This window comes from Curtobacterium sp. Arg-1 (assembly GCF_025643395.1).
Taxonomy (GTDB): domain Bacteria; phylum Actinomycetota; class Actinomycetes; order Actinomycetales; family Microbacteriaceae; genus Curtobacterium; species Curtobacterium poinsettiae.
On the sequence record NZ_CP095731.1, the window covers coordinates 910,043 to 1,140,043 of the forward strand.

A 230,001-nucleotide genomic window follows, 5' to 3' on the forward strand; every position below is an offset into this window, starting at 1 on the left:
CGATCCGGGCCTCCTGGCCGGTCACCGGTGTGCGCGGCGAGACGCGCCGTCGGGCGGGTCGCGATCCAGACGCGGCGAACGCCCTCGCTGGTGACCACCTCGATGCCGTACTTCGTGCGCACCTCGCTGACGCGCGACCAGGTGTAGGTGCTGGTGCGCCGGACGTCGACGATGCGCAGGTGCTCGGGCGTCAGCTCGAACCGCGGCCGCCACAGCACCGCCCACGCGACGAAGGCGACGGCGATGCTCGGGATCGGCACGAGCCACGGGGTTCCGCCGCCGATCAGGGCCAGCGGGACGAGCACGACGGCCACGACCCAGAGGACGAGGGCGAGGGCGCGCAGGCCTGGGGCGACGATGGTGGTGTGCACCGGACGAGGGTACGAGATGCCTCCCCGGAGACGCCCGGGGAGCGGGTGTGACACACCGGCGCGTATCTCCGGACGACCCGATTCCCCGGGGAGGCAGATCCTTGACGGACCCTCGTGCCGTCCATGGTCGTCGCCCCCGGTTGGGGTGTCAACACCCCGTTTCGACGAGTTCAGCGGACTCCCACGCCGGGGCTACGAAACGAGCAGTTCGATCTGTTCGCGGATCGTCTCGGCCTTCGGGAACCGCAGGCCGACCAGGCCGATGTGGCGCCATCGGAGCACGCCGTCGGGGCCGATCACGAACACGGATCGTCGCAGGCCGATCCCCGGTGCCTGGACGCCGTAGGCGCGGATGACCGAGCCCGCGGTGTCGCTGAGCAGGGGGAACGCGAGCGAGGAGCCGCGGGCGAACTCCTCGTGCGAGTCGAGTGCCTGCGGGCTGATGCCCCACACCGTGGCACCGAGGTCGGTGAACTCGTCGAGTTCGGCCTGGTAGCTGCAGAGCTGGGCCGTGCAGACCGCCGTCGCGTCGCCCGGGTAGAAGGCCAGCACGACCGTGCGGCCGATCTCGGCGGACAGGTCGTACTCGTCGTCGGAGCGGACGCCACGGCGCACGACCATCCCCGGCAGGGTGAACGACGGTGCGGACTCGCCGATCGCGGGGATGCTCATGCGCTCACCGTAGGGCTGCGGTTCGGCCCTCGGACCTCGGCGCGCTGTGCTGGGGTTGTGGATGCGCCCGGTGGCGCGCTGAACGGCCGACGGGACAGCGAGCCGGCGGCCCCGCGACGCGGCGTTCCGCCAGCGGCCCCGCGGCCTACGCGAACAACTGCGGGAACGCGTGCGCCACCCAGGGGTACCCGACGAAGACCACCGCGTCGAGCAGGGCGTGCGTGATCACGAGCGGCAGCAGCCGACCCCACTTCGTGTAGATCCAGCCGAACACGACGCCCATCACCGCGTTGCCGATGAACGCCCCGAAGCCCTGGTACAGGTGGTAGCTGCCACGCAGCAGTGCGGTCGACAGGATCATCTGCCAGCGGCCCCACCCGAGGTCCCCGAGCCGGGCGTAGAGGTACCCGATAACGATCACCTCCTCCTGCAGCCCCGAGCGGATCGCGGACAGCAGCAGGACCGGGATCGTCCACCAGTACGAGTTCAGTGCGGCGGGGTCGACGGCGACCGTGATGCCGAGCGCACGTCCGGCGAAGTACAGCGCGAGCCCCGGGATCCCGATGCAGAGCGCGATCAGGGCCGGGCCGCCCAGGTCCGGCTTCGCCCGGAACCGGTCGATGCCGAGCCGGCCGAGGTGCGGTCGCGAGGTGCTCCACAGCAGGTAGCAGACGAGTGCCACGGGGGCCAGGTCCACCGCGATGCCCAGGAGCTGCCGGGCGAGGTCGACGTACTGCACCGTCGTCGACGAGGTGTTCAGGGCCGTCGACTGCTCGCCGAGCGGCGTCGTCTGCGACAGGTCGTCGATGATCTGCAGGATCGAGTACAGGGCGCTGGCGCCGAGCGAGAGCAGCAGGACGATGGTGATCTCGACCCACGTTCGCCGACGGCTCATCGTCAGTACTCCTGTCTGTTGCGAACTACCGGTAGACTGGCGTGTCGGGCGTTCTGCCCGCGGGTGCGGTGCTGTGAAGACACTGGCCCGACACTCTCCCAGAAATTGAAGGATGTCCTGTATGGCGCTCGCCACTCGGTCCGACCTGCGCAACGTCGCCATCGTGGCACACGTCGACCACGGCAAGACCACCCTCGTCGACGCGATGCTCACGCAGACCAACTCGTTCGACGCCCACTTCGAGGGCGAAGACCGCATGATGGACTCGAACGACCTCGAGCGCGAGAAGGGCATCACGATCCTCGCGAAGAACACGTCGGTGCTCTACAACGGCAAGCACGCGACCGAGTTCGGCTCGGACGGCCCCATCACCATCAACGTGATCGACACCCCGGGTCACGCCGACTTCGGCGGCGAGGTCGAGCGCGGTCTGTCCATGGTCGACGGTGTCGTCCTGCTGGTCGACGCGTCCGAGGGCCCGCTGCCCCAGACCCGCTTCGTGCTCCGCAAGGCGCTCGCCGCGAAGCTCCCGGTGATCCTGCTCGTCAACAAGACGGACCGCCCCGACTCCCGCATCGACGAGGTCGTCTCCGAGTCGCAGGACCTGCTGCTCGGCCTGGCCTCCGACCTGTCGGACGAGGTCGACGACCTCGACCTCGACGCGATCCTCGACGTCCCGGTGGTCTACGCCTCGGGCCGCAACGGTGCCGCGTCGCGCAACAAGCCGAACGACGGCGAGCTGCCCGACAACGACGACCTCGAGCCCCTGTTCGAGGCCATCCTGCAGCACGTCCCGGCGCCGAAGTACGACGACCAGCACCCGCTGCAGGCCCACGTCACCAACCTCGACGCGTCGCCGTTCCTCGGTCGTCTCGCGCTGCTGCGCATCTTCCACGGCACGATGAAGAAGGGCCAGACGGTCGCGTGGGTCAAGCACGACGGCACCGTCGTCAACGCCCGCATCACCGAGCTCCTCATCACCAAGGCGCTCGAGCGCTACCCGGCCGAGTCGGCCGGCCCCGGTGACATCGTCGCCGTCGCCGGGTTCGACACGATCACCATCGGTGAGACCCTGTCCGACCCCGAGGACGTCCGCCCGCTGCCGACCATCACGGTCGACGACCCGGCGATCTCGATGACGATCGGCACGAACACCAGCCCGCTCGTCGGCAAGGTCAAGGGCCACAAGCTGACCGCCCGCATGGTCAAGGAGCGCCTCGACCGCGAGCTCATCGGCAACGTCTCGCTCAAGGTCCTCGACATCGGTCGTCCGGACGCGTGGGAGGTCCAGGGTCGCGGCGAGCTCGCACTGGCCATCCTCGTCGAGCAGATGCGTCGTGAGGGCTTCGAGCTCACCGTCGGCAAGCCGCAGGTCGTCACCAAGCGTGACGAGAACGGCAAGCTGCAGGAGCCGTACGAGCACATGACGATCGACACGCCGGAGGAGTACCTCGGCGCGATCACGCAGCTCATGGCCGCTCGCAAGGGCCGCATGGAGAACATGACGAACCACGGCACCGGCTGGGTGCGCATGGAGTTCATCGTCCCGTCGCGTGGTCTGATCGGCTTCCGCACGTCGTTCCTGACCGAGACCCGCGGCACCGGCATCGCCAACGCGATCTCGCACGGCTACGACGAGTGGGCCGGCCCGATCCAGACCCGCATCAACGGCTCGATCGTCTCCGACCGCTCGGGTGTCGTCACGCCGTTCGCCATCACGAACCTCCAGGAGCGGATGACGTTCTTCGTCAACCCGACCGAAGAGGTCTACGAGGGCATGGTCATCGGCGAGAACTCGCGCGCCGACGACATGGACGTCAACATCACGAAGGAGAAGAAGCTCACGAACATGCGTTCGGCGAACGCCGACTCCTTCGAGTCGATGACGCCGTCGCGCCAGCTCTCGCTCGAGGAGTGCCTGGAGTTCGCGCGCGAGGACGAGTGCGTCGAGGTCACCCCGGCCGTCGTCCGCATCCGCAAGGTGGAGCTCGACGCGCAGGCCCGCCAGCGCTCGTACGCCCGCCTGAAGCGCCAGGACGCGTAAGCACCAGCACGAGCAACACCCCCGGAGGCCCGTCCTCCGTCCGACGGCCCGGTCACCTGCAACAGGTGGTCGGGCCGTTCGCGGTTGTACCGTGGTCAGCGTGACTCTCGACCTGCTCTCGATCTACCAGGACCTGCACGCCCACCCGGAGCTCGGCTTCCAGGAGCACCGCACCGCCGGTGTCATCGCCGCGAAGCTCGCCGAGATCGGGGGGATCGACGTGACGACGGGCGTCGGCGGCACCGGCGTCGTCGGTGTCGTCGCGAACGGCGAGGGCCCCGTGGTGTGGCTCCGCGCCGACATGGACGGCCTGCCGGTGCAGGAGCGCACCGGCCTGTCGTACGCCAGCGAGCACGTCGGCACCGACGACGAGGGCCGGGACGTCCCGACCATGCACGCCTGCGGCCACGACATCCACGTCACGTGGCTGCTCGGCACCCTCGAGCGCCTCGTCGCGACCACGGGGGACTGGCGCGGCACGGTCGTCGCCGTCTTCCAGCCTGCTGAAGAGGTCATCTCCGGCGCACGCGCGATGGTCGAGGACGGCCTGGTCGAGCGGTTCCCGAAGCCGGACGTCGTGCTCGGGCAGCACTCCGCGCCCGCACCGGTCGGCATCGTCGCCGTCGGCACCGGCCCGGTGATGGCGTCGAGCGACCGGCTGACGGTGACGTTCAACGGCCGCGGGGCGCACGGCTCGGCGCCGCAGGCCTCGCTCGACCCGGTCGTCACCGCGGCGTCGGCCGTCGTGCGGCTGCAGACCGTCGTCGCGCGCGAGGTCTCGCCGAGCGACGCGGGTGTCGTCACCGTCGGCAGCTTCCACGCCGGCACACGGGCGAACATCATCCCCGACGAGGCCGTGATCGAGATCTCGACCCGTGCCCGCAACGAGGAGACCCGCCAGCGCATCATCGCCTCGATCGAACGCATCGTCCGTGCCGAGAGCGCGGCCGGTGGGCTGTCCGAGCCGACGATCGTCCGTGCTCCGGGCGCCGAGGTCACCGTGAACGACGCCGAGGCCGCCGCCACCGTGCTCGACGCCATCCGTGCCGAGGTGCCGGGTGCTCGCGACCTGGAGATCGGGCTCGCCATGGCGTCGGAGGACGTCGGACAGCTGGCCACCGCCGCCGGCGCGCCGCTCGTGTACTGGTTCACGGGCATCACCGACCCGGAGCGCTTCCGCCGTGGCGAGGAGATCCCGAGCAACCACTCGCCGTTCTACGCGCCGCAGGCCGAGACGGCGATCCCGGTGGGCGTCGACGCCCTGGTGGCTGCGACGCGCGCCTACGTCGCCTGAACCGTCCGTCGGCACGGAGGCCCGGGGCGGCCCCGCCGCGCAGGTGACCGCCCCGGGGACGGCACGTTCACAGCCAACTCGCGCCGCGCCTCCCGGCTCGTCCGTTACGGTCACGCCATGCGTTCCCTCCGTACCCCGCTGATCGCCGCCGTCGCTGCCGGCATCGCCCTGGCCGGACTCACCGGCTGCTCGACCGAGGCCGTGCAGCAGGCCACCGACCTCGGCTCCTCCGTCGCGTCGAACGTGGCCGACGGGGTCGCCGGCATCGACGGCAAGGCGATCCAGGACGGCATGTCCTCGGTCGCCGGTGGCATCGACGGCGCGCTCGACACGGCGCTCAAGGGCGCCGACGTGACCTCCGACGGCAAGGTGCCGGACGGGTTCCCGTCGGCAGAAGTCCCGCTCGTCGACGGCACGGTGCTGGGCGGGGGAGCCGGACCGAACGGCTCCGGGTGGGTCGCCCAGGTCCGGGCGGCCTCCGTCGACGACTTCCGGACGGCCGCGCAGCAGCTCACGGATGCCGGGTACACCGAGTCGGCGAAGCGCGCGGACTCGTCCAGCGCGTTCGGCATGTTCCGGAGCGACGGCTACCGCGTCGTGCTGACGTTCTCGGACAGCAAGGACAGCGGTGGCGTCACGGCGACCTACATCGTCACGCCCCGCTAGTCCCGTACCCTTGGGGACGATGTCCAAGGCCCCCACCACGCGCCCGGAGCGCGTCCTGATCGTGCACGCCCACCCCGACGACGAGACGCTCTCGTCGGGTGGGACCATCGCCACCCTGCTCGAGCGCGGTGCCGAGGTGACCGTGCTCACCGCGACCCGGGGCGAGCGCGGCGAGATGCTCACGGAGCAGCTGGCTCCGCTCGCGGGCGACCCCGCGCGGGTGGCACGGCACCGGGAGACCGAGATCGCCGCGGCCCTCGCCGCCCTCGGCGGGCCGCAGCACCTGTGGCTCGGTGGGCGCGGCGCGCGGCCGACCGACCTGCCCGAGCGTCGGTACGTCGACTCCGGCATGCAGTGGGGCCCGGACGGCCGGGCCACCGCTGCGGCCGACGCCCCGGCCGACTCGCTGACCGCGGCCGACCTGGGCGAGGTGGTCGACGACGTGCGCGCCGCCATCCGTTCCACCGGAGCCGACGCGGTGATCAGCTACGCCGACGACGGCGGCTACGGACACCCCGACCACGTGCGGATGCACCACGCGGCGCAGTACGCGGCCCGTGCCGAAGAGGTCCCGTTCTCGATGATCGTCGACCCCGACAGCGGGCAGGCCGACGTCACCGTCGACGTCCTGCCGGTCCGGGCCAAGGTGCGGGCGGCCGTCGAGCAGTACCGCTCCCAGGTCGCCGTCGACCCCGTCGATCCCGCCGACCCGGCCGCGCTGTCGTGGGTGATGCCGCACGGCGTCCGACAGCACGCCCCTGCGGTGGAGGCGTTCCGGCACGACGCGGCCCCGCAGCCGGCGGCGCCGCAGACCTACGGCGAGATGTCCGGTCAGGGCAAGGCCGCGGCGGTCGTGGTGTCGCTGCTGCTCGGGCTGCTCGCCGGCGGCCTCGGCACGGTGACGCACCAGCAGACGCTCGGCGCGTTCCCGGTCGGACTCGTCGTCACCACCCTCATCGTGCTCGGCCTGACCGTGGGCGTGCGGCTCGTCTACCGCTCGCGGACGATGGTCGCCGCGATCGGCATCGGCATCCTCGTCGCGACGCAGGTGCTCGTGTCGGTCGGTGGCGAGAGCTCGCCGCTCGTCCTCGCCAACGCGGCCGGGTACGTGTGGACCTTCGCCCCCGCGGCCATCACCGCCCTCGTCCTCGCGTGGCCGGACCTGTCGGGGCTGCGGTCCCGGACGGCCCCGGGCCACGAGTAGACTCGAACCCGCTCGTCGAAGGGAGCACCCGAACCGTGACCTACGTGATCGCCCAGCCGTGTGTCGACGTCAAGGACCGCGCCTGCATCGACGAATGCCCGGTCGACTGCATCTACGAGGGTGACCGCTCGCTGTACATCCACCCCGACGAGTGCGTCGACTGCGGTGCGTGTGAGCCGGTCTGCCCCGTCGAGGCCATCTACTACGAGGACGACCTGCCCGACCAGTGGGCCGACTACTACAAGGCCAACGTCGAGTTCTTCGACGAGGTCGGGTCGCCCGGTGGCGCCGCGAAGGTCGGCGTGATCCACAAGGACCACCCCGTCGTCGCTGCCGAGCCCGTCCGCGGCTGACCGGACCCCTCGTGGCGCTCGACCTCCCCGACTTCCCCTGGGACCAGCTCGTCCCGTTCAAGCAGCGCGCCGCGGCGTACGAGGGCGGGATCGTCGACCTCAGCGTCGGCTCGCCCGTCGACCCCACGCCCGAGGTCGTCCGCACCGCCCTGGCCACTGCAACCGACGCGCACGCCTACCCGCAGGTCGCCGGCACCCCGGCGCTCCGGCAGGCCATCGCCGACTGGTACGGCCGCCGGCACGGTGTCGCCCTGACCGAGGCAAACGCGCTGCCGACGATCGGCTCCAAGGAGTTCATCGCGGGCCTGGCGCTCTGGCTCGGCATCGGCCCCGGCGACACCGTGGTGTTCCCGGCAGCGGCGTACCCGACGTACGAGCTCGGTGCCGCGCTGGTCCGGGCCGACGCCCTCGCCTCGGACGACCCGGCCGAGTGGCCGTCCACCACGAAGCTCGTCTGGCTGAACTCCCCGGGCAACCCGGACGGCCGCGTGCTCACCATCGGCGAGCTCCGTGCCGCCGTGGTGCGCGCCCGCGAGCTCGGGGCCGTCATCGTCGGCGACGAGTGCTACGCCGAGCTCGGCTGGGACCCGGAGTACGCCACCACCCCGACCCCCACGATCCTCGACCCCCGGGTCGTCGGCGACTCGCTCGACGGCGTGCTCAGCGTGTACTCGCTGTCGAAGCAGTCGAACCTCGCCGGCTACCGTGCGGCCTTCGTCGCCGGTGACGCCGCGGTCTTGGCCGACGTGCTGGCCGTCCGCAAGCACGCCGGGCTGATGCCACCGCTGCCCGTGCAGCAGGCGATGGTCGTCGCGCTGCAGGACGAGACCCACGTGCAGCAGCAGAAGGCCCGCTACCGTGCCCGTCGGAACATGCTCCGGCAGGCACTCGAGGGCGCGGGCTTCCGCATCGACCACAGCGAAGCCGGGCTCTACCTCTGGGCGACCCGCGGCGAGCCGGCGCTCGACACCGTCGCCTGGCTCGCCGACCGCGGGATCCTCGTCGCACCGGGCACGTTCTACGGTGCAGCCGGGGGCGAACACGTCCGCGTGGCCCTGACGTCGACCGACGAACGGATCGCCGCAGCCTCCCAGCGACTGGCGAGCAGCCGGCGCCTCGGCACCGCGTAGCACGGACACGAGCACTCCCGCCGGCGCCCGCAATCCCTGGGAACCACCAAATCGTCACCTGGGATGTGTGCACGACCGACAGGTGCCGCGATTAGGCTGTCCTCGTGACTGACACTGCCAATGACGCTCAGAAGACGGCCACACCGCCCACCACGCCCGTCCCCGTGAGTCCCGCCGCCGAACAGCAGGGCGCGACCGCGACGCTGACGTTCCCGGGTGGCACGGCGGAGTTCCCGATCCTGCAGAGCGTCGACGGCGCGTCCGCGATCGACATCTCGACCTTCAAGAAGCAGACCGGGATGAACACGCTCGACTACGGGTTCGTGAACACCGGTGCGACGAAGAGCGCGATCACCTACATCGACGGCGACCAGGGGATCCTGCGCTACCGCGGGTACCCGATCGACCAGATCGCCGCGAACTGCACCTTCCTCGAGGTCGCGTGGCTCCTGATCTACGGCGAGCTGCCGACCCCCACCGAGCTCGAGCAGTTCGACGCCCGCATCCGTCGGCACACCCTGCTGCACGAGGACCTCCGTCGCCTGTTCGACGCCCTGCCGCACTCGGCGCACCCGATGTCGGTGCTGTCGAGCGCCGTGAGCGCCCTGTCCACGTACTACGAGGACGACATGGACGTCGACGACCCCGAGAAGGTCGAGCTGCAGACCGTCCGGCTCCTCGCCAAGCTCCCGGTCATCGCGGCCTACGCCCACAAGAAGGCCATCGGGCAGGCGTTCCTGTACCCGGACAACTCGCTGTCGTTCGTCGACAACTTCCTGCGGCTGAACTTCGGCACCATGGCCGAGACCTACAAGCCGAACCCGGTGCTCTCCAAGGCGCTCGAGCGGCTCCTCATCCTGCACGAGGACCACGAGCAGAACGCCTCGACCTCGACGGTGCGCATGGTCGGCTCGACGAAGGCGAACATGTTCGCCTCGATCTCGGCCGGCATCAACGCCCTGTACGGCCCGCTGCACGGCGGCGCGAACGAAGCCGTGCTCGAGATGCTCCAGCAGATCAAGGACTCGGGCGAGCCCGTCACGCGGTTCGTCGAGCGGGTGAAGAACAAGGAGCAGGGTGTCAAGCTCATGGGCTTCGGGCACCGCGTCTACAAGAACTACGACCCGCGCGCCAAGCTCGTCAAGGAGTCCGCGCACGAGGTCCTCGAGTCCCTCGGCGTGCAGGACGACCTGCTCGACATCGCGATGGAGCTCGAGCAGATCGCACTCGAGGACGAGTACTTCGTCAGCCGCAAGCTCTACCCGAACGTCGACTTCTACACCGGCATCATCTACAAGGCGATGGGCTTCCCACCGCGGATGTTCACCGTCCTGTTCGCGATCGGTCGTCTGCCGGGCTGGATCGCCCAGTGGCGCGAGCTGAACAACGACCCGCTCAACAAGATCGGTCGCCCGCAGCAGCTCTACGTGGGTGCGCCCGAGCGCGACGTCCCCGAGCGCTGACCGACTCCGAACGCCCCGCCCCACGGTTCCGTGGCGCGGGGCGTTCGTGTGTCTGCGCCCGCCGTCACATCGAGCGGGCGGAACACCCGGGTCGCGCGGCGGGCGCACGCCGGCATTCCGCCCGCTCGTCGCGTCGCGTCGTGTCGTGTCGAGCCGGGGGAGGGGCCGGAGGGTCGGCGGGGTGCGCTGCTGCTGATCGAACGGGCGGAATGCCACGGTGGGGCCGACCGCGCACCGCGGCATTTCGCCCGCTCGCGGGGCGGGGCGGGGGAGCGCTGGACGGGAGGGCATGGAGGCCCGGTGCCGGTCTCGTGGACCGGCTCCGGGCCTCCTGTGCGTGCGTCGGTGGGTGGGCGACCGTGGGACGCGCCGCTCACCTGCGCCGGGTGGTCGCGAACGGTCGTCCGGCGGGCGTCGAAACGACGGTTCGTGCGCCCTCGGCGCACGCGGACGGCGTGTCGTGACCACTCGCGGGGCACTGGAGGCGACGACCTGGAGGCCCGGTGCCGGTCTCGTGGGCCGGCTCCGGGCCTCCTGTGCGTGCGTCGGTGGGTGCGCGATCGTGGGACGCGCCGCTCACGTTCGCCGGGTGGTCGCGAACGGTCGTCCGGCGGGTGCCGGAGCGACGGTTCGTGCGCCCTCGGCACCCGCCGGCGACGTGTCGTGACCGCTCGCCGGGCGGAGCGCTACGCGTGCAGCGCGGTGTTCAGCTGGATGCCCTCGCCCTTGCGCTGCAGGGCTTCGACGGCGCCGCTGACGCTGTTGCGGCGGAACAGGATGTTCGGGGTGCCGGAGAGCTCGGCGGCCTTGACGGTCTTCGGGGTGCCGTCGGGGTTCGGGGCCGCACCGACGAGGACCACCTTCGTGCCGGCCGTCACGTAGAGGCCGGCCTCGACGACGGAGTCGTCACCGAGCGAGATGCCGAGGCCCGCGTTCGCGCCGAGGAGCGCACGTTCGCCGAGGGAGACACGGTGCGTGCCGCCGCCGGACAGGGTGCCCATGATCGAGGAGCCACCGCCGACGTCGGTGCCGTGCCCGACGACGACGCCCTGCGAGACGCGGCCCTCGATCATGGCGTCACCGAGGGTGCCGGCGTTGAAGTTGACGAAACCCTCGTGCATGACCGTCGTACCTGGTGCCAGGTGTGCGCCGAGGCGGACGCGGCTCGCGTCGGCGATCCGGACGCGGTCCGGCACGACGTAGTCGAGCAGGCGCGGGAACTTGTCGATGCCGTGCACGGCGATGCCGGCGCGCTGCAGCGCGGGGCGCAGGCGCGTCAGCGACTCGGGGTGCACGGGGCCGGCGTTCGTCCACGCGACGATCGGCAGGTGGCCGAAGACGCCGTCCAGGGAGACCTCGTTCGGGCGGACGTGCAGGTGGCTCAGCAGGTGCAGGCGGAGGTACGCGTCCGGGGTGCTCGTCGGGCTCGCGTCGATCGTGATCTCGGTGGTGACGGCCTCGATCCGGACCTCGCGGCGGGGGTCGTCCCCGACGTGCGCCTGCAGCTCGGCGGGGAACACGGCGTCGGCGGGCAGGGCGCCGAGGTGGGTCTCCGGGTACCAGGTGTCGAGCGTCGTGCCGTCGGCGGCGATCGTCGCGAGGCCGTGGCCCCAGGCGTGGGTCGGGCGGTCGGAGGCAGTCGTGTCGGTCACGGCTCCAGGGTACCGAGCGGCCGTCGGAGGGCACCGTCCGGCCGGACTGCCGGGGCGGCGGGGATCCCGTCCGGCCGGACGGCCGGGGCGGTGCGAGGGTCGGCCGGTAGGCTGCCCGCATGCCGGAGCACCTCGACCTCACCGCCTCGTCCATCGACATCACCCGTGCCATCTGCGACATCGAGTCGGTGTCCGGCAACGAGCAGGCCCTCGCCGACGCGATCGAGGCCGTGCTCGCCCCGCTGCCGCACCTCGAGGTCATCCGCGACGGCGACGCGATCGTCGCGCGGACGAACCTGGGCCGCGACCGCCGGGTGGTCATCGCGGGGCACATCGACACCGTCCCGCTCAACGACAACCTGCCGACCGAGTTCCGCACCACCGAGGACGGCACCGAGATCCTCTGGGGCCGCGGCACCGTCGACATGAAGGCCGGCTGCGCGGTGCAGCTCAAGCTCGCGTACGACCTGGCCGACCCCTCGGTCGACGTCACGTGGGTCTGGTACGACCACGAGGAGGTCAGCGACGCCCTGAACGGCCTCGGTCGTCTGGCCCGCACGCGGCCCGAGCTGCTCGCCGCCGACTTCGCGATCCTCGGTGAGCCGTCCGGGGCGCAGATCGAGGGTGGCTGCAACGGCAACCTCCGCGCCGAGATCCGCACGTTCGGCAAGCGCTCGCACAGCGCCCGGAGCTGGATCGGCGACAACGCGATCCACAAGACCGCCCCGATCCTGGCCACCCTGGCCGCGTACGAGCCCCGCACCGTCACGGTCGACGGGCTCGAGTACCGCGAGGGTCTGAACGCCGTCGGCATCAGCGGCGGCATCGCGGGCAACATCATCCCGGACGAGGCGATGGTGCACGTGAACTACCGGTTCGCCCCGTCCCGTTCGGCCGACGAGGCCGTCGCCCACATCCGCGAGCTGTTCGACGGCTACGAGGTCACGATCGTGGACCTCGCTGCCGGTGCCCGCCCCGGGCTCGACGCTCCGCTCGCGCAGGACTTCGTGGCTGCCGTCGGTGGACCGGCACCCCGCCCGAAGTACGGTTGGACCGACGTCGCACGGTTCTCGGGCCTCGGCGTCCCCGCGGTCAACTACGGCCCCGGCGAACCGGTCTTCGCCCACCACGACGACGAGCAGGTCCCGGTCGCGCAGATCACCGCGGTCGAGGCCGGGCTGCGTCGGTGGCTGACGGCCTGACGACGGCGGGGGCCACCCGGAGGACCCCTGCTCGGAACCGCTGGCGGGCCCGGTACCGGGTCGTGCCCTGGTGGGTGCGCATCACGGTCGTCTACGTGCTGGCGCGGCTCGTCACCGGCGCGATGATGCTCGTCTTCGCCGGCGTGCAGGCGGCGAACTCGTTCACCGTCCAGAGCCCCGGCTACCTGTCGTTCGCGTCCATCTGGGACGGCGCCTGGTACCGCGTGATCGCCACGGGTGGGTACCCGTCGACGCTGCCGGTCGACGCCGCGGGACACGTGACCGAGAACGCGTGGGCGTTCATGCCCGCGTACCCGTTCCTGGTGCGCGGGTTCATGCTGCTCACCGGAGCGCCGTTCGAGTTCGTCGCGGTCTCGGTGTCGTTGCTCGCCGGCCTCGGCGCCGCGCTGGTGTTCCGCCGGCTGATGGGCCGGTTCCTCGACCCCGCGCGGGCGACGTTCGCCACGGTGCTGTTCTGCGTCGCACCGGTGTCGGCGGTGTTCCAGGTGGCCTACGCGGAGTCGATGGGCCTGTTCCTGCTGCTCGTCGCGCTGCTGCTCATGGTGGACCGACGCTGGTGGGCGATGCTCCCCGTCGTGCTGCTGCTCGGCATGACCCGGCCGACCGGGCTCGCCTTCGCGTTCCTCGTCGTGCTCTTCGTGGTCGCGTGGGCGATCCGCCCCGCCTGGGTGCGGTCGTCGGAGCCGCTGACCGTCCGCCGCCTCGTGCCGCCCGCGGTCGTCGCCACGGTGTCCGGCCTGGTCGGTCTGGCGTGGCCGGCGATCGCGTGGGCCGTCACCGGGGTGCCGAAGGCGTACACGGACACCGAGCTCGCCTGGCGCTCGTCGTACATCGGGTGGAAGGAGCTCGTGCCCTTCGCGCCGTGGGTGCAGGGGTTCGGGTGGTGGTTCGGGCAGCCGGCCGGGGCGCTGTTGCTCGTCGTCGTGCTCGTCGGCTTCGCCGCGTTCGTGTGCATGCCCGCCGCGCGCCGGATCGGGATCGAGCTGCGACTGTGGGGTGTGGCGTACCTGGTGTACTTGCTCGCGGTGTTCTTCCCGCAGTCGAGCACCTGGCGGATCCTCGTGCCCATCGCGCCGCTGCTCGGCATCGTCGCGCTGCCGCGGTCGCGGGTGTACCGCGTGGCCGTCGTCGTCGCGTTCGTCGGGCTGCAGTGGGTCTGGCTGTACTACACGTGGTGGATCGACGGCTACGACTGGACCCCGCCGTGATCGACACGGAGCACCGGAAGGCCCGTGGATCCGCGTTCTACGGAGCACCGGAACGCCACATCCGACACCCCCAACCTGGGCGGTTTCGCAGTTGCCCCCTCCATACGGGATAATGGGACAGCATTTACTGCACGAAAGGGGACATCTGATGGCAGCCATGAAGCCGAGGACCGGTGACGGGCCGATGGAGGCTGTTAAGGAGGGTCGACTCATCATCGTGCGGGTTCCGCTCGAAGGTGGAGGCCGCCTGGTCGTCTCGGTCAACGATGCCGAGGCCAAGGAACTCCACGACGCACTCGCCGAGGTCGTCTCGGCCTAGTACGTCGAAGCACCAGAACGGGAAGCCCGGAGCGTGTACGCTCCGGGCTTCCCGTCTGTCTGCCGGCAGCGGGCAGCCCCCGTGGTGTCGGTCGGCTCCGGCAGGATGAGGACGTGCCGAGGACCCACCTGCCCATCCGCCGCGTCGACGAGTACCGCGACCCGGACCCGATGCCGCGCGACGCCTGGCCGGCCACGCTCCCGCCGATCCGGCAGCTGCTCGACGAAGGGCTCGACCTGGACCCGGTGACGGTGTTCGTCGGGGACAACGGTGTCGGCAAGTCGACCCTGATCGAGGCGATCGCGCTCGCGTTCGGCATGTCCCCGGAGGGCGGCTCGACCGGGGCGCACCACTCGACCCGGCCGTCCGAGTCGGACCTGTGGCAGCACATCGTCCTGCGACGGGACTTCGGTGCGCCCCGTGGCGGCTTCTTCCTGCGTGCTGAGACCATGCACGGCTTCTTCACCTACCTCGAGGAGCACCCGAACCGCAGTCGCCCCGAACCGGTCTTCCACGAGCGCAGCCACGGTGAGGCGTTCCTGGACTTCGTCATCGACCGGGCGCGCTGGCCCGGGCTCTGGATCCTCGACGAGCCGGAGTCAGCCCTGTCGTTCTCGGGCTGCCTCACCCTGATCGCCCTGCTGCGGTCGATCGTCGAGAGCGGTGTCGGACAGGTCGTGCTCTCGACGCACTCACCCGTGCTGGCCGCGTTCCCGGGCGCGACGATCCACGAGGTCGGCGAATGGGGCCTGCGGCGCGCCGAGTGGAGTGAGCTCGACCTGGTGCGGAACCAGCGGGCGTTCCTCGAGTCCCCGGAGCGGTACCTGCGGCACCTCGACTGACCCGCGCGAGCGCCGGCGGGCCGAGGACTAGTTGGTGACCTTCGTCAGCTGCAGCAGCCCGTCACCGGCCGGCGACAGCGCGCTGCGCACCGCACCCGACGTCGACACCTCGGTCAGCAGCAGCCGGAAGTCCGTGGTGGCACGGTCGCGCTTGACCGGGTCGGCCACGCGTCCGCGCCACAGGGCGTGCGGTACCAGGACGGTGCCGCCCAGGCGTGCGAGGCGCAGCCCGTGCTCGACGTACTCGATGACGTGCTCCGGGTCGGCGTCGACGAGGACGACGTCGTACGAGGCCTCGTTCATGCGGGGGAGCACCTGGTTGGCCCGACCGGGGATGAGCCGGATCCGTGCGGGGGCGGTGCCGGCGCTGATGTAGGCGTCACGGGCGAACTGCTGGTGGTCGACCTCGACGTCGATCGTGGTCAGGGTCGCGTTCGGGGCACCGGCGAGCAGGTACAGGCCGGAGACGCCGAGACCGGTGCCGATCTCGATGATGCTCGTGGCTCGCGAGGCTGCGGCGATGACCCCGATCTGTGCACCGATCGCGGGCGAGATCGCTTCGACCCCGAGTTCCAGGGAGTGCTCACGAGCACGGGCGATCGCCTCGGTCTCCGAGACGATGTCCTCGGCGAACTTCCAGTTCGACTCTTTCTCTGACACGCACACTCCGTTCGGGAGACAACTCTAGAGGTGCAACGCAGCAGCACGCGTTAGGCTCGCTCGCGTGGACATCCCGCTCGACAAGATCCTGATCATCGGGGTCATCGGCGTCCTCTTGCTCGGGCCGCAGCGCCTGCCGATGTACGCCCAGAAGCTGGCCGAGTTCGTCAAGGCCGTCCGCCGGTTCGCCGACACCGCCAAGGAGCGGATGCGCGACGAGATGGGCCCCGAGTTCGACGACATCGAGTGGCAGAAGCTCGACCCGCGCCAGTACGACCCGCGACGCATCATCCGTGACGCCCTGCTCGACTCCGGTTCCAGTGCCGCAGCCGTGCAGACCGCACAGGTCTCCGCGTCCAAGGTGCGTGCGACGGCTCCCGTCGTGCCCCTGGCCGCCGGTGAAGCCGCGCCCTTCGACGCCGAGGCGACCTGACGCTCGTCACAGCACCACCTGACGCTCGTCACAGCACCACCTGACGCTCATCGCGTCACCACCTGACGGACTGGAGGTCCGTGGCGGATCCGCCACGGGCCTCCGGTCCGCCATGGGGTCGCGTCGTCAGTCGCGGGTGGCGACGATCGTGTAGGTCGTGGGGATGCGGTCGCGGTCGTGCTCCGGCCAGGCCCACGAACCGGTGCCGGTCTCGACCATGCGCGTGCTGAAGCGCCACGGCAGCGTGCGGCCCTCGTCGAGCCGGCGGAGCCGCAGCCCGGCGCCGAGCAGGGCGTTCACGATCTCGGACAGCGGGTGCGGCCACTCGAAGGTGCGGGTGTTCGCCACCGTGCCGTCGCCGGCGTAGGTGCCCGCGTCGTCCCACTGCTGGGCCGTGCCGTCGGGGAAGTACCGGTACCGGGTGACGAGTTCGTCCGCGTCCTCGTCGAGGGCGTACAGGGCCGGGTGGCCGTCGCGGATGAAGAACACCCCGCCGGGGCGCAGCAGGCCGGCGACCTGGGCGGCCCAGCGGTCGAGGTCGGGGAGCCAGCAGATCGTGCCGATGCTCGTGTACACGACGTCGAAGTCCCCGGAGACGGCGGCCCGGGCGTCGAGGACGTCGGACTCGACCCAGGTGACGTCGATGCCGAGTCGCGATGCGAGCCCACTGGCCGAGGTGAGTGCTGCGGGCGAGAAGTCGACGCCGGTCAGCCGGGCACCCTCGCGGGCGAGCGACACCGTGTCGGTGCCGATGTGGCACTGCAGGTGGCAGACGTCGAGGCCGTCGAGCGAGCCGTTCGGCAGCCAGAGCGTCAGCGCCGGCAGGTCCTCGCGCACGACGTCCGAGCGGTGGTCGGGGTCGACGAGGGCGTCGATCTCGTAGGCACCCTCGTGGATCGGCACCCGGTCGTCCCAGTTCGCCTGGTTCGTGGCGCGTGCGTGCTTCCAGTCGACGTCGACGTGATCCGTGCTCATGCCCCCGAGCCTAGGACAGCGAGAGCCCGAGCTTCCGGCCGGCGAGCCCGCGTCCCATCGTGGTGATCCGGTCGGCGATCGCGGTCAGGGCCACCGCGGCCGGGTCCTCCGGGCTGCCGAGCACCACCGGTACCCCTGTGTCGCCGCCCTCGCGCAGCGGCACCGACAGCGGCACGCTGCCGAGCACCGGGACGGGGGCGTCCTGCCCGCGGGAGAGCCGCGATGCGGTCTCCGCACCACCGCCCTCGCCGAACAGGTGCAGGACCGACCCGTCCGGCTGCACGAGCCCGGACATGTTCTCGACCACGCCGATGACCCGCTGCCCGGTCTGCCGGGCGACGATCCCGCTGCGCTCGGCGACGTCGGCGGCGGCGGCCTGCGGGGTCGTGACGACCAGCACCTCGGCGTGCGGCAGGAGCTGCCCCACCGAGATCGCGACGTCGCCGGTCCCTGGGGGCAGGTCGAGCAGCAGGACGTCGAGGTCGCCGAAGAACACGTCGGTCAGGAACTGGTTCACGGTGCGGTGCAGCATCGGTCCGCGCCACGACACCGCGGTCGAGACGTCGTCGACGAACATGCCGATCGACACGACCTTCACGTCGTGGGCCACCGGCGGCAGGATCATGCTGTCCACACGCGTCGGACGCGGCGCGACCCCGTGCTCGTCGGTCAGGCCCATCAGCCCGGGCACGCTGAAGCCGTGCACGTCGACGTCGACGACCCCGACCCGCAGGCCCCGGCGGGCGAGCGCGACGGCGAGGTTCACGGTGACGGTGGACTTGCCGACGCCGCCCTTGCCACTCGTGACGGCGATGACGCGGGTGAGGGAGTCCGCCGTGAACTGCACGCCCTTCGGCCGGCCGGCGCGGAGCCGCTCGGTCAGCGCGGCGCGTGTCGCCGGGTCCATCACGGACACGTCGACGTCGACGGCGGCGACCCCCGGGACGGACGCGGCGGCGACGCGGACGTCGCGCTCGATGGTGTCGGCGGCGGGGCACCCCACGATCGTGAGCTGCAGGTCGACGCGCACCGAGCCTCCAGGCTGCACGTCGACACCACGGATCATGCCGAGCTCCGTGACGGGGCGACGGATCTCGGGGTCGATGACGCGGCCGAGCGCAGCGAGGACCGCCGTGCCGAGCTGATCGCCGGTGGGGACGGGTTCAGCCACGGGTGGAGCTGTCGTGTTCGTCCGCGTAGCCGGCCTCGTCGGCGTCGCGGCGGTCGAGTTCCTCGAGCAGGGAGCGGAGCTCGGCACGGATGAAGTCCTTGGACGCCATGTCCCGCATCGCCAGGCGCAGGGCCACGACCTCGCGGGCCAGGTACTCCGTGTCGGCCAGGTTGCGCTCGGCACGCTGGCGGTCCTGTTCGAACTGCACGCGGTCGCGGTCGTCCTGCCGGTTCTGCGCGAGCAGGATCAGCGGGGCCGCGTACGAGGCCTGCAGCGAGAGCACGAGGGTCAGCGCCGTGAAGCCGATCGCGGCCGAGTCGAACTGCCACGGCTTCGGCGCCAGGGTGTTGTAGCCCATCCAGACCACGCAGAACAGCGTGAGGCCGATGAGGAACCACGGCGTACCCATGCCCCGGGCGATGCCCTCGGTCGCGCGACCGAAGGTGTCCCCGCGACCACGGCGACGGCTGGGGAGCACGCGCGTACGCATGCCCTTGGGGGAGTCGAGCCGGACCTCTTGGCGGTCACGGTCGCGACGGGTGTCATCCGTTCGGGCCACGGGTGGTCCTCCTTCCCGTCGTCACGGGTGTCCTGCGCGGGCGTTGGCGTGGAAGCGGTGAGGGTTCCCCCTCGCCCTGACTTCGCCAGTCGTCCGGCAGGACGTGGTCGAGGACATCGTCGATCGTCACCACCCCGACGAGACGGTGGGCGTCGTCGACCACGGGGACGGAGAGCAGGTTGTAGGTCGCCATGATGCGGGTGACCTCGGCGGCGCTCGCGTCGACCCGGACCGGTTCGGTCTGCTGGTCGATGAGCGTGCCGAGCCGCTCGTTCGGCGGGTAGCGGAGCATCCGCTGGAAGTGCACGAGCCCGAGGAACCGACCGGTCGGCGGCTCGTACGGCGGCAGGGTGACGCACACGGCGGCGCCGAGCACCGGCGCGAGCTCGTGGCGGCGGACCAGGGCCAGGCCCTCGGCCACGGTGGCGTCGGCCGAGACGATCACCGGTTCGGTGGTCATGAGACCACCGGCGGTGTCCGGCTCGTACTCCAGGAGCATGCGGACGTCCTGCGCCTCTTCCGGCTCCATGAGCTGCAGGAGGGCCTCGCTCCGCTCATCGGAGAACTGGGCCAGGACATCGGCCGCGTCGTCGGGCTGCATCTGGTCGAGGACGTCGGCGGCACGGGCGTCCGTCAGCCGGGTGAGGATCTCGATGCGTTCCTGGTCCGGCATCTCCTCGAGCACGTCGGCGAGGCGGTCGTCCGGCAGTTCCTCGGAGACCTCGAACCGACGCTCGGCGGGCAGGTCGAGGAGCGTCGACGCCAGGTCGGCGGGCAGCAGGTCGGAGTACGCGGCGATGACGTGCTCGGCGGACTGGGCCTCGCCGGGGAGCTCGTCCTCGGTGACCTCGTTCCACGTCGCGAAGGTCGTCGGGCCCTTGCCGAACGGCGACGGCGTGGTCTTCGGCTTGCGGAGGAAGAGCTGCGCGACCTCCCAGTCGCCCTGCCCGCGGTCCTCGATCGCGACGTCCTCGATGGTGGCGCGGATGCGCTGGTTCTTGATGAGCACCTTGCGGCCGAGCATCTCGGCGATGACGCGGACCTCGCCGCCGCGCTGCTCGAAGCGGCGCATGTTCACCAGGCCGGTCGTGATGACCTGCCCGGCACCGATCGAGGTGATGCGGCCGATGCTCACGAAGATGCGGCGTTTGCCGGGCACCTCGACGATGAGCCCGACGACGTGCGGGGGATCGGCCCGGCGGTAGACGACCAGGACGTCCCGGACCCGTCCGACGCGGTCGCCCGCGGGGTCGAAGACGGAGCACCCGGCGAGGCGGGCGACGAAGACCTTCGTGGCGCTCACCCGACCCAGCGTAGTCGCTCGGGTGTGCGCGTTCGCCCGCGCCGGTCGGCGGCTTCCCTGAGAGTGCACGTGCGATTGCAAGGTGTGCGGTGAATGATGGCTGGGTGAGCAATCAGAGCCCCTTCGCCGGCAGGACCGCCCAGGCGTTCCCGACGCTGCCCAAGGGCGACGTCCTGGGAACGTACGACAGCTACCCCGACGCGCAGCGTGTGGTGGCGAAGCTGGCCGAGGCCGACTTCCCCGTCAACCAGCTCTCCATCGTCGGCAACGACCTGAAGACGGTCGAACGGGTCACCGGCAAGATGACCTACGGCCGCGCCGCCATCGCCGGTGCGCTGTCCGGTCTGTGGCTCGGCATCTTCTTCGGCATCGTGCTCACGCTCTTCTCGCCGAGCGCCGGCGGCCTGATCCTCGCCGCGGCGATCATCGGTGCCGCGTTCGGCATGCTCTACGGCATCGCCTCGTTCGCCATCACCAAGCGGCAGCGTGACTTCACCAGCGTCCACCAGGTGCTCGCCACGAACTACCAGATCGTCGTCAACCCGCAGCTGACCGGGCAGGCGCAGCGGATCCTCGGCGAGCACGGGGCGACCCCGTCCACGCACTGGAACGACGCTCCCCAGCAGCAGCAGCAGCAGCAGCAGCAGCAGCAGCAGCAGCAGTGGCGCCCGGGTCCCGGCGGGGTCCCGCCGCAGCAGCAGTCGCCGTACGGCGGGCACGCCACCCCGCACCAGCAGCCAGGAGGCCCGCAGCACCCCGGCACGTCGGCCCCCGGCGCGCAGACGGCCGCGCCCTCGGGCCCGCCGCGCTACGGCACGAACGACGGGCCCCGGTACGGGGAGACCCCGGAGACCGCTGCCGCCCCCGCGGCCCCGCCGGTGCCGGAGCGTCGGCCCGAGGAGCCGCCGCGCTACGGCGAGCGGGTGGCCGGTGCGACGCCGCCGGAGCCCTCGTCCTCGCCGGACGCCCAGCGTGACGGCGATGGCGACGGGAACAGCGACCGCCGCTAGCCGGGCTCCGGCTGGCGCGACCGGCGTCGTCCTCGGGTCGCGCGAGGTCGGGTCGTGCGAGATCGCTCGACACGCCGTTCACGTCCGCCGAGGTCGCACGAACTGTCGCCGCCGAGCTGCACGGGCGGCACTTCGTGCGACCTCGCTGCCTGAGTCCGGACGGTCGGGCGGTCCGGGCGGTCGCAACACCCCGCACGCGAGGCCTCGAGCGGTCGGAGATCGTCGTTCGGCGCCGGCCCAGACGACGGTTCGTGACCGCTCGGCCTCGGGCCGACGGCACGTCGTGACCGAGAGCCGAGCGGGCTCGGGCGCGCGCGAGCCGGGCTTTCGCGCGGCACGGTGCGGCTCCGCACGGACCTGGTCGGCGTCTCCGCGCTAGAAGACCTTCGAATAGCAGACCGACAGGGGCGCACCGACGTAGGGCCCGAAGTTCGCGATCCGCCGGAACCCCTCGCGCTGGTAGAACCCGACGGCGCGCTGCTGCTCCGTGCCCGTCTCGAGGACGAGCGCCGGGGACCCGAGGTCGAGCGCGGCTTCTTCCAGCCGACGCAGCAACGCAGCCGCGGCGCCGGACCCGCGGGATTCCGGCCGGACGTACATCCGCTTGATCTCGGCGATGCCGTCGTCGACGACGCGCAGGCCCCCACACGCCAGGGGCGTGCCGGACTCGTCCCGCGCGACGAAGAACACAGAGATCGAGTCGGCGGTCGGCTTCTCGCCCGGTTCGGTGTCGCCGCCGTGCGCCCGGTCGATCTCCAGTCGCTGTGCGGCGCGGAGCCGTTGGGCGTCAGGTGAGTCGAAGTGCTCGACCTCGATCGAGAAGGTGGTCGGGGAGACCTCGGGCGTCGTCACCCGCTCACGCTAGCGGCCGGAACGGGCGATCCACCCCTCCACTTCCGAGGGGGTCCGGGGGATGCCGACGGACAGGTTCTCGGCGCCGTCCTCGGTGACCAGGATGTCGTCCTCGATGCGGACGCCGATGCCGCGGAACTCCTCGGGCACGGTCAGGTCGTCCTGCTGGAAGTACAGCCCGGGCTCGATCGTGAAGACCATGCCGGCCTGCACGGTGCCGTCGAGGTACATCTCGCGGCGGGCCTTCGCGCAGTCGTGCACGTCGAGGCCGAGGTGGTGGCTCGTGCCGTGCACCATGTAGCGGCGGTGGAACTGGTTGTCCGGCTCGAGCGACTCGGCGGCAGAGACCGGCAGGAAGCCCCACTCGGCGGTCTTCCGCGCGATGACCTGCATCGCGGTGGCGTGCACCTGGCGGAACGTGATGCCCGGCTTGACGATCGCGAAGGCGGCGTCGGCTGCTTCGAGCACGGCTTCGTAGACCATGCGCTGCACGGGCGAGAACGTGCCGCTCACCGGAAGCGTGCGGGTGATGTCGGCGGTGTAGAACGAGTCGACCTCGACCCCCGCGTCGATGAGGATGAGGTCGCCGGGCTGCACGGCGCCGTCGTTGCGGGTCCAGTGCAGGATGCAGGCGTGGTGGCCCGAAGCGGCGATGGTGTCGTAGCCCACGGTGTTGCCGTCGGCGCGGGCCCGCCGGTTGAACGTCCCCTCGACGATGCGCTCCCCGCGCGGATGGGCGAGCACGGCGTCGAAGTCGGCGATGACGTCGTCGAACCCGTGCTTCGTGGCGTCGACGGCCTTGCGGAGCTCACGGACTTCGTACGCGTCCTTGACCAGTCGGAGCTCGGACAGGTCGCGGGCGAGCAGGTCGTCGGTCGCCGGGGAGTCGTCGGTCTCGTCGACGCCACCGATCGCCGCACCGATGCGGGTGTCGAGCGACCGGGTCAGGTCGTCGTCTGCTTCGCGCACCAGCAGCGCCGAGGCGTCGAGCGCGTCGGCGACGGCGGTGAACGCACCGAGGTCGGCCGTGGCCAGCCCCAGGTCGGCGGCGACGGCGTCGAGCGAGGGGCGTGGCCCGACCCAGAACTCGCCGATCTCGGGATTGGCGTAGAACTCTTCCGAGTCGCGGCCCGCGGTGGCGCGGAAGTACAGCGTGGCGTCGTGCCCGGAGCCGTTCGGCGTCATCACGAGCACGGAGCCGACGACGGTGTCGGTGCCCCAGCCGGTCAGGTGCGCGAAGGTGGAGTGCGGGCGGAACGGGTAGTCGCAGTCGTTCGAGCGGACCTTGGCCTGCCCGGCGGGCACCACGATCGTGCGGCCCGGGTGCAGCTCGGAGATGCGGGCGCGACGTTCGGCGGCGAACGCGGCCTGCTCGCGGGGTTCGGGCTGCGCTTCGTCGCGCTCGGCCCACTGCGACCCGATGAAGTCCTTGAAGGTCGAGGACCCGGGGGTCGTGGATCGGTTGCTCGTCGCGCGGGGAGTCGTGTCGGCCATGCGTCCATCATCGCACCGCCGGACGACACCCGGCCTGTGCGGCCGCTCACCTGTGGATAGCATTGGCCACGTGCCAGACCCGTTCATCGACCTGCACGCGCACTCCAGTGTCTCCGACGGCACCGAGCGTCCCGCGGAGCTCGTGCGAGCAGCCGCGGCCGCCGGACTCGACGCCGTCGCGCTGACCGACCACGACACGACGGCCGGGTGGGTGGACGCCACGACCGCGGCACTCGAGCTGCCCCTGACCCTGCTGCCGGGGCTCGAGCTGAGCACGCGGATCGGGTACCGGAGCGTGCACGTGCTCGGCTACCTGGTCGACCCCGAGCACCCCGGTCTGGTCGAGGAGACGACCCGCATCCGCGACGGTCGGCTCTCGCGCGCGCACCGCATGGTCGACCGCATCGCCGAGGACCACCCGATCACCTGGGCCGACGTCCTGGCCCAGTCCAGCCCCGGCGCCACGATCGGCCGCCCGCACATCGCGGACGCCCTGGTCGCCCGTGGGCTCGAGTCCGACCGGTCGGCGGCGTTCCGCGGCATCCTGCACCCGGCGTCCGGCTACTACGAACCCCACGAGGCACCGTCGCCCCTGCGGGGCGTCGAGCTCATCCGGCAGGCAGGCGGCGTGCCCGTCATCGCGCACCCGGCGGCGTCGTCGCGCGGGATCGTCATCGACGAACCGATGCTCCGCTCCCTGGTCGACGCCGGGCTCGGCGGTCTCGAGGTCGACCACCGCGAGAACCTGGCGCACGGCAAGCGCACCCTGCTCGACTGGGCGACCCGCTACGACCTGTTCGTCACCGGTTCGAGCGACTACCACGGCACCGGCAAGCCGAACCGGCTGGGGGAACACCGGACCGCGCGCGTGTCCTTCGACGCCATCGTCGCCCAGGCCACGGGCAGCGCCCCCGTGGTCGGCTCCGGCTCGCGCCTGTCCTGACCCGAGGCTCGTCTCACCGAAGCGACACACCTCGCTCGGGGGGGGGGGGCAGGTGGGGACGACGAAGGGCCCGTCGCGTCAGCGACGGGCCCTTCGGTCTGGAGGCGCTACTCGCCGTCCGACGTGCCCTGCGGTGCCGAGGCGGTCGCCGAGGCATCGCCGGTGCCGGCGCCGCGACGGCGGCGACGGCGGCGACGCTTCGCGGCGCCGTCGGTGGAACCACCCTCGGCGGCGGAGCCGTCCTCGGTGCCAGCCACGGCCGTGGGGGCGACCGACTCGGTTGCCGGAGCCTGCGGGGCGGACTGCTCCGAGCCTCCTGACCGGGTGCGGCTGCGCGACCGCGAACGCGACGCGTCACGTGAACCCGTCGCCGGGCGGTCGCTGCTGCGCTTCTCGGCGGGGGCACCGGCAGAAGCCGCGTGCGACGACGAGCCGGGCAGACGGCCCTTGGTGCCCTTGGGGATGTCGAGTTCCTCGAACAGGTGGGGCGACGACGAGTAGGTCTCGACGGGCTCGGGGATACCGAACTCGAGGGCCTTGTCGATCAGCGTCCACTTGTGCAGGTCGTCCCAGTCGACGAACGTGACCGCGATGCCGGTCTTGCCGGCGCGGCCGGTGCGGCCAGCGCGGTGCAGGTACGTGTCCGGGTCGTCCGGGATCGTGTGGTTGATCACGTGCGTGACGTCGTCGACGTCGATGCCGCGGGCGGCGACGTCGGTGGCGATGAGCACGTCGCGCTTGCCGGCCTTGAACGCCGCCATGGCGCGCTCGCGCTGCTCCTGGTTGAGGTCACCGTGCACCGCTGCCGCGTTGAACCCGCGGTCCTTGAGTTCCTCGACCAGCTTCGCCGCGGCACGCTTCGTGCGCGTGAAGATCACGGTCTTGCCGCGACCCTCGGCCTGCAGGATGCGGGCGATGACCTCGTCCTTGTCCAGCGAGTGCGCGCGGTAGATGAGGTGCTTGATGTTGGCCTGCATGAGGCCCTCGTCCGGGTCGGTCGCCCGGATGTGCACCGGACGGCTCATGAACCGTCGTGCGAGCGCGACGATCGGCGCGGGCATCGTCGCCGAGAACAGCATCGTGTGCCGCACCTCGGGGACCGCCTGGAAGATCCGCTCGATGTCCGACAGGAACCCGAGGTCGAGCATGCGGTCGGCCTCGTCGAGCACGACCTCTTGCACGTGGGAGAGGTCGAGCAGACGCTGCCGCTGCAGGTCGATGAGTCGCCCGGGCGTGCCGACGACGATCTGGGCGCCGGCCTTGAGCTGTTCGACCTGGCCTTCGTAGGCCTTGCCGCCGTAGATCGAGACGACCGTGGTCGGGCGGTTGGACGCCGCGAGCTCGAGGTCCTCGGTGACCTGGACCGCGAGTTCACGGGTCGGGACGACGACGAGCGCCTTCACACCGTGGGCCGGGTCGGCACCGAGTCGCTGGATCAGCGGCAGGCCGAACCCGAGGGTCTTGCCGGTACCCGTCTTGGCCTGGCCGATGATGTCCTGGCCGGTCAGGCCGAGCGGGATGGTCTGTTCCTGGATCGGGAAGGGCTCGATGATGCCCTTGCCGGCCAGTGCATCGACGATGTCCTGGTCGATGTTGAGGTCTGAGAAAGTCAAAGAATCACCTTAGTTCTGGTGGAAGTCCGGGCCAGTCTACCGACGGGCGCGTGGTCCGGGGCACTCCGGGGTGCCGCTGGGCGTCGGGCCGGGCGCCCGGCGGGTGCCGCTGGACGTCGGGGCGGGCGCCCTCCGGGCGCCGCTGGGCGTCGGGCGGGTGACCGGCGGGTGCCCTCTATGCTGGTCGGGTGGTGTCGTGGTGGAACCGGAAGCGCGCGGCGCAGCTCGCTGCCGCATGGCTCGCGTCGCGGAACCCGCGCGGAGCAGCACAGGTCAAGCGGCTCGCGCTCGACGACGTCACCCCGGAGCTCGATGTCTACCTGGGGCAGGCCGCCTACCTGCAGCTCTCCGTCTACGAGACGATGGGACGAGCCGGTGCTTCGGCACCGACGCTCTCCGGCCGTCTGGTCACCGGGGTGCTCGCGACCACGGCGCTCGAGCGGCACCGCACGATCGTGGCCGAGATCGAGCGCACCGGCGGGGACCCGGCGGCGCTGATGGCACCGCACCGCGAGGCGATCGACCTGTTCCTCGAACGGACGAGCGGTGCCGACTGGTACGAGTCGATGCTCACCGGCTACGTGACGGCAGGCATCCTGAACGACCTGTTCGGCAACCTGCTCCGCTCGCTGCCGATCGACGTGCGGCAGCGGCTGCGTTCGGTGTTCGACGCGCGCGAGGAAGCGGCGGTCGTCGAGGAGCTCACTGCCCACATCGAGGACGACCCGCAGATCGGATCGCGCCTGGCGATGTGGGGACGGCGTCTGGTGGGCGACACCCTGCTCGTCGCCCGGTCCGCCCTGGCGTCGCACGCCCGTGAGGACCAGGAGCGACTGGAGCCGGTCTGGACCGAGCTCATCGCCGCGCACACCCGACGGATGGACGCGCTCGGCCTGACGGCTTGAGCGGCAGGCCCGCTCGAGCTTCACGCTTGATCGAGCGTCACGCTTGCTCGATCGTTGGCTTGCTCGGGTGTCGGGCTTGCTCGGGTGTCAGGCGCCGCGCGTCTTGAGCTGCTCGTAGTACGCGGCGTCGCCCTTGTCGCGCCGGGTTCCGAGGAGCCACTCGACCACGACTGCGACCACGCCGGCCCCCACGAGGGCCACGACCCAGATCCAGGTGCCGTCGTACCGCCACCCGGCCCAGGTCAGCGCTTCCCACAGGACGGCTGCGGCGATGCCGCCGGCAGCAGGGCCGACGAGCACGCCGCGGTTCGACCGCCACGGCAGGATCACGTGCGCGACCGCGCCGATGATGATGCCGCCGAGGACGGCGAAGAGCAGTTCCACGTCGTCAGGCGACGAAGCCGATGCGCCGTGCCTCTTCCGCGCCGACCTCGACGTACGCCAGGGCCGAGACGGGGACGATGAAGCGACGGCCCTTGTCGTCCTGCAGCGACAGGTGCGTCGACTTCGCGGTGAGCGCCTCGGACACGGCCTTCTCGACCTCGTCCGCGGTCTGGGCGGTCTCGAACGCGATCTCGCGCGGGCTGTTGATGATGCCGATCTTGATGTCCACGAGCACAGCGTATCCGAGCGGTCCCGTGCGGCATCGGCCGTTCGCCGCGGGCGCACTCGGGCGGTCGGACGACCGGTGCCCCGCGCGTCCGGGGCGGTGCTGTCGGCGGTCCTCGGTACCGTACGAGCGTGCCGCAGACCACGCTGATGCCCGCTCCCGAAGACACCGGGTTCGCGCGCGCACTGGTCGACGACCCCTCGCAGGCTGCGGTGCTCGCCTTGCCGGACGGCCGCCACGGTGCGGTGATCGGCGCCCCGGGCAGCGGCAAGACGACCTCGCTCGCTCGCCTGGTCGCCGACCGCCTGCACCGCCCCGATGCGATCACCCCGGACGGGCACGCGACGGTCCTGGCCCTGACCTCGGCACGCACAGCGGCGACGGCGCTGCGCGACCGACTGGCGCGGACGGTCGACCGGGTCGTTCCCGGGGCCCTCGCACGCACCGTGAACTCCCTGGCGTTCCAGATCGTCACGCACGCGGCGGCGGTGCAGGGGCAGGAACCCCCGACGCTGCTGACCGGTGGCGAGCAGGACCGGATCATCGCCGACCTGCTCGCCGGGCACGAACTCGACGCAGCCGGTCCGGCCTGGCCCGACCCGATCACCGCGGTCGTCCGTGAACGCGCCGGGTTCCGCACCGCACTCCGCGACGTGATGATGCGCGCGGTCGCCGCTGGTGTCGAGCCCGACGACATGCGCGAACTCGGCGACGAGCTCGGTCGACCCGAGTGGCACGCCGTGGGTGACTTCGTCGACGACTACCGCGCCTCGGTCACCGCGTTCCGGCCGACCGGACTCGACTCCGGCGAGCTCGTGGCGTACGCCACCGCCGCGGTGCTGCGGCACGAGCTCCCCGCGAGCATCGCCGCCCTGCGGCTGGTCGTCGTCGACGACACGCAAGAACTGGTGGAGGGCGAGATCGCCCTGCTCGGAGCCCTCGCGCGTTCCGGGGTGCAGATCGTCGCGTTCGGCGATCCGGACATCGCTGCCTCGGCGTTCCGCGGCGCCGAACCGGACGTGCTCGGACGGCTCGCCGTACGACTCGGGGTGGACCGCGTCGACGAGCTGTTCCTCGGCGCCGTGCACCGGCACCCCGCGCCGATCCGCGCCCTGGTCTCCGGCATCACGGGCCGCATCGGCACCGCGGCGGCCGGACGACAGAGAAGCGCCGCGGCGAGCCACCAGGACGCGCGGTCCGACGCCGTCGTCCACCTCGAGGCTGCCAGCCGGTCCGCCCTCGTGGTCGCGATCGCTCGTCGACTCCGCGAACACCGCCTGCTGGACGGCGTGCCGTGGCACCGGATGGCCGTGGTCACCCGGAGCGGCGCTGCCATCCCGGAACTCGTGCGGGCGCTCTCCGTGGCCGAGGTCCCTGCGACCGCCGGCGCGGCGCCCGTCCGTCCGCGCGACGACTCCGCGGCGCGGGCGCTGCTCGACGCGGCTGCGGTGGCGCTCGACGTCCTGCCGCTCGACGCCGCCCTGGCCACCGCGTTCGCCACGGGGCCCCTCGGCGGCCTCGACACCCTGGCGATGCGCAGACTCCGGCTCGCACTGCGGCGCGAGGAGCTCGCGGGCGACGGCAGCCGCACCGCCGACGAACTGCTGGTCGAGGCGCTGGGCGCACCGGAGCGACTGGCGACGGTCGACGCCGGGTTCGCGCGGCGTGCGACCCGACTTGCCCGGAGCCTGGTACAGGCGCGTGCCGACGCCGATGCGGGGTCGAGCATCGAGGAGATCCTCTGGGGGCTCTGGGAACGCAGTGGCCTCGCGAAGTCGTGGGGTGCCCAGTCCGCCGCCGGTGGTGTGGGTGCGGGGGAGGCCGACCGCCACCTGGACGCCGTCGTCGGCCTGTTCACCGCCGCCAAGCGCTTCGTCGAGCGCACGCCGGACGCCCCCGCGCGGGTCTTCGTCGACGACCTGCTCGGTGCCGACCTGCCCGAGGACTCGATCGGCCCCGACCGGACCGCCGGCCGTGTGCGGGTGCTGACCCCCTCGGCGACGATCGGACTCGAGTGCGACGTGGTCGTGGTGCTCGGCCTGCAGGACGGTGTCTGGCCGAACACCCGGGTGCGCGGCAGCCTGCTCGACCCGGACGGCCTGGTGCGCGCGGCCGCCGGTGTCGAGCGTTCGCCCATCGACGACCGCGCCGCCGTCGTCGCCGACGAACTCCGACTCTTCGCCCGGGCGGTGTCCCGCGCGACCACGCAGGTCGTCATCGGCACCGTCGCGAACGACGACGAGTCACCGTCGCCCTTCGTCCGTCTCGTCCCGGTCCCGCCGGACCGCCAGCCGACCGTTCATCCACTGTCGCTGCGCGGGCTCGCCGGGTCGCTGCGCCGACGGGTGGTGGGCTCCGGCGACCACGAAGCCGCGTCCGCGTTGGCCCGCCTGGCCGAGGCAGAGGTACCCGGGGCGGCTCCGGACGAGTGGTACGGACTCGCCGAGCCGACCACCGACGAACCCCTGGTCGACCTCGACGCCGAGCCCGTGCCCGAGGTCGAGGGCGGGGAGCCCGTCGCGCCGGCCGTGTCGGTGTCGCCGTCACGGATCGGCACCTTCGAGGAGTGCCCGGTGCACTGGTTCGCGCAGACCTTCGGTGGCGGTGCCCCGAGCCCGGCGATGGGCATCGGCACCATCGTGCACGAAGCGATGGAGCACGCCACCGAGATCGACGTCGAGTCGCTGTGGGAGCGGGTCGAGTCACGGTGGGACGAGCTCACGTTCGAGTCGCCCTGGGTCGCCGACCGCGAGCGCGCGCGGACGCGGCGGATGATCGAGGGACTGAGCGACTACCTCCGCACCTTCGCCAGCGCCGGGCGCCAGTTGCTCGGCGCCGAGACCTCGTTCGCGCTCGTGACCGGTCCAGCACGCATCCGGGGGAGCATCGACCGCATCGAGGTCGACCCCGACGGCCGTGTCAGCGTCGTCGACCTGAAGACCGGCCGCTCGATGCCCAGCGAGAAGAACGACATGCCGGAACACCCGCAGCTCGGTGCCTACCAACTCGCGGTCGAGGACGGCGCGGTCGACGGTGTACCCGCCGGCTCCCCGATGACCGATGCACGGCTGGTCTTCGTCCAGAACCCCCGCGGTGGCCACGCCTTCTCGGAGCGGACGCAGCACGCGTTCGACGCCGAGGCGCGTGAGGCGTACCGCGAGCGCCTGCACGGTGTGGCGCGGGGCATGGCCGGCCGGAAGTTCGTGGCGAACGTGGACGACCACTGCGAGAAGGCCCGGACCGGGGTCGAGTGCCGGATCCACGTGGTGGCGGAGGTGACCTGGTGAGCGACCCGACCGAGACGACCGACACGGCTGCTGCTGCTGCGCCGCCCGTCATCCGGCACGGTGCCGACGCCATCGCCGACGCGCTGGGCCGCCCCCGTCCCACCGCCCAGCAGCGCGCCGTCATCGAGTCGCCGCTCGTGCCTGCGCTGGTCGTCGCCGGAGCGGGCAGCGGGAAGACCGAGACGATGGCCTCGCGCGTGGTCTGGCTGCTGGCCAACGGGTTCGTCCGCCCCGACGAGGTCCTCGGCCTGACCTTCACCCGCAAGGCCGCCGGCGAACTGTCGGTCCGCATCAACGACCGCATCCGCGCGCTCGAGGACGTCGGGCTGATCACCCCGGGGGACGCCTTCGAAGCGCCCACCGTCTCGACGTACAACGCCTTCGCGAACGCGGTCTTCCGCGAGAACGCCCTGCTCGTCGGCCGCGACGGCGAGTCCCAGGTGCTGACCGAACCCTCGGCCTGGCAGCTCGCCCGTCGGGTCGTGGTGGCCGCCCGCGACGACCGGCTCGCCGGACTCGACCGCGACGTCGACACCCTGACCGCCGCCGTGGTCGCGCTCGCCGGCGCCACCTCCGAACACCTCGTCGAACCAGAAGACCTGCGCCGGTTCGCCATCGAGTTCTCCGAGCTGCTCGAACTCCCCGGCAACCGGGGCAAGCCGTACAAGGCGATCACCGACGCGGTCGCCGCCATCGGCGCCCTCGAACCCCTGGCCGACCTGGTCGCCGAGTTCCGTCGACAGAAGGTCGACCGCGGGTTCGTGGAGTTCTCCGACCAGATCGCCCTGGCGCTCGCCGCGGCCGAGTCGGCACCGCGCGTCGTCGACGACCTGCGGAGTCGGTACGGCGTGGTGCTCCTCGACGAGTACCAGGACACCTCGGTGGTGCAGACCCGGTTCCTCGCCCGGCTGTTCCGCGGGCACTCGGTGATGGCGGTCGGCGACCCACACCAGTCGATCTACGGGTTCCGTGGGGCGAGTGCGGCGAACCTCGCCCGGTTCCCGCACGACTTCGGGGGCGACGAACCCGGCGTGGCCGAGCCGGTGACCTTCGCGCTGTCGACGAGCTGGCGGAACCCGGTCGACGTGCTCGCGGGGGCGAACGCGATCGTGGCGCCGCTGTCCGAGGCGTCCGAGGTCGACGTCGAACGGCTCTCGCCACGACCGGGCGCCGACGCCGGCACGGTGCGTTTGGTGTTCCCCGAGACCCTGCCGGAAGAGGCCGACGAGGTCGCGGCGTGGTTCCAGGACCACCGTCGGCGGGCCCCGGCGGGCTCGATGGCGCTGCTGCTGCGGGCCCGGAAGGACCTCGCGGCGTTCACAGCGGCGCTCGGAGCACGTGGGGTGCCCTACCACGTGCTCGGGACCGGAGGGCTGCTCCAGCGCCCGGAGATCGTCGACCTGGTGGCATGCCTGCGCGTGCTGCACGACCCGGCGGCCGGCAACGACCTGATCCGGCTGCTCGCGGGCTCGCGGTGGCGGGTCGGCGCGGCGGACATCGTCGCCCTGCACCAGCTCGCCCGGTGGCTGTTCCAGCGCGACCACACCCAGCAGCGTCTCGACGACGACCTGACCGCGGCGTTCCGGGCCTCGGTCGCCGCAGGGGAGCACGGGTCGATCGTCGACGCGCTCGACTTCGTCGCGACCGCGCCCGACGAGCACGGTGCGCTCGAGGGCATCACCGCCGCCGGTCGCAGCCGGATGCGCGCGCTCGGCGGGCAGCTCGCGATGCTCCGCTCACGCGCGGGGAGTGACCTGGTCGACTTCGTGACGCTCGTCGTGCAGGAGATGCGACTCGACATCGAGGTCGCCGCGCACGAACAGGGCAGCGGCGCGTACCTCGACGCCTTCATCGACGAGCTCGCCGGCTTCGTGTCGACCGACGACCGCGCCGACCTCGGCTCGTTCCTCGGCTGGATCGACGCCGCAGCCCGGCGTGACGACATGGGCCCGCGTTCCGAGGAGCCCGAGGCCGGCACCGTGCAGATCCTGACGATCCACGGGTCCAAGGGGCTCGAGTGGGACGCCGTCGCGGTGCCCCGGATGGTGGAGGGCGGTCTGCCCGCGCGTCCGCAGGAGGGCTCGTCCGGCTGGCTCGGGTTCGGCCGTTTGCCGTACGAGTTCCGCGGGGACGCCGCGGAGCTGCCCCGGCTCGCCTGGCGCGGACAGGAGACCCAGAAGGACGTCACCACGGCGATCGACGCCTTCAAGGAACAGGTGAAGGCCCGCAACGAGGACGAGGAACGCCGGCTCACCTACGTCGCCCTGACCCGCGCCAAGCACGACCTGCTGGTGTCCGGCTCGTTCTGGGCCGGCGGGGTCCGACCCACCGAACCGAGCCGCTACCTGCGCGACCTGGTGGACGCCGACGTCATCGACGGCGCGGCGATCCCGGAGACGACGGTGCACGACGAGAACCCGATGGGGGAGAGCGGCGCGACCCAGACCTGGCCGCACGTGCCGTTCGGGCAGCGGGCGCCGCGGGTCCTGGCCGCGGCCGAGCGGGTGCGGAACGCGAACCCCGGAGCCGCCGGGCGCTTCGCCGCCGACATCGACCTGCTGCTCGCCGAGCGGCACGCCACCCGGAACGCGAAGCACGCGGTCGCCGTCCCGCACCGCGTCCCGGCGTCGGGCTTCAAGGACTACCTGACCGAACCCGACTCCGTGGCCGAGCGGCTCCGCCGGCCGATGCCCGAGCGACCGTACCGTGCCACCCGTCTCGGCACGCTCTTCCACCAGTGGGTGGAGCAGCGGGCGCGGAGCGGTGGCGGGCTCGAGACCCTCGACGTCTGGGACGGCGAGCTCGACCTCGACGCCGACGACCTCGTCGACGCATCGCCGGACGCCGTGGTCACCGACGACGACGCCCGCCGACTCGCGGACTTCCAGGCGACGTTCGCCCGCTCACGGTGGGCCGGGCTGACACCGATCGAGGTCGAACGCGAGATCCACATCCCGTTCCTCGGGCACAGCGTCGTGTGCAAGCTCGACGCCGTCTACGAGATCGACGGGCGTGCCGAGGTCGTCGACTGGAAGACGGGCAAGGCTCCCTCGGGGGCAGACGACCTGGCTCGTCGCACCCTGCAGCTCGCGTTGTACCGCGTCGCGTACGCCGAGTTCACCGGACGGCCACTCGACCAGGTCGACGCGGTGTTCTACTTCGTCGCCGACGACCTCGAGGTCCGTCCGTCCGAGCTGCTGGACCGCGCCGGCCTGGAGCGCGCGTGGTCGGAGGCCATCGGCAGCTGACGTCCCGCGGCAGGCGGAAGGCGCGCGCGACCGCCCGCGGTGCGTCCGGCGCGGGCCGCGCCGGACCTGCCGCGCCTGCCGTGTCGCGCGCGGCGCCCGCCGCTGGACGCGCCTGACGGGACGTGCCGGAAGAACCGCACCTGCCGTGTCGCCGCCCTGCGCCTGCAGCGCGCTGTGCCGGTCGTGCTCCGCCCGGTTGTGCTCCGCCCGGTCGTGCTCCGCCGGTCGTGCTCCGCCCTGGAGGCCCGGTGCCGGTCCGCCGGACCGGCACCGGGCCTCCAGACGGTCGCGTCCCGGACGCGAGCCGACGACCGGAACCGGTCACGACACCCCGCCTTCGGCGCAGCGAGCGGTCACAGACCGTCGGATGGACGCGACGCAGCCGACGATCTGTGACCGCCCGGCGGAACCGAGCGGGGAGTCGTGACCGACGTGCGGCGGCGCGATCCGGGGTCAGCCGTGGCGACGCTCGGTGGAGGACAACAGCTGCTCCACCTCGCCGATCTCCATCGTCTCCGGCGACACGGACTGCAGCGGCTCCGCACTCGGGGCGTGCACAGCGTCGACCAGGCGGTGCATCATCGCGACGGCGTCGTCGACGACCTCGGTGCTCTTCGCCTGGACGCCGTGCAGCAGCCAGTGCGCTGTCTCGAGCTCGTGGTGCACACGTGCACGCTGTGCGAGCTGGCGGTCGCGACCGCCGCCGTTCGCTTCGTAGGCACTGAGGACGGTGTCGAACGCGTCGCGACGGCCGGCGAGCACCCAGGCGAGGTCCTTGGCCGGGTCGCCGAGCCGCAGCTCGCCCCAGTCGAGGATCCCCGTGACCGCGTCACCGTCGACGAGCAGGGCGCCGGTGCCGAGCGAGCCGTGCACGACGGTCGGCGTGAACTGCCAGAGCTGTTGGTCGCGTGCGGCGCCCTCCCAACGCTCGACGAGCGCGGCGGGGACGAGCTTGGTCGCGACGGCACGGTCCATCACCGAGACGGCGGACCGGAGCACCTCGAACGGCGTGAGCGAGGGCAGGCCCGCGTCGGAGACGAAGCTCGTCGGCAGCTGGTGGATCGCGGCGACGGCACGGCCGACGCTGGTGGCGAGGTCGGGGTGCTCGACGAGTGACGCGAGCGTCGGGTGGGTCCCGGTCAACCGTGTCGTGACGATGGCGCGCGTCGATCCGATCGGTGCCTGGCCGCGGTACTCGACGACCCCGAACGGCAGGCGGGTGCGGATCCCGGCGCTCAGCGCCCGGATTGCGACGAGGTCGGCCGACTGGCGGGCCTCGGCGCGCTGGTTCCGGGGGCGGCGGATGACGATCTCGGTGCCGTCGGCGTCGCGGAGGAGCGCCGACTCGTAGTCGCCGGCCGCGGCCGAGCCGAGCGTGCGCGTGCCCGTGACGAGGAGACCTGGAACGGCCGTCGTCGCCAACGCGGCTAGAGTGAACTGGGATCCCGCCATGCCCCTCAGGGTAGGCGCGTGACGCGTGCACGGCTGCACGCCACGCTGTTCGGCGGCCCGCACGCCCACCGCACGTCTCCTGCACGTCCGCACCCGATCCGAGGAGCTCTCCCGCCGTGACCGTCGAGTTCGCCGCCCGGCTCCCGCTCTCCCGCAACGAACTCGACCGCGACGCCGAGTTCCGCACGACCGACGACATCGAGCGCGTCCTGCGCCAGGACGAGCGCACCCGGTACCTGCCGGTCCGCGGCGCCGAGATGCTCCGGAACGCCGACGGGACCCTGCGCTTCGTGACCGCGGCCCAGATCCCGGTCGAGACCGTCACCCTGTACCTCGGCCGAGCTGTCTCGGACGCCCCGGACGCCGCGGCGGGGACCCGTTTCGTCGCTGCGCTGATCGACAGCGCGACGGCAACCGCCATCGAACCCGACGACGACGCCTGGCAGAGCCTCCGGATGTTCGGCACCGAGCTCTCGCCGCGCGACCAGGGACTGGCGGTCGAAGCCGTCGCGATGGCCAACTGGCACGCAGTGCACGGCTTCTCCCCGCGCACCGGATCGCCCACCGCCGTCGTGAGCGGTGGATGGGTCCGTCGCGACCCGGAGGGGCACGACCTGTTCCCCCGGACCGACGCGGCGATCATCGTCGGGGTGGTCGACGCCGACGACCGGATCCTGCTCGGTTCGAACGCCGCGTGGGACGCCGACCGGTACTCGCTCCTCGCCGGGTTCGTCGAGCCGGGGGAGTCGCTCGAGGACGCCGTCCGCCGCGAGGTCTGGGAGGAATCCGGCGTCCGCGTCGAGGAGCCCGAGTACCTCGGCTCGCAGCCGTGGCCGTTCCCCGCGTCGCTGATGGTGGGCTTCCGTGCGCGTGCAGCAGGCGGTGACCCGACGACCGCCCGCCCCGACGGTGTGGAGATCCTGGACGTGCGGTGGTTCTCGCGCGACGAGATCCGCGAGCGTGCCGGGGACACCCTGCTGCTGCCCGGACGCACCTCGATCGCCCGCGCCATCATCGAGGAGTGGTACGGCGGGCCGCTGGACCTGCCGTGAGCGTCGCCGGTCCGCGCGGCACAGCCGGCGCAGGGGCTGTCGAACCCCGTCCGCCGTCGCCCGACGAACTGCTCGCCGCGCTCGACACCGAGCAGCGGACGGTCGCCCGGACACTGCTCGGACCGGTCGCGGTGCTGGCCGGTGCCGGGACGGGCAAGACGCGTGCGATCACGCACCGCATCGCCTACGGGGTCGCCACGGGGACCTACGCCCCGAACCACGTCCTCGCGCTGACGTTCACGAGCCGTGCCGCTGGTGAGCTGCGGTCGCGACTGCGCGCGCTCGGTGCCGGGACGGTGCAGGCACGCACCTTCCACGCCGCAGCGATGGCGCAGCTCAGCTACTTCTGGCCGGACACCGTCGGCGGGCACGCCCCCAAGATCGTCGAGTCCAAGGGGCGGATGATCGCGCACGCCGCCGACACGGTCGGCATGCACGTCGACACCCCGGTGCTCCGCGACCTGGCCGCCGAGGTCGAGTGGCGCAAGGTGCAGATGCTCTCGCTCGACGAGTACGAGGCCGCCGCCGCTGACCGGGTGATGCCGCGCGACACCACGCCGCGCCGGGTCATCGACCTGATGAAGGCGTACGAGCGGCTGAAGGACGACCGGCGGCAGCTCGACTTCGAGGACGTCCTGCTGGCGACCCTCGGCATGGTCGAGTCCGAGCCCCGTGTGGCGTCGTACGTGCGGCAGCAGTACCGGTTCTTCGTCGTCGACGAGTACCAGGACGTCTCGCCGGTGCAGCACGACCTGCTGCGCGCCTGGCTCGGCGGGCGCGACGACCTGTGCGTCGTCGGCGACGCCAGTCAGACCATCTACTCGTTCGCCGGGGCGTCGAGCGACTACCTGCTCGGGTTCGGGTCGGAGTTCCCGCGCGGATCGGTCCTGCGCCTCGAACGCAACTACCGCTCCACGCGCGAGGTGGTGTCCGCTGCGAACACGCTGATGCGCGGTCAGCCCGGGGCACTCGACCTGGTGGCCCAGAGCCAGGAACCGGGCCCGGACCCGGTCGTGCTGGCCTGCGTCCACGACGGTGACGAGGCGCAGACCATCGCCCGCCGGATCGCGGAGCTCGTCGGGGCCGGCGCGTCCTTCGGGGACTGCGCCGTGCTCTTCCGCGTCGGGGCGCAGTCGGCCGCGCTCGAGTCCGCCCTCGGCCGGAACGGGATCCCGTACCGGGTGCAGGGCGGCACGCGGTTCTTCAACCGCCCGGAGGTCAAGCTCGCCGTCCACCACATGCGCGGCGAGGCGATCCGGCAGACCGACGACGAGCTGACCCGACGGGTCCGGCTCGTGCTGCAGGTCAGCGGCTGGACGGAGACGCCGCCCGAGGGCACGGGCGCAGTGCGCGAGCAGTGGGAGGCGCTGCAGGCCATCATGGGCCTGGCCGAGGACGCCCCCGCGGGGACGACGATGCAGCAGTTCACCCAGGACCTGGTCGATCGCGCGGCGACGCACCACGAACCCGAGGTCGACGCCGTCACGCTCGCGACGCTGCACTCGTCGAAGGGTCTGGAGTGGCCGCACGTGGTCATCGCCGGCGCCGCCGAGGGGCTGCTGCCCATCTCGCACGCGTCGACCGACACCGAGGTGGACGAGGAACGACGGCTGTTCTACGTCGGGCTGACCCGCGCCCGCCGATCCGTCACGATCACGTGGTCGCAACAGGGGTCCACGCGTGGGGGAGCCCGGGCTCCGAGTCGGTTCCTGGCAGCGCTCGGCACGCACATCGCGGATGGGGCCGGACCGGGGAACGGCTGACGGACAGGTCGTCCCGCTCGAAGACGACCTGGTCGGGCTCGGCACGTTGCGTCCGGAGCGGGAGCCGTTCCAGCAGCATCCGTGCCGTGGCTGCGGCCACTGCCGCCGACCGCCACGGAGACAGCGGCGCCGGGTGCCGACCCCAGACCTGGGCCGCGATGGCCGGCCAGGCCGGGTCGTCGTCGACGCGTGCGTACTCCGCGCACTGCAGGCAGGGTCCGGCTCCCGGCACGACGAACGGCCCGAGGCGGACCCGGCCGTCCCCCACCACGACCGCCAGGTGCGGCACGCCACGACGGGTCCACGCGGCACGGAGCGCCGGGTCGACCACGTGGTCGGCCACCACCACCGCGAGCCGGGGTTCCGGGTCGGGCAGTGTGATGGGACCCCCTGCCGGGGCGGTGGTTCGGCTGACAGTCACGCCCTCGCCGGTGAGGAACGTCGCCACGGTGTCGGCGAGCGTGCCGGGGCCGTGCACCTCGATGCGTTCGAGCGGCTCGGGCAGGACCTCGACCACAGCGGGCGACGCTGCGCCGAGCACCCCGGCCGCACGTTCCGGGGAGCAGCCCGACGCCACCGCGAGGCCGGACAGCACGTCGTGCCCGGTCTCGCGCCGGAGGCCGTTGAGGAACCGCTCTTCCCCGGTGGTGGGCACGGCGACGACGGCACGCGGGGGATCGACCCCGAGCTGGACCGTGGCGGGGTCACGCCAGACGAACTCGAGTGTCGGATCGATGCGGATGCCCATGACCCCACGGTGCCGGAGTGGGCGGCACGCGTGGGGTCACGGAGCGGATCTGTGGAGAACTCAGCGGGGCGGGTCGCCCGTGTGGTCCCCTGGACCGTCGCCCGATCCGCCCTCGGGGTCGTCGGCCACGTGGCCGGATTCGTCCTCGTGCGGGCGTGCCCCGGTCGAGTCGTTCAGCAGGTCTTCGAGTGCCTTGTCGAACGCGTCGTCCTCGTCGGTCTGCGACGGGTTCCGCAGCCGTGCGACGAGGGCGTCGGGCGCGTCGACGTCGTCCGAGGTCGGCACGAGGTCGAAGTGTGCCCACAGGGCATCGCGCTGTTCGGCACCGAGCTCGTCGGTCACCCGCTGCCACATCGCCGCGGCCTCGCGCAGACGGCGCGGACGCAGCTCCAGGCCGACCAGCGTGGCGAACGCCGACTCGGCGGGGCCACCGGCGGCCCGACGACGCCGCACCATCTCCGCGATCGCTCCGGCCTTGGGGAGACGGACGGTCGCCGCGGCGGTCACCGTGTCCACCCAGCCCTCGACCAGCGCGAGCATCGTCTCGAGCCGCGCGAGTGCGGCGTCCTGCTCGGCAGTGCGCGGCGGGATGAGGGCACCCGAGGCGAGTGCGTCGCGCAGCTGCTCCTGGTTGGTCGGGTCGATGTCGGCCGCGAGCTCCTCGACGCGGTCGAACGGGATGTGGATGCCCCGCGCGTAGTCCGTGATCGACGAGATGATGTGCAGCCGGAGCCACCGTGCCGACCGGAAGAGCCGGGCATGCGCGAGTTCGCGGACGGCCAGGTAGATGCGGACTTCGTCCTCGGAGACGTCGAGGCCCTCGGCGAACTCGGCGACGTTCTGCGGCAGGAGCGCGGCGACCTGCTCGTCGAGGAGCGGCACGCCGACGTCGCCGCCGGACACGACCTCCTTCGAGAGCTGCCCGACGACCTGGCCGAGCTGGATCGCGAAGAGTGCTCCGCCGATGCCGCGCATCGCCTTCGAGACGTCCCCGAGCATCGCCTTGAGCTGCTCGGGCGCACGCTGGTCGATCGCCTCGGTCAGGGCGTCGGCGATGCTGAAGGCGACGGGCTCGGCGATCTGCGTCCACACCGGGGTGGTGGCCTTCGCCCACTGCTCACGCGTGTAGAGGCTCGGGGCTGCGGTCAGTTCGGCGACCGTCGTCACCTCGTCGAGCCACAGTGCAGCGACCTGGAACGCCTGGTCGGCCGCCTGCGAGGTGGCCGGGTCGACTGCGTGACCGCCGTCGCGGGCGATGGCGGTTGCACGTTCGGCGGTGGCCGAGAAGTCGATGCCGTCGCCGCCGGACTGCGCGGCGCGCTGGAGCTGGCTCATCAGGTTCGCCACGGAGGCCGGGTCGTTCGGCAGACCGGCGGCACCGGCGAGCTGCGACGGGTCGATCTGCCCCTCGCCCGAGAGCAGCTTGCGCAGCATCTCCTGGAAGTCGTCGTCCGGCCCCGGCTGTGGTTCATCAGGCATGCCGACTACGCTAATCGCTGCTCACGGGGCCGCACCTGGGATGCCCCCGTGGGAACGCCCGAAGTGCTGCGCCCAGGGCGAACAGCCCCGCTGCCAGGCGTGGGCGACCACCCTGCCGCCAGGCGCGGGTGCCCATCTGGAAGGACCCCGCGTGACCCTCTTCGCCCCCGCGCCCCGTCGTCGCTCGCGTGCCCGGAGGGTCGGGTGGGCGTTCCTGATCGGCGCCGTCGTGCTGGGCCTGCTGGCGAGCCTGCTGCCCAGTCCGTACCTCATCGAGGTGCCCGGACCGGTCTACAACACCATCGGCACGCAGCAGCAGGGCACCGGCAAGGACGCGAAGGACGTCAAGCTCATCCAGGTCTCCGGGCACGAGACGTACCCGACGGCGGGTGCCCTCGACATGCTCACCGTCGGCATCCAGGGCGACGCGACGAACCGCCCGTCGTGGACCAGCGTCATCCGCGCGATCTTCACCCGATCGCAGGCGGTGATCCCGGTCGAGGCGATCTACCCGAGCGGCACCACCACCGAGCAGGTCAACGAGCGTGACTCCGCGGACATGCAGGCGTCGCAGCAGTCGGCCGTCGCAGCCGCGCTCATCCAGCAGGGGAACGACCTGCCGACCGAGCTCGAGGTCAGCGCCGTGCAGGAGGGCTCGGCAGCGGACGGCGCGATCGAGAAGGGTGACGTGATCACGGCCTTCGACGGCAAGTCGCTCACGACCAACGCCGACGCCACGAGCCTGCGCGAAGCCGTCGCGCAGCACGGCACCTCGCGACCCGCGACCGTCACCGTCGAGCGGGGCGGCGCGACGAAGGAGCTCCGGGTCACGCCCCGCAGCGAGCAGGGCACGGCGTTGCTCGGCGTCGGCGTCACCGAGCGCTACGACTTCCCGTTCAAGGTGTCTATCCGGCTGCAGGACGTGGGCGGGCCGTCCGCCGGCATGATGTTCGCGCTCGGGATCATCGACGAGATCACGCCGGGCAAGCTCAACGGCGGCAAGCACGTCGCGGGTACCGGAACGATCACCGCCGACGGCGAGGTCGGTCCCATCGGCGGCATCCGCCAGAAGCTCTACGGGGCGGCCGACGCGGGTGCGACGGTCTTCCTGGCCCCCGCGGACAACTGCGACGAGGTCGTCGGGCACGTGCCGGACGGGCTCGACGTCTACAGCGTCGCAACCCTCGACCAGGCGGTCACCGACCTGCAGACGATCGCCGACGGCAAGAGCACCGCCAAGCTCGCCCGCTGCGGTTCCTGACCCGTCCCTGAGCCCCCGTACAGCTTCACGCCCGGTCCGGTCCCATAGGATCAGTGTCACTGACGGCCCGCCGCGAGCCGGGCCCGCCGGTCCGACACGTCTGGAGCACATCAAGTGACGACAACCTCGTCCACCTCGGGGCGGCGCTCGCCGCGGGTCCCGATCGTGGTCACGATCATCGTGCTGGCCGCACTGGTGATCGCCTTCTTCATCTTCGCCAGCCTGTACACCGACTACGCGTGGTTCGCGCAGCTCGGATTCCAGCAGGTCCTCACGACCCGGTGGATCGCCGGCACGCTGATGTTCGTGGCCGGCTTCCTCGGCATGGCGGTCCCGGTCTTCGTGAGCATCGCGCTCGCGTTCCGGTTCCGTCCGGTCTACGCGAAGCTCAACTCGCAGCTCGACCGCTACCAGCAGGTCATCGAGCCGCTGCGACGCGCCGTCATGATCGGCATCCCCGTGGTGCTCGGCGTCTTCGCCGGGCTCTCGACGGCCGGCCGCTGGAGCATGGTCCTCGAGTACTTCAACCGGACGCCGTTCGGCAAGACCGATCCGCAGTTCGGCCTGGACATCGGGTTCTACGTGTTCGAGCTGCCCTTCTGGCGCTCGATCGTGGCCTACTCGTCGGCCGTCGTCCTGATCGCCGGACTCGCCGCGCTCGCCGCGAGCTACCTCTACGGCGCACTCCGCTTCGGTGGTCGTGAGGTCCGGATCTCCCGCGCTGCGCGCATCCAGCTCGCGGTCACTGCGGCGCTCTACATCGCGCTGCAGGCGGTCAGCCTCTGGCTCGACCAGTACGCGGCGCTGACGAAGTCGAACTCGCTCATCACCGGTGCCCAGTACACCGATGTCAACGCGGTGATCCCGGGTCGCGAGATCATGGCGGGCATCGCAGCGATCGTCGCGCTGCTCTTCATCCTGACGGCGGTCATCGGCCGCTGGCGCATCTCGATCGTCGGCACCGGCCTGCTGCTCGTCGCCGCGATCGTGATCGGCGGCATCTACCCGTGGGTCGTCCAGCGGCTGCAGGTGAAGCCCTCGGAGCGGACCTTCGAGTCCGCCTACATCGAGCGGAACATCAAGGCCACCCGTGACGCGTACGGGGTCGCCGGTGTCGAGGAGCAGAACTACGACGCCACGACCGAGGCGAGCTCGGGCGCACTGGCGCAGGACGCCCAGACGACGGCCAACATCCGCCTGATCGACCCGAAGATCGTCTCCGACACGTTCAGCCAGCTGCAGCAGTACCGGCAGTACTACCAGTTCCCGAAGGAGCTCGACGTCGACCGCTACGACGTCAAGGGCGAGACCGAGGACACCGTGATCGCGGTCCGCGACATCGACCTCGACGGCCTCAGCTCGGCCGCGAACACCCAGTACAACCGGGCGTTCGTCTACACCCACGGGTACGGCGTCACCGCGGCCTACGGCAACCAGCGCGCGAGTGACGGCAAGCCGGTGTTCCTCGAGTCCGGCATCCCGTCGAACGGTGCGCTGGGCGACTTCCAGCAGCGCGTGTACTTCGGTGAGACCTCGCCGCCGTACTCGATCGTCGGTGCGCCGAAGGGCACGAAGAACGTCGAGCTCGACTACCCGTCCGGCTCCGACGACGACAACGGCGGCAACGCCACCACCACGTACGCCGGGAACGGCGGGCCGAGCCTCGGCAACTTCTTCAACCGGCTCGTCTACGCCGCGAAGTTCCAGTCGGAGCAGATCCTGCTCTCGAACGCGGTGAACAAGGACTCGCAGATCCTCTACGACCGCGACCCGATCACCCGTGTGCAGAAGGCGGCGCCGTACCTGACCGTCGACAGCGACGCCTACCCGGCGATCGTCGACCACCGCATCCAGTGGGTCGTGGACGGCTACACCACGAGCGACGCCTACCCGTACTCGCAGAGCCAGAGCCTGTCGGACAGCATCGCGGGTGCCGAGTCCTCGACGTACCGCACCGACCAGGTGAACTACATCCGGAACTCGGTGAAGGCCACGGTCGATGCCTACACGGGCAAGGTGACCCTGTACACGTGGGACACGAAGGACCCGGTCCTGAAGACGTGGCAGAAGATCTTCCCGACGTCGATGAAGCCGGTGTCGAGCATGAGCGCCGAACTCCTCGACCACGTGCGGTACCCGACCGACCTGTTCAAGGTGCAGCGCTCGATCCTCGGCACGTACCACGTGACCAACGCCAACTCGTTCTACTCGGGTGACGACGCGTGGAACACCCCGCAGGAACCGACGAGCACGGCGACGTCCGACAGCGACGCCGACACCGCGGCGACGTCGACGAACGCGCTCGGGGCGCAGACCACGACGACGGCCAACCGCGCGAACCTGCAGGACCCGTACTACCTGACCATGAAGGTGCCGGGGCAGGGGACCGCCTACTCGCTGTACACGACGTACATCCCACAGCAGACCGCGGGCGCGAACAACCGCAACGTGTTGACCGGCTACCTGGCGGTGAACTCCGATGCAGGTGGTGCCGGCAAGGGCGAGAAGGGGTCGGGCTACGGCAAGCTCACGCTGTTGACGATGCCGAAGACCGACAACATCCCAGGGCCCGGACAGGTGCAGAGCCTGTTCAACGGTGACTCGAACGTGTCGCAGGAGCTGAACATCCTGAAGCGCGGCAACTCGACCGTGAAGCAGGGCAACCTGCTCACGCTCCCGGTCGGCGGTGGGTTCCTCTACGTCCAGCCCGTCTACGTCCAGTCGACGTCGAGTGGTTCCTATCCGCTGTTGCAGAAGGTCCTGGTGGCCTTCGGCGACAAGATCGCGTTCGAGGACACCCTCGACGAGGCCCTGAACTCGCTGTTCGGTGGTGACTCGGGCGCCGCAGCCGGTGACTCCGGTGCGAGCGGCAGCGGCAGCGGGTCCGGTTCTGGTTCCGGTTCCGGCAGCGGATCCGGCTCGGACGCGGGCTCCGGCTCGGGTTCGTCCGGGTCGGGCGAGGGCTCGGGCGAGGGTTCGACCGGTGGATCGACGGGCTCCGGCTCGACCGACAACGACGCGCTGCAGAAGGCACTGTCCGAGGCCAAGGCGGCCCTGCAGGACCGCCAGGAGGCCTACGCCGACAACGACCTGGTCGCTGCGGCGGAAGCCGACCAGCGCCTCCAGGACGCGATCGAGGCAGCGACAGCAGCCGAGAACGACAACTGACACACCGTGGCGGGGCACTCGATTTGTGTCCCGCCACGGCCCCGTGTAGGCTTCTAAACGTGCCGCGGGGTGGAGCAGTTCGGTAGCTCGCTGGGCTCATAACCCAGAGGTCGTAGGTTCAAATCCTGCCCCCGCAACCAAGCGTCACATGAAGGCCCCGGTCCAACAGGACCGGGGCCTTCTTCGTGTGCCGGCCCCCGGGTACGCTCGCCGCATGGCCACCCTCACGATCGCGGCGGCGCAGTTCGCCCCCGTGGACGATCCCGTCGCCAACCTCGCCACCGTGCGCACCGCCGCCGTCGACGCGGCAGCCCGGGGCGCGGACCTCCTCGTCACCCCGGAGTACACCTCGTACTTCTCCGCAGACATCGACGATCGGTTCGTGGCCGCCGCGCAGCCGTTGGACGGCCCGTTCGTCACGGGCCTCCGCGACATCGCCCGGGCGACGGGCATCGCCCTGGTCGTCGGGGTCGCCGAGTCGGCGGACACGCCACAGCGTTTCCGGAACACCCTGGTCGCGGTGCTCCCCTCGGGGGACCTGGCGGCGACGTACCGGAAGGTCCACCTCTACGACGCGTTCGGGTCGCGGGAGTCCGACCGCATCGAGTCCGGCGACCCGGAGCAGCTCCCGGTCTTCACACTCGGCGGGCTCCGCATCGGTCTCGAGACCTGCTACGACCTGCGGTTCCCGGAGGTCACCCGTCGACTCGCCGCCCCGGAGACCGGTGCGGCCGACGTCGTCGTGCTCCCTGCCGAGTGGGTGCGTGGCCCTGGCAAGGAACACCACTGGCGAACGCTCCTCACCGCACGTGCGATCGAGAACACCGTCTGGGTTGTCGGGGTCGGCCAGACGCCGCCGATCGGGATCGGCGGTTCGGTCGTCCTCGACCCGTCGGGCGTCGCGGTCGCCTCGGCCGGCGCCGCGCCGGGCCTGCTCACCGCCACGATCGACACCACCGTCACGGACACCGTCCGTCGGGTGAACCCGTCGCTGTCGCTGCGGCGCTACGACGTGTCCGTGCGCACCCCGCCTGGAGGCCCGGGGCAGCGCTGACACGTCCGTCGCGTCCCGACGCGGTCGCGTCCCGACGCGGTCGCGTCTCAGGCGCGTGGGCGCGATCCGAGGGTCGCCAGACGTGCGGCGGCGTCCTCGAGCACGCTCCGACGCTTGCAGAACGCGAAGCGCACCAGGGACCGGTACCCGGCGACGTGGTCCAGGCGGACGAACGCCGAGACCGGCACCCCGGCGACCCCGGCCAGGGCGGGCAGCTCGAGGCAGAACGCGCGGGCGTCGTCGTACCCGAGGGGGGCGGCGTCGGCGAGGACGAAGTACCCGCCGTCCGGTCGCATCACGTCGAAGCCCGCTGCCGTCAGCCCGTCGGCGAGCAGTTCGTGCTTCGCGCGCAGGTCGGCGGCGATGCCGGTGAACACGGTGTCGGGCAGACGGAGGCCCACGGCGACGGCCGGCTGGAAGGGTGCGCCGTTCACGAACGTCAGGTACTGCTTGACCGTCGTGATCGCGTCGACGAGTGCCGGGGGAGCGGTGAGCCAGCCGATCTTCCAGCCGGTCGTGTTGAAGGTCTTGCCAGCGCTCGACACCGAGACGGTCCGCTCGGCGGCGCCCGGCAGGGTGGCGATGGGCGTGTGCGGGACGTCGAACGTCAGGTGCTCGTAGACCTCGTCGGTGATGATCACGGCGTCGCGCTCGGTGGCCAGGTCGACGATCGTCTGCAGGACCTCGGTGGGCAGGACCCGTCCGGTCGGGTTGTGCGGGGTGTTCACGAGCACGGCGCGGGTGCGGTCGGTGAAGGCCGCCCGGAGCGTCCGCTCGTCGGGCAGGAAGTCGGGTGCGGTGAGGGGGACCGTGACGTGCACGCCGCCGGCGAGCCGGACGAGTGCCCCGTAGGCGTCGTAGAACGGCTCGAAGGTGATCACCTCGTCGCCGGGCTCGACCAGGGCGAGGAGCGTCGCGGCCAGCGCCTCGGTCGCGCCGGCGGTGACCAGGACCTCGCGGTCGGGGTCGACCTGGAGGCCGTACCACCGCTGCTGGTGCTCGGCGATCGCCGCTCGCAGGTCGGGGGTACCGCGGCCCGGCGGGTACTGGTTCGCGCCGTCGCGGATCGCCTGCACCGCGGCCTCGAGCACCGCGGCCGGACCGTCCTCGTCCGGGAAGCCCTGCCCCAGGTTGACCGCGCCGGTGGTGGCGGCGAGGGCGCTCATCTCGGCGAACACCGTCGGTGCGGGGACCCCGTCGGGGCCCAGCAGCATCGCTCCGTCGGCGGCTCGCAGCCACGGTCCTGCCTGGCGCATGTGGTTCCCTCCGGTGCGGGCGACGACGTGTCGCGCTGAACGGTCCCCAACCTAGCTGTCCGTCCCGCGGTGGACTGGGTCCCGCCGTTCAGCGCACGCATAAGATCGCCAGGGGTGGCTCGCAGCCTCGACAGAAGGACCGCTCAGGTGCTTGCGACAGACTGCACGAGCTTGAAAGGAGCACGTCCAGCATGACCGACACCACGCCCAACGGGCAGGGCGACGACCGCCGTCCGGACGATGCGGCTCCGCCTGCCGCCAGTGAGGACGCCGCAGCAGCGGCCACGAGAGGGAACACGTCGATGCCGAACGACTCCGACCAGCCGGACGAGACCCCTCGCCCGAACCAGGACGAGAACCACAACCAGAACCAGAACCAGAACCGGAGCGACGAGACGTCCCCGGACAACACGGACGTGATCCCGTCGTCGACGGAGCACCCGACCGACCGCTACACCGCGCCGTACCCAGCCGTCTCCGGTGACTCCTCGGGTGCGCAGCAGGGCGGCTACGGGCAGCAGACGTCGCCGTACGGCCAGTCGCAGTCGCAGCCGAGCCAGAACCCGTCCGGTCAGCAGGCTCCGCAGAGCCAGAACCCCTCCGCTCAGCAGTCGCAGTACGGCCAGCAGCCGCAGCAGAGCCAGAACCCGTCCGGACAGCAGTCGCAGTACGGCCAGCAGGCCCAGCAGAGCCAGAACCCGTACGGCCAGCAGAGCCAGTACGGCCAGCCGTCGCAGTACGGCCAGCCGTCGCAGTACGGCCAGCAGAGCCAGTACGGCCAGCAGCCCCAGAACCCCGCCGGCCAGCAGTCGCCGTACGGCCAGCAGTCGCCGTACGGCCAGCAGTCGCCGTACGGCCAGCCGGTCGGCGACCGTCCCCGCTACGGCGAGTACGCCCAGCCGACGTCCTCGGCCGCGCCGAGCTCGTCCTCCGAGTACGCGACCGCGTCCGCACCGGCCCCGCAGTCGGCCACGAGCGGCTTCGGTGACGTCGACGGTTCGAACCAGCGCAACGGCCACTACTTCAGCGACGACGCCTCCGGCGCAGCCGCGACCACGACGACGAAGGACCGCTCGGGCCGCAACAAGCTGCTCCTGCCGGTCATCGCCGGTGTCGTCGTTGCCGGGCTCGTGGGTGGCGGCGCCGGGTGGCTCGCCTCGTCCGCGACCAACGACGGGGGCAGCGTGGTGTCCTCCGGCTCGTCGCAGGGCGGCAACCTGACCGTCAACGACTACGACTCCGCCACCGTGGTCACCGCCGTCGCGGCACAGGCCACCCCATCGGTCGTCACCATCAACGTGTCCGCGAGCAACGAGGCCGGCACCGGTTCCGGTGTGGTGATGAGCAAGGACGGCTACATCGTCACCAACACCCACGTGGTCACCCTCGACGGCGACAGCTCGAACGGCCGTATCACCGTGACGACCTCGAACGGCAAGATCTACGCGGGCAAGCTCATCGGCACCGACCCGACGGTCGACCTCGCGGTCATCAAGATCGACGCGACCGACCTCAAGCCGATGGAGTTCGCGGACTCGTCCAAGCTCAACGTCGGCGACACTGCCGTGGCGATCGGCGCTCCGCTCGGTCTGTCGAACACCGTCACCGACGGCATCGTCTCGACGCTGAACCGCAGCATCCAGGTCACCTCGAGCGCTCCCAGCGAGGGCGGCGACTCGAACGAGGGCGGCAACGGCGGCTCGGGTCCCTTCGACTTCTGGGGCAACGGGGACAACGGCAGCAGCTCGTCGGCGAACACCACGGTCTCGCTCCCGGTCATCCAGACCGACGCGTCGATCAACCCGGGCAACTCCGGCGGCGCACTGCTCGACTCGAAGGGCCGCCTGATCGGCATCAACGTGGCCATCGCCTCGGCCGGCAGCTCGTCGTCGTCGGAGTCGGCCGCCGGCAGCATCGGCGTCGGCTTCTCGATCCCGGCGAACCTGGTCAAGCGGGTCGCGAACGAGATCAAGGACAACGGTTCGGCGACCCACGGTCTCCTCGGCGCAACCGTCGGCGACGCCACCGACGAGGCCAGCGCCACGCAGGTGGGCGCTCTCATCAAGTCGGTCTCCAACGGCGGTGCCGCGGCGAAGGCCGGTCTGCAGAAGGGCGACGTCGTCACCAAGATCGGCTCGGCGTCCGTCTCGAACGCCACCGACCTGACCGCGCAGGTGCGCTTCTTCGCGGGTGGCGCCTCGACGACGATCAGCTTCATCCGCGACGGCCAGACCCGCCAGGCCGACGTGAAGCTGGGGACGTTCGACAGCAAGGGCTGACGCCACCACACGGCGGACAGGAGGCCCGGGGCACGTCGTGCGCCGGGCCTCCTGTCCGTCACGGGGTGCGTCCCGCGCCGACGCAGGTGAGCGGTTCGGCCTCTTGATAGGCTCATGGTCGCTCTGCGGGGCGGCACCGCTCCGGTGCGTCCCGTGCCGCCAGCCAGCACCCCGAGGTACGCATGCAGTCAGACGGACAGCCCCTGCCGGGCGTCTCGTACGTGATGCCCGTGCTCAACGAGGTCACCGAGGTCCGGTCCGCCGTGGGCAGTCTGCTCGACCAGGACTACACGGGCCCGTTCGAGGTCATCCTCGCGCTCGGACCGTCGATCGACGGCACGAACGAGCTCGTCGCCGAGATGAGCGCAGCCGACCCGCGGATCCGCGCGATCGACAACCCGATCGGCTCGACGCCCGCCGGGCTGAACGTCGCGATCCGGGCGTCCGTGCACCCCGTCGTCATCCGTGTCGACGCGCACTCGGTCCTGCCCACCGACTACACGCGCATCGCGGTGCGCACGCTCCTGGACTCCGGTGCGGACAACGTCGGCGGGATCATGCGCGCCGAGGGCCGGACCCCCTTCGAACGGGCCGTCGCGCTGGCCTACGGCAGTCGCGTCGGCTTGGGTGGCACGCCGCACCACGTCGGCGGCACCGCCGGCCCGGCCGAGACCGCCTACCTCGGGGTGTTCCGACGGGAGCGGCTGTTCGACGTCGGACTCTTCGACGAGGGCATCAAGCGCGGACAGGACTGGGAGCTCAACCGGCGGCTGCGGCAGACCGGCGGGACCGTCTGGTTCACGCCGGAGCTCGTCGTCACGTACCGCCCGCGGCCGAGCCTGAAGCGCCTGGTGCGGCAGTTCGTCGCCACCGGTCTCTGGCGCGGCGAGCTCGCCCGTCGGTTCCCGGCGAACAACGGGCTGCGGTACTTCGTGCCGCCGGCCATGGTCGCGGCGATGGCCCTGGGCATCGTCGCCGGGCTCGTCGGCATCGTCGGCGCCGCGCTGGCCACCCCGCTCGCCTGGGCGCTGCTCGGGTTCGTGGTGCCCGTCGTCTACCTGCTCTTCGTCGTGCTCGGGTCGGTCGCGGTGGCGCGCCGTTCCGGGTTGCCGACGCTCCTCTGGCTGCTCGTCGTGCTGCCCTGCATCCACGTGGGATGGGGGCTCGGGTTCATCATCGGGTTCCTGACCCGCACGTCCGAGCTGACCACCCACACGGGACGGTGACCGAATGACCGACCAGCCCACGACCGGCCGCGGATCCGCACGGCCGACCTCGATCGCCGAACTCCGCGCCGTCGCCCAGCCGGACGAGGTCCGTGCGCGCGCCAACGCCGAGCACTGGACCGCATCGCTGTACCTGCGCGACGTCTCGCCGTACCTGACCTGGGTGCTCCTGAAGACCCGTGTCAGTGCGAACCAGGTCACCGGCCTGATGATCCTGGTCGGGTGGAGCGTCGCTGCCGCCCTGCTGATCCCGGGCATCTGGGGCGCGGCACTGGCGCTGGTGCTCGGCCAGCTGCAGATGCTCGTCGACTGCTCCGACGGTGAGGTCGCGCGGTGGCGTGGCACCAAGTCGCCCGCCGGTGTGTTCCTGGACAAGGTCGGGCACTACACGACCGAGGGGTTGATCCCGGTCGCGCTCGGCATCCGGGCCGCCACGTGGCCGATCCACGACGCGGACTGGATGTGGACCACGATCGGCTGCGCACTCGGCCTGGTCATCGTGCTGAACAAGGCCCTCAACGACATGGTGCACGTGGCCCGCGCGAACGCCGGGCTCGACAAGCTGGCCGACCGGCGGGACGCCTCCACCGCGCCGTCCGGCCGCAAGCTCGCCTCGCTCCGCCGACTGGCGAAGTTCCTGCCGTTCCACCGTCTGTACCACTCGGTCGAGCTGAGCATGCTCGCCTTCGTCTTCGCCCTGGTCGCCCTGGTGATCGGCGACCCGCTGGCCAGCCGGATCCTGGTCGGTGCACTGCTGCCGCTGGCCGTGCTCGCGACGGCCGGGCACTTCCTGGCGATCATCGCGTCGAAGCGGGTCAAGGCGTGACCGAGGGCACGACCGTCCCCGGCACCGGCCGTCGCCACGCGGTGGTGCACCGCGAACGACCGCGCGTCGCCGTCGTGAGCCTGTCGCAGGGCACCCGGCCGGACGACCTGCGCCGCGGTCTGGACAGTGTGCTCGCGCAGCAGGGTGTCGAGCTCGACGTCGTCTGCGTCGGCAACGGCTGGGCGCCGACCGGGCTGCCGGACGGCGTGCGCGCGCTGGCCCTGCCCGAGAACGTCGGGATCCCGGCGGGGCGGAACGCCGGGGCCGAGGCGGTCGACGGCGACTACGTGTTCTTCCTCGACGACGACGCATCCGTGCCGTCGCCGACGTTCCTGCGTGACGCGATCGCGCTGTTCGAGCACGACCCGTCGCTGGGCCTCGTGCAACCACGGGTCGTCGACCCCACGGGCGCCGCGAACCCGCGCCGGTGGGTGCCGCGCATCCGCAAGGGCGAACCGGACCACTCGTCGCCGGTCTTCTCGGTCTGGGAAGGCGCCGTCGTGCTGCCGATGGACGTGTACCGGGTCGTCGGTGGCTGGGGCGCCGAGTAGCTTCTACGCCCACGAGGGCATCGAGCTCGCCTGGCGCGTCTGGGACGCCGGGCGACGGACCTGGTACGCCGGGGACCTCGTCGCGCACCACCCCGCTATCAACCCGGCACGGCACGCCGAGTACTACCGGTTGAACGCCCGCAACCGGGTGTGGCTCGCTCGCCGGAACCTGCCGGCGGTGCTGCGGCCGCTGTACGTGGGGTCGTGGGCCGTGATCCAGGTCGCGCGTTGGTGGCGTCATCCCCGCCGGCTGGCCACCTGGTTCGGAGCGATCCGTGAAGGCTGGACGACCGACTGCGGACCGGCCCGCCCGATGGGCTGGCTCACAGTCGCACGGATGACCATCGCAGGGCGGCCACCGGTCGTCTGACCCGTCAGCCCCGTCCCGCCAGAGCAGACCCGGAAGAAGCACCATGTCGATCATCAGCGACCTACGGACCGCACTGCGGCTCGCCGAGCGACTCCTGACGTCACGCCGGAGCCGTCGTCAGCTCGCACAGCGACTGCCGTCCGCGCGGCAGCCGAAGCCCGGTTCGATCGAGATCGCCGTGTACTTCGCCGACGGCCCGGTCAACATGTACCAGGTGCGTCAGTGGTACGCACCGCTGGCCGAGCTCGCGAAGACGCACCCGGTGGCGATCATCTCGCGGAGCCCGGGGACCATGCTGACGCTGCTCGACGAGTCGCCCGTGCCCGCGGTCTACGCCCGGCAGGTGGTCGACCTCGAGCACTTCGTCGACACCCAGGCGCCGAAGGTGGTGCTGTACGTCAACCAGAACGCCCGCAACTTCCAGATGATGCGGTACGGGCGGATGTGGCACGTCTTCGTCAACCACGGCGAGAGCGACAAGATGTACATGACCACGAACCAGTTCAAGGCGTACGACTACGCCCTGGTCGCGGGCGATGCCGCGCGTGACCGACTGGCCGAGGCGCTGTGGGACTACGACCTGGACGCCCGGACGATCGCGATCGGACGCCCACAGGCCGACCACTTCGCCGGAGCGGCTCCGTACCCGGACGACGACCGGACCGTCGTGCTCTACGCCCCGACGTGGGAGGGCGACCGCGGCGCCGCGGCGTACGGGTCGATCGCGTCGCACGGCACGGTCATCGCGGACCAGGTGCTCGCGTCGCCCCGACACCGTCTGGTGTACCGCCCGCACCCGCGCAGCGGCGTGCTCGACCCGGCGTACCGCGCGGCGCACGAACGGATCGTCGCGGCGATCAGCGCCGCGAACACCGCCGACCCTGCGGCGCACCACCTGTACGACGACGGTGGTGACCTGGGCTGGCAGCTGGCGGACGCCGACGTGGCGATCACCGACATCAGCGCGATGATCTACGACCGGCTCGCGGTGGGCAAGCCGCTCATCGTCACGCGTCCGGTCTCGCCCGAGGCCGACGTCGACGAGCGTGGGTACCTGAGCGACGCGAACTGGTTGACCGCGGCCGACGCCACATCGGTGATCGCCCGCGTCGACGCCGCTGCGAGCGACGCCGAGGAGCTCGCACGTCTGCAGCACTGGGTCGCCCGGTACTTCGGCGACACGACGCCGGGCGCCGCCACGGAGCGGTTCCACGCCGCCGTGGAGTGGCTGCTGGAACGGTGGCGGACCGTCGCCGCCGAACGCGACGGGCGCTGACGCTCCGTCGTCACCCCGGATCTCCGGTGCCGGGTGCTCGGGCCGCGTCACGGCTGGAGGCCCGGCCCGACGAGCGACATCCGCCAGAGGTACTCGGAGCGGTCGGGTCGGCGCCACCGCACGATGACGACCCCGGTGTCCTCGGGGTCGGCACCGAAGACCGCCAGGGACAGCGAACGGCCCGGGTCGAGACGACGCACCGCGAGCGGTGGGCAGTAGCCGTTGCCCAGATGGGTGAGGGAGAGCCCGTCGACCGGCTCGGAGCCGGTGTTGACGAGGTCGTACCGGCGCGGTGCGTGCGATCGGTCGACGGCGAACGGGACGGCGTACGCGGTTGGTGGGTGGTGCATGGGGGGAACGCTAGGGGGAGGGTCCGACGGCGGGACCCCGGTTGCGGCCACGAGGACCGGGGGCTGTGGAGGGGGCCACCGGTGCGCGCGTTCGTGCGGGGGAGTACCCCGGCCGGTCAGGAGCCGTAGTCCGCCGCGTACCGGGCGAGCGCGGCCTCGATGGTGCCGTCGAGCTGCAGACGACCCTTGTCGAGGTAGAGCCCGCGATCGCAGAAACGACGGAGGTCCTTGTCGCTGTGGGAGACGAAGAACAGCGTCCGACCGCCGGCCAGGAGCTCCTCGATGCGCTTGTAGCACTTCTCGCGGAAGGCCTTGTCGCCCACGGCCAGGACCTCGTCGACCAGGATGACCGGTTCGTCGAGCCGGGAGATCACGGCGAACGCGATGCGGACCTTCATGCCGCTCGACAGGTGCTTGTACGGGGTGTCGACGAAGTCCGCGATCTCGGCGAACTCGATGATCTCGTCGAAGGCATCGCGGATCTCGGCCCGTGACATGCCGTGCAGACCGGCCGTCAGGTACACGTTGTCCCGGACCGTGAGGTCGCCGACGAACCCACCGGTGATCTCGATGAGCGGCGCGACGCCGGCGCCCACGTCGACGCGGCCCTCGTCGGGCAACATGACCTGGGCCACCAGCTTCAGCAGGGTCGACTTGCCCTGGCCGTTCCGTCCCACGACCCCGATCGCCTCGCCCGGGCGGACGTCGAACGACACGTTGCGCAGGGCCCAGAACTCGTCGGCGCGCTTGCGGCGTCCACGCCCGGCGAACAGGTCCTTGAAGTTCCGGCTCGCCCGACGGTTGCGTTTGAAGCAGATGCCGGCGCCGCGGACGGAGATGACCGGTGCGACGGTCTCGGTGCGCCGGGTCTGGTCGGTCGCGGTCATCACAGCTCCTTCAGCACGCGGTGCTCGCTGCGGCGGAACACCGCGAACCCGATCACGAGCACGATGCCGGTCACGACCACCGACGCGCAGACCTCGAGCCAGTCGAGCTGGCCCGGGAAGAACGCCGCACGGTACATGCCGAAGATGCCGGTGAGCGGGTTGACCGCGGCGATGTCGCGCAGTGCAGAGGGCAGCGCGTGGGTGCCGTAGATGATCGGGGACGCGTAGAACAGGAACCGCAGGACGAGCTTGGTGGCCCGCTCGAGGTCGCGGAAGAAGACCACGAGCGGCGCGACGATGAGCCCCAGGCCGTAGACCAGCGCGCACTGCAGCACGATCGCCAACGGGAAGAACACGACCTGCCAGTGCAGGTGCGCACCCGTCGCGATCGCGAAGGCCGCCAGGACCGGCAGGCTCAGCAGGAACTCGATGCCCTTCGACGCGTCGATCCGTGCCACCCAGATCGTGCGGGGGATGGTGGTGGAGCGGATGAGCTTCGATTCCTTGATGAACGCCCGGGTGGAGTCCGAGACCCCGCCGGTGAACCACATCCACGGCAGCAGCGCGGACAGCAGGAACACGATGTACGGATCTTCACCGACGGAACCGCGGTGGAAGACCTGCGTGAAGACGAACCAGTAGATCCCCGACATCACGAGCGGGTCGAGGATCGACCACACGTAGCCGAGCGCTGACGTCGAGTAGCGGACGCGGAGGTCGCGGACGGTCAGCAGCCAGAGGGCCTGACGATAGCGCCGACCGGCGCTCCGGGCGCTCGCAGGTGCGGCAGCCGCGGGCGCGGTCGGCGCACTCGCTGTGGTCACGGTTTCCCTTCGGGCGGAACCGCCGAGGGGTCCTGACGGGTGGTTCAGGCGAACAGGTTGTTCGCGCGCTCGAGGTCCTCGGCGAAGTCGATCTCGACCGCGTACAGGTCGGAGATGTCGATCGGCGTCCAGCGTAGCCCGTCCTCGGCGATGGCAGCTTCGATGCCGCCCTCGAAGCTACTCCTGGTCGTCGACGCGACCGAGCTGACGGATGAGGGCCTGCTTGTCGGCCGCGGAGACGTAGTTGATCCCGACGGCTTCGCCGAGACCCCCGACGACCTGCTTGGACAGCTTGTGGATGAAGCCCTCGGCGTCGACCGTGTACTTGACCTCTTCGTCGGAGACCTTGTCGGTGTTGACGCTGACGAAGGAACGGCCTTCGTCGATCATGTCGGCCGCGCGGACGAGCGCCATCGGGTCGAAGACCACGTCGCCGTTCATCCAGAGGACACCGCTCTTGCCGGTGGCCTTGAGCGCGCGCAGCAGGCTCTTCGAGGTGTTCGTGGAGTCGTACGACTCGTTGTAGACGAAGTTCGCTTCGGGGAAGGCCTCGACGATGTGCTCCGACTTGTAGCCGACGACGATCGTCACGCGGGCGCTCGAACCGAACGCGGCGCGGATGTTGTCGAACTGCTGCTGCATGATGGTGCGGCCGTCACTGAGCTCCGTGAGCGGCTTCGGCAGGCTGCGGCCGAGCCGGCTGCCCATCCCCGCTGCGAGGATCACGATCTGCGTGGTCATGCTGGTCCCTTCTGGTGTCCGCCCGCGCACCCTGGGGTACGGGCGGGCCTCGTCGAGTCTGCGCTTCCAACGTCCGAGTTGCCCGAGAACCGGTCGCGTCGACGTGGAAGTCGCTGCGAGGAGGCCGCCGGGATCGCCTGCTGGAGCAGGTTTCCAAGTGGTGAACACTCCTTCGTGCCCTGGTGAATGATACGGAAACACCCCCTCGCTGGGTACGGGTCGGCGCGCTTCGTACTCAATTCGTGACCCTGGCCGACTCGGTCCCCGCCGGTCGGAGAGCGTTGGTACGGTGGGTCGATGCCAGCGCGAGCAGAGAACGAGGACGTGTACGCCACGGCCGACGCTGCCTGGATGACCGAGGCGGGGGACGCCGACGACGCGGACACCGCCGCGGCTGCGGAGGACGCAGCAGACGACGACACGGGGGACACGGATGCGGACGACACCGCCACTGATGACGCGATGACCGGCGAGACGACGGTCACCCGCACCGGGGAGACGACGGGCGCCAGCACCGTCGAGACGACGGGCACCCGCGCCGACGGCGTGACGGACGCCCGCTCCGACGAGGCTCCGGGCCCGGCAGACGCCCCGACCCCGGCAGCCGCGCCGCGCCCCGCGAAGGCGCGCGGCGGCAAGGGACGCACCAAGCGCCCGACGAAGGCCGCCCCGCGGACCGAGGCCGAGCCTCCCGCGCCGACGGCCGCCGACGACGCGACGGGCGACGCCGACCAGGCGACCACCGCCGCTTCGCCCGCGGTGAAGAAGCGTGCACCCCGCGCCGCCGCGCCGAAGCAACCCCAGACGCTCCAGCCCGTGGTGCTCGCGGCGAGCGGCCTGGTGAAGCGGTACGGACAGACCCTGGCCGTCGACGAGGTGGACCTCGAGATCCGGCAGGGCTCGATCTTCGGCGTGGTCGGCCCGAACGGCGCCGGCAAGACGACGACCCTCTCGATGATCACCGGACTGCTGCGCCCCGACGCCGGCTCGGTGACCGTGCTCGACCACGACGTGTGGGCCGACCCCACGGCCGCGAAGCGGAGCCTCGGGGTCCTGCCGGACCGGCTCCGCCTGTTCGACCGGCTGACCGGTGCGCAGCTGCTGTACTACTCGGCCACGCTCCGCGGGCTCGATGGCACCACCGCCCGGAAGCGCAGCGCCGACCTCGCCGAGGCCTTCGGGCTGGGCGAGGCGCTCGGACGCCAGGTCGCCGACTACTCCGTCGGCATGGCGAAGAAGATCGCCCTGGCCGCGACCCTCATCCACTCACCGCGGGTGCTCGTGCTCGACGAGCCGTTCGAGTCGGTCGACCCGGTGAGCGCCGCGACGATCACGGACATCCTGCGCCGCTACACCCGGGGCGGCGGCACCGTGGTGCTGTCGAGCCACTCGATGGAGCTCGTGCAGCGCACCTGCGACTCGGTCGCCATCATCGTCGGCGGCAAGGTCCTGGCGTCCGGCACCATGGCCCAGGTCCGCGGCCGCAAGAGCCTCGAGGACAAGTTCGTCGAACTCGCCGGCGGTCGTGTCGTCGCAGAGAGCATGGAATGGTTGCACAGCTTCTCCGGCTGAGGGCGGACCTGCTCGCGGGCGAGGTCCGCGGCACCGCCCGCCGTTCCGTCGCCGTCGTGCTCGCCAGCCTCGTCGGTCTCCTCGCCGCCGTGTTCGTCGCGTCGCGGACGATCGCGCTCGGCGATGCCGACCCGGACGTCGCACGCGCCGTGGTCGTGCCCGTCGGCACCCTGATCGCCTTCGGGTTCACGGTCGTGCCACTCGTCGTCGGGCGGAGCGACCAGCTCGACCCGCGGCGCTTCGCCGTGTTCGGGATCGAGCGACGTCGCCTGGCGATCGGGCTCGTGGTCGCCGGACTCGTCGGCATCCCCGTCATCGGTGTGCTCGTCGTCGCGGCCGGTCAGGTCGTCGCCTGGGCCCGTGACCCCGGGCTCGGACTGCTCGCGGTCGTCGGTGGTCTGCTCGGCGTCGCGACCTGCGCGTTGCTGATCCGGGTGTGCTGCACCGTCGGTTCGCGGCTGATCGGCCCGGACCGCTCCCGGGACGCCGGGTGGCTGGTGGCCCTCGTCATCGTCGTCCTCTCGATCCCGACGGTGGCGCTGTTGCTGCGCGTCGAGTGGCTCGACCCGCAGGGCGCCGAGATGCAGCGCGTCGCGGACGTCGCCGGGTGGACCCCCTGGGGCGCCGCCTGGGCCGTGCCGGCCGAGGTCGCGAGCGGCCACGTCGGTGCCGGCCTCCTGAAGCTCCTGATCGCGGTCGTCGTCGTCGCACTCCTCGCGTGGGCGTGGTGGTCGCTCGTCGGCCGTGCCCTCGAGACCGTCGACGACCGACCCCGCACTCGCCGGTACCAGGGCCTCGGCTGGTTCGACCGCTTCGGGTCGGCCCCGGTGTCCGCCGTCGCCGCCCGGGCGCTCACCTACTGGGTGCGCGACCCGCGGTACCGCACGTCGTACCTGATCATCCTGCTCGTGCCGATCGTCGTGATCCCGCTCGGTGTCGCCGGGGTGCCGTGGCAGTGGACCGCGCTCGTGCCGCTGCCGCTGATGGCCCTCATCGCCGGGTTCCTGCCGCACAACGACGTCTCCTACGACAACACGGCCGTGTGGCTGCACGTCGCCTCCGGTGCGCCCGGGTGGAGCGATCGGCTCGGTCGCGTCGTGCCCGTGCTGGTCGTGGGAGCGCCCGCGATCGTCGCCGGCGCCGCGCTCTCCGCACGGCTGTTCGGCGACTGGGCGGCGTTCCCGCTGCTCATCGGTGTGAGTGCGAGTGCACTGCTGTCCGGCCTCGGGCTGTCGAGCGTCCTGTCGGTGCTGATGCCGTACCCGACGGTGCGCCCGGGCGATCACCCGTTCCAGCAGCCGCAGGCCGCCGGCGTCACGGCGACGGTGGCGCAGGCCTCCATGGTGATCGGCATCGTGCTCTGCACGGTCCCCGCCGCCTGTCTCGCGGTGCTCGCCGTCGTGCAGGGTCCGGAGCCGTGGTCGGTGCTGACGCTCCTGGTGGGCATCGGGGTCGGTGCCGTCGTGCTCGTCATCGGTGTCTCCGTCGGCGGACGCCTGTTCGACCGACGCGGCCCCGACCTGCTCGCCGCGGCACAGCGCAACTAGCGGCACGACGCAACCAGTGGCACAGCGCGACTAACGGCCCAGCGGCACAGCGCGACGAGCGGGACGGGCGGCGCGCCCGAGGGCGGACCGTCGTACCCTGGAGCCATGAGCATGACGGAACCAGGCGGCGGCCTCGACGTGATGGACCGGGAGCTCGAGAAGCTCCTCGAAGAAGAAGCGATCGAACCCGGTGACCACGAGCGGTTCTCGCACTACGTCAAGAAGGACAAGATCCTGCAGTCGGCCCTGTCCGGCAAGCCGGTCAAGGCCCTGTGCGGCAAGAAGTGGATCCCGGGCCGCGACCCGGAGAAGTTCCCGGTCTGCCCGGACTGCAAGGCGATCTACGAGAAGATGAAGTCCGAGTAGACGCGACCGACAGGCGGACAGGAGGCCCGTGGCGACGCCGCCACGGGCCTCCTGTCCGTCTGCCGCGTCCGCCGGCTGCGCATCGTGAGCAGAAGCGGTCGGGTCGCCGTCGGGCAGGCGACCATTCCTGCTCACCAAGCGGGGGACGCGACGCGACGCGACACGATGTGCGCGGCGCGCGCCGCGACGTCAGATCACGAGGGTCGGGATGGCGGGGTCGCCACGTCCGATGCGCGACGCGTCGGCGGGCAGTTCCGCCTTCGCGCGCTTGTGGTGCGCGCGTGCGGCCTCGACGCCCTGCGTGCCGAGGAACGCCGGGTCGACCTCGCCGCCGGTGACGACGGGGACGAGGAGCGGTCGCTCATCCGGACCGACCTGCGCTCCGGTGAGCACGACCTCGGCGGTGGCGACGCCGTTGCGGAGGCGTCGCCCCGCCTCCTTCCGGCCGCCGATCGACGCCTTGTCGGCCGACTTCTTGGCGACGGGGACCCAGTCACCGCCGTCGGCGTCCCGGTGTGCGACGAGCTTGAACACCATGCCGGCGGCGGGGTGCCCCGAGCCGGAGACCACCGAGGTCCCGACGCCGTACGAGTCCACCGGGGCGGCTCGGAGTGCGGCGATCGTGTACTCGTCGAGGTCGTTCGTCACCGTGATCTTCGTGCTCGTCGCGCCGAGCCGGTCGAGCTGTGCGCGCACCGCGGCGACGACCGACGGCAGGTCACCGCTGTCGATCCGGACGCCGCCGAGCTTGCCGTCGGTGAGCCGGACGGCGGTCTCCACGGCTGCCTCGATGTCGTAGGTGTCGACGAGCAGGGTCGTGGCGTTGCCGAGCGCGTCGAGCTGCGAGCGGAAGGCCTGCTCCTCGGAGTCGTGCAGCAGCGTGAAGGCGTGCGCGGCGGTGCCCATCGTCGGGATGCCCCAGGTGCGCCCGGCCTCGAGGTTGCTCGTCGCGCCGAACCCGGCGATGTACGCGGCACGGGCGGCGGCGACGGCGTTCCACTCGCCAGTGCGGCGGGAACCCATCTCGGCGAGCGGGCGGCCGTCTGCGGCGGAGACCATGCGGGCGGCGGCCGAGGCGATCGCGGAGTCCGCGTTGTAGATGCTCAGCGCGAGGGTCTCGAGCACGACTGCCTCGGCGAAGGTGCCCTCGATCTGCAGGATGGGGGAGTTCGGGAAGTACACCTCGCCCTCGCGGTACGCCCGGACGTCGCCGGTGAACCGGTAGTCGGCGAGCCACGCCGCGGTACCGGCGTCGATGACGCCGCGGTCGCGCAGGAACCCGATCTCCTCGTCGCCGAAGCGGAAGTCGCCGAGGGCGGTGAGGAAGCGTCCGAGGCCGGCCGCGACACCGTAGCGGCGGCCGTCCGGCAGCCGCCGGGCGAACACCTCGAAGACGCATCGCCGGTCGGCGGTCCCGTCCTTCAGGGCCGCGTCGACCATGGTGAGTTCGTACTGGTCCGTCAGGAGCGCGCTGGTCACGTCTCCGACACTAGTGACGTGCCGGTGGGGAGGCCCGGATCACCCCGTGCGCCCGGCCAGCGTGGCGCGCGTGGTCGCGTCGGTGGTCGTCGGCGGGCGTCGGTACGCTGGTGCCGTGACGGATGCACCGATCGGAGTCTTCGACAGCGGGGTCGGTGGGCTCACGGTGGCCCGCGCCATCATCGACCAGCTCCCGCGCGAGAGCATCCGGTACGTCGGGGACACCGTGCACTCGCCCTACGGTCCGAAGCCCATCGCGGACGTCCGCCGCTACGCGCTCGAGGTCATGGACGACCTGGTCGAGCAGGGTGTCAAGGCGCTGGTGATCGCGTGCAACACCGCCTCGTCCGCCGTGCTCCGGGACGCCCGCGAACGCTACGAGCAGGCGTACGGCATCCCGGTGGTCGAGGTCATCCAGCCGGCTGCCCGCGCCGCCGTCAAGCAGACCCGGACGGGCCGCATCGGGGTCATCGGCACCGTCGGCACCATCGCGTCGCGCGCCTACGAGGACGCCTTCGCGGTCGCCGCCGACGTCAGGCTGACCACGGCCGCGTGCCCGCGGTTCGTCGAGTTCGTCGAGGCGGGTGACACCTCGTCGCCGTCGCTCCGTGCGGTCGCGGCCGGGTACCTCGACCCGATCCGCGCCGCCGACGTCGACACCCTGGTGCTCGGCTGCACCCACTACCCGCTGATGTCCGCCGCGATCCAGTTCGTCATGGGTCCGGAGGTCACGCTCGTCTCCAGCGCCGAGGAGACCGCGAACGACGTCTACCGCCGACTCGTGGAGCACGGGCTCGAGCGCACCGCGACCACCGCCCCGACCTACTCGTTCGAGGCGACGGGCGACGACAAGAACGGCTTCATCCGGCTCGCCCGGCGCTTCCTCGGACCCGAGGTCTCGAGCGTCGGCCACCTCCAGACGGGGGCCATCACGCTGCCCCGCACCGAAAGGACCCCATGACCGACACACTCCGCGTCGACGGCCGCACCGCCAACGACCACCGTCCCGTCACGATCGAGCGGGGGTGGAGCTCGCAGGCCGAGGGCAGCGCGCTCATCTCGTTCGGTGACACCAGGGTGCTCTGCACCGCGTCGTTCACCAACGGCGTGCCCCGCTGGCTCGCCGGCAAGGGCACCGGCTGGGTCACCGCCGAGTACTCGATGCTGCCGCGGTCGACGAACGAGCGCATGCAGCGCGAGTCCATCAAGGGCAAGGTCGGCGGCCGCACGCACGAGATCTCCCGCCTGATCGGCCGGTCGCTCCGGGCCGTCGTCGACACGAAGGCCCTGGGCGAGAACACCCTGGTCATCGACTGCGACGTGCTGCAGGCCGACGGCGGCACCCGCACGGCGTCGATCACGGGCGCGTACGTCGCGATGGTCGACGCGATCGAGTGGGGCCGCGCCAAGGGCTTCATCGCGAAGAAGGCCACGCCGCTCACCGACAGCGTGCAGGCGATCTCGGTCGGGATCGTCAAGGGCGAGCCGATGCTCGACCTGGCCTACACCGAGGACTCCGCCGCCGACACCGACATGAACATCGTCACGACGGGGTCGGGCAAGTTCATCGAGGTGCAGGGCACCGCCGAGCACGCGCCGTTCGACCGCGACGAGCTGAACGTCCTGCTCGACCTGGGCCTGGCCGGCAACCAGTCGCTCGCGGCGATCCAGCGTTCGGTCCTGGGCCTGGCGTGACGTCCCGCGAGGTGGTGCTGGCCACCCACAACCAGGGCAAGGTCGTCGAACTGCGCGAGATCCTCGGGTCGGCGTTGGGCGAGGGCGTCGAACTCGTCGGGTACGACGGTCCGGAGCCGGTCGAGGACGGCGACAGCTACGCGGCGAACGCCCTGATCAAGGCCCGTGCCGCGGTCGCCCACACGGGGCTGCCGGCGCTCGCCGACGACTCCGGCATCGCCGTCGACGCACTCGACGGCGCACCGGGCATCCACTCGGCTCGGTACGCCGGCACCCGGTCGGACGCCGACAACATCGCGCTGCTGCTGCAGAACCTGGACGGCGTCGTCGAGCGCACCGCTGCCTTCGTGTGCGCGGCCGCGTTCGTGACGCCCGACGGTCAGGAGCACGTGGTCGAGGCCGTCTGGAACGGCGAGGTCCTGACCGAACCCGTCGGCGACGGCGGCCACGGCTACGACCCGGTGTTCCGGCCGGACGACGCGGATCGTTCGTCGGCGGAGCTCACCCGCGACGAGAAGAACGCGCTGTCGCACCGCAGCAAGGCGTTCCGCGGGATCGCGCCGGTCGTCCGGGAGCACTTCGGCGTCTGAGCGCCGGCGCCCGTTCCGATCCGAACGACCGAAGTCGCCCCGGACCACGTGATCACGTGGTCCGGGGCGACTTCGTTGTCCGTCGACGCGCGGACGCGCCGGACAGTCGGTGCTGCGACTAGAGCGTCGGGTCGACCGTCGGGGTCGCGGCGGCCTCGGCCTCGTTCGCGTGCTTCGCCTTGCGGGCGTTGCGCAGGTACGTCAGCGCCATCGGCACGACGGTCACGACGACGGCGGCCAGCAGGATGATGTCGATGTACTCGCGGACGATGTGCGCCACGAAGGGGATGTGCCCGATGAAGTACCCGAGGAACGTCACCCCCACGCCCCAGACCACGGCGCCGATGGCGTTGTAGAGCGAGTACTTCTTGTAGTCCATCCGGCCGACGCCCGCGGCGATCGGCGCGAAGGTGCGGACGACCGGCACGAAGCGCGCCAGGATCACGGCCAGGGGGCCGAAGCGGTGGAAGAACGCGTTGGTGCGCTCGACGTTCGCCTTCGAGAAGAGCCCGCTGTCCTTGCGTTCGAAGATCGGTGGCCCGGCCTTCTTGCCGATGTAGTACCCGAGCTCGCCGCCGAGGAACGCGGCAGCGCCGATCATCAGCGCTGCGACCCAGATCGGGATGCCGCCGATCTCGCCGCCGCGGTCGAAGGCGAACAGACCGGTGATGACCAGCAGGCTGTCGCCCGGGAAGATGAAGCCGATGAGCAGACCGGTCTCGGCGAACACGATCGCGCAGACCACGAGCACGGCGATGGCCCCGAAGTGGTCGAGGATGTACTGCGGATCGAGCCACGGGATCAGGGCGAGTGCGACGGAGTGCATGGTTCTTCCGGTCGTGGAGGCGGGGGTCACGGGGAGGACACCCGCGGGACGAGGGTACCGCCCGGGAGTGGCCGGGCCATCCCTCGCAGGAATGACCTGCTCGAGGCGTGCGGATGACCGCAACCGTGTGGCAGGAGGGACTCGGTGCGGAAGGAGGGACTCGAACCCTCACGCCTGGGGCACAGGAACCTAAATCCTGCGTGTCTACCGATTCCACCACTCCCGCGAGCAGCGGCAGTCTACCGACCGCGGGGTGCGCGGCGGACGTGCACCGGGCCTCCAGGCCGTGGGACGCACTGTGCGCGATCCGCCACCCGGTGCGACCTTGGCGGCTGGGTGCGGCGCTGTGGATGCGCACGGTGCGGTCAACGGCGCACGGAGCGGAGGAGCACGCACGGTGCGCCACGAAGCGACAGCGCGCACGGTGCGCGCCGTGCGTCAGCGCAACGGGCGCGGCAGGTACCGGGGCACGTAGCGGAGCAGGATGCCCGCGCCGACCAGGCCGAGCACGCCCATGACACCGCTCGCGACCGCGATGGAGGCGACGGCGGTCACGCCGGAGATGAGGAGCGGTGCCGCCGCCGACCCGAAGTCGCCGGTGAACCGCCACGCCCCCAGGAACGGTGCCGGGGCGTCGCGCGGGGCGAGGTCCGCGCCGAGCGTCATGAGGATGCCGGAACCGACGCCGTTCGCCAGCGACATGCCCATCGCGATCGCGACGAACCAGCCGACCCGGGCGTCCAGGTGGCCACTCCAGGCGAGCAGGAAGTAGCTGATGCTCAGGCCGAGCATGCAGGGCAGGGCGCTCGCGAGCCGCCCCCAGCGGTCCATGATCTGCCCGCTCGTGTAGAACAGCGCGAAGTCGACCGCTCCGGCGATGCCGATCACCAGCGCCGCGGTCGAGTCGTCGAGGCCGACGCTCACCGCCCACAGCGGCAGGATCACCTGCCGCCCGGCGCGCATCGCGCCGATCAGGCCGGCGCCGCTGCCGAGCCGCAGCAGGACCGCCCCGTTCGCGCGGATGGTGCGGAAGAGCCCCTGCGCCTCCTGCTGGACGAACTGCGCGCCCGTGTCGGCGGGCGGTTCGGTCGCGTGGCCGCTCGCGTCCGCCCCGTGGCCGGTCGACCGCCTGGAGGCCCGTGGCGGCAACCGCAGACCGCGTGTGCCCGTCGCCGGGTCGCGCAGCACCAGGAGCACGACCGCTGCCGCCAGGCAGCAGACGACGTGGATCCAGAAGGCGCTGCTGGTGGTGCCGGTCAGGTGGATGACACCGGCGGCGATGAACGGCCCGACGAAGTAGCCGAAGCGGAAGACGCCGCCGAGGCTCGACAACGCCCGGGCGCGGATCCGCAGCGGGATCGCGGTGGTCATGTAGGCGTGCCGAGCGAGGGCGAAGACCGCGGTGGAGACACCGACCAGGAACACCCCGAGTGCCAGGACCCAGGCGTTCGTGGCCGTCGTGGCGACCACGAGCCCGACCACCGAGACGAGTGCGGCGCCGATCATCGCGTTCCGCTCACCGATGCGGGCGACGACGATACCGGACGGCACGTCGCCGATGAGCTCGCCGACCAGGATGAGCGAGGCGACGAAGCCCGCGAACGCCAGGCTGGCACCGAGCGAGTCGGCGGCGATCGGGATGATCGGGATGATCGCGCCCTCGCCGATCGCGAAGAGCGCTGCGGGCAGGAACCCGGACAGCAGGACGGACCGGAAGTCGAATGAGTCGTTCCCCGTCGTGGCCATCGCTCGACCAACCGTACGCCAGCGGTACCGCTTCGTCGGCGGGTTACCCTGGGGGCATGCGTGTTCTTGCGGCGATGAGCGGTGGTGTCGACTCGGCGGTGGCCGCAGCCCGGGCGGTCGACGCCGGCCACGACGTGGTGGGCGTGCACCTGGCCCTGAGCCGGATGCCCGGCACCCTGCGCACCGGCAGCCGCGGGTGCTGCACCATCGAGGACTCGATGGACGCCCAGCGCGCCGCGTCGGCCCTCGGGATCCCGTACTACGTGTGGGACTTCTCGGCCCGGTTCAAGGAAGACGTCGTCGACGACTTCGTGGCCGAGTACCAGGCCGGCCGCACCCCGAACCCCTGCATGCGCTGCAACGAGCGGATCAAGTTCGCGGCGCTGCTCGAGAAGGCCCTGGCCCTGGGCTTCGACGCCGTCGCGACCGGGCACTACGCCTCGATCGTCACCGGCCCGGACGGCTCCCGCGAGCTGCACCGGTCGGCCGCCTGGGCGAAGGACCAGTCGTACGTGCTCGGGGTCCTGACCGCCGAGCAGCTGCAGCACGCCATGTTCCCGCTCGGCGCGACCCCGTCGAAGGACGAGGTCCGGGCCGAGGCCGCCGAGCGCGGGCTGACGGTCGCCCAGAAGCCGGACTCGTACGACATCTGCTTCATCCCGGACGGCGACACCCGCGGCTGGCTGGCGGACCGCGTCGGCACGGCTCCCGGCGAGGTCGTCGAGCGGGACGGCACGGTCGTCGGCTCGCACGAGGGCGCGACCGGCTACACCGTCGGACAGCGTCGCGGCCTGGCCCTCGGTCGTCCGGCGCCGGACGGCAAGCCGCGGTTCGTGCTCGAGATCCGCCCGAAGGACAACACCGTCGTCGTCGGCCCGAAGGAAGCCCTCGCCGTCACCTCGATGTCGGGCTCGCGCTTCACCTGGGCGGGCACGGCGCCGGCTGACCCGGCCACGCCGTTCGCCTGCGACGTGCAGATCCGCGCGCACGCCGACCCGGTGCCGGCGACCGCCCGGGTGCAGGACGACGTGCTCGTGATCGACGTCGACGAGCCGCTGCACGGGGTCGCTCCCGGACAGACGGCCGTGGTCTACGTCGGCACGCGGGTGCTCGGCCAGTGCACGATCGACACCACGGTCAGCGCCGTCCCCGTCGACGCCTGACCCCGCCGCTCCCGGGGCACACGCCCGCTGCACGCCGCGTCGGTGGTGCACGGTAGAACTGATGCCATGAGCGAGACCGACGCGACGTTCGAGACCATCGACCCCGACGGGCTCGACGCCGCCCAGGCCGCGCGAGAAGTCGACCGGTTGCGCGCCCGCGTCAACGAGCTGCGGCACGACTACTACGAGGGCAACGCCTCGCCCCTGTCCGACGCCGACTACGACGCGCTGGTGCACCGCCTCGACGCGATCGAGCGGCGGTTCCCGGAACTCGTGACGCCCGACAGCCCGACGCAGACCGTGGGCGGGCAGGCACAGACGACGCAGTTCGCCCCCGTCGAGCACGCCGAACGCATGCTCTCGCTCGACAACGTGTTCAGCCCCGACGAACTGACCGAGTGGGGCGTCAAGGTGCAGCGGGACGCCGGCGCCGAGCGGGTGCGGTTCCTGACCGAGCTGAAGATCGACGGTCTGGCGATCAACCTGCGGTACGAGCACGGTCGGCTCGTCTCGGCGGCCACCCGCGGCGACGGCGTGGTCGGCGAGGACGTCACCGGCAACGTCCGCACGATGGGCACGATCCCGGACCGCCTGTCCGGCACCGGTCACCCGCCCCTGGTCGAGGTCCGGGGCGAGATCTTCTTCCCGGTCGCCGAGTTCGACGAGCTGAACGCCAACCAGCGCGAAGCGGGGAGCGGGTGTTCGCCAACCCGCGCAACGCCGCCGCCGGGTCGCTCCGCCAGAAGGAAGAAGGCAAGTCCGAGGCGAAGCGGGCACTGATGGTCGACCGGTTGCGGCGTCTGCGGATGCTCGTGCACGGCATCGGCGCGTGGCCCGTCCGTGAACTCGAGCAGGGCACCGACGTCCGCAGCCAGTCCGAGGTGTACGAGCTCCTGCAGACCTGGGGACTGCCGACGAGCAGCCACTACCGGGTGTTCGACACCATCGACGAGGTCAACGGCTTCGTCCGCACCACGGGGGAACGCCGATCGTCGGTCGAGCACCAGATCGACGGCGTCGTCGTCAAGGTCGACGACCTCGCCCTGCACGAAGAACTCGGGTCGACCTCGCGTGCGCCGCGGTGGGCGATCGCGTACAAGTACCCGCCGGAAGAAGTCCACACGACGCTCACCGACATCGTGGTCAGCGTCGGTCGGACCGGCCGTGCCACCCCGTTCGCCGTGATGGCCCCGGCCGAGGTCGCGGGGTCCGTCGTCCGCCAGGCCACACTGCACAACCAGCAGGTCGTCAAGGCGAAGGGCGTGCTGATCGGGGACACCGTCGTGCTGCGGAAGGCCGGCGACGTCATCCCTGAGGTCCTGGGCCCGGTGGTCGAGCTCCGCGACGGCTCCGAGCGCGAGTTCGTGATGCCGACCCACTGCCCCGAGTGCGGCACGGAGCTCGCCCCGGCGAAGGAAGGCGACATCGACCTGCGCTGCCCGAACGCGAAGAGCTGCCCGGCGCAGGTGCGCGGCCGGGTCGAGCACATCGCCTCGCGCGGGTCGCTCGACATCGAGGGGCTCGGCGAGGTCGCGGCCGCGGCTCTGACGCAGCCGCTCCGCCCGGAGACCCCGCCGCTCGTGACCGAGGCCGGACTGTTCGACCTGACGATGCAGGACATCGTCCCGATCGAGGTCATCGTCCGCGACGCCGAGACCGGCATGGAGAAGGTCGACGACGACGGCACACCCAAGCGCGTCACGCCGTTCAGCCGGGCGCGCAAGAAGACCGACCCGCCGTTCGACCCCGGAGCACGCGGTGCCGACTACACCGGTGAGCCGAGCCGCTACCCGTCGAAGAACGCGTTCGAGATGCTCGCGAACATCGACGCCGCGAAGACGAAGCCGCTGTGGCGGATCCTGGTCGGCCTGAGCATCCGCCACGTCGGACCCGTCGCCGCCCGTGCCCTGGCGAACCACTTCGGCTCCCTCGACGCCATCCGGTCGGCCTCGCGCGAGGACCTCGCCGCCGTCGACGGGGTGGGCGGCATCATCGCCGACGCCCTGCTCGCCTGGTTCGAGGTCGACTGGCACCGCGAGATCATCGACCGGTGGACCGCGGCCGGCGTGCAGTTCGCCACGCCGGGCCACCCCGGCCCCGGCAGCGCCGAGGTCGAGGGCGGCGTGCTGAGCGGCGTCACCGTCGTCGCGACCGGTTCACTCGAGGGCTACACGCGCGAAGGTGCGCTCGAGGCCATCATGACCGCCGGCGGCAAGGCGGCCTCGAGCGTGAGCAAGAAGACCGACTTCGTGGCCGCCGGACCGGGAGCCGGTTCGAAGCTCACGAAGGCCGAACAGCTCGGGGTCCGGATCATCGACGCCGAGCAGTTCCACCTGCTCGTCACCGAAGGGCCTGCGGCGCTCGCCGAGCCGGAGGCGCCCGCGACCGAGGACTGAGCGGGGCGCGAGCACACGGGATCCGATCCGCTGCGCGCGGCGCGGAGCCGACGGCGCCCAGTCCGGGGGACAAGTTGCATCACGCATGGATGATCCGCGGACATCTCCGTAGACTCGGCGGAGCATCACCCGTCGTCTGCAGGGGGACGTCGGGACGGCCTTCCCGGGGGAGATCCGATTGTTGCTCATCGCCGCGGCTCTGCTCACCGCCTCGATGCACTCGCTCGGAGTGATCGAGGCCCCGGGCGTGCCCCCGGTCCCGGTCGCCAGGGCCACCGCCGTCGCAACGGCCCCGACACGCATCGTGCCGCTCGACGACCTCACCGTCGTCGCCACGTCGGCGTCGCTGCGACGGGTCGGGGTCGACGACCTCGCCGTCGCCCACGGGCGGGCGTTCGTCGAGGACCTCGCTGCACTCGGGCCCGCAGCCCTGCGCCGTGCGGCCACTGACCGCCGCGTCGTGGCAGCCGTGCAGGACGACCCCCCGCCCGCCCAGACCGTCGCGCAGTGGTGGTCGCACCTGCCCGCCGACGAGCAGGACCGCCTCCTCGTGCACGCACCTGCTCTGGTCGGCAACCTCGAGGGCGTGCCCTACGTCGTCCGCGACCAGGCGAACCGCGCGACGCTGCACTCCGGTCTCGCCGACGCCGACGCCCACGTCGGTGCCGCCCGGGCCGCGATGCTCGGGCAGGTGCGGGACTCGCTGGTGCACGAACCGGGTGACCCGCGGCGCTTCCTCGTGACGCTGGACACCCGGGGCTCCGGGCGTGCGGCGATCAGCATCGGTGACCTCGACACGGCGGCCGACGTCACCGTCGTGGTGCCGGGCATGTTCTTCACGGTCACCGGACAGATGACCGACTTCACGAACACGGCGAACGACCTGTCCAGCGAGCAGGCCACCCTCGCCCCGCTCGCCGCGACCGGCAACGGGTCGGGTGTCGCCGTGGTCGCCTGGATGGGGTACCGCACGCCGGACCTGTCCAACATCATGTCGCTCGAACTCGCGCGGACCGGGGCCCAGCGGCTCGAACGGACCGTCGCCGGACTGCGTGCGCTCCGCGCGGACGACCGACCGCGGGTCAACATCGTCGCGCACTCGTACGGGTCGACGGCGGCGATGATGGCCCTGGCGTCGGGCCGGATGACCGCGGACACCCTGACGGTCCTCGGGTCACCGGGCAGCGACGTCCGCTCCGCGTCCGACCTCGCCGTCGCCACCGGGCAGGTCTTCGTCGGCGGCGCGCACAGCGACCCCATCGCGGGCTCCGGGTACTTCGGCACCGACCCCGGCGGAGCCTCGTTCGGGTCCACCGTGCTCGACCTGGCCGGCGGCGCCGACGCTCTGTCCGCCGGGGACGTGTTCCGCCGACCGGTCGGGCACAACGACTACCTGAAGCCCGGAACGGCGTCGCTGCACGACGTCGCCCTGATCGGGATCGGGCGCGGGGACCTGGTGCGCGAGCAGATCCGGCGCGGCAGGTCGGGTGGTGACGGCATCGTCGGTGCCTCGCCGGACATGTACCTCGTGCGCCCGCAGGACCTGCAGCCCCGTGACTGACGGACCGTGTCCGACGGGCGGTGCCCTGCGGATCCTGACGACGCGGTGAGCGTGACCCGATCGTGACCGCCGGCCGACGTGCCGGGGCCGCCGCGGGCCTCCCGGCCGGATCGGTGCGCACGTGCGGATCGCGACGCCGCCTCGAAGGCCGCCTGGGTGGCAACCTGAACGCGACCGCAGCCTGCACTCGTTCCAGGGCAGAACCAGTACAGCCCTGCTGCCTACGGTTCCGTCATGCGTGTGGTGCGATGGCCTGGTGCTCTCCTGATGTTCGTGGTGATGTCCGTGCTCGCCGGCATGCTCGTCGCCGTCGCGGTGACCCCGGCGGTCGCCGTCGCGGGAGAGGGGACGTCGGGGGCGGTGTCGTTCTTCGAGGACCTGCCGACCTACCTCGACGTGCAGACCCCGCAGCAGGTGTCGTCCGTGTACGCGGAGCAGGGCGGGAAACAGGTCAAGATCGCCTCGTTCTACGCCGAGAACCGCACGAACGTGACGGCCGACCAGATGGCGGACACGCTCAAGGAAGCCGCGATCGACACCGAGGACCCGCGCTACTACGACGAGGGCGGCATCGACGTGCTCGGCACCCTGCGCGGTGTCGCCGCGACCGTCGTCGGCGGGGACGTGCAGGGCGGCTCGAGCATCACGCAGCAGTACGTCAAGAACGTCCTGGTGCAGCAGTGCGAACAGCTCACCGGCAAGGACCAGGCCGCGACCAAGAAGAAGATCGACGCGTGCTACCTGGACGTCGCCGGTGTCACCCCGCAGCGCAAGCTGCAGGAGATGCGGTACGCCATCGCCGTCAACAAGAAGTACTCGAAGGACGAGATCCTGACCGGGTACCTGAACCTCGTCGGGCTCGGCGGCCGGGTCTACGGTGCCGAGGCGGGGGCCGAGTACTACTTCGGCGTGCACGCCAAGGACCTGTCGCTCGTGCAGTCCGCCACGCTCGTCGCGATCCTGAACAACCCGTCGAACCTGCGCATCGACGTACCGGGCGACAAGGAGAACGGCAAGGCGAACGGGTACGCGCTGACGAAGGAGCGCCGCGACTACGTGCTCCGCCGGATGCAGGTGCACGGCTCCATCACGAAGGCCGAGATGACGAAGGCGATCGCGACGCCCGTGACGCCCAAGATCACCGAGACCGCCAACGGGTGCTCGGCGGCCGCGACGAGCTACGACGCCGGGTACTTCTGCGACTACGTCCGCGATCAGGTGCTGCAGGACCCGGCGTTCGGCAAGACCGCCGCGGCACGCATCGCCACGCTCGACACCAAGGGCCTGCAGATCCACACCTCGCTCGACCTCGACCTGCAGGGCCAGGCGCAGAACGCCCTGTCGACCTACGTGCCGGCGACCATGGCCGGCGTCGACGTCGGTGGCTCGAACGTCACCGTCGAGCCGGGGACCGGGCGGATCATGTCGATGGTGCAGAACACCACGTACACGCAGGGCGACAACGCCGGCGCCGGTGCCACCGCGGTCAACTACAGCGCCGACTCCGGGTACGGCAACTCCGGCGGGTTCCAGACCGGCTCGACCTACAAGGTGTTCACCCTGGCCGAGTGGCTCGCCAGCGGCCACACCCTGTCCGAATCCGTCTCCACGACCGAGCACACGTTCCAGAACTCCGAGTTCACGAACTCGTGCCAGAACGTCAGCGGCGGGGTCTGGCCCGTCGCGAACGCCGAGACGGTGCCGGCGTCGATGACCGTGCAGGCCGCGACCGTCGAGTCGATCAACACGGCCTTCGGCGCGATGGGCAAGCAGCTCGACCTGTGCAAGATCGCCCAGCTCGCGCAGGCGATGGGGATCCACCGGGCCGACGGGGCCGCCCTCGGCCAGACGCCATCCTCGATCCTCGGCGTGAACGAGCTGTCGCCGATCGACCTGGCCGAGGCCTACGCGGGCTTCGCCAACGGCGGCGTCGTCTGCACGCCCACAGCGATCGACTCGGTCACCGAGGCCGACGGCACGAAGATCACCCCGACGCCGTCGTCCTGCACGCAGGGCGTCTCCGCCGACGTCGCGGGCACCGTCGACTACGCGCTGCAGGGTGTGCTGTCCGGATCGGGGACCGCCGCGACCGCGAACCCCGGGGACAGCGTGCCGAAGTTCGCGAAGACCGGCACCACCGACGGTGACGTGCAGAACTGGCTGGTGGCGTCGTCGACGAAGTACACGAACGCCACCTGGATCGGCAACGTCCAGGGCGGCGTGAGCCTGGCGCACTGGCCGTTCCTGCAGGGCACGACCGGGTACAGCGCGAAGTTCGGGGTCGGGAAGTCGATGATGGCGTACCTGGACCAGACCGTCGGCGGGGGAGCGCTGCCGGCACCGAGCCAGGCGATGATCGGGCAGGCGAGCAAGTCGTCCTCGTCGTCGTCTTCCTCGTCGTCGGGCTCCTCGTCCGGGCAGGGGAACGCGCAGGACGACCAGGCGACACCGGCGCCGACGTCCGCGCCCGACGGGGGTGCTGCCGCGTCTCCCGCTCCGGCTGCTCCCGCTGCACCGGCGGCTCCGGCGGCTCCGGCGGCTCCGGCCGCGCCGGCTGGCGGCGGCAAGGACGGGAAGTGACCGCTCGGGTCCACGCCGCCGGTTCCTGAACGACGCGCCAGCGTCGGGAAGGCCGTGCCCGTGGGGCGCGGCCCGCTGCCGGTCCGGACGCCCGGCACCGGGCCGGGCGTGCGTTGTCCACAGCCGCGCCTGCGCGCTCGACGCAGCCAATAGACTGTTGGGCATTCCACGAACCGATCGACGGAGCACCATGCCTGACATCACGAGCGAGCAGGTCGCGCACCTGGCGAACCTCGCACGTATCGCACTCACGCCCGACGAGATCGAGAAGCTGACCGGGGAGCTGTCGCACATCGTCGAGAGCGTCGCCAAGGTCGCCGAGGTCGCGACCGACGACGTCCCGGCGACGAGCCACCCCGTGCCGCTCGGCAACGTCACCCGACCCGACGTGGTCGGCACGACGCTGACGCAGGAGCAGGCGCTCTCCGGGGCGCCCGACTCCGACGGCGAACGGTTCCGCGTGACCGCCATCCTCGGCGAAGAACAGTAGGGCGAAGAACAGTGACCGACGACATCACCAAGCTGAGCGCCGCGGCGCTCGCCGACGCCCTGGTGGCCCGCGACGTCTCGAGCGTCGAGGCCACCCAGGCCCACCTCGACCGGATCGCCGCCGTCGACGGCGACGTGCACGCGTTCCTGCACGTCAACCAGAACGCCCTGGCAGCCGCGAAGTCGATCGACTCGCGCCGTGCCGCCGGCGACGACCTCGGGCCGCTCGCGGGTGTGCCGATCGCCGTCAAGGACGTCCTGTGCACGCAGGACATGCCGACGACATCGGGGTCCAAGATCCTCGAAGGCTGGGTGCCGCCGTACGACGCGACCCCCGTCGCGAAGCTCCGCGCCGCCGGCCTCGTGCCGCTCGGCAAGACCAACATGGACGAGTTCGCGATGGGCTCGACCACCGAGTTCTCGGCCTACGGGCCCACCCGCAACCCGTGGGACCTCGACCGGATCCCCGGCGGATCCGGTGGTGGCTCGGCCGCTGCGGTCGCGGCGCACGAGGCACCGCTGGCCCTCGGGTCCGACACGGGTGGCTCCATCCGCCAGCCGGGTGCGGTGACGGGCACGGTCGGTGTGAAGCCGACCTACGGCGGGGTGAGCCGCTACGGCGCCATCGCCCTGGCGTCCAGCCTCGATCAGATCGGTCCGGTGTCCCGCACGGTCCTCGACGCCGCGCTCCTGCACGACGTCATCGGCGGGCACGACCCGAAGGACTCCACGTCCATCCCGGACGCCTGGCCCTCGATGGCCGCCGCCGCACGCGAAGGGCTGCAGGCGGACACGCTCCGCGGCCTGCGGGTCGGCGTGGTCAAGGAACTCGCCGGTGGTGACGGCTTCCAGGCCGGTGTCACGCAGCGTTTCCAGGAGACCGTCGCGCTGCTCGAGTCGGCCGGCGCGGTCGTCGTCGAGATCGATGCGCCGTCGTTCGCGTACGCCATCAGCGCGTACTACCTGATCCTCCCGGCCGAGGCGTCGTCGAACCTCGCCAAGTTCGACTCGGTGCGCTTCGGCCTCCGCGTCACGCCCGAGAACGGTGCCACCGTCGAGGACGTCATGGCCGCCACGCGTGAAGCCGGCTTCGGGCCCGAGGTCAAGCGGCGCATCATCCTCGGCACCTACGCCCTGAGCGCCGGGTACTACGACGCCTACTACGGCTCGGCGCAGAAGGTCCGCACGCTCGTGCAGCGCGACTTCCAGGCCGCGTTCGAGCAGGTCGACCTGCTCGTCAGCCCGTCCGCGCCGACGACCGCGTTCCCGATCGGTGAGCGCATCGACGACCCGCTGGCGATGTACCTCAACGACCTCACGACGATCCCGGCGAACCTGGCCGGCGTGCCCGGCATGAGCATCCCGAACGGCCTCGCGCCCGAGGACGGCCTGCCCGTCGGCGTGCAGCTCATGGCGCCCCAGCGCGAGGACGCCCGGCTGTACCGCTACGGTGCCGCGCTCGAGCGTCTGCTCGAACAGCAGTGGGGCGCACCGCTCATCGCGTCCGTCCCGGACCTCGACCAGAGTCAGCAGTCCGCTGCGCAGGAAGGTGTGATCTGATGGCGCAGAAGGACGCGCTGATGGACTTCGACGAGGCGCTCGAGCGCTACGAGCCGGTGCTCGGCTTCGAGGTCCACGTCGAACTCGCGACGAAGACCAAGATGTTCTCGGACGCCCCGAACTTCTTCGGCGGCGAACCCAACACGAACGTCACCCCGGTCGACCTGGGGCTGCCCGGGTCGCTGCCGGTCGTGAACGCGCAGGCCGTTCGGTACTCGATCCAGCTCGGGCTCGCGCTCGGCTGCTCGATCGCCGAGTCCTCGCGGTTCGCCCGGAAGAACTACTTCTACCCGGACAACCCGAAGAACTACCAGGTCTCGCAGTACGACGAGCCCATCGCCTACGAGGGCGAGGTCGAGGTCGAGCTCGCCGACGGCACGATCTACAACATCCCGATCGAGCGCGCCCACATGGAAGAGGACGCCGGCAAGCTGACCCACGTCGGTGGTGCCACCGGCCGCATCCAGGGTGCCGAGTACTCGCTCGTCGACTACAACCGTGCCGGTGTGCCGCTGGTCGAGATCGTCACGAAGCCGATCTTCGGTGCCGAGCACCGCGCCCCCGAGCTCGGTGCGGCGTACGTGCAGGTCATCCGCGACCTCGTCCGGGCGCTCGGTGTCTCCGAGGCGCGCATGGAGCGCGGCAACCTGCGGTGCGACGCGAACATCTCGCTGCGTCCCCGCGGGCAGGAGAAGCTCGGCACCCGCACCGAGACGAAGAACGTCAACTCGTTCCGTGCCGTCGAACGTGCGATCCGCTACGAGATCCAGCGTCAGGCCGCGATCCTCGCCGCCGGTGGCTCGATCACGCAGGAGACCCGCCACTGGCACGAGGACACCGGTCGCACCTCGGCCGGTCGCCCGAAGTCGGACGCCGACGACTACCGGTACTTCCCGGAGCCCGACCTGCTGCCCGTCGTGCCCGACCCGGCCGTCGTGGCAGAGCTCCGGGCCTCGCTGCCCGAGGCCCCGGTCGCACGTCGCCGTCGTCTGAAGGCGGACTGGGGCTTCGCCGACCTGGAGTTCCAGGACGTCGTCAACGGCGGGCTGCTCGACGAGGTCGAGGGCACCGTCGCCGCCGGCGCCGCACCGCAGGCCGCCCGCAAGTGGTGGACCGGTGAGATCAGCCGCGTCGCCAACGCGCAGGACGCCGCCCCCGGTGACCTGGTGTCGCCGAAGCACGTCGCCGAGGTCATCGCGCTCGTCGAGTCCGGTGACCTGACCGACCGCCTGGCGCGCCAGGTGCTCGAGGGCGTCATCGCGGGCGAGGGTTCGCCGGCCCAGGTCGTCGAGGCCCGGGGGCTCAAGGTCGTCTCGGACGACTCCGCCCTGACCGCCGCGGTCGACGAAGCGCTCGCGGCGCAGCCCGACGTGCTGGCCAAGATCCAGGACGGCAAGGTCCAGGCGGCCGGAGCCATCATCGGTGCCGTCATGAAGGCCATGAAGGGCCAGGCCGACGCCGCACGCGTGCGTGAACTCGTGCTCGAGCGCGCGCAGCAGTCGTAGGCGGTCCCACCTCGCAAGGGCACGGTACCGGTCGGTGCCGTGCCCTCCGTGCGTCCCGGTTGCCGTGTGCATCCTGGGGACACGTCAGCGATCGGGTGACAGGATGAACCGTGTCCGCAACGATCCGCGCCATCGGAACCGCCGTCCCCGAGACGACCCTCGACCAGCCCCGGGTGCGTGACCTCTTCTCTGCCCAACCCGACCTCGGGCGGCTCGGCCAGCGCCTGGTCCCCGCCGCGTTCGACGGGTCGGCGGTCGACCAGCGGCACACCGTCCTCGAGGAACTCGACTCCGCACGTGCCGGTGGTGCCTTCCGTGACGACGACGGCACCCTTCGCTCGCCGTCCACCGGTTCACGCAACGACCGGTACCGCGAACTCGCCCCGCCGTTGTTCGTCGGCGCCGCCCGTGACGCCGTCGAACGTGCCGGCATCGCGCCCGAGTCCGTCACGCACCTGGTGACCGTGTCCTGCACCGGGTTCACGCAGCCCGGGCCCGACATCGACGTCGTCGAGCAGCTCGGACTCCCCGCCGGGGTCTTCCGGCACCACATCGGCTTCATGGGATGCTGCGCCGCGTTCCCCGCGCTCCGGATCGCCGCCGCGTTCGTCGACCAGGACCCGGACGCCGTCGTGCTCGTGGTGTGCGGTGAACTCTGCACCCTGCACGTCCGCGCCTCGAACGACCCCGACCAGATCGTCGCGAACAGCGTCTTCGGCGATGGTGCGGCAGCCGCGGTCGTCGCCCGGGACGGAGCCGGTCTGCGACTCGACGACTTCACGACGGCCGTGGTGCCCGAAGGGGCGTCCGAGATGGCGTGGAACATCGGGGACGAGGGGTTCGAGATGGTCCTGTCCACCGCCGTGCCGAAGCTCGTCGGCCTGCACGTCCCGAGCGCCGTGCAACCGCTGCTCGACGGCGGGCCGGCGTCGGACGTGCCGGTGTGGGCGGTGCACCCGGGCGGCCGCGCCATCCTCGACCGCACCCAGGAGTCCCTCGGCCTGCCCGACAGCGCGATGGAGTCGAGCCGGCGGGTGCTGCGGGAACACGGCAACATGTCGAGCGCCACCGTGCTCTTCGTGCTCCGTGACGCCGTCGACGCCGGCATGGCTGACGGCAGCGCGGTCGTCGCGCTGGCCTTCGGTCCCGGCCTGACGGTGGAGAGCGCCCGGCTCACCGCGGTGCGGACCGAGGCGTCGCTCGCCGGAGAGCCGCTGCGCGTGCCCGTCGCGACCACGGGCGCGGCGTGAGCCGTCCGGACGGCGGCACCACGGGCCTCCCGGCCGTCGACCTGCGCACCCGCGCGCTCGACCTGACCGAGCTGATGGACGACCCGGACTGCGATCCGCGCGCGCTCGCCCGCACCTTCCGGCGCTTCGCCGTCGTGAACGCGCTCGTCAGCGGCTGGCGCGCGGCCTGGCGCTCGCACGTCGTGCCCGCGCTGCCCGCACAGGGGCGTGGCCGCGTGCTCGACCTGGGGTGCGGCGGCGGCGACCTGGCCCGGTCGCTGGTGCGGTGGGCGGCGAGTGACGGCTTCGACCTCGAGGTCGTCGGTGTCGACCCCGACGAACGCGCCATCGCCGCCGCACGGCGGTCCTCACCGGCCGGCGTCACGTTCCGGCAGCAGTCGAGCGGCGACCTGGTCGCGGCGGGCGAGCGGTTCGACGTCGTCGTCTCGAACCACGTGCTGCACCACCTGGGCGACGAGGAACGGCGGGGGTTCCTGGCCGATTCCGAGCTGCTCGCGAGCGGACGCAGCCTGCACTCCGACATCCGACGGTCGTCGGCCGCCTACCGCGCGTACGCGCTGGCGTCACCGCTCGTCGCGGCGGGGACCTTCGTCCGGGTCGACGGCCTGCGGTCCATCCGACGGAGCTTCACGGTGCCCGAACTCCGCGATGTGCTCCCCGGTGGGTGGCGGGCCGAGGCGGCTGCGCCGCACCGGGTGCTGGCGATCCGCGACGCGTGACCGGGCGGCGTCCGGTGGTCGGGACGCGACCATACGGCGGACGGGAGGCCCGTGGCGACGCCGCCACGGGCCTCCCGTCCGTCCGCCGGTGCGTCCACGACGCACGCCGCTACGGGCGCAGCAGCACCTTGATGGCCCGGCGCTCGTCCATCGCGCGGTAGGCCTCGGCGGCCTCGTCGAGCGGCAGCTCCAGGTCGAAGACGCGACCGGGGTCGATCGCGCCGGAGAGCACGTCCGGCAGCAGCTCCGGGATGTACTTCCGGGCCGGGGCCATGCCGCCCGCGATCGCGATGTTCGTGTCGAAGAGGTAGCGCGTGCCGATCGTCGGCACCCCGTGCGGGACCCCGACGAAGCCGACGTTGCCGCCGGGCCTGACCGAGTGCAGCGCCTGGTCCATGCTCTCCTCGGTGCCGACGGCCTCGACCCCGCAGTCCGCCAGGTCGCCGCCGAGCAGCGCGCGGACCGCCGCGACGCCCTCGTCGCCGCGCTCCGCCACGATGTCGGTGGCACCGAACTCGCGGGCGAGCGCCTGACGGTCGGCGTGCCGGCTCATCGCGATGATGCGCTCCGCACCGAGCCGCTTCGACGCGAGGACGGCGGACAGGCCGACCGCGCCGTCGCCGACCACGACGACGGTCTTGCCGGGGCCGACCGCTGCCGACACGGCGGCGTGGTGGCCGGTCGAGAAGACGTCGGACAGGGTGAGCAGCGACGGCACCAGCGCCGGGTCGACCGGGCCGGGCACCACGACGAGCGTGGCGTCGGCGTCCGGGATCCGCACGTACTCGGCCTGCGCGCCGCCGACCGGGTCGCCGTGGGCGTCCGTGCTGCCGAACCCGGACAGGTGGTCGCAGCCGGTGGTCATGCCGTTGCGGCAGGCCTGGCACGTGCCGTCGTTCATGGTGAAGGGGGAGATGACGAAGTCGCCCTCGTGCAGGCCCGTGACGTCGTCACCGACGGCGACGACCTCGCCGACGAGCTCGTGCCCGATCGGCCGGGGCTGCTTCGTCTCGGTGACGCCGCGGTAGGGCCAGAGGTCCGACCCGCAGACACAGGCCGCGAGGACCTTGACGACGACGTCCTTGCCGGACAGGAGTCCGGGACGGTCGCGCTCCTCGACGCGGATGTCGTTCGGGGCGTGGATGATCGCTGCGCGCACGGGCGGGCCTTCCGTCGAGATGATGGGGAACCGGCGCGGTCGACGTCGTCCGGGCCGTCGTCGACAGTACCCTCGTGCGGGTGGACGACGACCGGTACGGCGGCGATGTGCTCTCGGGGGACTGGCGCTCGCGCGGGGTGAAGAAGGTGCGGCAGGTGCCGCTCGAACGGGACATGGTGCTCGAGGACCCGGACTCCGGGTGGGCCGGTGCCGTGGTGGGGCTCGAGGCGGGCAACATCGCGCTCGAGGACTGGAAGGGCCGCACGCGCTCCTTCCCCTTCACCGGGCAGTTCCTGCTCGAGGGTGAGTTGGTGACGCTGGGGCGGCCGTCGGCGCCGGTCGGTCGTTCTGCCGGGGGTGCCGCTGGCCGGGCTGGTGCTGCTGGTTCCGTCGGTGCCGTGCACGCGGACTGGAGGCCCGGGGCCGCGCCCGCCGTGCGGCAGGCGTCCGACGGTGGTCGCCTCCGCACCGCGTCCGGATCGTTCGCCGTGGAGTCGCAGCGTGCTCGGGTGGCGCTCCCCAGCCGCATCATGGTCGAGGGCAAGCACGACGCCGAACTCGTCGAGAAGGTCTGGGGCGCCGACCTGCGCGTCGAGGGCGTCGTGGTCGAGGAACTCTCCGGCGTCGACAACCTGGCCGCGGTGCTCGACGAGTTCCAGCCGACGCGGGAGCGGCGGGTCGGGGTGCTCGTCGACCACCTGGTGCCCGGGTCGAAGGAGTCCCGCTTCGCCGACGCCGTGATGCGCGGCAAGTGGGGCGCGCACGTGCTCGTCGTCGGGCACCCGTTCGTCGACGTCTGGCAGTCGGTCAAGCCGGCGCGGGTCGGGCTGCGGGCGTGGCCGACGATCCCGCGCTCGATCGAGTGGAAGGCGGGCATCTGCCAGGCGCTCGGGTGGCCGCACGCCGAGCAGGCCGACATCGCTCGGGCATGGCAGCGGATCCTCGGGCAGGTGCGTACCTTCGCCGACCTCGAGCCGGAGCTCCTCGGCCGTGTCGAGGAGCTGATCGACTTCGTGACGGAACCACAGGCCTGAGGACCGGCGGATTGCCCGACCGGCGCGGTGCGCCGGGGGTGATCCGCGCCTCCAGGCCTACTGTTGGGGGATGGACGGCATCGACGGGCGCGTGCGGGGCGCGGTCGACCTGTGGCTGCGCTGGCTGCCGCGCTGGCAGATCGGGACCGCCCGCCCGCGCACGCGCATCTGCCGGAAGTGCACCGGATCCCCGATCGCCGCGGCCGCGGGGTTCGGACCCGACGTGCCGCACGCCGTCCAGCACGCGCTGATCGGGCGGATCTCGACCATCGTCGAGGACGCCGTCGACGACTACACGGCGAAGAACCTGCCGTTGCTGCAGCGTGAGCTCGAGCGCGCGGCGGCCCGGAAGCGGCACGCGGGGTACCAGCCGGCCGAGGGGTTGTCGCCGGAGTTCCAGGGCCTCGACGTGGACCCCGAGCCGTCGCCGGGGTCGCCGTTCCTGTTCACGCTCGGCGAGCTGGCCGGCACCGGCGCGGGGGCGCAGACGCCGCGCGAGCCGTTGTCCGACGAGGCGAAGGCTGCGCTCCGGCACGAGATCGCGCTGTCCGACGAGTGCGCTCGGTCGACCGGTACCGCGGTGTGCCTGGCGCTCATCGACCACCGCCCGCGGATCGCCGAGGCCGTCGAACGCCTGGTCGAGCCGCAGATCGAGGCGCTGGTGTCCGACATGTTCCGCGGGTTCGACGGTCCGGAGGACGGGCCGCGCTCGGGCTTGTTCTAGGCGGGGGCGGGCGGGGCGGGGGCGGGCGTGGCCGTGGGCGGAAGCCGCACGGTGCTGTCTGTGTCGGCCCGTGCGAGGTTGACCGCTCGGTGCGCGCTTGTAGCGCCGCACCGAGCCACCACGGTGGCACCGCTTGACGAACCTCGCACCGTGCGTGCTGCTCGAACCTCGCACCGCATCACGAATCGTGCGCGGTTTGCGCGACCTCGCACCGTGCGCGGTGCCCGGAGCCTGCACGGGGTGAGTCGACGCGCACCGTGCGAGGTCAGCGGGGCGGCGTCAGCGGGGGAGCAGGGTGCGGCCGGGGATCACGGTGCCGCGCAGTGACCGGTGCTCGACCGGGCGCGTGGGGTCGTCGATGCGGCCGATGACCAGGTCGATGGCCTCGCGGCCGATGCGCTCGATCGGTTGCTCGAGTGTCGTGAAGCCGATCCAGTCGCTCGCCAGCGGGTAGACGCCGTCGAACCCGGTGACGGAGAGGTCGCGCGGGACCTCGACACCGCGGCGGGCGAGCGCCTCGCACACGTCGAGCACGAGCCGGTCGGTCGGACACATCACCGCGGTCACGCCAGATTCCTGCACGGCGTCCACCAGGTCGGCGGCGAGGTCGTCGGGTGGCCGCACGAAGCTCGCGTCGATGTCGAGCACCCGGACGCCACGTGCTCGGAGCCGCTCGACCATCGCCGATGATCGCGCGTGCTGCGTGATGGCGTCGTCGAGCGGGACCGTGAACACCACGGCCGTGGTGTGGCCGGCATCGGCGACGGCGTCCGCGATGGAAGCCCCACCGTCGACCTCGTCGCAGTAGACGCTCGAGAGCGCCGGGTGCAGCTCGGGCCGACCGGCGACGACGGTGGCGATGCGGGGTGCGAACTCGGCGATGTCGGCGGACGGCATCAGGCCGCTGCACACGACCAGGCCGTCGACGCGCATCGACACGAGGGCGGCGAGGGCGGACTTCTCGTCCTCGACCCGGCCGACGCCCGTCGTGGTGACGACGCGGTAGCCGAGCTCCGATGCGCGGCGCTCCATCACGGCGTGCAGTGCCGTGTAGACCATCGACGAGGCATCACGGACGAGCATCCCGATCGTGTTCGTGCGCCCGCTGACCAGCCCGCGGGCCATCGCGTTCGCGACGTACCCGAGCTCGGTCGCGGCGCGCTCGACTCGCTCACGCGTCTCGTCGGAGAACCGACCTGTTCCGGAGAGGACCCGGCTCACCGCCGACTTCGAGACACCCGCACGTGCGGCGACGTCGAGGATGGTCGGCTGGGAACCGCGGCTGCCGTTCACGCGTCGGTCGCTGCAGCATCCTGCCGCGACCGCGACGCGGCGAACCGGAGCACACCGCGGACGATCGCCCGCCAACCGAGCAGGAACATCCCGAGCACGATCGTGGCGACGATGACGAACGAGATCGGCAGCGGGTTGCCGTCGACGTCGCCCTGGCCGGTGACGACACGGATCGCCAGACCGACGAAGACCGTCAGCACCCAGACCAGGACGCCGGTCGGCCACAAACGCAGTGGTCGTGCCCAGGCTCCGCTCGCCACGTACCCGATCGCCCAACCGGCCAGGAACGGGTAGGCGGTCGTCCACAGCGCCAGCGCCGTGTTCGCCTCACCGTGGGACGAGCGCCCGATGAGCGCGAAGACAACGATGAGGACGACGTCGATGACGGCTGCGAGCCAACCCCAGATGCGTGCGTTCACCCGCTCATTCTCGCAGGCCTCGGGCTGCTCGCTCATTCCTCCACAAGGTGCTCGGCGCGGCTGCTCCTCCACAGCACGCCCACGCGGTGCCGCTCCGAAGGCGGAGGATCCGGAGCATCACGAGTATGTCGATGAACCTCAAGCTCGCACCGGTCCCCGAAGTCCTCACGTACCGAACCTCAGCCCAGCGCCCCGATGAGTCCGATGTCATCAGGCGTCGGGCCGCTGCGGGGGAGCTCACACGGGTAGCACGCGGACTCTACGCGGAGTCTGCGGGATGGGCCGCACTCCGCCCCACTGAACAGCACCACCTCCGGCTGCGCTCGTTCGCCGACCGGATCCGGCCAGGAGACCTGATCTCACACGTCTCCGCCGCCGTCGTGTTCGGTGTGCCCCTGCTCACCCCGCCACCGACCCGGATCCACGTGACCTCACGCGGTGCCGACCGGCGCACCACGAACGCGACCTTCGTGGTGCACGCCGACCTCGACGCCGAACGGAACGAGCGTCCGGTCGCCACGCCCGACGGGCTGCTGTTGTGCGGACTCGATCGGCTGGCGACCGACCTCGCACTCACACTGCCGTTCACCGACGCAGTCGTGTCCCTCGATGCGCTCCTGCGTCGCGAGGTCGAACGCGAGGACGTCCTATCGGCGATCGAGCGGCGCGGGCAGAAGGGACGACGTCGGGCACTCCGGGCGATCGGGTTCGCCGATGCCGCATCGGACTCACCGGGGGAGTCGTACGCACGAGCGCGGTTCGACCAGTTCGGGACACCACCGCCGGTCCTCCAGCACCGCTTCCGGGCACTCGGCGAGTCGGACATCGTGGTGGACTTCTGGTTCCCGGATGCCGGGGTCGTGGTCGAGTTCGACGGAGCCGTGAAGTACCGGAGCAGTGCGTACCTGCGGGGACGGACACCGGAGGAAGCGCTGTTCGACGAGAAGATCCGGGAAGACCGGCTCCGCGCGTTCCCCGAGGTGCGAACCGTGGTGCGGCTCACCTGGTCGGACCTGCGCAACGAGTGGGTCCTCCGCGCGAAGCTCCGCAAGGCCGGAGTCCGCATGTCGCGCTGAGGGCTATCAGTCACGCACCGTGCGAGATTGTTCGGCATCTTGCCGGTGCGCACGGTGCGCGGTTCGTCGCCCACCGCGGACCTGGCCGCTCGGTGCGGGGTCGTCGGCAGCGAACGGGGCCGCGCACCGTGCATCGTTCGCCGGTCGGGGGCGAGCAGCCCGCTCCGTGACGGGTTGTAGCCGGGCACGGAGCCGTCAACCCCGCACGGGGCGTCGGAACTCGTACCGTGCGCCCTCACCCCGCCCACCGCCCACGCCCGCCGCCCGCCCGCCGCCCGCGCCCCGCACCCGGAGTTCACCCGGCGGCGACGCCGGAGGCACCCGGAGTTCACCCGGCAGCGCCACACTCGACCCCGGCGCGGGAACGTTCCCACACGGCCCGCCCGACCAGCACCCCGCACCACCGCACGCACCCCCGCACCACCCCCACCCCGCACGACCCCCACCGCATCACCCACGGAACAGGGAGTACCCACGTGAAGACCCGAGCCCTCGCCGGCCTCGCCATCGCGGCAGCCGCGACCGTCGCACTCTCCGGCTGCGTCCAGAGCGCCAACGCCTCGAACGCTGCCGACGGCAACGGCACCACCAGCCTCACCGTGTTCATCAGCGGCGACACCAACGTCCAGGACCTCTGGGACAAGTCGCTCATCCCCGCCTTCGAGAAGGCGAACCCGAAGATCAAGGTCAGCACGAGCATCGACCTGCACGGCGAGCACGACGCCCAGACGCAGGCGAACCTCGCGACCGCGGTCAAGGCCGGCAAGTCCGTCGCGTACGACCTCGTCGACGCCGGCTTCGTCACCACCGCCGGCAAGGCCGGGCTGCTCAGCACGGTCAGCGACAGCACCATCCCGAACCTCAAGGACGTCCCCGACGCCACGAAGCAGCAGGGCGGCGACAGCGCCATCCCGTACCGCGCCTCGAGCGTGCTGCTGGCGTACGACGCGAAGAAGGTCACGGACCCGCCGAAGACCCTCGACGACCTGCTCGCCTGGATCAAGGCGAACCCGGGCGAGTTCGCCTACAACTCCCCGTCGTCCGGCGGTTCGGGCGGCTCGTTCGTGGCCACGGTGCTCGCGAAGTACCTGACGCCCGCCGAGCAGGAGACGATGCAGACGAAGTACGACAAGTCGCTCGAGTCGAAGTGGGACAAGGGCTTCGCGGCCCTGAAGGACCTCGGCCCGTCGACGTACCAGAAGGGCGTCTACCCGAACGGCAACGACCAGGTCGTGCAGCTGCTCGGCAGCGGTCAGATCGCGATGGCCCCGGTCTGGAGCGACCAGTTCATCACCTCGCAGAAGACCGGCATCATCCCGAAGACCACCAAGGCCGTGCAGATCGACGACCCGTCGTTCACCGGCAGCGCGAGCTTCCTCGGCATCCCGAAGACCGAGCCCAAGGCGAAGAAGGCGGCAGCCGAGAAGCTCGCCGACTTCGTGCTCAGCGCGAAGGGGCAGCAGCTCGTCGCGAGCGCCGTCTCCGGCTACCCGGTGATCCCGCTCGACAGCCTGCCGAAGTCGGTCGCCGAGCAGTTCACCGACGCGAACCCCTCGCAGCTCCGCCTCGGGTTCCAGAGCGACTTCGCCGCCGACATGAACGCGGCGTGGGACGCGAAGGTCCCGCAGTGACCCAGACCGTCCAGGACGGCCCAGCAACCGGCCGGGAGGCCCGTGGCGACTCCGCCACTGGCCTCCCGCCCGTCCCGCCCCACGCCCAGGGCCCGGCGCACCCCGCTGGCGGGCGCACGACGCAGGAACGGCTGGCCCGCCGCCGGCGGTGGCAGGGCCTCGCCCTCGTCGCCGCCCCGGTGCTCGTCGTCATCCTGTTCGTCGGCGTCCCGGTGGTGAACGCCGCCCTGTTCAGCCTCGGGTTCACCGGCGGCCTGAACCAGGCGCTCGCCGACATCGGCGGCGACACCGTGCGCGGCTTCTCGTTCGCGGTCTACACCACCCTGCTCGGCAACCCCACGTTCCTGCGTGACCTGGTCGCGACGCTCGGGGTCACGGCGCTGTCGACCGGCCTGACCGTGGGGCTGGCGGTCGTCGTCGCGGTGATCCTGCGGCTCCGCGGAGGCTTCCTCGGCAAGACCCTCAGCGTCCTGGCCGTGGTGCCGATCTTCGTGCCGGTGGTCATCGCGAGCTGGTCGATCCTGACCTTCACCGACGCGCAGGGCTTCCTCCGCAGCCTCGGGGCGCAGTTCGGCCTCGACGTCCCGGTGTGGGGCTACACCCTCGTCGCCGTGGTGTTCGGCAGCGTCTGGACCAGCCTGCCGTTCGCGGTGCTGATGATCGCCGGGGCGCTCCAGGGCACCCCGGATGCCCTGGTCGAGGCCGCGAAGGACGCCGGGGCGAGCACCTGGCGCGTCGTCTGGCAGGTGCTCCTGCCGATGGCCGCGACCCCGCTCGTCATCGCGACGACGTTCACCGTCATCGGCGTCCTCGGGTCGTTCACCGTGCCGTACTTCACCGGCCCGAACGCCCCGACGATGCTCGGCGTCGACATCTCGAAGCTACTTCCAGGCCTACAACCGTCCGCAGCAGTCGACGGCGATGGCGTTCATCGTGTTCGCGTTCGCCGCGGCTGCGAGCGTCTTCTACCTCCGCTCGACGGTCCGCTCGAACGCGGGCGAGCTCGACAAGAAGCGTCAGGAGCAGCAGTGATCAAGCGTCTGACCGGCAACGCCCTCGTCTGGGCGACCGCGATCGTGCTGGCGGTGTTCATCCTCGGTCCGCTCGTCTGGCTGGCCGCCCGTGCCTTCGCCACGACGTGGACCTACCCGAACCTGCTGCCCGACGGCTGGACCCTGCAGTGGTGGGGCACCGTGTTCGAGGACCGCAGCCTGGCCGTCGCGGTGCAGAACTCGCTCGTCCTCGCGCCGCTCACGGTCCTCATCGCCGCGGTCGTGTGTCTGCCCGCTGCCTGGGCGATCAGCCGCATCGAGTTCCCCGGGCGGCGGCTCGTGCTCGTCGGACTGTTCGCCACGAACGCGTTCCCGAAGATGGGCCTCTTCGTCACGATGTCGGCGATGTTCACCGCGCTGAACCTCATGAACACGGTGACCGGGATCCTGATCGTGCACGTCCTGGGCTGCGTCGTCTTCATGACGTGGCTGCCCGCCGCGGCGTTCTCGGCCGTGCCACGGTCCCTCGAGGAAGCCGCCCGCGACGCCGGGGCCAGCCGCTGGCGCACCTTCTGGAAGGTGACGTTCCCGATCGCCTGGCCGGGGATCCTCGTCGCGATGGTGATGTCGTTCCTGGCGTCCTTCGACGAGGCACAGGGCACGTACCTGGTCGGCGCCCCGACGTACATGACGATGCCGACGGCGATGTACTCGCTCGTCCTCAACTCCCCGCGTCAGGTCTCGGCGGTGTTCGCGATCGCGCTGAGCATCCCGTCCGTGGTCCTGCTGCTGCTCGCCCGGAAGCACATCATGGGCGGCCGTCTGGCGGACGGCTTCCAGATCCGATGACCACCACCAGCACGAAAGGCGACCAGATGACGGACAAGGCGCTCGTCGCGGAACGCACACCGGGCCTCCAGGCCGACGGCAGCACGACGGACCGGACCGGCGGACTCACCATCCGCGGACTGCGCAAGACGCTCGGCGGACGCGACGTCGTCGCGGGCATCGACCTCGACGTCGCGAAGGGCGAGCTCGTCTCGCTCCTCGGGCCGTCGGGCTGCGGCAAGACCACGACGCTCCGCATGGTGGCGGGGTTCCTGCCCGCCGACGGCGGCGTCGTGACGATGGGGGACCGCGACGTCACGTCGCTCGGTCCGGAGCGCCGACCGAGCGCGATGGTGTTCCAGAACTACGCGCTGTGGCCGCACATGACGGTGACGCAGAACGTCGCGTTCCCGCTGCGGACCCGACGGGTGCCGAAGCAGCGGGTTGCCGAGCGGGTGCGCGACGCGCTCGAACTCGTCGGGCTGAGCCACCACGCCGGCTCGAAGCCGACCGCGATCTCTGGCGGTGAGCAGCAGCGCGTGGCCCTGGCCCGCGCGATCGTGCAGGAGCCGGACGTGCTGCTCCTCGACGAGCCGCTGTCGAACCTCGACGCGAAGCTCCGCGTGAGTGTCCGCGACGAGATCCGGCGCATCCAGCAGCGCCTCGGCATCACGACCGTGATCGTGACGCACGACCAGGACGAAGCGCTCAGCATCTCCGACCGGATCGCCGTCATGCACGACGGCCGGATCGAGCAGATCGCCACACCGACCGAGCTCTACGCCCGCCCCGCCACCGGGTTCGTCGCGTCGTTCATCGGCTCGACGAGCGTCGTCACCGGCCGGTTCCTCGCCGGCACGTCCGTCGGCCCGACCGCGGCCGACACGGTGCTGGTCCGCCCGGAGCAGGTCGTGCTCACGGACGACTCGCCGATCCGTGCGACCGTCGCACGGGTGCTCATGCGCGGCCACTTCGCCGAGGTCGTGCTCAGCACCGACGGCGCGGAGCTCCGCGCCTACGTCACCGGGCCACCGCCGGCGGTCGGCACCGAGACCGGGGTGCGCCTGGGCGAAGTGCTCGTGCACCGCGACGGCGTGCTGCTCGAGGTCGCACGATGAGCGCGGGGGTCCCGACGCCGGTTGCGGCCGTGTCGTCTGCGTCGGCTGTGTCAGCCTCGGTTGCGTCTGCGTCTGCGTCTGTCGCTGCGGTCGACCGTGTGGTCTCGACCAGCCTGGACGCCAGGCCCGGCGTGCGTCCGCCACGCCTCGTCGCTCACCGTGGTGCGCCGCGCGTCCGGCGCGAGAACACGCTGCCCGCCCTCGCGGTCGCCGAGGCGCTCGGCGCCGAGGTGATCGAGGTCGACGTCCGTCGCACCGCCGACGGCGTCGCCGTCCTGCTGCACGACGAGACCCTCGGCCGGATGTGGGGCGACGCCCGCCGCGTGGCCGACGTCGACTGGTGCGACGTCGCGCGGCTCGGCAACGGCCTCGACCGGATCCCGCGGCTCGACGGTGCGCTCGAACGCCTCGACGGCTGCCGGTCGACCCTGCTCGTCGACCTGACCGACGCCGAGGACGCCCTGGTCGCCGCCCGCACCGTCGCGGGCTTCACCGGTTCCACCGCGGTGGCCTGGTGCGGGGCGCCCGCGGCGATGGCAGCCGTCCGCTCGGTGCTGCCCGACGCCGACGTCTGGCTGGCGTGGGAGTCGCTCGACCCGCCCGTCCCCACGGACCTCGACGCGCTCCACCCGTCGACGCTCAACCTCGACGTCGCCTTCCTCACCCCGCACACCGTCGAGGTCGCGCACGCCCTGGGCCTGCGCGTCGCGGTCTGGACCATCGACGACGTCGAACCCGCGATCTGGGCGGCCCGGCTCGGCGTCGACTCGATCACCACGAACGACGTCGGGGCCATCGGCGCCGCGTTGTCGGCGGCGGAACGCGACGGCTGGCCCGAGCGTGACCGCGAGGCCACCGAGACCGAGGTCGCCTCGCGCGCCCAGGCCCTGGCCCACCGCATCGCCCACGAGGTCATCGCCTACACGCGGGAACACCCCGTCAGCGAGGTCCACACGAAGGCCAACCCCGCCGACCTGGTCACCGACGTCGACCGCCTGGTGGAGCAGCACGTCCGCTCCCGCGTGCGGATGGTGTTCCCGACGCACGGGTTCACCGGCGAGGAGTACGGCGAGGCCCCCGGCGACCGGCACCGCTGGTTCCTCGACCCCGTCGACGGCACCACGAACCTGGCGAACGGTGTGCCCTGGACCTCGATGTCACTCTGCCTGACCCGTGGCGGACGCCCACTCGTCGGCGTCGTCGCGGACCCCTGGCGCGGTGAGGTGCTCGAGGCGCGACGCGGGCGCGGTGCCACCCTGCGCGACCGGCAGCTCCGGCTCGACGACGCACCCCGGCCGCTCGCCGGCGCCGTCGTCGGCACCGAGCTCGACGGGCACCGACCGTGGGCGGGTTTCGGAGCGTTCCTCGACGCGCTGGCCGACCGGTCGTGCACGCTCCGGGTGCAGGGATCGGGGACGCTGACCATCGCGCAGGTCGCGGCCGGGCGGGGGATCGGCGGCTGCGTGTCGGCGTTCAACCCCATCGACCACGGCGCCGCGGTACTGCTCGTGCACGAGGCCGGGGGCGTCGTGCTGACGCGATCCGGTCCCGTCGAGGGCTTCCCGCCCGTGGGGGAGCCCTTCCTGGTGGCGCACCCCGGGGCCGCGGACGAACTGCACGCGGTGTGGACGGCGGCGCTCGCCGCGGGGTGAGCCGCGCGGCGCACGGTGCGGGGTCTGCGATCCGGTGCGGGGTTGGCTGCCGGGTGCGGTGTTGCAACCGCGCACGGGGCTGGGAAGCGCGCACGGGGTGCGCAGGTGCGCACGGTGCGGGGTCTGCGATCTGGTGCGGGGTTGGCTGCCGGGTGCGGTGCTGCATCCGCGCACGGGGCGGTGAACCGCGCACGGGGTGCGCAGGTGCGCACGGTGCGGACTGGAGGCGCGGTGCCAGCCCGGTACGCGCCTCCCGGCCGGTGGGTGGTGCGCACGGTGCGGGGTCTGCGCTCCGGTGCGGGGTTGGCTGCCGGGTGCGGTGCTGCAAGCGCGCACGGGGCGGTGAACCGCGCACGGGGTGCGCTGGTGCGCACGGTGCGGGCTGGAGGCACGGTGCCAGCCTGGCACGCGCCTCCCGGCCGGTGGGTGGTGCACGGTGCGGGGTCTGCGATGCGGTGCGGGGTTGGCTGCCGGGTGCGGTGCTGCATCCGCGCACGGGGCGGTGAACCGCGCACGGGGTGCGCTGGTGCGCACGGTGCGGGCTGGAGGCGCGGTGCCGGCCCGGCACGCGCCTCCCGGCCGACTCTGAGCGGGCGCTCAGTCATCGGACGCCGCGGGTTCGTAGGGTTGCAGTCCACGACCGGTCCGTCCGGACCGACCGTGCACCCGAAGGAGCATCGACCATGGGATTCCTCGACCGCCTGCTCGGACGTCCGGAGCGAGACCGATCCGCCGACGCACAGCAGAACCAGTGGGGGCAGCCGCCGCAGCAGCAGGGCTACCGGTACGGCCAGCAGTCGTACCAGCAGCCCGCACCGTCCCCGCCGCAGGGCGGCGGCGACCAGTACGGCGTCCCGCAGTGGGGTGGCGCACCGACGCAGCAGCAGGGTGCGACGACCGACGACGAGCGTGCGGTCGAGCGCTACCGCTACCTGCTCCGCACCGCGCCGCCGGAGCGCATCGAAGAGGTCCACGCCGAGGCCTTCGCCAAGCTGACCGACGAGCAGCGCCGGATGGTCTACGACGAGTTCACCCGCACGGCCCCTCCTGGTGAGGCGCCCCGTGGGGACGACCCACGCTCGCTGGCCCAGTCGGCGACCCGGTCCGAGATCCGCCAGCCGGGCTTCATGGAGCGCTCGCTCGGCGGTGTCGGCGGGGGCGGAGGCCGCTTCGGCGGGCAGCGCGGTGGACCCTCGTTCGGCAGCATGATCGGTGCCTCGATCCTCGGGACGGTGGCCGGCTACGTCATCGGTTCCGCGATCATGAGCGCCTTCCTGCCCGACCCCGGTTCGTTCGATGGCGGTACCGACGCTGCGGGTGACGGCGGTTCGGAGGACACTGGTTCTGAATCCGGTGATGCCGGGGCGTCCGACGGTGGCGCATCCGACGGCGGCGGCTTCGACAATGCGGGCTGGGGCGACAGCGGATCCGACTTCGGCGGTGGCTTCAGCGACTTCGGTGGTGGCGACTTCGACGTCTGAGTGACGTCCGTCGCTCCACCGGACCCCGGGTACCCACCGTGTCCGACGAAGGAGCGACATGGCCATCATCGAAGCCTCCGGGCTGACCAAGACGTACAAGTCGAAGTCCGGGCCGGTGCACGCACTGGCCGGACTCGACCTGTCGGTGCCGCAAGGCACCGTGAAGGCACTGCTCGGGCCGAACGGTGCGGGCAAGACGACCACCGTGAAGGTGCTGACCACCCTCATCACGCCCGACTCCGGCACCGCGACGATCGACGGCATCGACGTGATCGCCGATCCGCAGGCCACCCGGCGCTCGATCGGGGTGTCCGGGCAGTACGCGGCGGTCGACGAGAACCTGACCGGGTTCGAGAACCTCGAGATGATCGGGCGGCTGTACCACCTGGGTCGTCGGACCTCGCGCGACCGTGCTCGTGAGCTCATCGACGTCTTCGACCTGTCCGAGGCGGGGGACCGCCCGGTCAAGGGCTTCTCGGGCGGCATGCGACGACGGATCGACCTGGCCGGGGCCCTCGTGATGAACCCGCGGGTGCTGTTCCTCGACGAGCCGACGACGGGCCTCGACCCCCGCAGTCGGCTGGCGCTCTGGGGCGTCATCGAGGACCTCGTGGCCGAGGGCGCGACGGTGCTCCTCACCACCCAGTACCTGGAAGAGGCCGACCGGCTCGCCGACGACATCGCGGTCATCGACGACGGCACGGTCATCGCCGAGGGGACCTCCGACCACCTGAAGGCGCAGGTCGGTGGGCACCGGGTCGTCGTGACCCTGGTGGACGAGGCCGACGGCGACGCGGCGACCACCGTCCTCCGCCGCTACGGGGTCGGCGAGGTCGAGACCTCGGGCGACGGCCGCACCCGTGCCATCGCGGTCGAGGCCGGACCGGCCGCCCTGCAGCGCGTGCTCGCCGACCTCGGTGCGGCCGGCATCGACCTGCACGACGCCGGCATGCGGCGCCCGACCCTCGACGACGTCTTCCTCCGCCTGACCGGCCACGCCGCGACGGACGACGACGCCGATGACCCCGCGGCGACCACGCAGAAGACCAAGCAGAAGACCAAGCAGAAGGAGGCGGCACGATGACCGCCACCTCCCTGGCTCCGGGCCGTCAGCTGCCCGTCGTCGTCACCTCGCCGCTCGCCGTCTGGGTCGAGGACGGCTGGACCGTCACCAAGCGCAACCTCATCAAGCTCAAGCGGTCGCCGGACATGCTCGTCTTCGCCGTGCTGCAGCCCATCATGTTCGTCCTGCTGTTCAGCCAGGTCTACGGCGGCGCCATCCAGGTGCAGGGCACCGACTACACGCAGTTCCTGATGGCGGGGATCTTCGCGCAGACCGTGGTGTTCGGCGCGACGTTCTCCGGCTCGGCGATGGCGCAGGACCTGAAGGAAGGACTGATCGACCGGTTCCGCACGCTGCCGATGTCGGCGTCCGCCGTGCTCGTCGGACGGACCAACTCCGACCTCGTGCTCAACTCGATCTCGATGGCGATCATGATGCTCACCGGCCTGGCGGTCGGGTGGCGCGTCAACTCGTCCCCGCTCGAGTTCCTGGCCGGCATCGCCCTGCTGCTGCTCTTCAGCTACGCGTTCAGCTGGGTGATGGCGTTGCTCGGCATGAGCGTCAAGACACCCGAGGTCATCAACAACGCGTCGTTCATGATCCTGTTCCCGCTGACGTTCATCTCGAACGCGTTCGTGCCGAGCGACACCCTGCCGCTGGTGCTGCGCGTGTTCGCGGAGTGGAACCCGGTGTCGTCGCTCGTGCAGGCCGCGCGCGAACTGTTCGGCAACGTCGGGTCCGCGCCGGTGCCGGACATCTGGACGATGCAGCACCCCGTGCTGACCGTCCTGATCGGGATCGCCGTGATGCTCGTGGTGTTCGTGCCGTGGTCGGTGAACAAGTACACCAGGATCAGCGCGAAGTGACGCCGTGGGCGGTCAACAAGGCTGTGCCATTCACCCCCAGGATCAGCGCGAAGTGACGCCATGGGCGGTCAACAAGGCTGTGCCATTCACCCTCAGGATCAGCGCGAAGTGACGCCGGTGTGGGCGCTCAGAGCAGCTTGCGCTGCAGCGCCCACGCGGTCAGTTCGTGCCGGTTCGACAGCTGCAGCTTCCGCAGGACCTTCGACACGTGGGTCTCGACGGTCTTCACCGAGATGAACAGCTCCGTCGCGACCTCCTTGTAGGCGTACCCGCGGGCGATGAGCCGCATGACCTCCTGCTCGCGGGCGGACAGGCGGTCCAGCTCGGTGTCGTGCTGCGCCGTCTCGCCGCTGACCGCCCCGAACGCGTCGAGCACGAAGCCGGCCAGGCGCGGCGAGAACACCGCGTCGCCGTCCGCCACACGGGTCACGGCCTCGGCGACCTCAGCACTCGACGAGCTCTTCGTGATGTACCCGCGGGCACCGGCGCGGATGACCCGGACGACGTCGTCGGCGGCGTCCGACACGCTCAGCGCGAGGAACCGGGTGTCCGGGTTCCCCGGTGCGGACCGCGTGATCACCTCGGCACCACCACCCCCGCCGCCACCCGGCAGGTGCACGTCGAGCAGGACGACGCGCGGGCGCGTGGCCGCGACGAGTGTCACGGCCTCGTCGACGGTCGCCGCCTCGCCCACGACCTGGAGGCCCGGTGGCAGCCCGGCGCGCACGCCGGCTCGGAAGATGGAGTGGTCGTCGACGATCGCGACCGTCAACGGGGCGGGTTCGGTCATGCGTGCTCCTCGTCGTGGCTCGCGGGTGCGAGCGGCAGGGTCAGTCGGACCTCGGTGCCCGTGTGCCCCGGGCCGGGCGCGATCGTCGCGAGGCCGCCGAGGCGCTGCATGCGGCCGATGATCGACTCGCGGACGCCGTACCGGCCCGCCGGCACCTGCTCGACGTCGAAGCCCGGTCCGCGGTCGCGGATGCTGATCTCGACCCGGTCGCGGGCGGTCTCGGCGTACACGCTCACGGTCCCACCGGCGTGCCGGGCAGCGTTGAGCACCGCTTCGCGAGCGGCGGCGACGAGCCCGTCGGGCAGGTCGGTGCGGGCAGGGCCCACCGCGATGACGTCGATGCGGGCGGGGTACTCGGACTCGATCTCGGCGGCGGCGTCGCGCAGCTGCGTGCCGAGGTCGCGCGCCGGTTCCGCCTGCTCCGCGAAGAGCCAGGACCGCAGCTCGCGTTCCTGCGCCCGCGCCAGCCGGGCCGCGTCGGAGCCGGGCTCGGCCTTCTGCTGGATGAGGGCGAGGGTCTGCAGCACCGAGTCGTGCAGGTGTGCCGCGAACTCGGCCCGCTCGAGGTCGCGGACGCGGGCGGCGCGTTCCTCGGCGAGGTCGCGGACGAGCCGGACCACCCACGGGGCGACCACGACGGCGACCCCGACCAGGACGGCGACCGCGGCGGTGAGCACGGTCCAGACGTTCGGGCGGCTGCTCGTCGTGAAGAACAGCAGGATGCCGAGCACGACGAGCACCAGGGCCCCGAGCGCCCGCACGACCAGGGCGGAGGACCGGGCCGTGCGGACGTTGCGGAGCGCGTCGAACTGTCGCCAGGCGAGTGCGGCGCCGGTGACGACCACGACGCCGGGCACGACGAACTCGAGGGGGACCGCCATGCCCATCCGCGCTGCCACCACCGCGCCGGCGGCGGCGAGCAGGGCCACGCCGAGCAGGATCTCGACGACCGGGGCGCGACGGGCGGACACGGGGTCGTCGTCTCCGTCCACGCCGACCGCAGGCGTCAGGAAGGACTTGAGCGGTGCGCGGCCCGAGGCGGAACCGGCTGGCGCACTCGGGACGGTCGCCCAGAGCCAGGCGTAGAGCAGCAGGCCGGCGCCACCGCAGACCACCAGGACCGCGGTGACGAGCCGGACGGCCCCGACCGGCAGCCCGGTGTGCGCCGCGAACCCGCTGCAGACGCCGCCGACGACCCTCGGGGTCGGGCGCGTCATCGTCGCGGTGGCCATGGGCCAATCCTGGCACCCGGACGGCGCCCGCAGCAGGGTCCGGGGCCGGGATCAGGGACCGGTCAGGGGGAACCCCGATGGTGCCGACGCACGCCTGCCGGGATGCTGGTGGTCATGACCGATCACCAGCACGACTCCGCTCCCGGCACCGCTGCCGGCAGCGCCGACTCGACGACCCGGTTCTTCGACTGGGTCCGCGGCCTCGGCATCACGCGCACCGACGACCGCTGGCTCGCCGGCGTGTGCGGCGCCGTCGCCCGCCGCACCGGGCTCGACCCGCTCGTGGTCCGCGGCGTGGCGATCGTCGTCGCACTGCTGGGCGGGCCGGTCTTCCTGGCGTACGCCGTCGGCTGGGCGCTGCTGCCCGACTCCGCCGGACGCATCCACGTCGACCGGATGATCCGCGGGGTGCTCGACCCCGCACTCATCGCGATCGGCGCCTTCGTGGCACTGACCTTCGTGCCCGCCGCCCGGGGGCTGTGGTGGCAGGGTGTGCCCGATGCCTGGGGGATGCCCAGCTGGCTCGAGGCGACCCTGGCCACCGCGTGGAGCATCGTGCTGGTCGGCGGGATCGTCTGGCTCATCGTGGTCCTGGCCCGACGCGGAGTGGAGGGCGACCGGACCGCGCACACCGAAGCCGACCCGTCGGCCGCGCCGCGGGGCGACTTCTGGACCAGCCCCGAGGAGCCGCGCCCGGCCCGGACCGCGTGGACCACCGAGGCGACCGGCGCGCCGGAGCCGGGTCGGGCCTCCTGGCAGTGGGACGTGCCGGTGAGCCCCGAGGACCGGCGACGGCAGCACGAGGAGCGGTTGCGCGCGGAACGCGAGCGGGCCGGCGAACGGCGGGCCGAGCGGGAGCAGCGGCGCCCCGGAGCGGCGTACGTCGCCGTGTCCCTCGGACTCGCACTCGTCGCCGGAGCCGGGGTCGCGTTCTGGGCGCAGCAGGCCGGGTGGTCCGTCCCGGTCCTCGGGATCGCCGCCGCGCTCGCGGTGCTGGCGATCGCCACGATCGTCGCCGGGGTCCGCGGCCGCGACGACGACGTGCTCGGACTGTTCTCGACGGTCGCCGCGGTGGCCCTCGTGGTCACCGGGGTCCTGCCCGCCGGCACACAGGTCTCGCTGATCGGCGGCACCACGTGGCAGGTGGAACGGGCCGCGTCGGGGACCGACCGGAACTTCGCGATGCTGGCCGGTGGGCCCACCCTGGACCTCCGCGGCCTCGAACCGTCGGCCAGCGGGGGCGACGTGACCCTCTGGCTGGGCGCCGGCGGAGCCGACGTGCTGCTGCCGACCGACCTGCCGGTCCGGGTCGAGGTCAGCGGCGTCGGGTACGGCGTGGACACCGGCGGAGGCGACGACGGAGCGGACACCGGCGGGGTGCTCCGGACCACGACGCTGGAGAACCGCGCGGCGCGCACGGCCGATGCGGACGAGACCACGACCGTGCACCTGTGGATCCTCGGCGGCGGCGTCGACGTGCCGCGGGCGATCACGGTCGGCGAGTGAGGAACGGGACCATGACGAACGACGACACCACGAACGACGAGACGACAGCGCCGACGGTTCCGCCGGAGGTTCCCGACGGGCGCGGCCACCGGCCTGCACGCCGCGGTGCACGGTTCGGCACGATCCTGTGGGGCGTGCTGATGCTCGTGTTCGCCGGGGCGATGGCCGTGAGAGCGCTGCCGATGTTCTCAGTGGACACCACGACCCTGCTGCTGGCCGCCTGCATCGCCGCCGGCGTCCTGCTGGTCGTCGCCGGGATCGTGGCGACCCTGTCCCGCACACGGCGGTAGTGGGAGCGCCCCGTGCACAGGGTCGTCCCAGTGTGCGCGGGGGTCACCCGGACGGCTTAGCATCATCCTCGTGACCGCGACAGACGCCGAGCGGGCCGCCCAGCGCGACGCCACCGAGCAGCCCCTCGACCGCAGCACCCGCCTGCGCCGGTGGATGCTGCACGGGGCCGACCAGGGCGCCTCCCACCAGGGCCCGCACCAGGTCGAGGTCGAGAAGACCCACCCGTGGTGGCGGGTCATGTGCCTGACCGGCGTGGACTACTTCTCCACCCTCGGGTACCAGCCCGCCATCGCCGCGCTCGCCGCGGGGCTGCTGTCGCCGATCGCGACGATCGTCCTCGTGCTCGTCACGTTGTTCGGCGCGCTGCCGGTGTACCGCCGGATCGCCCACGACAGCTTCCGGGGCGCCGGGTCGATCATGATGCTCGAGAAGCTCCTGCCATGGTGGGCCGGCAAGCTGCTCGTGCTGGTGCTGCTCGGGTTCGCCGTGACGGACTTCATGATCACGATGACCCTGTCGGCGGCCGACGCCACGGCGCACATCGCCGAGAACCCGTACACGCCGCACTGGTTCACCGAGATCCCGGTGCCGCTCACCCTGGCGCTGCTGCTCCTGCTCGGCATCGTGTTCCTGCGCGGATTCAAGGAAGCCATCGGCATCGCGGTCGGGCTCGTCGCCGTGTTCCTCGCCCTGAACGCCGTCGTCATCATCGTCGCGCTCTGGCACGTGTTCGAGAACCCGATGGTCGCCAGCGACTGGTGGTCCGGGCTGACGGCGCAGCACGGCAACCCGCTCGTCATGGTCGGCATCGCCCTGATCGTGTTCCCGAAGCTCGCGCTCGGGCTCTCCGGCTTCGAGACCGGCGTCGCGGTGATGCCGCAGGTCCGTGGCGACGCCACCGACGGCACCAGCGACCGACCCGAAGGCCGGATCCGTGGCACGAAGCGGCTGCTGACGGTCGCGGCGCTGATCATGAGCTCGTTCCTCATCACCTCGTCGATCGTGACGACGTTCCTCATCCCGCAGCGCGAGTTCCAGCCGGGCGGTGGTGCGAACGGTCGTGCGCTGGCGTACCTGGCGCACGAGTACATGGGCGGCGTGTTCGGGTCGATCTACGACTTCTCCACCGTCGCCATCCTGTGGTTCGCCGGCGCGAGCGCGATGGCCGGGCTCCTGAACCTCGTGCCGCGGTTCCTGCCCCGCTACGGCATGGCACCCCAGTGGGCTCGCGCCGTGCGTCCCCTCGTGATCATCTTCACGCTCATCGCGTTCGTGATCACGATCATCTTCCAGGCCGACGTCGACGCCCAGGGCGGCGCCTACGCCACCGGCGTCCTCGTGCTCATCACGAGTGCCGCGGTCGCCGTGACGCTGTCCGCGCGCCGCAAGCAGCAGCGCAAGCGCACCATCGCGTTCGGCGTGATCTCGGTCGTGTTCGTCTACACCACGGTCGCCAACGTGATCGAGCGGCCCGACGGCGTGCGGATCGCGGCGATCTTCATCATCGCGATCGTCGTGGTCTCGCTCATCTCGCGCGTGCGCCGCTCGTTCGAACTCCGGGCGTCGTCGATCGAGCTGGACGCGACGGCCCGCCAGTTCGTCGAGGCCGACGCCGACCAGTTCAGCTCGATCTGCATCATCGCCAACGAGCCCGGTGCCGGCACGGCCGAGGCGTACCGGGCGAAGGGGCGCGAGGAACGTCGTGATTCCGGCATCCCGGCGCGCGTGCCGACGATGTTCCTCGAGGTCCTGCCCGCCGACTCGTCCGACTTCGAAGAGGACCTGGTGGTCGAAGGGCACGTCATCCACGGGTTCCGCGTGCTCAAGGTCCGCTCCGGCAACGTCCCGAACACCATCGCGTCGACCCTCCTCGCCATCCGCGACCTCGCCGGTGTGGTGCCGAGCATCTACTTCGAGTGGAACGAGGGCAGCCCGATCCGGAACGCCCTGCGCTTCGTGTTCACCGGTGCCGGCGACGTCGCCCCCGTGACGCGCGAGGTCCTGCGCGAAGCGGAACCCGAGGTCAACCGACGGCCCAACGTCCACGTCGCGTGAGCCGCGGACCGGGCGCAGGACGTGCCTCCAGGCCCGTCGGCGGCCTGGCGGCGATCGTGGTCGCCGCGGCGGTGTGGGGCACCACCGGGACCGCGACGCACTTCGCGCCCGGTGTGCCGGCGTTCGTGTTCGGCGCGGTGACCTTCGGCCTGGGCGGGCTCGTGCTCGCGGCGACCGCGGGCCGGGGCACCCTGCGAGCCGTGGGCCAGCGCCGGACCCGGGGCTGGGCCCTGCTCGGTGCCGTGTCGCTCGTGGTCTACGCGATCGCGTTCTACGCGGCCCTCGCCGACGCCGGCGTCGCGCTCGGCACGACCCTGGCCATCGGCTCGTCGCCCGTCTTCGCCGGCCTGGTCGAGTGGGTCGTCGACCGCAGGCCCGTCACGCGCCGCTGGCTCGTGGCCACCCTGGTGAGCGTGGTCGGCATGGTCGTCGTCACCCTCGCCCGCTCCGGGCACGGCGACGGCGGGCGATCGCTCGCGGTCGGCGTCGGCAGCGCCCTGGTCGCGGGTCTGACGTACGCGCTGTACTCGTGGGCGGTGGCGCGGGGGATGCACGCGGCGACGAGCCGGATGCCGATCGCCGTCGGTCGCGCCGAGGCCGACACCATGCGGGTCGGCGGCGACGTCGGGGTCGCTGCGGCACGGGCAGCCCGCGGGCCGAACGAGCGCGGACTCGTCGGAGCGGTGTTCGGCATGGCCGCGGTGCCGCTCGTCGTGCTCGCCGTGGTGGCGGGCGGGCCGTTCCTGGCCGAGGCCGACGACTGGCCGGTGTTCCTGTACCTGGCGCTGGTGCCGACGGTCATCGGCCACTCGCTGTACGCGGTCGGACTCCGGTCGGTGACGGCATCGGTCGCGACGCTGCTTTCACTGCTCGAGCCCGTCGTGGCCGCGGTGCTGGCGGTGCTCGTGGTGGGGGAACACCTGGGACTCGGCGGCTGGACCGGCATCGTGCTCGTGGTGGTCGGGCTGTCCGTGCTGGCGCTGCCCGCGCGACGCCTCAGCTGACGAGCAGCGGCGTCTGCGCCCTGCCGCGCCGCCCGGGCGCCGGCGCGTCAGCCGTCCAGGATCTGGTCGCGCACCTTCCGCCGCAGCACCTTGCCGATCATCGAGCGCGGCAGGTCCTCGACCACGACGACCCGGCGCGGCACCTTGTACGCCGCCAGGTGTTCGCGTGACCAGGCCCGCAGCGCCGCGGGGTCGAACGTCGACGGGTCCTTCGGCACGACCGCGGCGACGACCTGCTCGTTGCCACCCTGCGTGATGCCGACGACCGCGACCTCCTTGACGCTGGGGTGCTTGAGCAGGGTGTCCTCGACCTCGGACGGCGACACGTTGAAGCCGCCGGTGATGATGAGTTCCTTCAGGCGGTCGACGATCCGGACGTACCCGTCGGCACCGATGGCCACGATGTCGCCGGTGCGGAACCAGCCGTCGGGCGTGAAGACCTCGTCGGTGGCCTCCGCCTTGCCCCAGTAGCCGCGGAACACCTGCGGGCCACGGACCTGCAGCTCGCCGGGCTCGTCGACACCGAGCACCTTGGTGTCGTCGTCCGGGTCGACCACGCGTGCCTCGGTGGAGGACAACGGCAGGCCGATCGACCCGAGGCGGCGCTCCGGGGAGACCGGGTTGGCCATCAGGACGGGGGAGCACTCGGACAGGCCGTAGCCCTCGACCAGGTAGCCGTCGGTCCGGGCCTCCCACGGTTCGACGATGTCCTGGGAGAGCGGCATGGCGCCGGAGATGCCGATCTCGATGCCCTTGAGCGACACCTTCGCCGAGTCGGCGGCGTGCTGCAGCCGGGCGTAGATCGGCGGCACGGCCGGCAGGAACGTCGGCGGGTGACGCTTGATGGCGCTCAGGACCAGAGCGGGGTCGAACGCGGGGAAGAGCACGAGCCGCGAGGCCATGCTCATCGCGAAGGTCAGGCAGAGCGTCAGACCGTAGGCGTGGAACATCGGCAGCACCGCGTACACGACGTTGTCGCCGCGGCGGATCTGCGGCACCCACGCCCGGGCCTGGGCGGCGTTCGCCAGCAGGTTCCGGTGACTCAGGACCGCACCCTTCGGCGTCCCGGTGGTGCCGGAGGTGTACTGGATCAGTGCGACGTCGTCGGTGGCCGGGCGCGGGTGCCGCTTCGACAGCTTGCGGGTGTCGGCGACGTCGTCCCACTTCACCGTGCCACGGACCTTCGTCGTCAGCTTCGCGCGGGACTCGCGGGCCTTCGCGACCGGCAGCGCCAGGGCGAGCCGGGTGCTCCGGGGCATCGCACGGGTGATGTCGACCGAGACGATCGCGTCGAGGTGCACGTCGGCCGGGAAGTCCTGCAGCGTCGCGACGGACTTGTCCCAGGCGATGGCGACCTTGGCGCCGTGGTCCTCGAACTGGTGGCGGAGCTCCCGCGGCGTGTACAGCGGGTTGTGCTCGACCACGATCGCGCCGAGCCGCAGCACCGCGTAGAACGCCACGATGTGCTGGGGGCAGTTCGGCAGCACGATGGCGACGCGGTCACCCGCCCCCACGCCGAGCTTCCGCAGGCCGTTCGCCGCGCGGAGGATCTGCTCCTCGAGGTCGGCGTAGCTCGTGGTGCGCTTGAAGAACTCGAGGGCGACCTGCCTGGGGAACTTCCGGGCCGACTGCTCGACCAGGTCGTACAGGGAACCGCTCTGTTCCTCGATGTCGTGCGGGACCCCCGGGGCGTACGAGGCAAGCCAGGGACGAGGCGTGTCGATGCTCACTCGACCAACGTAGCGGGCGACCCCCGTGCACCCTGGGAACGGTCGGCCCGCGCGAAGCCGAGTGCGTTCCCAGGGGGCGGACGGACGATGACGCCATGCCCTCCGTCTCCGACGCCCTCCGGTCCCGCCTCAACGACACGTTCACCGGGGGCGCGACGAGCAAGCCGGAGTGGATCGACGAGCTCGAGCAGGGCACCGACGCCGGGTTCTTCGGCCCGGGCTCCGCGACGTGGTCCGTGCACGGCGGCAAGCAGACGATCGTCGCCGGGGTCCGGGCGCTGCTCGTCCAGGCCCTCCACCCCGGGGTCCTCGCCGGCGTGGCCGACCACTCCCGCTACCGCGAGGACCCGTTCGGCCGCCTCGCCGGCACCATCCGCTGGATCTTCACCGTCTCGCACGGTGACACCGCCACCGCCCGCGGGGCCAGCGAGTGGGTGCTGCGCCTGCACGAGCGGGTCCGCGGCGAGTACGTCGACGGACACGGCACCACGCGGGACTACTCCGCCAACGACCCGCTCATGGCGCGCTGGGTCCACCTGGCCTTCACGGACGCGTTCCTCCGCGCCGCGCAGCGGTGGGGCGATCCGATCCCGGGAGGAGCCGACGCCTACGTGCGCGAGTGGGCGACCGCCGGCCGGCTCATGCGCGTCGAGGACCCGCCGGAATCCGAGGCGGAGCTCCGCGCCCAGATGAACGGGTACCTCGACCGTGGCGAACTGGCGGTGACGGCCCGCACCCGTGACGTCGTCAAGTTCATCCGGAACCCACCGCTCGCGCTGATGCTTCGGCCCGGCTACCAGGCCCTGTTCCAGGGCGCCGTGTCGACGCTGGACCCCCGCCACCGCTCGATGCTCGGCCTGCGGGCCCCGATGATCGGTCCTGTCGAGCTGCCCGTCAGCCGCACGGCCGGCCTGGTGCTCGACGGCATCGGGGGCGTGCTCGGCAACCAGACCGGCACGGAGCGCGCAGCGCTCGTGCGCATCGCACGACTCGAGCGCGGCGCGTAGCCGCTTCCAGGGATCGCCCGCGCAGGACGCCGTCGTCTTGTCGAGACGCCGCCCTGTCCGGCGGCGTTGCGCGAGGACGCAGGCGTGGTACCGACACGACGGCGTGTCGCGGGCCGTGGGGGTGACGACGGACGGACGGGAGGAACGGGGCCAGGCCGATCCGCGCCTCCCGTCCGTCTGGTGGTGCGTCAGAAACCCGACGGCACCCGGGGCGTGTACGCGGACTCGAGTCGCGTGACCTCGTCGTCGGTGAGCGTCAGCGACGCTGCGGCCACCGCGTCGTCGATGTGGTGCTCCTTCGTCGCGCCGACGATCGGCGCGGAGACCGCGGGCTTGCCGGCGACCCAGGCCAGGGCGACCTGCGCCATCGGGACGCCGCGCTCGGCGGCGACGGCCTCGACCGTGTCGACGATCGCGCGGTTGGCGTCCTCGTCCTGCTTGTAGAGGGTCTTGCCGAACTCGTCGGTCTGCGCGCGCGAACCCGACCCGGAGGCGTCCCATGGGCGCGTGACGCGGCCGCGGGCCAGGGGGCTCCACGGGATCACGCCGACGCCGGTGTGCTCGCAGAAGGGGAGCATCTCGCGCTCCTCCTCGCGCTCGAGCAGGTTGTACTGGTCCTGCATGCTGACGAACTTCGTCCATCCGTGGCGTTCGGCGGTGTGCTGCATCTCGGCGAACTGCCACGCCCACATGCTGCTCGCGCCGATGTAGCGCGCCTTGCCGGCCTTGACGACGTCGTGCAGGGCCTCCATCGTCTCCTCGACCGGCGTCACCGGGTCGAAGCGGTGGATCTGGTACAGGTCGACGTAGTCCGTACCCAGGCGGGTCAGGGACGCGTCGATCTCGTGCATGATCGCCGCGCGGGACAGTCCGGCGCCGTTCCGACCAGGGCGCATCCGGTTGAAGACCTTCGTGAAGACCTGGACGTCCTCGCGCGGAGCCAGCTCGGCCAGGAGCGTGCCGGTGATCTCCTCGCTGCTGCCGTCGGAGTACACGTTCGCGGTGTCGAAGGTCGTGATGCCGGCCTCGAACGCGCGACGGACGAACGGGCGGGCCTCGTCGATGCCGACGCTCCAGGCGTGCGAGCCCCGGTCCGGGTCGCCGTACGACATCATGCCGAGGACGACGCTGCTGATCTCGAGCCCCGAGTTGCCGAGGCGCTTCGTGTCGGTGGTCATGCTGCTCGTCTCCGTGGTGGTGCCGCTCGTGTCGGTGGTCATGCCGACACTCTGGCATCGCGGCCTGTGACCGCCAGCAGGCGCACCTGCAGCGGGGTGTCCTCGGTGACGTCGACCGGAGGCGCGTAGAGGCCGGTCGCCGCCAGGTCCTCGATCTGCGGCTCGAAGTACTCCCACACGGCACGGACGAGCTCGTCGGGCAGGGACTCCTCGGTGCCGGTCGCCCGGGCGAGGTCCCACGTGTGGATCGTGATGTCGCTCGTCTGCTCGGTCAGGTACTGCGCGGCGGGCACGACGTCGGTGCTGAGGTGCACGGGGGTGTCCTGCGGGGCGTTCCGCCAGGCGTCGGTGGCTGCGGTGGCGAACCGGTGCCACTCGGCGACCAGGTCATCGCCGATGGGTTCGAGGTCGGCCTGCGCCTGGGCGTAGTCGCACCCGGTCAGGAGCTTCGGGATCCACCGTTGCTCGTCGACGACGTGGGCGACGAGGTCGCGGGTGGACCACTCGGAGTCGGGGGTGGGGGCGTCCCAGTCGGTGACGGCGGCGACGCGGCGGCCGAACTCGGCTGCCGCGAGGGCCTGCATCGCGATCCAGTCGGTGGCCATGGTGGTGCTCCTGTTCGTCGTGCGGGCGGTGCGGGTGGTGGTGGTGCTCGTGGTGCTCGTGGTGCCTTTCGTGCAACTCGGGGTTCGGCGTGCGGATTCCCCGGCGGCCCCTGCGCGCCCCACGGTACGCGGGCTCGCGGCCGCGGCGCGTGCCCCCGCCGGTCCCGCTCCCGCTCGTCCCGCTCCCGCTCGCGGTCCCGCGAGCGGGCGAAATACCAGGAGCGCCACGGGGATCGGCAGGGTGTTTCGCCCGCTCGTTGGTGGCGCGGCGTGGCATGGGTGCACAGGCCGACGAGCGGGCGAGATGCCAAGCTCATGAGGGTGATGGTCCGGGCATTTCGCCCGCTCGTGGTCGGCAAAGAAGCGCGGGAACGACGAACGCCCCGACTCCGTCGGGAGTCGGGGCGTTCGTCTCGGGTTCGGGTGGTGCCGTTCGGTGCCCTCAGTGGGGCGACGAGTACGAGGAGGCTCAGGCCGCCTGGAGGACGAACTGGACGTCGAGGTTGATCGTGACGTCGTTGCCGAGCGTGAATCCACCGGCCTCGAGCGCCGCGTTCCAGTTCACACCGAACTCGGTGCGGTCGATCTTGGTGGTCGCCTCGGCGCCGAACTTGACCTGTCCGTAACCGTCGGTGGTGAATCCGCCGAGCTCAGCCTTGAGGACGACGGGCTTGGTGACGCCGCGCAGGGTCAGGTCGCCCGAGATGTGCAGGTCGTCGCCCTTCGCCTCGATGCTCGTGGAACGGAAGGTGAGCTGCGGGTGCTCCTCGGTGAGGAAGAAGTCGCTCGTCTTGAGGTGCTGGTCGCGCTGCTCCTGACCGGTGTTGATCGACGCGACGTCGATGCTGGCCTCGACGGTCGACTCGAGCGGGTTCTCGGCGGTGACGACGGTGGCGTCGAACGTCTCGAACTTGCCCTTGACCTTGCTGATGGCGAGGTGGCGGACCGAGAAGGTGACCTCCGAGTGGGTCGGGTCGATCTTCCAGGTGCCGGTCTGGTAGCCGGGAACGGTGTCAGCGGTGAGCGTCATGGTGGTCCTTCTTCCGAACGAGAGTCTGCGGTGCGACGCGTTCCATGCGCCTGCATCGAGTTGATACTACGACAGTGTGCACCGTTTTGGTTGAAGCGTCAACCATTGTTCACCCAAGTGTCGCAAACCGCGTGTCGTGGGCTCCTCGGGCACCGACGTCGAGCAGCCGACGGATGCGGTTGACGAAGCGCTCGACTCCGTGCGCAAGGTCGTCCGCCGTCACCCTGACGAGCCACCAATCGACGTCCTTGAGGTGCTCACCGCGCGTGAGGTCCTTGCGGAAGCTGGCTGGATCGGTGCGGTGCAGATCGCTCTCGTACTCGATCGCCACCCTGGCCTCGGGGTACGCGAGATCCACGCACGCGATCCACTCCCCGTCGACGACGACATCGTGGTTGAGCGCGGGTTCCGGGAGTCCGCGGCGGAGCAGCGCCAGTCGTGTCCTGGTCTCTCCCGGCGACCGAGAACCCTGCCGGATCTCTTCGAGCGCGAGGCGGAGCTTCACGATCCCGCGGATGCCACGTCGCCGACGGACAGCCAGAGCGAGTTCGTCGAGCGTTGCCCAGCCGAGCCACCCGACGAGCGCGTCCCCGGCGACGATGAGTTCGTCGAGCGTCAACATCGAGCCGAGCGCGACGAAGGTGTCGGCAGGTGTGGTGAGCGGCACACCTCGGGCGATCGTCGCCCGGACCGACCCGTACCGCGCTCGATGGCCGACCGTGCCACGAACCCGGAGCGCTTGGTCGGTGCCGATCGTCGTGACGTGCAACCGCTGATCACGTTCGAGGCGACGGGGGAGGGGGACGCCGATGACCGCTGCGGCGGTGACGTGACTGAACACCTGATCGGGGCGGAGTCGAGGAGCGAGTGCCCGAGCACGTTCGTCCACGGATTCCGGGGGGAACGCGGACCGGATGCCGTGGAACGGTCGGACGAGGTCGCGTGCGTCGAGGCGACCACGCGAGACCCCGCGGTGCAGCGCGTCCCGCACCCGGAAGGAAGCGTCACGGAGTGCCATCGGGAGCCGGCGTCTGGCGGTCATCTCCACATCGTGGCCGCGAGCTGACGGTGCGGACGGGAGTAGCGCCTCCATTGTGGATCGTGACCGCGCTCGTGCGGTTGTGGAGGGATGGCGACACCGTCGAACGGGCGAAACACCGGGCGCATCCCGCCGTCGCACGCCGGTGTTTCGCCCGTTCGCGGGGTTCGCGGGGCTCGCGGGGTTCGCGGGGCTCGTCGGCGGGGCCGTTGGACGGTTCGGGAACTGGCTCCCGAGGGATCGCCCGAAGCGCTCTCACGGCGAGCGGGCGAGATGTCCCGGTGCGTCGTCGAGGACACCTGGGCATTTCGCCCGCTCGCCGATCCTGCTCGCCGATCCCACCGCCCGGCCGCGCCACCAGGCCCCTCCGCTCGGCCGCACCCGCACCCGCACCCCCGCCCCGGCCGCGCCGCCCGGCCGCGCCGCCGCGCCGCACCCGCACCCGCACCCCCGCCCCACCCGCGCCCGACAGGCACTCGCGGGACCCCTCACGTGCGCGCTCACTCCAGTAGCGTCGGGACCATGGAATTCAGGTACCTGGGCAACTCCGGACTCAAGATCTCCGAGATCACCTACGGCAACTGGCTGACGCACGGCTCGCAGGTCGAGAACGACGTCGCCACCCAGTGCGTTCGGGCAGCGCTCGACGCCGGCATCACCACGTTCGACACTGCGGACACGTACGCCAACACCGCCGCCGAGACCGTCCTCGGCGAGGCGCTCAAGGGCGAGCGGCGCCAGTCCCTCGAGGTCTTCACGAAGGTCTACTGGCCGACGGGCCCGAAGGGGCACAACGACGTCGGCCTCAGCCGCAAGCACATCATGGAGTCGATCGACGGCTCGCTCGAGCGGCTGCAGACCGACTACGTCGACCTCTACCAGGCGCACCGCTACGACTACGAGACCCCCCTCGAGGAGACGATGCAGGCCTTCGCCGACGTCGTCCGTCAGGGCAAGGCGCTCTACATCGGCGTCAGCGAGTGGACCGCCGAGCAGATCCGCGCCGGCGCCGCACTCGCCAAGGAGCTCGGCTTCCAGCTCATCTCGAACCAGCCGCAGTACTCGATGCTGTGGCGGGTCATCGAGGGCGAGGTCGTCCCGGCCTCGAAGCAGCTCGGCCTGTCGCAGATCGTCTGGTCGCCCATCGCGCAGGGCGTCCTGACCGGCAAGTACAAGCCCGGTCAGCCCCTGCCCGAGGGCTCGCGTGCCACGGACGAGAAGGGCGGCGCCGACATGATCAAGCGGTTCATGCGCGACGAGGTCCTCGAAGCCGTGCAGCGCCTGCAGCCCGTCGCGGACCAGGCCGGCCTCACGCTCGCGCAGCTCGCGATCGCGTGGACCCTGCAGAACGAGAACGTCGCCTCGGCGATCGTCGGCGCCTCGCGTCCGCAGCAGGTCACCGACAACGTCAAGGCCGCCGGCGTCAAGCTCGACGCGGACGCCCTCGCGGCGATCGACGAGGCACTCGGCGACATCCCGGAGCGCGACGCGTCCAAGAACGTGTCCCCGTCGTCGCGCCCCGCGTAGACGCGACCGACCGACGGACGGGAGGCCCGGTGCCAGCTGGCACCGGGCCTCCCGTCCGTCCCGGTGCGGGTGCACCCCGCCGTCACCCAGACGAGGACCGGTCTCGCTGATCAGGTTCGCAGCGCGCTCTTCGGAGGACCGCAGCCGCCGTTCGGTACATTCGGGTGGAGCACGAGGAGCACCATGAGCGAGACCCTGGTCATCATCCCGACCTACGACGAAGCCGAGAACGTCCGGCCCATCGTCGAACGCACGCTGGCCGCGACGGACGACACGGTGCACGTGCTCGTCGTCGACGACAACTCACCCGACGGCACCGGCGACATCGCGGACGCCATCGCGACCGAGACCGACCGTGTGCACGTGCTGCACCGCACCGTCAAGGACGGCCTGGGCGGGGCGTACCTGTCCGGCTTCGCGTGGGGCCTGGAACACGGCTACGCCAAGCTCGTCGAGATGGACGCCGACGGCTCCCACCACCCCGAGTACCTGCCGTGGATGCTCGAGCTCGCGGACTCCAACGACCTGGTGCTCGGCTCCCGCTGGGTCAAGGGCGGCAAGGTCGAGAACTGGCCCTGGTACCGGCTCCTGCTGTCCCGCGGCGGCAACCTGTACACCCGCCTCGCACTCGGCATCGCGGTGCGCGACGCCACCGGCGGCTTCCGGGTGTTCACCTCGAAGGCGTTCGAGCGGATCGACCTCGCCGGCGTCGCGTCGAAGGGGTACTGCTTCCAGGTGGACCTCTGTTGGCGCGCCCTCGAGGCAGGCCTGCGGGTCGTGGAGACCCCGATCACGTTCACCGAGCGGGAGTTCGGTGTCTCGAAGATGAGCGGCAACATCGTCCGCGAGAGCCTCGCGCTCGTGACGAAGTGGGGCATCGACCGTCGCATCCGTGAGACCCGCTCCCTGGTCAAGGACCACCGCAAGCTGCCCTCCGTGCGGAAGAACGCGCACGCGGTGGCTGACCACGCGGCCTGAGGCCACGAACACACGAACACACCAACGCACGAACGGCGACGAAACCAAGGGGTTCGTCGCCGTTCGCGTGTGCGGGACTGCGGCTCGCGCAGCACGCGGATGCGCGTCAAGCGCAGCACGCGGATGCGCGTCAAGCGCAGCACGCGGACGCGCGTCTACCGCAGCACGACCACGCCTCGGCCGCGGAACCGGACGACGCCGGCATCGACCTCGGTCGCCCCGAAGCCGTAGAGCTCCTCGCCCACGGCATCGGGCACGGGGACCTCGGCAGCGTCATCGGCGAAGTTCACGACGACGTGCACCGGCGTGACGTCGGGGCCGAGCAGTCCGCGTGTGAGCACGAGCCAGCGATGGTCCTCGCTGAAGCGGACGGCGTTCGCCTCGTACCGGTGGTCGACGAACGCCTGGTCGGTGCGACGCAGGGCGATCAGCACCCGGTACGCGCGCAGGATCGCCGCACCGCGCTCCGAGCTGACGTCGGCCCAGTCGAGCTTCGAGTTCGTGAACGTCGTCGGGTCCTGCGGGTCCGGCACGGCGGACTCGTCCCAGCCGTGCTCGGCGAACTCGGCGATGCGCCCCTCGGCGGTGGCCTTGCCGAGCTCGGGCTCCGGGTGTGAGGTGAAGAACTGCCACGGTGTCGAGGCCGCGAACTCCTCGCCCATGAACAGCATCGGTGTGAACGGCCCGAGGAGCGTCAGGGCTGCGGCGATCACGAGCCCCTCGTCGTCGAGGGTCGCAGCCAGCCGGTCGCCGGCCGCCCGGTTGCCGATCTGGTCGTGGTTCTGGTTCGCGACGACCAGGGCCGTCGCGGGGGAGGTCCCGCGGTCGATCGGTCGGCCGTGCCGCTTGCCGCGGAACGACGACCAGATGCCGTCGTGGAAGAAGCCGTCCTGGAGTACCTTCGCCAGCGCCGAGAGCGGAGCGAAGTCGGCGTAGTAGCCGTTCGTCTCACGGGTGAGCGCCACGTGCACGGCGTGGTGGAAGTCGTCGGACCACTGTCCGGCGAGGCCGTACCCGGCGGCCTCGCGCGGCCGGAACATCACCGGGTCGTTGAGGTCGGACTCCGCGATGAGCGACAGCGGACGACCGATGAACGACGAGTAGGCGTCGGTCTCGTCGGCCATCGACGCCAGCACGTGCGGGCGGGTGGTGTCGCGGATCGCGTGCACGGCGTCGAGCCGGAGCCCGTCGACGTGGTGGTCGCGGAACCACATGCGCACGTTGTCGAGGACGTACCGACGGACCTCGGGGTGCTCGACGTTCACCGAGTCGCCCCAGGTGTTGCCGAGCCCGGCGAGCAGGTAGGGGCCGTACAGCGGCAGGTAGTTCCCGCTCGGGCCGAGGTGGTTGTAGACGACGTCCTGGATGACGCCGAGCCCCAGCGCGTGCGCCGTGTCGACGAACCGGTCGTAGGCGTCCGGGCCGCCGTACGGCGCGTGCACGGAGAACCAGCCGACCCCGTCGTAGCCCCAGTTCCACTCGCCGTTCACCGCGTTGACGGGGAGCAGCTCGACGAACTCGACCCCGAGCTCGACCAGGTGGTCCAGCTTCTGGGCAGCGGCGTCGAGCGTGCCCTCGGGCGTGTAGGTGCCGATGTGCATCTCGTAGATCACGGCGCCGCGGGCCGGGCGTCCGGTCCACGACTCGTCGGTCCACGCGAACCGAGCGGGGTCGACGACCTCGGACGGGCCGTGCACGCCCTCGGGCTGGTACCGGCTCCGGGGGTCCGGTCGGACCGCGTCGTCGTCGCCGATGCGGAACCCGTACCGGGCGCCGACCACCGGCATCACGGCGTCGGTGGACCACCAGTCGTCGGTGCCCTTGGTGAGCGGGTACTCGACGTCGTCGACGACGAGCCGGACCCGCTCCGGCTCGGGCGCCCAGACGGCGTAACGGTCGGGTGCGGTCATGCGTGACCCTCCAGGATGTCGATCTCGGCCTGCGCGTCGGACTCGGTGGCGTCCGTCGTGCCGGCGGCGGGCCGGGAGGCACCGCTCGCGTCGGACACGGCGGTCACCGCGTCGGCGTGGCCGGCTGCACCGACCGCGTCGGCGGGCACGAGCAGCGCGACCGGGTAGGTGGTGAGCAGGTCGGCCAGCGCGATCCCGCGGTCAGCGGGGACGTGTCGGCCGGTGAGCAGGTCGATGCGCTCGACCGGGACGGCGTGCACCAGGGTGTCGCCCCAGCCGCCGACGCGGTCGAGGCCGATCGGCAGGCGCGTTGCGATCGTCACGGCGCCGCCGCGGTCGAACGCGATGACGTGGTCGGCCGCGCTGCCGGTGGCCTCGAGCTCCAGGTACCGGGTGAACAGCTCCGGGTGGTCCCGTCGGATGCGCAGTGCGCGGGTCGTGACCAGGAGCTTCGCGGCTCCGTCGATGCCGATGGCCGGCAGGTCCTCGGGGCCGTCGTCGTCGGGGCCGTCGAGCTCCGCGAGCACGTGACGCCGCTCGGCGTAGTCGACCGGGCGTCGGTTGTCGGGGTCGACCAGCGAGCGGTCCCAGAACTCGGTGCCCTGGTAGACGTCGGGGACGCCGGGGGCGGTGAGCTGGACGAGCTTCTGGGCGAGACCGTTCGACCACCCGGCAGCGTCGATCTGCTCGTCGAGGGCATCGAGCACGGCGACCACGTCCGGGTTGTCGAACGCGGCGTCGACGATCGCGTGCATCTGCTGCTCGAACGCCTCGTCGGGCTCGGTCCACGTGGTGCTGTCCCCGGCTTCGCGGGAGGCCTTCTCGGCGTAGGCGTGCAGACGTTCGCGGCTGGCGGGCCGCGCGCCGACGATCGCCTGCCAGAGCAGGTCGGCGAACACGCGGTCCCGCAGCGGCACGAGCGACTGCAGCCGTTCGAGCGTGGCGGCCCACTCGTCGCCGAGCTCGGCCAGCACGGCGATGCGGGCGCGGGTGTCCTCGCTGCGCTTCGTGTCGTGCGTGGTGAGCGTCGTCATGGTGTGCGGCCAGCTGCCCAGCCGTTCGCGCTGTGCCTGGTGGAAGTCCGCCACGGAGACCGCGAAGACGCTCGGGTCGCCGCCGACCTCGCTCAGGGACGACAGGCGCGAGGTGCGGTAGAACGCGGTGTCCTCGACGCCCTTCGCCATCACCATGCCGCTGGTCTGCTGCAGTCGGAGGGCCGCGGCGTTCGTCGGGTCGACGAGGGCCGGTGCGATCCGGTCGATGACGTCGTCGAGGTCCGGGCGGGCCGCGGCGGCGCGCTCGAGCGCGGTGATCAGGTGGTGGGCGCCCTCGGGCAGGTACGTGCGGTACACGTCGAACGAGGCAACGACCTCGGCGACCGCGTCGACGATCCGCTCGTGCGTGATCGTCTCCGTGACGGCACTCGGTGCGAGCAGACGAGCGAGCCGCTCGACCTCGCTGCCGAGGATGCCGTCCGCGATGCCCCGTCGGGTGTCGTGCGTGAGTCGCTGCCAGTCGGTCGGTTCGGCGCCCGACGCCGCGGTCAGGGACTGTTCGCCCGCCGGGTCGACGAACACGCGGTCGAGCACCCCGAGGGCGTCGTACCCGGTGGTGCCGTCGACCGGCCACGAGCTCGGCAGCTGCTCGCCGGGCTCGAGGATCTTCTCGACGAGGGTGTAGGCCCCGCCGGTCAGCTCCGCCAGGTCCTGCAGGTAGCCCGCCGGGTCGTACAGCCCGTCCGGGTGGTCGATGCGCAGGCCGTCGACGAGCCCGTCGCGGAACCAGCCGCCGATGACCGCGTGCGACGCCGCGAAGACCTCGGGCTCCTCCACGCGGATCGCCGCGAGGGTGTTCACCGCGAAGAACCGGCGGTAGTTCAAGTCGTGGTCGGCACGCTTCCAGTGCACGAACGCGTAGTGCTGGCGTTCGTGGACGGTCTCGACGGTGTCGCCGTCGTGCACCGTGCCCGGCGCCGTGGGGTAGGCGGTCTCGCCGACGCGGAGCACCGGACGCTCGGCGTCGGACGTGTCCAGCGTGATCGCGTCGAGCAGCCGGTCGTCCAGCACGGGGACCCGGAGCTTGCCGTCGCCGGCTTCCCAGTCCACGTCGAACGCCCAGGCCACGGGCGAGCCCTGGCCGAGTTCGAGCAGGGACCACCACCACGGGTTCGACTCGGGGGTCGCGACACCGACGTGGTTCGGCACCACGTCGACGATGACCCCGAGGCCGACGGCGTGCGCGGCCTCGGCCAGCGCCCGCATTGCCTGGTCGCCACCGCGGTCGGTGTCGACGCGGGTGTGGTCGACCACGTCGTAGCCGTGGTTCGACCCGGACTCGGCCTGCAGCACGGGCGACAGGTACAGCCAGTCGGCGCCGAGGTCGTGCACGTAGCCGACCAGGTCCCGCGCGGCGTCGAGGTCGAAGTCGGCGGAGACCTGCAGGCGGTACGTCGACGCGGGCACGCGGTTCGCGGCGCCGGGCGTTCCGGCGGTCATCGGGCGGTTCCGCTCGGTGCGGTGGACCCGGCCGGGTTGACCGGGGTGACGGCGTCCTGCGGTGCTGCCGGTTCGGTGGCACCGTCCTGTTCGGCGTCGACCGGGGTGCTCGTGACCTCGTGGTCGGGCTCGGCGCGGAGCACGATCATCGACCGTGCGGGGACGTCGAGCGGGGTGCCCGCGTCGAGCACCTCGTCACGGGCGCCGGGGTCCGCGGTGTCGATCCGGACGGTCCAGCCGGGGGAGTACTCCTCGGGCGGCAGCGTGAAGGTCACGACGTCGTCGTGGGCGTTGAAGTACGTGATGAAGCCGACGTCGGTGACGCGCTCACCGCGGGCATCGCGGCCGCGGATGCCCTCGCCGTTCAGGTACATGCCGACGCTCTTGCCGAAGCCGGAGTCCCAGTCCTCGGGGTCCATCGCGTCGCCCGAGGGGGTCAGCCACACCACGTCGGGCAGCGGCTCGCCCTCGCCACGACGGACCGGACGGCCGTTGAAGTACCGGGTCCGGCGGAACGTCGGGTGGTCGTGCCGCAGCTTCACCACGTCGGCGGTGAACTGGATGAGGTCTTCGTCCGCGCTGTCCCAGTCGATCCAGCTGAGCTCGGAGTCCTGCGCGTAGACGTTGTTGTTGCCCGACTGCGACCGACCGAGTTCGTCGCCGTGCGCGAGCATCGGCACACCCTGGCTCAGGAGCAGGGTCGCCAGGAAGTTCCGGCGGCGCTGCAGCCGCAGGGCGTTCACGGCCTCGTCGTCGGTCGGGCCCTCGGCGCCGGAGTTCCACGACCGGTTGTGGCTCTCGCCGTCGTTGTTGTCCTCGCCGTTGGCCTCGTTGTGCTTCTCGTTGTAGGCCACCAGGTCGTACAGCGTGAAGCCGTCGTGTGCGGTGATGAAGTTGATGCTCGCCTTGGGCGTGCGACCGTCGTGCTCGTACAGGTCGGCCGAGCCCGAGATCCGGGACGCGAACTCGCCGAGCGTCGACGACTCACCGCGCCAGAAGTCACGGACGGTGTCGCGGTACTTGCCGTTCCACTCGGACCACTGGGGCGGGAAGTTGCCGACCTGGTAGCCACCGGGGCCGACGTCCCACGGCTCGGCGATGAGCTTGACCTGCGACACGATCGGGTCCTGCTGGACCAGTTCGAAGAAGGCCGACAGGCGGTCGACCTCGTAGAACTCACGCGCCAGCGCCGACGCCAGGTCGAAGCGGAACCCGTCGACGTGCATCTCGGTCACCCAGTAGCGGAGCGAGTCGAGGATGAGCTGCAGCGAGTGCGGGTGCCCGACGTTGAGCGAGTTCCCCGTGCCCGTGTAGTCCATGTAGAACTTCTTGTCGTCGTCGACCAGGCGGTAGTAGGCCGCGTTGTCGATGCCGCGGAACGACAGCGTCGGGCCGAGGTGGTTGCCCTCGGCGGTGTGGTTGTAGACGACGTCGAGGACGACCTCGATGCCGGCGCGGTGCAGCTCGCGCACCATCGTCTTGAACTCCTGGACCTGCTGGCCCTGGTCGCCCGACGACGAGTACGCCGAGTGCGGCGCGAAGAAACCGATCGTGTTGTAGCCCCAGTAGTTCGACAGCCCCTTGTCCTGCAGGGTGGAGTCGTTCACGAACTGGTGCACCGGCATGAGCTCGAGCGTGGTGATGCCGAGGCGCTGCAGGTGCTCGATCACCGCAGGGTGGGCGACGCCGGCGTAGGTGCCGCGCTGCTCTTCCGGCACGTCCGGGTGGGTCTCGGTGAGGCCCCTGACGTGTGCTTCGTAGATGACGGTCTCGCCGTACGGCGTGCGTGGCGGACGGTCCCCCTGCCAGTCGAAGAAGGGGTTGATCACGACGCCCTTCATCATGTGCGACGCGGAGTCCTCGTCGTTGGTCGAGTCCGGGTCGCCGAACGTGTACGAGAAGAGCGACTGGTCCCAGTCGATCTCGCCGCTGGTCGCCTTGGCGTACGGGTCGAGCAGGAGCTTCGACGGGTTGCAGCGCGCGCCGGAGTCCGGGTCGTACGGGCCGTGCACGCGGAAGCCGTACTCCTGCCCGGGGCCGATGTTGGGGAGGTACGCGTGCCAGACGTAGGCGTCCACCTCGAGCAGGCGGACGCATTCTTCGTTGCCGTCGGAATCGAACAGACAGAGTTCGACGCGCTCGGCGACCTCGGAGAACAGCGCGAAGTTCGTGCCGCTCCCGTCGTAGGTCGCCCCGAGCGGGTACGGGTTTCCGGGCCAGGTGTGCAAACGGTCCTCCAGGTGTGGGTGCGGCCAACATATCGGCGGCACTCGTCCGCGTCCGCAGACAAGCCCCAGCTGTGGATGCGTGAGGCGCCCCGCGGCCTGTTGAGGAACGGACGAGTAGCGTCGCGCGCATGGCCAACATCGTCTCGAAGATCGCAGACCAGGTCCGCCCGCTCGGGGTCTCCACGAACTACGGAGAACCCGTCGAGGTCGGCGACCAGACCCTCATCCCCGTGTCCGTCAGCTGGTTCGGCTTCGGTGGCGGCGGGGACGACGAGAACGGTGGCGGCGGTGGCGGCGGCCTGTCGGCCCCCGTCGGCGCCTACGTCCGTCGCCCGGGCAAGGACCTGGTGTTCGAGCCGAACCCGATCTCACTGATCGTCGTGGGCATCCCCTTCGTGTGGGTGGCCGGGCGTGTCCTGCGCAAGCTGGTGCGCGCGCTCAAGAAGTGACCACCTGACGCAACGGGAGGCCCGTGGCGACGCCGCCACGGGCCTCCAGTCCTTCACGCGGTCGCGACCGCGTCTAGACTGCTGGCACACACACGGGAGTCCGGGACCGCCGGGCTGAGAGGGAGCGATCGGCGCTCCGACCGTCGAACCTGATCCGGATCATGCCGGCGCAGGGAGGAGTCAGCAGCATGCCTTCAGGCACGTCAACAACCGTCACCACCGCTCCGCGGCGATCGCTGCGCTGGCGGGTCGTCGACATCGTCGTCGCGAGTGTGCTCGCGGTGGCACTCGGAGTCGTCTTCCGGGTCTGGGAGTTCGGCTACGAACCCATCAGCGCCGTCATGGACCTCGTGCTCCCCGGCACGAAGGCCCTGTTCGGCGGGGTCTGGCTGCTCGCCGGCCCGATCGTCGCGATCGTCGTCCGGAAGCCCGGCGCCGCGCTCTACGGCGAGATGGTGGCCGCGTCGGTCGAGGCGTTGTTCGGCACGCAATGGGGATGGCTCACCCTCGAGGCCGGGCTGGTCCAGGGCCTCGGCGCCGAGATCGTCCTCGCGCTGTTCCTGTACCGCGTCTACCGCCTGCCGGTCGTCGTCCTCGCCGGTGCCGCTGCCGGGCTCGCGCTCGGCATCAACGACACCGTCCTCTGGTACCCGGGACTCGACGTCGCCTTCAAGGTCGTCTACGTGATCTGTGCCGTCGTCTCCGGTGCCGTGATCGCGGGAGCGGGCTCCTGGCTGATCGTGCGGGCACTCGCCCGCACGGGGGTGCTGTCGTCCTTCGCCGCCGGCCGTGAGCACAGCCGTCGCGAACCCCGCGCCCTGGTGTGACCGTGCCCGCTCCGTCCGTGACGCCCACCTCTGCCGGTGGCGATGCCGGTGTCGGCGTCCGCGGGGCGCGCATCGTGTTCCGTGGCTGGGGCTGGCGGTACGCGGAACGGGACGCCTGGGCCGTCCGCGGAGTCGACCTGGTCGTCGAGCCGGGGGAGCGCGTGGCCGTCGTCGGACCGTCCGGGGCCGGCAAGTCGACGCTCCTGCGAGCCGTCGCCGGCGTGCTGCCCGACGAACCCGACGCCACCGACGCCACCGCGGCGTCGGTGCAGGGGACACTCCTGGTCGACGAGTCCGACCCCCGCGCGGTCCGCGGGCGTGTCGGCCTCGTCATGCAGGACCCCGAGGCGCACACCGTGATGTCCCGCGTCGGCGACGACGTGGCCTTCGGCTGCGAGAACGCCGGTGTCCCCCGCGAAGAGACCTGGGACCGGGTGCGGTCCGCGCTCGACGTCGTCGGCCTCGACCTGCCGCTCGACCGCTCCACCGCGCAGTTGTCCGGCGGGCAGCGGCAGCGGTTGGCGCTCGCCGGCGTGCTCGCGATGCGGCCCGGTGCGCTCGTGCTCGACGAGCCCTGCGCCAACCTCGACCCCGAGGGTGTGGCGCAGGTGCACGACGCCGTCCGGGCACTGCTCGACGACACCGGGGCAACCCTGCTCGTGGTGGAGCACCGGATCGGCACCTGGCTCGACCTGGTCGACCGGCTCGTGCTGCTCGAACCGGCGGGCGGCGTCGTCGCGGACGGTCCGCCGGCGCAGGTGCTGGCGACCCACGGCGAGGCGCTCACCGCGGCCGGGGTCTGGGTGCCCGGTGCCGAGCCGGAGCGCGGTTCTGCGCGAGGGCAGCGTGCGGCGGGACGAGCGGGCGAAATACCCGGGTCGCCCGGCGGGGTGACTGCGGCATTCCGCCCGCTCGGCGAAGGGGCGCTCGGCGCGGGGGGCGGCGCGGGGGAGCACGGCGCGGGGACCACGGTGCTGCTTGAGACGCGGGGACTCGGCACGGCACGGGGGAAGCAGCCGGTCGGGAACGGCATCGACCTCGGGCTCCGAGCCGGGCAGGTCCTCGCCGTCACCGGACCGAACGGCGTCGGCAAGTCGACGCTCGGTCTGACCCTCGCGGGCTTGCTCCCGCCGTCAGCCGGTGAGCTCCACGCCACGGACCTCCTGGCCGACGGCATCGGCACGACGCCCCACACCTGGACGAGCCGCGAACTCGCGGCCCGGATCGGCACGGTGTTCCAGGACCCGGAGCACCAGTTCGTCGCCCGTTCCGTGCGCGAGGAGGTCGAAGCCGGCCCCCGCGTGCTCGGTGCGCCCGATGCCGCCGAACGAGCCTCCGCGCTGCTCGACGAGTTCGGGCTCGCACACCTGGCCGACGCCAACCCGTTCACCCTGTCCGGCGGCGAGCAGCGACGACTCGCGATCGCCTCGGCCATCGCGGCCCGTCCGCCGGTCGTCGTGCTCGACGAACCGACCTCCGGGCAGGACCGTGCCACGTGGCAGGCCGTCGTGGGGCGCCTCGGAGCACTCGCGGACGCCGGTACCGCGGTGGTGGCGGTCACCCACGACCGCGACCTCGTCCGGGCACTCGACGCCGACGAGGTCGTCCTCGGGCCGGACGGCGCGCGATCTGTCGGGCGCGACCAGGGGCCGTCGGACGCGGCCATCCCGGAGACGGGACCGACAGCCGGGAACCGCCCCGGGCCTCCAGACCGGACCGCCGGGACGCACCGGACCGCCGACACGGACCGGACCGGCGCGACCGACGCGTCGGACCCCACGCGACGACCGCTGGCCGCGCGCGCGACCGGCATCCCCGGCGTCCAGCCCGTCGCCTCCCTGATCGGCGTGCTCGCACTCGGTGTCTGCCTGGTGCTGAGCCTCGACGTCGTCTCGGCCGCCGTCGCCCTGGCGCTCGAACTCGCGCTCCTGCCGCTCCTGCGCCTGCCGGTCCGGACCCTGCTCCTCCGACTCGCACCGGTGCTGGTCGCGGTGCCGCTGACGGCGGTGAGCATCGCGCTGTACGGCAGACCCTCGGGTCGGGAGTGGTTCGACCTCGGGTTCGCGCACATCACCGACGGATCGCTGACGCTCGCGCTGGCGACCGCGCTCCGGGTCCTCGCGGTGGGGGTGCCAGCCATCGCGCTCTTCGTGCGGGTCGACCCGACCGACCTGGCGGACGGGCTCGCGCAGGTGCTGCGGCTGCCCGCGCGTTTCGTGCTCGGGGCCCTCGCCGCCGTCCGGATGATGACGCTGCTCGTCGACGACTGGCGACAGCTCGCGATGGCCCGGCGTGCCCGGGGACTGGCGGACTCCGGGAGGCTGCGCCGCGGAGCGACCATGGCGTTCGCGCTGCTCGTGCTCGCGCTGCGCCGGGCGACGACCCTGGCGGTGGCGATGGAGTCACGCGGGTTCGGCGCTCCCGGACGGCGGACCTGGGCGCGGGTCGCGCGGTTCGCCGGGCCGGAGTGGGCGACGGTGGCGGTGCTGGTCGGCATCGGCGCGGTGTCGATCGCCGTCGCGGTGAGCACGGGGACCTGGCGTGCCTGACGCGGAACGTGCCACGGGCACGACCGGCGGGACCGGCACGACGGGCGGGGCCGGCACGACCGGCACGACCGGCACGACGGGCGGGGCCGGCACGACCGGCGCGACCGCGGGGGACCTCGCCCCGGGCCTCGCTGCTGCTGCCGCCGGTGTCGCCGCCGCCACGGGCCACCGTGCCGTCGTGCTCATCGACGGCCGGTCCGGCACGGGCAAGACGACCCTCGGCGCGCAGGTCGCGGAACAGCTCGGAGCGCAGCTCGTGCACCTGGACGACCTCTACCCGGGCTGGGACGGCCTGCGAGCGGCTTCGGACGCCCTGGTGACCGACGTGCTCGGAGCGCCGAGCGGCTACCGACGGTGGGACTGGGACGCTGACGGACCCGCGGAGTGGACGTCGGTGGACCCCGACCTGCCGATCGTGGTGGAGGGCTGCGGGGCGTTGTCGCGGGCGTCGGCACCGCTGGCGTCGCTGCGTGTGTGGCTCGAGGCCGACGACGCCGTGCGCTGGGACCGGGCGATCGGACGCGACGGCGAGGTCTTCGCACGCGAGTGGGACCGCTGGGCCGCGCAGGAGCAGGCCTTCATCGCCGCCGAGGACCCGGCCGCCCTGGCCGACGTGGTCCTGCGGACGTAGCGCCCTGCGGCGGCCGCGAGTCACGCGTCCTCGGACAGTTCTCGGGCTACGGAAGGCGAGAACTGTCCGTCAAGCCGAGACTCGGCCCGCGCCCGCGCCCGCCCGCGCCCCCGCCCCCGCGCCCGCGCCGCCCTCCCGCCGCGCCACCGCGCGCGGATCCACCGCGAACACCGCCGCCACGATCGTCAGCACCGCGTACACCCCGAGGTACCCGCACAGGATCCACGGCGAGCCACCGCCCAACTGCACGAACACCGCGGCCAGCAGCGGCGTCAGCCCCACCGAGAAGATCGACCCGATCTGGTAGCCGAGCGACATCCCCGAGTACCGCCGCCCGGTCGGGAACTGCTCCGCGAACCACGCCGCCTGCGGGCCGTAGATGCTGTCGTGGAACACGCACATCCCGATCAGCGCCACGAGCGGCAGCAGCACGAGGGGCCCGGCGTCGAGGAACGCGAAGAACGGCCAGATGAGCACCGCGATGCCCACAGCCGACCAGATCGTGAGCACCCGCCGCCCGACCCGGTCGGACAGCCACCCCCAGAACGGCGTCGACACGAGCGACACCGCCGAGATCACGAGCACGGCCTGCAGCCCCGCGTCCGAGCCCGACGGCCCCCGCACGTTGCCGAGGTAGGTCAGTGAGTACGTCGTCAGGATCGAGTACAGCGCCGGTTGTACGAGTCGCAGGCCCGCCGTCACCAGGATCGACCGCGGGTGCTGCCGGATCGCCTGCCACACCGGGAACCGTTCGACCCCACCCGAGGCACGCAGCTCCTGGAACACCGGGGCGTCCTGCACGCCGAGCCGGATGATGAGCCCGACCGCGACGATCACGGCGGAGAACAGGAACGGCAGCCGCCAGCCCCAGGCCAGGAACGCCTCGGTGCCGAGCAGCGACCGCACGAGCGTGAAGACCCCGGTCGCCAGGAGCATCCCACCGGCCGAGCCCATCTGCGTGAACGCCCCGAACAGCCCGCGGTGCCGTTCGGGCGCGTGCTCGACGGACAGCAGCGCCGAGCCGCCCCACTCCGCTCCGGCCGCGACACCCTGCAGCAGCCGCAGGAACACGAGCGCCACGACGGCGCCGACCCCGATGGTCGCGGCGGACGGGATCACCCCGATCAGCGTGGACGCGATGCCCATCAGCACCAGCGATGCGACGAGCAGCTTCTTCCGCCCGATCCGGTCGCCCAGGTGCCCGGCGACCACCCCGCCGAGCGGCCGCGCCACGAACCCGACGCCGTAGGTCGCGAACGACGCGATCACCCCGACCGCGGGCGTGACGGACGGGAAGAACGTCGGTGCGAACACCAGCGCCGAGGCCGTCGCGTAGAGGTAGAAGTCGTAGTACTCGACGGTCGTCCCGATGAACGACGCGAGCGCGACCCGACGACGGGTCGCGCTGGTCGACGGTGCGGCGGGACGGCCGGGAGGCGCGGTGACGGTGGTCTGGCTCGGCATGCCTCAGGAGCATGGTCGCGTCCACTGCGCCGGGGAACACCACGCGTAACGTGAGGTCACGTCGCTGTCGGCGGGCGGTGCCCGCCGACCACGATGGGTCGCATGAGCGATGCACCGAACCGCCCGCTGCGCTTCGCGGCCTTCGTCATGAACACGACGTCGCACATCCAGCACGGCCTGTGGCGGCACCCCGATGCTCGGCAGGCCGACTTCGACGACGTGACGCTGTGGACCGACCTGGCGAGGACCCTCGAGCGCGGCAAGTTCGACGCGGTGTTCTTCGCCGACGTCGTCGGCACCTACGGCCCGGGTCGCGGTGACTACTCGACCAACCTGCGCGAGGGGCTGCAGATCCCCTCGAACGATCCCTCGGTGCTGCTCTCCGCGCTCGCCGTGTCGACCGAGCACCTCGGGTTGGCGTTCACCTCGAGCGTCATCCAGGCGCATCCGTTCGACTTCGCCCGCAAGGTCTCCACGCTCGACCACATCACCCGGGGTCGCATCGGCTGGAACGTCGTCACGAGCGCCCTCGACAGCGCCGCCCGGAACTTCGGCGCCGACCGGCTCGAGGAGCACGACGAGCGCTACGTCTGGGCCGAGGAGTACCTCGAGGTCTGCGCGAAGCTCTGGGAGGGATCCTGGGACGACGGCGCCGTCCTGAAGGACCCCGTCCGCGGCTACGCCGACCCCGACAGGGTGCACCGCATCGACCACCACGGCGCCCGCTACGACGTGCAGGGTCCGCACCTGTCGGCACCGTCACCGCAGCGGACGCCGGTGCTGTTCCAGGCGGGGTCCTCGCCCGCCGGCCGAGCCTTCGCGGCCCGGAACGCCGAGGCCCAGTTCATCCTGACCTCGAACCGTGACGCCACCGAACAGCTCATCCGGGAGACCCGCGACCTGGCCGCGGCCGCCGGCCGGCGGCGCGACGACATCGCGTTCTTCCTCGGCCTGACCTTCGTCACCGGCTCGACCGAGGCCGAGGCGAAGGCCAAGGAAGCGGAGATCGACGAGTACCTGGCCGCCGACGGGTTCCTGGTGCACTCGAACCTCGGCTTCGACGCGGACACCGGCGAGCCCCTCGACCCCGACACCCCGCTGTCCGAGGTCCGCACCCACGCCGGGCAGTCGCACCTGCAGTGGCTCCGCGAGGCCGCCGGGGACCGCGAGCCGACCATCGCCGACCTGGCCCGCCTGTCCGCCAAGCTCCGCGCCCGGGTCGTCGGGACGCCGGAGCAGATCGCCGACGAGCTCGCCGACTGGCAGCGGGTGGGCGTCGACGGCGTGAACGTCATCAACTGGACGCTGCCCGGCTCCTACGAGGAGTTCGTCGACCACATCACACCGACCCTGCAGGAGCGCGGGTTGATGCAGTCCGAGTACCGCGAGGGCACCCTGCGCGAGAAGCTCTTCGGCCACGCGCAGCTACCGGACTCGCACCCGGCCCGGCAGTGGCGCGGGGCGTTCTCCGGTGGCGCGAGCGGCGTCGCGGACGCAGCCCGTGCGGTGGAGGTGCCCGCATGACGGACGCGACGACGACCGACGGGCGCACGCCGGGCCTCCCGGCCGACCGTCTGGCGACCCTGCGCGAACGCTTCGCGCCCGTGTTCGCGACGATCCGCGACGGCGCGGTCGAGCGTGAGCTGGCGTCCGGGACGCCGGGCGACCGGCCGCTGCCGCACGCCGAGGTCCGGGCGCTCGCCGACGCGGGGTTCGGGCGGTTGCGCGTGCCGGAGGACCGCGGTGGGTTCGGCGTGACGCTGGTGGAACTCGCGCACCTGGTGGCGGACCTGGCGGCGGCGGACTCGAACATCGCGCACCTGTGGCGGGGACACTTCGGGTACACCGAACTGGTGCTGTTGCGGCCGCACTCCGCGTCGCGCGACGAGTGGCTCCAGCGCATCGTCGGCGGCGCGATCATCGGGAACGCGACCTCGGAGCGGACCGGGACGACGCTGGCCGACATCTCGACGACCGTGACGCCGTCCGGGCCCGGGGCGGTGCGACTCGACGGCACGAAGTACTACTCGACCGGCACGCTCTACGCGGACTGGATCTACCTGGCGGCGGACCGCGACGGGGAGCGCGTGACGTTCGCCGTCGACGCCTCCGCGCCGGGCGTGACGAGCATCGACGACTGGGACGGGTTCGGGCAGCGGCTGACAGCGTCCGGCACGACCGTGTTTGACGGGGTGTCGGTCGACCCGTCGGTGGTGTCCGCGTACCGGGACGCTCCGCTGTCGCACATCCAGGCCTTCTACCAGCTGTACCTGCTGGCGGTCCTCGCCGGGATCGGGCAGGCGGTGTCCGACGACGCCGTGGCCTTCGTGCGACCACGGACCCGCACGTACATCCACGCCAACGCAGCCGTGCCGGGCCAGGACCCGCAGGTGCTCGCGGTGCTCGGGCGACTGTCGGCCGGCGCGTTCACCGCCCGGTCGCTCGTCGCCGCCGCCGCCGGGCTGCTCGACGGGGTCGTCGCGACGAACGAACCCGGGGCCGGTGTCGACCGCGTGCTGCTCGACGCGGCCGAGAACGCCGTGTACCAGGCGCAGGTCGAGATCGGGCCGCGGGTGCTGCGGTCGGCGTCCGAGCTGTTCGAGGTCGGCGGGGCGTCGGCGGCCGACCGGACGCGTGCGCTCGACCGGCACTGGCGGAACGCGCGGGTGGTGGCGTCGCACAACCCAGCTGTCTACAAGGAGCGGCTCGTGGGGGAGTACGCGCTGCACGGGCGGGGGCCGGTGGGGGCGTGGGAGAAGTACCACGAGGTGGGGCCGACGCGGTTCTGAGGCGCGGGTGCGGGTGCGGTGCGGGTGCGGTGCGCGGGCGCGTCGCTGGCCGCTACGCCCAGCCGAGCTCGTGCAGCCGCTCGTCGTCGATGCCGTAGAAGTGCCCGATCTCGTGCACGAGGGTGGTGTGCACCTCGTCCTTGAGCTCCTCGACGGTGTCGCACTCGGCCAGGTGCTGCTTCCGGAACACCACGATGCGGTCGGGCAGCTCGCCGAAGCCGTACTGCCCGCGCTCGGTGGCTGCGATGCCGTCGTAGACACCGAAGAGCTCTTCGCCGTTCTCCGGTTCGTCCTCGACGACGAACACCACGTTGTCGAGCCCGTCGACCATCTCGTCGGGGAGCAGGTCGAGTTCGTCGGTCACGAGTTGCTCGAAGGCCTCGGCGGACATCTCCATCACGGGGTCGATGGTCGCACACCCGGCAGGATGTCCTCCTTCCGGAGCAGGTCGAGCAGCGCCGGCGCCGATGCCTGTGAAGCCTCCGGTGTGACGTGGACCGGATCGAAGCGGGTGAGGACGTTCCCGATGAGCAGCGGGCAGGTACCGAACGAGCACCAGAGGGGGGTCGTGTCGAGCACCGTGGTCTCGTCGACGTCGTCGAGCAGGGTGGTCAGGGAACGCATCTGGGCGCGGGCTGTCGCATCGCCTTCTCGGCAGTCCTGTGGCCCCCGGGTGCCGGCGACACAGCCGGTCGGCGCGTACCCCGGCGGGGTGGCGGGTACGACGACGACGCGGCCGACGTGCGGTCGGGCAGCCTCGATGATCCCCTTGACGCCGGATTCGTAGGACTCTCGCGTGATCCCTTCGAGGCTCGGGTCTTCCTTGTCCCAGAACCGGTTCGTCACGACCAGGACGTCCGGGGTCGTCCGTTCGAGCTCGGCGAGCACCTCCGCGTTGTGGGCGGCGCAGGTGTCGACGTCCGAGGTGAGCGCCGTCGTGGAGAAGGGGCAGCCGATCTGTGCGCCGTTCCGGACCTGCACATCGGCGTCGGGGTCTTCTGCGAGCGCTCTCCACCCCGGCGCCGAGAACGCACCGGTGGAGTCGCCAGTGAGCATCACGGACGTCCCCGAAGCGGCGCCCCATGTGCACGAGTCCGCGCGCCAATCGGCACCGATCACCGAGCACCCGAGGGTGGGCGCCCAACTCGAGGTCTTCGTCAGGGAGTCTGCGTAGTCAGGGGCGCTGATCGCCTCGGCACTCGGAGTCAGGTCGTCCGGCCACGATCGCGCGCCCAGCCCTGCTGCGATGGCGTCGGCGCGGGCTTGCAGCGCCGCGAACGAGTCGTCGGCGGCGAGGTCGGTGTCGTCCCCGGCGGCGGGCGCGGCAGCGGGAACCGGTGGGAGCGGGCGGAGCCGCTCGGCGGTTCCCGAGACGGTGACGAGGGTGAGCACGGTCAGCGCGGCCAGCGCGCCGACCTGCAGCCGCAGACGGTGTTCCTGCAGCGTGGCGCGGAGGCCGCGGTGCCGGAAGGCGGTCTCCACCGTTGCGTAGCTCGCGATCGACGTCAGCAGTGCGAGGACGACCGCGATGCCGACGGGGAGCGATGTGAAGAGGGGCAGCAGGACGATGAACGGCCAGTGCCAGAGGTAGAGCGAGTAGCTCACCGTCCCGAGTCCGACGAGGGGACGCCAGCGCAGCGGTGCCGCTGCCCAGGCCGTGCGGGTGGGTGCTGGTCCAGAGCTGGAGCGGGAGCTGGCGCCGGTTCCGGCTTCGGTTCCGGTTCCGGTTCCGGCTCCGGCTCCGGCGACCAGGATGAGCGCGGTGCCGAGCGTCGGGACGAGTGCGAGCGGTGCCGGCATGCCGAAGGTCTCCCGCCCGAGCAGGACGGACGCGGCGATCGCGCCGAGTCCGATGACGACCATGCACTCCGCGACCCACGGGCGGACCGACCGGGCACGGTGCACAGCGATCGCGGCGAGGACACCCACGCCGAGCTCCCATGCACGCGTCGCCGTCGAGAAGTACGCGGAGGCAGGGTCGACCGCAGCAGCGACGAAGGCCCACGCGAGAGAGCACACCGTGAGGCCGCCGATCACGACGGTTGCACGTGCCGAGCGCCCGACGGTTCGATCGTCTCGGCGTGCGCGACGCCCGAGCAGGAGCAGCAGGAGGACCGGGAGCACCAGGTAGAACTGTTCCTCGACCGCGAGGGACCAGAAGTGCTGGAACGGTGAGGCGGCTGCCGTCGCCGCGAAGTAGTCGGTGCCCGCTGCTGCCAACCGCCAGTTCTGCCCGGCGAGCACGGAGGCGACGGCATCGGCGGCGACCGAAGCGAACCTGCTCGTCGGCAGGAGGACCCAGGCCGCAGCCGTGGTCACGAGGATCACGAGGAGGGATGCCGGCGCGAGCCTGCGCACGCGGCGGGCGGCGAAGGCCCGGAGGCGGATCCGTCCGGTCCGCCCGTGTTCACGCAGCAGCCCTGCGGTGATGACGAACCCGGAGATCACGAAGAAGACGTCGACGCCGAGGAACCCACCGCTCGGCCAACGGAACGCATGGTCGAGGACGACCATGGCGACGGCGATCCCACGGAGGCCCTGGATGTCTGGTCGGAAGGCTCGGGTCTGCACTGATCTACAATATACAGAAGTACATATTTTACACAAGACCCGAAGGTGTTCGCGGAACGACGAAGGCCCCGGTCCAACGGACCGGGGCCTTCGTCTGTTCTTCAGCATTGGGGTGAATAACGGGTCTCGAACCCGCGACCTCCTAGACCACAACCAGGCGCTCTACCAACTGAGCTATATCCACCATGTTCGAACCGGCGGACCGGCGCGACCACTCAATAGTAGTACATGCCGGACGGGGTGCGGACCACCCGTGTCGCTACTCGGCCGTGGGCTGCGCCAGCCGCGACTCCCACTTCGCCACGACGTCGGCCTGCACGGCGCGCACGTCGTCGGTGCTCGGGCCGGGCTCGGCGACGAAGCCGGCGCGGCGGTAGTACTCGAGCTCGCGGATCGACTCGAGGATGTCCGCGAGGGCACGGTGCCCACCGTGCTTCTCCGGCGCGTTGAAGTACACGCGCGGGAACCAGCGGCGGCAGAGTTCCTTGATGCTGGACACGTCGACGCTGCGGTAGTGCAGGTGTCCGTCGACGCGCGGCATGTACTTCGACAGGAACGCCCGGTCGGTGCCGATCGTGTTGCCGGCCAGGGGCGCGGAGCCCTCGGCGGGGACGTGCTCGAGGATGTACTCGAGCACCTGGTACTCGGCGTCCGCCAGGCTCACGCCGTTCGGGATCTCCTCGATGAGGCCCGAGGTGACGTGCATGTTCGTCACGAACTCGTTCATGTTGTCGAGCGCCGACTGGTCCGGCTTGATGACGATGTCGAACCCGGGGTGCACGGGCTCGAGGTCGAAGTCGGTGATGACCACGGCCACCTCGACGAGTTCGTCGACCTCGAGGTCGAGGCCGGTCATCTCGCAGTCGATCCAGACGAGGCGGTCATTCGCGGTTGCCATGTCCTCGATCCTATTCCCGCCCTGCGTGCCTCCCGTACGGGCCGCGGGCGGGGGGGGGGGCGTGCGTGCCCGTGCCCGTGCCCGTCATCCCGTCGGCCCGTTCCGTGGGTCGGATCCGCGAACGGGCGAAATGCCCGGGTCGCCCTCCGGACGCACCCGGGTGTTTCGCCCGCTCGTCCGGGACACGAAGCGCAGGCGGTGCACGCGACCGGCTGGAGGACCGTCACGACCCCGGCAGGCCGCCCCGCGCCTCCAGTCAGCTCGTTCCACCCGTCTGCCGCGGCGTTCCCGCTCGGACTTGCGTCCCCACCGCGAGCGGGCGAAATGCCGGGCCCACTGGGCGGACGCACCCGGATGTTCCGCCCGCTCGGCCGCGACGCGAGCCGACAGCACTGCCGGCGACCGCCTGGAGGCCCGTGGTGACCCCGGCGGGCTGCGTCGCGCCTCCAGGCGGTTCGTTCCACCCCGCCTGCCGCGGCGTTCCCGCCGGCCGCTCGAGTCCTCCGCGAGTGGGCGAAATGCCCGGGTCGCCCTGCGGGCGAACCCGGGCATTTCGCCCGCTCAGGTGGAGAGGGGAGTGAGTGCACGGGTGTACGGGGGAGCGGGCACGCAGATGCACGAACGGGCGAAATGCCGGAGTGCCCACGGGGGACACCCGGGCATTTCGCCCGCTCGCGGAGAAGCGGGCGAAGCGGGGCAGGCGGGAGAATCGGGGCGAGCGGGGAGCGTCCGCGTGGCGGTGGACCCGCCCCGCCCCTAGACCATCTCGCCGGCGGTGATCGCCTCGGCCTCGACGCGCTCGGGCTCGGCACCGTCGTCGACGCGGCGCAGGACCTTGGTGGTGCAGAGGATCACGACGAAGGCGACCGCGACGGACGCACCCGCGAAGACGTACGCCGCCGAGGGGGAGTACTCGTCGGCGAGCAGGGTCGCGACGGGCGGGGCGATGGCGCCGCCGATGAAGCGGACGGCGGAGTAGGCGCTCGAGGCGACCGAGCGGGGGAGGTCGGTGGCCTCCATGACGCACTCGGTCAACACGGTGTTCAGGACACCGAGCACGAGGCCGCCGATGACGACGCAGATGATCAGGCCCACCTGCGACCGGACGACGAGCGCGGCGGCGAACAGGTCGAGTGCGAGCAAGGGCAGCGCGATCTTCAGCACGGTCGTCCTGCGGAGCCGGGCGGTGAGCATCGGGGCGACCCACACCGACGTGATGGCGAGGCCGACACCCCAGCCGAAGAACGTGAACCCGATGCCGAGCGCGCCGAAGCCGAGCGGGAACGGCGTGTACGCCAGCAGGACGAAGAAGCCGATGTTGTAGAACAGCGCGGTCGCGGCGAGTGCGGCGAGCGCGGGACGACCGAGAGCGCGGAACGGTGCGGAGAGCTTGGTGGGTGTGGGCTTCTCGAGACTGCCGGTCTTGAGCAGGGCGACGATGGCGATGAACGCGACGGCCATCAAGGTGGTCACGCCGAAGAACGGGCCGCGCCAGCTCACCGAGCCGAGCAGGCCTCCGACGAGAGGGCCGACGGCGATGCCGAGGCCGAGCGCTGCCTCGTACAGGATGATCGCCGAGGCGGTGCCGCCCGACGCTGCCCCGACGATGGTCGCGAGCGCGGTGGAGATGAAGAGCGCGTTGCCGAGACCCCACCCGGCGCGGAAGTCGATGATGCTCCACACGCTGTTCGACGTCGCGGCGAGGACCGAGAAGACCACGATCAGGGCGAGTCCGATGAGCAGGGTGCGCTTCGCGCCGATGCGGCTCGAGACCCAGCTCGTGAAGAACATCGCGACGCCGGTGACGGCGAGGTAGCTCGTGAAGAGCAGCTCGGTCTGCGCCGGGGTCGCCTTCAGGGACGCGGCGATCGCGGGGAGGATCGGGTCGACGAGGCCGATGCCCATGAACGCGACGACGCAGGCGAAGGCGATCGCCCAGACCGCGGACGACTGCTTGAGGATGGAGCCGGACCGGCCGGCGGGTGCGTGGGCGTTCACGCGGGGATCTCCGTTCCGTTGGGGGTTGTCCGGGTGCGCTGGGCGATCAGGTCCGCCGCGTGGTGCAGGACGTCCCAGTCGTCGTCGGTCAGGTCGGCGAACAACGGGCCGACCGTGCTGGTGAGGGTGGAACGCCAGGCCGCGAGCCGGTCGCGCCCGGCGTCGGTGAGTTCGACGAGCTGCCCGCGGGAGTCGCCGGGGTCGACGCTGCGGCTGACCAGACCGTCGGCGAGCATGCCAGCGACGAGCCGGGTCATCGTGGGCTGCGCCACGCGCGACGCGGTGGCCAGCTCGCCGAGCCGCAGGGGCTCGTCGGTCTCGAGGATGCCGAGTGTGCGCCAGACGGCGGTGGAGGACGTGTTGCCCGTCGACTGGACGGCGCGGCGGATCAGGCGGTTGACGGAGACGAAGAGGGTCTCGATCGTCTGCTCGCGCGGTGTTTCCATAGCGGAACCATATAGTGATGCTATGCATTCCGCAACGGCGGCGACCGGAGCACAACGGCGGCGACCGGAGCGCAACCGGCGAGGCCCGCCGCGCAAGCACGGGCTGAACAGACTGCGCCAGCCGCCGCCTGGTAGAAGGGATGCATGAGCGACATCACCATCCACGAAGGCGACGAGTACACCGCGATCTTCCACGGCGGCCCCTTCGACGGCACGACCGACACCCGCACCGCCACGAGCGACGCGCTGGACGACGAGGTCACGGTGTTCGCCGACGTCGAGGGCCTGCAGACGGCCTTCACCTACCGCGCCACCAAGTCCCGCCAGGTGCTCGACCAGATCTCGGTCGAGTTCACCTACGAGCCGAGCGAGTCCGACCCCGTGGACGACCTGCAGGACCGCGGCGACCGCAGCGGTGAGTTCGACCGGGAGTAGAACCCCCACCCGCCGCGTTGCAGGACCACATGCAGCTCGATCTCTGGACGTCCGCCTTCTGTGCGCCGTGCGCCGCCGCCCGCCGGGTGTCGGCCGAGGCCTCGGCGCTCGTCCCCGGGCTCACCGTGACCGAACACGACGTGGCGGCGCACCCCGACGACGCGGAAGACCTCGGTGTCCGGTCCACGCCCACGATCATCGTGCGGCAGGACGACGGCACCGAGGTCTTCCGTTCACCCGGCGTCCCGACCCGGGACCAGCTCCTGCTCGCGGTGGCCAAGGCGCTCTGACCGAGCCGCTGCCGCGGCCGTCCCAGCGGCGGCCCCCGACGCGGGCGCAGCGACGCGCCCTCCTGCGCGCTGCGACGTCGGCGCCGACACCACGACGGGCTCCGGCGGATCGATCAGTGCCCGCATGCGCCGCGCCAGGCGCTTCGCACTCCGGATCGGCGCCCCGATGCCCAGCGCGACCAGCCCGAGCGGGCTTCGATCGGCCCCACCGAGGGCGTTCTTCCGCTCCCACGCACGTCGCAGCGCCCCACCACGGCTCCGCCGAGCCGGTGCCCGGTCCACCAGCCTCCCGGCGTCCCGTCGGGCCATGAGGTCCACCAGTCGGCGCTGCCAGTCGTCCTCGGCGGCCGGGTGGAAGTAGTTGTCCCGCATCCACTCCGGCCGGACGGCCCCGAACCGGCCGTCGACCAGGTCGACGGCGTCCCCCTCGAGGCCACTCCCCACGAACACCTCGTTGATCAGGTGCCGACCGATCCCGAAGTCGGTGAGCGTGAGCGCGGGGACACCCCGGGCCGCAGCCTCGAGGACGGCCGTCGAACTGATCGTCACGAGTGCCACCGCGCGGTCGAGGTGGTCGGCCATCGGGCCGCTCTCCACCACCAGGTTGGCCGGGGCGTCCGCCGGCACCAGGTCCGGGTACGGGTGCTCCTCGCGGTGCGTCTGGTGCTCGCCGGCCGCGGCGCGGGTCTTGATGACGACGCGCCACTCCGGGTGCGCGCGGGCCGTGTCGACGAGCCAGCGCACGACGAGGGCTCGGTCGGCCCGCTCGAGCGGCACACTCGGCTGCGCCGCGAAGACGACGGAGTCGCGGACGGGCGCGCCCGTCGCGCCGGTACCGCCGGTCGCGCCGGCACCCCGGGCGAACGGCAGTGTGGCGAGTGCGAAGTGCGGCTCGACCCCGCCCTCGCGCGCCAGTTCCTCGTACGCGCGCACCTCGCGGTGGCTGTGCAGCACGAACAGGTCGGCCCGGGCGCGGAAGAAGATGCCCTTCCACTTCGCGGGGAACGAGATCCCCGGCAGCCCGGACACCAGCACCGGCCGGTCCGGGATCCGCCGGTGCACCTCGTCGATCACGAGTTCGGCCACGGGCCCGATCAAGGACACCAGGACGGCGTCCGGCGGGTCCTGTCGGAGCTCCTCGACGGCGGCGTCGACGTCCTTCGGTGCGGGCGGTTCGCGGTGCAGGTGGGCGAGTCGTCGGTCCAACCCGCGGAACGCCGAGCGCAGCTGCTTCGGACTGGCCGACCGCGGGGTCGCCACGGTGCGCAGCTCCAGGTCCCAGTCGGCTGGCGCGGTCGCCAGCAGGTGGGCGCCCCACTTCGCGAACGAGTCGGTGTCGACCAGGCCGACCACGCGTCGGACGCGTGGTGACGCGGCGGACGGGAGGCGCGCCTCCCGTCCGCCGGTCGACCCACCGCCGTCAGCCGGCACGTCCAGGGCGCGGGTCCCGTCGACCGGGCCGGTCACGTGCGCGGTGCTCACGTGCGCTCCGCTCACGCGCCGACGCGACGCAGCTTCGCGAGCGGTGCCTGCTCGCCGGCGCCCGGATGGGGACTGCATGCGCTCACGCGCCGACGCGACGCAGCTTCGCGAGCGGTGCCTGCTCGCCGGCGCCCGGATGGCGACTGCATGCGCTCACGCGCCGACACGACGCAGCTTCGCGAGCGGTGCCTGCTCGCCGGGGAAGATGCGCTTGACGCCGTCGCCGAGGGCGGTCTCGATGATGCGGATGTCACGGGCGAGCGTCTTCAGACCGTGCGGCTCGAGGGACGCGGCGTGGTCGGAGCCCCACATCGTGCGGTCCAGCGTGATGTGCCGTTCGACGGCCGTGGCGCCGAGGGCGACCGCGGCGATCGAGATCTGCAGGCCGGGCTCGTGGCCGGAGTAGCCGACGGGGACGCCCGCGTACCGGTGGGCGAGCGTGTCGATCATGCGGAGGTTCGCCTCCTCGGCGGGCAGCGGGTAGGTCGACGTCGCGTGCATGAGGACGAGGCGGTCGGTGCCGAGGGTCTCGACGGCGGCATCGATCTGCTCGAGCGTGGACATGCCGGTCGACAGGATGACGGGCTTACCGGTCGCGGCGACCGCGGCGAGCATCCCGAGGTCCGTCACCGACGCCGAGGCGATCTTGTAGGCGACGACGTTGAGGTCCTCGAGGAAGTCCACCGACGGCTCGTCCCACGGCGACGCGAACCAGTCGAGACCGCGGAGGGTCGCGTGGTCACCGATCTCGATGTACTGGTCGCGGTCGAACTCGACGCGGTAGCGGTACTCCAGGTAGGTCATGTCGCCCCACGGGGTGCTGCGCGGGGTGTTCTTCATGTGCTCCGGCGTGGAGATCGCGGGGGTGCGCTTCTGGAACTTGACGGCCTGCAGGCCGGCGTCGGCAGCGACGTCGATGAGCTGCTTCGCGATGTCGACGTCGCCGTTGTGGTTCAGGCCGATCTCGCCGATGAGGTAGGCGGGGTGGCCCGCGCCGATCGTGGACGTACCGATGGTGACGGTCATGGTGCTCCGTTCGGTGCGGGGGTGGCCCGCGTCGGGGATGGGTCTCGGGTCGTGGTGGGTGTGGGGGCAGGGGCGCCGACGCGTGCGTGGCCGTGGCCGGGGGCTTCGTTCCGCGCGCCGGCGAGGGCTTCGGCGAGGGCCAGGTCGGCCTCGTCGTCGATGTCGATCGCGCCGGCACCGTCGACGACGGCCAGCTCGACGCGGCCGTGGAACCGGTGCCGGTGCTCGAGGAACCCCGACGTCCGCATCACGTAGAACGCGCCGGTCTCGCGGAACTCCGGCTCACGGTCCTGGCGGCGCGGTCTGGTCGCAGCGTCGTGGTTGACCGCGACCGCGGTGCCGTCCGGCGCGGTCCGCCACAGGAACACGTGCGACGCTGCGGCCGCGAACACCGCGTCGGCGTGCCCGTCGACCACGCGCGCGACGGCGGCGTCGAGGTCGGCCGGGTCGATGAACGGCGAGGTCGCCTGCAGGAAGACGAGGACCTCGGGCAGTGGCGTGCTGATCGCGTCGAGGACGTGCAGCAGCGCGGACTCGGACGATGCCTCGTCACCGGCGAGCTCGGCCGGACGGCGGACCACGGCGGCACCGGAGGCGACCGCCTCAGCGGCGATCGCGTCGCCGTCGGTCGTGACGACCACCTCGTCGATGCTCGCGGCCAGCCGAGCCGACTCGACCGCACGACGGACCAGCGAACGACCCGCGACGGTGCGGAGGTTCTTGCCGGGGATCCCCTTCGACCCGGCACGCGCGGGCACGACGGCGAGGACGGAACCGGTGGTGCGCATGCTCCGGACGCTACGAAGCGCGGGTGTCCCGGAGGGGAACGGAGAGCAGACGGCGGCCGACCGTTGGGCAACCGCCGGATCTGGTCACGGCGCTACAATCGACGCTGCTTGCCTCCGTAGCTCAGTGGATAGAGCAGGTGGTTTCTACCCACCGTGCCGCGGGTTCGATTCCTGCCGGGGGCACCGAAGACGAACAGGGCCGCCATCCTGTGCGGATGGCGGCCCTGTTCTCGTCGCTGTGGCGTCGTGGCGGCTGTTACTCGTCGTCGTCCGCGGCGCGGCGCCGGAGTTCGGCGGCGCTGATCGGCTGCGTGTACGGCGCTTCCGATGTCTCGTTCGCGTCGGCCGGTTCGGCGGGGGCCTGGCCCAGACGCGTCGGGACGGACGTGGTGTTCGTCGTTCCGGGGGTCTCGACCCGGGGAGCCGACGCCGGCGGGACGTCGTTCGCCGGTGTGCGGTTGACGTGCGCCTCGGCTGCCGTGGGCGTCGCGACGGCGCGGTCGGCAGAGGACGGGCGGTCGTTCCGCGGTGCGCGGTCGGTGTCGCCGAACGCACGGGTGGCGCTCGCGCCGCCGAAGGCACGGGTGGCGCTGGCGTCGTCCACGGCCTCGGTGTCGTCCGTGCTGCGACCCGGGGTGGAGCGTGCGGGTGAGGTCGGGGTGCCGAGCGCCGGGCGCACCGGCGGCGCAGCCTCGTCGTCGCCGTAGACGCGGGTGGTGTTCTCGCCGAAGGAGCGTGTGGCGTTCGGGTCGGTACTCCCGCGGTTCTGGTTCGTGCCGGCACCGCGGTTCACCGAGAACGACGGGGTCGTCCCACCGGTGGATCCGGCGGCTGTGGTTCCGGGCGCAGCCGCACCGGCAGCGGGCGAACCAGCAGCGGGTGCGGTGGCTGCCGGGACCGAAGGCGCTGATGCGGGGCGCTGCGCCGGACGCAGCGAGGTCGTCGTCGGGGTGGCGCGCTCGACCGGAGCAACCGGGGCCGGGGCCTGCGCCTGGGTGCGCGGGGCCTCGCCCTGGTCGGCGTTCCAGTCCTGCTGGCGCTTGATCAGGTCGGCGTCGGGGTCCGGAGACTCGAACTTCCAGCGCTCGAGGTCGGCCTTGAAGAGCTTGCGCGCACGGCTCGGACGTGCCTGCCAGTCGAGCAGGCGGTCACGGAACTCGGCGAGGGACTGGTCCGCCTGGAAGCTGAACGTCGACGAGTTCTTCTTGATGTCGGCGATCTCGTGCTGGGCCCAGTTGGCGGCCAGCGGCGCACCCTGCACGGCGAGCAGGCGCAGCCGGATGTCGGCGTCCTCGGCCAGGTGGTCGGCGTAGGCGCGCTCGTCGTGTCCGAGCGATCCCCACGCGGCAGCCTTGCGCGCAGCCGTCAGGATCGCGGCCACGGCGGCGTTCTTCGATTCCCGCTCCTGCAGCGCCACGACCCGCTTGGTCGCGCTGCGCCCGATGAGCGCCGCGATGACACCAGCCACGACGATCGCGACGAAGGGGATCACAGCGCCCGAGAGCACCCGCCACCCCGTGTCGGACGAAGTCCAGTCGGTCAGGTCGTTCCACCAGTCCATGTGCGCACCATACCCACGGGACGATCAGGCGTCGGGGAGGTCGGACGGCGTTCCGCGCATCCCAGCGCAGATGATTCCAATGTGGAACATCATGACCAGCGCAGGGTGTCCACGGCGTCGTCGGCGGACCAGACGCTCGGCAGCTCGACGAACCGGCGCTCGGTCGCGACGTACCGGCGCGCACGGTAGGCGGTGTCGCCGGCGACGTCGATGCGGTCGACGTAGCCGACGATCTCACCGTTGGCCCGGGTCACGCGGCTCAGGTCGTCGCGGACGTCGAGGATGCGGTAGTCGCCCCGGGCGCGGGCCAGCGGGACGGTGCGGATCCGCAGTGCGGGTTCGGTGATGGTCTGCATCGCTGGCCTCCTGGTCGGTGTGGTGCCGACGCTACGGGGGACCACCGACACGCCGAGGGGTGCCGTCCGATCTGGGGAACAGGGTCTCCGCGCACACTGTTGTGGAGGAACGAGTGGGCCGCACGCGTGGCCCGGAGAGAGGGTGTCGTCATGACCACGTTCGTGCTCGCAGGTGGATGTTTCTGGTGTCTCGACGCCGTGTACCGCACGCTCCAGGGTGTGCAGGACGTGGTGTCGGGCTACATCGGCGGACAGGTCGACGACCCGTCCTACGAACTGGTGTGCACCGGGACGACGGGGCACGCCGAGGCGGTCGCGGTGACGTTCGACGAGTCGGTGATCCCAGCCGAGGTGATCCTCGACGTCTTCTTCACGCTGCACGACCCCCGTCAGCTGAACCGGCAGGGCGCCGACGTCGGCACGCAGTACCGCTCGGCGATGTTCCCGGCCGACGACGCGCAGCGCGAGCTGTTCGAGCGCGCGATCGAGCGGGCGTCGGACATCTGGGACGGCGGGGTCGTCACCACCATCGAGCCGCTCTCGACGTTCTTCACGGCAGAGGAGTACCACCAGGACTTCTTCGCGAAGAACCCCGGGCAGGGTTACTGCCTCGCGGTCGCGCTGCCCAAGGTGAACAAGGTCCGGAAGGCCTACAGTCAGTACATCCTGGCGTCCTGACCCCGGGGCGGCAGGGCCACGAGGAGGTGGTTCGAACATGACGGACAACACGGGAACCTGGGTCGCCATCGGTCCGGCCGGAGCAGTGGGAAGCATCCACCGCGCGGCGGACGGCTTCGAGGTCGAGCTCTACGGACGCCGACGGGCGGGCGGGCCCTACCCGTCCCTCGAGTCCGCGAAGGGCGCGGTCCACGCCGCGCTCGGACCGTTGGCCGCCCGGCCCGAGTTCCGAGCGCACTGAGCGGGTCCGGACAGGAGGCCCGGGGGACTCGTCCTCCACAGGTCGCCTGATCGGGTCCACACGCCACAGATCCAGCCCGGGGCTGCTGAGGCAGCCCCGGGCTCCGTGACGATCGACCCATGAACGACATCATCACCGTCTGCGGAATCGTCGCCACCGAGCCCCGGCACCTCGTCACCGAGACCGGCATCGCCATCACGAGTCTCCGGCTCGCGTCACCCTCGCGTCGTTGGGACCGGGCCACCTCGGCCTGGGTCAACGGTGCGACCAACTGGTACACCGTCACCGCGTTCCGGTCGCTCGCGTCGAACGTGTTCAAGTCCCTGAAGAAGGGCGACCGGATCGTCGTCGCCGGCCGGGTTCGCATCCGCACGTGGGAACGCGACGGTCGTGGCGGGACCTCGGTCGAGATCGACGCCGACGGCATCGGCCACGACCTGGCGTGGGGGATCAGCAACTGGCTGCGGGTTCCGCGGCAGGTCGGCGACGCCGCATCGGGTCACGGTGGACTGCGTGGGGTGGACCCCCGCACCGGCGAGGTCCGTGACCCCGCTGTGGGTCACGGCGCCGCGGACGGACCCGACCGCGGGGAGCACACCGCAGAGCCCCACGAACACGCACCGTCGACCGACCCGGGGTCGGACGACGACGCCGATGCGCTGCACGGCGCACCGACCCTCGGGGACGGCACGGAGCCAGCGGGGCCGTCCGAACACGTCCTCGAGCAGGACGCCGCGCCCTGGGACCCTGCGCCACCCCTCGACGACCACGCCGACCACGCCGACCGCACCGACCACGACGAAGCGGCCTGACCCGGCAGCCGATCGGAGTCGGTGCGCCGGGTCAGGCCGCGTGTTCCGCGTGCGGTTCACCGCCTCGCGTCGGTCACCACTTCTGGGCGATCATCCCGATGCCGGAGACCTGGTCGGTGTCCCAGTTGCCACCGCGGGGCAGCCCGGTCACACGGCCGTCGATCTTGAAGCTCGCACCCTGCACCCGCGGGCTGTTGGTCTGCGTGGCCTTCAGGCCGTGGAACGAGAAGCCCGTGTTCCACTTGCCGTTCAGCCCGGTGTTCGACTTGCGGTCGCCGACCGTGATGCGGGTGTTCTGCACCGTCGAGTGCACGACGTCACCGTTCAGACGGGCGTTGGCCTCGGCGTTGAAGAACAGCCGTCCGTCCAGGTTGAGCTTCAGGTTGGCGACGGTCTTGTGGTTCACGATCATCGTCGCGACGTCGTTCTTGTACCAGCGCATGCCGATCGGGGTGAGCTTGTTCGTCGCCGGGCCGAGGTAGCCGTACGTGAACTTGCCGTTCTGCACGCGCTCCCAGATGTACCGCGGCTTGCCCTTGCTCACGGTGGAGCCCTTGTCCGACTGGATCCCGAAGGCGTAGGCGTTGTTGTGGGCGTCGTGCACGTTGATGTACGACGAGTAGCCGGTCCCCGAGCCGTTCGCGCTGATGCTCGCGGTGTACAGCAGGTACGGGGCGCCCTTCGGCAGGGCCACGGCGGATGCCGGCGACACCGGTGCGATGAGTCCGACGGTGAGTGCGATCGCTCCGACGAAGGGGAGCGCGAGGCGGCGGAGCCGCGACGGGGTCGTTGTCGTGTGCGTGGTCATGGTCCTCGTCCTGTCCGTGGTCCTGATCCTGGTCCTCGTCGTGGTGGGCGACGGGCCCCAAGTTGCTGGGTGAGGCAAAGCTACGTCGTCCGTGACGCGAACAACAGGCCGGTTCGTACAGGTGCGGGAAGCGGCGATCCGGCGTCGGGCGAGCGCTGCTCCGACGGTGTCACTACACTTGGGGCCGATATGGCTGAGTACATCTACCAGATGGTCCGCGCCCGCAAGGCGGTCGGCGACAAGCTGATCCTCGACGACGTCACGATGTCGTTCCTCCCCGGTGCCAAGATCGGCGTCGTCGGACCGAACGGTGCTGGCAAGTCGACGATCCTGAAGATCATGGCGGGTCTCGACCAGCCGTCCAACGGTGAAGCGAAGCTCACGCCCGGCTTCACGGTCGGCATCCTCATGCAGGAGCCGGAGCTCGACGAGACGAAGACCGTGCTCGAGAACGTGCAGGAGGGCGTGGGCGAGATCCACGGCAAGCTCGCGCGCTTCAACGAGATCTCGGCGCTCATGGCCGAGCCGGACGCCGACTTCGACGCGCTCCTGGCCGAGATGGGCACGCTGCAGGAAGACATCGACGCCGCCGACGCGTGGGACCTCGACTCCCAGCTCGACCAGGCGATGGCCGCGCTGCAGTGCCCCCCGGGGGACGAGCTCGTCACGCACCTGTCCGGTGGTGAGAAGCGCCGCGTCGCGCTCTGCAAGCTCCTGCTCCAGAAGCCTGACCTGCTCCTGCTCGACGAGCCCACCAACCACCTCGACGCCGAGAGCGTGCTCTGGCTCGAGCAGCACCTGCAGCAGTACCACGGTGCCGTCCTCGCCGTGACCCACGACCGGTACTTCCTCGACCACGTCGCCGAGTGGATCGCCGAGGTCGACCGCGGTCGCCTGTACCCGTACGAGGGCAACTACTCGACCTACCTCGAGAAGAAGCGCGCCCGCCTCGAGGTCCAGGGCAAGAAGGACGCCAAGCTCGCGAAGCGCCTGTCCTCGGAACTCGACTGGGTCCGGAGCAACACCAAGGGCCGCCAGGCGAAGTCCAAGGCCCGTCTCGCTCGCTACGAAGAGATGGTCACCGAGGCCGAGCGCACCCGCAAGCTCGACTTCGAGGAGATCGTGATCCCGGTCGGCCCGCGTCTGGGCTCGCAGGTCATCGACGCCGAGCACCTGCGCAAGCAGTTCGGTCAACGCGTCATCATCGGCGACCTTTCGTTCACGCTGCCCCGCAACGGCATCGTCGGCGTCATCGGCCCGAACGGTGTCGGCAAGACCACGCTCTTCAAGACGATCGTCGGCCTCGAACCGCTCGACGGCGGCACGCTGAAGATCGGCGACACGGTCGACATCTCGTACGTCGACCAGAGCCGTGGCGGCATCGACCCGAACAAGAACCTGTGGGAGGTCGTGTCCGACGGACTCGACTACATCCAGGTCGGCAAGACCGAGATCCCGTCCCGCGCCTACGTGTCGCAGTTCGGCTTCAAGGGGCCGGACCAGCAGAAGCGCGCCGGCATCCTGTCCGGTGGTGAGCGCAACCGTCTGAACCTCGCGCTGACGCTCAAGCAGGGCGGCAACCTGCTTCTGCTCGACGAACCGACCAACGACCTGGACGTCGAGACGCTCGGCAGCCTCGAGAACGCCCTGCTCGAGTACCCCGGTTGCGCCGTGGTCATCACGCACGACCGGTGGTTCCTCGACCGCATCGCCACGCACATCCTGGCGTGGGAAGGCCTGAACGAGGACGGCACGCCGAACTGGTACTGGTTCGAAGGCAACTTCGAGGCGTACGAGGAGAACAAGATCGAGCGCCTCGGCGCCGATGCCGCGAAGCCCGGGCGCGCGACGTACCGCAAGCTCACCCGCGACTGACCCGCGTGGCGAGACTGCACGCTCCCATCCGCATGCGGTGGAGCGACATCGATGCCTACGGCCACGTCAACAACTCCGCGATGCTGCGCCTCCTCGAAGAGGCGCGCATCGTGGGGTTCTGGGGTGCCGACCCCGGTGAGGACCCCGACGGCGCCCTGCCCGAGCCGATCATCGACGGTCGGCCCGGTTCGGGCACCATGACGATCATCGCCGGGCAACGCCTCGAGTACCTGGCATCGATCCCGTACCTCCGTCAGCCGCTCGACATCCAGATGTGGATCGGGCGGGTGGGCGGTGCGAGCATCGACGTCTCGTACGAGGTCTGGTCGCCCGTGGGACAGTCCCCCGCGGTCCTGTACACCCGGGCCACGACCGCACTCGTGATGGTCGACGCGGCGACGAACCGTCCGCGTCGGCTGACCGACCCCGAGCGTGCCGCGTGTGAGCGCTACCTCGAGGACCCGGTGCAGTTCAGCCGCCCGTAGGCACCCGCATCATGCCCTCCTGGGCGACGGTGGCCAGCAGCTGACCGTCGCGGGAGAACATCCGCCCCAACGCGAGTCCCCGTCCGCCCTGCGCGCTCGGGGACTCCTGCGTGTACAGGATCCACTCGTCCGCGCGACCGTCGCGGTGCCACCACATCGCGTGGTCGAGGCTGGCGCTCTTCACACCGGGGGTGCCCCAGGCGACGCCGTGCCGCCGCATGATCGGCTCGAGGATGGACATGTCGCTGGCGTAGCCGAGCACCGCACGGTGCAGCGCCGGGTCCTCGGGCAGGTCGCCCTGCACCCGGAACCAGACCGCCTGGTGCGGCACGTGCTCGCCCTGCACGTCGATGAACACCGGACCCTCGACGTGCCGCAGGTCGATGGACCGTGCGGCCCACGCCCGTGCGACGGGGTGGTCGATGGCGGACAGGATCGACGCGGCCGACGGCAGGGACTCCGGGTCCGGGGTGTCCACCGGGTACGGGTCCTGGTGTTCGAGACCGGTGTCCGGCACCTGGAACGACGCGATCATCGAGAAGATCGGGACGCCGCGCTGGTACGCCTGCACGCGGCGGGTCGCGAACGAACGACCGTCGTGGATGCGCTCGACGGCGAAGGTGATCGGCACGTCGACGTCGCCCGGCCGCAGGAAGTACCCGTGCATCGAGTGGACGTCGCGACCGTCGATCGTGGTCTGCGCGGCGACGATGCACTGGGCCAGGACCTGCCCGCCGAACACCCGTCCGCCGGGGGACCAGTGGCTGGCACCGGTCAGGATCGTCTCGCCCGTGCTCGCGCCGGTGTCCTCGAGTCGCAGGGTCCGCAGGAAGTCGGGTTCGCCGTTCACGCTGTGCAGTCTACGAACGGCTGCCCGGCCTCGATGCAGGGTCACCACGCCCAGGCGGTGCGACGTCGACGGCCGGTAGGATCGTGGACGACATGGGCAACTCGTTCACGCTTCCCGACGCCGCCTCACTCGGTGACCTCCGCACGTACCTCGGCCGTGCCGCTCGGATCGAGGACGGCTCGGTCCGGCTCATCGCCGACTCCGGCGTCCTGGCCGTCTACACGGCGATCCTCTACCCGCTCGGGTTGCTCGACGAACTGCCGACGGTGCTCGGCCTCCGCACGTTCTCGCTCACCGAGCCCGCCTCGATCGACACCGTGGTGCCGCTGCAGTCGCTGCTCGAGCGTCTCCGCCTGCTGGCAGAGACGCAGGACGCCGAGCACGCCGAGGGCGCGGACCCGACGCGGGCCACCCCGATCGAGGTCGAGCTGCCGCACGAGGTCCACACGGTCACGTGGGCGGCCATCTCGCCGCCCCGCGGTGGCTGGGTCCCGCTGCCGGACGTCTCGCCCGAACTCCTCCGCCGGGCCACCCGTGACGGCATCGCCGAGGTCGCGGACGCCGTGCCGTCCAACTCGGGCGAGGCCATCGTCCGGCGGATCCGTGCCGAGGTCTGGGGCAGACCGGTCCCCGGCGTCGAGCACCTGCCGGCTGGTGCGGGGTTCGCCGGCGAGAGCCTCGGCTTCCTCGGGCACGACCCGGTGCGCCTGTTCGAGACCGGTCCGTGGAGCCGTCTCACGACCTCGCGCGGCCACGTGCTCGTGAAGCGGCGCGCCTGGACCCTGAGCTCGTAACGACGACGACGACGACGAAGACGGCGAGGACGGCGAGGACGGTGACCGCCGCGGACCACGCCGCGTGGCCGCCGTGGTTGGCTGGCCGCATGCACGTCTTCCTCACCGGTGCGTCCGGCTACATCGGCTCCTCCGTCCTCCGCTCCCTGGTCGCCCACGGCGACGAGGTCACCGCACTCGTCCGGTCCGACGAGAAGGCCCAGCACGTCCGTGACGCCGGTGGCCGAGCCCTGGTCGGTGACGTCACCGACACCGAGGTCGTCGAACGGCTGCTGCACGAGAGCGACGGCGTGGTCCACACGGCATCGGCCCCGGACGTCGACCCGGACTTCATCCGCACCGCGATCGCTGCACTGGCCGGCACCCCCAAGCCGTTCGTGCACACCGGCGGGATCTTCACCTTCGGCGACTCGACGGACATCTCGGAGCAGTCGCCGATCGACCCGCCGGCGCTGACCGCGTGGCGCGGTCCGAACGAGGCCCTGCTGCGCGCGAGCGACGTCCGGAGCACCATCGTCGCGCCCGGCATCGTGTACGGACGCGGCGCGGGCATCCCGGCGATGTTCGTCGGCGACGGCGAGCAGCCGGTGCGGCTGGTCGGGGACGGCTCCCAGCGGTGGACGACGGTGCACGTGGACGACCTCGGCGAGCTCTACGTCCTCGCGCTGCACCGCGGCGAGCTCGACGGGTACATCGTCGCGGCGACCGGGGACAACCCGACCGTGCGCGAGCTCGCCGAGGCCGGGGCCCACGGTGCACCGGTCGTCGCCGAGAGCGTCGATGCGAGCCGCGAACGGCTCGGGCAGGACTTCGCCGACGCGCTGCTGCTGCACCAAGAGGCGTCCGGCGCGCACGCCCGGTCGGCCCACGGCTGGCGGCCGTCACGGCCGTCGCTGGTCGACGACCTCGCCTCCGGCTCGTACGTCCGCTGACCGCGCTGAGACGCACTGCCCGAAGACGCCGGCGTCCCGCGGGCACGCCGCCGATTCCGCGAGACGCCGTCGAATTCGGAGGCGCGGAACGCACGTGGCGGCGTCGGACGGAGACGCCGGCGTCTCGCCAGCACGAGAACGCAGGAACCGCCGGACGGGAGGCCCGTGGCGACGCCGCCACGGGCCTCCCGTCCGGCGCTCGTGACGATCACTGCACGCCGGCGTCCGCGGAAGACACCGCGGGAGCGTCGAGACGCCGCCGGATCCGGAGGCGTCTCGACGACACGACGGCGTCCGCGCCGGACGCGCGTCAGTCGAAGGTGTTCGTCATCGCGTGGGCAGCGCGGTCGAGGTAGCCCCAGAGCTCGGCTTCGTCCAGGGGAGCGAGCTCGAGCGACTCGACCGCCTCGTGCATGTGGTGGAGCCAGCGCTCCCGCGCCTCGGACGTGATGCGGAACGGGTTGTGGCGCATCCGCAGACGGGGGTGCCCGCGCTGCTCGCTGTACGTGCCCGGCCCGCCCCAGTACTGCTGCAGGAAGGCGGAGAGGCGCCAGATCGCACCCTCGAGGTCGTCGGCCGGGTACATCGGCCAGATGACCTCGTCCTGCTGCACGCCCTCGTAGAAGCGCCGGACGAGCCGGTCGAAGGTGGGGGCACCGCCGATCCGCTCGTACAGCGACCCGGTGGCCGAGGTGCCGTGCTCACCGACGCGCAGGGTGATCGGCTGCGCGGGGACGCCGGGCATGCCGAGCGAGCCACGTGCTCCTGGCCCACCCGGGCCGGTCGGGGGTGTGAGGTCGGTCATCGGGGGTCCTTCCCGCTGTCGGGCTCGTCGTCCGTGCGGATCGGCTGCCCGAGGATGTTGCGCTTGGTGCGCCGCGGCTTCGTGGGCGCAGCCATCGGCTGGGTGCGGACGGTGCGCAGCCCGTTGATCGAGGTGGCGTTCTCCCAGCCCTCGGGCATGATCATCGCCATCGCGGGCAGGGTGATGCCGAGTTCGTCGACGGCGTGCTTCAGTCGGGTGCGGAGCTCCCGGCCGACGACGTCGAGCTCAGAGGCGCGGGTCTTCACGACCAGGCGGAAGACCATCCCGGCGTCGGTGATCGACTGCAGGCCCCAGATCTCCGGCTTCTCGACGATCCGCTGGCGCCAGCGCGGCTCCTGCGACATCGTCACGGCGGCCTTGAGCAGGGCGTCCTGCACGGCGTCGATGTCGGTGTCGTACGGCACGGTGATGTCGACGAGCACCCGTGACCAGCCCTGGGAAAGGTTGCCGACGCGCAGGATCTGCCCGTTCGGGACGAACCAGAGGATGCCGTTCACGTCGCGGATCTGCATGACGCGCAGCCCGACGTTCTCGACGACGCCGGTGGCCTGCCCGGTGTCGACGACGTCACCGACGCCGGCCTGGTCCTCGAGGATCATGAAGATGCCGGACAACAGGTCCTTCACGATGGACTGGGCGCCGACGGCGAGGCCGGCCGCGACGAGGGACGCACCGCCGACGATGCCGACCGCGGCACCCTTCCACAACGCCGTGGCGATGACCACGAGCGCGATCACGACGACGACCACGGTGGCCAGGTTCTCGAGGACACTGCCGAGCGTCCGGGTCCGTTGCACGACACGCGCGGTCTGCACGGGGGAGGCGATGAGGGCCTGGGTGTCGGCCGCCCCCTGACGCTTCTTGACGCCGTTCACGATCCGGTCGACGACCTGCTTGATCATGCGACGGAGGATCAGCCGGAGGACGATCGCCGCGAGGATCGTGATGACGATCGTGATCGGTGCTTGCCAGGCGTCGACGAACTGGAGGAACGCGTTGGACGCCCACTTCGGGACGTCGGTGGTGTCTGCTGCAGCCAGGTTCATATCCGGTCGATGCTAAGCGGCGGGGCCTCGGCGTCCCTGGAGGAACACCAAGACCCCGCCGGATCAGCGCAGGGTTCAGGCGTCCGCGGCCTGGACCCGGAGCGCCCGCTCGGTGCCCGCGAGGCTCTCGGACACGATGCGGCGCAGCGCCGGCGTCTCCGGGTGCTCCGCGAGCCACGCGGCGGCGGCGTCACGGAGCTCGGCCGACGCGAGCGGCGCCGGGTAGAGGCCCGAGACGATGGTGTCCGCCATGTGGTAGCTGCGTTCGGCCCAGATGCGCGTGAGCACCTCGAAGTACTTCGGCACGAGGCCCTCGAGCAGGACCGGGCTGTTCACGTGCTGGAACCCGACCGTGGTCTGCCGCACGATCGCGTTCGGCAGCTCGGACGAGTCGACCAGCGACGAGAACGCCGCCAGCTTGCCCTCGGCCGTCGGGATCGTCGCCCGGGCGCGGGCCGCGGCCTGCTCGCCGGACGCGGTCTTGTCCGCAGCGAGCTCGGCGTCGATCTCGGTGCTGCCCGCGGCGCCCGCGAGCACGAGGCCCTCGAGCAGCTCCCAGCGCAGGTCGGTGTCGATCTCGAGGCCCTGCAGCGTGACCGAACCGTCGCGCAGTCCCTGCAGGGTCGCGACGTGCTCGGGCGTGGACGGGATCTGCGCGAAGAACTTCACGAACTGGAACTGCGCGTCCGAACCGGCTTCGGCCGAGGACGCGAGCTGCCAGAGCGTGTCGCCGACGGTGCGGACCGTGGCCTCGACCGAGCCCGGCGCCACGTAGTTGCGTGCGGTGAGCAGCAGCTGCGAGAGCGTCGTGCGGATGGTGGTCGACTCGGTCTCGGTCGCGATGTTGCCGAGCACCAGGCGGACGTAGTCGCTGGCGGGGGACTCGGCGTCGCGCGTGGCGTCCCACACGGAACCCCAGACGATCGAGCGGGCGAGCGGGTTCGCGATGGACGCGAGGTGCTCGATCGCGGTGCGCCGGGAGTGCTCGTCGAGACGGATCTTGGCGTAGGCCAGGTCGTCGTCATTCAGGAGCACGAGGTCGCCGCGGTGCACGCCGACGAGCTCGGGCACGTCGGTGCGGGCGCCGTCGACGTCGATCTCGACGCGCTGGACCCGCTCGAGCTTGCCGCCGGCGGATGCCGTGTCCGCGCCGAACGGTGCGGACTCGTCGTTCCGGAACGCGTAGACGCCGATGGCCAGACGGTGCGGGCGCAGCGTCGGGTAGTCGGCGGGGGCTTCCTGCAGGACCGTGAACGACGTGATGACGCCGGACTCGTCGGTCTCGATCTCGGGGCGCAGGGTGTTGACGCCCGCGGTCTCGAGCCAGAGCTTCGACCACTCGGTGAGTTCACGGCCGCTCGTCGCCTCGAGCTCGACGAGCAGGTCGCGCAGCTCGGTGTTCGAGTGGTGGTGCTTCTTGAAGTAGGCGGAGACACCGGCGAAGAACGCGTCGATGCCGACCCACGCGACGAGCTGCTTGAGGACCGAGCCGCCCTTCGCGTAGGTGATGCCGTCGAAGTTGACCTGGACGTCTTCGAGGTCGTTGATCGTCGCGACGATCGGGTGCGTCGAGGGGAGCTGGTCCTGGCGGTAGGCCCAGGACTTCTCCATCGCCTGGAACGTGGTCCAGGCCTCGGTCCACTCGGTGGCCTCGGCCGTGGCGATCGTCGACGCCCACTCGGCGAAGGACTCGTTGAGCCACAGGTCGTTCCACCACTTCATGGTGACCAGGTCGCCGAACCACATGTGAGCGAGCTCGTGCAGGATCGTGACGACCCGGCGCTCCTTGATGGCGTCGGTGACCTTCGACCGGAACACGTAGGTCTCGGTGAAGGTGACGGCCCCGGCGTTCTCCATCGCGCCGGCGTTGAACTCCGGCACGAACAGCTGGTCGTACTTGTCGAAGGGGTAGGCGACGTCGAACTTCTCCTCGAAGTACGCGAAGCCCTTCTTCGTGGTCTCGAACACGTACTCGGGGTCGAGGTACGAGGCGAGCGACTTGCGGGCGAACACGCCGAGCGGGATCGTCCGGCCGTCGCGGCTGGTCAGCTCGTCGCGCACGACCTCGTACGGGCCGGCGACGAGCGCGGTGATGTAGCTCGAGATGCGCGCGGTGGGCGGGAACGCCCACGTCGCGACGTCGCCGTCGACGTGCGGCTCCGGCGTGGGGGAGTTCGAGACGACCTGCCACCGCGACGGCGCCGTCACGGTGAAAGAGAACTCGGCCTTCAGGTCGGGCTGCTCGAACACCGCGAACATGCGGCGCGAGTCGGGGACCTCGAACTGGGAGTACAGGTACACCTCGTCGTCCACCGGGTCGACGAAGCGGTGCAGGCCTTCACCGGTGTTCGTGTACAGCGCGTCGCTGACGACCACGAGCTCGTTCTGCTCCTGCAGGTCGTCGAGCTGGATGCGCACGCCGTCGTTCACCGCGGCGACGTCGAGCGCCGTGCCGTTCAGCGTGATCGAGTGCACGGTCTTCGTGATGGCGTCGATGAAGGTCGATGCGCCGGCGGTGGCGGTGAAGCGCACCCGCGTGGTGCTGCCGAAGCTGTCGGCGCCGCGGGTCAGGTCGAGCTCGACGTCGTACGTCTGCACGGCGACGACGGCCGCGCGCTCCTGGGCTTCGATTCGGGTGAGGTTCTCTCCGGGCACGCAACGCTCCATCTTCGCTGGGGACGCGGACGATCGGTGTCCGCGTACGGGGCCCCGGACGGCGTCGTGCGCCGGCGGGACGATGAGTTCCAGCCTAGCGACGCCGCGTACGCTCGGATCGTGACCGAGACGACTGTGGACAACCCGACCGACCCCACCACCGAGCGCACCGCCGTGGAGTTCTGGTTCGACCCGAACTGCCCCTGGGCCTGGATGACGAGCCGCTGGGTGGGTGAGGTCGCCGAGCACCGCGACCTCGACGTGACGTGGAAGGTGATGAGCCTGTTCGTCCTCAACGAGGACCAGGACGTGCCGGACAGCTACAAGGAGCGCCTGCACGCCGGCCAGGTCTACCCGCGCATCGTCACGGCGGCGAAGCTCCGGCTCGGCCAGGACGTCGTGAAGCCGCTGTACGACGCCCTCGGCGAGCACATCCACCTCCGCCAGGAGTCCGACCCCGAGCAGGTCGTCCCCGCCGTGCTCGCGGAGCTCGGCCTGGTCGCCGACCTGCTCGAGTACGCCTGGACCGACGAGGTCGACGCCGCCGTGCGCGCCAGCCACCAGGACGGCATCGACCGTGTCGGGCAGGACGTCGGCACGCCGGTCATCGCCGTCGAGGGCACCGCATTCTTCGGACCGGTCATCTCCCCGGCCCCCAAGGGCCGGGAGGCGCTCGACCTGTGGGACGGCGTCGTCGCCGTCGCGAAGGTCCCCGCGTTCTTCGAGCTCAAGCGCTCGCGCACCGTCGGCCCGATCTTCGACACCACCGACTGATCCGGCGCCGACCGGCGAGGGACGGGTGGCCGGGAGGCCCGTGGTGCGCCCGCCCCGCCCGTCGCGTCAGACGAGCGGCAGCCGCATGAGCTTCAGGTCGAGCCAGCGGTCGAACTTGCGTCCGACCTCGGGCACGACAGCGACCGTGGCGAAGCCCAGGCGTTCGTGCAGGGCGATCGACCCCGTGTTGGTGCTGCAGATCCCGGCCATCATCACGTGTCGGCCCTCGGCGGTGGCCCGCGCGACCAACTCGGCCATCAACGTCGTCGCGATGCCCCGGCCGCGGGACGCCTCGACCACGTAGACGCTGTGCTCGACGGTCTGCCGGTACCCGTCCGGCTGCCGCCACTGCGAGTACGTCGCGTAGCCAGCCACGACCCCGTCGACCTCGGCCACGACCACCGGGTACCCGCCGCCCTGCCGCTCGGCGAGCCACCCGTCGAAGTACGGACGCGGGTGCGGGATGTCCTGCCAGATGGCGGTGGAGTGCAGCACGGCATCGACGTGCAGGGCGTGCACGACGTCGAGGTCGGCCGGGGTGCAGTCGCGGATCACGACCCCGTTCGTCGCATATGCTGTCGTCATGTCTCACATCGTAGACGACGCGCATGCCGATCCCGCAACCGGCGCCGACGACACCTCGGTCGCCGAGCAGCGGGCGCTCGGCGAACGGCTCCAGCGCCTCCGCACCGAGCGCAGGTGGAGCCTCACCGAGCTCGCCGAGGAGTCGGGCGTCTCCCGGGCGATGATCAACCGCGTCGAGCGCGGGGTCTCCAGCCCCACCGCGACGATCCTCGGCCGGCTGTCCGGCGCCTTCGGCCTGACGATCTCGCAGCTCCTCGACGATGCCCTGGAGCACGAGGTGCCCAGGGTGACCGACCCCGACGAGGCGCGTGGGGTGCAACGCGGCGCGACCGCCGATTCCTGGACCGATCCCGACACCGGGTACCGCCGCCGTCCGGTCTCGAGCGCGGCGTTCCCCGCCGACGTCACCGAGGTGCGCCTCCCGGCCGGCCGCGAAGTGGCCTACCCGGCGTCCGCCTACGCGTTCCTGCGGCACTGCATCTGGGTCGTCGACGGCGTGCTCGAGGTCGTCGTCGGCGGTGAGCCGACGCGGCTGGCGGCGGGGGACCGGATCGAGCTCGGCGACCCCGCCGACGTCGTGTACCGCAACCCGGGCGAGGACCCCACCCGGTACCTCGTCGTGGTGGTCCGCGCACCGTAGTCCGTGGTGGTCCGGGCCCCGGAGCCGCAGGAATAGGATCGGTTCCATGCGCATCCACCTCGGAACGGACCACGCCGGCCTCGAGTTCAACAAGACCCTCGCAACCCACCTGACTGAAGCCGGGCACGAGGTGGTGGACCACGGTCCGACCGAGTACGACGCGCTCGACGACTACCCCTCGTTCTGCATCAACGCCGCGCACGCCGTGGTGCAGGACCAGCGCGACGGTGTCCAGGCCCTCGGTGTCGTCTTCGGCGGTTCCGGCAACGGCGAGCAGATCGCCGCGAACAAGGTCGAGGGCATCCGGGCCGCGCTCGTCTGGAACGAGTCGACCGCGCTGCTCGCCCGTCAGCACAACGACGCCAACGTCATCTCCATCGGCGCGCGCCAGCACACCGAGGACGAGGCGATCCGGTTCGTCGACCTGTTCATCGCCGAGCCGTTCTCGGGCGAGGAGCGCCACGCCCGCCGCATCGCCCAGCTCGCCGAGTACGAGACCACCGGGCTGATCGCCGGTCGCCAGATCGACGCGTAGGGCTCGGACCCACGGTCCAGCAACACCGAGCAGCACCGAGTAGACAAGACCAATGCCCGAGGGTCACTCCGTCCACCGCATCGCCAACCAGTTCACCCGGCACTTCGTCGGCAAGCGCTGCGAGGTGTCGAGTCCCCAGGGCCGCTTCGCCGCCGGGGCCGCGCAGCTCGACGGCAAGCGCCTGATCGCCGCCCGGGCGGTCGCGAAGCAGATGTTCCTGGAGTTCGAGGACGACCTGTTCCTCCGCGTCCACCTCGGCCTGTACGGCGCGTGGGACTTCGCGGGCGTGATCTCCACCGCCGAGGCGCTGTCCGACGACGACGACCGCGAAGAGTCGCTCAGCTCGATCGGCGCACCGCGGCTCGCCCGCTACCGGATGGCCGAGCAGGAGAAGGCGGAGGACCCGATCGAGTCGTTCCCGCCGGACCCGGTCGGCCAGGTGCGCGTGCGGATCCTCACCGAGGACACCGTCGCCGACCTGCGCGGCCCGACCGCGTGCGTCGTGGAGACCCCGGCCGAGGTGCAGCGCGCGCTCGACAAGCTCGGCCCCGACCCGATGAACGACGACGGGCCCGAGGCCGAGAAGACCTTCGTCGACAACGTCCGGAAGCGCAACGTCGCGATCGGGCAGCTGCTCATGGACCAGTCCGTGGTGGCCGGCATCGGCAACATCTACCGCGCCGAACTGCTGTTCCGGCAGCGCATCGACCCGTACAAGCCGGGCAAGAAGATCACCGTCAAGCAGGCCAAGGCGCTCTGGGCGGACTGGTCGAAGCTGCTGCACGACGGCGTCCGCGACGGTCTGATGATGACGATGGACGACCTGTCCGAGGCCGACCACAAGAAGGCCCTGCGCTCCCGCAAGGACCGCCACTGGGTCTACCACCGTCAGGGCGAGCCCTGCCGGGTGTGCGGCACCGAGATCCGGATGGCCGACATGGCCGGCCGGAAGCTCTACTGGTGCCCGAAGGACCAGAAGTAGCCCACGGAACACGGACGCACCCGCCCGTCCTCCTGCTCACAGCTCCCGGTACGTGAACCGCCCGGCGACGGCCGTCCCGAGCACCCGCATGCCGCGCAGAGCGGCGGACGATGCCGCCAGCGGGTCGGACTCGACGAACACCAGGTCCGCCACGTCGCCGACGGACACCCCGACCCGCCCGTCGGTCGACCCCTGCCACGCGACGAGCGACGAGAGCCGTTCGGCCGGGTGCCACGGATCGCGGCCGTCGCGGTCCCGCCCGACGGCCGCCGCCATCGAGACCCACGGGTCGAGCGGCGCCACCGGGGCGTCCGACCCGAGCAGCAGGCGCGCTCCGGCCCGTGCGAGCGAGGCGAAGGCGAACGCCCGGTCGGTGTACCGGGCCCAGTGCCGGTCGGCGATGTCCCGGTCGTCCATGGCGTGTTCGGGCTGCACCGACGCGGCGACCCCGAGCCGGGCGAACCGGTCGACGTCGGTGTCGACGAGCAACTGCGCGTGCTCGATCGTGCCGCGGGTCCCGACGGTCTCGAAGACGTCGAGGGCCAGGGCGTTCGCACGGTCGCCGATCGCGTGGATCGCGGGGACGAGTCCGGCGTCGACGGCACGCCGGGTGATCGCGACGAGGTCCTCGAACGGCCAGGCGAGCACGCCGGAGCCGTCGGTCATCGCGGCGGTCCGCGTGCCGAGCGACCCGTCCGTGACCACCTTGAACGGTCCCATCGTGAGCAGCCCACGGGTGCCCTCGACCACGTCGCCGGTGCGCAGCCCCCGGGCGATGGCCTCGTCGAGCTCGGCCGGGTACACCCCGGACGCGACCCGGATCGCGTCGGTGCCGGCGTGGATCCGGCGGCGCCAGCGGTCGAGCCCGAAGCGCATCTCGAGGTCGACCACGCCCGTCACCCCGCGGGCCGCCGCTGCTTCGGCAGCGTCCGCCACGGACGCGTCGAGCGCATCGTCCGGCACCTGCGACAACGCACCGGTCACGTCGAACGCGTCCTGCTCGCGCAGGACCCCGTCCTCGCCCGCCTCGAGCGGGCGGCCGACAGCGGCGGAGAAGTGCGCGAGCGCGAGGGCGTTGCACCACACCGCGTGCAGGTCCGCGCTGATGACGACGGTCGGGAGGCTCGGTGCGGCACGGTCGAGCAGCTCGCGTCGCGCAGGGCGCGGCCACGTCCCGTCGCGGTAGCCGTGTCCGACCAGGACGCGGTCCGTCACGCCCGCCCGCGCGACGGCGGCGAGCAGGTCGGCGGTCGCTTCGGCGGAGTCGCAGCCGGTGACGTCGACACGGCGGCGGACGAGCGCCCACTGGTCGAAGTGCGTGTGGTGGTCGCGCAGGCCCGGACCGAGCCAGGCGCCGCCGGCCTCGACCACGTCGGTGTCGACGCTCGAGGGGTCGAGCGTGCCGGTCGGGGCGATCTCGGTGACGCGACCGTCGACGATGCGGATGTCGGCAGGGGCCCCGGAGGTGCCCACACGCCGGACGGCGCGCAGCAGGATCTCGCTCATCGAGCCTCCTGGTCGTCAGCGCGCGCAGCGTGCGCTCGTGCCATCTCGTCGGCGAGCGCCGGCGACGCGTAGGGGCCGTCGCCCCGCAGGCCGGCGACGATGCGGTCGATCACCTCGGGGGCCTTGTTCTGCGACAGCTTGGCGCGGGCGTCGAACCGGGTGACGCGGATCCGGATGCCCACGGTGCCCTTCGCGATCCGGCGGGCGGTCTCCTCGTCGACCTGCAACGACACGGGCGAGGGCATGACGTGCTCGAAGTGGTCGACGAGTTCGCCGAGCACCCGGAAGTTCTCGTCGTCGGACAGGATCTCGGGGGTGCCCCAGACGTGGGCGGTGACGTGGTTCCAGGTGGGCACGAACTGTTCCGGCGGGTACCAGGCGGGGGAGACGTAGCCGTGCGGGCCCTGGAACACGACGAGGACCTCGTGCTGTCCGAGTTCGTGCGCGACCTCGTCGGGTCGGCCGACGTGGGACACCAGGACGAGGGCGTCCGGGTCGTCGTCGGGGCCGGGGGTCTCGAGCAGCACCGGGTAGTGCGAGGCGACCAGTCCGTCCGCGGTGTGCGACACGATCGTCGCCCACGGGTTCCCGGTGATGAGGCGTCGGACCTCGTCGACGTCGGTCAGCAGGAAGTGCGGTGTGTGGCGCATCCTCCGAGCGTGGCACAACGAGCCGGGTCCTGCGACGGGCGTGGTTTCGCTGGTGTTTCTGCGCGGTAAAACTCTCAGAGCGCATTGAAAGAAGTCTTGTGGTCGGGATTCGAACCGTCCTAGCTTTCCCACCACGACGACCGGGCAGGGATCCGGCCGCACCCGATCGAGGAGAGATCATGCGACGCAGGACGATCGCCGCGCTGGCCGCGGCGGCAACCTTGGCCCTGGTGGCGACCGGCTGCTCGGCGGGCGGCACGGCCGACGACGACGCTCCCTCGAGCCTGGTGTACGCGACCGGCGAGCCCGACCACCTGACCCCGGGCCGGCAGACCGTGGCCTTCGACCAGGTGATGAGCGTCTTCGCACCGCTGACCCAGACCGACGCCGACGGCGACCTGCACGACGTCGCGGCGAAGAGCGTCGAGAGCGACGACGCCACCACGTGGACGATCACGCTGCGGGACGGCTGGACGTTCCAGAACGGCGAGCCCGTCACGCCGGAGAGCTACGTGAAGGCCTGGAACCACGTCGCCTACGGCCCGAACGCATGGGAGAACAGCGGCCAGCTCGCCGGGATCGTCGGGTACTCCGACCTCAACCCGGCGAAGGGCACCCCGAAGACCAAGGAGATGTCGGGGCTCAAGGTCACCGGCAAGGACACCTTCACGGTCACGCTCACCCACGCGGACAGCCAGTTCCCGCTGCAGCTCAGCCAGGCCCAGACCGCGTTCTACCCGATGCCCGAGGCCGCCTACGACGACCTGAAGGCGTACGACGAGAAGCCGATCGGCAACGGCCCGTACGAGATGACGAAGGCATGGAAGGCGGACCAGGAGTTCACCGTCACGGCCTGGAAGGACTACGAGGGCACGAAGCCCGCCACCGACGAGGTGACCTTCCGCAGCTACTCCGACATGAACACCGCGTACACCGACGTCCTTGCCGGCAACGCCGACGTGCTGTTCCTGCCGACCGACAAGATGACGAGCGCGAAGGCCGACTTCGGCGACCGCCTGCACTCCTTCGACGCCCCCGGCATCGACTACCTCGGCTTCCCGCTGTGGGACGACCGGTACTCCGACCCCGACGTGCGCCGCGCGATCTCGATGTCGATCGACCGTGACCAGGTGAACGACGCCATCTACGGCGGTCTGTACGAACCGGCCACCGCACTGACCCCGCCGTCGATGTCCGGCACCGAGGAGGGCATCTGCGGCGACGCCTGCGAGTTCGACCCGGCGGCGGCGAAGAAGCTCCTCGCCGGTGCCGGCGGGTTCGACGGCACCATGACGCTCGTCTACCCGGGCGGTTCCGGCCTCGACTCCCTGTACGAGGCGTACGCCAACCAGATCCGGCAGAACCTGGGCGTCGACGCCGAGGCGAAGGCCACCACCGACTGGGCGTCGTACTACTCGGAGCTCACGGACAAGAAGGTCGCCGGCCCGCACTTCGGGCACTGGGGCGCGCTCTACATCAGCCAGCAGAACACGCTCCGCGCGCTGTTCACCACGGCCGGCGGGTGCTCCCCGTGCACCGGGTACTACCAGTCCGACGACGTCGACTCGCTGCTCGCGAAGGCCGACTCCGCCGGGTCCCAGGACGAGGCGAACGGGTACTACACGAAGACGCAGCAGGCCGTCCTCGAGGACTTCCCGATCGTCCCGACCTTCTTCGACAAGTACTCGTACGTCACGAGCGACAAGATCGCGAAGCTGCCGGCGGTGGCGGGCAGCCCCGTGATCGCGCAGATCGCCGTGAAGTAGGGCGGAGCATGGAGCAGCACACCGTCCTCGACCTGGTCCGCGACGTCCCCGACCACGACGGCTTCCCGCTCGTCGACGACCTGCACGCCCGGTTCGCCGCGCTCGCCGCGGCGCACCCCGACCGGGTCACGGTCACCCGGATCGGCACGAGCCGCCTCGGCGAACCCCTGCACAGCTACCGCATCGGCACCGGGTCGCACGCGGCCGTCGTGGTCGGCGGGGTGCACCCGAACGAGCCGATCGGTTCGTGGACGGCGCTGCACCTCGCCGAGACGGCCCTCGGTGACGAGCGGGTGCAGGCGCTCGACGTCACCTGGCACATCGTCCCGACGATCGACCCGGACGGCATGCGGCTCAACGAGGCGTGGTTCCACGACCCGCACGACCGGGTGTTCTACTCGCGCCACTTCTACCGGCCGGCCCCGGACAGCCAGGTCGAGTGGACGTTCCCGAACAGCTACAGGTCGGTGTACTTCGACCAGGTGCTGCCCGAGACGCTCGCGTTCATGCGGCTCATCGACGACACCGAGCCGGAGCTGCTCGTGAGCCTGCACAACGGCGAGATGGGCGGCGTCTACTACTACCTGTCCGAGGACCTGCCCGACGTCGTCGACACCCTGCACGCGGTGCCCGCCGCCCTCGGGCTGCCGCTCGACACCGGGGAGCCGGAGTCCCCGTACCTGCGGGAGCTCGCACCGGCGGTGTTCGCGATGGACGGCATCGAGACGGCGTACGCCTACCTCGAGGAGCTCGGTGTCGACCCGGGTGAGCACATCCACGGCGGGTCGAGCGCGGCGTGGGCGATGCGGCACGGGGCCCTCTGCATGGTGGCCGAGCTGCCGTACTGGAGCCACCCCGACGCCGACGACCAGACCGCGACCGACGAGTCGTACGCCGACCTGCTGCGCCGGTGCGCGGACGAGCTCGGCGCCTCGGGTGCGGAACTGCAGGCGTTCCTCGACGAGGCGTCGCCGATGCTCTCGATCCCGTCGCCGTTCGTCGAGGCCTCCCGGGCGTTCGTGCCGTTGCTCGCCGGGATGGCGGACACCGACCGCCGCCGCGCCGAACGGGAACCGGCGGACCGGACGGCCACCGTCGCGGAGCGCTTCGGCTGCGAGGACCTGGTCCGCTGCTTCCGCCTGCGCTACGGCGGCATGCTCCTGCGCGCCGTCGAGGCGGAGACGACCGCCGGCACGGCGTCCGCGCCGCTCCGGCGGCTCCGCGACCGCCTGGCCGAGCGGTACGCGCACTGGCAGGCGGACGCGTCGACGGGTGCCGAGCCGATCCCGGTGGGGAAGCTCGTGGGCGTGCAGTACGGGGCGATCCTCGCCTGCGCGAGCCACGTGGCGGACCCGACCCGTGCCTCCCGTCCGGTGTCGGCGGCCGTGTCGGGAGGCGCGTGATGCGTCCGACGCTCGCCGTCGGTCGCCGGCTCGGCGGCCTGGTCATCGTGTTCCTCGGGGTGACCTTCCTCATCTACGCGATGACGTTCGTGCTGCCCGGCGACCCGATCAAGGCCCTCGGCGGCGAGCGCCCCCTGACCGACTCGGTCGTGCGGGCGCTGCGGGCGGAGTACCACCTGGACCAGCCGCTGTGGCTGCAGTACGTGCAGTACCTGGGCGGCCTGTTCCGGGGTGACTTCGGCACCGACTTCAACGGGCAGTCCGTCGGCGAGCAGATGGCCTCGCGCTGGCCGGTGACGATCACGCTGGCGCTCAGCGCGTGGGCGCTCGAGATCGTCCTGGGCATCGGACTCGGCGTGGTCTCGGCGCTCAAGCGCGGCACGGTGCTCGACAAGACGGTGCTCGTCGGCACCATCGTCGTCGGGGCGGTCCCCGTGTTCGTGCTCGGCGTGGCCCTGCAGCTGGTGTTCTCGGTGCGGCTGGACTGGTTCCCGGTCGCGGGCGTCACCGCCGGGTGGCCGACCGCGTACGTCCTGCCGGCGTTCGTGATCGCCCTGTTCGGCCTGGCCGCGGTGTCCCGGCTCACCCGGACGTCGATGATCGAGACGCTCGACGCCGACTACGTGCGGACGGCCCGAGCCAAGGGGCTCGCCCCGGGTCGGATCGTCGGTGTGCACGTGCTGCGGAACTCGCTCATCCCCACCGCCACCTACCTGGCGACCGACCTCGGGTACCTGATGGGCGGCACGGTCATCATCGAGGGCATCTTCAACCTGCCGGGCGTCGGGAACCTGCTGTTCCAGGGCATCCGCTCGCACGAGGGTGCCGTCGTCGTCGGCATCTCGACCGCCCTCATCCTGGTGTTCCTCGTCACGAGCGTGCTCGTCGACCTGCTGCACGCCGCCCTCGACCCGCGCGTCCGGACAGGAGCCTCCCGATGACCACCGAAGCCCTCGGCGCCACCGTCGAACCCGTCGTCGGGGTCCGGCGTCGGCCACTGCTCGCCGCCGCACGGACGCCGGGGTTCTGGGTGCCCGCGTCGGTGCTCGTGGTGGTCCTGCTCATCGCGGCGTTCCCGCAGCTCTTCGCCGGACTGTTCGGCCACGGCGACCCGCGGGTGTGCGACCTCGGCCGGAGCGGGGCGTCAGCGAGCGCCGGGCACCCGTTCGGCTTCGACCTGCAGGGCTGCGACGTGTACGCGAACGTCATCTGGGGCACCCGGTCGTCGATCGCCGTCGCGGTGCTCACGACCCTGCTCGCCGGCATGGTCGCGGTCGTCGTCGGGACCGTCGCGGGCATGGTCGGCGGGTGGGTCGACGCCGTCCTCGCCCGGCTCACCGACGTGTTCCTCGGGTTCCCGTTCCTGCTCGGCGCCGTCGTCGTGCTGAACAGCGTGGGGGAGCGGTCGGTGCTCACCGTGTCGCTCGTGCTCGCCCTGTTCGGGTGGCCGACGATGGCGCGGCTCGTGCGGTCGAGCGTCCGCAGCGTCCGGGGCGCCGAGTTCGTGCTCGCCGCCCGGACGATGGGGCTGTCGACGTGGCGGATCACCACCCGGTACGTGCTGCCGTCGTCGATCTCGCCGCTGCTCGTGCTCGCCACCATCACCGTCGGCGGGGTCATCGTGTCCGAGTCGTCGCTGACCTACCTCGGCATCGGGCTGGAGCGTCCGGCGATCTCGTGGGGGCTGCAGCTGTCCGCGGCGACGTCGCAGTTCCTCCGTGCCCCACACATGCTCATCGCGCCGGCGGCGTTCCTCGCCGTGACCGTGCTCGCCGTCATCGCGCTCGGCGACACGCTGCGCGCCGCGCTCGACCCACGTCGGCGCTGACGTGCGTCGCGGCGGACGCCGCAGCGATCGACGCGCCAGACTCGAACCACCGCCCCTCGAAAGGACCACCGTGACCGACACCCTCTCCGCCTACCGGAAGACCCTGCCCTACATCCGTGAGTGGGTGTCGTACAAGGTGTGGCAGCTGCGGGTGCCCGGCGTGCAGGTCGCCGTCGGCTTCGGCGGCGAGGTCCTGTTCGACGAGGCCTGGGGCTACGCCGACGTCGAGGCCGGGCGCCGCCTGACCACCACCGACCTGTTCCGCATCGCCTCGCACTCGAAGACGTTCACCGCGACGGCCGTGCTGCAGCTCGCCGAGCGCGGGTCGCTCCGCCTCGACGACGCCGTCGGCACGTACGTCCCGGCGCTGGTCGACGGTGGCTCCCCGCTCGCCGACGCCACCCTGCGCGAGCTGATGGAGATGGGGGCCGGCGTCATCCGCGACGGACACGACGGCGACTACTGGTCCCTGCTCCGCCCGTTCCCCGACGGGCAGGAACTCCTGGCGCTCGTGCTCGACCGGGGCCAGAAGGTACCGACCGGCTCGTCGTTCAACTACTCGAACCTCGGCTACTCCCTGCTCGGCCTCGTCATCGCCGCGGTGTCCGGGCAGTCGTACAACGACTTCGTGCGCGAGTCGATCACCGAACCCCTGGGCCTGCGGAACACCGGCCCCGACTGGGACCCCGCACGCGCCGACGACTTCGTGGTCGGGTACACCGGGTTCCACACCGCGCGGCACCGGCAGCGCATCGACCACGTCGACACCCGCGCGATGGCCGCCGCCACCGGGTTCCACGGCACCGCGTCCGACCTGGTCCGCTACTTCTCGCAGCACGTGATCGGGCAGGGCACCCTGCTCGACGACCACTCCAAGCGCCTCGCACAGCGGAAGGCCTGGAGCGCCACCGACGACCCCGCGGCCCGCGGCTACGGCGCCGGGTTCATCGTCGACCGGATCGGCGGACGCGAGATCCGCGGCCACTCCGGCGGGTTCCCCGGCCACATCACCCAGTCGATGTTCGACCCGGCGTCCGGGCTCGTCGTGTCCGTGCTGACCAGCGCCGCCGCCGGACCCGCGACGGTCATCGCCACCGCGGTCATCGCCATGCTCGACGCCGCGGCCGACACCGACGCCCCGGGGACCCCGGTGCCCGACGACGTCGACACCACCACGTTCACCGGACGCTTCGCGAACCCGTGGGGTGTCACCGACGTCGCCCGGATCGGTGACCGGCTCGTCGAGGTCGACCCGTCCGGCCCCGAGCCGATGGACACCCCCACCCGGCTCGAGGTCGTCGACGCCGACACCCTGCGGATGACCCACGGCAACCGCTTCGGCTCCGTCGACGAGGACATCACCTACACCCGCGACGACGACGGCACCGTGCGGGCGATCCGTGGCGGTGGCGGCATGTCCCAGGAGCCGTGGTCGATCCCGGACGAACGACCCGAGGTGGCCGCCGGACTGGCCTCGTGACCGACGACCGGGGCACCGACGGCACCGACGGTGTCGGCACCGACGCCGACGACGACCGGCTGCTCGGACCGGAGCGCCAGGCCTTCGTCGAGGAGTTCGCCCTGATGCTCAACGACGGCGCGGGCATGCCCCTCACCGACGCCCGGGTGCTCGGCTACCTGATGATGACCCGCGCACCGCACTCGTCGTCGTCCGACCTGCAGGCAGCGCTCGGCGCCAGCTCGGGGTCGGTGTCGATGGCCACCCGACGGCTCGTCGACTCCGGCTTCGTGAAGCGCCACATCGTCCCCGGCGAGCGCAGCCACTACTTCCGTGCCGAGGCCGACGTCTGGGGCTCCTGGCTCGCCAGCGAACGGAAGTACCTCGACCGGCAGCGCGACATCATCGGCCGCGGGCTCGCCGTCGTCGAGGGGGCCGGCCGCACCGGCACGGGCGACGTGGACGCCGAGGTCCGCGAACGTCTGCTCAACGGCCGCGACTACATGCAGTGGCTGCAGGGCTACCACCGCAAGATGCTCGAGGAGTGGGAGGCCTTCAAGGCCGCCCGCGACGACACCGACCCCCCGGAGACCCCATGAGCGGCACCACCGACGTCCTGACCGTCGAGCACCTCACCGTCACCTTCGACGTCGACGGCGAGGTCGTCCGTGCCGTCGACGACGCCTCGTTCACCGTCGCCCGGGGCGAGGTCGTCGCCGTCGTGGGGGAGTCCGGCTCCGGCAAGAGCATGACGGCGATGACCGCGATGGGCATCGCCCCCGACGGCGCCCGTGCCTCGGGGAGCATCCGGCTCGGCGACCTCGAGGTCGTCGGCGCCGACGAGCGCACCCTCCGGTCGGTCCGGGGCCGCAGCGTGTCGATGGTCTTCCAGGACCCGTCCGCGGCCCTGAACCCGGTGTTCACCATCGGGTTCCAGCTCGCCGAGGCGGTCCGACGCACCGACGGCCCGCACGACCGCGCCGCCGTCCGGGAACGCTCGCTCGAGCTGCTCCGCGCCGTGGAGGTCCCCGAACCCGAACGCCGCCTGGGCCAGTACCCGCACGAACTCTCCGGCGGGCAGGCCCAGCGCGTGATGATCGCGATGGCGCTCGCCGCGGGCCCGGACCTGCTCATCGCGGACGAGCCGACGACCGCCCTCGACGTCACCGTGCAGGCCGAGGTGCTCGACGTCCTCCGCGCGCTGCGTGAACGCACCGGCACCGCGATCCTGCTCATCACCCACGACATGGGTGTCGTCGCGGACCTCGCCGACCGCGTGGTCGTGATGCGCCGCGGCCGCGTCGTCGAGACCGGCACCGCCGAGGCGGTCTTCGCCGCACCGTCCGCCGAGTACACGCGGGAACTCCTCGCTGCGGTCCCGCGCATGGGCACCGGGTCCGGTCTGGAGGCCCGGCTCGGCTCCGCCACGGAGCCCCCGGCCGCCGTCCTGGACGTCCGGCACCTCGTGGTCGAGTACGGCGGCGCCCTGCGGGGCCGGTTCCGTGCCGTCGACGACGTGTCGTTCACCGTCGGCCGTGGCGAGATCGTCGGCCTGGTGGGGGAGTCCGGCAGCGGCAAGACCACCATCGGCCGGGCCGCGGTCGGCCTCGCGCCGATCACCTCGGGCTCGGTGGTCGTCGAGGGCACCGACGTCGCCGGCGCACGACGAGCCGCCCGACGGCAGATGCGCCAGCACGTCGGCGTGGTGTTCCAGAACCCACTCCGGTCGCTCAACCCCCGGTACACCGTCGGGCAGACCGTCGCCGAGCCGCTCCGCCAGATCCTCCGGCTGCCGGCGGTGCAGGTCGAGGAACGGGTCGAGCGGCTCCTCGCCGACGTCGGTCTCGACGGCGGGTACGCCGAGCGCTACCCGCACGAACTCTCCGGCGGCCAACGGCAACGCGTCGCGATCGCCCGCGCGGTGGCGCTCGACCCCGCGCTCCTGATCGCCGACGAGCCGACGAGCGCACTCGACGTGTCGGTGCAGGCCCGCGTGCTCGACGTGTTCCGCGAGCTGCAGGAGCGCCTCGGGTTCGCGTGCCTGTTCGTCACCCACGACCTGGCCGTGGTCGACACGCTGTGCGACCGGGTCGTCGTGCTGCACGGGGGCCGGGTCGCCGAACAGGGAACGCGCGACGCCATCCTGCGCTCGCCGCAGGACCCGTACACACGACGGCTCATCCAGGCTGCCCCGGTGCCGGACCCCGGGGAGCAGGCACGACGGCGTTCCGAGCGTCTGGCTGCCCGCGCGGGCTGAGGCGGGCGGGAGTCCGGGTCAGCGCACCTCGGCCGAGGCCCACAGCACGCCGACGCCGCGGCCCACCGGGCGCAGCAGCGGCACGGCGACGAGCACCGCGGCGGCCAGGTACGCGACGGTCTGCAGCAGGCCCGGGACCGCGAAGGCGACGCCGAGGGACTCCTGCGGGAGTGCCGTGAGGAGCACGGTGTTCGACAGCAGCGCGGTGACGAACCACGCCGCAGCCGCCACCGTGACGATCCAGCCGAAGGCCCGCTGCGCACCCGGTTCGCTCCGGACCGTGACGACGCCGAAGGCCACGAGCGCCGCCTGCGCGACGACGAGGAACACGTCGATCAACAGTCCGGGAACCAGCGACACGAGCGCGAACGCGAGCACGGACACCGCGAACGTGAGCGCCCGGCGGTCCCGAGCACGCACCGCGGCGACGAGCACGACGGCGGCGGCGATGCCCCCGACGACCGTGGCGCCGAGGAGCAGCCCGCGGGGCAGGTCCCAGGGCGCCAACCAGACCGTCCCGACCAGTCCGGCCGCTCCGAACACCAGCGCCGCCACCACCGCGGCCGCCGACACCACCCGTACCCCCGTGCTGCTCTGCATGCCCGCACCCTATGCCCCGGGGCGGCGCCAGCGGAACACGTTCCCCGCGGTTCGGCGCCCCTGGCGACACGCCCGTCGGGCACCGGGTCGTCGTCCAGACGGCGCGGTCGACTTGACGGCTGTTCGAACACACGTTCGAATACCGTCGTGGGACGGCGTCGCGAGAACCGGTGGCAGCCCCCGGAACACCCGGAGGTCGAGCGTCCGCGCGCCTACTCCCTGTCCGAGGACGCCCGCGGCGACGACGTCTGCCACGCCGTCACCCCGAAGCCGGTCTGGGCGTGGATCCAGTTCCCGACCTTCCACGTTCGGGTGAAGGCCTTCGCGAAGAGCTGGACCCGCGACGCCGTGCTCGTGGAGTGGGCGCAGTTCGGGCAGCAGGCCGAGGCGTGGGTGTGGCGTTCCGCGGTGAAGCACCGCACGCTCCGTGCCGACCGGGACAGCGCGAACCGGAGTCCGCAGAACGCACTGCGTTGACTTCCGCCCACACCCCGAGGATGGTTTAGCGAACACGGGTTCAGCAAGTAACTCACTGATCGAGGCATTCGGTCCGGACCCGTGCTCACGAAGGAGGCACCATGAAGAACGCAGCGGTGCCGTCCTGGGTCGCCCACGTGCTCACCCCGCCCGAGGTCATCAGCGCCTACGTCGAGCGTCGGATCAACGATCCGGCCCTGCTGTCGGGTGAGCAGTCGGAACCCACGTACGCAGACTTCCTGCGCGACGAGTAGACGGACTTCTCAGGAGGCCCGGATCACGCACCGCCGTCGGCGGACGTGATCCGGGCCTCCTCTTCGTTCACCCCACCGGTCCGCCACGTCGGCGACGCGCCGACAGCGTCACGCCGACGCTCGCGGCGGTGACGCACGCCAGGGCGACCGTCTCGAGCACCGACAGCCCCTCGGCCAGCACCACCAGGCCGGCCAGGGCGGCGATCGCCGGGCCGAGGCTCTGCAGCACCCCGAACACCCGTGTCGGCATCCGGCGGAGCGCGAGCATCTCGAGGGCGTACGGCAGCACGCTGGACAGCACGGCGACGGCACCGAAGACGAGCAGGAGCGCCGGTTCGCGCACGACACCGTCGACCGCGGACCGGAGCCCGAACGGCAACGACACGAGCATCGCGACCACCATCGACACGACGAGCCCGTCGACACCGGGGATCGCGGCGCCGACGTGCCGGTTCATCACGATGTAGCCCGCCCAGCAGCCGGCCGCGAGGACCGCCCAGACGACCCCGCCCACCTCGGTCACGGCGGTCGGGCCGACGCCGAGCAGCACGACCCCCGCGAGCGCCAGCACGGCCCACAGGGCATCACGCCAGCGCCGGGTGTGCACGAGCGACAGGGCGAGCGGCCCGAGGAACTCGATCGTCACGGCGACACCGATCGGGATGCTCGCGAACGACAGGTAGATGAAGACGTTCATGCCGCCGAGCGCCAAGCCGAGCCCGATCGCACCGAGCCACTGCGCCCGCGTCCAGTGCCGGACGCGGGGACGGACCACCAGGGCGAGGACGACGGCACCGATGACGAGCCGGAGCGTGGCGGCCCCAACCGCACCGACGTCGTCGAAGTGGGTCTTCGCGATCGCGGCGCCGAGCTGGACGGACACCATCGCGGTGAGGGCCAGCAGGGGCGCGGGGACCCGGTTCATCACAGGGCTCGGCTCATCCGAGGTAGGCGAGGACGGCGAGGACACGGCGGTGGTCCTCTCCGGTGTCCTCGAGCGCGAGCTTGCCGAAGATGCTCGACACGTGCTTCTCGACGGCGCCGGTGCCGATCACCAGGGCGCGGGCGATCGCGGCGTTCGTGCGGCCCTCGGCCATCAGCCCGAGCACGTCACGCTCGCGCGGGGTGAGCGCGGCGAGCGGGTCGCGGCGGCGGCTCATCAGCTGCGTGACGACCTCGGGGTCGAGCACGGTGCCTCCGGCGGCGATGCGGCGGACGGCGTCGTCGATCTCCTCGAGCCGGGTGACACGGTCCTTGAGCAGGTAGCCGATGCCGGTCGCACCGGCGGCCAGGACGTCCTCGGCGTAGGTGGCCTCGACGTACTGGGAGAGCAGGAGCACACCCGTCCGTGGCGCGATCCGGCGGGTCTCGACGGCGGCGCGGACCCCTTCGTCGGTGAAGGTCGGCGGCATCCGCACGTCCATCACCACGACGTCCGGCGCACCCTCGGGCAGGGTCGCCAGGAAGGCCCGGGCGTCGGAGTACTGCCCGATGACGTCGATGCCGGCCTCGTCGAGCACGCGGGCCAGGCCCTCGCGCAGCAGGACGGCGTCGTCGACGACGACGGCCCGGATGCGTGCTGCATCCGGGCCGTCTGTCATGCCGACCAGCCTAGTGGGAGCGCGGGCGCCCCCGTGGGGTCACGACCGCTGGTTCGCCGCCGTCGGCACGCCGTTCAGGGCTCCGAGGGGGATCCGGGCGGTGGCCTCGGTCGGGCCGCCCTCGGGGCTCGAGACGACCAGGTCGCCGTCGAGGGCCCGCATGCGGCCGATCAGGCCCTCGATCCCGTGGCCCTGCTGCGGTCGTGCGCCACCCCGGCCGTCGTCGGTGACGCTGACCGTCAGGTACCAGAGACCCGAGGCGTCGACGACCAGGCCGAGGTACACCCCGGCGGTGGTGGCGCCGGCGTGCTTCATCGTGTTCGTCAGGAGTTCGCTCACCGTGAAGTACACGTTGCGCTGGATCTCCGTGGCGAGCTCCAGGCCCTCGGGCAGCCGGACGTCCAGGCCCACCGGGATCGGGGTGCGGGCGACCAGTGCCTCGAGCGCCGCGACGAGTCCGCGGTCGAGCAGGATCGGCGGGGCGAAGCCGCGGGACAGTGCGCGCAGTTCGTCGAGGGCGTCCTGGGCGTGCTCGGATGCCTCACCGATGAGCTGCTTGGCCTTCTCGGGGTCCTTCTCGAAGGCGCGCTCGGCGGCGGACAGGTCCATGCGGAGTCGCACCAGCCGCTGCTGTGGGCCGTCGTGCAGGTCGCGCTCGATCTGGCGGAGCGCCTGCCCCTCGGCGGTGACGGCACCGGCACGGGAGGCCTGCAGGCCGGCGACGCGCTGCTCGAGCTGCTCGGCCCGGAAGCCACCCAGCAGGCCGAAGTCGACCCAGTAGTGCGCGAGGACGGACCCGCGGGCCCAGAGCGGGAAGAGCACGACCGAAGCGGTCATCGACAGCAGGCCGAGGGCACCGACGCCGGTCACGAACCCGACGCTGTCCGTGAAGTAGCCGACCCGGACGTTGTTCGCGAAGTACAGTCCGCCCACGACGATCGGCCAGGCGAAGCCGACGAGCAGCAGTGCACCGGTCCCGACGGTCGCGACCGCGACGAGCGGGTAGACGACCGCGGCGTGCAGCAGGTAGAGCCAGTAGTGCGGGTTGGCGACTGCCGAGCCGGTGCGGGTCCACCAGTTCTGCTGCCAGCGGGGCGTCCAGTCCACCGGGCGGATCGGGCGTCGGTCGGCCCAGCTCATGCGGAGCTTCTCGAACTGGCCGAGCCACCGCGCCACGAACAGCGCGATGAAGAACATGAGCAGGACGAACGGGTTGAACAGGTCGCGGAAGCCGCCGCCGAAGACCGCCGCCGGGAACGCGAAGTACAGCGTGCAGAGCAGCACGGCGGTGAGTGCCATGTAGCCGAAGTCCCGCGGCAGGCGCCTCCACGCGTCACGGTAGAACTGTCCAGCGGTCATGCCGGACCCACGACCCGAACCGGGGCCGCCGACCGGGCCGGACCCGACCCGTGGGGTGGCGCTCCACGACGCCGGCGGGGACTGCCGGGCACCCTGAGTGTCCCCGGTGTCCTGCTGGTGCTGGCGCGGGTACTGGGGCATCGGCTTGGTGGCTCCAGGGGGCACGGACTCGCCCAGTGGGACGGTCTGGGCCTGGTCGGGCGAAGGCGTGACGTCGTCCAGCGGGACGGTTCGCGCCTGGTCGAGGCGGTCGGTGTCGGTCATGCATCCAGCCTCGCGATCGCGGAGCCGTTCCCCCATCCTGCCCTCTCCCCACCCCGGGTGGGGTTATCCCCCCTCTTCCACAGGTTGCCCGCTCCACGTCCGCGCGTCCTGCCCGTGGATCACGCTCGTCGGATGGGTGATGCGCTCCGAGCACTGATCGACGCCGTCGGGCTCCAGGTCGGGCCGGGCGCCGAGGTCCGCTCCGACGACGAGGCATGGACGCTCGACGTCGAACCGACGGGCACGCACGTCTGGGTGGCGACGCGGTCCCGCTCCGTCTGGATCCGGCGCGGAGACGACATCGCGATCGTCGACGCCGGCACCGCAACGCTCGGCCCGCTCGCCGACGAGGTCCTCGCGCTCCCACCCGTCGCGACGACCGGCCCGCCCGGCGCTCCCTCGCCCGACGTCGGCCTCGCGCTGCGCCACGTCGGGCACCTCGACGGCGGCAGGTGGCACGGCGCGCAGCAGCAGGCCCTCGCCCGGCTCGTCGTCACGACGGTGCTCCGCGACAACCCGCCCCCGATGCTCGGCGACAACGGTCTCGCGCGGATCCTCGACCGCCTGTTCGATCCGGCTGGTCAACCATCCGTGCGGACGCTCCTCGCCGACATCGACATGTCGGAGCGCACCCTCGAGCGCCGGTGCGCCGCAGCGACGGGATGCTCGCCCGCGCAGCTCGGCCGCTGGTACCGCAGTCTCGCCGTCCGGAGCGCGCTCACGCGGGGCGACCGCCCGGACGACGTCGCGACCCGCTTCGGCTTCAGCACGACGTCGTCCATGCGGCGGGCCCTCGACCGGGTCCGGCCCCCGACGAACCACCGGTGACCGTTGCCCGTGGGAGAAGGAGGTTCCGCTCCGCGTCGATGACGGTTCTGGTTCGCGATCCTCGGGTTTCGTGAACCAGAACCGTCACGGCGCGGAGAAGACCACGTCGTCCCGCGTCGGCGCAGTGCGGTGCGTGCGCGCCAGGTGCAGGCAGCCGCGCCGCGCTTCGGGAGCTGCGGCGGGCGCGGCGGCAGCGGGAGCGGGTCAGGTGGGGGCGCGGCGGCGGCGGGAGCGAGTCGTCGGCGCCGACGTCCGGTGCGGGTCAGGTGGGGGCGCGGCCGGTCGACTCGCGGACGCTCAGGGTGAGCGAGGGACCCGGGCGTGAGGGGAGCGGGGCGCTGGCGTCGATCTGCGCGCGCAGCAGGGTCGCCGCACGCTGTCCGAGCTCGACGGTGTCGCGGGTGAGCGAGGTGATCGCGGGGCGGACGAGCCGGATCATCGCCGAGTCGTCGAAGGACACGATCGAGACGTCCCCGGGCACCGCGACGCCCATCTCGCTCGCCACGCCCAGCCCGGCGACGGCGAGCACGTCGTTGTCGTAGACGATCGCGGTCGGCCGGATGCTCCGGGACAGCAGGGTCCGGGTGGCGCTCGCGCCGGCCTCGGCGGAGTAGTCGGTCGGTACGGACACCGTGTCGTCGAGCCCTTCGTCTGCGGCGAAGGCGCGCAGCCGGTCCATGCGCATCGCGGTGTGCTCGAACTCGGGCCGCCCGGCGACGTGGGCGATGCGCCGGTGCCCGAGCGCGTGCAGGTACCGCAGGACGGTGTCGGTGGCGTCCGAGTCGTCGATCCAGACCGTGGGGGCGGCGCCGTCGGGGGAAGGGTGCGAGCCGACGACGACGGTGGGCATGCCGAGGTCGGCGAGCAGGGCGAGCCGGGCATCGTCGCGACGGGGGTCGATCACGATCACGCCGTCGACACGGTGGCCTCGCCACCAGTCCCGGTAGGTCTCGAGTTCCTCCTCGGCGTCGCGCGCGACGAGCAGGTTCATGCCGACGTGGGTGCCGGCGAGCCCGAGTTGGATGCCGGAGATCAGGTCGCCGAAGAACGACTCCGTGCCCAGGGTCCGGGCCGGACGGTTCAGCACGAACCCGATGGAACCGGCCTTCGCGCCGCCGAGCGCCCGGGCAGCGGTGTGCGGTTGCCAGTCGAGCTCGCGGGCGATCTCGCGCACGCGGCGACGGGTCTCGTCGGAGACGCCGGGGCGGTCGTTCAACGCGAACGACACCGCGCTGATGGACACACCGGCCCGCGCGGCGATGTCGGCGATCGTCGTTCGACGCTTGGTGGCCACGGGGTTGACTATAGCGCTTTAGTCATCCACAGTGGCTGCCACACACGGGTTCGGTGACTGCTGCTGAACCGGTTCAGTTATGACGAGGGAGTCAGACGCCATGAGGACCACCACACGCATGACGAGGGGCCGCGCCACCGCGCTGCTCGCGACGGCCGCCGCCACGGCGCTCGTCCTGACCGGCTGCTCGAGCGGCGGGAACGCGGCCGACAACGGCGGCGGCGAGATCAGCGGCACCATCACCCTGCAGACCTGGGCACTCACGCCCACCTACACGGGGTACCTCAACGGGGTCATCAAGGACTTCGAGGAGGCTCACCCGGACGCCAAGGTCAAGCTGCAGGACCAGCCGGGCGACGGGTACGCCGACAAGGTGCTCAGCCAGGCCTCGTCGAACAGCCTGCCCGACGTGATCAACCTGCCGCCGGACATCGCCCTGCCGCTCGCGAAGCGCGGGTTCCTGCAGGACGTCGCGAAGGACGACTCGAAGCTCGCCAGCACGTACGTCGCCGGCGCGGTGGACTCGTACGAGTACAAGGGAGTGGACGGCACGTTCGGGTACCCCTGGTACCTCAACACCGACGTGAACTACTGGAACTCGACGATGTTCGCCAAGTGCGGCCTCGACGCGGAGAACCCGCCGAAGACCACCGACGAGCTGTTCACGCAGGCGAAGACCATGCACGACAACTGCCCGACCGACTACCTGATGAGCCGGAAGCCCGGCCTCGGCGACTTCACGCTCGCCGGCGTCAAGGTGCTCAACGCCGACGGCACGAAGTTCACCTTCGCCGACTCGTCGAAGGCCGCCGACCTGATCGACCGCTACAAGGACGCGTACCAGGACGGCTACATGCCCTCCAACGTGCTGAACAGCGACTACCTCGGCAACTCCACCCTGTTCACGCAGGCCAAGGTCGCCTGGACGACCGGTGGCGCCACCTCGCTCGCCGACTTCGAGAAGAACAACCCGTCGCTCAAGGGGAAGGTCACCGTCAGCCCCGCACTCGACACCCCGCCGCTCTACGTGCAGGGCCTGTCGGTGTCGAGCAAGTCGAAGCACCTCGCCACCGCCGAGGCCTTCGCGAAGTTCATGACGAACGCGGAGAACCAGGAGGCGTTCGCCCACAAGGTGAACATCTTCCCGTCCACCACGTCGTCGCAGTCCGACCCGTACTTCTCGAAGGACGACGGCACCGTGAACGGCGAGGCCCGGGTCCTGGCGAACGAGGCCCTGAAGTCGGCGAAGGTCATCAACCCGGTCGAGGCGAACTCCGCGATGACGGACTTCCTCGACCAGCAGATCGCGCTCGCGATGAAGGGGCAGGTGGCGCCGAAGCAGGCGCTCGAGACCGCCCAGACCAAGATGAACAGCCTGCTGGCCAACGGCTGATCCGGCCCCGACGAAGGAAGAGGGAGGATCGCCATGCGCGCCAACCGCTGGTACACACCCTGGTTACTCGTCCTGCCGGCACTGATCTGGCTCGTCGCGTTCAGCCTGTGGCCATCGATCAACACGGTCCGGTTGTCGTTCACGAACGCCAGCCCGCTCGGCGGCGTCAGCCAGTGGGTGGGGGTCAAGAACTTCGAGACCCTGCTCGCCGACCCGCAGGTGTGGGAGGCGCTGCTCAACAGCGTCATCTACATGGCGGTGTGCCTGCCGCTGCTGACGGTCCTCCCGCTCCTCATCGCGGTGCTCGTGCAGCAGAAGCTGCCCGGGATCGCGTTCTTCCGCACCGCGTTCTACACGCCGGTCATCGCGTCCGCGGTGGTCGTCGGGCTCATCTGGACGTGGATCCTCGACGACCGCGGTGTCATCAACGAGATGGCGCAGGCCCTCGGCGTCGTGCAGGGCAGCGTCCCGTTCCTGACCGACCGGTGGCTGCTGCTCCTCAGCGCCATCAGCCTGACGGTGTGGAAGGGGCTCGGCTACTACATGATCATCTTCCTGGCCGCCCTCGGGAACGTCGGCAAGGACCTGCACGAAGCCGCCGCCCTCGACGGCGCCGGCGCGGTCCGACGTTTCTGGTCGGTCACGATGCCCGGGGTCCGCGGCACCATGACGCTCGTCGGGATCCTGGTGTGCGTCTCTGCGCTCCGGGTGTTCAGCGAGCTCTACATCCTCACCAACGGCACCGGCGGGCCCGGCGGGCAGGACAACTCGCTCGTCATGCTCATCCAGCAGTACGCCCGCGGCTTCACCGGCAACCTCGGCTACGCGTCCGCACTGAGCCTCCTGCTCTTCGTCGTGACGCTCGTGCCGATGCTCGCCCTCGCCCGGATGAACAGCAAGGCGGACAAGTGACGAACACCACCAGCACGACCGAACCCGTCATCGGCGGCGCGCAGGGCGCCGCCAGCCCGACGCCGGACGTGACCGGCGCGACGGGCGCGGGACGGGCCTCCAGGCAGAACGGACGAGGCGGACACGACGGACGCAAGCGGCGCCGCGCGGTCTGGGGCGTCATGTCCACCCGCGAGAAGGTCGTCCGCTACGTCCTGCTCATCGTGGTGCTCTTCATCACGATCGGCCCGTTCCTGTGGCAGCTGTCCACGTCGCTCAAGGGCGCCGGTGAGGACATCTACACGGCGAACCCGTCGTTCATCCCGTCCGAACCGACCATCGAGAACTACCTGAAGGTCGCCGCCGCGATCCCGGTGTGGCGGTACATCGGCAACTCCCTGCTCGTCGCCGCGATCGACGTGCTCGGCAACATCGTGTTCGCGACCCTGGCCGGCTTCGCCCTCGCCCGTCTGCAATGGCGGCACCGGAAGCTCGTGCTCGGCCTGTTCCTCGGCACCCTGGTGCTGCCCGGCGAAGCGACGATCATCTCGCAGTTCGTCACCGTGAAGGACCTCGGCCTCGCCGACAACCTGGTCGGCGTCGCCCTGCCCGGCATGATCGCGGCGCTCAACGTCCTGCTGATGTTCAACGCGTTCCGGCAGATCCCCGAGGAGATCGACCAGGCCGCGGTGATGGACGGTGCGAACGCCCTGCAGCGGCTGCGCTACATCTCGCTGCCCGCCGTGCAGGGGACGATCGCCGTCATCGCGATCTTCTCGTTCATCGGGGCGTGGGACGACTTCCTGTGGCCGCTCATCGTGCTGCAGTCGCCCGAGAACCTCACCCTGACCGTCGGGTTGCAGTACCTGCAGGGCACGTTCGCCACCGACCAGCGGATGATCGCGGCCGGCACCATGATCGCGTTCATCCCGATCGCCGTGATCTTCGCCGTCCTGCAGCGCTTCTTCTTCAAGGGCGTCGAAGAGGGCGGTGTGAAGGGCTGATGCGGTTCGGGGTCAACTACACGCCCGCGGTCGGCTGGTTCCACTCGTGGCTGGACTTCTCGCCGTCGGACACCGCCAGGGACCTCGAGGCCATCGCGTCGCTCGGCGCCGACCACGTGCGGATCTTCCCCCTCTGGCCGGTCGTCCAGCCCAACCGGACCCTCATCCGGCAGCAGGCCCTCGACGACGTCGCGACGGTCGTCGACCTCGCCGGCTCGTTCGGGCTCGACGTCAACGTGGACGCCCTGCAGGGGCACCTGTCGAGCTTCGACTTCGTGCCGTCGTGGCTGGACAGCTGGCACCGCCGCAACATGTTCACCGACCCGGACGTGGTCGCCTCGACCGCCGCGTACGTCCGGGCGCTCGCCGGAGCGGTCGCCGACAAGCCGAACCTGCTCGGCATCACCATCGGCAACGAGGTCAACCAGTTCGCGCACGCGCCGCACCCCGCGCCGCACGCCGTCTCGGCGGAGCAGGGGCACGCGTGGGCGGCGGCGATGGTCGCGGCGGCGCGAGCGGGGCTGGGATCTGGTCTGGAGGCGCGGCTCGGCGCCGCCTCGTCGGTCCCGTCCGCCACCGGGTCGCGTCCCGGGCCCCTGGTCACCGTCGCGCAGTACGACGCGGCCTGGTACGACGACGCCCAGCCCTTCGGCCCCGAGCACGCGGCGGACCACGGCGACGCAACGGTCACGCACTCGTGGGTGTTCAACGGCTCGGCGGCCCTGCACGGCGCCCTCGGGCCCGGGTCGGTGCGGCACGGGGAGTACCTGCTCCAGCTCGCCGCGGCCTGGAACCGCGACGCCGCCCGGCCGAACTGGCTGCAGGAGGTCGGCGCCCCCACCAACGTCGTCGACCCCGCCGACGCCGCCGCGTTCACCGAGCAGACCATCCGGCACCTCCTCGACGCGCAGCACGTGCTCGGGGTGACGTGGTGGTGCTCCCACGACGTCGCGCGGTCCCTCGCCGACTTCCCCGAGCTCGAGTACGACCTCGGGCTGTTCACGAACGACGGACGCCTGAAGCCCGTCGGCGAGGCGTTCGCCGCCCTCGCCCGTGCCGAGCACACCCGCGACGCCCCCGCAGCACCGCCGGCCACCGCACTCGTCCTCGACGACGTGCTGACCGACGGCACCGACCACCACGGCACCCGCGCCGACTGCGCCCCCGGCGGGCGGTTCGCCGCCGCCTGGCTCGCGCTGGCCGAGGCCGCGCCGGACGGCCGCGGCCCCCAGGTCGTCCTGCGCTCCCGACTGTCCGACACGGCACTGCTGGCCGACCGTGGCATCGACCGCTGCGTCGACGTGCCGTCTGACCTCGACACCACCACCGTCCGCGTCGCCCACCCCGCGACCACGCCCTGACCCCGGAAGGCCCCATGCACGACGACATCCCCCTCACCACCGGACGCGCCCGACGGGTGCTCGACGAGCGGATCACCCCCGCGGTGCACGCCACGGCGACGCCGCTCGACGTTGCCTGGCACGAGCTCCCCGGTGAGCCGATCGCCCCCGCCGAGGGACTCGCGCTCACGTTCGAGCCCTACGAGGTCGGCACCCCGTGGGGCGCGGCCTGGGGCACGACGTGGTTCCGGCTGACCGGGACCGTGCCGACCGAGTGGGCCGGGCGCCGGGTGGAGGCCGTGATCGACCTCGGCTTCGACAAGAACATGCCCGGGTTCCAGTGCGAGGGGCTCGTGTACCTGGCCGACGGCACCCCCGTGAAGTCGATCAACCCACGCAACCAGTGGGTCCTGGTCACCGAGCGGGCCGAGGGCGGCGAGACCGTCGACCTGTTCGTCGAGGCCGCGTCGAACCCCGTCCTGCTCGACTACCACCCCTTCCTGCCGACGCAGGAGGGCGACGTGCAGACCTCGTCCTCGAAGCGCCTCTACGCCACCCGCCGGATGGAGCTCGCCGTCTTCGAGTCCGAGGTGCACGAACTCGCCCTCGACATCGACGTCCTGCTCGAACTGCAGGCCGAGCTGCCCGCGGGACCCCGACGCATGCGGATCCTGCAGGCCCTCGACGACGCCCTCGACGCGCTCGACCTGCAGGACATCCCGGAGACCGCGTCCGACGCCCGCGCGGCGCTCGCTGACGTGCTCGCCGCTCCCGCCGAGGCCTCGGCGCACACGATCTCGGCCGTCGGGCACGCCCACATCGACTCCGCGTGGCTCTGGCCCGTGCGCGAGACCATCCGCAAGGTCGCGCGCACCACGTCGACCATGACCGAGCTCATCGACCAGACCGACGACTTCCTGTACGGCATGTCGAGTGCGCAGCAGTACGCGTGGATCAAGGAGCACCGCCCCGAGGTCTACGCCCGCGTCAAGGCCGCGGTCGAAGCCGGCCGGTTCCTGCCGATCGGCGGCATGTGGGTCGAGTCCGACACCGTGATGCCGACCGGCGAGAGCATCGTGCGGCAGTTCTCGCAGGGCCAGCGGTTCTTCGAGCGCGAGTTCGGCATCCGGCCCAAGGGCGTCTGGCTGCCGGACAGCTTCGGGTACTCGCCGGCGCTGCCGCAGCTCATGCGCCGCGCGGGCTTCGAGTGGTTCTTCACGCAGAAGATCTCGTGGAACCAGGTGAACAAGTTCCCGCACCACACGTTCCTGTGGGAGGGCATCGACGGGTCACGGGTGTTCTCGCACTTCCCGTCGATGGACACCTACAACTCGCGGTTGTCCGGCAGCGAGGTCGCCAAGGCCTCCCGCCAGTTCCGTGAGAACCGGCTCGCCACCGGCTCGATCGCCCCCGTCGGCTGGGGCGACGGCGGCGGTGGTACCACCCGCGAGATGACCGGCACCGCCGCACGGCTGGCCGACCTCGAGGGCAGCGCGAAGGTCCGTTGGGAGCACCCCGACACGTTCTTCGACCGGGCGAAGTCCGAGCTGCCCGACCCGCCCGTGTGGGTGGGGGAGCTGTACCTCGAGCTGCACCGCGCCACACTGACCAGCCAGCACGGCACGAAGCAGGGCAACCGCCGGTGCGAGCAGCTGCTCATCGAGGCCGAGCTCTGGGCCGCGACCGCCGCCGCCCGCACCGACTTCACCCACCCGTACGACGAACTCGACGCCCTGTGGCAGCAGGTCCTGCTCCAGCAGTTCCACGACATCCTGCCGGGCACCTCGATCGCATGGGTGCACCGCGAAGCGGTCGAGCGCTACGCCGAGACGGCCGCGGCGCTGACCGCGATCATCGACCGGGCGCTCTCGGCGCTCGCCGGCACCGGGGACGCGGCCGTCGTCGTGAACCCGGCCCCGTTCCTCCAGGCCGGTGCACCCGCGCAGGGTGCCGTCGTGGCGACCGACGTGGCGGCGGCGACCGCCGTGTCCCTGACCGAGCAGGACGGCGGGTACGTGCTGGCGAACGAGCTGGTGCGGGTCGTCGTCGACGCGCAGGGGCTCGTGACGAGCGCCGTCGACCTGGCGAGCGGACGCGAGGCGATCGCGGCCGGCCAGGCGGCGAACCTGCTGCAGCTGCACCAGGACTTCCCGAACATGTGGGACGCATGGGACGTCGACCGGTACTACCGCAACCGCGTCGAGGACCTCGTGGCGACCACCGGGCTGACCGCGTCGGTCGACGAGTCCGGGGTCGCACGGGTCGTCGTGTCCCGGGCGTTCGGCGACTCGACGGTGACGCAGGAGATCGTCCTGGCGCCCGGGTCCCGCACCCTGGAGTTCGACCAGGTGACCGACTGGCACGAGACCGAGAAGTTCCTCAAGGTGGCGTTCCCGCTCGACGTCCGCGCCGAGCACACCGTCGCCGAGACGCAGTTCGGCGCGCAGAAGCGGGTGACGCACACGAACACCTCGTGGGAGGCCGCCAAGTTCGAGACCTCCATGCACCGCTACGTGCTGGTGTCCGAACCGGGCTTCGGGGTCGCGCTCGTGAACGACTCGATCCACGGCTTCGACACCACGCGCGACGCCGTCGACGGGCACGTCACCACCACCGTGCGGCTGTCGCTGCTGCGGGCACCCCGGTTCCCGGACCCCGAGACCGACCAGGGCGTGCAGACGCACCGCTACGGCATCGTCATCGGCACCGACCAGCTCGGCGCCACGTCGGCCGGCATGCGGATGAACGCGGGCGCGCGGACGATCACCGGGGCGCACGGCTTCGACCCGCTGGTGCAGGTCTCCGGCGACGTCGTGCTGTCGAGCGTCAAGCTCGCCGACGACCGGTCCGGTGACCTGGTCGTGCGCGTCTACGAGCCGTCCGGGCAGCGGGGGACCGGGGGGTCGCGGTGGACGGGCCGTTCGGTCCGGCTGCCGAGGTCACCCTGCTCGAAGAGCCGCTGGCCGAAATCGACGTCTCCTCGTTCGCTGTCGACGCGTACGAGGTCCGCACCTTCCGCTTCCCGCGCAACTGAACGACCGACCCATTCAAGGAGGAATGACATGAAGAAGTCCATGAAGTTCGGGATCGTGGCGGCCATCGCCGCGATGGTGACGGCACCGCTCGTGCCGTCCGCAGCGACGGCCGCGCCCGGTGCGGCCGCCGCGACTGCCATCGGCGCTGCCGCCGGAACCAAGTCCGGGCCGACGAGCATCGCGTACGTCGAGGTCAACAACGACCAGCTCGCCAACGTCGGCCGGTACACGCTGTCCGGTGGGGCGAACGCCTTCGACGTCGCGATCATCTTCGCGGCGAACATCAACTGGAACGGCTCCAAGGCCGTCCTGGTCAACAACGACAAGGTGCAGGCGACCCTCGACAACGCCGCGACGCAGATCAAGCCGCTGCAGGCGAAGGGCATCAAGGTGTCGCTGTCGGTCCTCGGCAACCACCAGGGCGCGGGCATCGCCAACTTCCCGACCCAGGCGGCCGCCTCGGACTTCGCGTCCCAGATCGCCGCCACCGTGTCGAAGTACGGCCTCGACGGGGTCGACCTCGACGACGAGTACTCCGATTACGGCGCGAACGGCACCCCGCAGCCGAACCAGCAGTCCATCGGTTGGCTCATCACCGCGCTGCGTGCCCAGATGCCCGGCAAGCTCATCTCGTTCTACGACATCGGCCCGGCGTCGTCCTCGCTGTCGCAGTCGAGCAGCACCATCGGCTCGAAGCTCGACTACGCCTGGAACCCCTACTACGGCACGTACTCGGCGCCGTCGATCCCGGGGCTCGACAAGTCCCGGTTGTCGGCTGCCGCGGTGGACATCCAGAACACCTCGCAGTCGACGGCGGTGTCACTCGCCTCGCGCACCAAGGCCGACGGGTACGGCGTCTTCATGACGTACAACCTGCCGGGAGGCGACAAGTCCGCCTACGTCTCCGCCCTGACGCAGAAGCTGTACGGGCAGGCCGCGTCGTACCGCTGACGCTCGCGTCCTGACGGCGGCGGCTGGGGGCTCGGCCTGGTGCGAGGTTCCGCACTCGGTGCGAGCCACCGGCCGTCGCACCGAGTGTGGAACCTCGCACGGAGTTCCGTCGACCTCGCACCGTGCGAGGGGCGCGGCCGTACGATCGCCGCATGGCGCTCGAGTTCCGCGGTGAGGTCGTCGAGTGGCGCGGGCCGTCGCCGTTCTTCTTCGCCGTCGTGCCGCCGGACGCCGCCGAGGTCATCGCCGACCTCGCGCCGATGCTCACCTACGGGTGGGGTGTGATCCCCGCCCGGGTGACGATCGGCGCCGTCACCTGGACCACCTCCTTGTTCCCGAAGGACGGCGGGTACCTCGTGCCCCTCCGTGCTGCCGAGCGTCGCCGTGCTCGCGTGGAGGTCGGCGAGGCCCCGCAGATCACGCTCGAACTCGGCGGCCCCTGACGGAGAGCCACCGACCGTCAGTCCTCCACAGGTCCGTCGATCGCGAGACCTTCCCACAGCTATCGCCAGCTGCCCTCGCCGTCGCTGTCGGGCTCTTTGCCCCTGGTACCTTGTGCATCTGAAGTATCAGCTCGCACGAACGGGCTGCTCGGAGTCGTCGCGGCGGCGACCTGTGCCGGTGTGTCCGGCAACGGGTGGGTCGCACCGTAGGCGGAGGTGGAGCCGATCAGTGCGGCGAGAGCGATGCCGGCACCGATCGCGGCGGTAGCGCGCTTCCTCGGGATCCGGAGCCACGTCGAGCGGCGGAAGGCGACGGCGTAGAGCGTCGTGGGCAGGACCACGAGCGCGATCATCATCAGCATCCCCCAGACTCCGCTCGATGCGAAGCCGGCGAGTGCGAGGACGGCGGTTCCCACGATGCCGATCCACGTGATGATCGGTACGCGTCGACGGGGACGTGGCGTACGCGGGCTTGTGGTCTGGCGGGGGTTCGGCACTGAGCTCCTTGGTATGACGAGGACCGCTCAAGTGTCGCGGAAACAGCTCCGCCGCCTCATCCCCAGTTCAGGGTGGTGCCGAGATGCACGGTGCGCGCGTGTTCGCTGCGTGCGGGGTTGATCGCTCCGAGCGCCAGAACGACCTCGCACCGAGCAACCCACCGTGTGCGGGCTGAAGAACACCGCACCGTGCGGCGACGGCAGACAGGGGAAGAAGAGAGGGGATGACGGGGATCGAACCCGCGTGGCCAGTTTGGAAGAACGTCCGCCCGGCACCCACGTGCTGAGCCGGGGCGAACCGCCCTCGACCGCCACAGTCCGTTAGAGCCCGAGTCGGCGGGGATCGAGAGGGGCTGAATCGGGTCGAGTTGGTACCCCTCGGCAGTCCGCGGCGGGGCGCGGTCGGAGGGGTTTCCGAGTGCCTGCGTCGCTGTGTCGGCGGTCTCGCAGATACTGACGTCGCTCAGGTGCACCGACACCTGAAGCAGTCCTGACTCGCAGTAGGCTTCATTCGAAAGCCCGTTCGACACTCTGGAGCTCCATGTCCCTCGACGTAGTTCGCACACACCTCGGTGCCCCCGCCTACGAACGCGACGGAGTCCTCATCTATCAAGGTGACTCGCTCGAACTGCTCCGCAAGCTGCCGTCCGGCTGGCTCGATTCGACCGTTACGAGTCCGCCCTACAACATCGGCAAAGAGTATGAGACGAAGCTGGACCTCCAGGAGTACCTCCAATGGGTCGAATCTTGGGCGATCGAGATCGGCCGTATTTCGGCAGATTCAGCTCATTTTTGGCTTAATCTCGGGTACGTCGAAGTGAAGGGCCAGGGTCGAGCGGTGCCGCTGCCCTACCTCCTGTGGGACAAAGTCCCGTTCTACCTGCGCCAGGAAGTGGTATGGGCGTACGGGGCGGGTACGACCACGAGTCGCGCGTTTGCGCCGCGGAACGAGAAATTTCTTTGGTACGTCAAGGATCCTGATTCGTATTACTTTGACCTTGACTCGGTTCGTGACCCTGATGTGAAATACCCAAATCAGCGGAAAAATGGCAAGCTCAAGTGCAACCCGCTGGGAAAGAATCCCGGCGATGTTTGGAACATTCCCAAGGTGACGTCTGGTAGGCAGCGCGCTTCGAAGGAACGCATGCCTCATCCCGCACAGTTCCCCGAAGCAGTGATCGAGCGCATCATTCTGTCAACCACGCGACCTGGCGACGTGGTCCTAGACCCGTTCCTTGGTTCTGGAACGACGGCGGCGGTCGCCGGACGTCTTGGTCGGCGTTCCGTCGGGTTCGAATTGCGCTCGGACTATCTCGGGACCGCTATCCAGCGTGTGGACCGAATGTTCGACGATCGCGCTTCGCTGCTAGCGGGAGTAGACGACAGCGAGCTGATTCGCGTAGACCGCGCGGGGTAGCGTCGAGGCCTGCCCGGTCTCGGCGCGCTGTGCGACCCAGTCGGTGCTGTCGATCCATCCGAAGCGGATTCGGCGGATCTCGGGACGCCTACCCGGCGCATCGACCCACCGCTCGAAGTTGATGGCGCAGTAGTAGCCCGCCTTTGCCTTCTTCAGCTGCCTTCCCCGCCCATCTTCCGTCCGCTCGACGCCATAACTCCGGTTACCGAAGATCTGCATGGCGTTCGTTGAAGATTTGATCTCGATTGAGTAGCTGGGGTTGGGGCCGTACACCAGGTCCTTCTCGTCGGAAGCGGAGTCCTTCCGCCAGTGACGGGACTCGGCGCTAATTCGTACGGGAATCAGTTCGTGCAGAAGATATCCCATGATCTGAGGATCTGGGTCGATCCCCGCGCCGATCCGAGCGAGGCCGATGGATGACTCAAAGATGTCATCCCAACTTTGCAGCACCGCCTCCCGCAGAATCATCGGGTCAAGCGGGTGCTCTGAGATGAGCTCAGCTGTTACTTCACGCCACTCCTCCGGATCAACTCCAAAGTACGGGCTGCTTGGATCCTTCGGGCGCGGTACCGCCCGCGAGTTTGGCGCGATGAAGTCGAGCGGGAGGCTGTCGTGAGGCACCCTCGGATACTCTCGACTGATTTGGCAATTGTCAAGTTGCGCCTCACGGCGTGCCGGACATCGGCCGCGCGCTTCGCCCACTGGCGAGCGCCGGCTCGTGGGACGAGCCCACGACTCGCGTCATCCCGATAATCGGATCGTTGGCAGCGACGTCACTGGATGCCCTTCGCTCCATGGTGCCCCCCCCCGCGGTTCAAGACGATCGCGAAGGCTTTCGCGCCGCATGGAACGAGCCTGCTCCTGCACGGTGAGCGGGCGCTTGGCGCGCTCCTTGTCGTTGCCGGTGTACTCAGTGCTGCGGTCGTTGCTGTTGGTCGTGAGAGTTGCCTTTCGTAATGATCAATAGTTAGAGAAACAAAACTGGGTGTTTTACCCCACGGCGGTTCCGTAGCAATGTGCCGTGAATGCTACAGTCAACGGAAGGGCCGCCAAATGGGAACACGTCAATCAGAAGCCGAACTTCGCACAACTGCGCCGCGAGAAGTAAGCGACGCGCTCGACCTGACGGTCCGGCTCGGTGGCATTTCCAAGGCGACCATCGTGCGTGTTGCGCTGATCGATCAGTTGACGGTCGCCGGTGTTCTCTATCCGGAGATTTCCAAGACCCTGCGCCCGACGAAGCCCCGCGGCCGACTTCGCGACCGCTCAACCCAGAAGGTAGACCGATGACCGTCACCACCACCCCATACCCCGCCTACGGCGGACCGCGCGCAGCGAAGAACCTCCGCCAGAAGGCCGGCGACTACCGCGGTGCCGCCGAGGAACTGCGTGCTGAGCTGGACGCAGCCGAGCGTGCGTTCGGTGCTGTGTTCGAGCGAACCGACCAGACCACCAGCACCCGGGACCGCATCCGCGACCTGGCAAAGCGCCCGCGCGCCGGATCGGAGCCTGTCATGCCCGTCTTCGACTCAGCCCAGCCGTGGCAGCCGACCCGGAGGTCTACCGCATCCACGCTCGCGAGGAGAGCTACCCCAAATCGGTCGCAGAGCAGACCGAGATCAAGCGCGTGGACGACGCCGTGTTCGACCGCGTGCGCGTCTACGAGAACTCCCTGGTCGGTAGCTCCCAAGCTCTCGTGGAACGGGGAACGGCCCTGACGGATCGCTCGGTTTGAAGCCTTCGTTAGCAGCTAGTCGGCACCCTGGTCTGCGGCATCGATGAATCCAAGGAGGGCCGACTCACGCATCGTAAGCTGCTGCCGCCGCTCCGCCGGAGCATCTGACGGCAGCGCCTTGATCTCGGTCCGCACTGCTTTCAGGTCCTCGCGAAGGTCTCCGGCCGCGTGCGCCTGAGCCGGAGCGAAGCGGGGCACAACGCCGAGCGGTGGTTTCGGGTACCGCGGCTGTGCAGTGAGGTTACGAAGAACTGCCTCGTAGTCATCGGTGTTGGTCGGGTCGACGTAAACGCGGGAGACACGCTCCAGATCCGGTGGAACTACGCTCCCGCCCACTTCCGGAAACATGACAATCAGCAGCTTCCGCTGCCAGGTCTCCTGGTTCTTCGCGAATAGCCCGCGCAGGTAGTCAGCCTCTCCTGCCGCGCCAGCACCTTCGGTAGGGGCGTTGCTGCCCGCCCATCGCTCAGCCCATGCGGTGGACATGATGATGAGCGTGAACTGCGCACGTTGGATCGCTCGCTGCCCGAACCGGGTCCAATCCTCGGGCTCGTCGAGGTGGAACAAGTCGACGTCAGCGTCGACTCCGAGGTGCCGCAGGGTCGCAGCGAAGGTCGCAACTTCTTCCTGCCAGTTTTGTGCCTGCTGGTCGTCCCATGAGGAATGACGGTGCGCCCAGGTGAGGAAAGCCGTTGGTGCTTTGGTCGGCGGATCGACCGGGGTGTCATCTGTTGGGGGAGCAGCCGGAGCAGATGACGCCGTCGTCGCGGCTACGCCGTCAGCCTGCATCCCCCGGACGATTCGCATCGCGACCGGCAGCGCCTCATCGGCCATAGAGATGCTTCGCCATGCTCTGGAAGATGGAGTCGATCTGCGAGTCGCTTGTATCGGCAGAGATGTGGATCTGTAGGTCGACGTGGATGGTTGGCGTCCCGCTCGGCTGCTGCTGCTTGGGCGTCCAGCCTTCACCGTGCTGCCTATCGACGACGTCCTTTGCGGCTGCTCCCGCGCTTGCAGCGGCGGGAGCAGGAGCTGTCTTGGGCTTCGTTGTCGTTGTCTTCCTAGTTCGCGGGGAGGGCTTCGCGTCGTCCGGGGAGGGAAGCGTTCCTCCCAACAGCGTCAGGTACAGAGTGGCTTGTTGTTTCGCCGCGGCGTCGCCGACGCGGGCGTTCCTCGAGAACCAGCTCGCGACCCGGGTCGGGTCCGCGGATGGATCGTCGTGCGCGCTTCGCAAGCTTTCGGGGTAGACACTGTCGATGATTGAGGCGCACGCTGAGGCGTACGACTCGTCGTCGCGCAAGTCATGAACGAGTTCCGTGGTGCGGCCGTCGCTGTCGATGAGGCCAAGCGTCTTCAGCTGAGGGAGAACGTTCTGAGCCGTTCGGTGGGTGGCATCCAGTGCGGCAATCACCCAGTCAATGTCGATGGCGCGCGGCGGGGACTGCTTAAGTCGATTTCGCACGCCAAACCATTGGTTTTTCGACATGTATGGGTAGGAGGAGCGTGCCGCCGGGGGAGTGGGATCTGCCATGGCTAACTCATCCTCAGTACGTGATTCATCTTCGCATTATGAAGTACCCGGCTGACACTGACGAGTACGACACGGCCGGTCGGGATCGAACCCTGGAGATGTCGGACAACGTGGGGCACGTGTGCGTAGGTCACGAGGGGTTTCGGAGGGGTTCGGCCTGAACGCCCGTTGCCAGGACGGGCCTACTTCCCAGTAGGCACAACAGAGGGGATGACGGGAATCGAACCCGCGTAGCCAGTTTGGAAGACTGGGGCTCTACCATTGAGCTACATCCCCGCGCCTGCGCACCAGGCGCAGCCCGACCATCGTAGCGGACGAACGAGCACCGACATGCCGACGCGCGTCATCCCGAAACCGGACGCCGGCGCCGAACGCACGATCCGCCGGTCGCGGGTGGTCTCGTACGTGCTGGTGCTCCTCGCCGCCGCGGTCCTGTCCCTGCGCCCCGACCTGTTCGGCGACCCGCAGTCGCAGCCCGCGCACGCACTGCTGCACGTCTGGCGGATCGTCGTCGGGCTGCTGCTCGCGGTGGCCGCCCTGGGGGTCCAGGTGGTCGTCGGGATCCGGTGGCGGCGGGGTCTCCGACGCGCCGCGGAGGACGACTGGGCAACCCCCGGGAACAGTGCGCCGTCGGACCGCTAGACTCACCGGGGTCGCATGCGCCCCTCGGTGTGTGCGGCTGATCCCTGGCACGAACCAACGGGGCGTAGCTCAGCTTGGTAGAGCGCCCGCTTTGGGAGCGGGAGGTCGCAGGTTCAAATCCTGTCGCCCCGACCAGGTCCTCCGAGCACCACCGACCACACGAACGTCAACCAACAGGAGAACATCCCTTGGCCACCAGCACCGTCGACAAGGTGAGCGACACCCGCGTCAAGCTCACCGTGAACGTGACGCCGGACGATCTCAAGCCGAGCATCGACCACGCCTACAAGCACATCGCCGAGCAGATCAACATCCCCGGCTTCCGCAAGGGCAAGGTCCCGCCCGCGATCGTCGACCAGCGTGTCGGCCGCGGCGAGGTCCTGAACCACGCCGTCGGTGACGCCATCGACAACTTCTACCGCCAGGCGGTCGAAGAGCAGGAGCTGCGCATCCTCGGCCGTGCCGAGGCCGACGTCGCCGAGCTGCCGAACGTCGCGGACTTCACCGGCGACCTCGTCCTCACCTTCGAGGTCGACGTCCGCCCCGAGTTCGACCTGCCGGACTACTCCTCGTACGAGCTCACCGTCGACGCCGTCGAGGTGTCGGACGACGAGATCGAAGAGGAGCTGCAGAACCTGCGCACCCGCTTCGGCACGCTCGTGACGGTGGACCGTCCGGCGAAGACCGGCGACTTCGCGCAGATCGACCTCACCGCCAGCATCGGCGACGACGAGGTCGACTCGGCCACCGGCGTCTCCTACGAGATCGGCTCCGGCGACCTGCTCGAGGGCATCGACGAGGCGCTCGAGTCCCTGACCGCCGGCGAGTCGACGAACTTCGAGTCGAAGCTCGTCGGTGGCGACCGCGAGGGCGAGACCGCCCAGATCGCCGTCACCGTCACCGCCGTCAAGGAGCGCGAGCTCCCCGAGGCCGACGACGAGTTCGCCCAGATCGCCAGCCAGTTCGACACCATCGACGAGCTCAAGGCGGACCTGAAGGAGCAGATCGCGAAGTCCAAGACCTTCGGTCAGGGCGCCGCGGCTCGCGACAAGCTCGTCGAGAAGCTCACCGAGGACGTCAACATCCCGATCTCGGAGCAGCTCATCGCCGACGAGGTGCACCGTCACCTCGAGCAGGAGAACCGCCTCGAGGACGAGGAGCACCGCAAGGAGGTCTCCGAGTCCAGCGAGACCGCCTTCCGCTCGCAGATCCTCCTCGACGCGATCGCCGAGAAGGAAGAGATCCAGGTCTCGCAGGAGGAACTGACCCAGTACCTCATCCAGGCCGCCGCGCAGTACGGCATGGAGCCGGCCGAGTTCATCAAGGTCATCGACCAGAACGGCCAGATCCCCGGCATGGTCGGCGAGGTCGCCCGCTCGAAGGCGGTCGCGACCGTCCTGTCCAAGGTGACCGTCAAGGACACCAACGGCGACGCCGTCGACCTGTCCGCCTTCACGGCGGGCGTCGCGCAGGAGCCGGCAGGGGACGCCGAGTAACGATCTCGACGCCACCAGTACGACAGACGGGAGGCGCGGTGCCAGCTGGCACCGCGCCTCCCGTCCGTATTTCCGCACCACCGCATTGCTGTCGGCGAACAGACGAGAACTGGTGCGTTGCACCCGATAAGTTCGACAACAAGCGACAACTGAACGGGAGCTTTTCCATGGCCGAAGCAACACTGAACCCCAGTGTTTTTGACCGCCTTCTGAGAGACCGGATCGTGTGGCTCGGCTCCGAGGTCCGCGACGACAACTCGAACGAGATCGCAGCCAAGCTGCTGCTGCTCGCCGCCGAGGACCCTGAGAAGGACATCTACCTCTACATCAACTCGCCCGGTGGTTCGATCACCGCCGGCATGGCGATCTACGACACGATGCAGTTCGTCCCGAACGACATCGTCACCGTGGGCATCGGCCTCGCCGCGTCGATGGGACAGTTCCTGCTGTCCTCCGGCACGCCCGGCAAGCGCTACATCACGCCGAACGCGCGCGTGCTGCTCCACCAGCCGTCCGGCGGCTTCGGCGGCACCGCTGCCGACATCCAGACGCAGGCCAAGGTCATCCTCGACATGAAGCAGCGCATGGCGGAGCTCACGGCCGAGCAGACCGGCAAGTCGGTCGAGCAGATCCTCAAGGACAACGACCGCGACAACTGGTTCACGGCCCAGGAAGCGCTCGAGTACGGCTTCGTCGACCACCTCCGCGCCTCGAGCGCCGAGGTCATCGGCGGTGGTGGCACCGTCGGCGACGGCGAGACGCCCACCAGCGCAGCTGAGCCCGACGCCCAGTCCTGATCACCACCGAAGAAAAGGAAACGAGAATGCATCTCCCCATGCTCGGTGGCGCGCAGAACGTCCCGGCTCCGTCCAATCGGTACATCCTGCCGAGCTTCGAAGAGCGCACGGCCTACGGCTACAAGCGCCAGGACCCGTACGCCAAGCTCTTCGAGGACCGCATCGTGTTCCTCGGCGTGCAGGTCGACGACGCGTCGGCTGACGACGTCATGGCCCAGCTGCTCGTGCTCGAGTCGATGGACCCCGACCGCGACATCGTGATGTACATCAACTCGCCCGGTGGCTCGTTCACCGCGATGACGGCGATCTACGACACGATGCAGTACATCCGTCCGCAGATCCAGACGGTCTGCCTCGGCCAGGCTGCCTCGGCTGCGTCGGTGCTGCTCGCCGGTGGCACCCCCGGCAAGCGCCTCGCGCTGCCGAACGCCCGTGTGCTGATCCACCAGCCCGCGACCCAGCAGGGTGGCGGTCAGGCGTCCGACATCGAGATCCAGGCGGCGGAGATCCTCCGCATGCGCACCTGGCTCGAGGAGACGCTGTCGAAGCACTCCAACAAGACGCCGGCGGAGATCAACCACGACATCGAGCGCGACAAGATCATGTCCGCGCAGGAAGCCGTGGAGTACGGCCTGATCGACCAGGTCCTCACCAGCCGCAAGAACCTGCCGGCGCTCGTCAAGTAGCTCCAGCAGGAACGACGAAGGCCCCGCACCGATCGGTGCGGGGCCTTCGTCGTGCGACGGGGCTGGTCGTTGCGTCGTGTCTAGTCGTCGGTGTCGTCGGACTCCGGGGCCGGCTTGCGGCGCAGGAGCAGCAACACCGCGACCACCACGCCGACGAGCACGATGCCACCGGCGCCGATCCAGATCGCGTCGGACGCGGCCGAGTCGCTCGACCCCGAGGCCGTACCGGTCGTGGTGTCCGATCCGCCGTCGTCGTCACCCGCGGTGGCGCAGGTCGGGGGTTTCGCCGCGCCCGACGCCGGGGTGAAGCCCGACGGTGCCTTCCACGTGAAGGGGTACTCGTCGGACACGGTGTGGCCGTCGGCGGAGACGATCTGCCACTCGACGGTGTACTTGCCGGAGTCGCCGAGCGCGGCGGCCGTGGTCATCGACGGCCCCTCGACGTCGACGCAGCCGTCCTCGTAGTACCGGCCGTCGGGCCCGACGATGCGGAACGCGAAGCCCGACCCCGATCCGCCGATGTCGAGCAGCTTGTCGTTCGTGGTGATGTCGAAGTCCTCGGGCAGCTCGGTGAGCGTGCCGCGGACCTCCGGGTCGGACGAGATCAGGTAGTTGTGCGCGCTGGCGGGACCGGCGAGCCCGAGGACCGCACCACCGGCGATCGCGACGGCCGCGGCGGTCCCGGCCACGAGCCTCCGGGCAGAGGACCACTGGCGGGACCGACGCGGGCCGCGCTGCGTCACTTGGTGGAGCTCCGACGACGCGTGCCGGCGACGGCGACGACCAGGGCGACGGCGCCGAGCACCAGGCCGCCGAGGCCGAGGAAGCGACCGACCAGGTCGGGGTCGCTCGAGGCGGTCGTGCTGGCAGCCTCGGTCGTCGGGGTCGCGGCGATCGGGTCGCCGTCGTCGTCCGTCGGCTCGGCGGCGGTCAGGGTGATCGAGGGCGCCGGGTGCTCGGGCTCGGCTTCGCCGGCCTGCTGCTCCTGGTTCCACTCGACGCTGCCCTTCTCGCAGGTCTGGATCGCGGGGAACTCGACCAGGTCGCCGGCCTTGCCGTCCGGCAGCGAGAACGAGAGCGCGAAGGTGTCGCGCTCGTCGGCGGGCAGCGGGGTCTTCGCGGTGTACGTGACGCTCGTGACGCGCTCGGCGGCCGTCTCGGCGTGGTCCTCGTCGGAGGCCGAAGCCGAGGCCGACGGGTCGGTGTAGGGCTCGGTCGCCTTCGTGATCTTCCAGTTCGGGTTCACGGTGGGCGTCACCTCGATGACGGACTCCGGCACCTGGAACTCGATCTTCGTGGTGGGGGAGCCGTCGCAGCCGTGCGGGACCGAGAAGGTCGCCGTGGTGTACGAGTTCGCGGCGGTCGACGTGGCCGTCGCGGACACGTGCGCGCTGGCCGCCGTGGCACTGCCGAGGACGATGACGGCTGCGACGCCGAGGGTGACGGCGCCGCCGGCGGCGAGACGCTTCTGCATGGGGTTCCTTCCGGGTGGTTCTGCACGTGCTGTTCTACAAGTTGTAGAGAAGTCCGGATCACCGTAGCAGGCTCGCACGCCCTGGGCGAACGCGCTGCGCGATTGCGGAGGGGCATCGCGGTCGGTGTCACCGGTTGCGGTTAGGCTCGTGTCCACGACGAGGTGCCCACCAGCAGCGGTGCACCAGCGGTGGTGCGACAGCGCGGCCGGCATGTCCAATCAGGGAGGCACGGGAATGGCACGCATCGGAGAGAGCGGCGATCTCCTCAAGTGCTCGTTCTGCGGCAAGAGCCAGAAGCAGGTCCAGCAGCTCATCGCCGGACCGGGCGTCTACATCTGCGACGAGTGCGTCGAGCTCTGCAACGAGATCATCGAGGAACGTCTGGCCGAAGCCGGCGAGGACACCTCGAGCGGGGACTTCGAACTGCCCAAGCCGCGGGAGATCTTCGACTTCCTGCAGGAGTACGTCATCGGGCAGGACCCGGCGAAGCGCGCCCTCGCCGTGGCCGTCTACAACCACTACAAGCGCATCCGCGCGCAGGGACAGATCACCGCCGCCGAAGACCGCGACGACATCGAGATCGCCAAGTCGAACATCCTGCTCATCGGCCCGACCGGCTGTGGCAAGACGTACCTGGCGCAGACCCTGGCCAAGCGCCTCAACGTGCCGTTCGCCGTCGCCGACGCCACCGCCCTGACCGAGGCCGGCTACGTCGGTGAAGACGTCGAGAACATCCTCCTCAAGCTGATCCAGGCCGCCGACTACGACGTGAAGCGTGCCGAGACCGGCATCATCTACATCGACGAGGTCGACAAGATCGCCCGCAAGGCCGAGAACCCGTCGATCACCCGCGACGTCTCCGGCGAAGGCGTGCAGCAGGCGCTGCTCAAGATCCTCGAGGGCACGGTCGCCTCGGTCCCGCCGCAGGGCGGTCGCAAGCACCCGCACCAGGAGTTCATCCAGATCGACACGACGAACGTGCTGTTCATCGTGGCGGGTGCCTTCGCCGGGCTCGAGGACATCGTGTCCTCGCGCGTCGGCAAGCGCGGGATCGGCTTCGGGGCGCCCCTGCACAGTGCGACCGACCACCAGGACCTGTACTCCGAGGTCCTGCCGGAAGACCTGCACAAGTTCGGCCTGATCCCCGAGTTCATCGGTCGTCTTCCCGTCGTCACCACGGTGTCGCAGCTCGACCAGGCGGCGCTCATGCAGATCCTGACCGAGCCGAAGAACGCGCTGGTCAAGCAGTACCAGCGGATGTTCCAGATCGACGGCGTCGAGCTCGAGTTCGACCAGGGCGCGCTCGAGGCCATCGCGGACCTCGCGGTGCTGCGCCAGACGGGTGCCCGCGGGCTCCGCGCGATCCTCGAAGAGGTCCTCGGCCCGGTGATGTTCGACGTCCCGTCCGACGACGACGTCGCCCGCGTGGTCATCACCCGCGAGTCCGTGCTCGAGAACGCCGCCCCGACGATCGTGCCGCGGCCCCGGGCCAAGCGCGTCGAGAAGTCGGCGTAGCGCTCCGCTCGCGACGAAGCCCCGCACCGGATCGGTGCGGGGCTTCGTCGTGCTCTGGCGGTCGGCGCGGCCCGCGGATCGACGTCTGGTGCTTCCCACGACGGGTGCGATGGAAAGCGAGATCGGGCGTACCTGGTCGGGAGTTCCTACCGGGTACGCCCGAGTCGTGGCGGTACGCCCGGAAGCGCCCGGTCCCGCAGCGCCCTACTCGAGCCCGCGGCGCCGCAGCAGCGGGCCGACCTCGGCGTCGCGGCCGCGGAAGTCCCGGTACGCCTCGAGCGGGTCCTTCGCGCCGCCGACCCCGAGCAGCCGTTCCGCGAAGCGTCGACCGGCCGCACGGTCCAGCCCGCCGTTGTCGCGGAACCACTCCACCGTGTCGGCGTCGAGCACCTCGGACCAGATGTACCCGTAGTAGCCGGCGTCGTACCCACCCGAGAACGTGTGGGCGAAGTACGTCGAGGAGTACCGCGGTGGCACGGCCTCGACGGCGATGCCGGCGGCTGCCAAGGCGTCCCGCTCGAACGCCTCGACGTCCGTCACCGCGGCCGCCTCGGCAGCCGACAGTCGGTGCCACGCCTGGTCGAGCAGTGCGGCGGCCAGGTACTCGGTCGTGCCGAATCCCTCGTTGAACCCCTCGGACTCGCTGAGCCCCAGGACCAGCTCGGGCGGCAGGGGAGCCCCGGTCTCGTGGTGCTTCGCGTAGTTCGCCAGCACCGACGGCCACGACACCCACATCTCGTTCACCTGGCTCGGGAACTCGACGAAGTCCCGCTCGACGTTGGTGCCGGAGAACCGCGGGTAGGTGGTGCGGGCGATGAGGCCGTGCAGGGCGTGCCCGAACTCGTGGAAGAGCGTCTGCACCTCGTCCTGGATGAGCAGCGTGGGGGAGCCGGCAGCGGGCTTCGCGACGTTGAGGTTGTTCACCACGACGGGCAGGGTGCCGAGGAGCTCGGACTGCTCGACGACCGGGTTCATCCACGCGCCGCCGCGCTTGCCGTCGCGTGTGTACAGGTCGAGCAGGTACAGGCCGACGGGCTCGTCGTCGTCGCCGGTGACCTCGAAGACCCGGACCTCGTCGTTGTAGCCGTGCAGGTCCGGGCGCTCCGTGAAGGTCAGGCCGTACAGGGCGCCGGCGGCGTGGAAGACCCCGTCGTGCAGGACCCGGTCCGCCTCGAAGTACGGGCGGAGTGCGGTGCTGTCCGCGGCGAACTGCTCCCCGCGCAGGATCTCGGTCGCGTACGCCCAGTCCCACGACTCGACGTCGAAGCCGACCGTGCGGGAACGGACGGCCCGTTCGTCGTCGGCGTTCCGGGCGGCGGCACCGACGAGCGAGGACAGCAGGCCGTCGACGGCTTCGGGGGTCTTGGCGGTCTCGTCGGCGGTGACGACGGCGGCGTGGTTCGGGAACCCGAGCAGTTCGGCGCGTTCGGCACGGAGCCGGACGATCCGGAGCAGCACGTCGCGGTTGTCGTACTGGTTGCCCCGACGACCGCGGGCGAGTGAGGCCCGCATGATCCGCTCGCGCAGGGCACGGTTCGCCAGCGACGACAGCCACGGGTGTCCGGTGTACAGCGGCAGCGTGATGAGCCAGCCGTCCAGGCCACGGTCGGCGGCGGCTCCGGCAGCGGCGGACTTCGCGCCGTCGTCGAGCCCCTCGAGCTCGTCCTCGCTCGTCACGTGCACGGCGGAGTCGTTGGTGTCCTCGAGCAGGTTCCGCTCGAAGGTCGTCGTGAGGGTCGAGAGTTCCTGGTTGATCGCGGTCAGACGCTCCTTGCCCGCGTCGTCGAGCCCGGCGCCCGCCAGGGTCATCTCGGCGTGGGTCCGCTCGACCAGGCGGAGCGCTTCGCCCTCCAGACCCGCGGCGGAAGCGCCGTCGAGCACCTCCTGCACCCGGGCGTACAGGCGTGCGTCGAGCGTGATCGCGTCGCGGTGGGCGGCGAGGAGCGGTGAGATCTCGGCCTCGAGGTCGTGCAGCTCCGGGGTCGAGTCGGCCGACGACAGCGTGAAGAACACGTGGCTGACGCGGGCCAGCAGTTGCCCGGACCGCTCGAGTGCGATCAGGGTGTTCTCGACCGTCGGGGCGTGGGGGTCGGTGGCGATGGCCTCGACCTCGGCGCGCTGCTCGGCCATGCCGGCTTCGAACGCCGGTCGGTAGTGCTCGAGTCGCACGTCGCCGAAGGGCGGCAGGGCGTAGGGGAGGGTGCTCGGGACGTCGAACGGGGTTGCCATGGCAACCACCCTACGGACGTCGCGCCGCAACGGGGCGGACGGGAGGCCCGTGGCGGCACCGCCACGGGCCTCCCGACCGCCCTGGATCGCGTCTCAGCGCATCGCGGCGTCGATCAGGGTCACCGCGGCGCGGCGCGCGTGCGCGGCGGGCACCGTGGTGCCCGCGATGGCGGCGGTGGTCTGCGCGCCCTCGGCGAGCAGCGCGAGCTGTGCGGCGAGTTCCTCGGCGTGCTCGGGGTCGGCGACGACCTCGGTGGTGAGCTGCTGCACGAACCGCTGGAACGAGTCCTTGTGCTCACGCGCGATCTCGGCGACCGCGGGCGAGGTCGCGCCGAGTTCACCGAAGGCGTTGATGAACCCGCAGCCGCGGAAGGTGTCGTCGCCGAACCACGACTCCAGGAAGTCGTAGACCGCGAGCAGCTTGTCGCGCGGGCTGGCGGCGGCCTCGACCGCACCGTGCACGCCCTGCTCCCACATGTCGTGCCGACCGGCGAGCACCGCGGCGATGAGCTGCTCCTTGCCGGGGAACGCCGCGTAGAGCTTCTTCAGCGAGACGCCTGCGCCCGTGCGGATCTCGTCCATCCCCACCGACTGGATCCCGCGCGTGTAGAACAGCTCGTCCGCGACCTCGACGATGTGCGCTCGGACGTCCGGTTCGACGGTGCTGGCGGCCATGTGTACCCCGTTCCCTGAGTGTTCACCGTTCTCGAGTTGCGGCGGGAACGGGCGTTCTCTACTGTAGTCCACATCGGCAGAGAACGATCGTTCTCTGCGAAGTTCAGGGAAGGAACGACCATGGGTGCCATCACCGTCGGAACCGAGAACAGCGTCGACATCGAACTCCACTACGAGGACAAGGGCCAGGGGCAGCCGATCGTGCTGATCCACGGCTTCCCCCTCGACGGCAACTCGTGGGAGGGGCAGGTCCCGATGCTCCTCGAGGCCGGCTACCGCGTCATCACGTACGACCGCCGTGGCTTCGGCCAGTCCTCGCAGCCGTCCACCGGCTACGACTACGACACCTTCGCCGACGACCTGCACACCGTCCTCGAGACCCTCGACCTGCGCGACGTGATCCTGGTCGGCTTCTCGATGGGCACCGGCGAGATCGCCCGCTACATCGGCCGACACGGTGAGGACCGGATCGCCAAGGTCGCATTCCTCGCCTCGCTCGAGCCGTTCCTCGCCATCACCGACGACAACCCCGACGGCGCCGGCCCGATGTCGTTCTTCGAGGGCATCGCCGCCGACGTGGCGAAGGACCGCTACGCCTACTTCACGAACTTCTACCAGGACTTCTTCAACCTGTCGGAGAACCTCGGCACCCGCATCTCCGAGGAGCAGGTGCGCAACGCCTGGAACGTCGCGGCCGGTTCCGGTTCGATCGCGTCCGCGGCAGCACCCCTGACCTGGCCGACCGACTTCCGCCAGGACATCCCGAAGGTCACCGTCCCCGCCCTGATCGTGCACGGCACGTCGGACAACATCCTGCCCATCGACGCCACCGGCCGACGCTTCACGAAGGCCCTGCCCGCTGCGGAGTACGTCGAGATCGAGGGCGCCCCGCACGGCCTGCTCACCACGCACACCGCCGAGGTGAACGAGGTCCTCGCCACCTGGCTCGCCGAGTCCTGATCCCTCGGCGATCACGCGGGCGCGCCCCGGTGGGGGCGCCCGCATCGTGAGCAGAAATGGTCGGGTCCCCGGTGGGGACCCGACCATTCCTGCTCACCAAGCGAACCGCGGGCCGCGCAGCACGCGGCCGCGCTAGTCCTCTTCGCCCGCGTCGTCGGGGTTCGTGACCTGGGCGTGCCCGGCGTCGTCGAGGTGGATCGAGGTGCCGTCGTCGAGCTCGACGATCGGCTTGCCCTCCAGGAACGTCAGGGTCCACCCCCACGTTGCCGTGTCGACGGACTCCGCCGCGAGCTCGTCCTCGACGCCCCGCACGGCGACGACCATCGCCTCGGGCAGTCGCGCAGGCGGCTCCCCACCCACGTTCCAGCGTGTGCCCAACTGCATCCGTGCCTCCTGTCCGGTGGTGGACGGGCCGGGTCGCCGAGGCGACCCGACCCGGATGACCGACGTTACGCCTGCTGCTCCGCGAGCTCGATCTCGGTGACGGCGAGCTCGTCGCCGTCGACGAACGACAGGTTCTCGATGCGGCCGACGGCCGCCAGGTCGACCGCCGCGCGCTCGATGAGCATCCGCGTCTCGGCCGGTGCCGCGACGACGGCACGCGTCACGGGCGTCTTCTGGGACGCCTTCGCCGCCGTCTTCGCACCGCGGATCCCGATGAGCGCCTGTCCGACGGCCGCGAGCAGCCCGGTGGGGGCCGCGTCGGTGGGCAGGTCGGCAGCGGTCGGCCAGGAGGCCCGGTGCACGCTGGTGTCGTGGGTCCAGGCCCACACCTCTTCCGTCGCGTACGGCAGGAACGGTGCCAGCAGTCGGAGCAGCACGTCGATGGCGCCGCGCAGCGCCAGCACCGCGCTCGCCTGCGTCTCGTGCGTCGCGTCGGACGCGGTGCCGTAGGCGCGCTCCTTCACGAGCTCGAGGTAGTCGTCGCAGAACGTCCAGAAGAAGCGCTCGGTGATCTCGAGGGCACGGGCGTGGTCGAACCCGTCGAACGCGGCGGTGGCCTGCTCGACGACCGCGCCGAGCTCGGCGAGCATGTCGACGTCGAGGGCCTCGGTGACGCTCGTGGCGCCCTCGGGCAGCGGGAAGCCGTAGACGAACTTCGCCGCGTTGAGCACCTTGATCGCCAGACGACGACCGACCTTGATCTGCTTCGGGTTCTGCGGGTCGAACGCCGCGTCGGTGCCGAGCTTGGACGAGGCCGCCCAGTAGCGGACCGCGTCGGCACCGTGCTGCTCGAGGATGGACAGCGGCGTGACGACGTTGCCCTTCGACTTCGACATCTTCTTGCGGTCGGGGTCGACGATGAAGCCGGAGATGCTGGCGTGCTTCCACGGCACCACGTCGGCCTCGAGCTGGCTGCGGAGCACGGTCGTGAACAGCCACGTCCGGATGATGTCCTGCGCCTGCGGGCGGACGTCGTACGGGTACACCAGGTCGTAGAGCGCCGGGTCGGTCTCCCACTTGCCCGCGAGCTGCGGGGTCAGCGACGAGGTCGCCCAGGTGTCCATGACGTCGAGCTCACCCTGGAACCCGCCGGCGACGCCGCGCTGGTCCTCGGTGAAGCCGGGGGCGGGCTCGGAGGCCGGGTCGACGGGCAGCTGCGCCTCGGTCGGCACGATCGGCTGGTCGAACACCGGGTTGCCGTCGGCGTCGAGCGGGTACCAGACCGGCAGCGGCACACCGAAGAAACGCTGGCGCGAGATGAGCCAGTCACCGGACAGGCCGCCGACCCAGTTGTCGTAGCGGACGCGCATGAAGTCCGGGTGGAACGCGATCTCCTCGCCGCGCTGGCGGAGCGTGCTCTTCAGCTGCTCGTCGCGCGCACCGTTGACGATGTACCACTGGCGGGTCGACACGATCTCGAGGGGCTTGTCGCCCTTCTCGAAGAACTTCACCGGGTGCTGGATGGTCTTGACGTCGCCGATCAGCTCGCCCGACTCGGTGAGGGCGTCGACGACGACCTTCTTGGCCGAGAACACGGTCTTGCCGGCCATCTCGGCGTAGAGCTCCTGGCCCTTCGCGGACTCGATCCATGCGGGCTCGTCGGAGCGCACGCGGCCGTCGAAGCCGATGATCGCGCGGTTCGGCAGCTGCAGCTCGCGCCACCACACGACGTCGGTGGTGTCACCGAAGGTGCAGACCATCGCGATGCCGGCGCCCTTGTCCTTCTGCGCCAGGTGGTGTGCGAGCACCGGGACCTCGACGTCGAACAGGGGGAGCGGACCGTGGTGCCGAAGAGGTCCTGGAACCGCTCGTCGTCCGGGTGTGCCACCAGGGCGACGCAGGCCGGCAGGAGCTCCGGGCGGGTGGTCTGGATGACGACGTCGTCCCCACCGTCGGTGCGGTGGAAGGCGATGCCGTGGTACGCGCCGGGCATCTCCTTGTCCTCGAGCTCGGCCTGCGCGACCGCGGTGCGGAACGTGACGTCCCACAGGGTCGGGGCGTCGGCCTGGTAGGCCTCGCCGCGCTCGAGGTTGCGCAGGAAGGCGCGCTGGGCGCTCGCTCGTGAGGTGTCGTCGATGGTGCGGTACGACTGGGTCCAGTCGACCGACAGGCCGAGCGTGCGGAAGAGCTCCTCGAACTGCTGCTCGTCCTGCACGGTCAGGCGCTCGCACAGCTCGATGAAGTTGCGGCGCGACACGGGCAGCTGGTCGGCGGCCTTCGAGGACTTGCCGTCACCGCCCTCGAACGGCGGCGTGAAGTCGGGGTCGTACGGCAGGGTCGGGTCGCAGCGGACGCCGTAGTAGTTCTGCACGCGACGCTCGGTCGGCAGGCCGTTGTCGTCCCAGCCCATCGGGTAGAAGACGTGCTTGCCGCGCATCCGCTCGAACCGGGCCTTGAGGTCGGTGTGCGTGTACGAGAACACGTGCCCGATGTGCAGCGAACCGGAGGCGGTCGGCGGCGGGGTGTCGATCGACCAGACGGCGTCGCGGTGACCGGCGGCGTCGCGGTCGAAGCGGTACGTGCCGTCCTGCTCCCAGACGGGCCCCCAGACCTGCTCCAGTCCGTCGACGCTGGGCTTCTCGGGCATGGGTTTGGTCATGGTGCGCCTTCCGTCCGTGTGTGCGGCACCGAGTCCGTGATGAGGTGCCTGAGTGTTGCGCGCCTGACGCGCGGTGCCCCAATCGTAGCGGCCGCGCACGCGTCCTGAGCCGGGCAGTGGGGCGTCCGCGGCCCGCTGCCGACCGGGACTTACCACACCGACCTGTCGGACACGCCAAGAGCCTGCTAGTCTGTCGGAGTTTGTCCGGCGAACGCAGGGTTCGCAGGAGCTGCAACGTCGCCGTCCGCCGGACGCCCGAAGGAAGCACCGCACCCCGGAGGAACGACTTGGCACCGAACAACGCACCCCAACCGCACGGCGATCGGCCGTTGCGCACGAAGGGCGCCGTGAAGCGCGCTCGTCGCGATCTCACGAAGGACGACGTCACCGTCGTCGAGGAGTCGCTGCTCAAGCGTGCCGTCGCGGCTGCCGCGCTCGGCAACGCCATGGAGTGGTTCGACTTCGGCATCTTCGCGTACCTGACGGTCACCATCTCGCAGGTGTTCCTGCCGCAGGGCGACCCGGCCGCGAACATCGTCGCCACGTTCGGCTTCTTCGCCGCCGCGTTCATCGTGCGCCCGATCGGCGGTGCCGTGTTCGGCCCGATCGGCGACAAGATCGGCCGACAGAAGGTCCTCGCGCTGACGATGATCCTGATGGCCGCCGGCACGCTCATGATCGGCCTGATCCCGTCGTACGACACGATCGGCTTCTGGGCTCCCGTCCTGCTGCTCGTCGCCCGCTTCGTGCAGGGCTTCTCGACCGGTGGTGAGTACGGCGGCGCCGCGACCTTCATCGCCGAGTACTCGCCCGACAAGCGCCGCGGGTTCATGGGCTCGTGGCTCGAGTTCGGCACGCTCGCCGGCTACGTGCTCGGCGCCTCGATCGTCACCGGCCTGCAGTTCGGCCTGTCCGAGGACGCCCTGCTCAGCTGGGGCTGGCGCATCCCGTTCATCGTCGCGGGCCCGCTCGGCCTGATCGGTCTCTACCTGCGCCTCAAGCTGGAAGAGACCCCGGCGTTCCAGAAGCAGCAGGAGCAGGCCGCTGAGCGCGAGGGGCAGAAGACCCCGTTCCTCAAGCTCTTCGCCGAGAACTGGCGCTCGCTCATCATCTGCATCGGCCTGGTCCTGGTCTTCAACGTGACCGACTACATGCTGCTCTCGTACATGCCGACCTACCTCGAGCAGAACCTCGGCCAGAACGCCACGTTCGGCCTGATCCTCATCGTCATCGTCATGCTGCTCATGATGGTCGTCATCACCTTCGGCGGTCGCCTGTCCGACAAGTTCGGGCGCCGTCCGGTGCTCGCCGCCGGCTGCATCGGCTTCATCCTGCTGTCCTGGCCGGCCCTGAAACTCGTCCAGACCGGCACCGGCGTCGGCGTGTTCGCCGGCCTGCTGATCCTCGGCGTCGTGCTCGTCACGTTCACCTCGACCATGCCGTCGACGCTGCCCGCGCTGTTCCCGACGATCATCCGCTACGGCGCCCTGGCGATCGCGTTCAACGTGTCGGTGTCGCTCTTCGGTGGGACCACCCCGCTCGCGACCGCCGCGCTCATCAACGCCGCGAAGGACGCCGGGTACGGCTGGGCCGAGGACATCCCCGCGTTCTACCTGATGCTCGCCGCCGTCATCGGCCTGGTCGCGGTGTACTTCACCAAGGAGACCGCCGCGAGCCCGCTGATGGGCTCGGGCCCGACGGTCGGGTCCGAGGACGAGGTCGCCGGCGTGATCGAGGACTACAACGACCCGACGTCGGAGCTCGCGCAGTCCGACTGGGCGAAGGAGTTCTCGACGAGCGAGATCCCGATCATCTCGGCCGAGGCCGCATCGAAGGAGCCCTCCGGCTCCTGAGGACCCAGCCGCCCCGCGGCAACCCGGCCAGGAGGCCCGGCGCACGTTCCGTCTCGGAACGCGCGCCGGGCCTCCTGGCCGTTCCGAGCCGTTGGCGACGTCACGCGCGCAGTGACAGTCCGCGGGCGCGGCACCGTGTGGACCGTCGCTCAGCCCGTGGAGTCGGCCGCGGTCCCCGTGGCTGGATCCGCGGCGGGACCCGCTGCCAGCCGCTCCGCGGCGTGCAGCAGCCGCGCGGTCACCGGGTGGGCGGGGCGCGCGAAGACCTCGGCGGCGGGGCCGTGCTCGACGACCGCGCCGGCGTGCACCACGAGCACGTCGTCCGCCATCCGCCGGACCGCCCGCAGGTCGTGCGACACGAACACCATCGCCACCCCGGTCTCGTCGCGGAGCCGTTCGAGCAACCGGAGCACGGCGTGCTGCACCGTGGCGTCGAGGGCGGTCACCGGCTCGTCGAGCACGATCGCCTCGGGGTCGGTCGCCAGCGCGCGGGCGATCGCGAGCCGCTGCCGTTGGCCGCCGGACAGGGTGCGGGGGGAGCGGGACCGCAGCACGGGGTCGAGGTCGACCCGTCGCAGCGCCGCGTCGACCCGTTCGCCGAGCGCTCCGCGCGCCCGCCGTTCGTCACCGCGTGAGAACGCGTCCGCGAGGACCCGTTCGACGTTCCACCGTTCGTCGAACGTCACGCCGGGGTCCTGCACGACGGCTGCGAGCCGGTGCCGTCGGGGGCGTCGCTCGCGCTCGGGCAGCGGGACCCAGGGTTCGCCGTCGAGCGTGACCGTGCCGGCGTCGGGCGTCTCGAGTCCCAGGAGCATCCGCGCCAGCGTCGTCTTGCCCGAGCCCGAGGCGCCGATCACCCCGAGCACCCGGCCCCGCTCGAGCCCGAACGACACGTCATCCACCGCGAGCAGCCCGCCGTACTCCCGCGAGAGCCCCTGCGCCGCGAGCACGTCCCTCGCACCGTGCGAGGATGCGCGCTCGGTGTCGCGGTTGCCGATCGGCGCACGGTACGGAGTCGTGTGGCCGGTGCGAGGTTGGCCGCTCGGTGCATCGTCAGAGGACTGCACGGAGCCATCGACCTCGCACCGCCCGGCAAGATCGGCACCGTGCGGTGGCGCCGGCTCCGCCGCGGCAGCACCGGCAGCACCGGCAGCGCGCACCAGCGCCCGTGTCGAGGGGTGCTGCGGCGCCGTGAAGACCCCGGTGACCGCACCCTGCTCGACGATCCGGCCCTCGTGCACGACGGCGACCCGGTCGGCCCACCCCGCGACGAGCCCCAGGTCGTGCGTGATGACGAGCAGTCCGGCGCCCCGCCTCTGCGCTGCCCGCAACTGCTCCATCACGGTGACGGCGACCCCGGCGTCGAGCGCCGTCGTCGGTTCGTCGGCGACCAGCAGCGCGGGGGACCCGACGGTGGCCGCGGCGATGAGGGCACGCTGTCGCATCCCACCGGACAGTGTCCCGGCGAGCCGGCCGTCGGTCGCGGTGTCCGGGTCGAGGCCCACCGCGGCCAGGGCAGCACGCACGGCGTCCACGCGCTCGGCCGCACGCATCTCGGTGTGCAGGCGGAGGCTGTCGGCGACCTCGCGCCCGACGGGACGCAGCGGGTCCAACGCGCCCAGCGCCTCCTGGCCGACGTAGCCGATGCGCGATCCCCGCAGCCGGCGCCACCGCCGGTCCGTGTACCCGCCGACGTCGACACCGTCGACCGTGAACGTTTCGGCGTGCACGGCGGCGCCGGGCGCGGACAGGCCGAGCACGGCGCGTGCGGTGACGGTCTTGCCCGAGCCAGAGGCGCCGACCAGGGCGACGCACTCGCCGGCGTCGACGCGCAGGTCGACACCGTGCACGATCGGGGTCCCGCCGATGGCGACGGTGAGTCCGCGGACGTCGAGGACGGCGCTCACCGCGCGGCCCCGCTCCGTCGGATCGCCCGGCCGAGCACGGTGACGGCCGTCGCGAGCACGACGATCGCGAGTCCGGGGAAGGTGCTCATCCACGGCGCGGTCTGCAGGTAGGTCCGGCCGTCGGCGAGCATCGCGCCCCACTCCGGCGCGGGTGGGGGCGTGCCGACCCCGAGGTAGCTCAGCGCCGATGCCCACACGACCGCCTGCCCGACCCCGAGCGTGGCGACGGCGACGACGGGCCAGAGCGCCGTCGGCAGCACGTGCCGGACGACGGTGCGGGCTGGGGAGCGGCCGAGCAGCACGGCGGTCTCCACCACCTGCGAACCGCGGGCCGTCCGGACCAGGCCCCGCACGATCCGGGCGTAACCGGGAGCGGTCGCGAACCCGACGGCGAGCACCGCCGGCACCGGACCCGGACCGGTCACGGCGATGACGACCAGGGCGACGAGCAGCAGCGGCAGGGCGAACGCGACCTCGGTGACACGGCCGATGACGGCGTCGAGCAGACGGCCGAGCCGTCCGGCCCCGGCGCCGAGCCCGGCGACGACACCGAGCAGGACGCCCGCTCCGCCGCCGATCAGGGTGGCGACGACGCCGACGACGAGCGAGGCGCGGGTCCCCGCGACCACCCGTGCCAGGACGTCGCGGCCGGACTCGTCGGTGCCGAACGGGTGTGCGCCGCTCGGGGCGGTCAGTGCCTGGGTCGGGTGCACCGCGAGCGGATCGCCGCCGCCCAGCAGCGCTGGCCAGGCCGCCGCGACGACGGCGACCAGGACGACCACCGCCGCGGCGGTGCCGCCGACGCCGAGCGTCCCCCCACGGACGCGCTCGGTGCCGACGGCGGTCTGGTGGGCGGACGCACCGGTCTGGAGGCCCGGGTCGGCGATCCCGCTCACCGCGCGCCCGCCGGACGGCCGGGCCCACGGCGTCGCGCGGTGCCGGGGCGCGCGGTCGCGTTTCGTGCGGTGCTGCGCGGGTCGACCACACGCTCGACCAGATCGGCGACGGCCAGCACGACCACGTACGCGGCCGCCGAGACCATCGCGATGCCGGCGACGAGGGGCATGTCCCGCTGGGTGACGGCGGTGACCAGCGCGCGGCCGATGCCGGGCAGGGCGAACACGGACTCGACGACCACGGCCCCGGAGACGAGCGATCCGAAGGCCCACGCGGACAGTGCGATCCCGGGCAGGGCGGCGTGCCGGAGCAGATGCCGTCCGAACAGTCCGAGGCGGGTCTCGCCCCGGCCCCGGGCGGCGAGCGCGAAGGCCGAGCGCTGCGCGTCCACCACGCCGTCGCGCACGGTCTCGGCCAGGTACCCGGCGACCGGCACGGCCACGGTCAGCACCGGCAGCACCCAGCCGCGTGCGGTGCCGTCACTGACCGCCGGCACCCACCCCAGGGACGAGGCGAACACCACGATGAGCACGCTGCCGAGCCAGAAGTGCGGCATCACGCTCGCGGTGACGCTGAGGGCGCTGGTGAGCCCGGCGGCGATGCGGCCGCGCTGCGTCGAGGCCCACGCGGCGACGATCGCCAGCACCCAGGCGACGACGAGCCCGGCGACCGCGAGCGTCAGCGTGACGGGCAGCTGCTGGCCGAGGAGCGTCGCGACCGGGGTGCGGAACGCGTAGGAGTCACCGAGCTGCCCGGTCGCGAGGCGGCCGAGGAACACCGCGTACTGCACCAGGACCGGCTGGTCGAGGCCGTACTCGTGGCGGACCTGGGCGACGGCCTCGGCCGAGGCCTGCGATCCCGGGCCACCGAGGATCGCGAGCGCCGGGTCACCGGGGATGAGCCGGATCGCGACGAAGACGATCGTCGCGACGGCCCAGAGCACGCCGATGCCCCCGGCGAGCCGCCGGACGGCCCACCAGACCCACCGCATCCGTGTCAGCGGTCGATCCAGGCGGTGCCGAACCAGGGCGTCGAGACCGGGGTGGTCCGGATGCCGTGCACGGCCGAGCGCACCAGGAAGTGGTTCTGCTGGTCGTACAGGGGGAGCACGGTGTCGCTCGCCAGGATCGCCTTCTGCGCCTGCTCGTACAGGTCGGCGCGCTCGTCGGCGTCCGAGGTGCGGGCGGCCTGCTCGAGCAGCCGGTCGAGCGCGGGGTCGTCGAGCTGGGCCAGGTTCGCGAAGTAGCCGGACGGTGCTGGTTCGATGCTCGCGCTGTCGTACAGGATGCGCAGGACGTCGGGGCCGACCTTCGTGTACGGGGCACTCACGACGTCGTACTCGTTCGCGGCCAGGGCGGCGTACCAGCTGGACAGGTCGAGCTCGTCGAGCACGACCTTGAACCCGACGGCCTTCTCGGACGCCTGGATCTGCTGGAACAGGCTGCGCTCGGCCGGCACCGACTGGTTCGTCGAGACGGGGAACGTCACGGTGAGCTGCTGGCCGTCCTTCTCGCGGACGCCGTCCGAGCCGACCTTCCACCCGGCGTCGTCGAGCAGCTGCTTCGCCTTCGACGGCGAGTAGTCGAACCGGCTCTTGTCGGAGTACGCGAGCGGCTCAGCGCTCGAGAGCACCGAGTACGAGCGCTTCGCGGTGCCGAGGAACAGCGACTGCAGGCCCGGGTCGATCTCGGCGCCGGCGATGAAGGCCTGGCGGACTGCCTGGTCGCGGAACACGCCGTGCCCGGAGTTCAGTTCGAGCCGGTTCGAGGCGCCGGGGCGGGGGGCGTCGAGGTCGCGGATCGCGCCCTTCGCCGACGCGGCCTTGAGCTGGTCGGGCTGGGCGTTGTCGATCACGTCGACCTGGCCGGACTGCAGCGCGGCGTAGCGCGAGGTCGAGTCCGGCAGGAACCGCCACGTGATGCCCGACAGGCGCGGCTTCGTCTTGCCCCAGTAGTCGGTGTTCTTCGTCAGGGTGACGCGGTCGCCGTGCTTCCAGCCGGTGACCCGGAACGGGCCGGTGCCGACGGGGGACTCACAGTTCGTCGCCTGCTTCCGTTCGAGCGCCTTCGGGGACTCCATGCCGACCCAGGGCTGCGAGAGGGACTCGAGCAGCGCACTGTCCGGCCGGCTCAGCGAGAGCGTCACGGTGTGGTCGTCGGTGGCGGTCGCCTTCGTGATGGACTGCAGCGCAAGGTACCCGGTGCTCGAGGCGGTGGCCGGGTCCTGCACGTGCTCGATGTTCGCCACGACGGCGGCGGCGTCGAACGGGGTGCCGTCGCTGAAGGTGACGTCGTCGCGCAGGGTGAACGTCAGGGTCTTCCCGTCGTCACCCGTGGTCCACTTCGTCGCGAGTTCCGGCGTGGGCTTGCCGTCCTCGAGCCCGACGAGCTCCTCGATGTACTGCGTCGCCAGGAGCGCCTGCGGGTAGTTGCCGCCGACGTGCGGGTCGAGGCAGGTCGGTTCGGCGTCACCGGAGGCGTAGGTGAGCGTGCCGCCCGCGACCGGGGTGCTGCTCGTGGTGCCCGCCCCTCCGCCCGAGCAGGCGGACAGCAGCAGCAGGAGGGTCGCGGCACCGGCTATGCCGGTCGGACGCGCCAGGCGTCGGCGATGTTTCTGCACTGCGTCCAGTTTCTCCACAGCACGAGCGTACCCCGCCTTGGTGCCCGGTGTGAATCGTCGATGGTGTCGTTGACAACATCTCGACTCTGCGATTGCATGTTGGGGATCGCTCGACAACAACGATCGCAGGCCGGCTACACGGTCGGTCATCGAACGAAACGAACGAACACAAGGGGGAGACGATGTCTTCGACATTGGATCAACGGGTGAACGACCAGCTCCGACTGGTCGCGTCCGAGCATGAGCCGCTGGCCGCAGGGACGGCACAGCCGGTCTTGACCACGCCGGCAACGGTGGCCTTGGGGTACGCCGCAGTCATCGGCTACGCAGCCGAAGGCGCGGCCTTCACCGCAGGGGCAACAGCGGTCGTCGGTGCGTACACGGTGGGTCGAGCCGCGGGATGACCGGCCTCGACACTGCCGTCAACAGGCAGATCGCGGCGGTACTCGCCAAGTCCCGTGCATCCGCCGTGGTGCCCGGGGAGTGGAACGCCCAGCCCACGCTGACGACCCCTGCCTTCCTGGCCGGTGTCGCCATCAGCTCGGCCGTCATCAACGCGTACAACGCCGGTATCAACGCCGGTTAGCACGCGCACCGCGCCGGGGCGGTGACACCGGGACACCGGTGTCACCGCCCCGGTTCGGGCGCGGAACGCGAGGGGGAAGAACATTGTCACCACGATCATCTCCGGGGCAGACGATGGGGATGCTGCTCCGGCGCTCCTTGCGCGCGCGACCCATCGGCGCGCGCGAGACTCTCGACACTGCCCAGCGGTTGTCGGCGGCGTCGGGACTCATGGCATCGCTCGAAGGACTGGCGTTGCTCGGGTCGCGACACGAGCGGCACCGGCTTCGCGACGAGTGGCGACACGCCAGACACTCGTTCGACCGAGCCCCGGCCCCGGTCCGTGCCGTCGTCGCCGCCACTGGCCCGATCCCGACCCGGGTCGTGCTGCAGTCGGTCCGCGCTGCGGCGTCGATCTACCTCATCGCCGCGCCGAGGAACGCGCCAGCGCGCAACCTGGTGACGCTGGCATCGAGCGCGATCACCACCGCGCTGTACCCGGCGCAACGGCTGGGCAGCGACGGTGCAGATCAGGTGACCGCACTCAGCCAGGCCTTGGTGGGTTTCGCCGGATTCGCACGACCGGGGCCCGTCCGGGACGCGTTGCTCTGGAGCCAGGCGATCCAGGGCACGATGTCCTACGCCGTCGCCGGTGTCGCCAAGCTCGTCGGCCCGGACTGGCGCTCCGAACGTGCCCTGCTCGGCATCATGCGCACACACACGTACGGCAGCCCCGTGCTGTGGCGTCGGGCGAAGGAGCTGCCGCGCACTGCCCGAGCGGTATCCGCAGGCATGCTCGTCTTCGAGTGCGCGTTCCCGCTCGCGTACCTGCCCGTGCCGTGGGCGCCGCGCATCTTCCTCGCCGGCGCCGTCGGGTTCCACGCCTTCAACGCCGCCGCGATGGGACTCGGTCGCTTCCTGCCGAGCTTCATGTCCCTCCACCCGGCGATCGTGTACACCTCTGCGGCGAACAGCAGGCGTCCCTCCGCCGCGTTCCCGCTCATCGCCGCTGCTGCGCTGGCCGTGACCGTCGGGTCGTTCGCCGCGCAGAGCGTCATCGCGTCGGAACGGATCCGGCGCCGTGACGCTGGCAGGAGCACCGTGCCGCTGCAGGGTGGACGCCAGCTCGTCGTCGATCGTCAGGGCGAACCGAGGACCGGAACGGTCGTACTCGAGGGTGGTCTCGGAACACAGATCGACGAGTTCGAGACGCTCCGCCGTGCCCTCGTCGATGCTGGGCTCCTCGTGGTCTCGTACCGGCGTTCTGACGACGGCTGCCCGGCAGGAGCACTGCTGGACGCGCGAGCGGCCGAGCTGGCCGAGCTGCTGCGTGCGGTCGACGCCGACGTGCCCAGCCCGCCGGTGGTGCTCGGGTACTCACTGGGCTCCGAGATCGTCCGGCGTGCCGTGCGCGACCACGACCTCCCGGTGGCGGGTGTCGTCGCCCTCGACCCGTCGCACCCCGGCGAACTCGCCCGGTCAGCGAAGAAGGCCGACACGGTCGCGCCGATCACGGAATCGATGCGTGTGTTCCGCCTCGCCACCGCCGCGCGACTGGGCATCCTTCTCGACGCACCGTCGTGGATCGGTGTGCTCGATCCGTCACGTCGGCGCGACGCAGTCGCGGAGCACCGATCGGCACGGACGTGGCGCCGAACCTGGCGCGAGTGGAACGCCGTTCGAGTGAGCCTCGTGCAGCAGGGACCGCCGGAGCCGTCACGGGTGCCGGTCCGGGTCGTCTCGGCTGGACGGACGCTGCGGAACGACGCGCTGCAGGCGACCCTGCACACCGAGCTCACCAGGACCGTCACTGGCGACGACCACGACGTGACGATCGTGCCGGGTGTCGGTCACGACGACGTGATCCGCGAACCGGTTGCGGTCAACGCGGTCATCGAGGCTGTCGAGGCACTGCTGCCGAACCAGGACGGGACGCCAGAAGAGGAGATGCCATGGCCGCGCGCATCCGCGGGGTAGGCGAGGCGCTCGCAGTCGTGGCTGCTGCGGCTGGACTGGTGGTCACCGTCCTCGGTCAGGTCCCGAGCCCGGCATTTGGTCGGGCTCGCGCAGGCGACTGGTTCGGGCTCGTCCCGAACTGGCGTTTCTTCGCGCCGAACCCGGCCCAGCACGACTTCTCGGTGTACGTCCGACCGGTCCGCCCCGTCGGCGAGCCCGAGGCGCCGTGGACGCGTCCTCGGGTCGTGGCGGAGCGCAGACTCCACCACTCCGTCTGGTTCCCGGGCCGCCGCGCCGACAAGGGGCTGTTCGACCTGTGCAGCGACTTCCTGCCGCTCCTCGACGGGGACCGACCGGAACGCATCGAGACCCGACCGGTCTTCCGCGTCCTGCGCGCCTGGGTCGTCGCTGACCTGCTGGCAGCCGGCGCGGACCGGACACCCCACCAGCTCGCGCTCGTGCGGTTCGCGGGTGCCGACGACACGATCGAACCCGAGGTGCTGTTCGTCTCGAGTCCGTTCGCGGTGGAGCCTGACACTGCCATCACCCCTGACCGAGAGGAACGACCATGACCGAGATCTCCAGCGCGATGGGCTTCATCGCCGCGGTTGAGGTGGCTGCCGCCGTGCTCATCGTGATGCACACCACCGTCGGCCTGCCGGCCAGGCTCCGCCCGTGGGTGACCAAGTGCACCATCGTCACCCGCACGGGCGCCGTGGGACTCGCTGCGAGCGCGATCGTGGTCGCGGCTGCCGTCCTCGGCGCGGTCTCGTGGTGGTGCTCGACGACGGACCCGACGTGGGCGTGGGGCGTCCTCGGCTCCCTCCTGCTGCTGCTCGTCGGTGCCGCCGCTGAGTCGTCGATCCACCAAGCCGTCGCCGGGCGGCGCCGGCTGGCACGCCGGTAGGCGCCGGAGCCCACCGTCGGCGCGGGACAATGGGCCCATGGACGAACCGATCCGCCGCGGTGGCCGCCCCCGACGCTCGAGCGCCGAGGTCCTCGCGGACGCCGCTGCCGAGCTGTTCCTCGAGCAGGGGTACGGGCGTACCACGGTCGACCAGATCGCCGCCCGCGCCGGGGTCAGCCGCGCGACGTTCTTCAACTACTTCCCTGCGAAGGCCGACGTGATGTGGCTCGAACTCGACGCCGCCGTCGCCGGGCTGCCCGGGTACCTCGCAGCGTCCACCGAGTCGAGTGCCGTACGGGCCGTCGAACAGGCGCTCCTCGACGCCGCTCGCGCCCACGACCCCGAGCGGGTGCCGTGGGCGGTCGCGCAGGCCGAGGTCATGGGCATCGGGCCCGAGCTGGTGGCCGGCGTCGCGGTCCGGGTGACGGCGCAGCACGAGGCCGTCGCCGCCTTCGTCGCGGGCCGCACGGGGGAGCAGCCGCGAGCGCTCTGGCCGCAGACGGTGTCCGGTGCGATGCTCGGGGCCGCCGCTGCCGCGTTCGGGGTGTGGGTCACCGACGGGGTCGGGCGCCGAGCGCTCGTCGAGTACGTCGCGGCGGCGCTCACCCCGGTGGTCGCGGGCCTCGACGCTCGCTGACACGCCGGCGTCTTCCGCCCCCGGACACGCCGTCGTCTTCGTGCGACGCCGCCTCGTCGCCGAGACGCCGCCGATTCCGGCGGCGTCTCGAGCACATGGCGGCGTCTTGCTGACACACCGGCGTCTTCCCCCCGCGTGTGGGGCGGTGCACGTGGCGGGAAGACGGACGGGAAGCCCGTGGCGGCCCGGCACCGCGCCTCCCGTCCGCCGCGCGGTCGCTCACGGAACACGCCGTCGTGTTCGCGCGACGCCGCCTCGCCAGCGAGACGCCGCCGAATCCGGCGGCGTCTCGAGCACATGGCGGCGCCTTGCCGACACACCGGCGTCTCGCGACCCGAGCCCTGCCGCCACGCCGCCCCCGCGACCCGGCCCGCGCTCACTCCGTGCGCAGGGTCCCCGCGCCACCGGCCGCCACGTCCGACGCGGTGCCGTCCCGCACGACCTCGGGGACAGCGCCGTCGGTCGGCACCAGGGACTCGTCGCCCGGGTAGCTCAGGGTGAGGACGGCCTCCTCGATGTACTGGCTGTCCTCGAGTGACTGCTCGACGTCGCGCAACCGCACCGCGACGTGCTCCTCGGTCTCGTTGCCCGTCAGGTCGACGGCCGCGACGAGGTACACCCGCGACGGCCCCACGAACTCCAGGTGCAGGTAGGTGACGCGCTCGACCTGCGACCGGCCCAGCAGCTCGACGAGCACCGCGTTCTCGAGCTCCGGCGACGTGCTCTCGCCGAGCAGGAACCGGCGGTTGCGGTCGATCAGGACGATCGCCACGACACCGAGCAGCACACCGATCGCGATGGAGCCGAGTGCGTCGAAGACCGCCAGCCCGGTGACCTGGTGCAGGAACACCCCGAGGAACGCCACGACCAGGCCGATCAGCGCCGCCGCGTCCTCGGCGAACACCGCACGGAGTGTCGGGTTCGACGACTGCAGCACGTGCCGCAGCACCGGGACCTTCCGCTTCGTCGCGGCACCGTGCGCCTGTCGGTACGCCTGCAGGAAGCTCGTGCCCTCGAGCACGAACGCGAGCCCGAGCACGACGTAGTTGAGCACGACGTCCTCGGCCGGCCCGGTCTCCCCGAACTCCGAGATGCCGTGGTAGATCGAGACGATCGCACCGGCCGTGAACAGGCCGAACGCGGCGAACATCGACCAGATGTACGTCTCGCGTCCGTACCCGAGCGGGTGCGCGGCGTCCCGCTTCTTGCCGCCCCGGCGTTCGGCGACGAGCAGGAACACCTCGTTGCCGGTGTCCGCCCACGAGTGCGCCGCCTCGGCCACCATCGACGCCGAACCCGACACGAGCGAGGCGATCGTCTTCGCGATCGCGACGAGCAGGTTCGCCCCGAACGCTATCAGGACGGTGACGAGTGACTCGGGGCGATCTTCTGCGGGCATCGCTCAAGCATGCTCCCGTCCGGTAAAGTCGTGTTCCACGAGCATCGATCCGGCCATCACCGGGGAGCTTCCGGAAGAACACGGGGCGCACCAGCGCCTCCGTCAGTAGAACCGGGCGGGTTCGGGACCGTCACCATCCCCGACACAGAGTGGTCGCACAGCGGACGTTGGGCGGCAAACGAGGTGGTACCGCGGAGCCTGGCTCCGTCCTCGTGGAGATCGAGCGAACCCACAAGGAGTCCCGGTGCCGTACCCGTTGAACGCCGATGCCGATGGCGTCGTCCCCTCGCCGAGCTTCCCCGCCGTCGAGCGGGGCATCCTCGCCTTCTGGAAGCGCGACGACACGTTCCAGGCGTCCATCGACGCGCGCCAGGGCTGCCCGGAGTGGACCTTCTACGACGGCCCGCCCTTCGCCAACGGCCTGCCGCACTACGGGCACCTGCTGACCGGGTACGCCAAGGACGTCTTCCCGCGCTACCAGACCATGCGCGGCAAGCAGGTGCACCGCCGCTTCGGCTGGGACACCCACGGCCTGCCCGCCGAGCTCGAGGCGATGCGCCAGCTCGGCATCACCGAGAAGCACGAGATCGACGCCATGGGCATCGACGTCTTCAACGCCGCCGCCAAGAAGTCGGTGCTGCAGTACACCGACGAGTGGCAGGAGTACGTCACCCGCCAGGCGCGCTGGGTCGACTTCGAGGACGACTACAAGACCCTCGACGTCACCTTCATGGAGAGCGTGCTCTGGGCGTGGAAGCAGCTCTGGGACAAGGGGCTGGCGTACGAGGGCTTCCGGGTCCTGCCGTACTGCTGGAACGACCAGACGCCGCTGTCCAACCACGAGCTGCGCATGGACGACGACGTCTACAAGATGCGCCAGGACCAGTCCGTCACCGTCTCGTTCCCGCTGCACGGCGACCGCGCTGCCGCGCTCGACCTGACCGGTGTGCGGGCGCTCGCCTGGACGACGACCCCCTGGACCCTGCCGACGAACGCCGCCCTGGCGGTCGGTCCGGAGATCGCGTACGCGGTCGTCCCGGCAGGGCCTGGAGGCGCGGCTGACGGTGCCGAAGCGGGTTCCGCCTCGTACCTCCTCGCGTCCGACACGGTGGCCGCGCACGCGAAGGAACTCGGCTACGGCTCGGGTGACGAGGCGCTCGCCGCCGTCGCGCGCACCCTGACGGGCGCCGAGCTCGACGGCGTCGAGTACGAGCGTCTGTTCGACTTCCTGGCCGACCAGGAAGGCTACGAGAACGCGTGGCGCGTGCTCGTCGCCGAGTACGTCGAGACCGGTGAGGGCACCGGCATCGTGCACCAGGCCCCGGCCTACGGTGCCGACGACCAGGAGGTCTGCGCCGCCGCCGGTATCCCCGTGGTGCTGTCCCTCGACGAGGGCGGCGTCTTCACGTCGCAGTTCGGCGAGGTCGCCGGCATGCTCTGGTCGGACGCGAACAAGCCGCTGACCAAGGCCGTCCGCGACGCCGGGCGGCTGCTCCGCCAGGCGTCCTACGAGCACAGCTACCCGCACTGCTGGCGCTGCCGGAAGCCGCTCATCTACAAGGCCGTCTCGTCGTGGTTCGTCCGGGTCACCGAGCTCCGTGACCGCATGGGCCAGCTCAACCAGGACATCAACTGGGTGCCGGACAACGTCAAGGACGGCCAGTTCGGCAAGTGGGTCGGCAACGCCATCGACTGGTCGGTCTCGCGCAACCGCTACTTCGGCACGCCGATCCCGGTGTGGCAGTCCGACGACCCCGAGTACCCGCGCACCGACGTGTACGGCTCACTCGCCGACATCGAGCGCGACTTCGGTCGCCTGCCGGTGAACGCCGAAGGCGAAGTCGACCTGCACCGCCCGTTCATCGACGACCTGACACGGCCGAACCCCGACGACCCCACGGGCACCTCGACGATGCGCCGGATCACCGACGTGTTCGACGTGTGGTTCGACTCCGGGTCGATGCCGTACGCCCAGGTGCACTACCCGTTCGAGAACCGTGAGTGGTTCGAGTCGCACAACCCGGCCGACTTCATCGTCGAGTACATCGGGCAGACGCGCGGCTGGTTCTACGTCATGCACGTGCTCTCCACTGCGCTGTTCGACCGACCCGCCTTCCAGAACGTCATCAGCCACGGCATCGTCCTCGGCTCGGACGGCCAGAAGATGTCGAAGTCGCTCCGGAACTACCCGGACGTCTCCGAGGTCTTCGACCGCGACGGCGCCGACGCCATGCGCTGGTTCCTGATGTCCTCGTCGGTGATCCGCGGCGGCAACCTCGTCGTCACCGAAGAGGGGATCCGGCAGGGCGTCCGCGAGTTCATGCTGCCGCTGTGGTCGACGTACTACTTCTTCACCCTGTACGCGAACGCCTCCGGGGAGTCGGGCTACCAGGCCACCCGGAGCACCGCGAGCACCGACGTGCTCGACCGGTACCTGCTCGCGAAGACCCGGGTGCTCGTCACCGACGTCACCGCGCACCTCGACGCGCTCGACACCCCGCTGGCGGCCCAGGCCGTCCGTGACTTCGCCGACGTGCTCACGAACTGGTACGTCCGTCGCTCGCGCGACAAGTTCTGGACCGGGGCCGACGCGGCCGCCGGCGCCGAGACCCGCGCGGCGTTCGACACGCTGTACACCGTGCTCGAGACCCTGACCCGGGTCGCCGCCCCGCTCGCGCCGCTCGTCACCGAGGAGATCTGGAAGGGCCTGACCGGCGGGCGCAGCGTCCACCTGACGGACTTCCCGGACCCCGACGAGTTCCCCGCCGACGACGCCCTGGTCGATGCGATGGACCGCGTGCGCGACGTCGCCTCGAAGGGCCTGGCGCTCCGCAAGGCCACGGGCAAGCGCGTCCGCCTGCCCCTCGCCACGCTGACCCTGGTGGTGCCGGACCCGGCTGCGGTCGAACCGTTCGCCGACATCCTGCGTGACGAGCTCAACGTCAAGCGCGTGGTGCTCGAGGCGCAGGCCGAGGAGTCCCTGGCGCAGTACGGCATCGAGCGGAAGCTCACCGTGAACGCCCGCGTCGCCGGCCCCCGCATCGGCAAGCAGGTGCAGCAGGTCATCCCGGCCGCCAAGAAGGGCGACTGGACCGCCACCGACTCCGGCGTGACCGTCGGCGGCATCGACCTGATCGAGGGCGAGTACTCGCTCGACCTCACCGTCGCCGACACCTCGGTGGCCGTGGCGTTCCTCGACGAGGGTGGCTTCGTGGTGCTCGACACCGTGACCACGCCCGAGCTCGAGGCCGAGGGGCTCGCCCGCGACGTCGTCCGCGCCGTCCAGCAGGCCCGCCGCGACGCCGACCTCGACGTCAGCGACCGCATCGCCCTGACCCTGCGGGTGGACGACACCGCCGACGGCGCGGTCCGTGCACACCAGGACCTCATCGCCGGTGAGACCCTGGCGACGAGCGTCGAGATCGTGCCCCTCGGGGCGAGTGACACCACCACCGACGTCGGTGACGGTGCGAAGGTTTCCGTGGAGGTGGCACGCGCATGAGCGACGACGACCAGTACGACGACCACGAGGCGAACGAGGAGTTCGTCGGACACGACGAGTTCGACGGCCGCGACGAAGACGGCATCCGGATCCCGGTCGGCCCGGCCGGTGACGGCCCTGCCGACGCCGTGCCCTACGGGGATGACGACGACGAGGTCCGCCGTGTCGAGGCCGCCCTGTACGCCCGGATCGGTGAACAGGCCCCCGAGCGACGGCTGACCGCAACGCGCCGTGCCGTCGAGCTGCTCGGCGACCCGCACCTGGCGTACCCGGTGATCCACGTGACCGGGACGAACGGCAAGACGTCCACCAGCCGCACCATCGAGAGCATCGTCCGTGCCCACGGTCTGCGCACCGGCCTGATGACGAGCCCGCACCTGGTGTCCATCCGGGAGCGCATCGTGATCGACGGCCAGCCGATCGCAGCGGACCGGTTCACCTCGAACTGGGACGACATCGCCCCGGTGCTCGAGATCACCGACCGGGAGCTCGCCGACAAGGGCGAACTCCCGCTGACCTTCTTCGAGGCGCTCACCGTGCTCGCCCTGGCGTGCTTCGCCGAGGCGCCGGTGGACGTCGCCGTGATCGAGGTCGGCATGGGCGGCGAGTGGGACTCCACCAACGTCGTGCAGAGCCAGGTGTCGGTGTTCACGCCGATCGCCATCGACCACGCGAAGCAGCTCGGCGCCACCGTCGCCGAGATCGCCCGCACGAAGTCGGGCATCGTCAAGCCGTCGTCCGCCGTGGTGTCGAGCCGGCAGGTCCCCGAGGCCCTCGCCGAACTCGAGCGCGCCGCCGAGCTCACCGAGTCCACCCTGGCCGTCGAGGGCACGGGCCCCTTCGAGCCGGTCACTGACCGTCGCGGAGCGGCGGGCAGTCCGAGCTTGCAGGGAGGGTTCAGCGTCGTCGACGTCACCCCGGCCGTGGGCGGACAGCTCATCACCGTGCAGGGCATCGCCGGTCGCTACGACGACCTGTTCCTGCCGCTGTTCGGCCGGCACCAGGCCGAGAACGCCGCCGTGGCGATCGCGGCGGTCGAGTCGTTCCTCGGCCGTGGGGCCCAGGCCCTCGACGAGGACGTCCTGTCCGAGGGCATCGCCGGCACGACCAGCCCCGGTCGACTGCAGCCGATCGCCACGGACCCGACCGTCGTCGTCGACGCCGCGCACAACCCGCACGGTGCGAAGGCCCTGGCCGAGGCACTGCCGGTCGCGTTCCCGTCGGAGCACGTCGTCGGCGTCGTCGGGATCCTCGGCGACAAGGACGCCCGCGGGTTCGTCCGCGCGCTCAAGGACACCGTCGCCACCTTCGTGGTCACGCAGCCGCCGGGGGAGCGTGCGCTCGACGCCGATGCCTTCGCCAAGGTGGTCGTGGACGAGATCGGCGCGGACCGCGTCGTCGTCGAGCCGTCCCTGGCGTCCGCCCTGCAGCAGGCACGCGACCTGGCCGACGAGGCGGACGCCGAGGACGCCCTCGTGCTCGTCGCGGGCTCCATCGTGATGGTGGGCGCGGTCATGGACCTCGTGCACCGCGAAGGCGAGACGAAGTGACGGACGCACCAGGGGCCTCCCGGCCGGGCCGCGCACCGCGCACCCGGAAGCCGCGCCGCGAACGCGGAGCGCAGGAGAGCCTGCTCTCGATCACGCTCGTGCTCGAGGCGATCATGTTCTTCTTCCCCATGCTCGTCGTGTTCGGCAAGGGCACGCTGCCGCCCGCAGCGGCCTTCGGCGGCGGCGTCGGCGCGATCATCGTCCTCGCAGCTGCCTCACGTCTGACGGGCAAGCGGGCCGGTGTATGGTTCGGGTGGCTGCTGCAGGCGGCCATCCTCGCCACCGGGTTCATCGAACCGTTCATGTTCGCGGTCGCCGTGGTGTTCCTGGCGCTGTGGGTCTTCTGCTTCGTCAAGGGCGGTCAGCTGGACCGTCAGAACGCCGCGCGCCGAGCGGCCATGGGCGAGGACTGACCACCACATTCGACCCCGAACACAGGGAGTACTGCGTGTCCGACTTCGAAGAGACCCTCGTCCTCGTCAAGCCCGACGGTGTGGCCCGCCAGCTCACCGGTGAGATCCTCCGCCGGATCGAGGCGAAGGGCTACGAGCTCGTCGACCTGAAGATGCTCACGGCGCCGCGCGACCTGCTCGACGCACACTACGAGGAGCACCAGGGCAAGCCGTTCTTCGAGCCGCTCGTCGAGTTCATGCAGTCTGGTCCGGTCGTCGCCGTGCGCGTCGCCGGCAACGGTGCGATCGCGGGCTTCCGCTCGCTCGCCGGCACCACCGACCCCACGTCGGCTGCGCCCGGCACCATCCGTGGTGACCTGGGCCGTGACTGGGGCCTCAAGGTGCAGCAGAACCTGGTCCACGGTTCGGACAGCCCCGAGTCGGCCGCGCGCGAGCTCGCGCTCTGGTTCGCCTGAGCGGCGGGGACGACATGACGAACAACGACCGACCCACCAAGAACGAGCGGCGTCAGCACGCGCGCGAGGTCGCACGCCAGCGTGCCGACGCCGAGAAGCGCCGCAAGCGCCGCAACAAGTGGTTCCTGCAGGGCGGCATCGGCCTGGGAATCGTGGCGATCGCCGCGATCATCACCATCGTCGTGGTGAACGTGAACAACGCACCGGTGCTGTCCGCCGCCGGGCCGAAGAACATGGCCACCGGCGCGATCCAGTTCACCGGCAAGGACGGCAAGGTCACCCCCGTGACCACGCCGGCCGTGGCCGCGACGGGTTCGGCGTCGCCGGCCCCCACGGCGAACAGTGACGGTGCCGTCGCGGTCACCGAGTACGTCGACTGGGCCTGCCCCGTCTGCAAGCAGTTCGAGGGCGCCTACGCCGACCAGATCCTCGACAAGGTGAAATCGGGCGACGCGACGCTGGCGATCCAGCCGGTGTCGATCCTCGACCGCAGCTACCCGGGCTCCCGGTACGCCAGCCGTGCTGCGAACGCCGCCATGTGCGTGGCGAACTACGACCCGGACAAGTTCCTCGACGTGCAGACGCAGTTCTTCGACAACCAGCCGGCCGAGGGCACGAAGGGCCTGACCAACTCCGAGATCGCGAAGCTCGTCAAGGCGGGCGGCGCGACGGGTTCGGACCTGTCCCAGTGCCTGTCGACCGAGCGGTTCAAGGGCTGGGTGACGAAGTCGACGCAGGCCGTCACCTCGAACGAGGCACTCGCGGGTCCGCAGGGGTTCGGCACGCCGACGGTCGTGGTCGACGGCAAGCGCCTCGACGACCTGAGCACGGTCATCACCGCGATCGACGCCGCGGCGAAGTAACACCTCGGCACGACGAACGGCCCCCGCTCCCGATGGGAAGCGGGGGCCGTTCCACGTTGCTCCTCGGGCTAGGACGCGCGGTCGTGCCGCCGGACGAACGACGCGAACGCCTCGGGGTCAGCGAGGGACGTCGAGCCGTCCGGGTCGTACTGCTCGCCGTCGACGAGGATCGTGGGCGTGCTCGTGATCCCGTCGAGCGTCGAGTTCGGCACCGGGTCCTGCACCGCCCGGTTCGTGGCGTCGGCGACCCACCCGGCGAAGCGCTGCCCGGTGATGCACGAGGCGACCTCGGGGGCCCTCGCCCCGGCTCCGCGGGCGAGGGACGCCAACTCGTCGTTGGTCAGCCCGCGGGTGTTCTCGGACGGCTGGTGCCCGGAGAGCGACGCGTTGTAGGCCAGGAACGCGTCCGGGTCGTGGTCGGCGACGCAGGCAGCAGCCGCCGCAGAGCGGGTGGAGTACCGCGAGCCGAGCGACAGCCGGTCGAGCAGCCCGAGCGGGTGCAGCTCGAGGGTGGCGGTCCCGTCCTCGACCCACTGCCGGATCTGGGGCATCTGGGCCGTCTCGAACTGGTTGCAGTACGGGCACATGTAGTCCGCGTAGACCACGATGGCGGTCTTCGAGCCGTCCTGGTCGGTCGGTGTCGGCGTCCCGCCGGCGGGGACCGCGCGCGTCTCGACGGGCACGATCCTGCCGTGCACACCGGTCAGCAGGACACCGTCGCTCGCCGCGTTGCGTGGGCCGGGACCCGCGGGCTGCACCGATCCCGCCACCAGGACGACGACCACCGCGACGACCGCGAGCCCACCGATGACGGCTCCGCTGATGCCCAGCGTGCGGAGGCGACGGCGGCGCGACTGCTCCTTCGCCCGTGTCGCCCGCGCGCGTTCCCGTACGGCGTCCCGACGCGCCCTGCTGGTCTCCTGCTCGCTCATCGATCCCGAGCGTAGGGGCAGTCCGGACGGCTCAGAAGACGGTCAGGACCGCCGGGAACATGATGATGATCGTGACGATGATGACCAGGTAGTTGGCCAGCGGGAACGTCCAGCAGAAGGGCAGGAGCGTGCGCCCGACGCGCTGTGCTCCGGCGCCGAAGCGTCCCTGCGCCATGTTCCAGATCGTGAAGACCCAGAACATCGGGATCGTCATCGACCAGACGAGCATGCACCACGGGCACAGGGCGCCGATGACGAAGACGGTCTGCGTGAACAGCCAGGTCACGAACACCCACGCCAGGAACACGCCGGCGTTGAACGCGATCCAGAACCAGCGCGAGCCGTTCCGGAACCCGGCCAGCATCAGCACCGCGACGGCGATCGGGGCGACGAACCCCATGACGCCGAGCAGCGGGTTCGGGAACCCGAACAGGTGGCCCTGCCAGCTGGCCATCACGTCGGAGCAGTTGATGAACGGATTGACGTCACAGCTCAGGACGGCCTTGGGGTTCTCGTACTTCGCGAACTCGTCGAGGACGAGCCGGAACGCTGCGTACAGGCCGACGAGCCCGGTGACGAGCAGGAAGACCGCCATCGCGATCGGACGACGGGGGGCAGGTGCAGACGCGGTCACGCGGTCATCATCGCACGCGGGTTCCGGTGCTTTCCGGGTGTGGCATGCGATAATGCCTGGAGGTCGTGCGGCCAACCGCACACCGAAGAGAGCTTTCCGAGCGACGCCCCACCGGGCAGACCTCGGACGATCAGGTGCGGTGAGAGCGCACTGTGGTCGGGCAGCGTCACTCCGACGACGAGCCGACCCGGGCCGGGTGCCCGGACCGGAACGGGCGCGGACGCAACGAGAAGTTGACGCGGACCGGTCACGAGACAGCGAGCGCGGGGGCGTCGACGCCGCCCGCCACGACACAGAATTCCCGCCACCCGAAAGGGTGCGAGTGGGGCCGAGGAGTGCACCAGTCCATGGTGGAGCAGAACAACGACAACACGACCAACGACGAGAACGCGCCGAAGCGCCGGAGCCGCCTGTTCGGCGGTCGCCGCGCCCGGTCGTCCGGCCAGGAGGCCCGTGGGAGCGCCGAGCAGGCACCCCACGCCGACGAGACCCTCGCGCTGACGGGCGGCGCTGACGCCCGTCCCGCGGCCAGCGTCGCGTCGCCCGGTTCGCCGGACTCTCCCGATTCGCCGTCGGAGCCGACCGACACCGGGGCGGTCTCCGTCGCGGTCGAGGCCGTCGCCGACAGCGGTGCCGAGCCGCACGACGTGAGCACGCTGACCGGTGACCTGCCGGTCGTGACGGGCGACCAGTCGGGCACCGTGACCGACGGGGCGGACGCGGACCGCGCCTCCCGTCCGACCGAGGCCGCGCCCACGGCCGAGGCGAGCGACGACGCGGCACCAGCCGACGAGCCGGTCGTGCCGAAGGCCACGAGCACGCTCAGCCTGATCTTCCACGCCCCGGTGCTGCCGGACCTGCCGCAGCGCGCGCCCCGGTTCGAGCGCGACCGCGATCGTGACCGCGACCGCGACGAGGACGACCGCTACGACCGCGAAGACCGCTTCGACCGCGATCGCGACCGTGACGACCGCGACGACCAGGGCGGTTCCCGCCGTCGCTCGCGTCGCCGTAGCTCGAGCGCCGACCGCGAGGCCCGCGAGCCGCGCGACCACCAGGAGCCGCGCCGTCGTGAGCCGGAGCTCATCACCGAGCCGCAGCGCATCAAGGGTTCGACCCGTCTCGAGGCGAAGAAGCAGCGTCGTCGCGACGGTCGCGACGCCGGACGCCGCCGCCAGGTGGTCAGCGAGGACGAGTTCCTCGCCCGCCGCGAGAGCGTCGACCGCCAGATGATCGTCCGCTCCAGCTCGTCGACGATCGAGATCGGTGTGCTCGAGGACGGCATCCTCGCCGAGCACTACATCACCAAGTCCGAGAACGTGTCGCTCATCGGCAACGTCTACCTCGGCAAGGTGCAGAACGTCCTGCCCTCGATGGAGGCCGCGTTCGTCGACATCGGCCGTGGCCGGAACGCCGTGCTCTACGCCGGCGAGGTCGACTGGAACTCGGTCGACACCAGCCACGGTCGCCGCATCGAGGCAGCCCTGAAGCCGGGCGACAAGGTCCTGGTGCAGGTCACGAAGGACCCGGTCGGCCACAAGGGCGCCCGTCTGACCAGCCAGGTCTCGCTGCCCGGTCGCTACCTGGTCTACGTGCCGAACGGCTCGATGAACGGGATCTCGCGCAAGCTGCCGGACACCGAGCGTGCCCGCCTGAAGAAGATCCTGAAGGAGGTCCTGCCGGAGCACGCGGGCGTCATCGTGCGCACCGCTGCCGAGGGAGCGACCGAGGAGCAGCTCACCCGCGACGTGCAGCGCCTGACCAGCCAGTGGGAGGCCATCCAGAAGAAGGTCGCCGGTGGCCAGGCCCCGGTGATGCTGCACTCGGAGCCCGACCTGCTCATCAAGATCGTCCGCGACGTCTTCAACGAGGACTTCACGAAGCTGATCATCGACGGCGAGGCCGCCGGCGGCACCATCGACGAGTACCTGACGGCCGTCGCCCCGGACCTGAAGGACCGCGTCGTCCGCTACGACGGCCCCGACTCCTTCGAGGAGTTCCGCCTCAACGAGCAGATCGACAAGGCGCTCGACCGCAAGGTCTGGCTGCCCTCCGGTGGTTCGCTCGTCATCGACCGCACCGAGGCCATGACGGTCGTCGACGTCAACACCGGCAAATTCGTCGGTTCCGGCGGCAACCTCGAAGAGACGGTCACGAAGAACAACCTCGAGGCCGCTGAGGAGATCGTCCGGCAGCTGCGCCTGCGTGACATCGGCGGCATCATCGTCGTCGACTTCATCGACATGGTGCTCGAGGAGAACCGCGACCTCGTGCTCCGCCGTCTGGTCGAGTGCCTGAGCCGCGACCGCACGAAGCACCAGGTCGCTGAGATCACCTCGCTCGGCCTGGTGCAGATGACCCGCAAGAAGATCGGTGTCGGTCTGCGCGAGTCGCTCGACGAGGTCAACGCCAAGATCAACGACAACAACGCCGACCCGGGTCCGAGCAAGGGCCGTCGCAAGGGTCGTGGCGGGAACGGCAACGAGAACGGCCGCTCCGGCAACGGCGGCAACGGCACCGGGAACTCCGGTTCGTCGGGGTCCTCGTCGAACGGTGGGTCGAGCCAGGCGCACCAGATCACCGACGACGTGAAGAACGCGTTGTCCCGGATCGCCGCCTCGACCCTGTCGCACGACGAGCAGGAGGCCGCGGCCGCCGCGACCGAAGCCGAGGCGCCGTCCTCGGCGGACGCATCGACCAGCACGGACAGTGCGGGCGGCGAGCAGCCCACCGGTTCGAAGCGCCGTCGTCGGGGCCGTGGTGGGCGCGGGGGAGACCAGCAGACCGCTGCCGCCCCGGAGACCCCGGAGACCCCGGAGACCACCGAGGCCACCGAGGCACCGGAGGCACCCGCCTCCGAGCCCGTCGTCGAACCCGAGGCGCGCGCGCCGAAGGCCAGTGCGACGAAGGGCAGCGCCCCGAACGTCACCGAGCCCGAGGTCGCGAGCGCACCGAAGGCGAAGGCCCCGGCCCGTCGTCGCGTGAGCTCGAGTGCCACGGTGACCCCGACCGACAACTCGGTGGCGATCCTGGACATCCCGATCGCCGCAGCGCCCAAGCGCGAGCCCCGCGCGGTCGCCCCGGACGCCGAGTCCCTGCTCGACTCGGTGCTCCAGGCGCTCCCTGAGCCGAAGCAGCCCGGACAGGGGCGCTCGCGTTCCCGCCGGGTCTCGTCGCCGAGCATCAGCGCTCCGGCCACGCCGACGGAGGAGCCGGCCGACGACGCCGACGGCTCCGACGGCGCTGTGATCCTGGGGAGCTGACGTGACGAACCCGGGCGACCCGCAGCAGCAGCGTGGGTACTACGGTGCGGGCTGGTCTCAGCCCGCACCGCCCGGCCCGGGTGGTCAGCAGCCGGGTGGTCCGGTGCCGCCGCCGCAGCAGGGTGGTGTGCCGCAGTACGGTCGCCAGCCCGGTGCCGGTGCGCCGTACGCCCCGCCGCGACCGCCCCGTGCCCCTGCCGACCCGCGGCGGGCCTTCGCGCCCGGTGCCTCGGTGACGAACACGGCCGGGGCGCTCATCGCGGTCGTCGCCCTGGTGCTCGTCGAGTTCGTGTCCGGGCTCTTCGGTCTGCTCGGCACCTCGCTCGTGGTCAGCCCGTTCCAGCACTACGGCGCGGGGACGAGCCTGCTCGGCAGCTTCACGACCAGTGTGTTCGTGGCGCCGTTCCCGTACTACGCCGGGGCGTTCCTGGCCCTGGCCTTCCTGACGCCGATCGACCGCCGCAGCCCGCTGCCGAGGCTCCTGCTCCGCGTCGTGCTCGCCGGCGCCGCGGGCACGGTGGCCCTGATGCTGGTCGGCGTCTTCACCGGGTCCTTCGGCGCGGCCACCGCCGGCGGCTCCAAGCTCGTCATCGACGTGCTCACGCGTCCGCTGCAGAACGGGCTGCCGTTCACCGTGATGCTCCTGGCGACCGCCACGGCCGCCTGGCTCTGGCTCGGTCGCCCGCGCCGCGGCCCTGGCTCGTCGACGACCCCGGGCAGGCCGGGCACCGTCCGACCCGCCGACGCGGTCCCACCGTCGACGATCCAGCAGCAGCCACAGCAGCAGCCGCCCGCACCCTACGGGCAGGGACGCGTCCAGCCCGACCCGCACGGCCAGTACGGCGGGCAGTACGGCGCCGGACCGCGCTCCGACCAGCAGCAGCCCCCGGCGAACCCCTGGGGCGGCCCAGCGCCCCGCTGAGCCCGCTCGCGGGCCTTGTGAGCCGGCTGCGCACCGTGCGAGGTGCGGGCCGGGGCGGACCTGCACCGCGCCTCCTGGCGGGCGCTCAGAGGCCGCGCTTGTCCCGCTGCGCCACGCGCAGCCCACTGCGGATCAACCGCAGCACGAGCTCGCGACCGGTGACGGCCGAGGCGCCGGCGGCCACCAGTTCGTCGTACCGCGAGAGCGGGACGTCGTAGTGGTCGTGGTCGAACGCGCGGGGCGGCACGCCGGCCCGCGCAGCGAACGCGTGGAGTTCCGCGTAGGATTCATCACTGACGAGGTGCGACCACAGTGTGTCGTGGGCGGGCCACGTCGGTGGGTCGATCAACACGGTCACCGTGCAATCGTACGGGTGTCGCCGTTTGACCGGACCCAGGGTGATCGAGTATTCTCGGTCCCTGGTGTCAGCGGGCCGTTCTGCCTGCGTCGCCGATCGGGCCCGGCCTTCCGGGAGCCGCTCGTGCAGAAGTGGGCACCCGAGACTTCCCTCAAGCAGAGTTACGTAAGGATTTCCACGTGGTTTACGCAGTAGTGCGCGCCGGCGGCCGTCAGGAGAAGGTCGAGGTCGGCACCATCCTGACCATCGACCGTGCCAAGGCGGACGACAAGGGCAACATCGACCTCGCCCCCGTGCTCCTCGTGGACGGTGACAAGATCACGTCGGCGGCTTCCGAGCTCGCGAACGTGACCGTCACCGCCGAGGTGCTCGACGACCTCCGTGGTCCCAAGGTCATCATCCAGAAGTTCAAGAACAAGACCGGGTACAAGAAGCGCCAGGGTTTCCGCGCTGAGCTGACCCGCGTCAAGATCACCAAGATCGCGTAAGGGAGTCAACTCATGGCACACAAGAAGGGTGCGAGTTCCACTCGCAACGGTCGTGACTCGAACGCACAGCGCCTCGGCGTGAAGCGCTTCGGTGGCGAGGTCGTCAACGCCGGCGAGATCATCGTCCGCCAGCGCGGCACCCACTTCCACCCCGGCGCCAACGTCGGCCGTGGTGGCGACGACACGCTGTTCGCCCTCTCGTCCGGTTCGGTCGAGTTCGGCACCAAGGGTGGCCGCAAGGTCATCAACATCGTCAACGCGTAGTCGTTCGAACGACTGCAGCTGGAGGGGCGGGCCGAGTGCCCGCCCCTCCTTCGCTTTTCCCGCCGACGATCCCGTCGGCACAACGAAACACCTGGAGTGGACCCATGGCGACCTTCGTCGACCGCGTGACCCTGCACCTCAGCGCGGGGCACGGCGGCAACGGCTGCGTGTCGGTCCGCCGTGAGAAGTTCAAGCCCCTGGCCGGGCCCGACGGCGGCAACGGCGGTGACGGCGGCGACATCGTGCTCGTGGCTGACCCGCAGGTGACGACGCTGCTCGGCTACCACCGTTCCCCGCACCGCTCGTCGAAGAACGGCCAGCCCGGCATGGGCGACCACCGCAGCGGTGTCAGCGGCGAGGTCCTCGAGCTCCCGATGCCCGTCGGCACCGTGGTGTACGACGAATCCGGCGAAGTGATCGCCGACCTCACCGAGCCCGGCATGCGCGTCGTCGTGGCCCCCGGTGGGCAGGGTGGCCTCGGCAACGCGGCGCTCTCCACCACCAAGCGCAAGGCCCCCGGCTTCGCGCTGCTCGGCACCGAGGGCTGGGCGGGGGACATCAGCCTCGAGCTGAAGACCATCGCCGACGTCGCCCTCGTCGGGTTCCCGAGCGCCGGCAAGTCCTCGCTGATCGCGGCGGTCTCGGCCGCCAAGCCGAAGATCGCGGACTACCCGTTCACCACCCTCACCCCGAACCTGGGCGTCGTCGAGTCCGGCGACACCCGCTTCACCGTCGCCGACGTCCCCGGTCTGATCGAGGGCGCGTCCGAGGGCAAGGGCCTCGGCCTGGAGTTCCTGCGGCACGTCGAGCGGTGCGAGGCACTGCTCCACGTGATCGACTGCGCCACGCTCGACCCGGGCCGCGACCCGATCAGCGACCTCGACGTCATCCTCGGCGAACTCGAGCGCTACCCGGTCCCCGAGGGCCAGGTGCCGCTGCTCGAGCGCCCGCAGCTCATCGCCCTGAACAAGATCGACGTGCCCGAGGCGCAGGAGCTCGCCGAGTTCGTCACCGCCGAGCTCGAGGGCCGCGGCTACCGCGTCTTCCCGATCTCCACGGCGTCCCGCAAGGGCCTCCGCGAGCTGACGTTCGCCCTGGCGGACGTGGTCGAGCAGGCCCGCGCCACCCGTGCGGCCGAGCCGGTGCCGGAGCGCATCGTCCTGCGCCCCCGCTCGGTCAACGAGAAGCCCTTCACCGTGCGCGCCGAGGGCGGCGAGGAGCACCGCTTCTACCGCGTCCGCGGCGCCAAGCCGGAGCGCTGGGTCCAGCAGACCGACTTCACCAACGAAGAGGCGATCGGCTACCTGGCCGACCGGCTCGCGAAGCTCGGCGTCGAGGACGGTCTGTTCAAGGCCGGAGCCGTCGCCGGGTCGACCGTCGTCATCGGTGGCGACGGCGGCATGGTGTTCGACTGGGAGCCCACGCTCACGTCGACCGCGGAGCTCATCACGAGTGCCCGTGGCACCGACGCCCGCATCGGTGCGACCTCGCGTCCGACCCGCAACGAGCGGCGCGAGGAGTACTTCGAGCGGATGGACGCCAAGGCCGCCGCCCGTGCCGAGCTCGAGCAGGAGCGCGTCTCCGGGCTCTGGGTGGACGACGACGTCGTGACCAGTGACCAGCTCGGCACCGGCGACCAGTTCGACGGCGACCAGGTCGAGACCAGCGACCAGAAGGACTGACCGCGGCATGACCGACACGACCGCCCGCACCGACCTCGGACCCGTCACCCGGCGCGAGGACATCTCGCGTGCGCGGCGGATCGTGGTCAAGGTCGGCTCGTCGTCGGTCAGCGGTGACGCCGCCGGGCAGATCGGCCCGCTGGTGGACGCCCTGGCGGCGGCCTACGGGCGGGGCACCGAGGTGGTGCTCGTGTCGTCCGGTGCGATCGCGACCGGGTTCCCGTTCCTCGGGCTCCAGGGGCGGCCGGACGACCTGGCCACGCAGCAGGCGGCGGCGGCCACCGGGCAGAACGTCCTGATGTTCCGGTACCAGAAGGAACTCGACCGGCACGGTGTCGTCGCGGCGCAGATCCTGCTCACGGCGGGCGACCTGCAGAACCCCACGCACCGGGTGAACGCCCAGCGCGCCATCGACCGGTTGCTCGCGCTGCGAGTGCTGCCGATCGTGAACGAGAACGACACCGTCGCCACCCACGAGATCCGCTTCGGCGACAACGACCGGCTCGCGGCCCTGGTGGCTCGGCTGCTCGGTGCCGATGCCCTGGTGCTGCTCTCCGATGTCGAGGCGCTCTACACGGCACCCCCGGAGCAGCCCGGTGCGACCCGCATCGACGAGGTGCCGTTCGGCGACGAGCTGGCCGGGGTCACCTTCGGGTCGATCGGCACGGCCGGCGTCGGTACCGGGGGAGCGGGGACCAAGGTCGCCGCTGCGCGGCTCGCGGCCGAGGCGGGCACCGCGGTGCTCGTGACCGACACGGCGCTGGTGGACCGCGCCCTGGCGGGCGAACACGTCGGCACCTGGTTCCACGCCGCGCCGCGCCCCTGAGGCCGGGCCGGGCCGCGCGACTGGCAGGGACTGGTCACGACTCCCCGTTGTGATGTCGTCGAGTGGTCGGGTACCTTCGGCGCGGGCGTCGCGGAGCGACGGTCTGCGACCGCTCGGCGGGCGTGACGCGACGTGTTGTGACCGGCGGGTCCAGGCAGTCGACGGCGTGGACGCGACCGCCTGGAGGGCCGGTGCGGGTGTCGGGACCGGTGGCGGGCCTCCAGGTGGTCACGACTCTCTGTCGGGTCACCGGTGCGTGGTCGGGAATCGTCGCTTCGGTCGCCGCTGGGCGACGTTCTGTGACCACTCGGAGGGCGGGGGACGACGTGTCGTGACCGGTCGGCGGGGTGGACGCGACCGCCTGGAGGGCCGGTGCGGGTCCCGGGACCGGTGGCGGGCCTCCAGGCGGTCACGGCTCCCCGTCGGGACGGCGCTGACTGGTCGGGGACCGTCGGCGCGGGCGTCGCGGAGCGACGGTCTGCGACCGCTCGGCGGGCGTGACGCGACGTGTCGTGACCTGCGGGTCCAGGCAGTCGACGGGGTGGACGCGACCGCCTGGAGGGCCGGTGCGGGTGTCGGGACCGGTGGCGGGCCTCCGGGCGGTCACGACTCCCCGTCGGGTCACCGGCGTGTGGTCGGGAACCGTCGTTGCGGTCACCGCTGGGCGACGGTCTGCGACCGCTCGGCGAGCGGGGACGACGTGTCGTGACCGACAGGAACGGCGGACCGGGCCTGGAGGCGCGGCGAGCATCCGGCACGCCCGTCACGACCCGGGTGGCGGACCTACAATCGGTCCATGTCGTCGATCGCGCCCGCCCCGACCCTGACCGACAAGCTCGTGGCGGCACGCGCCGCCTCGTCGGCGCTCGCGACCGCCACGACCGCGGTCAAGGACGCGGCCCTCGCGGCGATCGCCTCGGCGGTGCGTGCAGCGACGGACGAGATCGTCCGCGCCAACCACGACGACCTCGTCGCGGGTGAGGACGGCGGCCTGTCGTCGGGGCTGCTCGACCGGCTGCGGCTCGACCGGGTCCGGATCGAGGCCCTGGCTGCCGCGGTCGAGCACGTCGTCGGGCTCACCGACCCCGTGGGGGAGCACGTGCGCGGGTCGCAGCTGCCGAACGGGCTCCAGCTCACCCAGGTGCGTGTGCCGTTCGGTGTCGTCGGGGCCATCTACGAGGCACGCCCGAACGTCACCGTCGACATCGCTTCGCTCGCACTCAAGTCGGGCAACGCCGTCGTGCTCCGCGGTGGATCGGCGGCCCAGCACACGAACGCCGTGCTCGTCGCCCGGATCCAGGACGCGGTCGAGTCGGTCGGACTGCCCCGCGACCTGGTGCAGACCATCGACGAGTTCGGCCGCGCCGGCGCCACCGAGCTCATGCGCGCCCGCGGGCTGGTCGACGTGCTGATCCCACGGGGGAGCGCCGCGCTCATCCAGACCGTCGTCACCGAGTCGCAGGTGCCCGTCATCGAGACCGGGGCAGGCGTCGTGCACGTGTTCCTCGACGCGTCCGCGCCGGAGCAGCGTGCGGTCGACATCGTGCTGAACAGCAAGGTGCAGCGACCGAGCGTGTGCAACGCCCTCGAGACCCTGCTGGTGCACGAGGCGGCGGCCGAGCGACTCCTGCCGGTGCTGGCGGACCGGCTGCGGGCATCCGGCGTCACGCTGCGCGGCGACGACGCCACCCGGGCGATCGTGCCCGGGGTGCTCCGAGCCACCGACGCCGACTGGGCGACCGAGTCGATGGACCTCGACCTGTCGATCCGCGTCGTGCCCGACG

197 protein-coding genes, 6 tRNA genes, 5 pseudogenes and 1 riboswitch (2 of these 209 only partly in view) are annotated in these 230,001 nt (G+C 71.2%); of the genes and pseudogenes, 125 read left to right on the forward strand and 83 right to left on the reverse strand.

From position 1 onward, the window contains the following. From MXD64_RS04430 to MXD64_RS04440, 3 genes are all read right to left on the reverse strand, one after another. Positions 1-371, reverse strand: partial view of a PH domain-containing protein gene (locus MXD64_RS04430; protein WP_042539359.1) — the 5' portion only. The gene continues 181 nt to the left of window position 1, outside the view; the window shows 371 of its 552 coding nt (coding positions 1-371); the start codon lies at positions 369-371; the stop codon falls past the left edge of the window. 192 nt (positions 372-563) lie between these two features. After that, complete coding sequence (locus MXD64_RS04435) at positions 564-1,043, reverse strand: peroxiredoxin (protein ID WP_042539357.1); 480 nt, start codon at positions 1,041-1,043, stop codon at positions 564-566. A gap of 145 nt (positions 1,044-1,188) precedes the next feature. Further along, positions 1,189-1,938, reverse strand: coding sequence for a CPBP family intramembrane glutamic endopeptidase (locus MXD64_RS04440; RefSeq protein ID WP_017887065.1), 750 nt, complete (start codon positions 1,936-1,938; stop codon positions 1,189-1,191). 121 nt (positions 1,939-2,059) lie between these two features. Here MXD64_RS04440 and typA point away from each other — a divergent pair, with 121 nt between their 5' ends. The 7 genes from typA (at position 2,060) to MXD64_RS04475 (ending at position 10,092) form a co-directional block, all read left to right on the forward strand. Further along, entirely contained in the window at positions 2,060-3,982 is a 1,923-nt protein-coding gene (typA, locus tag MXD64_RS04445; protein WP_017887064.1) for a translational GTPase TypA, read from the forward strand. Between the two features lie 100 nt (positions 3,983-4,082). Next, entirely contained in the window at positions 4,083-5,276 is a 1,194-nt protein-coding gene (locus MXD64_RS04450; protein ID WP_031259685.1) for an amidohydrolase, read from the forward strand. A 117-nt stretch (positions 5,277-5,393) separates the two neighbouring features. Further along, a complete protein-coding gene (locus tag MXD64_RS04455; RefSeq protein WP_263137176.1) occupies positions 5,394-5,942 on the forward strand; it encodes a hypothetical protein in 549 nt (182 codons plus the stop codon). A gap of 19 nt (positions 5,943-5,961) precedes the next feature. Continuing rightward, a complete protein-coding gene (locus MXD64_RS04460) occupies positions 5,962-7,146 on the forward strand; it encodes a PIG-L family deacetylase (RefSeq protein ID WP_263137177.1) in 1,185 nt (394 codons plus the stop codon). A gap of 35 nt (positions 7,147-7,181) precedes the next feature. After that, positions 7,182-7,499 (forward strand): ferredoxin, encoded by a 318-nt coding sequence (gene fdxA / locus MXD64_RS04465; RefSeq protein WP_017887060.1) that lies wholly within the window; start codon positions 7,182-7,184, stop codon positions 7,497-7,499. A gap of 11 nt (positions 7,500-7,510) precedes the next feature. Continuing rightward, entirely contained in the window at positions 7,511-8,629 is a 1,119-nt protein-coding gene (gene dapC, locus MXD64_RS04470) for a succinyldiaminopimelate transaminase (RefSeq protein ID WP_263137178.1), read from the forward strand. A 164-nt stretch (positions 8,630-8,793) separates the two neighbouring features. Then, positions 8,794-10,092, forward strand: a complete 1,299-nt coding sequence (locus MXD64_RS04475) for a citrate synthase (RefSeq protein WP_017887058.1) — start codon at positions 8,794-8,796, stop codon at positions 10,090-10,092. A 686-nt stretch (positions 10,093-10,778) separates the two neighbouring features. Here MXD64_RS04475 and dapD read toward each other — a convergent pair. Next, entirely contained in the window at positions 10,779-11,744 is a 966-nt protein-coding gene (dapD, locus tag MXD64_RS04480; RefSeq protein ID WP_017887057.1) for a 2,3,4,5-tetrahydropyridine-2,6-dicarboxylate N-succinyltransferase, read from the reverse strand. A 119-nt stretch (positions 11,745-11,863) separates the two neighbouring features. Between dapD and dapE the strand changes: the two genes are divergently transcribed. The 4 genes from dapE (at position 11,864) to MXD64_RS04500 (ending at position 15,336) form a co-directional block, all read left to right on the forward strand. Further along, complete coding sequence (gene dapE / locus MXD64_RS04485) at positions 11,864-12,946, forward strand: succinyl-diaminopimelate desuccinylase (protein WP_042539349.1); 1,083 nt, start codon at positions 11,864-11,866, stop codon at positions 12,944-12,946. Continuing rightward, positions 12,931-14,175, forward strand: coding sequence for a hypothetical protein (locus tag MXD64_RS04490; protein ID WP_263137179.1), 1,245 nt, complete (start codon positions 12,931-12,933; stop codon positions 14,173-14,175). The genes dapE and MXD64_RS04490 overlap by 16 nt, the downstream gene beginning before the upstream one ends. Positions 14,176-14,323: 148 nt before the next feature. Continuing rightward, positions 14,324-14,494, forward strand: a complete 171-nt coding sequence (locus MXD64_RS04495) for a DUF3117 domain-containing protein (RefSeq protein ID WP_017887054.1) — start codon at positions 14,324-14,326, stop codon at positions 14,492-14,494. A 113-nt stretch (positions 14,495-14,607) separates the two neighbouring features. Next, positions 14,608-15,336 carry an AAA family ATPase gene (locus MXD64_RS04500; protein WP_017887053.1) on the forward strand — a complete coding sequence of 243 codons (729 nt, stop codon included), beginning with the start codon at positions 14,608-14,610 and terminating at the stop codon, positions 15,334-15,336. 27 nt (positions 15,337-15,363) lie between these two features. On the opposite strand, the gene MXD64_RS04505 is transcribed toward MXD64_RS04500, so the two are convergent. After that, positions 15,364-15,996, reverse strand: a complete 633-nt coding sequence (locus MXD64_RS04505) for an O-methyltransferase (protein ID WP_017887052.1) — start codon at positions 15,994-15,996, stop codon at positions 15,364-15,366. Positions 15,997-16,060: 64 nt separating this feature from the next. On the opposite strand from MXD64_RS04505, the gene MXD64_RS04510 reads away from it, so the two are divergent. Continuing rightward, the gene (locus tag MXD64_RS04510; protein WP_017887051.1) at positions 16,061-16,429 is read left to right on the forward strand and encodes a twin-arginine translocase TatA/TatE family subunit; all 369 of its coding nucleotides are present in this window, start codon (positions 16,061-16,063) and stop codon (positions 16,427-16,429) included. A gap of 126 nt (positions 16,430-16,555) precedes the next feature. Here MXD64_RS04510 and MXD64_RS04515 read toward each other — a convergent pair whose 3' ends face one another. Genes MXD64_RS04515 through MXD64_RS04530 form a run of 4 tightly spaced genes read right to left on the reverse strand, consistent with a single transcriptional unit; the run spans position 16,556 to position 20,437 of the window. Next, complete coding sequence (locus MXD64_RS04515; protein ID WP_263137180.1) at positions 16,556-17,404, reverse strand: class I SAM-dependent methyltransferase; 849 nt, start codon at positions 17,402-17,404, stop codon at positions 16,556-16,558. Between the two features lie 10 nt (positions 17,405-17,414). Beyond that, positions 17,415-18,575, reverse strand: a complete 1,161-nt coding sequence (locus MXD64_RS04520; protein WP_263137181.1) for an Mrp/NBP35 family ATP-binding protein — start codon at positions 18,573-18,575, stop codon at positions 17,415-17,417. Further along, a complete protein-coding gene (locus MXD64_RS04525; protein WP_042539423.1) occupies positions 18,568-19,065 on the reverse strand; it encodes a DUF1003 domain-containing protein in 498 nt (165 codons plus the stop codon). Before MXD64_RS04525 ends, MXD64_RS04520 begins: the two co-directional genes overlap by 8 nt. 52 nt (positions 19,066-19,117) lie before the next feature. Continuing rightward, positions 19,118-20,437: a magnesium transporter MgtE N-terminal domain-containing protein gene (locus MXD64_RS04530; RefSeq protein WP_017887047.1), complete on the reverse strand. Its 1,320-nt coding sequence runs from the start codon at positions 20,435-20,437 to the stop codon at positions 19,118-19,120. 104 nt (positions 20,438-20,541) lie between these two features. Between MXD64_RS04530 and MXD64_RS04535 the strand changes: the two genes are divergently transcribed. Beyond that, on the forward strand, positions 20,542-21,447 hold the full coding sequence (locus tag MXD64_RS04535; RefSeq protein ID WP_263137182.1) for a general stress protein: 906 nt from the start codon (positions 20,542-20,544) through the stop codon (positions 21,445-21,447). Between the two features lie 375 nt (positions 21,448-21,822). Here MXD64_RS04535 and MXD64_RS04540 read toward each other — a convergent pair whose 3' ends face one another. Together MXD64_RS04540 and MXD64_RS04545 are read right to left on the reverse strand one after the other, a co-directional pair. Continuing rightward, positions 21,823-22,299, reverse strand: a complete 477-nt coding sequence (locus MXD64_RS04540; RefSeq protein ID WP_263137183.1) for a GNAT family N-acetyltransferase — start codon at positions 22,297-22,299, stop codon at positions 21,823-21,825. Between the two features lie 9 nt (positions 22,300-22,308). Then, positions 22,309-23,793 (reverse strand): aminopeptidase P family protein, encoded by a 1,485-nt coding sequence (locus MXD64_RS04545; protein ID WP_159557593.1) that lies wholly within the window; start codon positions 23,791-23,793, stop codon positions 22,309-22,311. A gap of 70 nt (positions 23,794-23,863) precedes the next feature. On the opposite strand from MXD64_RS04545, the gene MXD64_RS04550 reads away from it, so the two are divergent. Continuing rightward, complete coding sequence (locus MXD64_RS04550) at positions 23,864-24,736, forward strand: PHP domain-containing protein (RefSeq protein ID WP_214584872.1); 873 nt, start codon at positions 23,864-23,866, stop codon at positions 24,734-24,736. A gap of 107 nt (positions 24,737-24,843) precedes the next feature. Here MXD64_RS04550 and MXD64_RS04555 read toward each other — a convergent pair whose 3' ends face one another. Next, positions 24,844-26,349 (reverse strand): DEAD/DEAH box helicase, encoded by a 1,506-nt coding sequence (locus MXD64_RS04555; RefSeq protein ID WP_017887042.1) that lies wholly within the window; start codon positions 26,347-26,349, stop codon positions 24,844-24,846. Between the two features lie 191 nt (positions 26,350-26,540). Here MXD64_RS04555 and MXD64_RS04560 point away from each other — a divergent pair, with 191 nt between their 5' ends. Beyond that, entirely contained in the window at positions 26,541-27,254 is a 714-nt protein-coding gene (locus tag MXD64_RS04560; protein ID WP_231564082.1) for a ferritin-like fold-containing protein, read from the forward strand. Between the two features lie 87 nt (positions 27,255-27,341). Here the strand turns inward: MXD64_RS04560 and MXD64_RS04565 are convergent, their stop codons facing one another. Both MXD64_RS04565 and MXD64_RS04570 read right to left on the reverse strand, forming a co-directional pair. Next, positions 27,342-27,638, reverse strand: a complete 297-nt coding sequence (locus MXD64_RS04565) for a hypothetical protein (RefSeq protein WP_140448450.1) — start codon at positions 27,636-27,638, stop codon at positions 27,342-27,344. Between the two features lie 4 nt (positions 27,639-27,642). Continuing rightward, on the reverse strand, positions 27,643-27,867 hold the full coding sequence (locus tag MXD64_RS04570) for a DUF3107 domain-containing protein (protein WP_031259670.1): 225 nt from the start codon (positions 27,865-27,867) through the stop codon (positions 27,643-27,645). Positions 27,868-27,995: 128 nt separating this feature from the next. Here MXD64_RS04570 and MXD64_RS04575 point away from each other — a divergent pair, with 128 nt between their 5' ends. Both MXD64_RS04575 and MXD64_RS04580 read left to right on the forward strand, forming a co-directional pair. After that, a complete protein-coding gene (locus tag MXD64_RS04575; protein ID WP_263137184.1) occupies positions 27,996-31,151 on the forward strand; it encodes a UrvD/REP family ATP-dependent DNA helicase in 3,156 nt (1,051 codons plus the stop codon). Further along, positions 31,148-34,399 carry an ATP-dependent DNA helicase gene (locus tag MXD64_RS04580; protein ID WP_194590233.1) on the forward strand — a complete coding sequence of 1,084 codons (3,252 nt, stop codon included), beginning with the start codon at positions 31,148-31,150 and terminating at the stop codon, positions 34,397-34,399. Before MXD64_RS04575 ends, MXD64_RS04580 begins: the two co-directional genes overlap by 4 nt. Positions 34,400-34,852: 453 nt before the next feature. Here MXD64_RS04580 and MXD64_RS04585 read toward each other — a convergent pair whose 3' ends face one another. Next, positions 34,853-35,851, reverse strand: a complete 999-nt coding sequence (locus tag MXD64_RS04585) for a phosphotransferase (RefSeq protein WP_140448453.1) — start codon at positions 35,849-35,851, stop codon at positions 34,853-34,855. A gap of 116 nt (positions 35,852-35,967) precedes the next feature. On the opposite strand from MXD64_RS04585, the gene nudC reads away from it, so the two are divergent. Continuing rightward, the gene (gene nudC / locus MXD64_RS04590; RefSeq protein WP_042539185.1) at positions 35,968-36,903 is read left to right on the forward strand and encodes an NAD(+) diphosphatase; all 936 of its coding nucleotides are present in this window, start codon (positions 35,968-35,970) and stop codon (positions 36,901-36,903) included. Then, on the forward strand, positions 36,900-38,666 hold the full coding sequence (locus tag MXD64_RS04595) for an ATP-dependent helicase (protein ID WP_017887034.1): 1,767 nt from the start codon (positions 36,900-36,902) through the stop codon (positions 38,664-38,666). The genes nudC and MXD64_RS04595 overlap by 4 nt, the downstream gene beginning before the upstream one ends. On the opposite strand, the gene MXD64_RS04600 is transcribed toward MXD64_RS04595, so the two are convergent. Together MXD64_RS04600 and MXD64_RS04605 are read right to left on the reverse strand one after the other, a co-directional pair. After that, the gene (locus MXD64_RS04600; RefSeq protein WP_056072986.1) at positions 38,557-39,414 is read right to left on the reverse strand and encodes a TOMM precursor leader peptide-binding protein; all 858 of its coding nucleotides are present in this window, start codon (positions 39,412-39,414) and stop codon (positions 38,557-38,559) included. The two genes, MXD64_RS04595 and MXD64_RS04600, sit on opposite strands and share 110 nt — an antisense overlap. A 60-nt stretch (positions 39,415-39,474) precedes the next feature. After that, positions 39,475-40,893: a zinc-dependent metalloprotease gene (locus MXD64_RS04605; protein ID WP_263137185.1), complete on the reverse strand. Its 1,419-nt coding sequence runs from the start codon at positions 40,891-40,893 to the stop codon at positions 39,475-39,477. Between the two features lie 151 nt (positions 40,894-41,044). Here MXD64_RS04605 and MXD64_RS04610 point away from each other — a divergent pair, with 151 nt between their 5' ends. From MXD64_RS04610 to MXD64_RS04625, 4 genes are all read left to right on the forward strand, one after another. Beyond that, positions 41,045-42,154 carry a YlbL family protein gene (locus MXD64_RS04610; RefSeq protein ID WP_017887031.1) on the forward strand — a complete coding sequence of 370 codons (1,110 nt, stop codon included), beginning with the start codon at positions 41,045-41,047 and terminating at the stop codon, positions 42,152-42,154. A gap of 165 nt (positions 42,155-42,319) precedes the next feature. Beyond that, complete coding sequence (locus MXD64_RS04615) at positions 42,320-45,322, forward strand: UPF0182 family membrane protein (RefSeq protein ID WP_263137186.1); 3,003 nt, start codon at positions 42,320-42,322, stop codon at positions 45,320-45,322. A gap of 63 nt (positions 45,323-45,385) precedes the next feature. Beyond that, a tRNA-Met gene (locus tag MXD64_RS04620) sits at positions 45,386-45,462 on the forward strand. 74 nt (positions 45,463-45,536) lie between these two features. After that, positions 45,537-46,376, forward strand: coding sequence for a carbon-nitrogen hydrolase family protein (locus MXD64_RS04625; protein WP_031259658.1), 840 nt, complete (start codon positions 45,537-45,539; stop codon positions 46,374-46,376). A gap of 47 nt (positions 46,377-46,423) precedes the next feature. On the opposite strand, the gene MXD64_RS04630 is transcribed toward MXD64_RS04625, so the two are convergent. Beyond that, positions 46,424-47,632, reverse strand: coding sequence for an aminotransferase class I/II-fold pyridoxal phosphate-dependent enzyme (locus MXD64_RS04630; protein ID WP_263137187.1), 1,209 nt, complete (start codon positions 47,630-47,632; stop codon positions 46,424-46,426). Positions 47,633-47,823: 191 nt separating this feature from the next. Between MXD64_RS04630 and MXD64_RS04635 the strand changes: the two genes are divergently transcribed. The 5 genes and pseudogenes from MXD64_RS04635 (at position 47,824) to MXD64_RS04655 (ending at position 54,160) form a co-directional block, all read left to right on the forward strand. Beyond that, on the forward strand, positions 47,824-49,911 hold the full coding sequence (locus MXD64_RS04635) for a S1C family serine protease (RefSeq protein ID WP_228499421.1): 2,088 nt from the start codon (positions 47,824-47,826) through the stop codon (positions 49,909-49,911). A 182-nt stretch (positions 49,912-50,093) separates the two neighbouring features. Continuing rightward, the gene (locus MXD64_RS04640; protein WP_263137188.1) at positions 50,094-51,137 is read left to right on the forward strand and encodes a glycosyltransferase family 2 protein; all 1,044 of its coding nucleotides are present in this window, start codon (positions 50,094-50,096) and stop codon (positions 51,135-51,137) included. Positions 51,138-51,141: 4 nt separating this feature from the next. Next, entirely contained in the window at positions 51,142-51,963 is an 822-nt protein-coding gene (locus tag MXD64_RS04645; RefSeq protein ID WP_042539193.1) for a CDP-alcohol phosphatidyltransferase family protein, read from the forward strand. Between the two features lie 44 nt (positions 51,964-52,007). After that, positions 52,008-52,884: pseudogene (locus MXD64_RS04650) on the forward strand (glycosyltransferase family 2 protein). A gap of 43 nt (positions 52,885-52,927) precedes the next feature. Then, entirely contained in the window at positions 52,928-54,160 is a 1,233-nt protein-coding gene (locus MXD64_RS04655; protein WP_071251166.1) for a CDP-glycerol glycerophosphotransferase family protein, read from the forward strand. A 47-nt stretch (positions 54,161-54,207) separates the two neighbouring features. Here MXD64_RS04655 and MXD64_RS04660 read toward each other — a convergent pair whose 3' ends face one another. The 4 genes and pseudogenes from MXD64_RS04660 to MXD64_RS04675 form a co-directional block, all read right to left on the reverse strand. Then, the gene (locus MXD64_RS04660; protein WP_017887022.1) at positions 54,208-54,510 is read right to left on the reverse strand and encodes a hypothetical protein; all 303 of its coding nucleotides are present in this window, start codon (positions 54,508-54,510) and stop codon (positions 54,208-54,210) included. A gap of 116 nt (positions 54,511-54,626) precedes the next feature. Further along, positions 54,627-55,397, reverse strand: coding sequence for an ABC transporter ATP-binding protein (locus MXD64_RS04665; protein ID WP_017887021.1), 771 nt, complete (start codon positions 55,395-55,397; stop codon positions 54,627-54,629). Continuing rightward, positions 55,397-56,221: an ABC transporter permease gene (locus tag MXD64_RS04670; RefSeq protein WP_017887020.1), complete on the reverse strand. Its 825-nt coding sequence runs from the start codon at positions 56,219-56,221 to the stop codon at positions 55,397-55,399. The genes MXD64_RS04665 and MXD64_RS04670 overlap by 1 nt, the downstream gene beginning before the upstream one ends. A gap of 44 nt (positions 56,222-56,265) precedes the next feature. Then, positions 56,266-56,962 (reverse strand): annotated as a pseudogene (locus tag MXD64_RS04675) (NTP transferase domain-containing protein). Positions 56,963-57,259: 297 nt separating this feature from the next. Between MXD64_RS04675 and MXD64_RS04680 the strand changes: the two are divergent. From MXD64_RS04680 to MXD64_RS04690, 3 genes are all read left to right on the forward strand, one after another. Continuing rightward, positions 57,260-58,534: an ABC transporter ATP-binding protein gene (locus MXD64_RS04680; protein ID WP_263137189.1), complete on the forward strand. Its 1,275-nt coding sequence runs from the start codon at positions 57,260-57,262 to the stop codon at positions 58,532-58,534. Beyond that, positions 58,510-60,081: a hypothetical protein gene (locus MXD64_RS04685; protein ID WP_017887017.1), complete on the forward strand. Its 1,572-nt coding sequence runs from the start codon at positions 58,510-58,512 to the stop codon at positions 60,079-60,081. The genes MXD64_RS04680 and MXD64_RS04685 overlap by 25 nt, the downstream gene beginning before the upstream one ends. A 105-nt stretch (positions 60,082-60,186) precedes the next feature. Beyond that, complete coding sequence (locus MXD64_RS04690; protein WP_017887016.1) at positions 60,187-60,447, forward strand: DUF3039 domain-containing protein; 261 nt, start codon at positions 60,187-60,189, stop codon at positions 60,445-60,447. Between the two features lie 189 nt (positions 60,448-60,636). Here MXD64_RS04690 and MXD64_RS04695 read toward each other — a convergent pair. Beyond that, positions 60,637-61,929: pseudogene (locus tag MXD64_RS04695) on the reverse strand (nicotinate phosphoribosyltransferase); the annotation flags it as partial. Between the two features lie 112 nt (positions 61,930-62,041). Here MXD64_RS04695 and murI point away from each other — a divergent pair. From murI to rdgB, 3 genes are read left to right on the forward strand one after another with little or no spacing between them, the layout of a single operon-like run. After that, positions 62,042-62,887: a glutamate racemase gene (gene murI / locus MXD64_RS04700; protein WP_031259647.1), complete on the forward strand. Its 846-nt coding sequence runs from the start codon at positions 62,042-62,044 to the stop codon at positions 62,885-62,887. Further along, entirely contained in the window at positions 62,884-63,621 is a 738-nt protein-coding gene (rph, locus tag MXD64_RS04705; protein WP_017887013.1) for a ribonuclease PH, read from the forward strand. The genes murI and rph overlap by 4 nt, the downstream gene beginning before the upstream one ends. Then, a complete protein-coding gene (gene rdgB / locus MXD64_RS04710) occupies positions 63,618-64,211 on the forward strand; it encodes an RdgB/HAM1 family non-canonical purine NTP pyrophosphatase (RefSeq protein WP_042539203.1) in 594 nt (197 codons plus the stop codon). The genes rph and rdgB overlap by 4 nt, the downstream gene beginning before the upstream one ends. A gap of 118 nt (positions 64,212-64,329) precedes the next feature. On the opposite strand, the gene MXD64_RS04715 is transcribed toward rdgB, so the two are convergent. From MXD64_RS04715 to MXD64_RS04725, 3 genes are all read right to left on the reverse strand, one after another. Beyond that, positions 64,330-65,037, reverse strand: a complete 708-nt coding sequence (locus MXD64_RS04715) for a DedA family protein (RefSeq protein WP_017887011.1) — start codon at positions 65,035-65,037, stop codon at positions 64,330-64,332. Between the two features lie 145 nt (positions 65,038-65,182). Further along, positions 65,183-65,263 (reverse strand) — tRNA-Leu (locus tag MXD64_RS04720). Between the two features lie 212 nt (positions 65,264-65,475). After that, entirely contained in the window at positions 65,476-66,783 is a 1,308-nt protein-coding gene (locus MXD64_RS04725) for an MFS transporter (protein ID WP_140448458.1), read from the reverse strand. Between the two features lie 56 nt (positions 66,784-66,839). On the opposite strand from MXD64_RS04725, the gene mnmA reads away from it, so the two are divergent. The 9 genes and pseudogenes from mnmA (at position 66,840) to MXD64_RS04770 (ending at position 80,006) form a co-directional block, all read left to right on the forward strand. Beyond that, positions 66,840-67,946, forward strand: coding sequence for a tRNA 2-thiouridine(34) synthase MnmA (mnmA, locus tag MXD64_RS04730; protein WP_031259645.1), 1,107 nt, complete (start codon positions 66,840-66,842; stop codon positions 67,944-67,946). Between the two features lie 66 nt (positions 67,947-68,012). Next, positions 68,013-70,342 (forward strand): annotated as a pseudogene (gene ligA, locus MXD64_RS04735) (NAD-dependent DNA ligase LigA). 178 nt (positions 70,343-70,520) lie between these two features. Further along, positions 70,521-71,903 carry an alpha/beta hydrolase family protein gene (locus MXD64_RS04740; protein ID WP_263137190.1) on the forward strand — a complete coding sequence of 461 codons (1,383 nt, stop codon included), beginning with the start codon at positions 70,521-70,523 and terminating at the stop codon, positions 71,901-71,903. A gap of 234 nt (positions 71,904-72,137) precedes the next feature. Then, positions 72,138-74,483, forward strand: coding sequence for a transglycosylase domain-containing protein (locus tag MXD64_RS04745; RefSeq protein WP_042539209.1), 2,346 nt, complete (start codon positions 72,138-72,140; stop codon positions 74,481-74,483). Between the two features lie 190 nt (positions 74,484-74,673). After that, positions 74,674-74,973 (forward strand): Asp-tRNA(Asn)/Glu-tRNA(Gln) amidotransferase subunit GatC, encoded by a 300-nt coding sequence (gatC, locus tag MXD64_RS04750; RefSeq protein WP_017887005.1) that lies wholly within the window; start codon positions 74,674-74,676, stop codon positions 74,971-74,973. Positions 74,974-74,984: 11 nt separating this feature from the next. After that, a complete protein-coding gene (gene gatA / locus MXD64_RS04755; RefSeq protein WP_017887004.1) occupies positions 74,985-76,532 on the forward strand; it encodes an Asp-tRNA(Asn)/Glu-tRNA(Gln) amidotransferase subunit GatA in 1,548 nt (515 codons plus the stop codon). Further along, entirely contained in the window at positions 76,532-78,037 is a 1,506-nt protein-coding gene (gene gatB, locus MXD64_RS04760) for an Asp-tRNA(Asn)/Glu-tRNA(Gln) amidotransferase subunit GatB (protein ID WP_017887003.1), read from the forward strand. Before gatA ends, gatB begins: the two co-directional genes overlap by 1 nt. Positions 78,038-78,147: 110 nt before the next feature. Beyond that, positions 78,148-79,287: a type III polyketide synthase gene (locus MXD64_RS04765; RefSeq protein WP_263137191.1), complete on the forward strand. Its 1,140-nt coding sequence runs from the start codon at positions 78,148-78,150 to the stop codon at positions 79,285-79,287. Continuing rightward, a complete protein-coding gene (locus MXD64_RS04770) occupies positions 79,284-80,006 on the forward strand; it encodes a methyltransferase domain-containing protein (protein WP_159557619.1) in 723 nt (240 codons plus the stop codon). Before MXD64_RS04765 ends, MXD64_RS04770 begins: the two co-directional genes overlap by 4 nt. A 109-nt stretch (positions 80,007-80,115) precedes the next feature. Here the strand turns inward: MXD64_RS04770 and MXD64_RS04775 are convergent, their stop codons facing one another. Further along, a complete protein-coding gene (locus MXD64_RS04775; protein WP_017887000.1) occupies positions 80,116-81,165 on the reverse strand; it encodes a zinc-dependent alcohol dehydrogenase family protein in 1,050 nt (349 codons plus the stop codon). Between the two features lie 80 nt (positions 81,166-81,245). On the opposite strand from MXD64_RS04775, the gene MXD64_RS04780 reads away from it, so the two are divergent. Both MXD64_RS04780 and MXD64_RS04785 read left to right on the forward strand, forming a co-directional pair. Next, positions 81,246-82,199, forward strand: coding sequence for a DUF3097 domain-containing protein (locus tag MXD64_RS04780; RefSeq protein WP_017886999.1), 954 nt, complete (start codon positions 81,246-81,248; stop codon positions 82,197-82,199). 70 nt (positions 82,200-82,269) lie between these two features. Continuing rightward, entirely contained in the window at positions 82,270-82,923 is a 654-nt protein-coding gene (locus MXD64_RS04785; RefSeq protein ID WP_056073025.1) for a hypothetical protein, read from the forward strand. Positions 82,924-83,202: 279 nt separating this feature from the next. On the opposite strand, the gene MXD64_RS04790 is transcribed toward MXD64_RS04785, so the two are convergent. After that, entirely contained in the window at positions 83,203-84,216 is a 1,014-nt protein-coding gene (locus tag MXD64_RS04790; protein WP_263137192.1) for a LacI family DNA-binding transcriptional regulator, read from the reverse strand. Continuing rightward, positions 84,213-84,635: a DUF3054 domain-containing protein gene (locus tag MXD64_RS04795; RefSeq protein WP_262160263.1), complete on the reverse strand. Its 423-nt coding sequence runs from the start codon at positions 84,633-84,635 to the stop codon at positions 84,213-84,215. The genes MXD64_RS04790 and MXD64_RS04795 overlap by 4 nt, the downstream gene beginning before the upstream one ends. Before the next feature lie 425 nt (positions 84,636-85,060). On the opposite strand from MXD64_RS04795, the gene MXD64_RS04800 reads away from it, so the two are divergent. The 8 genes from MXD64_RS04800 to MXD64_RS04835 all read left to right on the forward strand — a co-directional run bounded on the left by MXD64_RS04800 (position 85,061) and on the right by MXD64_RS04835 (position 95,342). After that, complete coding sequence (locus MXD64_RS04800; protein ID WP_263137193.1) at positions 85,061-85,711, forward strand: hypothetical protein; 651 nt, start codon at positions 85,061-85,063, stop codon at positions 85,709-85,711. 476 nt (positions 85,712-86,187) lie between these two features. Further along, complete coding sequence (locus MXD64_RS04805) at positions 86,188-87,342, forward strand: extracellular solute-binding protein (RefSeq protein WP_017886994.1); 1,155 nt, start codon at positions 86,188-86,190, stop codon at positions 87,340-87,342. Next, positions 87,339-89,183 (forward strand): ABC transporter permease subunit, encoded by a 1,845-nt coding sequence (locus MXD64_RS04810; RefSeq protein ID WP_263137194.1) that lies wholly within the window; start codon positions 87,339-87,341, stop codon positions 89,181-89,183. Before MXD64_RS04805 ends, MXD64_RS04810 begins: the two co-directional genes overlap by 4 nt. Beyond that, a complete protein-coding gene (locus tag MXD64_RS04815) occupies positions 89,180-90,280 on the forward strand; it encodes an ABC transporter ATP-binding protein (protein ID WP_259496473.1) in 1,101 nt (366 codons plus the stop codon). The genes MXD64_RS04810 and MXD64_RS04815 overlap by 4 nt, the downstream gene beginning before the upstream one ends. Positions 90,281-90,378: 98 nt before the next feature. Continuing rightward, a complete protein-coding gene (locus MXD64_RS04820) occupies positions 90,379-91,932 on the forward strand; it encodes an inositol monophosphatase family protein (RefSeq protein ID WP_159557629.1) in 1,554 nt (517 codons plus the stop codon). 683 nt (positions 91,933-92,615) lie between these two features. Continuing rightward, positions 92,616-93,413: a hypothetical protein gene (locus MXD64_RS04825; RefSeq protein ID WP_259496472.1), complete on the forward strand. Its 798-nt coding sequence runs from the start codon at positions 92,616-92,618 to the stop codon at positions 93,411-93,413. Between the two features lie 58 nt (positions 93,414-93,471). After that, positions 93,472-94,497, forward strand: a complete 1,026-nt coding sequence (locus tag MXD64_RS04830; protein ID WP_263137195.1) for an ATP-binding cassette domain-containing protein — start codon at positions 93,472-93,474, stop codon at positions 94,495-94,497. Further along, positions 94,494-95,342 carry an ABC transporter permease gene (locus tag MXD64_RS04835; RefSeq protein WP_017886987.1) on the forward strand — a complete coding sequence of 283 codons (849 nt, stop codon included), beginning with the start codon at positions 94,494-94,496 and terminating at the stop codon, positions 95,340-95,342. The genes MXD64_RS04830 and MXD64_RS04835 overlap by 4 nt, the downstream gene beginning before the upstream one ends. A 127-nt stretch (positions 95,343-95,469) precedes the next feature. On the opposite strand, the gene MXD64_RS04840 is transcribed toward MXD64_RS04835, so the two are convergent. Next, a complete protein-coding gene (locus MXD64_RS04840) occupies positions 95,470-96,132 on the reverse strand; it encodes a LuxR C-terminal-related transcriptional regulator (RefSeq protein WP_042541384.1) in 663 nt (220 codons plus the stop codon). Next, entirely contained in the window at positions 96,129-97,364 is a 1,236-nt protein-coding gene (locus MXD64_RS04845) for an ATP-binding protein (RefSeq protein ID WP_263137196.1), read from the reverse strand. Before MXD64_RS04845 ends, MXD64_RS04840 begins: the two co-directional genes overlap by 4 nt. 114 nt (positions 97,365-97,478) lie before the next feature. On the opposite strand from MXD64_RS04845, the gene MXD64_RS04850 reads away from it, so the two are divergent. The 4 genes from MXD64_RS04850 (at position 97,479) to MXD64_RS04865 (ending at position 102,220) form a co-directional block, all read left to right on the forward strand. Further along, positions 97,479-98,870 (forward strand): PspC domain-containing protein, encoded by a 1,392-nt coding sequence (locus MXD64_RS04850; RefSeq protein WP_259496456.1) that lies wholly within the window; start codon positions 97,479-97,481, stop codon positions 98,868-98,870. Between the two features lie 11 nt (positions 98,871-98,881). Continuing rightward, positions 98,882-99,160 carry a hypothetical protein gene (locus tag MXD64_RS04855; protein WP_159557637.1) on the forward strand — a complete coding sequence of 93 codons (279 nt, stop codon included), beginning with the start codon at positions 98,882-98,884 and terminating at the stop codon, positions 99,158-99,160. A 154-nt stretch (positions 99,161-99,314) separates the two neighbouring features. Continuing rightward, positions 99,315-101,216, forward strand: coding sequence for an amino acid transporter (locus MXD64_RS04860; RefSeq protein ID WP_228499484.1), 1,902 nt, complete (start codon positions 99,315-99,317; stop codon positions 101,214-101,216). Next, a complete protein-coding gene (locus tag MXD64_RS04865; RefSeq protein ID WP_071251201.1) occupies positions 101,213-102,220 on the forward strand; it encodes a DMT family transporter in 1,008 nt (335 codons plus the stop codon). The genes MXD64_RS04860 and MXD64_RS04865 overlap by 4 nt, the downstream gene beginning before the upstream one ends. Positions 102,221-102,267: 47 nt before the next feature. Here MXD64_RS04865 and MXD64_RS04870 read toward each other — a convergent pair whose 3' ends face one another. After that, positions 102,268-103,950, reverse strand: a complete 1,683-nt coding sequence (locus tag MXD64_RS04870) for a long-chain-fatty-acid--CoA ligase (RefSeq protein ID WP_042541379.1) — start codon at positions 103,948-103,950, stop codon at positions 102,268-102,270. Positions 103,951-104,045: 95 nt separating this feature from the next. Between MXD64_RS04870 and MXD64_RS04875 the strand changes: the two genes are divergently transcribed. Next, positions 104,046-104,957 carry an oxygenase MpaB family protein gene (locus MXD64_RS04875; RefSeq protein WP_017886980.1) on the forward strand — a complete coding sequence of 304 codons (912 nt, stop codon included), beginning with the start codon at positions 104,046-104,048 and terminating at the stop codon, positions 104,955-104,957. Positions 104,958-105,145: 188 nt separating this feature from the next. On the opposite strand, the gene MXD64_RS04880 is transcribed toward MXD64_RS04875, so the two are convergent. The 4 genes from MXD64_RS04880 to MXD64_RS04895 all read right to left on the reverse strand — a co-directional run bounded on the left by MXD64_RS04880 (position 105,146) and on the right by MXD64_RS04895 (position 108,812). Further along, complete coding sequence (locus MXD64_RS04880) at positions 105,146-106,177, reverse strand: aldo/keto reductase (RefSeq protein WP_082509801.1); 1,032 nt, start codon at positions 106,175-106,177, stop codon at positions 105,146-105,148. Beyond that, complete coding sequence (locus tag MXD64_RS04885) at positions 106,174-106,740, reverse strand: TIGR03086 family metal-binding protein (RefSeq protein ID WP_056073071.1); 567 nt, start codon at positions 106,738-106,740, stop codon at positions 106,174-106,176. Before MXD64_RS04885 ends, MXD64_RS04880 begins: the two co-directional genes overlap by 4 nt. 469 nt (positions 106,741-107,209) lie before the next feature. Further along, positions 107,210-107,770 carry a YceI family protein gene (locus MXD64_RS04890; protein WP_017886977.1) on the reverse strand — a complete coding sequence of 187 codons (561 nt, stop codon included), beginning with the start codon at positions 107,768-107,770 and terminating at the stop codon, positions 107,210-107,212. Positions 107,771-107,879: 109 nt separating this feature from the next. Continuing rightward, entirely contained in the window at positions 107,880-108,812 is a 933-nt protein-coding gene (locus MXD64_RS04895; protein WP_071251204.1) for a hypothetical protein, read from the reverse strand. A gap of 519 nt (positions 108,813-109,331) precedes the next feature. Between MXD64_RS04895 and MXD64_RS04900 the strand changes: the two genes are divergently transcribed. Together MXD64_RS04900 and MXD64_RS04905 are read left to right on the forward strand one after the other, a co-directional pair. Then, entirely contained in the window at positions 109,332-110,336 is a 1,005-nt protein-coding gene (locus tag MXD64_RS04900; protein ID WP_056073081.1) for an aldo/keto reductase family protein, read from the forward strand. Positions 110,337-110,519: 183 nt separating this feature from the next. Then, positions 110,520-111,314 (forward strand): polyprenol monophosphomannose synthase, encoded by a 795-nt coding sequence (locus tag MXD64_RS04905; protein ID WP_042538294.1) that lies wholly within the window; start codon positions 110,520-110,522, stop codon positions 111,312-111,314. 155 nt (positions 111,315-111,469) lie between these two features. On the opposite strand, the gene treZ is transcribed toward MXD64_RS04905, so the two are convergent. Genes treZ through glgX form a run of 3 tightly spaced genes read right to left on the reverse strand, consistent with a single transcriptional unit; the run spans position 111,470 to position 117,947 of the window. Continuing rightward, positions 111,470-113,224 carry a malto-oligosyltrehalose trehalohydrolase gene (gene treZ, locus MXD64_RS04910; RefSeq protein ID WP_263137197.1) on the reverse strand — a complete coding sequence of 585 codons (1,755 nt, stop codon included), beginning with the start codon at positions 113,222-113,224 and terminating at the stop codon, positions 111,470-111,472. After that, positions 113,221-115,719, reverse strand: a complete 2,499-nt coding sequence (gene treY / locus MXD64_RS04915; protein ID WP_263137198.1) for a malto-oligosyltrehalose synthase — start codon at positions 115,717-115,719, stop codon at positions 113,221-113,223. The genes treZ and treY overlap by 4 nt, the downstream gene beginning before the upstream one ends. Beyond that, positions 115,716-117,947, reverse strand: coding sequence for a glycogen debranching protein GlgX (glgX, locus tag MXD64_RS04920; RefSeq protein WP_263137199.1), 2,232 nt, complete (start codon positions 117,945-117,947; stop codon positions 115,716-115,718). The genes treY and glgX overlap by 4 nt, the downstream gene beginning before the upstream one ends. Before the next feature lie 128 nt (positions 117,948-118,075). Between glgX and MXD64_RS04925 the strand changes: the two genes are divergently transcribed. The 4 genes from MXD64_RS04925 (at position 118,076) to MXD64_RS04940 (ending at position 122,403) form a co-directional block, all read left to right on the forward strand. Next, entirely contained in the window at positions 118,076-118,396 is a 321-nt protein-coding gene (locus MXD64_RS04925) for a hypothetical protein (RefSeq protein ID WP_027464636.1), read from the forward strand. 82 nt (positions 118,397-118,478) lie between these two features. Further along, positions 118,479-118,590: riboswitch (TPP riboswitch) on the forward strand. Further along, on the forward strand, positions 118,585-119,223 hold the full coding sequence (locus MXD64_RS04930) for an ECF transporter S component (protein ID WP_159557649.1): 639 nt from the start codon (positions 118,585-118,587) through the stop codon (positions 119,221-119,223). Its footprint overlaps the riboswitch before it by 6 nt. A gap of 17 nt (positions 119,224-119,240) precedes the next feature. Further along, complete coding sequence (locus MXD64_RS04935) at positions 119,241-121,772, forward strand: ATP-binding cassette domain-containing protein (protein ID WP_263137200.1); 2,532 nt, start codon at positions 119,241-119,243, stop codon at positions 121,770-121,772. Next, positions 121,765-122,403, forward strand: coding sequence for an ATP-binding protein (locus tag MXD64_RS04940; RefSeq protein ID WP_214519965.1), 639 nt, complete (start codon positions 121,765-121,767; stop codon positions 122,401-122,403). The genes MXD64_RS04935 and MXD64_RS04940 overlap by 8 nt, the downstream gene beginning before the upstream one ends. A 69-nt stretch (positions 122,404-122,472) precedes the next feature. On the opposite strand, the gene MXD64_RS04945 is transcribed toward MXD64_RS04940, so the two are convergent. Further along, positions 122,473-123,867, reverse strand: a complete 1,395-nt coding sequence (locus tag MXD64_RS04945; protein ID WP_262118493.1) for an MFS transporter — start codon at positions 123,865-123,867, stop codon at positions 122,473-122,475. Between the two features lie 102 nt (positions 123,868-123,969). Here MXD64_RS04945 and MXD64_RS04950 point away from each other — a divergent pair, with 102 nt between their 5' ends. Next, a complete protein-coding gene (locus tag MXD64_RS04950; RefSeq protein WP_262118494.1) occupies positions 123,970-125,391 on the forward strand; it encodes an LLM class flavin-dependent oxidoreductase in 1,422 nt (473 codons plus the stop codon). Beyond that, the gene (locus MXD64_RS04955; protein ID WP_262118495.1) at positions 125,388-126,656 is read left to right on the forward strand and encodes an acyl-CoA dehydrogenase family protein; all 1,269 of its coding nucleotides are present in this window, start codon (positions 125,388-125,390) and stop codon (positions 126,654-126,656) included. The genes MXD64_RS04950 and MXD64_RS04955 overlap by 4 nt, the downstream gene beginning before the upstream one ends. Positions 126,657-126,708: 52 nt before the next feature. Here MXD64_RS04955 and MXD64_RS04960 read toward each other — a convergent pair whose 3' ends face one another. From MXD64_RS04960 to MXD64_RS04985, 6 genes are all read right to left on the reverse strand, one after another. Continuing rightward, positions 126,709-127,053, reverse strand: coding sequence for a metallopeptidase family protein (locus tag MXD64_RS04960; protein ID WP_017886056.1), 345 nt, complete (start codon positions 127,051-127,053; stop codon positions 126,709-126,711). Beyond that, complete coding sequence (locus MXD64_RS04965) at positions 127,053-129,227, reverse strand: acyltransferase family protein (protein WP_263137201.1); 2,175 nt, start codon at positions 129,225-129,227, stop codon at positions 127,053-127,055. The genes MXD64_RS04960 and MXD64_RS04965 overlap by 1 nt, the downstream gene beginning before the upstream one ends. 108 nt (positions 129,228-129,335) lie before the next feature. Continuing rightward, a tRNA-His gene (locus MXD64_RS04970) sits at positions 129,336-129,411 on the reverse strand. A gap of 75 nt (positions 129,412-129,486) precedes the next feature. Then, positions 129,487-130,125, reverse strand: coding sequence for an oligoribonuclease (gene orn, locus MXD64_RS04975; protein WP_017886054.1), 639 nt, complete (start codon positions 130,123-130,125; stop codon positions 129,487-129,489). 756 nt (positions 130,126-130,881) lie between these two features. Further along, the gene (locus MXD64_RS04980) at positions 130,882-132,123 is read right to left on the reverse strand and encodes an MFS transporter (RefSeq protein ID WP_056071466.1); all 1,242 of its coding nucleotides are present in this window, start codon (positions 132,121-132,123) and stop codon (positions 130,882-130,884) included. Further along, positions 132,120-132,569 (reverse strand): MarR family winged helix-turn-helix transcriptional regulator, encoded by a 450-nt coding sequence (locus MXD64_RS04985; protein WP_263137202.1) that lies wholly within the window; start codon positions 132,567-132,569, stop codon positions 132,120-132,122. Before MXD64_RS04985 ends, MXD64_RS04980 begins: the two co-directional genes overlap by 4 nt. A gap of 144 nt (positions 132,570-132,713) precedes the next feature. Here MXD64_RS04985 and MXD64_RS04990 point away from each other — a divergent pair, with 144 nt between their 5' ends. Further along, complete coding sequence (locus tag MXD64_RS04990; protein ID WP_017886051.1) at positions 132,714-133,004, forward strand: hypothetical protein; 291 nt, start codon at positions 132,714-132,716, stop codon at positions 133,002-133,004. A 29-nt stretch (positions 133,005-133,033) separates the two neighbouring features. Next, positions 133,034-133,294: a thioredoxin family protein gene (locus MXD64_RS04995; RefSeq protein ID WP_017886050.1), complete on the forward strand. Its 261-nt coding sequence runs from the start codon at positions 133,034-133,036 to the stop codon at positions 133,292-133,294. On the opposite strand, the gene MXD64_RS05000 is transcribed toward MXD64_RS04995, so the two are convergent. The 3 genes from MXD64_RS05000 to MXD64_RS05010 form a co-directional block, all read right to left on the reverse strand. Next, positions 133,238-134,791 carry a DUF6716 putative glycosyltransferase gene (locus MXD64_RS05000; protein ID WP_263137203.1) on the reverse strand — a complete coding sequence of 518 codons (1,554 nt, stop codon included), beginning with the start codon at positions 134,789-134,791 and terminating at the stop codon, positions 133,238-133,240. The two genes, MXD64_RS04995 and MXD64_RS05000, sit on opposite strands and share 57 nt — an antisense overlap. Before the next feature lie 138 nt (positions 134,792-134,929). Next, on the reverse strand, positions 134,930-135,802 hold the full coding sequence (locus tag MXD64_RS05005) for an N-acetylneuraminate synthase family protein (RefSeq protein ID WP_017886049.1): 873 nt from the start codon (positions 135,800-135,802) through the stop codon (positions 134,930-134,932). Beyond that, entirely contained in the window at positions 135,799-136,590 is a 792-nt protein-coding gene (locus MXD64_RS05010) for an acylneuraminate cytidylyltransferase family protein (RefSeq protein WP_214584662.1), read from the reverse strand. The genes MXD64_RS05005 and MXD64_RS05010 overlap by 4 nt, the downstream gene beginning before the upstream one ends. Positions 136,591-136,700: 110 nt before the next feature. Between MXD64_RS05010 and MXD64_RS05015 the strand changes: the two genes are divergently transcribed. Beyond that, positions 136,701-136,773, forward strand: a tRNA-Arg gene (locus tag MXD64_RS05015). A gap of 73 nt (positions 136,774-136,846) precedes the next feature. Here MXD64_RS05015 and MXD64_RS05020 read toward each other — a convergent pair. Next, on the reverse strand, positions 136,847-138,151 hold the full coding sequence (locus tag MXD64_RS05020) for a hypothetical protein (RefSeq protein ID WP_263137204.1): 1,305 nt from the start codon (positions 138,149-138,151) through the stop codon (positions 136,847-136,849). Positions 138,152-138,240: 89 nt separating this feature from the next. Further along, on the reverse strand, positions 138,241-138,507 hold the full coding sequence (locus tag MXD64_RS05025; RefSeq protein ID WP_017886047.1) for a hypothetical protein: 267 nt from the start codon (positions 138,505-138,507) through the stop codon (positions 138,241-138,243). A 150-nt stretch (positions 138,508-138,657) separates the two neighbouring features. Between MXD64_RS05025 and msrA the strand changes: the two genes are divergently transcribed. The 3 genes from msrA (at position 138,658) to MXD64_RS05040 (ending at position 140,238) form a co-directional block, all read left to right on the forward strand. Beyond that, positions 138,658-139,185 (forward strand): peptide-methionine (S)-S-oxide reductase MsrA, encoded by a 528-nt coding sequence (msrA, locus tag MXD64_RS05030; protein WP_042538560.1) that lies wholly within the window; start codon positions 138,658-138,660, stop codon positions 139,183-139,185. Between the two features lie 37 nt (positions 139,186-139,222). Continuing rightward, positions 139,223-139,426: a hypothetical protein gene (locus MXD64_RS05035; RefSeq protein ID WP_017886045.1), complete on the forward strand. Its 204-nt coding sequence runs from the start codon at positions 139,223-139,225 to the stop codon at positions 139,424-139,426. 119 nt (positions 139,427-139,545) lie between these two features. After that, a complete protein-coding gene (locus MXD64_RS05040; RefSeq protein WP_052481732.1) occupies positions 139,546-140,238 on the forward strand; it encodes a single-stranded DNA-binding protein in 693 nt (230 codons plus the stop codon). A 73-nt stretch (positions 140,239-140,311) separates the two neighbouring features. Here the strand turns inward: MXD64_RS05040 and MXD64_RS05045 are convergent, their stop codons facing one another. Beyond that, positions 140,312-141,046: a hypothetical protein gene (locus MXD64_RS05045; protein WP_017886043.1), complete on the reverse strand. Its 735-nt coding sequence runs from the start codon at positions 141,044-141,046 to the stop codon at positions 140,312-140,314. A 189-nt stretch (positions 141,047-141,235) separates the two neighbouring features. On the opposite strand from MXD64_RS05045, the gene ettA reads away from it, so the two are divergent. Both ettA and MXD64_RS05055 read left to right on the forward strand, forming a co-directional pair. After that, positions 141,236-142,921, forward strand: coding sequence for an energy-dependent translational throttle protein EttA (ettA, locus tag MXD64_RS05050; protein WP_263137205.1), 1,686 nt, complete (start codon positions 141,236-141,238; stop codon positions 142,919-142,921). 32 nt (positions 142,922-142,953) lie between these two features. Continuing rightward, on the forward strand, positions 142,954-143,406 hold the full coding sequence (locus MXD64_RS05055; protein WP_263137206.1) for an acyl-CoA thioesterase: 453 nt from the start codon (positions 142,954-142,956) through the stop codon (positions 143,404-143,406). Here the strand turns inward: MXD64_RS05055 and MXD64_RS05060 are convergent. Then, entirely contained in the window at positions 143,393-144,256 is an 864-nt protein-coding gene (locus tag MXD64_RS05060; RefSeq protein ID WP_017886040.1) for an acyl-CoA thioesterase, read from the reverse strand. The genes MXD64_RS05055 and MXD64_RS05060 overlap by 14 nt on opposite strands. Positions 144,257-144,348: 92 nt before the next feature. On the opposite strand from MXD64_RS05060, the gene MXD64_RS05065 reads away from it, so the two are divergent. Together MXD64_RS05065 and MXD64_RS05070 are read left to right on the forward strand one after the other, a co-directional pair. After that, on the forward strand, positions 144,349-145,050 hold the full coding sequence (locus tag MXD64_RS05065) for a hypothetical protein (protein ID WP_031259242.1): 702 nt from the start codon (positions 144,349-144,351) through the stop codon (positions 145,048-145,050). Between the two features lie 89 nt (positions 145,051-145,139). Beyond that, positions 145,140-145,982 carry an NAD(P)H-binding protein gene (locus MXD64_RS05070; protein WP_031259241.1) on the forward strand — a complete coding sequence of 281 codons (843 nt, stop codon included), beginning with the start codon at positions 145,140-145,142 and terminating at the stop codon, positions 145,980-145,982. A gap of 310 nt (positions 145,983-146,292) precedes the next feature. On the opposite strand, the gene MXD64_RS05075 is transcribed toward MXD64_RS05070, so the two are convergent. The 3 genes from MXD64_RS05075 to pepN all read right to left on the reverse strand — a co-directional run bounded on the left by MXD64_RS05075 (position 146,293) and on the right by pepN (position 150,509). Then, the gene (locus MXD64_RS05075; protein ID WP_017886037.1) at positions 146,293-146,787 is read right to left on the reverse strand and encodes a globin; all 495 of its coding nucleotides are present in this window, start codon (positions 146,785-146,787) and stop codon (positions 146,293-146,295) included. Then, on the reverse strand, positions 146,784-147,854 hold the full coding sequence (locus MXD64_RS05080) for a mechanosensitive ion channel family protein (RefSeq protein ID WP_017886036.1): 1,071 nt from the start codon (positions 147,852-147,854) through the stop codon (positions 146,784-146,786). Before MXD64_RS05080 ends, MXD64_RS05075 begins: the two co-directional genes overlap by 4 nt. Before the next feature lie 75 nt (positions 147,855-147,929). Further along, on the reverse strand, positions 147,930-150,509 hold the full coding sequence (gene pepN / locus MXD64_RS05085) for an aminopeptidase N (protein ID WP_263137207.1): 2,580 nt from the start codon (positions 150,507-150,509) through the stop codon (positions 147,930-147,932). A 213-nt stretch (positions 150,510-150,722) separates the two neighbouring features. On the opposite strand from pepN, the gene MXD64_RS05090 reads away from it, so the two are divergent. Beyond that, the gene (locus MXD64_RS05090) at positions 150,723-151,283 is read left to right on the forward strand and encodes a mycothiol-dependent nitroreductase Rv2466c family protein (RefSeq protein ID WP_263137436.1); all 561 of its coding nucleotides are present in this window, start codon (positions 150,723-150,725) and stop codon (positions 151,281-151,283) included. 66 nt (positions 151,284-151,349) lie between these two features. On the opposite strand, the gene MXD64_RS05095 is transcribed toward MXD64_RS05090, so the two are convergent. Next, a complete protein-coding gene (locus MXD64_RS05095) occupies positions 151,350-151,868 on the reverse strand; it encodes a GNAT family N-acetyltransferase (protein ID WP_263137208.1) in 519 nt (172 codons plus the stop codon). Here MXD64_RS05095 and MXD64_RS05100 point away from each other — a divergent pair. Genes MXD64_RS05100 through MXD64_RS05110 form a run of 3 tightly spaced genes read left to right on the forward strand, consistent with a single transcriptional unit; the run spans position 151,867 to position 154,025 of the window. Then, positions 151,867-152,508, forward strand: coding sequence for a helix-turn-helix domain-containing protein (locus MXD64_RS05100; protein ID WP_111024194.1), 642 nt, complete (start codon positions 151,867-151,869; stop codon positions 152,506-152,508). The genes MXD64_RS05095 and MXD64_RS05100 overlap by 2 nt on opposite strands. Positions 152,509-152,554: 46 nt before the next feature. Continuing rightward, positions 152,555-153,043, forward strand: coding sequence for a ribose-5-phosphate isomerase (locus MXD64_RS05105; RefSeq protein ID WP_140449357.1), 489 nt, complete (start codon positions 152,555-152,557; stop codon positions 153,041-153,043). A gap of 52 nt (positions 153,044-153,095) precedes the next feature. Continuing rightward, the gene (locus tag MXD64_RS05110; RefSeq protein WP_017886030.1) at positions 153,096-154,025 is read left to right on the forward strand and encodes an Fpg/Nei family DNA glycosylase; all 930 of its coding nucleotides are present in this window, start codon (positions 153,096-153,098) and stop codon (positions 154,023-154,025) included. A 36-nt stretch (positions 154,026-154,061) separates the two neighbouring features. Here the strand turns inward: MXD64_RS05110 and MXD64_RS05115 are convergent, their stop codons facing one another. Together MXD64_RS05115 and MXD64_RS05120 are read right to left on the reverse strand one after the other, a co-directional pair. After that, entirely contained in the window at positions 154,062-155,531 is a 1,470-nt protein-coding gene (locus MXD64_RS05115) for an amidohydrolase (RefSeq protein ID WP_263137209.1), read from the reverse strand. Continuing rightward, the gene (locus MXD64_RS05120) at positions 155,528-156,181 is read right to left on the reverse strand and encodes an FMN-binding negative transcriptional regulator (RefSeq protein ID WP_140449359.1); all 654 of its coding nucleotides are present in this window, start codon (positions 156,179-156,181) and stop codon (positions 155,528-155,530) included. The genes MXD64_RS05115 and MXD64_RS05120 overlap by 4 nt, the downstream gene beginning before the upstream one ends. Before the next feature lie 179 nt (positions 156,182-156,360). On the opposite strand from MXD64_RS05120, the gene MXD64_RS05125 reads away from it, so the two are divergent. From MXD64_RS05125 to MXD64_RS05155, 7 genes are all read left to right on the forward strand, one after another. Then, positions 156,361-157,947 carry a peptide ABC transporter substrate-binding protein gene (locus MXD64_RS05125; protein WP_040418899.1) on the forward strand — a complete coding sequence of 529 codons (1,587 nt, stop codon included), beginning with the start codon at positions 156,361-156,363 and terminating at the stop codon, positions 157,945-157,947. 8 nt (positions 157,948-157,955) lie between these two features. Next, positions 157,956-159,350 carry a M14 family zinc carboxypeptidase gene (locus MXD64_RS05130; RefSeq protein ID WP_263137210.1) on the forward strand — a complete coding sequence of 465 codons (1,395 nt, stop codon included), beginning with the start codon at positions 157,956-157,958 and terminating at the stop codon, positions 159,348-159,350. After that, a complete protein-coding gene (locus MXD64_RS05135; protein WP_017886025.1) occupies positions 159,350-160,291 on the forward strand; it encodes an ABC transporter permease in 942 nt (313 codons plus the stop codon). Before MXD64_RS05130 ends, MXD64_RS05135 begins: the two co-directional genes overlap by 1 nt. Next, the gene (locus MXD64_RS05140) at positions 160,288-161,178 is read left to right on the forward strand and encodes an ABC transporter permease (RefSeq protein ID WP_017886024.1); all 891 of its coding nucleotides are present in this window, start codon (positions 160,288-160,290) and stop codon (positions 161,176-161,178) included. Before MXD64_RS05135 ends, MXD64_RS05140 begins: the two co-directional genes overlap by 4 nt. Before the next feature lie 70 nt (positions 161,179-161,248). Then, on the forward strand, positions 161,249-162,658 hold the full coding sequence (locus tag MXD64_RS05145) for a beta-lactamase family protein (protein ID WP_263137211.1): 1,410 nt from the start codon (positions 161,249-161,251) through the stop codon (positions 162,656-162,658). Then, complete coding sequence (locus MXD64_RS05150; RefSeq protein WP_042538535.1) at positions 162,655-163,236, forward strand: GbsR/MarR family transcriptional regulator; 582 nt, start codon at positions 162,655-162,657, stop codon at positions 163,234-163,236. The genes MXD64_RS05145 and MXD64_RS05150 overlap by 4 nt, the downstream gene beginning before the upstream one ends. Continuing rightward, positions 163,233-164,894, forward strand: a complete 1,662-nt coding sequence (locus MXD64_RS05155) for a dipeptide ABC transporter ATP-binding protein (RefSeq protein ID WP_263137212.1) — start codon at positions 163,233-163,235, stop codon at positions 164,892-164,894. Before MXD64_RS05150 ends, MXD64_RS05155 begins: the two co-directional genes overlap by 4 nt. An 18-nt stretch (positions 164,895-164,912) precedes the next feature. On the opposite strand, the gene MXD64_RS05160 is transcribed toward MXD64_RS05155, so the two are convergent. Then, positions 164,913-165,494 (reverse strand): hypothetical protein, encoded by a 582-nt coding sequence (locus MXD64_RS05160; protein ID WP_259552056.1) that lies wholly within the window; start codon positions 165,492-165,494, stop codon positions 164,913-164,915. Positions 165,495-165,641: 147 nt separating this feature from the next. Here MXD64_RS05160 and MXD64_RS05165 point away from each other — a divergent pair, with 147 nt between their 5' ends. Together MXD64_RS05165 and MXD64_RS05170 are read left to right on the forward strand one after the other, a co-directional pair. Continuing rightward, positions 165,642-165,971 (forward strand): hypothetical protein, encoded by a 330-nt coding sequence (locus tag MXD64_RS05165; protein WP_017886019.1) that lies wholly within the window; start codon positions 165,642-165,644, stop codon positions 165,969-165,971. Positions 165,972-166,072: 101 nt separating this feature from the next. Beyond that, the gene (locus tag MXD64_RS05170) at positions 166,073-166,225 is read left to right on the forward strand and encodes a hypothetical protein (protein ID WP_017886018.1); all 153 of its coding nucleotides are present in this window, start codon (positions 166,073-166,075) and stop codon (positions 166,223-166,225) included. A gap of 67 nt (positions 166,226-166,292) precedes the next feature. Here MXD64_RS05170 and MXD64_RS05175 read toward each other — a convergent pair whose 3' ends face one another. Genes MXD64_RS05175 through MXD64_RS05185 form a run of 3 tightly spaced genes read right to left on the reverse strand, consistent with a single transcriptional unit; the run spans position 166,293 to position 169,449 of the window. Beyond that, positions 166,293-167,150: an EamA family transporter gene (locus tag MXD64_RS05175; RefSeq protein WP_056071412.1), complete on the reverse strand. Its 858-nt coding sequence runs from the start codon at positions 167,148-167,150 to the stop codon at positions 166,293-166,295. Positions 167,151-167,163: 13 nt separating this feature from the next. After that, positions 167,164-167,826 carry a response regulator transcription factor gene (locus MXD64_RS05180; RefSeq protein ID WP_027464682.1) on the reverse strand — a complete coding sequence of 221 codons (663 nt, stop codon included), beginning with the start codon at positions 167,824-167,826 and terminating at the stop codon, positions 167,164-167,166. A 39-nt stretch (positions 167,827-167,865) separates the two neighbouring features. Next, on the reverse strand, positions 167,866-169,449 hold the full coding sequence (locus MXD64_RS05185; protein ID WP_042538527.1) for a sensor histidine kinase: 1,584 nt from the start codon (positions 169,447-169,449) through the stop codon (positions 167,866-167,868). 132 nt (positions 169,450-169,581) lie between these two features. On the opposite strand from MXD64_RS05185, the gene MXD64_RS05190 reads away from it, so the two are divergent. After that, a complete protein-coding gene (locus MXD64_RS05190) occupies positions 169,582-170,277 on the forward strand; it encodes a helix-turn-helix domain-containing protein (RefSeq protein WP_263137213.1) in 696 nt (231 codons plus the stop codon). A 262-nt stretch (positions 170,278-170,539) separates the two neighbouring features. Here MXD64_RS05190 and MXD64_RS05195 read toward each other — a convergent pair whose 3' ends face one another. Next, a complete protein-coding gene (locus MXD64_RS05195; protein WP_263137214.1) occupies positions 170,540-171,571 on the reverse strand; it encodes a LacI family DNA-binding transcriptional regulator in 1,032 nt (343 codons plus the stop codon). A 118-nt stretch (positions 171,572-171,689) separates the two neighbouring features. Here MXD64_RS05195 and MXD64_RS05200 point away from each other — a divergent pair, with 118 nt between their 5' ends. From MXD64_RS05200 to MXD64_RS05230, 6 genes are all read left to right on the forward strand, one after another. Further along, a complete protein-coding gene (locus tag MXD64_RS05200) occupies positions 171,690-172,964 on the forward strand; it encodes an ABC transporter substrate-binding protein (RefSeq protein WP_214533260.1) in 1,275 nt (424 codons plus the stop codon). 33 nt (positions 172,965-172,997) lie between these two features. Further along, positions 172,998-173,876, forward strand: coding sequence for a carbohydrate ABC transporter permease (locus MXD64_RS05205; protein ID WP_017886011.1), 879 nt, complete (start codon positions 172,998-173,000; stop codon positions 173,874-173,876). Further along, positions 173,873-174,859: a carbohydrate ABC transporter permease gene (locus MXD64_RS05210; protein WP_262118508.1), complete on the forward strand. Its 987-nt coding sequence runs from the start codon at positions 173,873-173,875 to the stop codon at positions 174,857-174,859. The genes MXD64_RS05205 and MXD64_RS05210 overlap by 4 nt, the downstream gene beginning before the upstream one ends. Further along, the gene (locus MXD64_RS05215; protein WP_263137215.1) at positions 174,859-176,220 is read left to right on the forward strand and encodes a glycoside hydrolase 5 family protein; all 1,362 of its coding nucleotides are present in this window, start codon (positions 174,859-174,861) and stop codon (positions 176,218-176,220) included. The genes MXD64_RS05210 and MXD64_RS05215 overlap by 1 nt, the downstream gene beginning before the upstream one ends. 14 nt (positions 176,221-176,234) lie before the next feature. Then, the gene (locus MXD64_RS05220; RefSeq protein WP_317629854.1) at positions 176,235-180,185 is read left to right on the forward strand and encodes an endo-beta-N-acetylglucosaminidase H; all 3,951 of its coding nucleotides are present in this window, start codon (positions 176,235-176,237) and stop codon (positions 180,183-180,185) included. 152 nt (positions 180,186-180,337) lie between these two features. Then, the gene (locus MXD64_RS05230; RefSeq protein WP_263137216.1) at positions 180,338-180,628 is read left to right on the forward strand and encodes a DUF1905 domain-containing protein; all 291 of its coding nucleotides are present in this window, start codon (positions 180,338-180,340) and stop codon (positions 180,626-180,628) included. Positions 180,629-180,687: 59 nt separating this feature from the next. Here MXD64_RS05230 and MXD64_RS05235 read toward each other — a convergent pair whose 3' ends face one another. After that, the gene (locus MXD64_RS05235) at positions 180,688-181,044 is read right to left on the reverse strand and encodes a hypothetical protein (RefSeq protein ID WP_263137217.1); all 357 of its coding nucleotides are present in this window, start codon (positions 181,042-181,044) and stop codon (positions 180,688-180,690) included. Between the two features lie 622 nt (positions 181,045-181,666). Here MXD64_RS05235 and MXD64_RS05240 point away from each other — a divergent pair. Continuing rightward, positions 181,667-182,542, forward strand: a complete 876-nt coding sequence (locus MXD64_RS05240) for a DNA-methyltransferase (RefSeq protein WP_263137218.1) — start codon at positions 181,667-181,669, stop codon at positions 182,540-182,542. On the opposite strand, the gene MXD64_RS05245 is transcribed toward MXD64_RS05240, so the two are convergent. After that, positions 182,492-183,163, reverse strand: coding sequence for a ScaI family restriction endonuclease (locus MXD64_RS05245; RefSeq protein WP_263137219.1), 672 nt, complete (start codon positions 183,161-183,163; stop codon positions 182,492-182,494). The genes MXD64_RS05240 and MXD64_RS05245 overlap by 51 nt on opposite strands. Before the next feature lie 432 nt (positions 183,164-183,595). Here MXD64_RS05245 and MXD64_RS05250 point away from each other — a divergent pair, with 432 nt between their 5' ends. Both MXD64_RS05250 and MXD64_RS05255 read left to right on the forward strand, forming a co-directional pair. Continuing rightward, positions 183,596-183,832, forward strand: coding sequence for a hypothetical protein (locus MXD64_RS05250; protein WP_263137220.1), 237 nt, complete (start codon positions 183,596-183,598; stop codon positions 183,830-183,832). 250 nt (positions 183,833-184,082) lie between these two features. Further along, positions 184,083-184,277: a hypothetical protein gene (locus MXD64_RS05255; RefSeq protein WP_263137221.1), complete on the forward strand. Its 195-nt coding sequence runs from the start codon at positions 184,083-184,085 to the stop codon at positions 184,275-184,277. Positions 184,278-184,292: 15 nt separating this feature from the next. On the opposite strand, the gene MXD64_RS05260 is transcribed toward MXD64_RS05255, so the two are convergent. The 3 genes from MXD64_RS05260 to MXD64_RS05270 all read right to left on the reverse strand — a co-directional run bounded on the left by MXD64_RS05260 (position 184,293) and on the right by MXD64_RS05270 (position 186,084). Next, positions 184,293-185,111 carry a toll/interleukin-1 receptor domain-containing protein gene (locus MXD64_RS05260; protein ID WP_263137222.1) on the reverse strand — a complete coding sequence of 273 codons (819 nt, stop codon included), beginning with the start codon at positions 185,109-185,111 and terminating at the stop codon, positions 184,293-184,295. Next, a complete protein-coding gene (locus MXD64_RS05265; RefSeq protein WP_263137223.1) occupies positions 185,101-185,808 on the reverse strand; it encodes a DUF5343 domain-containing protein in 708 nt (235 codons plus the stop codon). The genes MXD64_RS05260 and MXD64_RS05265 overlap by 11 nt, the downstream gene beginning before the upstream one ends. Before the next feature lie 205 nt (positions 185,809-186,013). After that, positions 186,014-186,084, reverse strand: a tRNA-Gly gene (locus MXD64_RS05270). 54 nt (positions 186,085-186,138) lie between these two features. On the opposite strand from MXD64_RS05270, the gene MXD64_RS05275 reads away from it, so the two are divergent. The 5 genes from MXD64_RS05275 (at position 186,139) to MXD64_RS05295 (ending at position 189,429) form a co-directional block, all read left to right on the forward strand. Further along, positions 186,139-186,450 (forward strand): hypothetical protein, encoded by a 312-nt coding sequence (locus tag MXD64_RS05275; protein ID WP_140449370.1) that lies wholly within the window; start codon positions 186,139-186,141, stop codon positions 186,448-186,450. Positions 186,451-186,508: 58 nt separating this feature from the next. Further along, positions 186,509-186,585, forward strand: a tRNA-Pro gene (locus tag MXD64_RS05280). Between the two features lie 53 nt (positions 186,586-186,638). Next, positions 186,639-187,946, forward strand: a complete 1,308-nt coding sequence (tig, locus tag MXD64_RS05285) for a trigger factor (protein WP_017886005.1) — start codon at positions 186,639-186,641, stop codon at positions 187,944-187,946. Positions 187,947-188,113: 167 nt separating this feature from the next. Then, positions 188,114-188,743: an ATP-dependent Clp protease proteolytic subunit gene (locus tag MXD64_RS05290; RefSeq protein ID WP_035807635.1), complete on the forward strand. Its 630-nt coding sequence runs from the start codon at positions 188,114-188,116 to the stop codon at positions 188,741-188,743. A 26-nt stretch (positions 188,744-188,769) separates the two neighbouring features. After that, entirely contained in the window at positions 188,770-189,429 is a 660-nt protein-coding gene (locus MXD64_RS05295) for an ATP-dependent Clp protease proteolytic subunit (RefSeq protein WP_031259232.1), read from the forward strand. 80 nt (positions 189,430-189,509) lie between these two features. Here MXD64_RS05295 and MXD64_RS05300 read toward each other — a convergent pair whose 3' ends face one another. After that, positions 189,510-190,118 carry a copper resistance CopC family protein gene (locus MXD64_RS05300; protein ID WP_056071387.1) on the reverse strand — a complete coding sequence of 203 codons (609 nt, stop codon included), beginning with the start codon at positions 190,116-190,118 and terminating at the stop codon, positions 189,510-189,512. 50 nt (positions 190,119-190,168) lie between these two features. Further along, positions 190,169-190,903, reverse strand: a complete 735-nt coding sequence (locus MXD64_RS05305; RefSeq protein ID WP_017886001.1) for a YcnI family copper-binding membrane protein — start codon at positions 190,901-190,903, stop codon at positions 190,169-190,171. A gap of 235 nt (positions 190,904-191,138) precedes the next feature. Between MXD64_RS05305 and clpX the strand changes: the two genes are divergently transcribed. After that, complete coding sequence (gene clpX / locus MXD64_RS05310; RefSeq protein ID WP_017886000.1) at positions 191,139-192,419, forward strand: ATP-dependent Clp protease ATP-binding subunit ClpX; 1,281 nt, start codon at positions 191,139-191,141, stop codon at positions 192,417-192,419. 204 nt (positions 192,420-192,623) lie between these two features. Here clpX and MXD64_RS05315 read toward each other — a convergent pair whose 3' ends face one another. Continuing rightward, positions 192,624-194,648: a M3 family metallopeptidase gene (locus MXD64_RS05315; protein ID WP_071252282.1), complete on the reverse strand. Its 2,025-nt coding sequence runs from the start codon at positions 194,646-194,648 to the stop codon at positions 192,624-192,626. Positions 194,649-194,741: 93 nt separating this feature from the next. Continuing rightward, complete coding sequence (locus MXD64_RS05320; RefSeq protein ID WP_017885998.1) at positions 194,742-195,323, reverse strand: TetR/AcrR family transcriptional regulator; 582 nt, start codon at positions 195,321-195,323, stop codon at positions 194,742-194,744. 120 nt (positions 195,324-195,443) lie between these two features. Between MXD64_RS05320 and MXD64_RS05325 the strand changes: the two genes are divergently transcribed. Continuing rightward, positions 195,444-196,283 carry an alpha/beta fold hydrolase gene (locus MXD64_RS05325; RefSeq protein ID WP_042538508.1) on the forward strand — a complete coding sequence of 280 codons (840 nt, stop codon included), beginning with the start codon at positions 195,444-195,446 and terminating at the stop codon, positions 196,281-196,283. Between the two features lie 132 nt (positions 196,284-196,415). Here the strand turns inward: MXD64_RS05325 and MXD64_RS05330 are convergent, their stop codons facing one another. Beyond that, entirely contained in the window at positions 196,416-196,667 is a 252-nt protein-coding gene (locus MXD64_RS05330; protein WP_042538506.1) for a hypothetical protein, read from the reverse strand. Positions 196,668-196,732: 65 nt separating this feature from the next. Beyond that, positions 196,733-199,314: pseudogene (gene valS, locus MXD64_RS05335) on the reverse strand (valine--tRNA ligase). 359 nt (positions 199,315-199,673) lie between these two features. Here valS and proP point away from each other — a divergent pair. Then, a complete protein-coding gene (gene proP, locus MXD64_RS05340) occupies positions 199,674-201,179 on the forward strand; it encodes a glycine betaine/L-proline transporter ProP (RefSeq protein WP_197068642.1) in 1,506 nt (501 codons plus the stop codon). A gap of 149 nt (positions 201,180-201,328) precedes the next feature. Here the strand turns inward: proP and MXD64_RS05345 are convergent, their stop codons facing one another. From MXD64_RS05345 to MXD64_RS05360, 4 genes are read right to left on the reverse strand one after another with little or no spacing between them, the layout of a single operon-like run. Continuing rightward, a complete protein-coding gene (locus tag MXD64_RS05345; RefSeq protein ID WP_263137224.1) occupies positions 201,329-203,086 on the reverse strand; it encodes an ATP-binding cassette domain-containing protein in 1,758 nt (585 codons plus the stop codon). Then, the gene (locus MXD64_RS05350; protein WP_263137225.1) at positions 203,083-203,982 is read right to left on the reverse strand and encodes an ABC transporter permease; all 900 of its coding nucleotides are present in this window, start codon (positions 203,980-203,982) and stop codon (positions 203,083-203,085) included. The genes MXD64_RS05345 and MXD64_RS05350 overlap by 4 nt, the downstream gene beginning before the upstream one ends. Further along, the gene (locus MXD64_RS05355) at positions 203,979-204,974 is read right to left on the reverse strand and encodes an ABC transporter permease (RefSeq protein ID WP_140449375.1); all 996 of its coding nucleotides are present in this window, start codon (positions 204,972-204,974) and stop codon (positions 203,979-203,981) included. The genes MXD64_RS05350 and MXD64_RS05355 overlap by 4 nt, the downstream gene beginning before the upstream one ends. Before the next feature lie 5 nt (positions 204,975-204,979). Continuing rightward, positions 204,980-206,620 (reverse strand): ABC transporter substrate-binding protein, encoded by a 1,641-nt coding sequence (locus tag MXD64_RS05360; protein ID WP_263137226.1) that lies wholly within the window; start codon positions 206,618-206,620, stop codon positions 204,980-204,982. 188 nt (positions 206,621-206,808) lie between these two features. Between MXD64_RS05360 and MXD64_RS05365 the strand changes: the two genes are divergently transcribed. The 6 genes from MXD64_RS05365 (at position 206,809) to MXD64_RS05390 (ending at position 210,666) form a co-directional block, all read left to right on the forward strand. Beyond that, complete coding sequence (locus MXD64_RS05365; protein ID WP_214519427.1) at positions 206,809-207,006, forward strand: hypothetical protein; 198 nt, start codon at positions 206,809-206,811, stop codon at positions 207,004-207,006. Beyond that, positions 207,003-207,188, forward strand: coding sequence for a hypothetical protein (locus MXD64_RS05370; protein ID WP_262118517.1), 186 nt, complete (start codon positions 207,003-207,005; stop codon positions 207,186-207,188). The genes MXD64_RS05365 and MXD64_RS05370 overlap by 4 nt, the downstream gene beginning before the upstream one ends. A gap of 209 nt (positions 207,189-207,397) precedes the next feature. Then, positions 207,398-209,143 (forward strand): hypothetical protein, encoded by a 1,746-nt coding sequence (locus MXD64_RS05375; RefSeq protein WP_263137227.1) that lies wholly within the window; start codon positions 207,398-207,400, stop codon positions 209,141-209,143. After that, on the forward strand, positions 209,119-209,694 hold the full coding sequence (locus tag MXD64_RS05380) for a hypothetical protein (protein ID WP_159557711.1): 576 nt from the start codon (positions 209,119-209,121) through the stop codon (positions 209,692-209,694). Before MXD64_RS05375 ends, MXD64_RS05380 begins: the two co-directional genes overlap by 25 nt. Further along, the gene (locus MXD64_RS05385) at positions 209,691-210,029 is read left to right on the forward strand and encodes a hypothetical protein (RefSeq protein ID WP_159557713.1); all 339 of its coding nucleotides are present in this window, start codon (positions 209,691-209,693) and stop codon (positions 210,027-210,029) included. Before MXD64_RS05380 ends, MXD64_RS05385 begins: the two co-directional genes overlap by 4 nt. Before the next feature lie 37 nt (positions 210,030-210,066). Beyond that, entirely contained in the window at positions 210,067-210,666 is a 600-nt protein-coding gene (locus MXD64_RS05390) for an acyl-CoA-like ligand-binding transcription factor (RefSeq protein ID WP_017885989.1), read from the forward strand. Positions 210,667-211,042: 376 nt separating this feature from the next. Here the strand turns inward: MXD64_RS05390 and MXD64_RS05395 are convergent, their stop codons facing one another. Next, entirely contained in the window at positions 211,043-212,065 is a 1,023-nt protein-coding gene (locus tag MXD64_RS05395) for a cation diffusion facilitator family transporter (protein WP_017885988.1), read from the reverse strand. A 244-nt stretch (positions 212,066-212,309) separates the two neighbouring features. Here MXD64_RS05395 and ileS point away from each other — a divergent pair, with 244 nt between their 5' ends. The 5 genes from ileS to MXD64_RS05420 are packed head-to-tail and all read left to right on the forward strand — an operon-like array spanning position 212,310 to position 218,848. After that, complete coding sequence (ileS, locus tag MXD64_RS05400) at positions 212,310-215,567, forward strand: isoleucine--tRNA ligase (RefSeq protein WP_263137228.1); 3,258 nt, start codon at positions 212,310-212,312, stop codon at positions 215,565-215,567. Further along, on the forward strand, positions 215,564-217,117 hold the full coding sequence (locus MXD64_RS05405; RefSeq protein ID WP_214584637.1) for a bifunctional folylpolyglutamate synthase/dihydrofolate synthase: 1,554 nt from the start codon (positions 215,564-215,566) through the stop codon (positions 217,115-217,117). Before ileS ends, MXD64_RS05405 begins: the two co-directional genes overlap by 4 nt. After that, positions 217,114-217,530 (forward strand): DUF4233 domain-containing protein, encoded by a 417-nt coding sequence (locus MXD64_RS05410; protein WP_017885985.1) that lies wholly within the window; start codon positions 217,114-217,116, stop codon positions 217,528-217,530. Before MXD64_RS05405 ends, MXD64_RS05410 begins: the two co-directional genes overlap by 4 nt. Positions 217,531-217,565: 35 nt before the next feature. Continuing rightward, positions 217,566-217,985 (forward strand): nucleoside-diphosphate kinase, encoded by a 420-nt coding sequence (gene ndk / locus MXD64_RS05415; protein ID WP_017885984.1) that lies wholly within the window; start codon positions 217,566-217,568, stop codon positions 217,983-217,985. Between the two features lie 14 nt (positions 217,986-217,999). Next, positions 218,000-218,848 (forward strand): DsbA family protein, encoded by an 849-nt coding sequence (locus MXD64_RS05420; protein ID WP_017885983.1) that lies wholly within the window; start codon positions 218,000-218,002, stop codon positions 218,846-218,848. A gap of 68 nt (positions 218,849-218,916) precedes the next feature. Here the strand turns inward: MXD64_RS05420 and MXD64_RS05425 are convergent, their stop codons facing one another. Together MXD64_RS05425 and MXD64_RS05430 are read right to left on the reverse strand one after the other, a co-directional pair. Then, entirely contained in the window at positions 218,917-219,780 is an 864-nt protein-coding gene (locus tag MXD64_RS05425; protein ID WP_042538493.1) for a DsbA family protein, read from the reverse strand. 31 nt (positions 219,781-219,811) lie between these two features. Next, positions 219,812-220,414, reverse strand: a complete 603-nt coding sequence (locus MXD64_RS05430; RefSeq protein WP_042538492.1) for a vitamin K epoxide reductase family protein — start codon at positions 220,412-220,414, stop codon at positions 219,812-219,814. A gap of 347 nt (positions 220,415-220,761) precedes the next feature. On the opposite strand from MXD64_RS05430, the gene MXD64_RS05435 reads away from it, so the two are divergent. Further along, the gene (locus MXD64_RS05435) at positions 220,762-223,677 is read left to right on the forward strand and encodes an Rne/Rng family ribonuclease (protein WP_263137229.1); all 2,916 of its coding nucleotides are present in this window, start codon (positions 220,762-220,764) and stop codon (positions 223,675-223,677) included. Between the two features lies 1 nt (position 223,678). Then, a complete protein-coding gene (locus MXD64_RS05440; RefSeq protein ID WP_042538488.1) occupies positions 223,679-224,599 on the forward strand; it encodes a hypothetical protein in 921 nt (306 codons plus the stop codon). A gap of 85 nt (positions 224,600-224,684) precedes the next feature. On the opposite strand, the gene MXD64_RS05445 is transcribed toward MXD64_RS05440, so the two are convergent. Beyond that, positions 224,685-224,957 carry a DUF4031 domain-containing protein gene (locus tag MXD64_RS05445; RefSeq protein ID WP_017885978.1) on the reverse strand — a complete coding sequence of 91 codons (273 nt, stop codon included), beginning with the start codon at positions 224,955-224,957 and terminating at the stop codon, positions 224,685-224,687. A gap of 179 nt (positions 224,958-225,136) precedes the next feature. Here MXD64_RS05445 and rplU point away from each other — a divergent pair, with 179 nt between their 5' ends. The 5 genes from rplU to MXD64_RS05470 form a co-directional block, all read left to right on the forward strand. Next, the gene (gene rplU / locus MXD64_RS05450) at positions 225,137-225,445 is read left to right on the forward strand and encodes a 50S ribosomal protein L21 (protein WP_027464715.1); all 309 of its coding nucleotides are present in this window, start codon (positions 225,137-225,139) and stop codon (positions 225,443-225,445) included. 12 nt (positions 225,446-225,457) lie between these two features. After that, the gene (rpmA, locus tag MXD64_RS05455; protein WP_017885976.1) at positions 225,458-225,709 is read left to right on the forward strand and encodes a 50S ribosomal protein L27; all 252 of its coding nucleotides are present in this window, start codon (positions 225,458-225,460) and stop codon (positions 225,707-225,709) included. A gap of 104 nt (positions 225,710-225,813) precedes the next feature. Continuing rightward, on the forward strand, positions 225,814-227,391 hold the full coding sequence (gene obgE / locus MXD64_RS05460) for a GTPase ObgE (protein ID WP_056071353.1): 1,578 nt from the start codon (positions 225,814-225,816) through the stop codon (positions 227,389-227,391). 7 nt (positions 227,392-227,398) lie between these two features. Then, entirely contained in the window at positions 227,399-228,217 is an 819-nt protein-coding gene (gene proB / locus MXD64_RS05465; RefSeq protein WP_259552100.1) for a glutamate 5-kinase, read from the forward strand. 796 nt (positions 228,218-229,013) lie between these two features. Continuing rightward, positions 229,014-230,001: the 5' portion of a glutamate-5-semialdehyde dehydrogenase gene (locus MXD64_RS05470; protein ID WP_140449220.1), read on the forward strand. Its footprint extends 278 nt past the window's final position; the window shows 988 of its 1,266 coding nt (coding positions 1-988); the start codon lies at positions 229,014-229,016; its stop codon lies off the right edge, out of view.

Excerpts from the sequence above, each read along its gene's own strand:
- MXD64_RS04435 (WP_042539357.1), bottom strand. The coding sequence starts at position 1,043 with ATGAGCATCCCCGCGATCGGCGAGTCCGCACCGTCGTTCACCCTGCCG.
- MXD64_RS04440 (WP_017887065.1), bottom strand. The coding sequence starts at position 1,938 with ATGAGCCGTCGGCGAACGTGGGTCGAGATCACCATCGTCCTGCTGCTC.
- typA (WP_017887064.1), top strand. The coding sequence starts at position 2,060 with ATGGCGCTCGCCACTCGGTCCGACCTGCGCAACGTCGCCATCGTGGCA.
- MXD64_RS04455 (WP_263137176.1), top strand. The coding sequence starts at position 5,394 with ATGCGTTCCCTCCGTACCCCGCTGATCGCCGCCGTCGCTGCCGGCATC.
- MXD64_RS04460 (WP_263137177.1), top strand. The coding sequence starts at position 5,962 with ATGTCCAAGGCCCCCACCACGCGCCCGGAGCGCGTCCTGATCGTGCAC.
- dapE (WP_042539349.1), top strand. The coding sequence starts at position 11,864 with ATGCCGGAGCACCTCGACCTCACCGCCTCGTCCATCGACATCACCCGT.
- MXD64_RS04495 (WP_017887054.1), top strand. The coding sequence starts at position 14,324 with ATGGCAGCCATGAAGCCGAGGACCGGTGACGGGCCGATGGAGGCTGTT.
- MXD64_RS04515 (WP_263137180.1), bottom strand. The coding sequence starts at position 17,404 with ATGAGCACGGATCACGTCGACGTCGACTGGAAGCACGCACGCGCCACG.
- MXD64_RS04525 (WP_042539423.1), bottom strand. The coding sequence starts at position 19,065 with ATGCGTACGCGCGTGCTCCCCAGCCGTCGCCGTGGTCGCGGGGACACC.
- MXD64_RS04545 (WP_159557593.1), bottom strand. The coding sequence starts at position 23,793 with ATGGCCGACACGACTCCCCGCGCGACGAGCAACCGATCCACGACCCCC.
- MXD64_RS04585 (WP_140448453.1), bottom strand. The coding sequence starts at position 35,851 with ATGGCGGGATCCCAGTTCACTCTAGCCGCGTTGGCGACGACGGCCGTT.
- MXD64_RS04600 (WP_056072986.1), bottom strand. The coding sequence starts at position 39,414 with ATGGGCATCCGCATCGATCCGACACTCGAGTTCGTCTGGCGTGACCCC.
- MXD64_RS04605 (WP_263137185.1), bottom strand. The coding sequence starts at position 40,893 with ATGCCTGATGAACCACAGCCGGGGCCGGACGACGACTTCCAGGAGATG.
- MXD64_RS04625 (WP_031259658.1), top strand. The coding sequence starts at position 45,537 with ATGGCCACCCTCACGATCGCGGCGGCGCAGTTCGCCCCCGTGGACGAT.
- MXD64_RS04630 (WP_263137187.1), bottom strand. The coding sequence starts at position 47,632 with ATGCGCCAGGCAGGACCGTGGCTGCGAGCCGCCGACGGAGCGATGCTG.
- MXD64_RS04635 (WP_228499421.1), top strand. The coding sequence starts at position 47,824 with ATGACCGACACCACGCCCAACGGGCAGGGCGACGACCGCCGTCCGGAC.
- MXD64_RS04640 (WP_263137188.1), top strand. The coding sequence starts at position 50,094 with ATGCAGTCAGACGGACAGCCCCTGCCGGGCGTCTCGTACGTGATGCCC.
- MXD64_RS04645 (WP_042539193.1), top strand. The coding sequence starts at position 51,142 with ATGACCGACCAGCCCACGACCGGCCGCGGATCCGCACGGCCGACCTCG.
- MXD64_RS04655 (WP_071251166.1), top strand. The coding sequence starts at position 52,928 with ATGTCGATCATCAGCGACCTACGGACCGCACTGCGGCTCGCCGAGCGA.
- MXD64_RS04660 (WP_017887022.1), bottom strand. The coding sequence starts at position 54,510 with ATGCACCACCCACCAACCGCGTACGCCGTCCCGTTCGCCGTCGACCGA.
- MXD64_RS04665 (WP_017887021.1), bottom strand. The coding sequence starts at position 55,397 with ATGACCGCGACCGACCAGACCCGGCGCACCGAGACCGTCGCACCGGTC.
- MXD64_RS04680 (WP_263137189.1), top strand. The coding sequence starts at position 57,260 with ATGCCAGCGCGAGCAGAGAACGAGGACGTGTACGCCACGGCCGACGCT.
- MXD64_RS04685 (WP_017887017.1), top strand. The coding sequence starts at position 58,510 with ATGGTTGCACAGCTTCTCCGGCTGAGGGCGGACCTGCTCGCGGGCGAG.
- MXD64_RS04690 (WP_017887016.1), top strand. The coding sequence starts at position 60,187 with ATGAGCATGACGGAACCAGGCGGCGGCCTCGACGTGATGGACCGGGAG.
- rph (WP_017887013.1), top strand. The coding sequence starts at position 62,884 with ATGACCGACACACTCCGCGTCGACGGCCGCACCGCCAACGACCACCGT.
- MXD64_RS04715 (WP_017887011.1), bottom strand. The coding sequence starts at position 65,037 with ATGCACTCCGTCGCACTCGCCCTGATCCCGTGGCTCGATCCGCAGTAC.
- MXD64_RS04725 (WP_140448458.1), bottom strand. The coding sequence starts at position 66,783 with ATGGCCACGACGGGGAACGACTCATTCGACTTCCGGTCCGTCCTGCTG.
- mnmA (WP_031259645.1), top strand. The coding sequence starts at position 66,840 with ATGCGTGTTCTTGCGGCGATGAGCGGTGGTGTCGACTCGGCGGTGGCC.
- MXD64_RS04745 (WP_042539209.1), top strand. The coding sequence starts at position 72,138 with ATGCGTGTGGTGCGATGGCCTGGTGCTCTCCTGATGTTCGTGGTGATG.
- gatC (WP_017887005.1), top strand. The coding sequence starts at position 74,674 with ATGCCTGACATCACGAGCGAGCAGGTCGCGCACCTGGCGAACCTCGCA.
- gatB (WP_017887003.1), top strand. The coding sequence starts at position 76,532 with ATGGCGCAGAAGGACGCGCTGATGGACTTCGACGAGGCGCTCGAGCGC.
- MXD64_RS04785 (WP_056073025.1), top strand. The coding sequence starts at position 82,270 with ATGGACGGCATCGACGGGCGCGTGCGGGGCGCGGTCGACCTGTGGCTG.
- MXD64_RS04815 (WP_259496473.1), top strand. The coding sequence starts at position 89,180 with ATGACCACCACCAGCACGAAAGGCGACCAGATGACGGACAAGGCGCTC.
- MXD64_RS04825 (WP_259496472.1), top strand. The coding sequence starts at position 92,616 with ATGGGATTCCTCGACCGCCTGCTCGGACGTCCGGAGCGAGACCGATCC.
- MXD64_RS04830 (WP_263137195.1), top strand. The coding sequence starts at position 93,472 with ATGGCCATCATCGAAGCCTCCGGGCTGACCAAGACGTACAAGTCGAAG.
- MXD64_RS04835 (WP_017886987.1), top strand. The coding sequence starts at position 94,494 with ATGACCGCCACCTCCCTGGCTCCGGGCCGTCAGCTGCCCGTCGTCGTC.
- MXD64_RS04840 (WP_042541384.1), bottom strand. The coding sequence starts at position 96,132 with ATGACCGAACCCGCCCCGTTGACGGTCGCGATCGTCGACGACCACTCC.
- MXD64_RS04845 (WP_263137196.1), bottom strand. The coding sequence starts at position 97,364 with ATGGCCACCGCGACGATGACGCGCCCGACCCCGAGGGTCGTCGGCGGC.
- MXD64_RS04850 (WP_259496456.1), top strand. The coding sequence starts at position 97,479 with ATGACCGATCACCAGCACGACTCCGCTCCCGGCACCGCTGCCGGCAGC.
- MXD64_RS04855 (WP_159557637.1), top strand. The coding sequence starts at position 98,882 with ATGACGAACGACGACACCACGAACGACGAGACGACAGCGCCGACGGTT.
- MXD64_RS04860 (WP_228499484.1), top strand. The coding sequence starts at position 99,315 with ATGCTGCACGGGGCCGACCAGGGCGCCTCCCACCAGGGCCCGCACCAG.
- MXD64_RS04875 (WP_017886980.1), top strand. The coding sequence starts at position 104,046 with ATGCCCTCCGTCTCCGACGCCCTCCGGTCCCGCCTCAACGACACGTTC.
- MXD64_RS04880 (WP_082509801.1), bottom strand. The coding sequence starts at position 106,177 with ATGACCACCGACACGAGCGGCACCACCACGGAGACGAGCAGCATGACC.
- MXD64_RS04885 (WP_056073071.1), bottom strand. The coding sequence starts at position 106,740 with ATGGCCACCGACTGGATCGCGATGCAGGCCCTCGCGGCAGCCGAGTTC.
- MXD64_RS04890 (WP_017886977.1), bottom strand. The coding sequence starts at position 107,770 with ATGACGCTCACCGCTGACACCGTTCCCGGCTACCAGACCGGCACCTGG.
- MXD64_RS04895 (WP_071251204.1), bottom strand. The coding sequence starts at position 108,812 with ATGACCGCCAGACGCCGGCTCCCGATGGCACTCCGTGACGCTTCCTTC.
- MXD64_RS04900 (WP_056073081.1), top strand. The coding sequence starts at position 109,332 with ATGGAATTCAGGTACCTGGGCAACTCCGGACTCAAGATCTCCGAGATC.
- MXD64_RS04905 (WP_042538294.1), top strand. The coding sequence starts at position 110,520 with ATGAGCGAGACCCTGGTCATCATCCCGACCTACGACGAAGCCGAGAAC.
- treZ (WP_263137197.1), bottom strand. The coding sequence starts at position 113,224 with ATGACCGCACCCGACCGTTACGCCGTCTGGGCGCCCGAGCCGGAGCGG.
- treY (WP_263137198.1), bottom strand. The coding sequence starts at position 115,719 with ATGACCGCCGGAACGCCCGGCGCCGCGAACCGCGTGCCCGCGTCGACG.
- MXD64_RS04925 (WP_027464636.1), top strand. The coding sequence starts at position 118,076 with ATGGCCAACATCGTCTCGAAGATCGCAGACCAGGTCCGCCCGCTCGGG.
- MXD64_RS04930 (WP_159557649.1), top strand. The coding sequence starts at position 118,585 with ATGCCTTCAGGCACGTCAACAACCGTCACCACCGCTCCGCGGCGATCG.
- MXD64_RS04945 (WP_262118493.1), bottom strand. The coding sequence starts at position 123,867 with ATGCCGAGCCAGACCACCGTCACCGCGCCTCCCGGCCGTCCCGCCGCA.
- MXD64_RS04950 (WP_262118494.1), top strand. The coding sequence starts at position 123,970 with ATGAGCGATGCACCGAACCGCCCGCTGCGCTTCGCGGCCTTCGTCATG.
- MXD64_RS04955 (WP_262118495.1), top strand. The coding sequence starts at position 125,388 with ATGACGGACGCGACGACGACCGACGGGCGCACGCCGGGCCTCCCGGCC.
- MXD64_RS04960 (WP_017886056.1), bottom strand. The coding sequence starts at position 127,053 with ATGGAGATGTCCGCCGAGGCCTTCGAGCAACTCGTGACCGACGAACTC.
- orn (WP_017886054.1), bottom strand. The coding sequence starts at position 130,125 with ATGGCAACCGCGAATGACCGCCTCGTCTGGATCGACTGCGAGATGACC.
- MXD64_RS04985 (WP_263137202.1), bottom strand. The coding sequence starts at position 132,569 with ATGGAAACACCGCGCGAGCAGACGATCGAGACCCTCTTCGTCTCCGTC.
- MXD64_RS04990 (WP_017886051.1), top strand. The coding sequence starts at position 132,714 with ATGAGCGACATCACCATCCACGAAGGCGACGAGTACACCGCGATCTTC.
- MXD64_RS04995 (WP_017886050.1), top strand. The coding sequence starts at position 133,034 with ATGCAGCTCGATCTCTGGACGTCCGCCTTCTGTGCGCCGTGCGCCGCC.
- MXD64_RS05005 (WP_017886049.1), bottom strand. The coding sequence starts at position 135,802 with ATGACCGTCACCATCGGTACGTCCACGATCGGCGCGGGCCACCCCGCC.
- MXD64_RS05010 (WP_214584662.1), bottom strand. The coding sequence starts at position 136,590 with ATGCGCACCACCGGTTCCGTCCTCGCCGTCGTGCCCGCGCGTGCCGGG.
- MXD64_RS05020 (WP_263137204.1), bottom strand. The coding sequence starts at position 138,151 with ATGGACTGGTGGAACGACCTGACCGACTGGACTTCGTCCGACACGGGG.
- MXD64_RS05025 (WP_017886047.1), bottom strand. The coding sequence starts at position 138,507 with ATGCAGACCATCACCGAACCCGCACTGCGGATCCGCACCGTCCCGCTG.
- msrA (WP_042538560.1), top strand. The coding sequence starts at position 138,658 with ATGACCACGTTCGTGCTCGCAGGTGGATGTTTCTGGTGTCTCGACGCC.
- MXD64_RS05035 (WP_017886045.1), top strand. The coding sequence starts at position 139,223 with ATGACGGACAACACGGGAACCTGGGTCGCCATCGGTCCGGCCGGAGCA.
- MXD64_RS05040 (WP_052481732.1), top strand. The coding sequence starts at position 139,546 with ATGAACGACATCATCACCGTCTGCGGAATCGTCGCCACCGAGCCCCGG.
- MXD64_RS05045 (WP_017886043.1), bottom strand. The coding sequence starts at position 141,046 with ATGACCACGCACACGACAACGACCCCGTCGCGGCTCCGCCGCCTCGCG.
- ettA (WP_263137205.1), top strand. The coding sequence starts at position 141,236 with ATGGCTGAGTACATCTACCAGATGGTCCGCGCCCGCAAGGCGGTCGGC.
- MXD64_RS05055 (WP_263137206.1), top strand. The coding sequence starts at position 142,954 with ATGCGGTGGAGCGACATCGATGCCTACGGCCACGTCAACAACTCCGCG.
- MXD64_RS05065 (WP_031259242.1), top strand. The coding sequence starts at position 144,349 with ATGGGCAACTCGTTCACGCTTCCCGACGCCGCCTCACTCGGTGACCTC.
- MXD64_RS05070 (WP_031259241.1), top strand. The coding sequence starts at position 145,140 with ATGCACGTCTTCCTCACCGGTGCGTCCGGCTACATCGGCTCCTCCGTC.
- MXD64_RS05075 (WP_017886037.1), bottom strand. The coding sequence starts at position 146,787 with ATGACCGACCTCACACCCCCGACCGGCCCGGGTGGGCCAGGAGCACGT.
- MXD64_RS05080 (WP_017886036.1), bottom strand. The coding sequence starts at position 147,854 with ATGAACCTGGCTGCAGCAGACACCACCGACGTCCCGAAGTGGGCGTCC.
- MXD64_RS05090 (WP_263137436.1), top strand. The coding sequence starts at position 150,723 with ATGACGAGCCGCTGGGTGGGTGAGGTCGCCGAGCACCGCGACCTCGAC.
- MXD64_RS05100 (WP_111024194.1), top strand. The coding sequence starts at position 151,867 with ATGTCTCACATCGTAGACGACGCGCATGCCGATCCCGCAACCGGCGCC.
- MXD64_RS05095 (WP_263137208.1), bottom strand. The coding sequence starts at position 151,868 with ATGACGACAGCATATGCGACGAACGGGGTCGTGATCCGCGACTGCACC.
- MXD64_RS05105 (WP_140449357.1), top strand. The coding sequence starts at position 152,555 with ATGCGCATCCACCTCGGAACGGACCACGCCGGCCTCGAGTTCAACAAG.
- MXD64_RS05110 (WP_017886030.1), top strand. The coding sequence starts at position 153,096 with ATGCCCGAGGGTCACTCCGTCCACCGCATCGCCAACCAGTTCACCCGG.
- MXD64_RS05115 (WP_263137209.1), bottom strand. The coding sequence starts at position 155,531 with ATGAGCGAGATCCTGCTGCGCGCCGTCCGGCGTGTGGGCACCTCCGGG.
- MXD64_RS05120 (WP_140449359.1), bottom strand. The coding sequence starts at position 156,181 with ATGCGCCACACACCGCACTTCCTGCTGACCGACGTCGACGAGGTCCGA.
- MXD64_RS05125 (WP_040418899.1), top strand. The coding sequence starts at position 156,361 with ATGCGACGCAGGACGATCGCCGCGCTGGCCGCGGCGGCAACCTTGGCC.
- MXD64_RS05130 (WP_263137210.1), top strand. The coding sequence starts at position 157,956 with ATGGAGCAGCACACCGTCCTCGACCTGGTCCGCGACGTCCCCGACCAC.
- MXD64_RS05135 (WP_017886025.1), top strand. The coding sequence starts at position 159,350 with ATGCGTCCGACGCTCGCCGTCGGTCGCCGGCTCGGCGGCCTGGTCATC.
- MXD64_RS05140 (WP_017886024.1), top strand. The coding sequence starts at position 160,288 with ATGACCACCGAAGCCCTCGGCGCCACCGTCGAACCCGTCGTCGGGGTC.
- MXD64_RS05155 (WP_263137212.1), top strand. The coding sequence starts at position 163,233 with ATGAGCGGCACCACCGACGTCCTGACCGTCGAGCACCTCACCGTCACC.
- MXD64_RS05160 (WP_259552056.1), bottom strand. The coding sequence starts at position 165,494 with ATGCAGAGCAGCACGGGGGTACGGGTGGTGTCGGCGGCCGCGGTGGTG.
- MXD64_RS05170 (WP_017886018.1), top strand. The coding sequence starts at position 166,073 with ATGAAGAACGCAGCGGTGCCGTCCTGGGTCGCCCACGTGCTCACCCCG.
- MXD64_RS05175 (WP_056071412.1), bottom strand. The coding sequence starts at position 167,150 with ATGAACCGGGTCCCCGCGCCCCTGCTGGCCCTCACCGCGATGGTGTCC.
- MXD64_RS05180 (WP_027464682.1), bottom strand. The coding sequence starts at position 167,826 with ATGACAGACGGCCCGGATGCAGCACGCATCCGGGCCGTCGTCGTCGAC.
- MXD64_RS05185 (WP_042538527.1), bottom strand. The coding sequence starts at position 169,449 with ATGACCGACACCGACCGCCTCGACCAGGCGCGAACCGTCCCGCTGGAC.
- MXD64_RS05190 (WP_263137213.1), top strand. The coding sequence starts at position 169,582 with ATGGGTGATGCGCTCCGAGCACTGATCGACGCCGTCGGGCTCCAGGTC.
- MXD64_RS05200 (WP_214533260.1), top strand. The coding sequence starts at position 171,690 with ATGACGAGGGGCCGCGCCACCGCGCTGCTCGCGACGGCCGCCGCCACG.
- MXD64_RS05205 (WP_017886011.1), top strand. The coding sequence starts at position 172,998 with ATGCGCGCCAACCGCTGGTACACACCCTGGTTACTCGTCCTGCCGGCA.
- MXD64_RS05215 (WP_263137215.1), top strand. The coding sequence starts at position 174,859 with ATGCGGTTCGGGGTCAACTACACGCCCGCGGTCGGCTGGTTCCACTCG.
- MXD64_RS05220 (WP_317629854.1), top strand. The coding sequence starts at position 176,235 with ATGCACGACGACATCCCCCTCACCACCGGACGCGCCCGACGGGTGCTC.
- MXD64_RS05230 (WP_263137216.1), top strand. The coding sequence starts at position 180,338 with ATGGCGCTCGAGTTCCGCGGTGAGGTCGTCGAGTGGCGCGGGCCGTCG.
- MXD64_RS05240 (WP_263137218.1), top strand. The coding sequence starts at position 181,667 with ATGTCCCTCGACGTAGTTCGCACACACCTCGGTGCCCCCGCCTACGAA.
- MXD64_RS05250 (WP_263137220.1), top strand. The coding sequence starts at position 183,596 with ATGGGAACACGTCAATCAGAAGCCGAACTTCGCACAACTGCGCCGCGA.
- MXD64_RS05260 (WP_263137222.1), bottom strand. The coding sequence starts at position 185,111 with ATGGCCGATGAGGCGCTGCCGGTCGCGATGCGAATCGTCCGGGGGATG.
- MXD64_RS05265 (WP_263137223.1), bottom strand. The coding sequence starts at position 185,808 with ATGGCAGATCCCACTCCCCCGGCGGCACGCTCCTCCTACCCATACATG.
- MXD64_RS05275 (WP_140449370.1), top strand. The coding sequence starts at position 186,139 with ATGCCGACGCGCGTCATCCCGAAACCGGACGCCGGCGCCGAACGCACG.
- MXD64_RS05290 (WP_035807635.1), top strand. The coding sequence starts at position 188,114 with ATGGCCGAAGCAACACTGAACCCCAGTGTTTTTGACCGCCTTCTGAGA.
- MXD64_RS05295 (WP_031259232.1), top strand. The coding sequence starts at position 188,770 with ATGCATCTCCCCATGCTCGGTGGCGCGCAGAACGTCCCGGCTCCGTCC.
- MXD64_RS05305 (WP_017886001.1), bottom strand. The coding sequence starts at position 190,903 with ATGCAGAAGCGTCTCGCCGCCGGCGGCGCCGTCACCCTCGGCGTCGCA.
- clpX (WP_017886000.1), top strand. The coding sequence starts at position 191,139 with ATGGCACGCATCGGAGAGAGCGGCGATCTCCTCAAGTGCTCGTTCTGC.
- MXD64_RS05315 (WP_071252282.1), bottom strand. The coding sequence starts at position 194,648 with ATGGCAACCCCGTTCGACGTCCCGAGCACCCTCCCCTACGCCCTGCCG.
- MXD64_RS05320 (WP_017885998.1), bottom strand. The coding sequence starts at position 195,323 with ATGGCCGCCAGCACCGTCGAACCGGACGTCCGAGCGCACATCGTCGAG.
- MXD64_RS05325 (WP_042538508.1), top strand. The coding sequence starts at position 195,444 with ATGGGTGCCATCACCGTCGGAACCGAGAACAGCGTCGACATCGAACTC.
- MXD64_RS05330 (WP_042538506.1), bottom strand. The coding sequence starts at position 196,667 with ATGCAGTTGGGCACACGCTGGAACGTGGGTGGGGAGCCGCCTGCGCGA.
- MXD64_RS05355 (WP_140449375.1), bottom strand. The coding sequence starts at position 204,974 with ATGCGGTGGGTCTGGTGGGCCGTCCGGCGGCTCGCCGGGGGCATCGGC.
- MXD64_RS05370 (WP_262118517.1), top strand. The coding sequence starts at position 207,003 with ATGACCGGCCTCGACACTGCCGTCAACAGGCAGATCGCGGCGGTACTC.
- MXD64_RS05375 (WP_263137227.1), top strand. The coding sequence starts at position 207,398 with ATGGCATCGCTCGAAGGACTGGCGTTGCTCGGGTCGCGACACGAGCGG.
- MXD64_RS05380 (WP_159557711.1), top strand. The coding sequence starts at position 209,119 with ATGGCCGCGCGCATCCGCGGGGTAGGCGAGGCGCTCGCAGTCGTGGCT.
- MXD64_RS05385 (WP_159557713.1), top strand. The coding sequence starts at position 209,691 with ATGACCGAGATCTCCAGCGCGATGGGCTTCATCGCCGCGGTTGAGGTG.
- MXD64_RS05390 (WP_017885989.1), top strand. The coding sequence starts at position 210,067 with ATGGACGAACCGATCCGCCGCGGTGGCCGCCCCCGACGCTCGAGCGCC.
- MXD64_RS05395 (WP_017885988.1), bottom strand. The coding sequence starts at position 212,065 with ATGCCCGCAGAAGATCGCCCCGAGTCACTCGTCACCGTCCTGATAGCG.
- MXD64_RS05405 (WP_214584637.1), top strand. The coding sequence starts at position 215,564 with ATGAGCGACGACGACCAGTACGACGACCACGAGGCGAACGAGGAGTTC.
- MXD64_RS05420 (WP_017885983.1), top strand. The coding sequence starts at position 218,000 with ATGACGAACAACGACCGACCCACCAAGAACGAGCGGCGTCAGCACGCG.
- MXD64_RS05425 (WP_042538493.1), bottom strand. The coding sequence starts at position 219,780 with ATGAGCGAGCAGGAGACCAGCAGGGCGCGTCGGGACGCCGTACGGGAA.
- MXD64_RS05435 (WP_263137229.1), top strand. The coding sequence starts at position 220,762 with ATGGTGGAGCAGAACAACGACAACACGACCAACGACGAGAACGCGCCG.
- rpmA (WP_017885976.1), top strand. The coding sequence starts at position 225,458 with ATGGCACACAAGAAGGGTGCGAGTTCCACTCGCAACGGTCGTGACTCG.
- obgE (WP_056071353.1), top strand. The coding sequence starts at position 225,814 with ATGGCGACCTTCGTCGACCGCGTGACCCTGCACCTCAGCGCGGGGCAC.
- proB (WP_259552100.1), top strand. The coding sequence starts at position 227,399 with ATGACCGACACGACCGCCCGCACCGACCTCGGACCCGTCACCCGGCGC.